This is a genomic window from Mycobacterium asiaticum, from assembly GCF_001673635.1.
Classification (GTDB): Bacteria; Actinomycetota; Actinomycetes; order Mycobacteriales; family Mycobacteriaceae; genus Mycobacterium; species Mycobacterium asiaticum_C.
The window spans coordinates 1-164,968 of record NZ_LZMH01000002.1; the positions used below are offsets into that span (position 1 = coordinate 1).

At 66.9% G+C, this 164,968-nt stretch carries 159 protein-coding genes, 5 tRNA genes, 1 other RNA gene and 1 pseudogene; 83 read left to right on the plus strand and 83 right to left on the minus strand.

Annotated elements, in window-relative coordinates; genetic code table 11:
- Positions 1–19 precede the first annotated feature (19 nt).
- Positions 20–1,330, minus strand: a complete 1,311-nt coding sequence (locus A5645_RS00025; RefSeq protein ID WP_065128059.1) for an HNH endonuclease signature motif containing protein — start codon at positions 1,328–1,330, stop codon at positions 20–22.
- A gap of 33 nt (positions 1,331–1,363) precedes the next feature.
- A complete protein-coding gene (locus A5645_RS00030) occupies positions 1,364–1,828 on the minus strand; it encodes a GatB/YqeY domain-containing protein (protein ID WP_036362801.1) in 465 nt (154 codons plus the stop codon).
- 75 nt (positions 1,829–1,903) lie between these two features.
- Between A5645_RS00030 and A5645_RS00035 the strand changes: the two genes are divergently transcribed.
- Genes A5645_RS00035 through A5645_RS00055 form a run of 5 tightly spaced genes read left to right on the plus strand, consistent with a single transcriptional unit; the run spans position 1,904 to position 7,310 of the window.
- A complete protein-coding gene (locus A5645_RS00035) occupies positions 1,904–3,229 on the plus strand; it encodes a DUF7847 domain-containing protein (protein WP_436405455.1) in 1,326 nt (441 codons plus the stop codon).
- Between the two features lie 10 nt (positions 3,230–3,239).
- Positions 3,240–3,890, plus strand: a complete 651-nt coding sequence (locus A5645_RS00040; protein WP_065128060.1) for a DUF4129 domain-containing protein — start codon at positions 3,240–3,242, stop codon at positions 3,888–3,890.
- Positions 3,872–5,023 (plus strand): DUF4350 domain-containing protein, encoded by a 1,152-nt coding sequence (locus A5645_RS00045; RefSeq protein WP_065128061.1) that lies wholly within the window; start codon positions 3,872–3,874, stop codon positions 5,021–5,023. The genes A5645_RS00040 and A5645_RS00045 overlap by 19 nt, the downstream gene beginning before the upstream one ends.
- Entirely contained in the window at positions 5,020–5,988 is a 969-nt protein-coding gene (locus A5645_RS00050; RefSeq protein WP_065123486.1) for an AAA family ATPase, read from the plus strand. Before A5645_RS00045 ends, A5645_RS00050 begins: the two co-directional genes overlap by 4 nt.
- A complete protein-coding gene (locus A5645_RS00055) occupies positions 5,988–7,310 on the plus strand; it encodes a DUF58 domain-containing protein (protein WP_065128062.1) in 1,323 nt (440 codons plus the stop codon). Before A5645_RS00050 ends, A5645_RS00055 begins: the two co-directional genes overlap by 1 nt.
- Before the next feature lie 91 nt (positions 7,311–7,401).
- Here the strand turns inward: A5645_RS00055 and A5645_RS00060 are convergent, their stop codons facing one another.
- Positions 7,402–8,394: a stage II sporulation protein M gene (locus tag A5645_RS00060; protein ID WP_065037928.1), complete on the minus strand. Its 993-nt coding sequence runs from the start codon at positions 8,392–8,394 to the stop codon at positions 7,402–7,404.
- 54 nt (positions 8,395–8,448) lie between these two features.
- Between A5645_RS00060 and A5645_RS00065 the strand changes: the two genes are divergently transcribed.
- Positions 8,449–9,351 carry an RDD family protein gene (locus A5645_RS00065; protein ID WP_065128063.1) on the plus strand — a complete coding sequence of 301 codons (903 nt, stop codon included), beginning with the start codon at positions 8,449–8,451 and terminating at the stop codon, positions 9,349–9,351.
- Here A5645_RS00065 and A5645_RS00070 read toward each other — a convergent pair whose 3' ends face one another.
- Positions 9,352–9,732 carry a hypothetical protein gene (locus tag A5645_RS00070; RefSeq protein WP_065128064.1) on the minus strand — a complete coding sequence of 127 codons (381 nt, stop codon included), beginning with the start codon at positions 9,730–9,732 and terminating at the stop codon, positions 9,352–9,354.
- Positions 9,733–9,858: 126 nt separating this feature from the next.
- Here A5645_RS00070 and A5645_RS00075 point away from each other — a divergent pair, with 126 nt between their 5' ends.
- Complete coding sequence (locus A5645_RS00075) at positions 9,859–10,596, plus strand: PadR family transcriptional regulator (protein WP_065128065.1); 738 nt, start codon at positions 9,859–9,861, stop codon at positions 10,594–10,596.
- A gap of 20 nt (positions 10,597–10,616) precedes the next feature.
- Here the strand turns inward: A5645_RS00075 and glpK are convergent, their stop codons facing one another.
- Positions 10,617–12,167 (minus strand): glycerol kinase GlpK, encoded by a 1,551-nt coding sequence (gene glpK / locus A5645_RS00080; protein ID WP_065128150.1) that lies wholly within the window; start codon positions 12,165–12,167, stop codon positions 10,617–10,619.
- 10 nt (positions 12,168–12,177) lie between these two features.
- Between glpK and A5645_RS00085 the strand changes: the two genes are divergently transcribed.
- The gene (locus A5645_RS00085; RefSeq protein ID WP_065037923.1) at positions 12,178–12,957 is read left to right on the plus strand and encodes a class I SAM-dependent methyltransferase; all 780 of its coding nucleotides are present in this window, start codon (positions 12,178–12,180) and stop codon (positions 12,955–12,957) included.
- Between the two features lie 18 nt (positions 12,958–12,975).
- Positions 12,976–14,448, plus strand: coding sequence for a glutamate-cysteine ligase family protein (locus A5645_RS00090; RefSeq protein ID WP_065128066.1), 1,473 nt, complete (start codon positions 12,976–12,978; stop codon positions 14,446–14,448).
- Here the strand turns inward: A5645_RS00090 and A5645_RS00095 are convergent.
- Positions 14,445–14,867, minus strand: a complete 423-nt coding sequence (locus A5645_RS00095) for a VOC family protein (RefSeq protein WP_065128067.1) — start codon at positions 14,865–14,867, stop codon at positions 14,445–14,447. The two genes, A5645_RS00090 and A5645_RS00095, sit on opposite strands and share 4 nt — an antisense overlap.
- Positions 14,868–14,892: 25 nt before the next feature.
- Positions 14,893–15,330 carry a helix-turn-helix transcriptional regulator gene (locus A5645_RS00100; protein ID WP_065037926.1) on the minus strand — a complete coding sequence of 146 codons (438 nt, stop codon included), beginning with the start codon at positions 15,328–15,330 and terminating at the stop codon, positions 14,893–14,895.
- Between the two features lie 35 nt (positions 15,331–15,365).
- Here A5645_RS00100 and A5645_RS00105 point away from each other — a divergent pair, with 35 nt between their 5' ends.
- On the plus strand, positions 15,366–16,052 hold the full coding sequence (locus A5645_RS00105) for a class I SAM-dependent methyltransferase (protein ID WP_065128068.1): 687 nt from the start codon (positions 15,366–15,368) through the stop codon (positions 16,050–16,052).
- On the opposite strand, the gene A5645_RS00110 is transcribed toward A5645_RS00105, so the two are convergent.
- From A5645_RS00110 to A5645_RS00170, 13 genes are all read right to left on the minus strand, one after another.
- On the minus strand, positions 16,046–19,144 hold the full coding sequence (locus A5645_RS00110) for a PPE family protein (protein WP_065128069.1): 3,099 nt from the start codon (positions 19,142–19,144) through the stop codon (positions 16,046–16,048). The two genes, A5645_RS00105 and A5645_RS00110, sit on opposite strands and share 7 nt — an antisense overlap.
- Before the next feature lie 188 nt (positions 19,145–19,332).
- On the minus strand, positions 19,333–20,442 hold the full coding sequence (gene egtE, locus A5645_RS00115) for an ergothioneine biosynthesis PLP-dependent enzyme EgtE (RefSeq protein WP_065128070.1): 1,110 nt from the start codon (positions 20,440–20,442) through the stop codon (positions 19,333–19,335).
- Between the two features lie 13 nt (positions 20,443–20,455).
- Complete coding sequence (gene egtD / locus A5645_RS00120) at positions 20,456–21,421, minus strand: L-histidine N(alpha)-methyltransferase (protein ID WP_065128071.1); 966 nt, start codon at positions 21,419–21,421, stop codon at positions 20,456–20,458.
- Positions 21,421–22,131 (minus strand): ergothioneine biosynthesis protein EgtC, encoded by a 711-nt coding sequence (egtC, locus tag A5645_RS00125; protein WP_065128072.1) that lies wholly within the window; start codon positions 22,129–22,131, stop codon positions 21,421–21,423. The genes egtD and egtC overlap by 1 nt, the downstream gene beginning before the upstream one ends.
- Positions 22,131–23,417, minus strand: coding sequence for an ergothioneine biosynthesis protein EgtB (gene egtB / locus A5645_RS00130; protein ID WP_065128073.1), 1,287 nt, complete (start codon positions 23,415–23,417; stop codon positions 22,131–22,133). The genes egtC and egtB overlap by 1 nt, the downstream gene beginning before the upstream one ends.
- Positions 23,414–24,712: an ergothioneine biosynthesis glutamate--cysteine ligase EgtA gene (egtA, locus tag A5645_RS00135; RefSeq protein WP_155767784.1), complete on the minus strand. Its 1,299-nt coding sequence runs from the start codon at positions 24,710–24,712 to the stop codon at positions 23,414–23,416. The genes egtB and egtA overlap by 4 nt, the downstream gene beginning before the upstream one ends.
- A 50-nt stretch (positions 24,713–24,762) precedes the next feature.
- Positions 24,763–25,191: an organic hydroperoxide resistance protein gene (locus A5645_RS00140; RefSeq protein ID WP_172830432.1), complete on the minus strand. Its 429-nt coding sequence runs from the start codon at positions 25,189–25,191 to the stop codon at positions 24,763–24,765.
- A gap of 27 nt (positions 25,192–25,218) precedes the next feature.
- Positions 25,219–26,667, minus strand: coding sequence for a catalase (locus A5645_RS00145; RefSeq protein ID WP_065033941.1), 1,449 nt, complete (start codon positions 26,665–26,667; stop codon positions 25,219–25,221).
- Positions 26,668–26,710: 43 nt separating this feature from the next.
- Positions 26,711–27,100 carry a hypothetical protein gene (locus tag A5645_RS00150; RefSeq protein ID WP_065128075.1) on the minus strand — a complete coding sequence of 130 codons (390 nt, stop codon included), beginning with the start codon at positions 27,098–27,100 and terminating at the stop codon, positions 26,711–26,713.
- A gap of 111 nt (positions 27,101–27,211) precedes the next feature.
- Positions 27,212–27,571 (minus strand): hypothetical protein, encoded by a 360-nt coding sequence (locus A5645_RS00155; protein WP_436405451.1) that lies wholly within the window; start codon positions 27,569–27,571, stop codon positions 27,212–27,214.
- Between the two features lie 75 nt (positions 27,572–27,646).
- Positions 27,647–29,296, minus strand: coding sequence for a PPE family protein (locus A5645_RS00160; RefSeq protein WP_065128077.1), 1,650 nt, complete (start codon positions 29,294–29,296; stop codon positions 27,647–27,649).
- A 98-nt stretch (positions 29,297–29,394) separates the two neighbouring features.
- On the minus strand, positions 29,395–30,432 hold the full coding sequence (locus A5645_RS00165; RefSeq protein WP_065033945.1) for an aspartate-semialdehyde dehydrogenase: 1,038 nt from the start codon (positions 30,430–30,432) through the stop codon (positions 29,395–29,397).
- The gene (locus tag A5645_RS00170; RefSeq protein WP_065033946.1) at positions 30,433–31,698 is read right to left on the minus strand and encodes an aspartate kinase; all 1,266 of its coding nucleotides are present in this window, start codon (positions 31,696–31,698) and stop codon (positions 30,433–30,435) included. It lies immediately after the preceding gene.
- 313 nt (positions 31,699–32,011) lie between these two features.
- Between A5645_RS00170 and leuA the strand changes: the two genes are divergently transcribed.
- Positions 32,012–33,814 carry a 2-isopropylmalate synthase gene (gene leuA / locus A5645_RS00175; protein ID WP_065128078.1) on the plus strand — a complete coding sequence of 601 codons (1,803 nt, stop codon included), beginning with the start codon at positions 32,012–32,014 and terminating at the stop codon, positions 33,812–33,814.
- Here leuA and A5645_RS00180 read toward each other — a convergent pair.
- From A5645_RS00180 to A5645_RS00190, 3 genes are read right to left on the minus strand one after another with little or no spacing between them, the layout of a single operon-like run.
- The gene (locus A5645_RS00180) at positions 33,811–34,377 is read right to left on the minus strand and encodes a TetR/AcrR family transcriptional regulator (protein ID WP_065033948.1); all 567 of its coding nucleotides are present in this window, start codon (positions 34,375–34,377) and stop codon (positions 33,811–33,813) included. The genes leuA and A5645_RS00180 overlap by 4 nt on opposite strands.
- Positions 34,377–34,838, minus strand: a complete 462-nt coding sequence (locus tag A5645_RS00185; protein ID WP_065128079.1) for a hypothetical protein — start codon at positions 34,836–34,838, stop codon at positions 34,377–34,379. Before A5645_RS00185 ends, A5645_RS00180 begins: the two co-directional genes overlap by 1 nt.
- A 39-nt stretch (positions 34,839–34,877) precedes the next feature.
- The gene (locus tag A5645_RS00190) at positions 34,878–35,363 is read right to left on the minus strand and encodes a MarR family winged helix-turn-helix transcriptional regulator (RefSeq protein ID WP_065128080.1); all 486 of its coding nucleotides are present in this window, start codon (positions 35,361–35,363) and stop codon (positions 34,878–34,880) included.
- Between the two features lie 135 nt (positions 35,364–35,498).
- Between A5645_RS00190 and A5645_RS00195 the strand changes: the two genes are divergently transcribed.
- Entirely contained in the window at positions 35,499–36,434 is a 936-nt protein-coding gene (locus tag A5645_RS00195; protein WP_065128081.1) for an NADP-dependent oxidoreductase, read from the plus strand.
- On the opposite strand, the gene A5645_RS00200 is transcribed toward A5645_RS00195, so the two are convergent.
- Positions 36,431–37,423 (minus strand): DEDDh family exonuclease, encoded by a 993-nt coding sequence (locus A5645_RS00200; RefSeq protein ID WP_436405452.1) that lies wholly within the window; start codon positions 37,421–37,423, stop codon positions 36,431–36,433. The genes A5645_RS00195 and A5645_RS00200 overlap by 4 nt on opposite strands.
- A 132-nt stretch (positions 37,424–37,555) precedes the next feature.
- On the opposite strand from A5645_RS00200, the gene A5645_RS00205 reads away from it, so the two are divergent.
- Genes A5645_RS00205 through A5645_RS00215 form a run of 3 tightly spaced genes read left to right on the plus strand, consistent with a single transcriptional unit; the run spans position 37,556 to position 39,975 of the window.
- A complete protein-coding gene (locus tag A5645_RS00205) occupies positions 37,556–38,836 on the plus strand; it encodes a Mur ligase family protein (protein ID WP_065128082.1) in 1,281 nt (426 codons plus the stop codon).
- Positions 38,829–39,536, plus strand: a complete 708-nt coding sequence (locus tag A5645_RS00210) for a type 1 glutamine amidotransferase (RefSeq protein ID WP_065033953.1) — start codon at positions 38,829–38,831, stop codon at positions 39,534–39,536. Before A5645_RS00205 ends, A5645_RS00210 begins: the two co-directional genes overlap by 8 nt.
- Before the next feature lies 1 nt (position 39,537).
- Positions 39,538–39,975, plus strand: a complete 438-nt coding sequence (locus A5645_RS00215; RefSeq protein WP_253866815.1) for a hypothetical protein — start codon at positions 39,538–39,540, stop codon at positions 39,973–39,975.
- 6 nt (positions 39,976–39,981) lie between these two features.
- Here the strand turns inward: A5645_RS00215 and recR are convergent, their stop codons facing one another.
- Positions 39,982–40,593, minus strand: coding sequence for a recombination mediator RecR (gene recR, locus A5645_RS00220; RefSeq protein ID WP_065033954.1), 612 nt, complete (start codon positions 40,591–40,593; stop codon positions 39,982–39,984).
- Positions 40,594–40,603: 10 nt separating this feature from the next.
- Positions 40,604–40,957, minus strand: coding sequence for a YbaB/EbfC family nucleoid-associated protein (locus A5645_RS00225; RefSeq protein ID WP_080697095.1), 354 nt, complete (start codon positions 40,955–40,957; stop codon positions 40,604–40,606).
- A gap of 98 nt (positions 40,958–41,055) precedes the next feature.
- Between A5645_RS00225 and A5645_RS00230 the strand changes: the two genes are divergently transcribed.
- On the plus strand, positions 41,056–41,826 hold the full coding sequence (locus tag A5645_RS00230) for an Rv3717 family N-acetylmuramoyl-L-alanine amidase (RefSeq protein WP_216638283.1): 771 nt from the start codon (positions 41,056–41,058) through the stop codon (positions 41,824–41,826).
- On the opposite strand, the gene A5645_RS00235 is transcribed toward A5645_RS00230, so the two are convergent.
- From A5645_RS00235 to ffs, 4 genes are all read right to left on the minus strand, one after another.
- Positions 41,823–42,269: an SRPBCC family protein gene (locus A5645_RS00235; RefSeq protein WP_065128083.1), complete on the minus strand. Its 447-nt coding sequence runs from the start codon at positions 42,267–42,269 to the stop codon at positions 41,823–41,825. The genes A5645_RS00230 and A5645_RS00235 overlap by 4 nt on opposite strands.
- Positions 42,270–42,347: 78 nt before the next feature.
- Complete coding sequence (locus tag A5645_RS00240; RefSeq protein WP_065128084.1) at positions 42,348–44,177, minus strand: DNA polymerase III subunits gamma/tau; 1,830 nt, start codon at positions 44,175–44,177, stop codon at positions 42,348–42,350.
- Between the two features lie 109 nt (positions 44,178–44,286).
- Positions 44,287–45,558: an aspartate aminotransferase type Ic gene (locus tag A5645_RS00245; RefSeq protein ID WP_065033957.1), complete on the minus strand. Its 1,272-nt coding sequence runs from the start codon at positions 45,556–45,558 to the stop codon at positions 44,287–44,289.
- A 26-nt stretch (positions 45,559–45,584) separates the two neighbouring features.
- An RNA gene (gene ffs, locus A5645_RS00250) (signal recognition particle sRNA small type) lies at positions 45,585–45,679 on the minus strand.
- 90 nt (positions 45,680–45,769) lie between these two features.
- On the opposite strand from ffs, the gene A5645_RS00255 reads away from it, so the two are divergent.
- Positions 45,770–45,855 (plus strand) — tRNA-Ser (locus tag A5645_RS00255).
- Between the two features lie 84 nt (positions 45,856–45,939).
- The gene (gene lucA / locus A5645_RS00260; RefSeq protein ID WP_065033958.1) at positions 45,940–46,803 is read left to right on the plus strand and encodes a lipid uptake coordinator LucA; all 864 of its coding nucleotides are present in this window, start codon (positions 45,940–45,942) and stop codon (positions 46,801–46,803) included.
- A gap of 4 nt (positions 46,804–46,807) precedes the next feature.
- Here lucA and A5645_RS00265 read toward each other — a convergent pair whose 3' ends face one another.
- Positions 46,808–47,548, minus strand: a complete 741-nt coding sequence (locus A5645_RS00265) for an enoyl-CoA hydratase/isomerase family protein (RefSeq protein ID WP_253866816.1) — start codon at positions 47,546–47,548, stop codon at positions 46,808–46,810.
- An 85-nt stretch (positions 47,549–47,633) separates the two neighbouring features.
- Here A5645_RS00265 and A5645_RS27975 point away from each other — a divergent pair, with 85 nt between their 5' ends.
- From A5645_RS27975 to A5645_RS00280, 3 genes are all read left to right on the plus strand, one after another.
- Positions 47,634–48,137, plus strand: coding sequence for a lipoprotein LpqH (locus tag A5645_RS27975; protein ID WP_172830433.1), 504 nt, complete (start codon positions 47,634–47,636; stop codon positions 48,135–48,137).
- A gap of 77 nt (positions 48,138–48,214) precedes the next feature.
- Positions 48,215–49,948 (plus strand): hypothetical protein, encoded by a 1,734-nt coding sequence (locus tag A5645_RS00275; protein ID WP_065128087.1) that lies wholly within the window; start codon positions 48,215–48,217, stop codon positions 49,946–49,948.
- Positions 49,945–51,312 (plus strand): CHAT domain-containing protein, encoded by a 1,368-nt coding sequence (locus tag A5645_RS00280; RefSeq protein WP_065128088.1) that lies wholly within the window; start codon positions 49,945–49,947, stop codon positions 51,310–51,312. Before A5645_RS00275 ends, A5645_RS00280 begins: the two co-directional genes overlap by 4 nt.
- A 12-nt stretch (positions 51,313–51,324) precedes the next feature.
- On the opposite strand, the gene A5645_RS00285 is transcribed toward A5645_RS00280, so the two are convergent.
- Positions 51,325–51,693 carry a hypothetical protein gene (locus tag A5645_RS00285; RefSeq protein WP_065128089.1) on the minus strand — a complete coding sequence of 123 codons (369 nt, stop codon included), beginning with the start codon at positions 51,691–51,693 and terminating at the stop codon, positions 51,325–51,327.
- An 84-nt stretch (positions 51,694–51,777) separates the two neighbouring features.
- Here A5645_RS00285 and A5645_RS00290 point away from each other — a divergent pair, with 84 nt between their 5' ends.
- The 6 genes from A5645_RS00290 (at position 51,778) to A5645_RS00315 (ending at position 56,535) form a co-directional block, all read left to right on the plus strand.
- Positions 51,778–53,124 carry a hypothetical protein gene (locus A5645_RS00290; protein ID WP_065128153.1) on the plus strand — a complete coding sequence of 449 codons (1,347 nt, stop codon included), beginning with the start codon at positions 51,778–51,780 and terminating at the stop codon, positions 53,122–53,124.
- Positions 53,121–54,233, plus strand: a complete 1,113-nt coding sequence (locus A5645_RS00295; RefSeq protein WP_065128090.1) for a hypothetical protein — start codon at positions 53,121–53,123, stop codon at positions 54,231–54,233. The genes A5645_RS00290 and A5645_RS00295 overlap by 4 nt, the downstream gene beginning before the upstream one ends.
- 70 nt (positions 54,234–54,303) lie before the next feature.
- Positions 54,304–55,362, plus strand: coding sequence for an NAD(P)H-dependent amine dehydrogenase family protein (locus A5645_RS00300; RefSeq protein WP_065033964.1), 1,059 nt, complete (start codon positions 54,304–54,306; stop codon positions 55,360–55,362).
- Between the two features lie 45 nt (positions 55,363–55,407).
- A complete protein-coding gene (locus A5645_RS00305; RefSeq protein ID WP_065034036.1) occupies positions 55,408–55,620 on the plus strand; it encodes a CsbD family protein in 213 nt (70 codons plus the stop codon).
- Complete coding sequence (locus A5645_RS00310; protein ID WP_036362695.1) at positions 55,617–55,790, plus strand: CsbD family protein; 174 nt, start codon at positions 55,617–55,619, stop codon at positions 55,788–55,790. Before A5645_RS00305 ends, A5645_RS00310 begins: the two co-directional genes overlap by 4 nt.
- 43 nt (positions 55,791–55,833) lie before the next feature.
- Positions 55,834–56,535 carry a cutinase family protein gene (locus A5645_RS00315; protein ID WP_065128091.1) on the plus strand — a complete coding sequence of 234 codons (702 nt, stop codon included), beginning with the start codon at positions 55,834–55,836 and terminating at the stop codon, positions 56,533–56,535.
- An 8-nt stretch (positions 56,536–56,543) separates the two neighbouring features.
- Here the strand turns inward: A5645_RS00315 and A5645_RS27980 are convergent, their stop codons facing one another.
- A complete protein-coding gene (locus tag A5645_RS27980) occupies positions 56,544–56,681 on the minus strand; it encodes a hypothetical protein (protein ID WP_172830430.1) in 138 nt (45 codons plus the stop codon).
- Between the two features lie 18 nt (positions 56,682–56,699).
- A complete protein-coding gene (locus A5645_RS00320; protein WP_065128092.1) occupies positions 56,700–57,086 on the minus strand; it encodes a PPOX class F420-dependent oxidoreductase in 387 nt (128 codons plus the stop codon).
- 162 nt (positions 57,087–57,248) lie between these two features.
- On the opposite strand from A5645_RS00320, the gene A5645_RS00325 reads away from it, so the two are divergent.
- Positions 57,249–58,238 carry an SDR family NAD(P)-dependent oxidoreductase gene (locus tag A5645_RS00325; RefSeq protein WP_065033967.1) on the plus strand — a complete coding sequence of 330 codons (990 nt, stop codon included), beginning with the start codon at positions 57,249–57,251 and terminating at the stop codon, positions 58,236–58,238.
- A 67-nt stretch (positions 58,239–58,305) separates the two neighbouring features.
- On the opposite strand, the gene A5645_RS26710 is transcribed toward A5645_RS00325, so the two are convergent.
- Entirely contained in the window at positions 58,306–59,097 is a 792-nt protein-coding gene (locus A5645_RS26710) for an SMP-30/gluconolactonase/LRE family protein (protein ID WP_081288080.1), read from the minus strand.
- Between the two features lie 266 nt (positions 59,098–59,363).
- Between A5645_RS26710 and A5645_RS00335 the strand changes: the two genes are divergently transcribed.
- Entirely contained in the window at positions 59,364–59,978 is a 615-nt protein-coding gene (locus A5645_RS00335) for a cysteine hydrolase family protein (protein WP_065128093.1), read from the plus strand.
- A 4-nt stretch (positions 59,979–59,982) separates the two neighbouring features.
- On the opposite strand, the gene ligD is transcribed toward A5645_RS00335, so the two are convergent.
- A complete protein-coding gene (ligD, locus tag A5645_RS00340; RefSeq protein WP_065128094.1) occupies positions 59,983–61,008 on the minus strand; it encodes a non-homologous end-joining DNA ligase in 1,026 nt (341 codons plus the stop codon).
- Between the two features lie 37 nt (positions 61,009–61,045).
- Between ligD and A5645_RS00345 the strand changes: the two genes are divergently transcribed.
- The 4 genes from A5645_RS00345 to A5645_RS00360 are packed head-to-tail and all read left to right on the plus strand — an operon-like array spanning position 61,046 to position 63,619.
- Complete coding sequence (locus A5645_RS00345) at positions 61,046–62,110, plus strand: ATP-dependent DNA ligase (RefSeq protein WP_065128095.1); 1,065 nt, start codon at positions 61,046–61,048, stop codon at positions 62,108–62,110.
- A gap of 36 nt (positions 62,111–62,146) precedes the next feature.
- Entirely contained in the window at positions 62,147–62,707 is a 561-nt protein-coding gene (locus tag A5645_RS00350) for a TetR-like C-terminal domain-containing protein (protein WP_065033971.1), read from the plus strand.
- A 39-nt stretch (positions 62,708–62,746) separates the two neighbouring features.
- On the plus strand, positions 62,747–63,175 hold the full coding sequence (locus tag A5645_RS00355; RefSeq protein ID WP_231122957.1) for a hypothetical protein: 429 nt from the start codon (positions 62,747–62,749) through the stop codon (positions 63,173–63,175).
- A gap of 18 nt (positions 63,176–63,193) precedes the next feature.
- The gene (locus A5645_RS00360; RefSeq protein WP_065033972.1) at positions 63,194–63,619 is read left to right on the plus strand and encodes a hypothetical protein; all 426 of its coding nucleotides are present in this window, start codon (positions 63,194–63,196) and stop codon (positions 63,617–63,619) included.
- Here the strand turns inward: A5645_RS00360 and A5645_RS00365 are convergent.
- From A5645_RS00365 to A5645_RS00380, 4 genes are read right to left on the minus strand one after another with little or no spacing between them, the layout of a single operon-like run.
- Positions 63,616–64,845 carry a cytochrome P450 gene (locus tag A5645_RS00365; RefSeq protein ID WP_065128154.1) on the minus strand — a complete coding sequence of 410 codons (1,230 nt, stop codon included), beginning with the start codon at positions 64,843–64,845 and terminating at the stop codon, positions 63,616–63,618. The two genes, A5645_RS00360 and A5645_RS00365, sit on opposite strands and share 4 nt — an antisense overlap.
- 25 nt (positions 64,846–64,870) lie before the next feature.
- Positions 64,871–65,356 carry an NUDIX hydrolase gene (locus A5645_RS00370; RefSeq protein ID WP_065128096.1) on the minus strand — a complete coding sequence of 162 codons (486 nt, stop codon included), beginning with the start codon at positions 65,354–65,356 and terminating at the stop codon, positions 64,871–64,873.
- A 3-nt stretch (positions 65,357–65,359) separates the two neighbouring features.
- Positions 65,360–66,724 (minus strand): WS/DGAT/MGAT family O-acyltransferase, encoded by a 1,365-nt coding sequence (locus tag A5645_RS00375; RefSeq protein WP_065128097.1) that lies wholly within the window; start codon positions 66,722–66,724, stop codon positions 65,360–65,362.
- Positions 66,725–66,776: 52 nt separating this feature from the next.
- Positions 66,777–67,199 carry a hypothetical protein gene (locus tag A5645_RS00380; protein ID WP_065128098.1) on the minus strand — a complete coding sequence of 141 codons (423 nt, stop codon included), beginning with the start codon at positions 67,197–67,199 and terminating at the stop codon, positions 66,777–66,779.
- Between the two features lie 166 nt (positions 67,200–67,365).
- Between A5645_RS00380 and A5645_RS00385 the strand changes: the two genes are divergently transcribed.
- The 3 genes from A5645_RS00385 (at position 67,366) to A5645_RS00395 (ending at position 69,858) form a co-directional block, all read left to right on the plus strand.
- Entirely contained in the window at positions 67,366–68,424 is a 1,059-nt protein-coding gene (locus A5645_RS00385; RefSeq protein ID WP_065128155.1) for an NAD(P)H-dependent amine dehydrogenase family protein, read from the plus strand.
- 76 nt (positions 68,425–68,500) lie between these two features.
- Positions 68,501–69,274: an SDR family NAD(P)-dependent oxidoreductase gene (locus A5645_RS00390; protein ID WP_065033976.1), complete on the plus strand. Its 774-nt coding sequence runs from the start codon at positions 68,501–68,503 to the stop codon at positions 69,272–69,274.
- The gene (locus tag A5645_RS00395; protein ID WP_065128099.1) at positions 69,271–69,858 is read left to right on the plus strand and encodes a TetR/AcrR family transcriptional regulator; all 588 of its coding nucleotides are present in this window, start codon (positions 69,271–69,273) and stop codon (positions 69,856–69,858) included. Before A5645_RS00390 ends, A5645_RS00395 begins: the two co-directional genes overlap by 4 nt.
- On the opposite strand, the gene A5645_RS00400 is transcribed toward A5645_RS00395, so the two are convergent.
- Both A5645_RS00400 and A5645_RS00405 read right to left on the minus strand, forming a co-directional pair.
- Complete coding sequence (locus tag A5645_RS00400) at positions 69,855–70,841, minus strand: D-2-hydroxyacid dehydrogenase family protein (RefSeq protein WP_065128100.1); 987 nt, start codon at positions 70,839–70,841, stop codon at positions 69,855–69,857. The genes A5645_RS00395 and A5645_RS00400 overlap by 4 nt on opposite strands.
- A 30-nt stretch (positions 70,842–70,871) precedes the next feature.
- The gene (locus A5645_RS00405) at positions 70,872–71,564 is read right to left on the minus strand and encodes a type 1 glutamine amidotransferase domain-containing protein (protein WP_065128101.1); all 693 of its coding nucleotides are present in this window, start codon (positions 71,562–71,564) and stop codon (positions 70,872–70,874) included.
- 86 nt (positions 71,565–71,650) lie between these two features.
- Here A5645_RS00405 and A5645_RS27990 point away from each other — a divergent pair, with 86 nt between their 5' ends.
- The 3 genes from A5645_RS27990 (at position 71,651) to A5645_RS00420 (ending at position 77,224) form a co-directional block, all read left to right on the plus strand.
- Entirely contained in the window at positions 71,651–71,926 is a 276-nt protein-coding gene (locus tag A5645_RS27990; RefSeq protein WP_172830431.1) for a hypothetical protein, read from the plus strand.
- 67 nt (positions 71,927–71,993) lie between these two features.
- Positions 71,994–75,905: a Pls/PosA family non-ribosomal peptide synthetase gene (locus A5645_RS00415; protein WP_065128103.1), complete on the plus strand. Its 3,912-nt coding sequence runs from the start codon at positions 71,994–71,996 to the stop codon at positions 75,903–75,905.
- A complete protein-coding gene (locus A5645_RS00420; RefSeq protein WP_065128104.1) occupies positions 75,902–77,224 on the plus strand; it encodes a M1 family metallopeptidase in 1,323 nt (440 codons plus the stop codon). Before A5645_RS00415 ends, A5645_RS00420 begins: the two co-directional genes overlap by 4 nt.
- On the opposite strand, the gene A5645_RS00425 is transcribed toward A5645_RS00420, so the two are convergent.
- Complete coding sequence (locus A5645_RS00425) at positions 77,225–77,611, minus strand: DUF2237 family protein (RefSeq protein ID WP_065034040.1); 387 nt, start codon at positions 77,609–77,611, stop codon at positions 77,225–77,227.
- A 142-nt stretch (positions 77,612–77,753) separates the two neighbouring features.
- Here A5645_RS00425 and A5645_RS00430 point away from each other — a divergent pair, with 142 nt between their 5' ends.
- Complete coding sequence (locus A5645_RS00430) at positions 77,754–78,146, plus strand: hypothetical protein (protein ID WP_065034041.1); 393 nt, start codon at positions 77,754–77,756, stop codon at positions 78,144–78,146.
- On the opposite strand, the gene A5645_RS00435 is transcribed toward A5645_RS00430, so the two are convergent.
- The 4 genes from A5645_RS00435 to A5645_RS00450 are packed head-to-tail and all read right to left on the minus strand — an operon-like array spanning position 78,143 to position 82,099.
- Positions 78,143–79,108: an LLM class flavin-dependent oxidoreductase gene (locus tag A5645_RS00435; RefSeq protein WP_065128105.1), complete on the minus strand. Its 966-nt coding sequence runs from the start codon at positions 79,106–79,108 to the stop codon at positions 78,143–78,145. The genes A5645_RS00430 and A5645_RS00435 overlap by 4 nt on opposite strands.
- Positions 79,109–79,114: 6 nt before the next feature.
- Positions 79,115–79,582: a VOC family protein gene (locus A5645_RS00440; RefSeq protein WP_436405453.1), complete on the minus strand. Its 468-nt coding sequence runs from the start codon at positions 79,580–79,582 to the stop codon at positions 79,115–79,117.
- On the minus strand, positions 79,579–80,817 hold the full coding sequence (locus A5645_RS00445; protein ID WP_065128107.1) for an MBL fold metallo-hydrolase: 1,239 nt from the start codon (positions 80,815–80,817) through the stop codon (positions 79,579–79,581). Before A5645_RS00445 ends, A5645_RS00440 begins: the two co-directional genes overlap by 4 nt.
- Positions 80,818–80,830: 13 nt before the next feature.
- Positions 80,831–82,099 carry a sulfotransferase family protein gene (locus tag A5645_RS00450; protein WP_065128108.1) on the minus strand — a complete coding sequence of 423 codons (1,269 nt, stop codon included), beginning with the start codon at positions 82,097–82,099 and terminating at the stop codon, positions 80,831–80,833.
- A gap of 103 nt (positions 82,100–82,202) precedes the next feature.
- On the opposite strand from A5645_RS00450, the gene A5645_RS00455 reads away from it, so the two are divergent.
- The 3 genes from A5645_RS00455 to A5645_RS00465 all read left to right on the plus strand — a co-directional run bounded on the left by A5645_RS00455 (position 82,203) and on the right by A5645_RS00465 (position 84,208).
- Positions 82,203–82,625, plus strand: a complete 423-nt coding sequence (locus tag A5645_RS00455; RefSeq protein ID WP_065128109.1) for a YbjQ family protein — start codon at positions 82,203–82,205, stop codon at positions 82,623–82,625.
- Positions 82,622–82,981, plus strand: a complete 360-nt coding sequence (locus A5645_RS00460) for a hypothetical protein (RefSeq protein ID WP_065033987.1) — start codon at positions 82,622–82,624, stop codon at positions 82,979–82,981. The genes A5645_RS00455 and A5645_RS00460 overlap by 4 nt, the downstream gene beginning before the upstream one ends.
- Positions 82,982–83,071: 90 nt before the next feature.
- Entirely contained in the window at positions 83,072–84,208 is a 1,137-nt protein-coding gene (locus tag A5645_RS00465) for a glycoside hydrolase 5 family protein (protein WP_065128110.1), read from the plus strand.
- A gap of 52 nt (positions 84,209–84,260) precedes the next feature.
- On the opposite strand, the gene A5645_RS00470 is transcribed toward A5645_RS00465, so the two are convergent.
- Positions 84,261–85,121 carry a PE-PPE domain-containing protein gene (locus A5645_RS00470; RefSeq protein WP_065128111.1) on the minus strand — a complete coding sequence of 287 codons (861 nt, stop codon included), beginning with the start codon at positions 85,119–85,121 and terminating at the stop codon, positions 84,261–84,263.
- A 178-nt stretch (positions 85,122–85,299) separates the two neighbouring features.
- On the opposite strand from A5645_RS00470, the gene A5645_RS00475 reads away from it, so the two are divergent.
- Entirely contained in the window at positions 85,300–85,557 is a 258-nt protein-coding gene (locus tag A5645_RS00475) for a hypothetical protein (RefSeq protein ID WP_065033990.1), read from the plus strand.
- Between the two features lie 418 nt (positions 85,558–85,975).
- On the opposite strand, the gene A5645_RS00480 is transcribed toward A5645_RS00475, so the two are convergent.
- The 3 genes from A5645_RS00480 to A5645_RS00490 all read right to left on the minus strand — a co-directional run bounded on the left by A5645_RS00480 (position 85,976) and on the right by A5645_RS00490 (position 87,191).
- Positions 85,976–86,065: transfer RNA gene (locus A5645_RS00480), tRNA-Ser, on the minus strand.
- 29 nt (positions 86,066–86,094) lie between these two features.
- Entirely contained in the window at positions 86,095–86,607 is a 513-nt protein-coding gene (locus tag A5645_RS00485) for a nucleoside deaminase (protein ID WP_065128156.1), read from the minus strand.
- 59 nt (positions 86,608–86,666) lie between these two features.
- Positions 86,667–87,191 (minus strand): tRNA adenosine deaminase-associated protein, encoded by a 525-nt coding sequence (locus A5645_RS00490; protein ID WP_065033992.1) that lies wholly within the window; start codon positions 87,189–87,191, stop codon positions 86,667–86,669.
- 107 nt (positions 87,192–87,298) lie between these two features.
- Between A5645_RS00490 and A5645_RS00495 the strand changes: the two genes are divergently transcribed.
- A complete protein-coding gene (locus A5645_RS00495) occupies positions 87,299–88,255 on the plus strand; it encodes a prephenate dehydrogenase (RefSeq protein ID WP_414467364.1) in 957 nt (318 codons plus the stop codon).
- Here A5645_RS00495 and A5645_RS00500 read toward each other — a convergent pair.
- Genes A5645_RS00500 through A5645_RS00520 form a run of 5 tightly spaced genes read right to left on the minus strand, consistent with a single transcriptional unit; the run spans position 88,218 to position 92,263 of the window.
- Complete coding sequence (locus A5645_RS00500; RefSeq protein ID WP_065033993.1) at positions 88,218–88,817, minus strand: putative glycolipid-binding domain-containing protein; 600 nt, start codon at positions 88,815–88,817, stop codon at positions 88,218–88,220. The two genes, A5645_RS00495 and A5645_RS00500, sit on opposite strands and share 38 nt — an antisense overlap.
- Before the next feature lie 4 nt (positions 88,818–88,821).
- On the minus strand, positions 88,822–89,568 hold the full coding sequence (locus A5645_RS00505) for an ABC transporter permease (protein ID WP_065128112.1): 747 nt from the start codon (positions 89,566–89,568) through the stop codon (positions 88,822–88,824).
- A complete protein-coding gene (locus A5645_RS00510) occupies positions 89,565–90,245 on the minus strand; it encodes an ABC transporter permease (RefSeq protein WP_065128113.1) in 681 nt (226 codons plus the stop codon). Before A5645_RS00510 ends, A5645_RS00505 begins: the two co-directional genes overlap by 4 nt.
- Entirely contained in the window at positions 90,245–91,339 is a 1,095-nt protein-coding gene (locus tag A5645_RS00515) for an ABC transporter ATP-binding protein (protein ID WP_065128114.1), read from the minus strand. The genes A5645_RS00510 and A5645_RS00515 overlap by 1 nt, the downstream gene beginning before the upstream one ends.
- Before the next feature lie 3 nt (positions 91,340–91,342).
- A complete protein-coding gene (locus A5645_RS00520) occupies positions 91,343–92,263 on the minus strand; it encodes an ABC transporter substrate-binding protein (RefSeq protein WP_436405454.1) in 921 nt (306 codons plus the stop codon).
- Positions 92,264–92,335: 72 nt separating this feature from the next.
- On the opposite strand from A5645_RS00520, the gene A5645_RS00525 reads away from it, so the two are divergent.
- Positions 92,336–92,695 (plus strand): LapA family protein, encoded by a 360-nt coding sequence (locus tag A5645_RS00525; protein ID WP_065033998.1) that lies wholly within the window; start codon positions 92,336–92,338, stop codon positions 92,693–92,695.
- On the opposite strand, the gene A5645_RS00530 is transcribed toward A5645_RS00525, so the two are convergent.
- Both A5645_RS00530 and A5645_RS00535 read right to left on the minus strand, forming a co-directional pair.
- Positions 92,692–93,741, minus strand: a complete 1,050-nt coding sequence (locus A5645_RS00530; protein ID WP_065128116.1) for a phosphotransferase family protein — start codon at positions 93,739–93,741, stop codon at positions 92,692–92,694. The genes A5645_RS00525 and A5645_RS00530 overlap by 4 nt on opposite strands.
- A gap of 23 nt (positions 93,742–93,764) precedes the next feature.
- Positions 93,765–94,373 (minus strand): histidine phosphatase family protein, encoded by a 609-nt coding sequence (locus A5645_RS00535; RefSeq protein ID WP_065128117.1) that lies wholly within the window; start codon positions 94,371–94,373, stop codon positions 93,765–93,767.
- An 83-nt stretch (positions 94,374–94,456) separates the two neighbouring features.
- Here A5645_RS00535 and A5645_RS00540 point away from each other — a divergent pair, with 83 nt between their 5' ends.
- The 5 genes from A5645_RS00540 to A5645_RS00560 are packed head-to-tail and all read left to right on the plus strand — an operon-like array spanning position 94,457 to position 99,153.
- Entirely contained in the window at positions 94,457–95,482 is a 1,026-nt protein-coding gene (locus A5645_RS00540; protein WP_065128118.1) for a phosphotransferase family protein, read from the plus strand.
- A 1-nt stretch (position 95,483) separates the two neighbouring features.
- On the plus strand, positions 95,484–96,248 hold the full coding sequence (locus A5645_RS00545; RefSeq protein WP_065128119.1) for an SDR family NAD(P)-dependent oxidoreductase: 765 nt from the start codon (positions 95,484–95,486) through the stop codon (positions 96,246–96,248).
- Between the two features lie 30 nt (positions 96,249–96,278).
- Positions 96,279–97,586 carry an acyl-CoA dehydrogenase family protein gene (locus A5645_RS00550; RefSeq protein ID WP_065128120.1) on the plus strand — a complete coding sequence of 436 codons (1,308 nt, stop codon included), beginning with the start codon at positions 96,279–96,281 and terminating at the stop codon, positions 97,584–97,586.
- Complete coding sequence (locus A5645_RS00555; RefSeq protein ID WP_065034003.1) at positions 97,583–98,185, plus strand: TetR/AcrR family transcriptional regulator; 603 nt, start codon at positions 97,583–97,585, stop codon at positions 98,183–98,185. The genes A5645_RS00550 and A5645_RS00555 overlap by 4 nt, the downstream gene beginning before the upstream one ends.
- Positions 98,185–99,153 (plus strand): NADPH:quinone oxidoreductase family protein, encoded by a 969-nt coding sequence (locus A5645_RS00560; RefSeq protein ID WP_065128121.1) that lies wholly within the window; start codon positions 98,185–98,187, stop codon positions 99,151–99,153. Before A5645_RS00555 ends, A5645_RS00560 begins: the two co-directional genes overlap by 1 nt.
- Positions 99,154–99,240: 87 nt before the next feature.
- Here the strand turns inward: A5645_RS00560 and A5645_RS00565 are convergent, their stop codons facing one another.
- A complete protein-coding gene (locus A5645_RS00565) occupies positions 99,241–101,121 on the minus strand; it encodes an alkyl/aryl-sulfatase (protein WP_155767787.1) in 1,881 nt (626 codons plus the stop codon).
- A 136-nt stretch (positions 101,122–101,257) separates the two neighbouring features.
- Here A5645_RS00565 and A5645_RS00570 point away from each other — a divergent pair, with 136 nt between their 5' ends.
- Complete coding sequence (locus A5645_RS00570) at positions 101,258–101,728, plus strand: lipoprotein LpqH (protein ID WP_065128122.1); 471 nt, start codon at positions 101,258–101,260, stop codon at positions 101,726–101,728.
- A gap of 12 nt (positions 101,729–101,740) precedes the next feature.
- Here the strand turns inward: A5645_RS00570 and A5645_RS00575 are convergent, their stop codons facing one another.
- The 5 genes from A5645_RS00575 to A5645_RS00585 all read right to left on the minus strand — a co-directional run bounded on the left by A5645_RS00575 (position 101,741) and on the right by A5645_RS00585 (position 105,022).
- The gene (locus A5645_RS00575; RefSeq protein ID WP_065128123.1) at positions 101,741–103,246 is read right to left on the minus strand and encodes a sensor histidine kinase; all 1,506 of its coding nucleotides are present in this window, start codon (positions 103,244–103,246) and stop codon (positions 101,741–101,743) included.
- Positions 103,224–103,928, minus strand: a complete 705-nt coding sequence (locus A5645_RS00580) for a response regulator transcription factor (RefSeq protein WP_065128157.1) — start codon at positions 103,926–103,928, stop codon at positions 103,224–103,226. Before A5645_RS00580 ends, A5645_RS00575 begins: the two co-directional genes overlap by 23 nt.
- Before the next feature lie 155 nt (positions 103,929–104,083).
- Positions 104,084–104,239: a DUF6131 family protein gene (locus tag A5645_RS27995; protein WP_099051174.1), complete on the minus strand. Its 156-nt coding sequence runs from the start codon at positions 104,237–104,239 to the stop codon at positions 104,084–104,086.
- 12 nt (positions 104,240–104,251) lie between these two features.
- A complete protein-coding gene (locus A5645_RS26715; RefSeq protein ID WP_080697084.1) occupies positions 104,252–104,503 on the minus strand; it encodes a hypothetical protein in 252 nt (83 codons plus the stop codon).
- Positions 104,504–104,608: 105 nt separating this feature from the next.
- Positions 104,609–105,022 (minus strand): MmcQ/YjbR family DNA-binding protein, encoded by a 414-nt coding sequence (locus A5645_RS00585; protein WP_065128158.1) that lies wholly within the window; start codon positions 105,020–105,022, stop codon positions 104,609–104,611.
- An 88-nt stretch (positions 105,023–105,110) separates the two neighbouring features.
- Here A5645_RS00585 and A5645_RS00590 point away from each other — a divergent pair, with 88 nt between their 5' ends.
- A complete protein-coding gene (locus tag A5645_RS00590) occupies positions 105,111–105,941 on the plus strand; it encodes a hypothetical protein (RefSeq protein WP_065128124.1) in 831 nt (276 codons plus the stop codon).
- Here A5645_RS00590 and A5645_RS00595 read toward each other — a convergent pair.
- Entirely contained in the window at positions 105,938–107,848 is a 1,911-nt protein-coding gene (locus A5645_RS00595; RefSeq protein ID WP_065128159.1) for a PE family protein, read from the minus strand. The two genes, A5645_RS00590 and A5645_RS00595, sit on opposite strands and share 4 nt — an antisense overlap.
- Positions 107,849–108,091: 243 nt before the next feature.
- The gene (locus A5645_RS00600; protein ID WP_065128125.1) at positions 108,092–109,036 is read right to left on the minus strand and encodes a class I SAM-dependent methyltransferase; all 945 of its coding nucleotides are present in this window, start codon (positions 109,034–109,036) and stop codon (positions 108,092–108,094) included.
- A gap of 136 nt (positions 109,037–109,172) precedes the next feature.
- On the opposite strand from A5645_RS00600, the gene A5645_RS00605 reads away from it, so the two are divergent.
- Entirely contained in the window at positions 109,173–110,210 is a 1,038-nt protein-coding gene (locus tag A5645_RS00605; RefSeq protein ID WP_065128126.1) for a phosphotransferase family protein, read from the plus strand.
- Here A5645_RS00605 and A5645_RS28995 read toward each other — a convergent pair.
- The 3 genes from A5645_RS28995 to A5645_RS00620 form a co-directional block, all read right to left on the minus strand.
- The gene (locus A5645_RS28995; protein WP_065034010.1) at positions 110,207–110,923 is read right to left on the minus strand and encodes a PE family protein; all 717 of its coding nucleotides are present in this window, start codon (positions 110,921–110,923) and stop codon (positions 110,207–110,209) included. The genes A5645_RS00605 and A5645_RS28995 overlap by 4 nt on opposite strands.
- A 164-nt stretch (positions 110,924–111,087) precedes the next feature.
- Positions 111,088–111,160: transfer RNA gene (locus A5645_RS00615), tRNA-Arg, on the minus strand.
- 46 nt (positions 111,161–111,206) lie between these two features.
- Positions 111,207–111,298: transfer RNA gene (locus tag A5645_RS00620), tRNA-Ser, on the minus strand.
- 82 nt (positions 111,299–111,380) lie between these two features.
- On the opposite strand from A5645_RS00620, the gene A5645_RS00625 reads away from it, so the two are divergent.
- Positions 111,381–112,436, plus strand: coding sequence for an aromatic amino acid aminotransferase (locus tag A5645_RS00625; RefSeq protein ID WP_065128127.1), 1,056 nt, complete (start codon positions 111,381–111,383; stop codon positions 112,434–112,436).
- 11 nt (positions 112,437–112,447) lie between these two features.
- The gene (locus A5645_RS00630) at positions 112,448–112,909 is read left to right on the plus strand and encodes a DUF4334 domain-containing protein (protein WP_065128128.1); all 462 of its coding nucleotides are present in this window, start codon (positions 112,448–112,450) and stop codon (positions 112,907–112,909) included.
- Here the strand turns inward: A5645_RS00630 and A5645_RS00635 are convergent.
- Positions 112,906–113,487 (minus strand): TIGR03086 family metal-binding protein, encoded by a 582-nt coding sequence (locus A5645_RS00635; protein WP_065128129.1) that lies wholly within the window; start codon positions 113,485–113,487, stop codon positions 112,906–112,908. The genes A5645_RS00630 and A5645_RS00635 overlap by 4 nt on opposite strands.
- Positions 113,488–113,511: 24 nt before the next feature.
- Between A5645_RS00635 and A5645_RS00640 the strand changes: the two genes are divergently transcribed.
- The gene (locus A5645_RS00640; RefSeq protein ID WP_065128130.1) at positions 113,512–114,348 is read left to right on the plus strand and encodes a crotonase/enoyl-CoA hydratase family protein; all 837 of its coding nucleotides are present in this window, start codon (positions 113,512–113,514) and stop codon (positions 114,346–114,348) included.
- Here A5645_RS00640 and A5645_RS00645 read toward each other — a convergent pair.
- Positions 114,335–114,721, minus strand: coding sequence for a hypothetical protein (locus A5645_RS00645; RefSeq protein WP_065128131.1), 387 nt, complete (start codon positions 114,719–114,721; stop codon positions 114,335–114,337). The genes A5645_RS00640 and A5645_RS00645 overlap by 14 nt on opposite strands.
- A gap of 24 nt (positions 114,722–114,745) precedes the next feature.
- On the opposite strand from A5645_RS00645, the gene lipE reads away from it, so the two are divergent.
- Complete coding sequence (gene lipE, locus A5645_RS00650) at positions 114,746–115,987, plus strand: lipase LipE (RefSeq protein WP_065128132.1); 1,242 nt, start codon at positions 114,746–114,748, stop codon at positions 115,985–115,987.
- Between the two features lie 37 nt (positions 115,988–116,024).
- A complete protein-coding gene (locus A5645_RS00655) occupies positions 116,025–117,131 on the plus strand; it encodes an Rv2629 family ribosome hibernation factor (protein WP_065128133.1) in 1,107 nt (368 codons plus the stop codon).
- Between the two features lie 112 nt (positions 117,132–117,243).
- Here A5645_RS00655 and A5645_RS00660 read toward each other — a convergent pair.
- Positions 117,244–117,330: transfer RNA gene (locus A5645_RS00660), tRNA-Ser, on the minus strand.
- 46 nt (positions 117,331–117,376) lie between these two features.
- Between A5645_RS00660 and A5645_RS00665 the strand changes: the two genes are divergently transcribed.
- Positions 117,377–118,348 carry an NAD(P)H-quinone oxidoreductase gene (locus A5645_RS00665; protein WP_065128160.1) on the plus strand — a complete coding sequence of 324 codons (972 nt, stop codon included), beginning with the start codon at positions 117,377–117,379 and terminating at the stop codon, positions 118,346–118,348.
- 81 nt (positions 118,349–118,429) lie between these two features.
- On the opposite strand, the gene A5645_RS00670 is transcribed toward A5645_RS00665, so the two are convergent.
- Positions 118,430–119,626, minus strand: coding sequence for a cysteine desulfurase-like protein (locus A5645_RS00670; protein WP_065034018.1), 1,197 nt, complete (start codon positions 119,624–119,626; stop codon positions 118,430–118,432).
- A gap of 138 nt (positions 119,627–119,764) precedes the next feature.
- Here A5645_RS00670 and A5645_RS00675 point away from each other — a divergent pair, with 138 nt between their 5' ends.
- The 6 genes from A5645_RS00675 to A5645_RS00700 are packed head-to-tail and all read left to right on the plus strand — an operon-like array spanning position 119,765 to position 125,718.
- Entirely contained in the window at positions 119,765–121,786 is a 2,022-nt protein-coding gene (locus A5645_RS00675; RefSeq protein WP_065128134.1) for a DUF6541 family protein, read from the plus strand.
- Positions 121,787–121,808: 22 nt separating this feature from the next.
- Positions 121,809–122,342 carry a bacterial proteasome activator family protein gene (locus A5645_RS00680; protein ID WP_065034050.1) on the plus strand — a complete coding sequence of 178 codons (534 nt, stop codon included), beginning with the start codon at positions 121,809–121,811 and terminating at the stop codon, positions 122,340–122,342.
- 3 nt (positions 122,343–122,345) lie between these two features.
- A complete protein-coding gene (gene wzt, locus A5645_RS00685; RefSeq protein ID WP_036362562.1) occupies positions 122,346–123,143 on the plus strand; it encodes a galactan export ABC transporter ATP-binding subunit Wzt/RfbE in 798 nt (265 codons plus the stop codon).
- Positions 123,136–124,050 carry a galactofuranosyltransferase GlfT1 gene (gene glfT1, locus A5645_RS00690; RefSeq protein ID WP_065128135.1) on the plus strand — a complete coding sequence of 305 codons (915 nt, stop codon included), beginning with the start codon at positions 123,136–123,138 and terminating at the stop codon, positions 124,048–124,050. The genes wzt and glfT1 overlap by 8 nt, the downstream gene beginning before the upstream one ends.
- Positions 124,047–124,877, plus strand: coding sequence for a galactan export ABC transporter permease subunit Wzm/RfbD (gene wzm, locus A5645_RS00695; RefSeq protein ID WP_065128136.1), 831 nt, complete (start codon positions 124,047–124,049; stop codon positions 124,875–124,877). Before glfT1 ends, wzm begins: the two co-directional genes overlap by 4 nt.
- 7 nt (positions 124,878–124,884) lie before the next feature.
- Positions 124,885–125,718, plus strand: coding sequence for a class I SAM-dependent methyltransferase (locus tag A5645_RS00700; protein ID WP_065128137.1), 834 nt, complete (start codon positions 124,885–124,887; stop codon positions 125,716–125,718).
- Here the strand turns inward: A5645_RS00700 and A5645_RS00705 are convergent.
- On the minus strand, positions 125,715–126,359 hold the full coding sequence (locus A5645_RS00705; protein WP_065128138.1) for a C39 family peptidase: 645 nt from the start codon (positions 126,357–126,359) through the stop codon (positions 125,715–125,717). The two genes, A5645_RS00700 and A5645_RS00705, sit on opposite strands and share 4 nt — an antisense overlap.
- A 77-nt stretch (positions 126,360–126,436) precedes the next feature.
- On the opposite strand from A5645_RS00705, the gene A5645_RS00710 reads away from it, so the two are divergent.
- From A5645_RS00710 to A5645_RS00755, 10 genes are all read left to right on the plus strand, one after another.
- Positions 126,437–126,910: a GTP cyclohydrolase I gene (locus A5645_RS00710; protein WP_081288084.1), complete on the plus strand. Its 474-nt coding sequence runs from the start codon at positions 126,437–126,439 to the stop codon at positions 126,908–126,910.
- Positions 126,911–126,915: 5 nt separating this feature from the next.
- Positions 126,916–127,437, plus strand: a complete 522-nt coding sequence (locus A5645_RS00715; RefSeq protein WP_155767783.1) for a 6-carboxytetrahydropterin synthase — start codon at positions 126,916–126,918, stop codon at positions 127,435–127,437.
- Positions 127,438–127,443: 6 nt separating this feature from the next.
- The gene (locus A5645_RS00720) at positions 127,444–127,668 is read left to right on the plus strand and encodes an NfeD C-terminal domain-containing protein (RefSeq protein ID WP_196772963.1); all 225 of its coding nucleotides are present in this window, start codon (positions 127,444–127,446) and stop codon (positions 127,666–127,668) included.
- Between the two features lie 25 nt (positions 127,669–127,693).
- On the plus strand, positions 127,694–128,842 hold the full coding sequence (locus A5645_RS00725; protein ID WP_065034026.1) for an SPFH domain-containing protein: 1,149 nt from the start codon (positions 127,694–127,696) through the stop codon (positions 128,840–128,842).
- Between the two features lie 52 nt (positions 128,843–128,894).
- Entirely contained in the window at positions 128,895–129,380 is a 486-nt protein-coding gene (locus A5645_RS00730; protein WP_065034027.1) for a GreA/GreB family elongation factor, read from the plus strand.
- 100 nt (positions 129,381–129,480) lie between these two features.
- Positions 129,481–129,846 (plus strand): GtrA family protein, encoded by a 366-nt coding sequence (locus A5645_RS00735; protein ID WP_155767789.1) that lies wholly within the window; start codon positions 129,481–129,483, stop codon positions 129,844–129,846.
- 31 nt (positions 129,847–129,877) lie between these two features.
- On the plus strand, positions 129,878–131,269 hold the full coding sequence (gene dprE1, locus A5645_RS00740; protein WP_065128139.1) for a decaprenylphosphoryl-beta-D-ribose oxidase: 1,392 nt from the start codon (positions 129,878–129,880) through the stop codon (positions 131,267–131,269).
- Positions 131,270–132,034: a decaprenylphospho-beta-D-erythro-pentofuranosid-2-ulose 2-reductase gene (gene dprE2, locus A5645_RS00745; RefSeq protein WP_065128140.1), complete on the plus strand. Its 765-nt coding sequence runs from the start codon at positions 131,270–131,272 to the stop codon at positions 132,032–132,034.
- 2 nt (positions 132,035–132,036) lie between these two features.
- On the plus strand, positions 132,037–133,992 hold the full coding sequence (locus A5645_RS00750) for a galactan 5-O-arabinofuranosyltransferase (protein ID WP_065128141.1): 1,956 nt from the start codon (positions 132,037–132,039) through the stop codon (positions 133,990–133,992).
- Positions 133,992–137,264 (plus strand): arabinosyltransferase domain-containing protein, encoded by a 3,273-nt coding sequence (locus A5645_RS00755; RefSeq protein ID WP_065128142.1) that lies wholly within the window; start codon positions 133,992–133,994, stop codon positions 137,262–137,264. Before A5645_RS00750 ends, A5645_RS00755 begins: the two co-directional genes overlap by 1 nt.
- Before the next feature lie 7 nt (positions 137,265–137,271).
- Here the strand turns inward: A5645_RS00755 and A5645_RS00760 are convergent, their stop codons facing one another.
- Positions 137,272–138,405 (minus strand): BTAD domain-containing putative transcriptional regulator, encoded by a 1,134-nt coding sequence (locus tag A5645_RS00760; RefSeq protein WP_065128143.1) that lies wholly within the window; start codon positions 138,403–138,405, stop codon positions 137,272–137,274.
- A 133-nt stretch (positions 138,406–138,538) separates the two neighbouring features.
- On the opposite strand from A5645_RS00760, the gene A5645_RS00765 reads away from it, so the two are divergent.
- The 6 genes from A5645_RS00765 (at position 138,539) to A5645_RS00790 (ending at position 148,862) form a co-directional block, all read left to right on the plus strand.
- The gene (locus A5645_RS00765) at positions 138,539–141,859 is read left to right on the plus strand and encodes an arabinosyltransferase domain-containing protein (RefSeq protein WP_065128144.1); all 3,321 of its coding nucleotides are present in this window, start codon (positions 138,539–138,541) and stop codon (positions 141,857–141,859) included.
- Positions 141,856–145,101, plus strand: coding sequence for an arabinosyltransferase EmbB (embB, locus tag A5645_RS00770; RefSeq protein WP_065128145.1), 3,246 nt, complete (start codon positions 141,856–141,858; stop codon positions 145,099–145,101). The genes A5645_RS00765 and embB overlap by 4 nt, the downstream gene beginning before the upstream one ends.
- A gap of 11 nt (positions 145,102–145,112) precedes the next feature.
- The gene (locus A5645_RS00775) at positions 145,113–145,982 is read left to right on the plus strand and encodes an SGNH/GDSL hydrolase family protein (protein WP_081288086.1); all 870 of its coding nucleotides are present in this window, start codon (positions 145,113–145,115) and stop codon (positions 145,980–145,982) included.
- Between the two features lie 252 nt (positions 145,983–146,234).
- Positions 146,235–146,696 carry a hypothetical protein gene (locus A5645_RS00780; RefSeq protein WP_231122946.1) on the plus strand — a complete coding sequence of 154 codons (462 nt, stop codon included), beginning with the start codon at positions 146,235–146,237 and terminating at the stop codon, positions 146,694–146,696.
- Positions 146,697–146,731: 35 nt separating this feature from the next.
- Positions 146,732–148,516, plus strand: a complete 1,785-nt coding sequence (locus A5645_RS00785; RefSeq protein ID WP_065128146.1) for an acyl-CoA dehydrogenase family protein — start codon at positions 146,732–146,734, stop codon at positions 148,514–148,516.
- A gap of 70 nt (positions 148,517–148,586) precedes the next feature.
- A complete protein-coding gene (locus A5645_RS00790) occupies positions 148,587–148,862 on the plus strand; it encodes a hypothetical protein (protein WP_065128147.1) in 276 nt (91 codons plus the stop codon).
- Between the two features lie 108 nt (positions 148,863–148,970).
- Here the strand turns inward: A5645_RS00790 and A5645_RS00795 are convergent, their stop codons facing one another.
- From A5645_RS00795 to A5645_RS00830, 8 genes are all read right to left on the minus strand, one after another.
- On the minus strand, positions 148,971–150,551 hold the full coding sequence (locus A5645_RS00795) for an acyl-CoA carboxylase subunit beta (RefSeq protein ID WP_065033874.1): 1,581 nt from the start codon (positions 150,549–150,551) through the stop codon (positions 148,971–148,973).
- Between the two features lie 7 nt (positions 150,552–150,558).
- On the minus strand, positions 150,559–155,916 hold the full coding sequence (pks13, locus tag A5645_RS00800) for a polyketide synthase Pks13 (protein WP_065128148.1): 5,358 nt from the start codon (positions 155,914–155,916) through the stop codon (positions 150,559–150,561).
- A 34-nt stretch (positions 155,917–155,950) separates the two neighbouring features.
- Positions 155,951–157,837 (minus strand): long-chain-fatty-acid--AMP ligase FadD32, encoded by a 1,887-nt coding sequence (gene fadD32, locus A5645_RS00805; RefSeq protein ID WP_065036842.1) that lies wholly within the window; start codon positions 157,835–157,837, stop codon positions 155,951–155,953.
- Between the two features lie 268 nt (positions 157,838–158,105).
- The gene (gene culp6 / locus A5645_RS00810; RefSeq protein WP_065036843.1) at positions 158,106–159,116 is read right to left on the minus strand and encodes a carboxylesterase Culp6; all 1,011 of its coding nucleotides are present in this window, start codon (positions 159,114–159,116) and stop codon (positions 158,106–158,108) included.
- Positions 159,117–159,284: 168 nt separating this feature from the next.
- Positions 159,285–160,196: an esterase family protein gene (locus tag A5645_RS00815; RefSeq protein WP_081288088.1), complete on the minus strand. Its 912-nt coding sequence runs from the start codon at positions 160,194–160,196 to the stop codon at positions 159,285–159,287.
- A gap of 161 nt (positions 160,197–160,357) precedes the next feature.
- On the minus strand, positions 160,358–161,407 hold the full coding sequence (ag85A, locus tag A5645_RS00820; RefSeq protein ID WP_065036845.1) for a diacylglycerol acyltransferase/mycolyltransferase Ag85A: 1,050 nt from the start codon (positions 161,405–161,407) through the stop codon (positions 160,358–160,360).
- Between the two features lie 373 nt (positions 161,408–161,780).
- Positions 161,781–163,715: a terminal beta-(1->2)-arabinofuranosyltransferase gene (gene aftB, locus A5645_RS00825; RefSeq protein ID WP_065036847.1), complete on the minus strand. Its 1,935-nt coding sequence runs from the start codon at positions 163,713–163,715 to the stop codon at positions 161,781–161,783.
- A 31-nt stretch (positions 163,716–163,746) separates the two neighbouring features.
- Entirely contained in the window at positions 163,747–164,661 is a 915-nt protein-coding gene (locus A5645_RS00830) for a decaprenyl-phosphate phosphoribosyltransferase (protein ID WP_065036846.1), read from the minus strand.
- Between the two features lie 99 nt (positions 164,662–164,760).
- On the opposite strand from A5645_RS00830, the pseudogene A5645_RS26720 reads away from it, so the two are divergent.
- Positions 164,761–164,968 (plus strand): annotated as a pseudogene (locus A5645_RS26720) (phosphatase PAP2 family protein); the annotation flags it as partial.

Genomic DNA, 164,968 nt, shown 5'->3' on the forward strand with positions numbered 1-164,968 from the left:
GAGGAGTATTGGAGCGCCGTCATCCCTCAAGCACTGCGGAGTCCGCGGGCTGGCTTGAGCAGCTCGGGTCGGGGTGGGTCCAGATCACGGTGCCGTCGGCGAGTTGGCGGTCGGTCCAGCCCCAGAACGTTTTGATCAGGTGATGCCAGCGGCACAGGCATTTCAGATTCGCGGCGTGGGTGGGCCCACCCTGGGCGTAGGGGATGGTGTGGTCCACATCGCAGCCGGCGGCGGGGGCATCACAGCCGGGGAAGCGGCACGTCAGGTCGCGGCATTTGACGAACTCGGTCAAGGCGGTGGAGGGCCGGTAGCGCGGTTCGGGTGCGGCATCGCCGGGGTGGATCAGCGGCACCAGTTGGGCGGTCAGTTTGAGTTCGGCCAACAGTTCGGGGGTGATCACCCCATCGGCGCACCAGCGGCTACCCGGGTGGTCGCTGGCGCCCTCGAGGGTGGGCTGCTCGGCGATGACGTGGATGGTGACCGCGGTGGCATCCGGGCGGGCCCCGGCCGCGCACTGGGTGCGCCCGCAGCGACACCCCAGCCGGGTGGCGCCGGCGGCCAGCGCGCCCAGGGCATCGGCGCGCCGCTGGGCCGGGGTGCGCGGATCATGGACACACACCGTGGCGGCCAGGGCATTGAGCCGCTGATCCAGGGCGTGGGCATCCAGCGGGTTCAAGGTGCCCTCCAGGTAGGACACCGCGCCCTCGGCGGTGTGCCAGATGCTGATCTGGCGATCGTGGTGGCGCTGGCGGCGCTGGCGCACCGCATCAGCATCAACGCGGGCCACGATCGCATCGACCCGGCCCACCAGCCGGCCCTTGCTCAACGAGGGCCAACGCCCGATATTGCCCGCGATCCGGCTATCGACTGTGGCCAGGATCGTGGGATCGGTGATCAACATGGTGCGCGCGGCGATAATCCGAAACGACCCGTAATCCATCTCCCCGGCAATGAACACCTGCGCGGTCAACGGCAACCGCTCGCGCATCACCCGGGCGTCTTCGACCCGGTAAAACCCCGCCCGCTGACTGAGCCGCAACACCGCCGCCACCTCCGCGGCCACCGCCTCCATGGTGTCCACACACCACTCCTCGGTATCAGAGCACCGCGACAACCGGTAAGCGAACAACTTCCCGATCGCCACCAACTGCGCCGCGGCCGCCCGATTCTCCGCCCGCCACCCCGCGCCGAGCTGCTCAAGCCAACCCGCGGACTCCGCAGTGCTCGAGGGATGACGGCGCTCCCAATACTCCTCCTCAGCCGCCCACGCCTCCGGCGAGGGCACCCGCCCCGTCGGCCCCTCCACCGCAGACCGCCCACTGTCGAACATGTGTTCGATTATGCCATAGTGGGGTGACAAGAATCAGAGTCGGTCTTTGACCGCCGCGGAAAGTCGGGACCCGTCGGCCTTTCCTTCGGCGATACCCGTCGCCACCTTCATGACCTGCCCCATCTGCTTCATGGTTGGTCGGTGCCCCAGCGATTCGGCGACCTGGGCGATCGCGGTCTCGACGACGTCGACCACCTCCGCGTCGGTCAGTGGGGTCGGCAGGTAGTCGTCGATGATTCGCGCCTCGGCGTGCTCGTTGGCGGCAAGTTCGCCGCGGCCGTTCTGCGTATAGATCTCGGCCGCTTCGCCCCGTTTGCGCGACTCCCTGGCCAGCACCTTGAGTACCTCGTCGTCGGAAAGCTCTCTGGCCTCCTTGCCCGAGACCTCTTCGGTCTGAATCGCGGCTAGCAGCATCCGCAGTGTTGCCGTCCGCAGCTTGTCTTGCGCCTTCATCGCCTCGGTCAGATCTGCCCTGAGCCGGGATTTGAGTTCCGCCATTCCAGAGACGCTACGCGCCGCTACCCTCGGCGAATGCACGCCTGAGGCGCCAGCGGAACTTAGATTGAGAATTGCATCGACCGCCGACAGGATGGACCCCATGAGAAACGACGACAGCGGCTACCTCAGGTGAGCACGCTGCCGCCTAGTTCGGGCGACCCGGCGCCTGAGACGGAGGCAAACGAGCCACCGCCGACGTACAGTCCGCCCCCGGCATACAGCCCGCCTCCGGCATACGGTCCGCCTCCGGCATACGGTCCACCTCCCGCATACAGTGCACCCCCCGGTTATGGCCCACCACCGGGCTACGGTCCCCCGTCGGGCTACGGTCCTTCTCCGGGCTACGGTCCGCCGCCCGGATACGGCCCCCCGCCGGGTCCCGGTTACGGAGCGGCGCCGTTCGGTCCGCCCCTTATCCCGGGCGCGGTCAAGCCCGGCATCATCCCGCTGCGACCGCTGACGCTGAGCGACATCTTCAACGGCGCCGTCGGCTACATCCGCGCCAACCCCAAGCCGACGTTGGGTCTAACCACCATGGTCGTGGTCGTCATGCAGGTCATTTCATTACTCGCGACCATCGGACCACTGACCGCCATCAGTCGGCTGAACTCTGGTGACTCTCCGGCCGATACGGAGGCCAGCCTCGGGGCTTTGGGGGCCTGGACCGCGTCGCTGGCCGGCAGCGCGTTGGTGGGTTGGCTGGGCGGCATGCTGCTCAGCGGGATGCTCACCGTCGTGGTCGGACGCGCGGTGTTCGGATCGCCGATCACCATCAAAGAAGCGTGGACGAAGGTTCGCGGGAGGCTGCCCGCGCTTTTCGGCCTGGCGCTGCTGGAAGCGGTCGGGATCGCGGTGGTCGTCGGGTTGGTCGTGGTGATCCTGGTCGGCGTCACGGCTGCCGCCAACGCCGCGGCCGCGGTCCTGCTGGGCCTGCCGTTATTGCTCCTGGTGCTGCTGTTGCTGGCCTATGCCTACACCGTGCTGTTGTTCGCACCGGTACTGATCGTGCTGGAGAGATTACCGGTACTCGACGCGATCGCCCGGTCTTTTGCTTTGGTACGCAACAGTTTTTGGCGGGTGCTGGGCATCCGGTTACTGGCGGCGCTGGTGGTCGGCATCGTCGGCGGCGCGATTTCGGCGCCCTTCAGTGTGGTCGGCGAGATTCTGCTGATGGGCTCCTCGAGCACCACCACGCTGCTCGTCGGTACCACGCTGTCGTCCATCGGCGGTGCGGTCAGCCAGATCGTCACTGCGCCTTTCGTCGCCGGTGTGGTGGTGCTGCTCTACACCGACCGGAGAATCCGGGCCGAGGCGTTCGATCTGGTGTTGCAGACCGGCGCTCAGGGCGGACCGGCCGCGGTCGAATCCACCGACAACCTATGGCTCACCAGGCCTTTCTGAAGAGCTGACAGTGCCCTTCATCGACATCGACCGTGACGCCGCGCATGAGGCTGCCCAGCGCGAACTGAACAAGCCGATCTATCCCAAACCGTCGGTGACCGACGCGATCTTGGACAAGATCAACGAGTTCCTGCTTCGGCTGTTGGCGAAGACCTCGCAGATATCCGGCGGCTGGTTCACCGTCACCGTAATGCTCATCCTGGTGGTGATTGCCGTCGTCGTCGCAGTCCACGTCGCGCGCCGTACCATGCGCACCAACCGCGGCGGCGATTACGAACTGTTCGACGTCGGCCAGCTCACCGCGGCCCAACACCGGGCCACGGCGGAAAGCTTTGCCGCCGAGGGCAACTGGTCGGCCGCGATCCGACACCGGCTCCGCGCGGTGGCGCGGGAACTGGAAGAGACCGGCGTGCTCGCACCCGTGCCCGGCCGAACCGCAAACGAGTTGGCCAACGACGCGGGACAGGCCCTTCCGCATCTGGCCGGTGAATTGGACCAGGCGGCAACGGCTTTCAACGATGTCACCTACGGAGAGCGGCCCGGCACCCAAGCCGCTTACCAGATGATCGCCGACCTCGATGACCACCTGCGCTCGCGGGCCACCGGTACTGCGCCGGTGGAACACGCCGCGGTGCCGAACTCCTGGGCGCAGGTCCGGTGACGTCCACCCGTCCGGCCACCGAACAGTTGCGCCAGCGGCGCCCCTGGCGTGGGGTGCTGCTCGCGTTGGCAGCGCTCACCGTCGTCGCCGCGATCACCACATATCTGACCGCACCCCGGCCGGGCGGCACGATGGATCCCGAGGCCACCAGCCCATCCGGGGGGCACGCGCTGGTGGCGCTGCTCCGCGACGGCGGCGTTGAGGTGGTGGTGGCCAACACCGTCGCCGACGTCGAGCGCGGCGCGCGTCCGGACACCCTGCTGCTGATTGCGCAAACCCAATACCTCACCGACAACACGCTGTTGGGGCGACTGGCCGACGTCCCCGGTGACCTGTTGCTGGTGGACCCGACCACCCGCGCCCGCACGGCGCTGACCCCGAAACTGCGGGTGGGTGCTCCCGACGAGTTCGGCAACGAGCCGAATTGCCCCCTGCCGCAGGCCAACCGGGCGGGGGCAGTGAATTTCGGACCTACTGACGCCTACCGGGCCAAGGGCGATCTGGACCTGGTCAGTTGTTACGGCGGCGCCCTGGTCAGTTACCGCGAGCAGGGCCGAACCGTCACCGTGGTCGGTAGCAGCCACTTCATGACCAACGACGGACTCCTGGAAGAAGGCAATGCCGCGCTGGCGATGAACCTCGCGGGTGCCCGGCCCCGGGTCATCTGGTACGCACCGCAGCGCGCCGAAGGGCACAGCACCCCGCACGGGTCCATCTTCGACTTGATCCCGGAGAACGTGACGTGGATCGTCTGGCAGCTCTGGCTGGTGGTGATCCTGGTCGCGCTGTGGAAGGGCCGGCGCCTCGGGCCGCTGGTAGCCGAGGAACTTCCGGTCGTGGTCCGTGCCTCGGAGACGGTGGAAGGCCGCGGCCGCCTCTACCGGTCCCGGCGCGCCCGCGATCGTGCCGCGGAGGCATTGCGGACGGCGACGCTACAGCGGCTGCTGCCCCGGCTCGGCCTCGGCCCCAGTGCCGCACCAGCGGCCGTCGTGATGACGGTCGCCGAGCGCTGCGGGGCCACCCCGGACCTCGTCCAATACCACCTATTTGGTCCACCGCCGGCGAATGACGGCGACCTACTCCAGCTAGCCCGTGCGCTGGACGACATCGAAAGGCAGGTCACCCACTCGTGACACAGTCCACCGCCCCGACCGCCGACACCGCCCGTGCGGCACTGCTGGAGCTGCGCTCTGAGATCGCCAAAGCCGTTGTCGGACAGGAGGGTGTGATCAGCGGCCTGGTGATCGCGCTGCTGTGCCGTGGCCACGTGCTGCTGGAAGGTGTTCCCGGAGTTGCGAAGACACTGATGGTGCGCGCCTTGGCCGCTGCCTTGCAGCTCGAATTCAAGCGGGTGCAGTTCACCCCGGACCTGATGCCGGGCGATGTCACCGGCTCGCTGGTCTATGACACGCACACCGCGGAGTTCGCTTTCCGGCCCGGTCCGGTGTTCACCAACCTGCTGCTGGCCGACGAGATCAACCGGACGCCACCCAAGACGCAAGCCGCACTGCTCGAGGCGATGGAGGAGCGCCAGGTCAGCGTGGACGGGGAACCGAAACTCCTGCCGGACCCGTTCATCGTCGCCGCGACCCAGAACCCAATCGAGTACGAAGGCACCTACCAGCTGCCCGAAGCCCAACTCGACCGCTTTCTGCTCAAGCTGAATGTGACGCTTCCGCCGCGCGACGCCGAGATCGCGATCCTCGGCCGGCACGCTCACGGCTTCGATCCGCGCGACCTCTCCGCGATCAAGCCGATAGCCGGACCGGCAGAGCTGGCGGCCGGACGCGAGGCGGTGCGTCAGGTGCTGATCGGCGATGAAGTGCTGGGCTACATCGTCGACATCGTCGGCGCTACGCGTTCCTCTCCCGCTCTGCAGCTTGGTGTTTCGCCACGCGGCGCGACCGCGCTGCTGGGCACCGCCCGGTCCTGGGCCTGGTTGTCCGGACGCAACTACGTCACCCCGGACGACGTCAAGGCGATGGCCCGTCCGACGCTGCGGCACCGCATCATGCTGCGTCCGGAGGCGGAGCTCGAGGGTGCCACGCCCGACGGCGTCCTGGACGGAATCCTGGCCTCGGTCCCGGTGCCCCGCTAGTGATTCTCACCGGACGCACCGGGCTGCTGGCGCTGATATGCGTCCTGCCCATCGCGGTATCACCCTGGCCTGCAAAGGCTTTCGGGATACTGCTGCTGGTGCTGGCCATCTTGGTGGTCATCGATGTGGTGCTGGCCGCCAGCCCCCGTCGCCTCCGCTTCACCCGTTCGCCGGACACTTCAGCTCGGCTGGGCCAGCCGGTAACGGCAGGCCTGCTGGTGCAGAATGACGGACGGCGCCGGTTCCGTGGCCGGATTCGCGATGCCTGGCCGCCCAGCGCGCGCGCCGAACCACGGACCCAGCCGCTGGTTTTGGCCGCCGGTCAGCGCCAGCAATTGGAGACCCGGCTGCGACCGGTGCGACGGGGCGACCAGCGTGCTGCCGCGGTCACGGCTCGCTCGATCGGCCCGTTGGGTTTGGCGGGACGGCAGAGTTCACAGTCGGTGCCTGGGCAGGTGCGGGTTCTGCCACCGTTCTTGTCGCGCAAGCACCTGCCGTCGCGGTTGGCCAAGTTGCGGGAGATCGACGGGCTGCTGCCCACCCTGATCCGCGGACAGGGCACCGAATTCGACTCGCTGCGTGAATATGTCGTAGGCGACGACGTCCGGTCGATCGACTGGCGGGCCAGCGCGCGACGCACCGACGTCATGGTTCGGACATGGCGGCCCGAACGTGACCGGCGGGTGGTCATCGTGCTCGACACCGGACGCATGGCAGCGGGACGAGTCGGCGTCGATCCGACGGCGGCCGATCCCGCCGGCTGGCCCCGGCTGGACTGGGCGATGGACGCGGCGTTGTTGTTGGCGGCGCTGGCCTCCCGCGCCGGTGACCATGTCGACTTCCTGGCCCACGATCGGGTGAGCCGGGCCGCGGTGTTCGGAGCGTCGCGCACCGAGTTGCTCGCGCAATTGGTTGACGCGATGGCTCCACTGCAACCGGCACTCGTCGAATCCGATTGGCGCGCAATGGTCGCGGCGACTCTGCGGCGCACCCGCCGACGGTCGCTGGTGGTGTTGCTGACGGACCTCAACGCCACCGCCCTGGACGAGGGATTGCTGCCCATGCTCCCGCAGCTGTCGGCCAAGCACCACGTGCTGGTCGCCGCGGTCGCCGACCCGCGGGTGGATCAGCTGGCCGCCGGCCGATCGGATGCGGCGGCGGTGTACGACGCGGCCGCAGCCGAACGCGCGCGCAACGAGCGGCGGGCCATCGCCTCCCGACTACGCCGCAGCGGGGTGGAAGTCGTCGATGCGCCCCCAACCGAGATCGCGCCCGGTCTCGCCGACCGCTACCTGGCGATGAAGGCGACCGGCCAGCTCTGACGCTCGGCTAGTGGGCCCACCGTGCAGCCCACGACGGTCCCGCGGCGTGTCGCGCCGTGAGATTCACACTCGCAGGGCTAGCTCGCCAGGGCTAGCCGGTCGGCACGACGTCGGGCGCGTCCTCGATGTCCCCGGTCTCGCCCGCCGCGACGGCCTTGCGACCGAAGTACACGACGTAAGTCAGGAACGCCGCCTCAGCCAGGACACCGATACCGATGCGCGCGAACGTCGGCAGCGGCGACGGCGTCACCATCGCTTCGATCAGCCCCGCCACGAGCAGCACGCCCACCAGTCCCACGGCGACCGACACCACCGCGCGGCCCTCCTCGGCCAGCACCTGCCCCCGCGGGCGATCACCCGGCGAGATCACCGACCAGCCCAGCCGCATCCCGGTTGCAGCGGCGAGGAACACCGCCGTCAGCTCCAGCAGACCGTGCGGTAGCAGCAGGCCCAGCAGCAAACCACCCTTGCCCGCCTGGAACATCAGGCCCGCGATCACCCCCACATTGGCTGCGTTCTGGAAGAGCACGAACGGAATCGGAAGTCCCAGTAGGACTGACATCGCAATGCACTTGGCCGCAACCCACGAGTTGTTCACCCACACCTGCAGCGCGAACGCCGCCGCAGGATGCTCGCTGTAATAGGACTCGACATCATGGTTTACCAGCTCGTCGATGTCCGCCGGTGTCCCGATGACCGACTGCACCTCGGGGCTGCCGGCAACCCAGAACGCCATGACCACGACCACGGCGAAAAACGCCAGCGCTGTGGCCAGCCACCAACGCCAGGTTCGGTACGCGACGACCGGGAACGACACCGTCCAGAACCGCACGAAGGTACTGGTGAGCGGGGCATGCGCCCCGGTGACCGCGGAGCGTGCGCGGGCGACCAGGCTAGATAGCCGGCCGGTCACCTCGGAGTCGGACGACACCGACCGCAGCATCGACAAGTGAGTGGACACGCGCTGGTAAAGCTCGACGAGTTCATCGATTTCGGCACCGGTGAGCGAACGGCGCCTCTTGATCAACTCCTCGAGCCGGTCCCAAGTGCTGCGGTGAGTCAGCAGGAACGCGTCGACGTCCACCATCGCAGCCTACCCAGCGGCAACCCGGCGGCAGTGGCTGTACCGTTCCGGAGTATGTCCGAGGTGGTAACCGGGGACGCGGTCGTACTCGACGTCCAGATCGCCCAGCTGCCGGTACGTGCGCTAAGCGCAATCATCGACCTCACCGTGATTTTCGTCGGCTACTTCCTCGGACTGCTGTTGGGGGCGGCCACGCTGTCCCAGTTCGACTCGGCCTTGACGGTCGCGTTCGTCATCATCTTCACGGTGCTGGCCATAATCGGCTATCCGATCGCCATCGAGACCGCGACGCGGGGCCGTTCACTTGGCAAGATGGTGATGGGGCTGCGGGTGGTGAGCGACGACGGCGGCCCAGAACGCTTCCGCCAAGCCGTGTTTCGCGCGCTCGCGTCGGTGGTGGAGATCTGGATGCTGCTCGGCAGCCCGGCCGTGATCTGCAGTGTGCTCTCACCGAAGGCAAAGCGGGTGGGTGACATTTTCGCCGGCACCGTCGTGGTCAGCGAACGCGGACCCCGATTGACGCCGCCGCCGATGATGCCGCCGCAACTGGCGGGGTGGGCGTCGTCGCTGCAACTATCCGGACTGTCCGCCGGACAGGCTGAGGTCGCCCGCCAATTCCTTTCCCGGGCAATGCAACTCGACCCGGCGCTGCGAGACCAGATGGCTTACCGCATCGCCAACGATGTGGTTTCCCGCATCGCGCCCCCACCACCACCCGGAGTCCCGCCCCAGCTGGTTCTGGCCGCGGTGCTGGCGGAGCGACATCGTCGCGAGCTTGCCCGGCTCCATGCCAGCATCCCCCCGCAGCCCGGACCGCCGCCCCCGCGTTGGCCGGCGGGGCCCCCGCCAGCACCGGGGCCGACACCCGCGCCTACCTCGTGGCCGTCGCGGGCAGCAGAACCGGAACCGGAACCGAACCGGCCCCCAGACCCGGGCGGATTCGCACCGCCGAGTTGATCACTGTGCGACGCTGGCCGCCAGAATCGCGACGTCGCCGATCAACAGGGCCAAACCGGCCAGCGGCACCAGGAAACCGGTGCGCCGCTTTGCGGTGAAGACCGAGGTGACGATCACCAGGAGCGCCACCAGCGGCGGGCCGTAGAACAAGACGTCGAAATTGATCCCGCCACCGAGCTTGGGGCACCGCTGTTGCGTACACGAGTCGGTGCTCATCACAGCTCCGAGCGCGAACAGCATCACGATGGCCGCCCCTGGAACGGTCAGCAGTGCCAGCACCCAGTTGACCCGGGCCCGCGCCTTGGCGCCGTCGTCGCCGCTCGCGTCGGGGCCGCTACCAGGACCGGAAGCCATGGTCAGGTCGCGGTTGTTGCCGTTCATGCGTCAGGTGCTACCCAGCACCCAGGGGTTGCAAACGGGTAGGCGCAGGGCAAAATCGTTGCATCACGTTCGTTCACGATATATCGTGATATGTAACGATACACCCACGAACTATAGGAACCAGACATGAACACTCCTTTCAGTCCTTTCGGTCCCCTCGACGGACCATCTATCCCACGACCGGGATTCGGTTTCGGCCCTCCCGGCTTTGGCGGCGGAGTCCGGCCGGGGCCGGCTCAGCGCCGCGCGCTGCTTGGTGCCCGGCGGGCGGCCCGACGCGAATTTTTCGACCAGCTCCGCGACCACGCCCAAGATCATGACGGACCGTTGGGCTTCGGTCCCGGTTTCGGACCGGGCTTCGGGCCTGGGTTCGGCCCCGGCTTCGGCTTCGGTCCGGGCGGCCGTCGCGGCGGACGCCGAGGTGGCCGCGGCCGGCGCGGCGACGTCCGCGCGGCCATCCTGACGCTGCTCAAAGAGCGGCCCATGCATGGTTACGAGATGATCCAGGAAATCGCCGAACGCAGCAACGGACTATGGAAGCCGAGCCCCGGGTCGGTCTATCCGACGCTGCAACTACTCGCCGACGAGGGCCTGGTCAGAGCCAATGACAGCGACGGCAGCAAGAAGCTGTTCGAGCTGACCGACGACGGACGTGCCGCCGCCGAACAGCTGTCCACCCCACCCTGGGAGGAGATCGCCGAGGGAGTGGACCCGGGCCACATCAACCTGCGGACCGCCGCCCGCCAATTGTTCGGTGCGGTCGCGCAGTCCGCGCACGCCGCCAGCGCCGAGCAACAGCAGCGCATCACCGACGTGCTCAACAATGCGCGCCGCGAGATCTACGGGATCCTCGGCGAGGACTGAGGCCCGGCCTCGTCGCGAACCTAGGACACGTCGACCCAGTCCAGGGTTCGCTGCACGGCTTTGCGCCAACCCGCGTACCCCTGCGCGCGCTGGTCGTCATCCCAGTCCGGCGTCCAACGCTTGTCTTCGTGCCAGTTTTGGCGCAGGTCATCCGGGCCGTCCCAGAAGCCGACCGCCAGACCCGCGGCGTAGGCGGCGCCTAGCGCGGTCGTCTCGGCCACCACCGGCCGCACCACGTCCACGCCCAGCACGTCGGCCTGGATCTGCATGCACAGGTCGTTGCCGGTGATGCCGCCGTCGACCTTCAGCACTTCCAGACGGACACCGGAATCGGCTTCCATGGCATCGACCACGTCGCGACTCTGATAGCAGATCGCCTCCAGCGTCGCGCGAGCCAAATGAGCATTGGTGTTGAACCGGGACAGACCGACGATCGCTCCCCGGGCGTCCGAGCGCCAGTACGGCGCGAAAAGCCCGGAGAATGCCGGTACGAAGTACACGCCGCCGTTGTCGGCGACCTGTCTGGCCAACGACTCGCTTTGCGCGGCGCCACTGATGATGCCCAGTTGATCGCGCAGCCACTGCACGGCCGAGCCGGTAACCGCGATCGAGCCCTCCAGGGCGTAGACGGGTTTGGCATCGCCGAACTGGTAGCAGACCGTGGTCAGCAGGCCGTTGTCGGACCGCACGATCGTCTCGCCGGTGTTCAGCAACAAGAAGTTGCCGGTGCCATAGGTGTTCTTCGCCTCGCCCGCGTCCAGGCATACCTGTCCCACCATCGCCGCGTGCTGGTCGCCGAGCACCCCGGTGATCGGAATCTCGCCGCCCACGGGACCGGCGTCCGACGTGACGCCGTAGGGCTGCAGCGGCGAGGACGGCTCGATGGTGGGCAGCATCGCCCGCGGAATGGAGAACAACGACAGCAGTTCGTCGTCCCAGTCCAGCGTCTCCAGGTTCATCAGCATGGTGCGGCTGGCGTTGGTCACGTCGGTGACGTGCACGCCGCCGCGCGCGCCGCCGGTGAGATTCCACAGCACCCAACTGTCTGCGGTGCCGAACAGGGCGTCACCGCGCTCGGCGTCGGCGCGCACCCCGTCGACGTTGTCGAGGATCCACTGCAACTTGCCGCCGGAAAAATAGGTGGCCGGCGGTAGGCCAGCCTTTCGGCGGATGATGTCGCCGCGGCCGTCCCGGTCCAGCGCTGAGGCGATGCGGTCGGTGCGGGTGTCCTGCCAGACGATGGCGTTGTAGTAGGGGCGCCCGGTCTGCTTGTTCCACGCCAGCGTCGTCTCGCGCTGGTTGGTGATGCCCAGGGCGGCAATGTCTTTCGCGGAGATGTTGCTGGCGTTCAGCACCGACATGAGCACCGAGACCGTGCGCTCCCAGATTTCCACCGGATTGTGTTCGACCCAGCCGGCGCGAGGCAGGATCTGGTCGTGCTCGAGTTGATGACGAGCGACCTCGGCGCCGTCATGATCGAAGATCATGCAGCGGGTGCTGGTGGTGCCCTGGTCGATAGCGGCAACGAACTCAGCCAATTGGCCTCCTAGGGGCGACGACGGACACTGCATGTAATCGTCCATGATTGCCTACGTGACCGTTGACATCGAGAGCATGCCGCGTGGTGGTCCGCACGCGTCGTGGCTGGACCGCCGGCTGGAGACCGACCGTCCGGAATACATCGACCGTGACGACGTGGACGCCAAGAAGCGCGCCGCGATCCGTTCCCTGGACCGGGTGGGCAGGGTGTTCGGCCTGCACAAGACGATCGCCCGCATCGTGCTGGACGAGGTAGCCGACGTGCCCGAGCCCAGAATCCTGGAGCTCGGATCCGGACACGGCGGGCTGGCGCGGGCATTGCTCGACATGCATGCCACCGCACACGTGACGGTCTCCGACGTGGACACTTCGCTGGTTGCCGCTATCGGCGCGGGTGCTCTGGGTTCGCATCCGCGCGCTTTGGTTCGTCGACTCGACGCCACGGCCATCGACTGCCCGGACGGCGCTTACGATCTCGCGGTGTTCGCGCTGTCCTTCCACCATCTGCCGCCGGCGTTGGCGTCGAGGGTGTTCAGCGAAGGGACCCGGGTCGCCGACAAGCTGGTGATCATCGATCTGCCGCGGCCCCCGTCGATGTTGCATTTGCTGCGGCTGGCTCACATGCTGCCGCTGGCGATGTTCCCCATGCCGCATGACGGGATCATCAGCTCGCTTCGGGCCTACAGTCGCTCGGCGTTGCTGGCGCTGGCCGAACATGCCGACCCAAGGATCGAGGTCGAGCTGCGCGGCGGCCGGGTATTCAACAAGTCGCTGCGGCCGCTGCCCCAGATCGTGGTGGCAAGCTTGCGCGGCGCCCGGTAAACCTGTTGCATCGGTGCTGTGGGCGAAGAAGTCAAGCGCACCACGTATAACCGCACACACCGGCGGGAGTACCGGCGCAAAGTGCAGTTGTGCTTGGACGTCTTCGAGGCGATGCTGACCCAGACCCGCTTCGACTCCGAGCGGCCGCTCACCGGCATGGAGATCGAGTGCAACCTGGTCGACGCCGACTACCAGCCCGCGATGTCGAACCGGTTTGTGCTCGACGCGATCGCTGATCCGGCCTACCAAACCGAATTGGGCGCTTACAACATCGAATTCAATGTCCCGCCGCGCCCGTTGCCCGGACACACCGGCCTGGATCTGGAAAAGGAAGTGCGGGCCAGCCTGAACGATGCGGAACTCAAGGCGAATTCCAGCGGCTCACACATAGTGATGATCGGCATTCTGCCCACCCTGATGCCCGAGCACCTCACTGACGGCTGGATGAGTGAATCCACCCGGTACACCGCTTTGAACGACTCGATTTTCAATGCCCGGGGTGAGGACATCTCGATCAACATCTCCGGTCCGGAACCGCTGAGCTGGCAGGCTCCTTCAATTGCACCCGAATCCGCTTGCACCAGTGTGCAATTGCATCTCCAGCTGGCTCCGGACGACTTCGCCGCCAACTGGAACGCCGCCCAGGCCCTGGCCGGACCGCAGCTGGCGCTGGCCGCGAATTCGCCCTATTTCTTCGGCCACCAGCTGTGGTCGGAGACCCGTATCGAGTTGTTCGCGCAGTCCACCGATACGCGGCCCGAGGAGCTGAAGACACAGGGGGTAAGACCGCGAGTTTGGTTCGGTGAGCGCTGGATTACTTCGGTCGTCGATCTGTTCAAGGAGAACGTCCGCTACTTCCCGTCCCTGCTACCGGAACTCTCCGACGAGGACCCAGCCGCCGAACTGGCCGCCGGCCGCGCCCCGGCGCTGGCCGAGCTGCGCCTACACAACGGCACGGTGTACCGCTGGAACCGGCCGGTCTATGACGTCGTCGAGGGGCGCCCGCACCTGCGCCTGGAGAACCGGGTATTGCCGGCCGGACCGAGTGTCATTGACATGCTGGCGAATTCGGCGTTCTACTACGGACTGCTGCGGACCCTTTCCGAAGCCGAGCATCCGGTGTGGTCGCAGATGAGTTTCCCGGTGGCCCAACGCAATTTCTTCGAAGCGGCCCAGCACGGTATCGATGCGCGGTTGCACTGGCCGGGCGTCGGCGAGATCAGCACGCAGCGACTGGTTTTGGACACGTTGCTGCCGATGGCTTACGAGGGGCTGCAGCGGTGGGGCGTCGATAGCGAAGTGCGCGACCGCTTTCTGGGTGTGATCGAGGGTCGCGCCCGGGCGGGCCGCAACGGTGCGACCTGGCAGGTCGCCACGGTTGCAGCGCTCGAAGAGGCCGGCATGTCCCGGTCGCGCGCCCTGGCGGAAATGCTGCGCCGGTACTGCGGGCACATGCACGCCAACGAGCCGGTGCACACCTGGGAGGTCTAGAAGTCCTCCGCGAGTTGGGTCAACCGGACACTGTTGCCTGACGGGTCGCGGAATCCGCAGTCAATGCCGTAGGGCATCTCATGCGGTTCTTCGGTGAACTCCACGCCCCGGGACTTCATCTCCGCGTAAGTTGCGTGGCAGTCCTGGGTGGTCAGGAACACCGTGCCTGCGAAGCCTTTCGCCATCAGTTCGGCCACCTGCTTTTGGGTCATCACCTCGTCCATCACCGGCTGTCCCGGGATCGCCATCAGCACGATGGACACATCATCTTGGCCAGGAGGGCCGACGGTGAGCCATCGGAAGTCCGCCTCCGGCAGCGAAACATCTTGTCGCACTTCCAAACCCACTTGATCGGTCCAGAACTTCAACGCGACTTCCTGGTCGTGCACCCACAAATGGGCACTGGCAATTTTCATCATGGGCACCACGCTACGGTCCGGCGGATCAGTCCGTCTTCTCCCCGTGTGCTGTCTTGATACGACTGTCGGCGGGCGGGCGAGTGTCCCGAGCCAGGATGCAGCTCGGCACCCGGGCGTGCACCGACGCCGGCGGAATACTGGCCCGGTAGGCCGCGGGCGGTAAGCCGTACACCCGCGCGAAGCTGGTGGTGAATGAGCCGACGCTGCGCAGACCAACCATGACGGCGATGTCGGCGACCGATCGGTCGGTGTAGCGCAGCAGTGCGGCGGCGCGCTCGAGTCGGCGCGTCTGTAGATAGGAGCGAGGCGATTCGCCGAACGTGCGGGTGAACATCCGGCTGAAGTGCGCGCGCGACAGACCGGCGGCCGCGGCCAGGTCGTCTACCGTGATCGGATCGGCGTAGCGGGAGTCGACGAAGTCTTTTGCCCGCAGCAGATAGCGGGCCGGCGGAAGCTGCGCCATGGGTTCCAGTATGCGGCGCGCGTACTTTGGGTCACATGGCTGAAGTGATGGATTGGGATGACGCATACCGGCAGGGCGTCTTCGCGGGACCGCCGCCGTGGAACATCGGCGAACCGCAGCCCGAACTGGCCTCGTTGATCGCGGCCGGCAAGGTCCGCAGCGACGTGTTGGACGCCGGCTGCGGCTACGCGGAGTTGTCGTTGGCGCTGGCGGCGCAGGGCTACACGGTCGTAGGCGTCGACATCACGCCGACTGCGGTCGCGGCGGCCACCGAAGCCGCCCGGGAGCGGGGCTTGTCCACCGCGAGCTTCCAACAGGCCGACATCACCGCGTTCAGCGGGCACGATGGGCGCTTCTCCACCGTGATCGACAGCACGCTGTTTCATTCCCTGCCGATCGAGGGCCGCGACGGTTACCTGCGCTCGGTGTTCAACGCGGCTGCGCCGGGTGCCAGCTACTACGTATTGGTGTTCGCCAAAGGCGCCTTCCCGGCCGAGCTGGAACCCAAGCCCAATGAAGTCGACGAGGACGAGTTGAGGGACGCGGTGAGCAGGTACTGGGTGGTCGACGAGATCCAACCGGCCTTCATCCATGCCAACGCGCCCGCGACGCCGCCGCCGATGCCCGGTCCGCCGATCGAGTTTCCGGAGCACGACCGCGACGAGAAGGGCCGGGTGAAGATGCCCGCCTACCTGCTCACCGCGCACAAAGCGGATCAGTAGTTCTGCACGAAGATGCCGGCCAGGTTCGAGCCGATGTTCTGCAGGCCCGACAGGAAGCTGCTGACACTTGGTGGCAACGCCCCGATGTTGAACAGACCCGACACGGCGCCGCCTAGGACCGACAGCCCGGACGAGCCTTCGCCGAAGACGTTGTAGCCCGAAGCTCCGGTGAGCCCCAGCGGATTACCGGTGAAGAACCCGGACACATTCGACCCGTTGTTGAAGAAGCCCGAGGCGTTGGTGCCGCCGGTGTTGAAGAAGCCCGACGAGGTGAAGAGGTCGTCGAGGGTGTTGCCGAAGCCGGGCGCGGGCGGAATCTGCAACTCGAAGAGCTTCTGGCTGGCCAGGATGATCGGCGGAATGTGAAGTGCAGGCAGCTCGAATTCGCCGACGTTGATGGGCGGAATACCGATCGTGGGCAGTTGGAACGCTTCTGAGAAAAGTTGCGGGAGATTGAACTCGCCGATCGAGATCGGCGGGATCCCGATTTCGGGCAGCTTGAAGGCCTCCGAGAAGAGCTGCGGAAGATCGAATCTGCCTATGTCGATCGGCGGAATCGTAAACTCGGGTGTGTCGAACGCAGGCCAGGAGAGCTGCGGCAGCAGGAAGTCGCCGATGCCGATCGGTGGAATTGTGTACTCCGGCAACGTAAACGCCGGCCAGCTCAACTGCGGAAGCAGGAAATCGCTCAGCTTGATCGGCGGAATCGTGAACTCCGGAGTCGTAAACGCCGGCCAACTCACCTGCGGCAGCAAGAAGTCGCTGAGCCCGATCGACGGAATTGTCACCTGGGGCGTCGTAATCGCCGGCACGTTGATTTGCGGCAGATCGAAGCCGGTGAACCCGACAGAATTGATTGTCGTCCCAGGGATTGTCATACCACTCAGCGTGATGGACGGGAAGCCCCAGTTGCCACCGTTATTACTGATTTCGATTGTCGGCAAGGTCATTTGCGTAATCTGGATCCCCGGCAAGGTAAAGCCGCCGAAGCTGCCCGAATTGCTGTTGCCAATCGAAATCGAAGGTATATCCGTTATATCGATTCTATAGGTAGGAGCTAAGGCGAAGTCGGTGTCTAGCCGCAGTATGGATGTCCACTGACCACCCGGCACATCGACATTCGGCAAGGTTATCGTCGGGAAATTGAAAGCCGGAACGATGATAGAAGGCAACGTCCATCCCGTAACTACTATATCGGGTGTCTCGAACTTCGGGATGACCACTGCAGGAAGATTTATGTCCGGTACCGATATTTGAGGAGTAGTGATAACCGGCGTGCCAAATCCCCCTATTCCAATCTTCGGAATACTAAAGGCGGGAATAGTAATCGACGGCACTGTGATCTCCGGCAACTCGAACGAACCCACCACCAGGTTCGCCAACGTTGACCCAGCCGGGAAACTCAGCGACGGCAATGTGATCGCCGGCGTCTGGAAGGCACCCAACACCAAGTCCGCCAACGTCGACCCAGCCGGGAAACTCAGCGCCGGCAATGTAATCGCCGGCGTCTGGAAGGCATGTAGCACGACGTCCGCCAGAGTCGTCCCCCCTGGGAAGTGCAGTGACGGCAGCGTAATGGCTGGCGTCTGGAAGGGATTCAGCCGGGCGATCGGCGACGTGAATGGCCCGATATCGATCGGCGGAATGCCGATCGTCGGAAGCAGGAATTCCGTCAGCCGGGCGACCGGCGACGTGAACGGGCCGATATCGATCGGCGGGACGAAGATCTGCGGCAGGTCGAATGCGCTCACCTCGATCGGCGGTATGTCGACCGCGGGCAGGGTGATCTCGGGTGTGCTCACCGCGAAGTAGATGCCGCCCTGTCGTTCACCGGTCCAACCGAAGCCATTGTTCATGTTGCCTGAATTGAAGGATCCGGTGTTGTAGTCACCCCAGTTGGCGAAGCCGGTATTTGTGTTGCCGATATTGAAACTGCCGGTGTTGTAGGAACCGGGGTTGATGTCACCCGTGTTGTAGTCGCCGGCATTCAACGAGCCCGTATTGCCAATGCCCGCGTTGAGGGATCCGGTGTTGGAGGACCCTGGGTTGAAGAACCCGGTGTTCGCGAGGCCCGAGTTGCCGATGCCGGTATTGAAGCTTCCCGAGTTGAAGAGCCCGAAGTTTCCGTTGCCCGAGTTGAAGAAACCGACATTCCCGTTTCCGGAGTTGAACAGCCCGATATTACCGCTGCCGGAATTCAACACAATACCGATTTGATTGTCCCCGGTCAGACCGATTCCGATGTTGTTGTTGCCGGTGTTACCGAAGCCGATGTTGAAACTGCCGGTGTTGGCAAAGCCCTGGTTGCCTGAGCCGAAGTTTCCGAGACCGAGGTTGGCGTTACCCAGGTTGCTGAAGCCGATGTTCCAGCTACCCAGGTTTGCCGACCCGATATTGGAGTTGCCCAGATTTCCATCGCCTCTGTTGCCGTAGCCGAAGTTTCCGAAGCCGAAGTTGCCGCCACCGAAGTTCGCGAAACCGAGCGACGTTTGCAGCGTCTCCGCAGCGGCGGGTGCTGCGGAGGCCGCCGCAGCCGAACCGGTTGCCAACTGGCCCGGCAGACCGGCCAAAGCTTTCAACGGTTGCGTGAATGGCGTCAGGGCCGATGCGATAGTCGACGCCCCCGCGTAGTAGTCGAACATGGCGGCGACGTCCCGCGCCCACATCAGCTCGTAGTCGGCCTCGGCGGCGAAAATCGCCGGAGTGTTGAATCCGAAAATGTTTGTACGGATCAGCGACAGCAGCACGTTGCGGTTTGCCGCGATCTCCGCGGGGTGAACTATCGCGGCCCGCACTGCGTCGAACGTGCTCGCCATGTTCCGGGCCTGGGAAGCCGCCTGTTCCGCTTGGGCGGTGACAGCGCTGAGCCAGCCGGCGTATGGAGCGGCCACGGCCGCCATCGCCTGAGATGCGGCGCCTTGCCACGACGCGGTCGCGAGTCCGGAGGTTATCGACCCGAATGAGTTGGCTGCCACGGCGAGTTCGCTGGCTAGTCCGTCCCAGGCCGCCGCGGCGCCCAGCATCGGCGCAGAGCCGGCTCCAGCGAAGATGCGAAGGGAGTTGATCTCCGGCGGCAACACTGAGAAATTCATCCTCGCAACCCTTCCGACAGCTCATCTTCGAGCGGTTCGCTGCGGGAGTGCCTAGGTCCCTGCCCCCCGCCACTTCATACGCGTACCGAGCGAAGTTACTCCACACACGCGCAATATGCACTACTGCTTGGGAGGCGAGTTTCGAGACTTTTGGCATGGAGTGGGCGCTCCGGTTGGTGCGACGGGTTTCAACCAGCGGATGTGGCCGCAGTGGCCGAAATCAGCGCTTCGGCAAAGACTTCCAACTCGTCGGCCGTCGTGTCAACATGCGGCGAGATGCGGAGCGCCGGTTCCGTGAGCTCCATCGGCGCCCGCGCGATTCCGGCGTACGTGGTGAGGATCCGACGCTCGGCGAGTAACCACTCCCGCACGGCTTCCGGGTCGGCCCCGTCGACCGGCACCAACGTGGTGATCGCGCTGGGTTCGTCGACCTCTTCGACGACCACCCACCCGGCGACGTCCGTCAGCAGCGAGCGGGCGATGCCGCCCAATTCACCCAGCCGTGCGCGAACGTTCTCGGGGCCATAAGCCAGGTGTTCGCCCAGCGCCACCGAGAAACCTACTCGGGCAGCCACATTTGCCTCGCCGAAGCCGAGTTGCTCAACCCCCTGGGTCAGCCGCGCCGTCAGCTCGGGTCGCATCGCCAGAATCCCCACCCCGCGCGGCCCGGCGATCCATTTGCGTGACGACGAATACGTGACATCGGCGCCCACGGCGCAGTCGATCTGGCCGAGGGCCTGTGCGGCGTCCACGACCAACGGCACCCCGAGCTCACGGCAGAGCTGCGCCACCATCGCCAGCGGCTGCACGGTGCCGCGGTGGCTGGCTACCGGTGTCAGGTGCACCAGGTCCGGCGGATTCTCTTGAAGCGCGAAAGCCGCGTCGTCGATGGCCAGCCGGCCGTCCTCGAGAACCGGCAGCGGTCGCACCTCGAATCCGTGGGCCGCCATGACCGCCAGGTTCGGTCCATACTCACCGGGCAGGCAAGCCAAGGTGCGGGCCTCCGCCGGCCAACTACGGAGCAGCAGATCCAATGCGTTCAACGAACCGGTCGTGAATACGATGTCAGCCGCGTCGGGGAGGCCGCACAGCTTGGCCACCGCGGCACGGCCGGCGTCCAATACGGGTGCGGCGGCATCGGCCGCCACGTAGCCACCGACCTCGGACTCGTGCAAGGCGTGCCGCGCCGCTGCATCCAGAGCCGCCAAGCTCTGCCGCGAACACGCCGCGTTGTCCAGGTGCAGCACCGCCGCGGGCGGCCTGGCCGCGCGCCAGCGCTCGGCCAGCGAGTTCGTCACGGTCCCCCCGCAGCTATTTGGTCGCCAACGACAGACCGAAATCACCCGCGTCGTCCGTCCACCACCGGATGCGGGTCAGACCCGCATCGGCGAGTTCGGCACCAACCGCGTCGGGGCGAAACTTGCAGGACACTTCGGTCAGCATCTCCTCGCCCGCGTCGAAGTCGACGGTCAGGTCAAGGGCGCCTACCCGCACCCGCTGGCGGCGAGTCGACCGCAGCCACATCTCGATCCGCTGAAGTTCGGCGTTCCAACGGGCGACATGCTGAAAGGCATCGACGGTGAAATTCGCGCCGAGCTGGCGGTTGATCACCGACAGCACATTGAGATTGAACCGTGCCGTCACCCCGGCCGCGTCGTCATAGGCCCGCACCAGCCGCTCGGTGTCCTTGACCAGGTCGGTGCCCAACAACAGGCTGTCCCCGGGCCGCATCACCCCCGACAACGCCGCCAGAAATTCGGCACGGGGCCCGGGTGTGAGGTTGCCGATGGTCGAACCAAGGAAGACGAACAGGCGACGCCCACCACCGGGGATCTCGGTAAGATGTTCCTCGAAATCCCCGCAGACAGCGTTGATTTGGATGCCTGGATACTCGCGCTGGATGGCCTCGGCCGCCGCCGAGAGCACGTTTGCGTCGACGTCGAACGGCACGAAACCGCGCAGCGCGCCGCTATCCCGCAACGCATTGAGCAACAGCCGCGTCTTCTCCGAAGTTCCGCTGCCCAGCTCCACGAGGGTGTCGGCCTCACTTGCCGCCGCCACTTCGGCGGATCGGGCCCGCAGGATGGCCGCTTCGGCGCGGGTCGGGTAGTACTCCGGCAGCCGGGTGATCTGGTCGAACAGGTCACTGCCTACCGAATCGTAGAACCATTTGGGCGGCAACGACTTAGGAGTCTGCTGCAGACCGGTGTACACGTCGCGCCGCAATGCCTGCAACGCCGAGTCCTCGGCGAGGTGATTGGACAACGACAGTGTCATCAGGTTCCCTTCACACGGTTCAACGGTGTCGACCGGACGCCGTCGGCACCCACCTCCACCAGGTGCCGGTCCGGCACTTCTTCCCAATCCGGGTCGTCGTCGTAAGGCTCGCTGGCCAGCACCACACCGTCGGCACGCTGCAGCAGGAACAGCGTGTCACCCCAGGCTGTGGCGAGCAGCCGGGAACCGTTGGCCGCCATTATGTTCAGCCGGGCCTGCGGGTCGGCGCTGCCGATCTCAATGATGCTGTTGCCCAACGCATCCAATCCGCGCGCGAAGATCGCCGCGGCGAGCAGCGCACTGTCGCATACGGATTCGGCCAGCGGGCTAGGCGGCAACACCGCGCGGTCGACCACACCGTTGTGGGACAGCAGCCACTGGCCGTCGGTGAAGGGTGCGGTGGCACTGATCTCGATCGGCATGCCGACGGTCGCCGAGCGCACCGCGGCCACCACGCAATGGCTGCGCAGCGCCGGGGCTACCGATGCGAATGAGGGGTCCCCCCACAGCGGCGCCGGACTGCGCCAGCGCCGCGGTACGGAACGGTCGGCGGAATCGTCGAAAAAGCCTACGCCCCAACCATCTGCGTTCATCAGCCCGTGCTTCTGGCGGCGCGGCGCGTAGGACTGCACCAGCAGACCTTGCGGCCGCTCGAGTACCAGACTGGAAATGCTGACTGGCGATCCGAGCCAGCCCAGATGACGACACATCAGACGTCCCAGGCCAATCGGAGGCCGGAAAAGATCTGGCGACGGTAGGGGTGATCCCAGTTGCGGAAGCTGGGACGCAGGATAGACGACTCGACTGCCCAGGAACCACCGCGCAGCACCCGGTAGTCGCCGTCGAAGAAGGGCTGGGAATAGCGCTCGTAGATCATCGGCACGAAGCCCGGCCAGGGCCGCAGCGCCGAACTGGTCCATTCCCAGACGTCGCCCAGCATTTGCTCGGCGCCGTAGGCCGACGCTCCGGCCGGGTAAGCCCCGACCGGCGCGGGGCGCAGTGTGGTGCCGCCGAGGTTGGCGCGTTCGGCCGATGGCTCCTGCTCTCCCCATGGATAGCGGCGGCGGGTATCGGCGGCCGGATCCCATGCGCAAGCCTTCTCCCACTCGATCTCGCTGGGCAGCCGGGCGCCGGCCCACGCCGCGTACGCCTCGGCCTCGAAGTACGAGATGTGCTGCACCGGCTCGTCGGCGGGAAGGTCATCGGTGTAGCCGAACCGAGTGCGGGTGCGCCCGTCGGCGCCCCAGAATTGCGGCGCGGTGAGACCGGCCTGCTGGCGGTGCTGCCAGCCACGCTCCGACCACCATCTCGGTTCGTCGTAACCGCCGTCGGAGATGAAGTGCTGCCATTCGCGGTTGGTGACCGGAACGCGGCCGATCCGAAAGCTCGGCACCTCGACCACGTGTGCCGGACGCTCGTTGTCCAGCGAGTACGGTTCGGTCGCCGCGTCCACACCCAGCACGAAGGGGCCGCCGGACACCAGCACCGACGTCCCGGCCAGTTCGGGACGACCGGCAGGAACGGGTTGGGTGGCCTGCAACAGCGGCGGCCCGGAGCGCAGATTGAGCGCCTGCAGCATGGTTTCAACGTGCTGACTCTCATGGCTGACGACCAAGCCGAACCTGAACAGCGCCTGGTCGGCGGCGCCGGCATCGGGCAGCGAATCCAGCGCGTCCAGCGCAGCGTTGCGGACCGTCCTGCAGAACGACCTCGCCTTGGCCGGGGACAGTAACGGCAGGTCCACCCGACTGGCGCGAGAGTGCACGAAGGCGTCGTATAGCCCTTCCACTTCCGGTGGCAACAATCCCGGCCGGTCCAGGTTGCCGCCACGCAACACCCAGAGCTCTTCCTGCTGACCGATGTGCGCCAGGTCCCACACCAGCGGACTCATCAGCGGGTCGTACTGCCGATGAAGTTCGGCGTCGTCGAAATCGACGAGCCGCAGCGTGCGGGTTCGCGCGCGCTCCAGGTCGCCGGCAAGCCGTTCTTTGGTCACATCCCCCCTTGGGCCATCCGCGCAACCGTTGCCGCGATGCCGTTGTCGATGACCCGGTCGGCGAAATCGTCAGCCGGGCATCGGCCCGTCTCCACATTGAGCATGAGCTGCTCCATCGCCGCGGCGAGCTCGGCTGGTGCTCGCTCCGTGGCGATGGCCAGACACCGGTTGGCTGCCGCGTACAGCCGTCGGTCGACCAGCCCGGCCCGGGCTGCGATGTCCCATGCCGTGGCCACCGGTTCGACCGCTTCGGCGGCCAGGTCCGCCGCGACCGGGTCGTCCAGCAAAGTGGTGAGGGTGAAGGCCAGCGCGGGCCACACGGCCTCCGGGACGGAGTCGAGATAGCGGATCTCCAGCCACTGACGCGGCCGTACCGGCGGGAACAGAGTGGTCAGATGGTATTCGAGGTCGGCGTTGGTGGGACGGCGCCCGGCGAGCAGGACGCGGCCGTCCACCCAATCGGTGAACGGCACGTGGTCCGTGACCGCGAGGATCTCTTGGTGGTCGGGACTGCGCACCATCATCACCGGCGCCTTGAGCGCGTACCGCGCCCAGTCGGTGCCGGGGTCGACACCGCTGGCACCCAGGATCGGCCCACACCGCGCCGAATCCATCTGGCCCCACACCCACTGCCGGGTGGACTGCCAACCGGTGAACTCGCCACCCAGCATCGGGGAATTACCTGCGATCGCGATCATCGTCGGCCCCAACGCATGTGCCAGGCGCACCCGCGAAACCCAGCCCGCGCGCGGCCCAGCGTCGAGATTGACCTGAATCGAGGCCGTCGAGGTCATCATCGCCGCGCCCGCCGCACCACTGTCGCTGGCGGCGAAGAACTGCTCCATCGCGCAGTAACGCGCGCCGGGGTTGACCCGCGACGGCGACCGCAGCGGATCCGCACCCAGGAACACCAACCCCAGGCCCGACTCAGCCAAGGCTGAACGCAGCACCGCCTGGTCACGGCTCATCGCGTCGATCGCCGCCAACACACCGTCGGCTGGCGGGCCCGAAAGTTCAACGGCGCCACCGGGTTCCATGGTGATCGCGCTGCCCCCCGGAAGAGGGTCAACCCATTTGAGAATGTCGTTGAGCTCATCCCAGGCGGGACGGCGCAGTGGATCGGCGGGGTCGAAGCAGTGCGCCTCGAGTTCCAGGCCGACGCGGCCCAGTGGGCCATCGGTGAGGCAACCCTCGGCGATGTGCTGAGCGACGGCCGCCGATCCGGCCAGCGCGCTGTCCGCCGGGCCGATACCGTCCAGCGGCGGGGACGTGGCGGTCGCGGCGATGCGTGTCACCATCACTTCATCTTCCAGACGGGTCCGACATATTCCCGGACCCGCCCTCGCTACACCTTGGCCGATACGTCGACGTCGATGTTGCCCCGGGTGGCCTTGGAATACGGGCACACCTGGTGAGCTTGATGGACCAGGTCGTCGGCCGAGCTCTGGTCCAGGCCGGGCAGGTATCCAACGATCTTGCCGGTGAGGCCGAACCCACCCTCGGTGTCCTTGCCGAATCCGATCTCCACGGTGACGTCGGTGGCGTCGTCGAGCTTGACCTTGGCCTTGCCCGCAACCAGCCGCAGCGCGCCCAGGAAGCACGCTGCATAGCCGGCCGAGAACAACTGCTCAGGGTTGGTGCCTTCACCGTTGCCCCCCATCGCCTTCGGTGGGCGAGTTTCCAGGTCTATGCGACCGTCGTCGGACTTCACGTGTCCGTCGCGGCCGCCGCCCGTCGCAGTTGATGCGGTGGTGTAAACGACTTCAATGCTCATGGCCTCGATCATGCCAGCCGACGATGGTCACCCTAGGTTCGCCCGGACTCCCTCCTCCACCTTCTTGCCGAGATCGGCGTCGACGTTGCGCCAGTACTCGAACACCCGGGACAGCACCGGTTCCTGCACACCTTTGGAGACGTGTCCGATGATGTTGTGGGCCAATCTTTCCCGTTCGTCGTCGTTGAGCACATCACGAACCAGGGTGCCGGCCTGGCTCCAGTCGTCGTCCTCGGGGCGCAACGTGTAGGCCGATCGCACCATCTCCCCATCGGCGAACCAGCGCACCTCGGCGGCGCGCTGCGGGTCGGCATGCGGGCCGCCGTAGGAGTTGGGCGCGTACACCGGATCCGATGCGTTCTTGATCCGCATGACGCCGTCCTTGGAGTAGCTGTTGACCTCGACCTTCGGCGAATTCACCGGGATCTGCTTGTAATTGACGCCCAGCCGGGCCCGGTGAGCGTCGGAATAGGAGAAACCGCGACCGAGCAGCATCTTGTCCGGGCTCAGTCCGGTGCCCGGCACGATGTTGTTCGGCTCGAATGCGGCCTGCTCGATCTCGGCGTGATAGTCGGTGACGTTGCGGTTCAGCGTCAGCTTGCCGACGTCGATCAACGGGTAGTCGCCGTGCGGCCACACCTTGGTGAGGTCGAAGGGGTTGAACCGGTAGGTCTTCGCCTCTTCGAAAGGCATGATCTGCATCTTGAGCGTCCAGCTCGGGAAGTCGCCGCGCTCGATCGACTCATACAGATCACGCTGGTGATAATCGCCGTCCTCACCGGCGAGCCGGTCGGCGTCCTCCTGGGTGAGGAAGTCGATGCCCTGGTCACTGATGAAGTGGTACTTCACCCAGAAGATCTCGTCGGCGGCGTTGATCCAGCTGTAGGTGTGGCTGCTGTAGCCGTTCATGTGCCGCCAGGTCTTGGGGATACCGCGGTCGCCCATCAGCCAGGTGACCTGGTGCGCAGACTCCGGGGTGAGGGTCCAGAAGTCCCACTGCATGTTGTGGTTGCGCAGGTTCGTTGCCTGCATTCGCTTTTGCGAGCGAATGAAGTGCTGGAACTTCAGCGGGTCGCGGATGAAGAAGATCGGCGTGTTGTTGCCGACCATGTCGAAGTTGCCTTCGCTGGTATAGAACTTCAGCGCGAAGCCGCGGGGGTCCCGCCAGGTGTCCGGGCTGCCCCGCTCGCCCGCCACCGTGGAGAACCTGATCAACGTGTCGGTTCTGGTGCCCGGCTGGAATACCGCGGCCCGGGTGTATCGGCTGACGTCGTTGGTGACCTCGAAGAAGCCAAATGCGCCGCCGCCCTTGGCATGTGGCTGACGTTCCGGGATCCGTTCCCGATTGAACTGCGCCATCTGCTCGATCAGGTAGTGATCGTGCAGCAGGATCGGGCCGTCGGGACCGACGGTCAACGACTCCTTGTCGCTGGGCGCCGGGCTGCCGCCGTCAGTCGTGGTGAAACGCTCCGTCATGGGATCTCCTCGTTGCTGGGCTGGTTCGATGCGGGATTCGTGGCTAGCGACCGGGCGGGCTGGAGGGCGCGCTGGACCCGGAGGTGGTCGGCGGTTGGCCGGGAGCCTGGGGTGGTGGCGGGAAGCCGGGGCCCATGCCGGGAGGGGGCGGACCGCCGGGATAGCGGAACTGCCACCCCGCTCCTGGTCCGCCGGGACCGCCCGGGCCGCCCGGTTGGAACTGGCCGTGGTGATGGCGGTGGTGGTGATGGCATCTGCCGTCGCCGAATGCCATGGCAGCGGCGAAGAAAAGGGTCGACGCGATGAAGACGATGCCCGCGACGATCACCACCCACGCCGCGACGCGGTAGAGCCGTGGCGGTTTCTCCACGTAGGGCGGCGGCGCGGTGGCGGTTGGAGTCACAGGAACCGAGGATTCGGGTGTTTCACTCATGCCTTCGAATATTGCCTAGGCGTACGACACCGTAAAGGCCTCAAGCAACAAAGATGCCGTGAATTGATGTAGCCCGGTGCTCGACGAGCACCGGGCTACTGGTTGAAGGTGTTAGCGACCTGGTGTTGGGGCCGGGGTAGTGGACGGCGCCACCGACGTGGGCACCTGGCCCGGCCCGCCCGGTCCGTTGCCGGGACTCTGCTGGCCGCCACCGCCGTTGGGGAAGCCCGAGCGGTGGTACATCGCCGGGTGGTGCTTGTGGTGGTGGCCGTGGTGGCCACCGTGGCCGGCGGCCAATCCGAGCCGGAATCCGGTGAAGAAGATGACCGAGACGATGAATACGATCCCGGCGACGATCGCAACCCACGCCGCGGCCCTGAAGACCTTGGGGGTGGTGTGGACGGGTTGCGGCGCCACGGCGGTCGAGGTGCGCGTGGTGGGAGTGTCAGAAATTTCGCTCATGACACGCATGATGCATGGGTAAACAGTAGTGGCCGCTATGCGCTACTTATGTAGCAGCTGTGAGCGATCGGCCGAGGGCCACGATCAGGGCAGGCGCCCGACGTTGATGGTGAAGAAACCGGCAACACCGGTGCCGCTGTTGAAGAACCCGGAGTTGAATCCGCTGACTTGACCGTAAGGCATTCCTAGGAACAGCTCCGTGAGGCCGGTGTTGAACAAACCGGAAACGTTGCCGTTCAATCCCGAACCACCCGCCGCCGAGTTACCGAAGCCGGAGACAGCACCGATGCCCGCATTTGTGGCGACCGAGTTGCCAAAACCTGAAACCAGCAGCCCGGTATTGCCGAAGCCGGACGTGGTCGCGCCGGAATCGGTGGTAGTGCCCAGCCCGGTGTTGACGTCACCCGAATTCCAGATACCGGTGTTGATGTCACCCGAATTGCCACTACCCGTGTTGGCCGCGCCTCCATTGAAGAAGCCGGTGTTGGTGGTGCCGCCGTTACCGAAGCCGGTATTGACAGCGCCTCCGTTGCCAATGCCGGTGCTCAAGCTGCCACCGTTTCCGATCCCGAAGCTCCCCGCGCCGGAATTTCCGAAGCCGATATTGGCGGTCCCCGAGTTGCCAACACCCACGGTGTGGACGTTGTACGGGCCAGCCGTGTCGATGCCGGAGTTGAAGAAGCCGATGTTATTGGAGCCCGAGTTGAAGAACCCGATGTTGTTGGAGCCCGAGTTACCGAATCCAATATTGCCGCTGCCAGAATTCAGACCGTGGAAGACGAACTGGCCCGTCGTGGTGTCGTAATAGGCATTGCCGAGGCCGATCAGGTTGTTGCCGGTCAGCCCAAGCCCGATGTTGGAGTTGCCGTGGTTGCCCGCGCCCTGATTCCAATTGCCTGTATTGGCGAGGCCGATGTTGTTGTTGCCGGTATTGCCGATCCCGACATTATTGTTCCCCTGTCCACGCACAATGCCCGAAAGCGTGCCGCCGTTGCCCATCCCGATGTTTCCGACGCCGACGTTACCGCTGCCGAAATTTCCGTCACCGACGTTGCCGTTGCCGACGTTGGAATTACCCAAGTTGCCGCCGCCGATATTGCCGCTGCCCAAATTCCCGCTACCGACGTTGGCACTGCCGTTGTTGCCGTTGCCGACGTTGCCGGTGCCGCCTTTGTTCCCGATGCCGAGATTCGGCAAGTTGCTCAACAAATTCTGCAGCACGCCCTGCGCCGGACCGAGCTGACCGGCCGCCGCCGATGCTCCCGCGTGATAGCCGAACATCGCGGCGACGTCCTGGGCCCACATGCTCTCGTAGAAGCCCTCGATGGCGGCGATCGCCGGAGCGTTGAGGCCTAGAAAGTTTGTCCGGACCAACTGCACAAACGCGTTCCGGTTGGCGGCCACCTCGAGCGGATGAACGATCGCCGCTCGGGCAGCCTCGAATGCGCTGGCGACCGCATTTGCCTGGCCGGCCGCACCCGCGGCCTGCGCTGATGCGGCGCTCAAGAAGCTCGCATACGGAGCTGCAGCGGCGGCCATCGCCCCTGACGCTGCGCCTTGCCAGGCTTGGCCGGTCAACCCCGACGTCACCGCGGAGAATGCCCCCGCCGCCGACGCCAACTCATCGGCCAGGCCCTCCCAAGCCGCCGCCGCCTGCAGCATCGGCGCCGAACCTGCGCCGAGGAACATGCGCAACGAATTGATCTCCGGCGGCAATACCGAGAAATTCTCCACCCTGACCCCCTAAGCGTGTCGTTACGCGACCGTCAACAACTGTATGACAGGGATAGGCGGCAGATTTGCTTTTTGCTGGGACAGCGCGTGAACGTTTGTTACGCCTGCGCGGCGAGCAATTCGGCGATCTGAATGGTGTTCAGCGCCGCGCCCTTGCGCAGGTTGTCGCCCGAGACGAACAGCGCCAGGCCACGTCCGTCCGGCACGCCCGGATCCTGCCGGATGCGTCCGACCAGGGATTCGTCCACCCCCGCGGCGGCCAGCGGCGTCGGCACGTCGACCAGCTTCACGCCCGGCGCGCCGTCGAGCAGCTCACGGGCCCGCTCCGGCGAGATCGGCCGGGCGAACTCGGCGTTGATCGACAGGGAGTGCCCGGTGAACACCGGAACCCGCACACACGTACCGCTGACCAGCAGATCGGGAATGCCCAGGATCTTGCGACTCTCCGAACGCAGCTTCTGGTCCTCGTCGGTCTCGCCCGACCCGTCGTCGACCAGCGAACCGGCCAGCGCGACCACATTGAAAGCGATCGGCGCGACGTACTTGCGCGGCGCCGGGAACTCGACCGCGCGCCCGTCGTGCACCAGCCCCTCGGCGCCGTCCAGGACCGCGCGGGCTTGCGTCGCCAGCTCCTCGACCCCGGCCAGCCCGCTGCCGGAGACTGCCTGGTAGGTCGACGCGACCAGCCGCACCAGTTGCGCCTCGTCGTGCAGCACCTTGAGCACCGGCATCGCGGCCATCGTGGTGCAGTTCGGGTTGGCGATGATGCCTTTGGGGCGATTGTGTGCGTCCCGCTCGAAGTTCACCTCGGACACCACCAGCGGCACGTCGGGATCCTTGCGCCAGGCCGACGAGTTGTCGATCACCGTGGCCCCGGCAGCAGCGAACCTGGGCGCCTGCACCCGGGACATGGTGGCGCCGGCGGAGAACAGCGCGATGTCCAGCCCGGTCGGGTCGGCCGTCTCGGCGTCCTCGACCTCGATCTCCTGGCCACGGAATCCCAGCTTGCGGCCCTGCGATCGGGCCGAGGCGAAGAACCGCACCGAACTGGCCGGGAAGTCACGTTCGTCGAGCAGGGTGCGCATCACCTGCCCCACCTGACCGGTGGCACCCACAACACCTATGGATAGGCCCATCTATCGACCCGTCCCTGCATACACCGTTGCCTCCTCGTCGCCACCGAGACCGAACGCCTCATGCAACGCAACAACGGCCTTATCTAGTTCGGTGTCGCGGCAAAGCACGGAAATGCGGATTTCCGAGGTGGAAATCAGCTCGATGTTGACACCGACAGCCGCCAGCGCCTCGCAGAACGTTGCTGTGACGCCGGGGTGGCTACGCATGCCGGCCCCGATCAGCGAGACCTTGCCGATGTGGTCGTCATAGAGCAGCTGGGTGAACCCGATCTCGTCCTTGAGCGAGTCCAGCTTCGCCACCGCGGTGGGCCCACTGTCACGCGAGCAGGTGAAGGTGATGTCGGTCTTGCCGTCCTCGACCTTGGAGACGTTCTGCAGCACCATGTCGATGTTCACGTCGGCTTCTGCCACGGCCCGGAACACCCGGGCGGCATACCCCGGGATGTCGGGGATGCCGACGATGGTCACCTTGGCCTCGCTGCGGTCGTGTGCGACGCCGGTCAGAAGGGGGCTTTCCATGGATATGTCCTTGATCGATCCGACAACGACGGTGCCCGGGCGGTCCGAGTACGACGACCGGACGTGCACCGGAAGGTCGTAGCGCCGGGCATATTCCACACAGCGCAGCATCAACACCTTGGCACCGCAGGCCGCCAACTCGAGCATCTCTTCGAAGGTGACCGTTTCCAGCTTGCGGGCGTTGCGCACGATCCTCGGGTCGGCGCTGAAGATGCCGTCCACGTCGGTGTAGATCTCGCACACGTCGGCATTGAGCGCCGCGGCCAGCGCGACTGCGGTCGTGTCCGAGCCACCGCGGCCGAGCGTGGTGACATCGCGGGTGTCCTGGCTGACGCCCTGGAAGCCGGCGACCAGCACGATCCGGCCTTCGTCGAGCGCGGCCTGCACGCGGCTCGGAGTGACGTCGATGATCTTCGCGTTGCCGTGGGTGCCGGTGGTGATGACGCCCGCCTGCGAGCCGGTGAAAGACCGGGCGTGCGCACCCAGCGATTCGATCGCCATCGCGACCAGCGCGTTGGAAATCCGCTCACCGGCGGTGAGCAGCATGTCGAGTTCCCGCGGCGGCGGGACGGGGCAGACCTGTTGAGCCAGGTCCAGCAGGTCATCGGTGGTGTCGCCCATCGCGGAAACCACAACGACAACGTCGTTCCCCTGCTTCTTGGTCTCGACGATCCGCTCGGCGACCCGGCGAATCCGGTCGGCGTCGGACACCGAGGATCCACCGTATTTCTGCACGACGAGCGCCACTGATTTCCCTGTTCTTTACGAGGGCTACTGGGTTTAAGTCCACAACAGGATACGTGCCGTCGCATCCCCATTTATCCGGCGGCGATCAGGTAGCGGCGCCGAACGTGGGCTTCCGGTAGCCGAGTGTGACCGAAGCCATCCGTTGGCCAGACGCTCGGCGGCGGGAGGTGGCGTTTTGGTAGAGTGCACAACGTGCAGCGGGTGCTCCTCCTCGGACGCCGCGACGGGGTCTGATCCAGACCGGCTTCCCGTCGCGGGAGTTCGCGATGCGCCGGTCTGAGGTTCCTCACTCAAAATCCCTGGAGCACAAACCGTGACTAAATCCGATTCACCCGACGTATACGTCTCGACGCGCACTATCAGCACACCCGCGGGCGCCCCGCGGCCCGGCCAGCCGGTATGGAATCCACAACGCGGCTCGTCCATGCCGGTCAACCGCTACCGCCCCTTCGCCGAAGAAGTCGAGCCCATCCGGGTCGCCGACCGTACCTGGCCCGACCGCGTCATCGAGCACGCACCCCTGTGGTGCGCGGTTGACCTGCGCGACGGCAACCAGGCGCTGATTGACCCGATGAGCCCGGCCCGCAAGCGCCGCATGTTCGACCTGCTGGTCCGGATGGGCTACAAGGAGATCGAGGTCGGGTTTCCTTCGGCCAGCCAGACCGACTTCGACTTCGTCCGCGACATCATCACCGACGGCGCCATTCCCGACGACGTCACCATCCAGGTGCTCACCCAGTGCCGCCCCGAGCTGATCGAGCGCACCTTCGAGGCGTGCGAAGGCGCCGCGAACGTCATCGTGCACTTCTACAACTCGACCTCGATCCTGCAGCGCCGCGTGGTGTTCCGCGCCGACCGCGACGCCGTGCGGGCCATCGCGACCGAAGGTGCGCGCAAGTGCGTCGAGGAGGCGGCGAAATACCCGGGCACCCGGTGGCGGTTCGAGTACTCACCGGAGTCCTACACCGGGACCGAGCTGGAGTACGCCAAGCAGGTGTGCGACGCCGTCGGCGAGATCATCCAACCCACGCCGGACAACCCGATCATCTTCAACCTGCCTGCCACCGTGGAGATGGCAACGCCCAACGTCTACGCCGACTCGATCGAGTGGATGAGCCGCAATCTGGCCAACCGGGAGTCGGTCATCCTGAGCCTGCACCCGCATAACGACCGCGGAACTGCCGTTGCCGCAGCCGAATTGGGATATCAGGCCGGCGCCGACCGAATCGAGGGGTGCCTGTTCGGCAACGGCGAGCGCACCGGCAACGTCTGCCTGGTCACGCTGGGACTCAACCTGTTCTCCCGCGGCGTCGACCCGCAGATCGATTTCTCCAACATCGACGAGATCCGGCGAACGGTGGAGTACTGCAACCAGCTGCCGGTCCACGAACGCCACCCCTACGGCGGCGACCTGGTGTACACCGCGTTCTCCGGCAGCCACCAGGACGCCATCAACAAGGGCCTGGACGCGATGAAGTTCGATGCCGACGCGGCGGACACCGATGTGGACGACATGCTCTGGCAGGTGCCGTATCTGCCGATCGACCCCAAGGACGTCGGCCGCACCTACGAAGCGGTGATCCGGGTCAACTCGCAGTCCGGTAAGGGTGGAGTGGCCTACATCATGAAGGCCGACCACGGCCTGGCCCTCCCGCGCCGGCTGCAGATCGAGTTCTCGCAGGTCATTCAGACGATGGCCGACGGCGAGGGCGGTGAGGTATCGCCCAAGGAGATGTGGGAGGCGTTCTCCGAGGAGTACTTGGCCCCGGTGCGGCCGCTGGAACGGATCAAGCAGCGGGTTGACGCGTCCGACGAGGATTCCGGAAACACTACCATCTCGGCCACGGTCAAGATCGACGGGGTGGAAACCGAGATCAACGGTGCCGGCAACGGCCCCCTCGCGGCGTTCGTCCACGCGCTGGGCACCGTCGGATTCGACGTGGCCGTGCTCGATTACTCCGAGCACGCCATGAGCGCCGGTGACGATGCGCAGGCAGCTGCGTATGTAGAGGCATCGGTATCCGGCAAGACGGTGTGGGGCGTCGGCATCGCACCGTCGATCACCACAGCGTCGTTGCGGGCCGTGGTGTCGGCGGTCAACCGGGCGTCCCGTTAATTGTCGAAGTAGGTACGCAATAGGCGGTCCACCAACCCGGCCGGGTCCTCGTCCGGGTTGGGGATCGTGAGCTTGCTGAACATGTACCCGTTGAGCAGCCGGCTGAGCTCCTCCATCTGCTCCGCGGTTGGGTTGTATCCGGCCGCCTCGAAGATCAGCGTGGCGGACTTGACGGCGGCGGCCTGCAATTGCGCCAGAAACGGCTGCAATTCGGGCCGCCGCGTGCCCTCCATGAACAGCTCAAAACGAGCGAGAGTGTAGCGGCGCATCTGCTCGTCGGGCTCGGCCAGCATCCGCGTCATCAGCGCCTCGACGCCGTCACGGCTGAGTGAACCGACTGCGGTCCGCAGGAATTCCACTCGCTGCCAATGCAATTCGACGGTGCGCGCGGCGGTCGCCTCCAGAAGGGCTTGGCGGGTGCGGAAGTAGTTCGACGTGGTGCCCCCGGGCAGGTGCGCCAGATCGTCGACATGGCGATGCGTCAGACCCCCGACGCCTTCGTCGGCCAGGATGCCGATGGCGGTGTCGAGGATCTGAGTGCGACGTTCGGGGTTAGGGGGCATCAGGAATCTTTGTAGCGCAGCCGCCAGAACATCGTCAGGAACACGGGGTAGACCACGATCAGCAGCAAGTAGCTGAACCACATCGGGAACCAGGTGACGATCGACGTGTCCATCACGATGTAAGAGCAGTAGACGTGCAGCGGCACACTGCCCGCGATGTAGACGACCGACCCGGTGAACAGCGCCCGGTGCCGCTTGTTTGCGAACTGGAGGCGCCGCCATAGCAGGATTCCCGTGATGCCCGCGTAGGTCATCGGAACCAGCAGGATCCGGTCGTTGGTCACGTTCATCACGTGCTGCAGCGTGAGGGCGTCGCCGAAGATCACCCGGTAGACGTGCATGAGAACGCCCAACGAGATGGTCAGCATCGCGATCTCACGGAAGAAGTAGCCATGCCGACGGTACGAGCTCCATAGGGAGCGATTCTTGTGTTGGTGTACTACACCCGTAGTGGTTGTCATAGCGCTGACGGTACCACTACGACGTAGTGATACAAGGGGTCAACCGCGCCGTGCGCGGCTGAGAGCCGAGCGAGGCGGCCAGGCCCGCATGTGATTGCGAACGTGACTCATGGTGTTGCCGAGAAGTTGTACGTCCTGGTCGGAGAGCGAATCGAAGAGCAGTTCGCGGACGACCTCGATGTGCCCGGGCATGACCTGGGCCAGCCGGGCTCGACCCGCCTCGGTGATGTCAACGGTGGTGGCCCGCCGGTCGTGGGGGCTGGCATTGCGGGTGATCAGGCCTGCCTTCTCCAACAGTCCCGCCTGATGGGTCAGGCCGCTGCGGCTATAGACGACCTTGTCGGCGAGGTCGGTCATGGTGAGCTGCCCGTCGGCCTCGGCGAGTTGCGCCAGGATCTCGAACTGCACGTAGCTGAGGTCGCCGTCGGCTTGTAGCTGCTGGCGCACCGCGTACTGGAGCAGGCTGACCGCTTCGGTCAGGGCGAAGTACGTATGCATCTGAGCCGGCGTGAGGGCGTCGCTCATCTCGCCATCGTAATGCTTCGATTTCGAAGCACTGAGATCAGCGTCACACCTCATGGGGAAATGCTTCGAAATCGAAACAAGTTACACCTGGCGTAACTGCTTCGAATTCGAAGCAACAGACCATTGGAGGTAACCATGAAGGCAGTGCTGTACCACCGTTACGGCAGTAGCGACGTGCTCGAGTACACCGAGATCCAGCGACCGATACCGTCCCCCGGGCAGGTCCTCATCAAGGTGGCCGGAACGTCGTTCAACCCGGTCGACGCGGGCATCCGCGGCGGCTATCTGTCCGAGGTGTACACGATCGGCTTTCCGCACATCCCGGGGATCGACTTCGCGGGCACGGTCGCTGAGCTCGGTGACGGCGTGACGGGCTGGAGCGTCGGCGATGCGGTCGTGGCGTTGCTCCCGTTGGATGCTGACGGCGCCGCCGCCGAGTACGTGCTGGCGCCAGCGGAGGCGTTGGCGGCCGCGCCGCGCTCGATGCCGCTGGCCGATTCCGCGGCACTGCCGACGGTCGGGCTGACGGCATGGCAGGCATTATTCGAGCTCGCCGGATTGAAGGCGGGACAGCAGATCCTGATCAATGGTGCCGGCGGAGCGGTCGGCGGCTATGCGGTCCAACTCGGCAAGCAAGCCGGGGCGATCGTCACCGCAACCGCATCTGCCCGCAGCGCCGACCGGCTACGCAACTACGGCGCCGATCGGGTCATCGAGCACATCGACTACTCGCGGACACCGATTGCCGTCGCCGGGCAGCCGTTCGATGTGGTGCTCAACCTGGTGAGTACCAGCGCGGAGGAAACCGCTGCCCTGGTCGGCGTGGTCGCCGATGGCGGCATCCACGTGGGCACCATGGCGTCCGGGACGGAGGATTCGGTGCGGGGGGTGCGAGCGCAACGCGTCTTCGTCCGCAGCGATGCCGGGCAGCTTGCCGAGCTGGTCCGCCGCGTCGACGCGGGCGAGCTGCACATCGACGTGGCCGACCGTCGGCCGCTGGCTGAGGCCGCCACCGTGCACGATGCTTCCGACGCCGGTCGCCTACCCGGCAAGACGATTCTGTTGCCCTAGAACAGGGCGAGCTGGTCGTCGGCCGGGGATGCGTCGACGAATTCCTCCATGCTGGTGCCGCCGACCACGGATCCGACGTTGTCCATGAACTGCGCGTCGGAAACAACTGGAACACCGAGCCGCAGGGCGTGATAGCCCTTTCCCTGCTCGGGGGTCGTGTCGTTGCACACCACCAGGGAGGTCTCGCGGTCGACGTCGTCGCTGTAGGCCAGCCCGGCGTGCAGAATCCGTTCGACGAGTTCCTCGTGGGTGCGACCCACCTCGGCGGCCAGCGCGACCCGCATGCCCTGGACCAGTGGCCTGTCTCGGACGTAGGGGCCCGGGTTCAGGTAGGGACAGGGCATCCGGGCCGCCAACGTCTTCAGCGGCCGCAGCTCGTCATGGGTGACGCGGCCGTTGGGCCATCGGCTCCGGGTCACTGGATGCACCGGCAACCAGATGTCCCGGTCGCGTGCCCTTCCCAAGGCCGCGGCCAGGACCCCGGTCAGCACCATGGCGTCGTCGAACGCGTCGTGTGGCCGTTCCTGAGTGACACCCCAGTGCGCCGCGAGCGTCTCAAGCCGCAGGTTCTCCAGGCCGAGCTCGAGGCGACGAGCGAGCTCGACCGTGCACATGACGGTGTCGACGGGCAGCTCGGTGTCCACCATCTCCGCTTCAGCCGCCAGAAACGAGTAGTCGAACGCGACGTTGTGCGCCACCAGGGTCCGTCCCCGCAGCACCTCGATCACGTCGGCCGCGATGTCACCGAACTGGGGCTGATCTTCGAGCATCGCGGCCGTCAGCCCGTGCACGTGCGTGGGCCCGGGATCGACCCCTGGGTTGAGTAAGCTGACCACCGACTGCTCAACCCGGCCCCGGGAATCGAGCCCCAGCACGGCGATACTGATGATCCGGGCCTGACCCGGGCGGAAGCCCGAGGTCTCGACATCGATGACGGCCCATCCCCCGTCCGGCTCTCGTGCAGGCCGGCCCCAGGACATCCGGTTCATGGCTTGAGGATGGCACGGCGAACCGACATCTCTGGTTCGCTGGCGCATCGTGTCGGCCTCTAAAGGCTCTGAGGGCGACCCGCTGCACCCGGCGCAGAGCGCCGCGTTTGCGATCGCCCTTAAACTCTCCGGGTGATCACCGCCCGCGCTCGTCTGGCTCTCGCCGCTGGAGCGAGCGCGCGCTGGGCATCCCGAGTCACCGGACGTGGTGCCGGCGCCATGATCGGCGGACTGGTCGCGATGACGCTGGACCGCTCGGTGTTGCGCCAGCTCGGGGTGGGCCGGCGCACGGTCATCGTCACCGGGACCAACGGCAAATCGACGACGACCCGGATGACCGCCGCCGCGCTGGGCACCATCGGCGCGGTGGCCACCAACGCCGAAGGCGCCAACATGGACGCCGGCCTGGTGGCCGCGCTGGCCGCCGACCGGCGGGCGGAGCTCGCTGCCCTCGAGGTCGACGAGATGCATGTGCCGCACGTCTCCGACGCCGTGGAACCGGCCGCGATCGTGCTGCTCAACCTGTCCCGCGACCAGCTGGATCGGGTCGGAGAGATCAACGTCATCGAACGAACCCTGCGCGGCGGTCTGGAGCGCCACCCCAACGCGGTGATCGTCGCCAACTGTGACGACGTGCTGATGACCTCGGCCGCCTACGACAGCCCGAATGTGGTCTGGGTGGCCGCCGGTGGATCCTGGGCGAACGACTCGGTCAGCTGTCCACGCAGCGGTGAGGTGATCGTCCGTGAGCAGCAGCACTGGTATTCAACCGGCGTCGACTTCAAGCGGCCCAGCCCCCAGTGGTGGTTCGACGACACCACCCTGTACGGCCCCGACGGCCTGGCGTTACCGATGCGCCTGGCCCTGCCCGGCGCGGTGAACCGCGGCAACGCCGCCCAGGCGGTGGCAGCCGCCGTCGCGCTCGGCGCCGACCCGGCCAAGGCCGTCGCGGCGGTATCGGCGGTCGACGAGGTCGCCGGGCGGTACCGAACCATCCGGCTGGGCGACCATGGGGTGCGGATCCTGCTGGCCAAGAACCCGGCCGGCTGGCAGGAGGCGTTGTCGATGGTCGACAAGCACGCCGACGGCGTGGTGATCGCGGTCAACGGGCAGATTCCCGACGGGGAGGATCTGTCCTGGTTGTGGGACGTACGCTTCGAGCATCTCGCCAGTGAGCCCCGTGCGTCACGGGGTGAATCAGGCGAGGAACAGCAGCGCGAAAAAACCCGCGTCGTGGCCGCCGGTGAGCGCGGCACCGACCTGGCGGTTCGGTTGGGCTACGCCGGCGTCGAGCACACCCTGGTGCACGACACCGTTGCGGCCATCGAGTCGTGCCCGCCCGGGCGGGTGGAGGTTGTCGCCAACTACACCGCCTTTCTGCAGCTGAACCGGAGGTTGGCGCGCCATGGCTGACTCGACGGTGCGGATCGGGCTGGTGCTGCCCGACGTGATGGGCACCTACGGCGACGGCGGCAACGCGGTGGTGTTGCGCCAACGGCTGCTGCTGCGCGATATTCCCGCCGAGATCGTGGAGATAACGCTGGCCGATCCGGTGCCGGACTCGCTGGACCTGTACACGCTCGGCGGCGCGGAGGACTATGCCCAACGCTTGGCGACGCGGCACCTCATCCGGTACCCGGGCCTGCAGCGCGCGGCCGAACGCGGGGCGCCGGTGCTGGCGATCTGCGCGGCGGTGCAGGTGCTCGGGCACTGGTATGAAACGTCGTCGGGAGAACGAGTCGACGGGGTGGGCATGCTCGATGCCACCACCTCGCCCCAGGAGACGAGGACCATCGGCGAGCTGGTGTCCAAGCCACTGCTGCAAGGACTCTCCCAGCGGTTGACCGGGTTCGAAAACCACCGCGGCGGCACCGTGCTGGGCCCGGCCGCTTCGCCGTTGGCCGCCGTCAGCAAGGGCGCCGGGAACCGGGCCGGTGACGGCTTCGATGGCGCCGTGCAGGGCAATGTGGTGGCGACCTACATGCACGGCCCGTGTTTGGCACGCAACCCAGAGCTTGCCGACCTGCTGCTCGGCAAGGTGGTGGGCGAGCTGGCGCCCCTAGAGCTGCCCGAGGTGGACTTGCTGCGCCGCGAACGACTGGCGGCGCGCTGAGGTGCGGACCCAACAGGCGAGGTTCAGCGCGCAATTCGTGGCGGGTGCCGCGGCGCTCGCCACGGCGGCGGTCATCGCGTCGCCGACGCCGGCGCACGCCGAGCCGGAAGTCTTGATCGGCCGATACAGCGTGCAATACGCGGGCAGCGACAAACCGACCGCCTGGCTCTTCGTCCCCTGCGGGTCGGACTGCACACGAGCGACCTCACAAGACGGCGGGACGTTCGTCATCAGCTGGGAGTTTCAACTCGCCAATGGGCGATGGACGCACAACGGCACGACCCAGGTGCCGTGCCCTAACGGCGCATCGACCCCGGCGACCGTCCACTACAGCTTCGATGCGGTGACGCTGGCCGGCGAAGGTGAAACGGCGACGTCGGGGTGTGGCGGCGAACCGGGCGACACCTTCACCCGACGATTCCAGTTGAGCAAGGCGTAAGAAACGTCAGACCATCGCGCGGCGGCCGGTGAGCGCGCGACCCAGGGTCAACTCGTCGGCGAACTCCAAGTCACCGCCCATCGGCAGCCCCGACGCGATCCGCGTCACCGTGAGGCCGGGGATGTCGCGCAGCATCCGCACCAGATAGGTGGCGGTCGCCTCGCCTTCGGTGTTGGGGTCGGTGGCGATGATCACCTCGGTGATGTCGACGTCGTCGACCCGCTGACCGATCCGGGTCAACAGCTCCCGGATCCGCAGCTGTTCGGGACCGATCCCGGACAGCGGGTCCAGCGCCCCGCCCAGCACGTGATAGCGGCCCCGGAATTCGCGGGTGCGCTCCACGGCCTGGATGTCCTTCGGTTCCTCGACGACGCACACCTGCGATCCGTCCCGGCGCGGGTCGGCGCAGATCCGGCAGCGCTCCTCGTCGGAGACGTTGCCGCAGACGGCGCAGAAGCGCACGCCGTCGCGGACTTTGCCCAACACAGCCGTCAACCGGTCGATGTCCGGCGGCTCGACGGACAACAAGTGGAAGGCGATGCGCTGGGCGCTCTTGGGCCCGATGCCTGGCAGCTTGCCGAGCTCGTCGATCAGGTCCTGAACCGGTCCTTCGAACATGTTGGTGGGATCAGACCCCCGGCACGCCGGGTGCGGGCGGCGCGGCCGGCGGGGCCGGCGGGCGCAGGCCACCGGCCAACGCACCCAGCCGCTCCTGCGCCATTTTGGTGACCTGCTGGGACGCGTCGCGCATCGCGCCGACGATCAAATCTTGCAGGGTGTCGATGTCACTGGGGTCGACGACCTTCGGGTCGATCGTCACCCCCACGACCTCGCCGCTGCCTTTGACGGTGACCTTGACCAGTCCCCCACCGGCTTCACCGTGCACCTCGGAGTTCGCCAGCTGCTGCTGCGCCTCGAGTAGTTTCTGCTGCATCTGCTGCGCCTGAGCCAGCAGCTGCGACATATCGCCTCCGGGTTGCATGACAGTCCCCTCGCATCTTGGTCTCGAGTTGGTTTCGCCTGCGCTTGTCGGGCGATTTGAAACATTCAGCGTAGTCCGCGCGGCGATACCTTGGCGCAGTGGACGTACGAGTCAGCCTGCGTGTCGGCATCGCCATGATCATCGGAACACTTGCAGCCGCCGCAGTGCCCGTCAGGCCGCTGATGCCCGCCGCAACCGCGGCGCCCGGCAGTCTGGCCGGAATGATCGTGTTCATCGATCCCGGCCACAACGGGGTCAACGACGCTTCCATCGGACGCCAGGTCCCCACCGGACGAGGCGGCACCAAGGACTGTCAGGCCAGCGGCACGTCAACCAACAGCGGATACTCCGAACACACCTTCACCTGGGACACCGCGCTGCGGCTGCGGGCCGCCCTCAACGCCCTGGGCGTGCGGACCGCGATGTCGCGCAGCAACGACAACGCGCTCGGGCCGTGCGTCGACGAACGCGCCAACATGGCAAACGCGCTGCACCCGAACGCGATCGTCAGCCTGCACGGCGACGGCGGCCCCGCATCCGGGCGGGGATTCCATGTCAACTACTCGTCCCCGCCACTCAACGCGGCCCAGGCCGGGCCGTCCGTGCAGTTCGCCCGCGTCATGCGCGACCAGTTGCAGGCGTCCGGCATCCCGCCGGCGAACTACATCGGCCAGGGCGGCCTCTACGGACGCTCGGACCTGGCCGGCCTGAACCTCGCCCAGTATCCGTCCGTGCTGGTTGAACTGGGCAACATGAAGAATCCCGCGGATTCGGCGTCGATGGAGTCCGCGGAGGGCCGGCAGAAGTACGCCGACGCGCTGGTCCGCGGCGTCGCGGGGTTCTTAGCCACCCAGGGCCAGGCGCGCTAGGCGGACTGGCCTTCCAGCTCGTTCTTCAGGTTGGTCAGCACCTCGTTCTGAATCTTCTTCAGTCCCAGCGGCGCGAACGTCTTCTCGAAGAATCCCTTGACGCCGCCGGCACCGGTCCAGGTCGTCGTCAGGGTGACGCTGGATCCGGGGCCGGCCGGCGCCACCGTCCAGTTGATGACCATCGACGAGTTCGCGTCCTTCTCGATGACCGTGTGCCCGGCGACGTCCACGTTGACCTGCACGTTGCGCACACGCGACTCGGTCGCCTGCAGCCGCCACTTGGCCACCGTGCCCTGACCCTGACCGCCTTCGAGCACTTCGTACTCGCTGTATTGCGGGGAAAGGATCTTCGGACGGACGTTGCGGTAGTCGGCCACCGCGTCGAGCACTGCGTTCGGCTCAGCGTTGATCAAGACGGTGCTGGCTGCCTTCACCTGTCCCATCAGGTGCAACTCCTCTGCTCATGACCGTGCCACCGCACGGTCGGCTGTCGGGGACCACGATATAGGTGCGCTGTACGGCTACCCGTCGATACGACGGGCCCCCAGTTCGTTCTGCAGCAGCTCGAGAGCGACCTCCTCCGGGTCCCGCCGGGGTTCCGACGGATCCGTGCGGCCGGCCTCGGCGAGCATGCTTTCCTCTTCGTCGCGCTGCGCCGAAACATGCTGTGTCACAGGTTCTTCCACCTTTGGTGGAGCGACACTGAGATCCGCGGCGACCGGCGGACCGGTTTCGCAACGGACTCGCCAGTTCACCCCCAGCGCGTCCTTGAGCGCCTCGACGATGACGTCGGCGTTGCGCTGTTCGGACAGCCGCTTGGCCAGGGGCGCGGCTTCGTGGGTCAACACCAGCGTGTTGTCCTCGACGGCAAGGACCGTGGCGCCGGACAACATGACGGCGGTGGTGCGGCTGCGCTCCCGGACCTTGTCGCGCACCGTCGGCCACATGCTGCGCACCGCGGCGGCGTTGAGTTCACCCGGCGCGGCGGGAGCCGGCGGCGCGGGGGGAGCCGGTGGCGCGGCCGCAGGCGGCGGCGGGGACGGTGCTTGCGGCGGGGGCTGCGGTGGCGGCGTCGCGGGCTTCGGCGGCGCCGCCGAGGCCGGCTCGGCCTTGGGCTCTTCCGGCCGCGGTGCGGGCCGGGTGAACGGCGGACGAGCCGGCGCGCTGGGCGCGGGCGCGTCCGCGGCCGGTATCGAGATGGCCAGCCGGGTTTCGATGCGCTCGACGCGTTGCAGCAACGCCGATTCGGCGTCGGAGGCCGACGGCAACAGCAGTCGGGCGCAGACCACTTCGAGCAGCAAGCGCGGCGCCGTGGCGCCACGCATCTCCCCGAGGCCCGCTTGGACCACTTCGGCGTATCGGGTCAGGGTCGCCGGACCGATTCGGGCTGCTTGATCCCGCATGCGGTCCAGGATGTCCTCCGGGGCATCCACCACCCCGCGGGACACCGCGTCCGGGACCGCCTGCATGAGGATGAGGTCGCGGAACCGTTCCAGCAGATCGGTGGCGAAGCGCCGGGGGTCGTGCCCGGCGTCGATCACCGATTCGACGGCGCCGAACAACGCCGCCGCGTCACCGGCGGCCAGGGCGTCGACGGCGTCGTCGATGAGCGCGACGTCGGTGGCGCCCAGCAGCCCCAGCGCCCGCTGATAGCCGACCCGGCCGCCGTCGGATCCGGCCACCAGCTGATCCAGCACCGAGAGCGTGTCGCGTGGCGAGCCGCCGCCGGCCCGGATGACCAGCGGATACACCGCCTCGTCGACGACGACGCCCTCCTGCTCACAGATCCGGGAGATCAACGCCCGCATGGTGCGGGGCGGGAGCAGCCGGAACGGATAGTGATGGGTGCGCGACCGGATGGTGGGCAGCACCTTCTCCGGCTCGGTGGTCGCGAAGATGAAGATGAGGTGCTCGGGTGGTTCCTCGACGATCTTGAGCAGCGCATTGAATCCTGCCGTGGTCACCATGTGCGCCTCGTCGACGATGAACACCCGGTAGCGCGACTGAGCCGGCGCGTAGAAGGCGCGGTCGCGCAGTTCGCGGGTGTCGTCAACGCCGCCGTGGCTGGCCGCGTCGAGCTCGACCACATCGATGCTGCCCGGCGCGTTGGGGGCCAGCGCCTGGCAGGAATCGCAAACTCCACACGGGGTGGCGGTGGGACCCTGCGCGCAGTTCAGCGATCGCGCGAGAATGCGCGCGGACGAGGTCTTTCCGCAGCCGCGTGGCCCGGAGAACAGGTATGCGTGGTTGATCCGGCCCGCTTGCAGGGCGACGGAGAGCGGCTCGGTGACGTGCTCCTGCCCCACCACTTCGGCGAAGGATGCCGGTCGGTACTTGCGGTAGAGGGCCACGGTGAGCAGGCTACCGACGCCCGGTGACGATGCCGACCCCAGAGGGTCGGCTGAGGAGGCGGGCAATCAACCGACGCCCGGTGACGATGCCGACCCCAGAGGCGCAGAATCAAGTAAGAGTTTCGGTCGCTGCCAGCAGCGCGCACGTGGCCAGCCCGTCCACCGCGTCGCGCAGGTCCGACAGCGACGGGAAAGACGGCGCGATACGAATGTTCTTGTCGTCCGGGTCTTTGCGATACGGGAACGACGCACCGGCCTCGGTGACGGCGATCCCGGCATCCTTGGCCAGCGCGACGGTCCGGCGGGCGGTCCCGGGCAGCACGTCGAGGCTGATGAAGTAGCCACCCTTCGGCTCGGTCCACGAGGCGATCTTGGCGTCGCCCAGACGTTGCTCCAGGATCTCGGCGGCCAGCGCGAACTTCGGCGCCAGGATTTGCTGGTGCCGAAGCATGTGCAGCCGCACCCCGTCGGCGTCGCCGAAGAAACGCAGGTGCCGTAGCTGGTTGACCTTGTCCGGCCCGATCGACTTCTTCCCGGCGTACTGCAGGTACCACGCGATGTTGCCGAGCGAGCCGCCGAAGAAGCTGACGCCGGCACCGGCAAAGGTGATCTTGGACGTGGACGCGAAGATGTAGGGCCGGTTGGGGTTGCCCGCCTTGGTGGCCAGGCCCAGCACGTCGACCTGACGGATGAAGTCGTGGGTCAGGGTGTGCACGGCGTAGGCGTTGTCCCAGAACAGGCGGAAGTCACTGGCCGCGGTCTTCATTTGCACCAGACGGCGGACGTTCTCCCAGGAGTAGGTGATGCCGGTCGGGTTCCCGAAGACGGGAACCGTCCACATGCCCTTGATTGCCGGGTCGGCCGCGACCAGTTCTTCGATCAGGTCGACGTCAGGGCCGTCCTCGAGCATGGGGACCGGGATCATCTCGATGCCCATCGTCTCGGTGATAGCGAAGTGCCGGTCATAACCGGGCACCGGGCACAAGAATTTGACGGCCGGTTCCTTCGCCCACGGCCGCGGCGAATCCACGCCACCGTGCAGCATCGAGAAGACAACGACATCGTGCATGAATTCCAGGCTGGCGTTGTTGCCCGCAATCAGGTTCTGCACCGGAAGGCCCAGCAACTCGGCGAAGATCGCGCGCAGCCCGGGCAGACCGTGCAGGCCGCCATAGTTGCGCGTATCGGTGCCCTCCGGGTCACGGAAGTCGGCGCCGGGGGCAGACAACAGCTGGTTGGACAGGTCGAGCTGTTCGGGCGACGGCTTGCCGCGGGTCAGATCCAACGAGAGTTTCTTCGCCTGCAGCGCCGCGTAATCCTGCTGATGGCGCGCGTGCAGCGCGGACAACTCTTCAGGGCTGAGGGAATCGAACGACGCCATGCGGCCCTTTCGTATTGCTTTAGAAAATGAGGGGACCCCGCGCACCCGACAGAGCCCATTGACCCTTGCTGCCTTCCGGCCCTGGGGGAGTTCACAGGATAGACGCCGCGCGGGGTCCACCGGCGAGTGTAGTACCAGGGCGCGGCGACTCGACCGCGGTGGTGGCAGGTACCCGGGACACCTAACACCGTTGAGCAGCTACCATGACCACGGAGGATTCGCCTAGTGGCCTATGGCGCTCGCCTGGAACGCGGGTTGGGTTAATAGCCCTCGCGGGTTCAAATCCCGCATCCTCCGCTGTACGGTCCGCCGTGTGACCAGGAACGACATTCGGCCTGGTCACCTTTCGGCGGCGTGAGTTCAATCTGTTTGAGGAGGGGTATGGGGCGCAAAGTCGCCATGCTTTGGCACGCGTCGTTTTCGATCGGCGCCGGCGTCCTCTTCTTCTATTTCGTCTTGCCGCGGTGGCCCGAGTTGGTGGGTGACACGCCAGAAATGCTCGGGCGGGTGCTGCGGATCGTCACCGGTGCGCTGATCGGACTGGCCGCCCTGCCGGTGGTCTTCACCCAGCGGCGTACCGGCAAGCCAGAGCTGGGCACCCCGCAAATGGCGCTTACGATCAGGACCTGTTCGATCGTCGCGCACGTGCTGGCCGGTGTGCTGATCGTGGGGACGGCGATCAGCGAGTTCTGGTTCAAGCTGGACACGGCCGGCCAATGGTTGTTCGCCATCTACGGGGCGGCGGCGGCCATCGCCGTGCTGGGCTTCTTCGCTTTCTACCTGTCGTTCGTGGCCGAGTTGCCGCCCCCGCCACCCAAACCGATCAAGCCGAAGAAGGTCAAGAAGAGCCGGGGCCGCGCAAAGAAGCGCGGCAAGGCCGACGAGGTTGACGCGGCTGACGACGAAGACGAAGACGAAGCGACCGAGGAAGCCGAAGACGACGCAGACGACGAAGACGAGGAAGGCTCCGAAGACACCGTTGAGGCCCAAGACGCCGAAGACGAGGAATCGACGCAGGCCGAGACCGTCGAAGCAAAGGTGCCGGAGCCGGTAACTGCAGCGCAGGAAGCCGAGGAGACACCCGCCGAAACGACGGAGGAAACCGCCGACACCTCCGAGGCCGAGACCTCCGAAACCGATACCGTCGAGGCGCCCGTCCAGCAGCGGCTCCGCAACCGGCGGCCCACCGGCAAGACATCGCACCGCCGCCGGCGCACCCGCGGCGGGGTGGCGGTCGAGGAATAGGCCCTCAGCGGCGCCGCAGCCGCTCGACGTAGTCGGCGATGCCCTGCAGCGTCTGGTCTGCACCCCAAATTCGGCGAACGTGATCGTCGATCTGCGCCCCGTCCCGGATGCGCTGCAGCGCGGGACCCCGCAGTTGCGCCTTGGTGTGGCTGTACGCCTGCACCGGGATGCTGCTGAGGTCAGTCGCTTCGGCCACGGCCGCCTCCAACAGCTCCTCAGAGACGATGCGGTGAGCCAGCCCCCGGGCGACGGCCTCGTCGCCGCGGTAGTTCCGTCCGCCGAGCAGGACCTCTTCGGCGTGGTCGCCGCAGGCGTAGCGCAGCACCTCGAGTGCGGCGACCGGAAACGCGACGCCCACCCGGACTTCGGCGGCACCGATCTGCGCCTCGGGACTGGCCAGGCGCCAATCGCAGGCACCGGCCAACACGCACCCGCCGGCTATCGCGGCGCCGTTGATCGCCGCCACAGTCGGTCCCGGGTAGCTGAACACCGCCTCGAACGCATCGGACAACGCGGGCACCAGCTGATCTGTGTAGCCCGCTCCGCCCTCGATCACGCGATTGAGGTCCACCCCGGCGGAGAACACCCGCCCAGCGCCGGTGATCACCAGGGCCCCACCGCCCGAGTGGGCGAGATCCTGGATGGTTTGCGTCAATTCACCGAGGGTCTCGACGTCAAGCGCATTCACCCGCCCCCAGGAAAGCGTCAGCACCTGCACCGATCCCGCAGCTTCGATCTCGATCACAGGGATACTTCACCACAGTTTTTGGGATCGGTAGCAACGCCCACCGCCTGTACTTGCTCCCATGACGACGCCATCAGGGCGGCGCATGACGGAAGGAAGTCCAGTGAAACGTGCTATCGCGGTTGCGATCGGAACCCTCGGCTGCGCGTCCGCGCTGGTGGGCTGCTCGAGCGGCGGCCACACCGCCAGCCCGGCCTCGAATGCACCGGCCAGTGTCGCCACCGGTGGCGGCGCCGGGACCGAGGTCAAGGTGGGCGGCTCGGACTTGGCGGGTCTGAACCCGTCCTCGGTCACCTGCGTCAGGCAGGGCGGCAAGATCAACATCGATAGTGGTTCGACCGGCGGCCAGCAGGCGTTGGCGGTGGTCATGACCGAAGGCAACCCGCCCACGGTCGACTCCCTGGCCATGGTCGTCGACGGCAACGCCCTGTCGGTCTCCGACAACATGGGCGCCAAGGTCGGTGAGGCCAAGGTCGCGGTGGACGGCAAGACCTACACCATCACCGGTCAGGCGCAGGGCGCCGACCTGAAGAACCCGATGGCCGGAATGATCACCAAGGACTTCAGCATCAAGGTGTCGTGCGGCTGATGAGGGGTAGTTCGGGGCGGCGGGCATGCAGTGCATGTCCGCCGTTCCGAATTGGCGTCCGGACTTATGATGCAGCCGTGTCGATCTCCGGCGACCTCGATCGGGCGCGTCAGTTGACGTTCGCCGCCGATGAGGGCGCGGCCCGGGATCTGTTGCTGACCCTGCCACCGCAGATCGAGCGGGCCGACCGCGACGATCTGTTGCTCGAAGTCTTCGCGCAGCTCGGCGAGATCTACCTGGTCCGCGGCGCGAATGACGGAGTGCGCGAATGCATCCGGCGAATGCGCGAACCGTTGGCGATCTATCGAAGCATCCTGGATGGCACCCGTCCCGAGGCCGCCGCGCAGGTGATCATGTCGGACGCCGAGATCGCACACATGGTCCTGCGCTACTCGCGGCGGGCGCAGTTCCTCGAGATCGGATTGGCCGCGGCACAGGGCAACCACGAGGAAGCGGCGGACGCGCTGCGCGTACTGGCCGAAAGCGAGTGCTCCGACGACGATCTCGCGGACGAACGGCAACGATTACTCACCCACGCGCAACTGCTCTGCGCGACCGCCCTGTGCGACGACGATCTGCACGTGCGGTCGCTGCCGTTGTGGGCCGAGGTGCTCGATGCCCTCAACCGGCCCGCACGAGGAACCGAAGCCGACGACTACATCTGGGTTTCGGCGGCGACCGGCTACGGCAGGTTCTGCATCGAGACCGGGCGCCTGGCCGAGGCCGAGCCCTGGTTGCGCCGCGCCGGCGCCCGTGCTCAGGCCCGCGGCTGGGAATTGGCAAGCGCGCGAACACAACTGGAGCGTGCCGCGGCCTGCTGGACCGCCGGCGATCACGAAACCACCGAGCAGCTGGTCTCCGATGCCTATCCGGTAATCGCCCGCCACGCACGCGCTCACGACGTGTCCCGCTGCTGGCTGTACATGGGGCTGACCCGGCTCGCAAGCGGCGCGCTGGAAGCCGCCGACCAATGCTGGGAGCACGCGGAGCAACACTGGCGCGACCTGGGCAAGCCGCTACATCTTCACCGTATTCTGTTGCAGCGCAGCTGGATCGCAATATTCTGGGGGCGCTTTTCCCAGGCTGTCGAGCTGATCGCGCAGGCCCGCGAGTTGCTCGACTCGTCGCCGCGCAGCAGCTGGCTCCAATACGCCATGCTGGACAATCATCTGGGGACCGTCTGGCGGGCGGACGCGCTGGCGGATCTGGGTTTCGACGGGTCCGGTGACCCCGACGAGTCGTTGCAGGAGATCGAGGCCCGGCAGGCCGAATCGCTCGGAATCCTGCGCGGCGAAGTCGGGACCCCGGAGTACTGGCGCGCGATGGGCAAGCTGGAACAGGCAGCCGAACTCAAGGTGCCCGCTGCGCTGGCCGTGGACTCCGTACGCTATTCGATCGCCGACGCCGATGCCCGATCACGCTGGGCCGCACAGGTCTCGGCGCCGATCCTGGCCAGCGCATTCGCGGTCGCGTGGGAATGGGAGAACACCGAGCTGATCAGCGAACTGGTCGAATATCACAGCGCTCGTGGCACATTCAACACCGAACAACAGCAACGTCAGGTCGGCGAATGGGAGTCCACCGGCACCGGACCGGTGCTCGTCGAGAGCGACGACGACCTGGCTCTTCCGGCAGCGGCGGCCGGATCTGCATCGTCACAAGCTAATTCGCTGACCCGCCTCGGACCGCTGCCGCCACTGCAGATGCAACCGGGCGCACCGCCGATCATGAGTCACTATCGCGCGCTGGCGTTTCAGCGGTACGGCCGCGAGGTTACCGCCGCCGAACCGGCCTGGTCAACCTGGCCATGACCGACGCGACCCTGGTCCTGCGCTACGCCGACGTCGGGATCGCCACGTATGCCAGCCTACGCTTGATCGACGAGTCCGGAATGACGCAAAAGACCGTCAACTGGGTGGTCGAAGAGCCAATCCTGTTGGCTGCCTTGCAGGAGCTGCGCGATGCCCTGCCCGAGCCATACGGCTCCGAGAGTAGGCGGGACGCCATCGAGCGGGCTCTGACCCGCGGCCCGTTCGCGACGCCGGACACCGAACTGACGGTCGCCTACATCCTCGGCGTGCTGCTCATCGGCACCGCGGGATGGCAACTGCTGACGGACTGCGCCGCAACGCCGCGACCGGCGCTGTTCATCTCGCCCAGCGCCCGGCTGGCCAGGGTCCCCTGGGGATTGCTTGCGGTGCCCAAATCCGGCCCCAGCAAAGAGGAGCTGGTGCGGGCCCGGCAGGACGCGATCACTTCCAGCGGGCGGGTGGCCGCTCAAATCCCCTGGCAGCTCGCTGATGTCAAAGAGCACACCGACGGCTACCGCCTGATGGAGTTGGTCGATGTACTGATCGCGGTGCCACAGAACATCGTTCACGCGCCGCGACCCCACACCGATTGGAGCGACCGGCACGAGGGCCCGCCGCTACTGATCCTGGATCCCCGGGTACCGGGACAACGCCCGGACTCCGCGCTCGGGTCGGTACTCGGGCGGCCGTCGGAACAAACCCCGCTGGCACGGTATTTCGCCGAATCGTTGCGGCACCGGCGGGTCTTGCCGGACGTCGGCAGCGCGGTGGAGCTGTTCCGCCGCCAGGACGCCGACCGCGGCTGGTTGGCCGATTTGCTGACGCAGCAGCCGAACCGACTGTTGTACGTCGGACACGCCAGCTCCGCGGACGACGACGTGGGCCACGCAGACCGGGCCGCGCTGCACCTCGCGTGCACAGCAACTGCAGCCGGAGACGCCGCACCGATTGGCAATCATCGCCCCTTGACCGCCTCGGACCTTATGGCGTTACGGTTGCCGATCCCGCCGCGGGTGGCGTTGCTGGCGTGCGCTTCGGGCGGGGATTACCAGTTCGACGAGGCGACAGGTCTGGTGGCGGCGATGATCCTGGGCGGGGCGCAATTGGTGACCGCCACGCTCTGGTCGCTGCCCACCACAGCCGCGTATCGGCAGTTCGTGCCGGCGGCAGGCGGCGCGAACACGCCCGATCCCATGGCCGAAGTCGTTGTCGGCGTGGACAGTGCGCACGAGCAGGCCGACGCCGGGTGCGCGGTCAATCGCTGGCAGCGCGCGCAGATGCGGCGCTGGCGGGACGGTGCCGTCACCGCCAGCCCGTTGTTCTGGGGTGCACTGGTCACGTTCGCCGTGGACGGTGCGCGTTGAACGGCCGGTCCGTCATACCAGGGCGAGACCCTGAGCCCGCACCGCCAACTCGTCATCGGGTAGCGAAAGCTCCTCCCGCGCAGCGGGATCGAACGCGACCAGCATGACCAGGCCCGGACGCAGCGTGGACAGGTCCGCATCCCGGTCGTGGTGCACCAAGCGGCCGACGAAAGTGTCACCATCCACGCTGGACACCTCTATCCAGATCTGGCGTTCGCCGGCGTGCGCCTCAGCCTGCTCATCCACGACGGTTCGCACGGTGCCGACCCCGACCGCAAGGCTGTCGTCCGTGCGCTTGCGCGCGTTGCGGGTGGCCCGGCGGGTCAACGTTGCCAGTAGCGCGATGTGGGCCCCAATTGCCATCAGCTTCGACTTGTTCATGGGACCAGCTTCGGGACAGCGATCGGCTACCGAACCCAACTTTTCGAGTACCAGGATTTTCCCGGCTGCCCCTATCCTGTGGTCATGAGCGCCGATTCGCAGGTGGAACCTGCCCTGAACGGACGCGACGACCGCGACGACCGTGCGCTGGGACAGCCCCGGCGGGCGGTGATCGACGCTGCGTGGCGGGCCATCGGTCCCGGCGTTGAAGTGTTGAGCAGCGACGACGGCGGCCCGCTGAGCCGGACCGTGAAACGCATCATCGACCCGCTGGTGCTGCGGCTGCGCGCCAACCCCCAGTATTCGGCACCCGTCGTCACCGATGCCGTCGCCGTGGCGATACACGACCTCATCGTCGGCAACGCGGCCGAATTGCGCTGCGCAGCAGCCTGGTTCGAGGTGCTGAAGCTGCAGCGCAGGCGGCTGCGGATACGCAGCGGCAACGCGCAGGAGCTGTACTTCCCGGTGTGTTTCGAGCTAGCCGTCACCAAAGGTGCACCGACAACCGAAGATTCGGCGACCGCGGCCGAGGTGCTGCAGGAGGTGCATCAGGGCCGGGATCGCACCGCGGTCGAGGTGCTCAACGATTACGTGACTAGCGCACAGGTGGTGGCGACCCTGGCGGCTCAGCTGGTCGCGAGCTGGCGCGACGTGCGGGCCGACGACGCCCCACGCGAACCGTTCATGGCGGAGCTGACCACCGTGCTCGGCCCGGTCAAGAGCCACACCGCCGCCGCGGCGCGGCAGCGCGTCTGGACTGCGATGATCGCCGACACCACGCCCTACAACTTGGGTGCGCTGATCCGCCTCGAATCCGCCGGCGTGCCATGGTCGATCGTGGACCTGGGTTTGAGTGCCGCGGCCCCGCAACGTCCCCCGGAAGTGACCGGCGGATCCGAAAGCGACCGCCCGCTGGATCGCACCGTGGTGGACCGGGTCCGCTCCACGTTGCGGCGCGCCCTGGATCGGGACGCACTGCCGGATGTCCCGCTGTTATGCGCGGAGGAGGTGGACCGAGCCTGCGCGCCGTGGGGACTGCTCGCCGAGGACAAGCAGGCCACTCTGTTGGCGGGTATCGAGGTGGCCGTCGACCTGGCGCCGCTGGACCGCTCGGTCACCAGTCGGTACGGGCTGGCCGCGCAGATTCAGGCGCGGCTGCGCAAGGAGGCCTACGTGCTGCACGCGCGGCGTTATCTGGCCGAGGGCGGGCCGATTCATCCGCGCCAGCAACAGGTTGTCGACGATCTCGCGTCGTACGCGCAGCCGTACCTGAGCCGGCTGTGGGCGCGACTGCACGGACGCGACGTGTGGCAGGAGCCCTGTGACGACATCGACGATGTGCGGTCGCTGCTGGAAGGTGTCGCCAGGTCGGTCAGCCTCGACCATCGACAGCGGATCAAGTCGATGCTGGAACTGCAGGTGGCGGGATGAGACTGATCAGCGACTCCGGACTTTGGGCACAGACCTCACCGTTGGTCGCGGTGCTGGAGGTCAGTGGCGCGGTGCTGTCCTGGATCGTGGACGACCCGGCCGGTGCCGCCGCCGGCCAGATCACTTTCACCGACCCGGACCGGGCCGATTGGCTGTGGCGGGTGGTCGGTCGGGCCGGTCACCTCGCGGTGCTGTCGGCCGCGGCGACGACCGACGAACCCCGGGATTTCGACGGCTTTGACATAACGCCGGGATCGCTGGACCCACTGCACCGGTTGGCGATCGGTCAGTGGCTGCGGCGCTGGTGGCCCGCCAGCCAGCGCGACGGTGTCACCGCGCTCGATCAAGCCCTGCTCGACGCCGAGATCGCGTTGCTGACCGCCGGCGTGGACGGCTTCTTCACCGACGACACCCTGGATTCGGACGTGACGGAACTGCTGAGTCGGCACGTCGCAGCCCTGACGGCACACGTGCGAAGCAACGATCCCCGCGTCCGCGACCTGGTGCGGGCCGCCGCCGAGCTCGCCGACGAGGTCGGTGTCGACGGCACCGGCTGGGCGGAACTGTCCGCGGCTGTGCAGGATTCGGGCCTGAGCCTGGCCGAGCCGACCGGCTACCGCGATGACTACGCGCTGGCCGCCGGCGCCGATCCCGGCCCAGCCGCCGTGTCGTCGATCGGCCGAGGTGTCGCGTCGATCAACTGGGGAGCGGTGCCGCCGGGTGTTTTCGACGCGGCCGAAGACACCGTCGACTGGCGCGTCGAAGCGGCCGGCCCGTCGGTCGTCGCCGTCGTCCGTGCGGCCGTCATCGGACCCGATCCGGCCACCGACGTACCGGTTCGCGTTCAGTCCGGAGACGTCAGCGGGGCCGCCGCGCTGGATGCCGGCGGCCGGGCCACCGTGCCGCTCGTCGACGGCCAACGGCGAGCGCTGACGGAATCGGTTGCCTGGGACCACGATTGGCCGGCCACGTCGGTCATCGTCGGCGCCGATGTGACCGAACCCAGGGCGGCGCGGGAACGGATCCGCGGTTGGGTGCGGTCGCGGCTGGACCAGCCGCCGCCGGACGCCTTCCTCGCCGAGATCCTGGCAGCCGAATCGTCCTACTAGGCCTCGTCCTATCGGCGTCCTATCGGCGTCCTACTAGGCGACGCCCACCCCCCTTGCCTATGCTGAGCGAGTGCCCAACACATATCGGGTCGTGCAATGGACGACCGGAAACGTCGGTAAGAGCTCACTACAGTCCATCGTCGCTAACTCGCAGTACGAATTGGTGGGTTGCTACGCGTGGTCGCCGGAGAAAGCCGGCCGGGACGCCGGGGAGTTGGTCGGCATCGAACCGCTCGGGGTTACCGCGACCAATGATGTCGAGGAACTGCTGGCGCTGAAGCCGGACTGCGTGGTTTACAACCCGATGTGGATCGACGTCGACGAGTTGGTCCGGATCCTGTCCGCGGGTGTGAACGTGGTGACGACGGCGTCCTTCATCACCGGCCACAACCTGGGCGACGGCCGTGATCGGATCCTGGAGGCGTGTCAGCAGGGCGGCTCGACGATCTTCGGCTCCGGTGTCAGCCCCGGCTTTGCAGAATTGCTGGCGATCGTGTCTGCGATGGTCTGCAACCGTGTCGACAAAGTCACCGTCAACGAGGCGGCCGACACCACGTTCTACGACTCCCCGGACACCGAACGGCCGGTCGGTTTCGGACAGCCCATCGACAATCCCGAGCTGCCGGCGATGGCGGAAAAGGGCACCGCGATCTTTGCCGAAGCCGTCCGACTGGTCGCCGACGCGCTGGGCGTCGACCTTGACGAGGTCCGTTGCGTAGCCGAATTCGCGCAAACCACAGCCGATCTCGAGATGGCATCCTGGACGATTCCGGCGGGATGTGTCGCGGGTGTCTACATCAGCTGGCGCGGCATCGTCGGCGGAAACACCGTCATCGACCTCAACGTGCGCTGGAAGAAGGGACAGACCCTCGAACCCGACTGGCCGATCGACCAGGACGGCTGGGTGATCCAGATCGACGGTCAGCCGACGGTGACGACCAGGGTCGGCTTCTTGCCGCCGCCGTACTTCCAAGCGACGACTCTTGCCGAGTTCATGGCGCTCGGGCACATCATGACGGCGATGCCGGCGATCAACGCGATCCCCGGCGTAGTGGCCGCCGCACCCGGCATCGCCACCTATGCCGACCTTCCGCTGACCCTGCCGCGCGGGACAGTGCCCTCGTCGTGAGGCATTGCCGGCATGAAGCCGGCGCTCAGCGGGTATCCGATCCGCATGGCTACCAACAACCGATTGAGCAACTCAGCAAAGTATTGGGGCGGGCGGGCCAAAGAAACGGTCGGCCGGCTGACCGGTGACCGGCGCACCCAGTATGAGGGTGTGCTGGACCAGGCGAAGGCGAACCTCAAGGACACCGGGCTGCGTTTCCGAGACGCTGTGCGGGGCGGGCGTCGGCCGGTGCGCCGGCAACCACGGCGGCAACCATGAGCGCCGAAGACAAGGTGAAGAACAAGATCGAGGACCTCGGCGGCCGGGCCAAGGAGGCGGTCGGCCGGGCGACCGGCGATCGCGACACCGAGGCCGAGGGACGGGCCGATCAGGCCAAGTCGAGCCTCAAGGACGCCGGCGAGAAGGTGAAGGACGCTTTCAAGAAGTAGCCGCAGGCGGTTGAACTGCGATTTTCTGGCTACTTCTACTGGCATGCTATTCAAGTCAAGGGCTCGCCGACTGATGGTGGGCGCCGCGGTGGCGCTGGGTTGCTTTGCACTGTTGAACGCGCCGGTACCGGATGCGTCGGCGGCGCCGTGTCCGGACGTCGAGGTGGTGTTCGCGCGAGGCAGTGGCGAGCCACCGGGTGTGGGCGGCATCGGTGGGGCATTCGTCGATGCGCTGCGTTCGGATATCGGCGCGCGGTCGCTGAACGTATATGCGGTCAATTACCCGGCCAGCACCGACTTCGGCAGCAGCGATTTCCCATTGACCGTCATCGGCGGGATCCGGGACGCGGGCGCCCACATCCAATCCATGGCTGCGAGCTGCCCCAACACCAGAGAGGTCCTGGGCGGGTACTCGCAAGGGGCTGCCGTCGCCGGTTACGTCACCTCGGCGGCCGTCCCGCCCGGCGTGCCCGCGTCCGTAGTGCCGCAACCGCTAGCTCCCGAGATCGCCAATCACGTCGCGGCGGTCACGTTGTTCGGCACACCCTCACCGGAATTTCTGAGCCAGTACGGCGCCCCGCAGATCGCCATCGGACCGCTGTATCAGCCCAAGACCATTGAGCTATGCGCCGACGGTGACAACATCTGCGCCGGCGGCGGAACCACCCCCACCTTCGCGCACACGTTATACGCGGCCAACGGAATGACCGGTCAGGCAGCGGATTTCGCGGCGGGGCGCCTGTAGATCGAGCCTCAGTCGGGGTCTTCCGGCAAGTCCGGATTCGGGATGCTGGGCGAGTTCTTCAACCATTCCCGCAACCGGAGCAACCCGTTGATCACGATGCCGAGCCCAAGTAGCACCAGCACCGCGACGATGATTGCGGTAGTCACCATTCCATGGTGACAGGTCTAGGCGGGCTTGATCTCCAGTCCGACGTGGACCTTGTCGATGCCGCCGCGCACGATCGAGTGCGCGTAGAACCACCAGGCGTGGTACCAGTACCGCTTGAGCACGGCGTTGTAGACCCGTCGCGTCTCGGACTTCGGCAGGACGCGGGCGACCGCTTCCACCTCGTCGCTCTTGGGCTTGCCCAACGAACCGCTCCTGGCGATGGTCACCCGCGGCGTGTTGCGAATGCGCTTGACCTTCCACGAATCGTCGTCGGTGATGACGAGCAGCCGGTCCTCGCCGTCGGGCACTCCCCAGATCGCGGTCGGCTTGGGACGGCCATCCTTGGTGAACGTCGTCAGCAGCAGATACTTGGACTTGACGACGTCCTTGAACGAGATTGCCACGCTGTGTTTCCTCCTGGATAGGTTTGCCGATCCCGACATCGGCGATACCGCACCGCGGGCTATTACCCGCATTGCGCGCTGCGGAAACCGTGGGATTACGTGGTAAGCGGCACAGCCACCCCACCGCATTCCACCGTTAGCGACGGTTGCAACAATGCGAAGATGCGCGTTCTGGTCACCGGAGGTACGGGGTTCGTCGGCGGCTGGACCGCCAAAGCCATAGCCGATGCCGGGCACTCCGTCCGGTTCCTGGTACGAAAGCCGGAACGCCTGAAGACGTCGGTGGCCGCACTCGGGGTCGACATATCCGACTACGCCGTCGGTGACATCAAGGACCGCGAGTCGGTCCGGCAGGCGCTGCAAGGCTGCGACGCCGTCGTCCACAGCGCCGCCCTCGTGGCGACCGATCCGCGGCAGACGGCGCAAATGCTGGCCACGAATATGGAAGGCGCAGGAAACGTTCTGGGGCAGGCGGTTCAACTCGGCCTTGACCCGATCGTCCATGTCTCAAGCTTCACCGCCCTGTTTCACCCGAACGTGACGACCCTGAGGGCCGACCTGCCCGTGGTCGGTGGGACCGACGGATACGGAACCTCCAAGGCGCAGGTGGAGATCTATGCACGCGGCCTGCAGGACGCCGGCGCACCGGTCAACATCACTTATCCCGGAATGGTTCTCGGCCCGCCGGTGGGTGATCAGTACGGTGAGGCCGGCGAAGGTGTGCGGGCGGCACTGCAGATGCACGGGATCCCGGGACGCAGCGCAGCCTGGATGATCGTCGACGTCCGCGATGTCGCTGCGGTGCATGCGGCGCTGCTCGAGCCGGGGCGTGGTCCGCGACGCTACATGGTGGGCGGGCATCGAGTGCCCGTCGGCGAACTGGCGAAGCTGCTGGGCGAGGTGTCGGGCACCACGATGTTCCCGGTTCCCGTCCCTGACAGCGCATTGCGCGCCGCCGGAACGCTTTTGGACTTCGTGGGACCCTATCTGCCCTTCGAGAACCCGGTGACCGCGGCGGGAATGCAGTACTACACCCAGATGCCCGAATCCGACGACACGCCGGCCGAGCGGGAACTCGGCATCCAATTCCACGATGCCCGAACCACGCTGGCCGACACCGTTGCGGCACTGCGGCAGGCGCAGCGCGACTAGTCCGGTACCACCGATGCCGCCCGAGCGCTGCTGGCCGCGCGTCATGCTGCCGATGAGGACGTGCCGTTCACCCTCTGACGGGGATTATGGCCGCCGGCACCGCCAACCCCGGCACCCCCACATCGATCCGCAGCAGCGCCCCGACGGTCGTGACATAGATAGCGGTTCCGGCAAAAGCCAGGGATGACACGAAGCGTCCCGGGAGTTCGACAACTTCGCGCAGAGCGCCCACGGCATCGAATCGTGCTATGCCGCCACCACTTCCAAGCGCAACCCATACGCCGCCCTCCGCATCGACGGCCAGGCCGTCACATTCGCCGCGGGGCGCGGCGGCGAATACCGACGAGCCGCGCGGGCCGACCGCGCGCACCCGCGCCGCGGCGTACTCGGCGACATAGAGTGTCTCGCCATCCGGCGCGAATCCAACACCGTTCGGCCATAACAGATCGTCCAGCACAACCTGAGTCGCGCCATCGGGCGCGATGCGCACCAATTCGGTGGGTCCGGCGGTCTGGCCCGCCTGTGGCTGATGACGCAGAACCCCGACGATCACCGAACCATCCGGCCCGACGGTCAGATCGTTGATGCCGGTGGCACCTACGGGAGCCAGCACCGTGCGGAGACCCGACGCATCCGCATACGCCAGATCGCGCCCGCTGACCAGGATTCCGCCGATGGCGTGCAACGCGATACCGCCGATCCCGCGCCGCCAGTCGACCACGATTGATACTGCGTCGCCGGACCAGCGGTAAACACCGCCCACCGAGGTGTTCGCCACCAGCACCGATCCGTCCGGCAGCGGCCGAGGCGCTTCGAGCAAACCGTCGGCCTCCCACAGGGTCTGCACTACGTGGGTCATGGCATCGCCTCGGCCCGGCGGTTGTCCGCCCCGAAACCTCGCGCGCGGGCCATCAACCGCCCGCAGTCATCACCAAAGCGCGCATTCGGTAGCGGTTCGACGCCGCGTGAGCGGCAACGCGTTACGGTCGTCATTCCACCCCTCGGTGTCGAGCCCACGACGGCCCCCGGGGTATCGGGCATTCACAGAATATGCACAGTTGCCGCGCGCCGTCACGGCCGTCATGCTGAACGGCGCATGCCGCGTCGACGGATGGGACCTCAGCCTTGACCTACCCCGCAAACACCACTGGCCTGTTGGTCATCGACCCGTACAACGACTTCATCTCGCCCGGCGGGAAAGTCTGGGAACGGCTGCAGGGGGTATTGGAGGCCAACGACTGTGTCGCCCATATGAAACAGATGCTCGACGCCGCGCACGCGGCGCAGGTGCGAGTGTTCTATGCGTTGCATCGCCGGTACCGCCCCGGCGATTACGAGTCATGGCAGTACGTCGCGCCCGTTCAGCGAGCCGCGTGGTCGCGCCGCACGTTCGAATACGGCACCTGGGGCGGCGAATTGCGCCCGGGCTTCGAGCCTCAGCCCGGTGACATCGTCGCCGACGAACACTGGTGTTCCAGTGGTTTCGCGAACACAGATCTGGACCTTCAATTGAAGAGGCACGGCATCCACCGGCTCATCGCCATCGGGCTCATCGCCCATACCTGCCTGGAGGCAACCGTCCGATTCGCCGCGGAGCTCGGCTACGACGTCACCGTGGTCAAGGACGCGACCGCAAGCTACTCGGACGTGGAAATGCACGCCGCGCTCGAGGTGAACCTGCCGAACTACGCCAGCGCGATCCTGACCGCCGCCGAGGTGACCGCGGCATTGAAGGCGTGAACCGTCACTTCTTCCGGTCCGTATCCCGGCTCGGCTGAACCCTTTTCGGCTCCCCCGGCATTTTGGGATAGTTCGGCGGATAAGGCATGTCGCCGAGGCCGCGCTCCTCGTCGGCCTCGACCAGCTCCAGCAGCGGAGCGATCGACTGGGCGAGCCCGTCCATGTCGACCCAGGGGTCGTCGCGCCCGGCAACCAGATCGGGCACGGTGGCCATGGTGTAGTCGTCCGGATCGGCTTGGGCCAACTCGCCCCAACTCAGCGGGGTAGAGACGGTCGCAATCGGGGTGCGGCGCACCGAGTACGGCGACGCCATGGTGCGGTCCCGGGCGTTCTGGTTGAAGTCGATGAAAATGCGCTTGCCGCGCTCTTCCTTCCACCAGGACGTGGTCACCGCATCCGGTGCCCGTCGCTCGATCTCCCGCGCCAGTGCGATGCCGGCCCGGCGCACCTGCACGAAATCCCAATCGGTGGCGATCCGCAGGAAAACGTGGATGCCACGACCCCCGGATGTTTTGGCGTAACCCACCAGACCGAGTTCGTCGAGCAGTGGCCGCAGTACGTCGACGGCGACGGCTCGGGCTTCGGCGAAGCCGGTGCCCGGTTGCGGATCCAAATCGATGCGCAGTTCGTCGGGGTGGTCGGTGTCGGGGCAGCGCACCTGCCAGGGGTGCAGCGTGATGGTGCCCATCTGCGCAGCCCACACGATGGCCGCCGGGTGGGTCACCTTCAGCGCATCGGCGGTACGTCCGGACGGGAAGGTGATCCGGCAGGTCTCCAGGTAGTCGGGATGGTGCTGCGGAACCCGCTTCTGGTAGATCTCCTCGCCGTCGATGCCGTCGGGGAATCGCTGCAGATGCGTCGGCCGGTCACGCAGGGTGGTGAGCATAGGACCGCTCGAGACGGCCCGGTAGTAGTCCACCAGCCGGCCCTTGGTGCCCTGCTTCCCCAGCTTGGGGAAGTACACCTTGTCCCGGTTGGTCAGCCGGACGGCGATCCCATCGACGTCGAGTTCTTCTGCTGCGGCAGCCATAGCTGGACTCCAGCATGCCGCACGCAACAATGAACCAATGGACTTACCCGTCATGCCGCCCGTGTCGCCGATGCTGGCCAAGTCGGTCAAGACGATTCCGGCGGACGCGTCGTACGAGCCCAAGTGGGACGGCTTTCGCTCCATCTGCTTCCGGGACGGCGACGAAGTCGAGTTGGGCAGCCGCAACGAGCGGCCCATGACCCGCTATTTCCCCGAGTTGATCGAAGCCGTCAAGGCCGAACTACCGCAACGCTGTGTCGTCGATGGCGAGATCGTGATCGCCACCGATCACGGGCTGGATTTCGAGGCGCTGCAGCAGCGGATTCATCCGGCGGACTCCCGGGTACGGATGCTCGCCAAGACGACGCCTGCTTCGTTTATCGCGTTCGACCTCCTGGCCCTCGGCGACGACGACTACACCCGGCGTCCGTTCAGCGAGCGCCGCGCGGCGCTCGTCGATGCGCTGGCCGATTCGGGGCCCTCCGTCCACGTCACCCCGGCCACCACCGACCGTGCAGTCGCCGAGCAATGGTTCAGCGACTTCGAGGGGGCCGGCCTGGACGGCGTCGTGGCCAAACCGCTGACCGTCACCTACCAGCCGGACAAGCGCGTCATGTACAAGATCAAGCACGAGCGGACGGCGGACTGCGTGGTCGCCGGATACCGGGTGCACAAGTCGGGCGGCGACACGATCGGTTCACTGTTGCTCGGTCTCTACCAACACGACGGCCAGCTGGCGTCGGTCGGCGTGATCGGCGCCTTCCCGATGGCCGAGCGCAGGCGGCTGTTCGCCGAGCTGCAGCCGCTGGTCACCACTTTCGACGACCATCCGTGGAACTGGGCCGCCCACGAGGCGGGCGAACGCACCCCGCGCAAGAACGAGTTCTCCCGCTGGAACGCCGGCAAGGATCTGTCGTTCGTGCCGCTGCGGCCCGAGCGGGTGGTCGAGGTGCGCTACGACCACATGGAGGGCGCGCGCTTTCGGCACACCGCTCAATTCAACCGGTGGCGACCGGACCGCGATCCCCGCTCGTGTACCTACGAACAACTAGAGCAGCCGGTCACCTTCAAGCTGGGCGACATCGTCCCAGGGCTCGGTTAGACGATTCGTCCCGGTTAGGCGGGGGTAAATGAGGGCATGGGGCCCATCCCGGCGGAGCTCGAGTCGCGGGTGACGATGGCTGTGCTCGACGAGTTGGCCCGGTGGGGTGTCGAGCGGTTCAGCGTGGAGGCTCTTGCGGAACGCCACGGCCTGGACGTCGCAACGATCTACGACCATTGGGGCGATCGGCAGCGGCTCATCGTCGACATCGCACTGCGGGATATCGAAAATTTGCGCTGGTTGGCTGATACCGGGACGCTGCGCGCAGACCTGCTGGCGTTGGCGCGCGGCGTCGCCGCCATCATCAACACCGAGGTTGGCCGCACCTTCCTGCGGGCGCTGGTGATGGATGCTCGTGGTCATCACGACAGCGACACGCGAATGATGTACTGGCAAAACCGTTTCACGATCGTTCGGTCGGTCTTCGATCGCGCGCGGGAGCGCGGCGAACTGCGTGACAACGTCAGTACCCTGGCCGCGGTACAAATCCTGCTGGCACCGTTGAACATTCGCGGCCTGTACTCAGACGGCCCAATCGACGACCGATACTGTGTTGACGTTGCCGATCTGACCTGGCATGCCGTCGCACGCCGGTAATGGCGGCTGCCCTCGGTTTGCTCGCCTTAAAATGTCGGGATGCTGAACGTGTCCGCCTTATTCGTCGCGCGTAGCGCCACTTTCGACGAGCAGGGCGCCATCAACGCTTCGTGCATACCCATGGCTTGGTTCGAAGTCGACCAGATGCCGTTTTGGGCGGAGCTTCCAGTTGTTCTGGTAGTGCACGCGCCGGCCGGTGGAGACTATGACCCGGAGTTGCACGTGGTGTGCAAGGACCCCACCGGGTCGCCGCGCGGATCACTGCGCGCCGCCTGGCATTGGCCGGACGAAGAGAACCGTGCCTCGAAATTCCGGTGCTTCACCCAAGAACTGTCGTTCCCGGTAGCGTCCCCCGGTGAGTACACGATCGGGGCGTATTACGACGCCGACGGGAAAATCGAACTTGCAACGCCGGTTCCAGTTTCAATCTTGTTGTCGCAACCGGGTCCGGCCGAAACGGCCGCCTGAAACCATTAGGCTGTGCCGATGCACTTAGCCGCATTGCTGGTGGCGGGAGCCGCCAAAATCGACGACTCCGCAATCGACGCCAGCCGCCTTCCAATCACCAGCTACGAGGTCAATCAGACCCCGTGGTGGATGACGATTCCGCTGGTCCTGGTGGTACACGCACCGGCGGGCGGGGAATACGACGCCGAGATTTTCATCGTCTGCAAGGATCCCGCCGGCACGATTCGCGGCACCGTCCGCTCTGCCTGGCAATGGCCGGACGAGGAAAGCAAGCCATCCAAATACCGCTGCTTCACTCCGCAACTTTCGTTCGCGGTCGAGACCACCGGTGAATACACGATCGGGGTCTACCGTGACGCGGAGGGCATCAAGTCGGTGGGCACCCCGATACCTCTTTTCGTCGGCCTCGCAGGCGGGCGTCAGCGACGCACCAATAACAACTAGACGGAAACCGTCAGCGCCGACAACCCCCGCAGGGTGACGTTCGCCTTGTAGCGCGGATCGCCCGCCAACCGCGCGTCCGGGAAACGTGCCGTCACCGCCGACAAGGCCACACTGGCCTCCAAGCGCGCCAGCGGTGCACCCAGGCAGTAGTGCGCACCGCGACCGAAACCCAAATGCCGCAACGTCGGTCGGTCCGGGTCGAAAGCGTCGGGCCGGTCGTACTCGGCGGGATCCCGGTGTGCGGCCGCCAGCAGCAACATCAGCACGTCGCCCCTGGCCACCTCGACGCCGCCAATCGTCATGGGATCGAGGGCAATTCGGCTGAGCTGTTGCACCGGCGGGTCATAGCGCAGCGTCTCCTCGACGACCGCTGCCGCGCGGGTGGGGTCGGCGGCCAGTGCCGTCCACTGCCGGCCGTCTCGCAGCATCGCGAGGATGGCGTTGCCGATCAGGTTCACCGTCGTCTCGTGTCCGGCCACCAGCAGCAGCACGCACGTGGACACGATCTCCTCTTCGGTCAACTGATCACCCGACTCGTTGACCGCGACCAGTGCCGAGAGCAGGTCATCGCCGGGCCGCGACCGGCGCTGCGCGATCAACCCGTGCAGATAATCACGCAAGCCGGCGCCGGCACCCAACGACTCGTTGAGCTCGTCGGACTGCTCGTCGGTGAAAAACGGGTCCAGCGACTTGGCCAGCACCGCCGAAGCGCGACTGAACTGCGGCTCGTCCTCGAGCGGCACCCCGAGTAGCCGGCAGATCACCGCGACCGGCAGCGGATACGCAAAGTCGGCGACCACGTCGAAACTGCCCTGCTCGGCGATGCGGTCGAGTAGTCCGTCGACCAGTGCGCTGATCTCGGGCTGCAGCGCATTGACCACCTTGGGGGCGAAGGCCTTGCTGACCAGCTTGCGCAACCTGGTGTGGTCCGGCGGGTCGAGGAACAGGAAGCTCGGCGGCGTGCCCTTCCGCAGCGACGGATCGGCCTCGAGCATCTGCTGCGCCGCTGTCGACTTCAGGTGGTCGCTGCTCGATGACGGGTGGCGCAGCACCTCGTCGCAATCCCGGTACGACGAGAAGAGCACGAAATCGCTGCCCGGCAGCACCACCGGGCCATTGCCGCGCAACTCGGCACACACCGGGTACGGGTCCGCCCGATTCACCGGGTCCAGCAGTTGCAGCAGCAACGTCTGCGGATCAGCTCGCTCGGTGGGCGCCGTGGTCATGGTGCCCATTGTGCCTGCGCTTTGTTCACGGCCCTTCGGTTAGCCCGGCCAGGTCCGGGTGCGCCATCAGTCGGTCGAGAAACACCCGCTGCCCCTTCAGGAGTTTCGCGCGCGCACTCGCCACCGGAAACCATTCGACGCGGTCGATCTCGGGAAACTCCCGGAGCCTGCCCGAGCCGCGCGGCCATTCCATCTCGAAGGTGTTGCTGTGCGCGTCGGTGATGTCGAGATCACTACGAACCGCGAAGGCGGTCACCACCTTGCCGCTGGGTTGCCGCACCGCTCCGAGGTCGATCCGGGGGCCGGACGGCACCGCCAGTCCGAGCTCTTCGACGAACTCGCGCTGCGCGGTTGCCCACGGATCGTCCCCGTCGGAGTACTCACCTTTCGGGATCGACCAGGCGCCGATGTCCTTGCGCGCCCAGAACGGTCCGCCCGGGTGCGCGATCAGTACGTCGACAATGTCGGCGCGCGTCCGATACAACAACAGCCCCGCACTGAGCTTGGGCATGCTTCAGACCCCGACGGCCTGCTCCAGGTCCTTGAGCGAGGCCTCCAGATGCGCGAGCAACCGCTGCAGGTGCGGCACACTACGACGGCAGCCGACCAGTCCGAAATCAAGGTTGCCGGCGTTGTTGACCAGCGTGATGTTCAGCGCCTGGCCGTCCGGGATGTTCGACAGCGGGTAACTGCCATCGAGGCGGGCACCGCCGTAGTACAGCGGGTCCGACACACCGGGCACATTCGAGATGACGATGTTGAATGGCGGCGGCACCGCGGACAGAAAGCCCGGGACACCGGCCAGCGTCAGCGGCGCCATGTTCAGCGCCGACAACGCCAGCACCTGATACGACGGCAGCTCCGCCAGCACCTTCTTGTTTCTGCGCATGGACTCGCCGATGATCTCGATCCGCTTCGCGGGGTCCTCGACATCGGTGGCCAGGTTGCACAGAATGCTGCCCACCTTGTTGCCGCCGCTGTCGGCGTCGGCCTCCGAGCGCAGGCTCACCGGAACCATCGCGACCAACGGGGTGTCCGGTAGCGCGTCCTGCTCGAGCAGGTAGTACCGCAGCGCACCCGAGCACATCGCCAGCACGGCGTCGTTAACCGTCACTCCGGCGGCCTGCTTGACGTTTTTGACCCGGTCCAGCGACCAGGACTGCGCGGCGCATCGCCGAGCGCCGCCGACCTTCACGTTCAGCATGGTGTGCGGCGCGGCAAACGGCAGCGTCAGCTGCTGTTCCAGCAGTGCGGCGCGGGCGAGCTTCAAGGTCGATGGGGCCACTCCCGCCACGGATCCGGCCGCCGCGAGCAACGAGTTCAGTGGGTTGCGGGCGGGTTTGGCGGCAGGCGGCCGCGCCGGCTTGGGCAGGTTCCACATCGCCTTGACGTGGGTGTCGTCGGGGTCGGTGGACATCGTGCGTTGCATCAGCTTCACGGCCGAAACACCATCGATCAGCGCATGGTGCATCTTGGTGTACATCGCAAAGCGGCCATCTTTGAGTCCCTCGACCACGTGCAACTCCCACAGTGGGCGGTGGCGGTCCAGCAGGCTGGTGTGTAGCCGCGAGGTGAGTTCCAGAAGGTCGCGCACGCGGCCCGGCGAAGGCAATGCCGACCGCCGGACGTGGTAGTCCATGTCGACTTCGTCGTCATAAGCCCATGCCAGCTGCGAAATTCCGCCGCCGATTGTCGCGGGGTGTTTGCGGAAGGTCGGCTGAAACTCGTCGTTGGCGATCAGGGCATCGTGAAATTCCCGGACGAATTCGGGGCCGGCACCATCCGGCGGCGCAAACAACGACAACCCACCGACGTGCAAGGGATGCTCACGCGATTCGGTGAACAGAAACATCGAGTCGGTGGGCATCATCAATTCCATGCACACATTAAAGCGTGTCGAACAATGCTGGTGAATGGTCTTTGACGAGTGATTAACCGACGGCGACGACGCCGGAGCTGGAAATGGTGAAGCCCCGCCCGTTTTTCACCGTGCAGGTGACCCCGTTCGTTTCGGACAGGCACGTGAAGGGCCCGATGCCGGCGCTCTGGCCGTAGGGCAGGGTCGCAGTTCCCTGGCCGGCATTGCCGAGGCAGTTCTGGCCCACGCAGGTTTCAAACGACCCGTTGCTCGACATGTGCACCGATTGCGCCGGTTCGACGGTCTGGCAATAGGTTTCGTCGGGTATGCCACTACCGCGTTGATAGTTGATCTCGCAGCCGAGATTGTGCGACGGGGCATAGAACGAACACGATGTCGAGCTGCACACCGGGTTGTCGGCCGCCGCCACCGGCATACCGATCCCGGCGGCGAACCCGACCAAGCCCAACACCGTGGCAAACGACCGCAACACCATTCTCGGAACGTATCAGAGCATCCTCGTGAGGTCGCCGGTGTTTATCAAATGCGCTGTCCCGCTTCCTTATCGCGTCATCGGTGGGCCGGCGCCGGATGACGACTGTTGACAGTGACTGTCAACGCGGCATAACGTGCCGCTGGTCACCGTCCACCGGGAGGTCGCCGTGCCGAGCCAATCCAAGTTCCGTGTCATCCAGTGGGCGACCGGAGGCGTCGGAAAGGCCGCCATCGAGTGCGTGCGCAACCATCCGGAACTGGAATTGGTCGGATGCTGGGTGCACAGCGCCGACAAGAACGGCGCCGACGTGGGACACATCATTGGCACCGCCGAGTTGGGTGTCACCGCCACCACCAGCATCGACGACATCCTGGCCACCGATGCCGACTGCGTCATGTACAGCCCGCTCATTCCCAACGACGACGAGGTCATTGCGATTCTGCGTTCGGGCAAGAACGTGGTCACCCCGGTCGGCTGGGTGTATCCGGACCTGAGCAATCCCCGCGTGCGGGCGATCGCAGACGCTGCCGTGGCCGGGGGCGTGACGTTGCACGGGTCGGGCATCCACCCAGGCGGCATCACCGAGCGATTCCCGCTGATGCTGTCGTCGCTGTCCTCGGCGGTCACCCATGTCCGCGCCGAGGAGTTCTCCGACATCCGCACCTACAACGCCCCCGACGTGGTGCGCCACATCATGGGCTTCGGCGGCACGCCCGAGGAAGCGACGCAGGGACCGATGGCCGAGCTGCTCGAAGCCGGCTTCAAGCAGTCGGTGCGAATGATCGCCGACACCATGGGTTTCCGCATCGATCCCAACATCAGGACGATTCAGGACATCGCCGTCGCGACCGGTGACATCGACTACGACGCCGTTCCGATCACCAGGGGAACGGTGGCCGCCCGCCGGTTCCGCTGGCAGGCGCTCTCCGACGGCAAGCCGGTCATCACCGCCGCGGTGAATTGGCTGATGGGCGAGGAGAACCTGGAGCCGGCGTGGAACTTCGGTGAACAGGGCGAGCGCTTCGAAGTCGAGATCACCGGCGATCCGGATGTGAGTATCACCTTGAAGGGGCTCCAGCCCCAGACGATTGCCGAAGGGCTGCAACGCAACCCGGGTGTCGTGGCCACCGCCAACCACTGCGTCAACGCCATCCCCTACGTCTGCCCCGCGGAACCAGGGATCAAGACCTACCTCGACCTTCCACTGATCGCCGGGCGCGCATGAGCGGTGTCCTGGACGAGGGTGGGCGCAGCACCTATGAAATGCACCGGGGGGTACCGCTGCAACTCGGACCGGCCCGATGAGCTACTCCCACCCCCAATCACTGGACGGCCATGTCGCGATCGTCACCGGCGCGGCCCAGGGCGTCGGCAAGGGAGTGGCAGCCGCACTCCTGGAGCGTGGCGCCGCCGTGCTCCTGGTCGACATCCAGGCCGAAAAGCTCAGTGCCACCGCTACCGAACTCCGTGCGACCGGACGCGTCGAGCAGATCGAGGCGGACCTGCGCGATCCGGACAGCGCCCCCCGCGTCGTGGCGTGCGCGGTCGAGGCGTTCGGCACGGTGCACGGCCTGGTCAACAACGCCATCGCCACCAATGAGCCGAAGGCCTTCGTCGACATCACCACAGACGACCTGGCGCTGGGCTACGAAGTCGGTCCGCGGGCCACCTTCCTGCTGATGCAGGCCGTGTATCCGCTGATGGCCGAGGCTGGCGGCGGTTCGATCGTGAACCTGGGCTCGGGAACCGGCACCGGCGGTGAACCGAAGTGGGGCGGTTACGCCGCCGCCAAAGAAGGCATCCGCGGCCTGTCGAAGGTGGCCGCCCTGGAATGGGGCCGCCACAACATCCGGGTCAACGTCATCTGCCCGTTCGCCGAATCCGACGGCGTCAAGTTCTGGAAAGAGTTCGCCCCCAACGACTACGCCAAGGCGGTCGCACGCGTCCCGATGAAGCGGATCGGCGACGTCCGCACCGATGTGGGCGCGCTGGTGGCGTTCCTGCTCGGCGGCGACGCGACTTTCATCACCGGACAGACCATTCACGTCGACGGCGGCATCGGCAGCTTCCGATGACCGAGTCATTACGCGATCGCCAGCGGGCGCAGATCCGCGCCGACATCAGGCGCGCGGCCTTCCGACTGTTCATCCAGCGCGGCTACGACGCCGTGACCACCGAGGAAATCGCCGCCGCCGCAGGGGTTTCCCCGCGCACGTTCTTCCGGCATGTGCCGGCGAAGGAGGACTTGCTGCTCAGTCCGGTGCGCCATGGTGGCGCCGCCGTCGTCAGCATGCTCGAACAGCGGCCCGCCACCGAGACCGCCGATGTCGCGTTGGTCAATGCCATCATCGGCCGGACCCGGTCGTTCGATCAGGCCGACTGCGAGGAATGGCGGGAAGCGCTGCTGGTGGCGCCCGAACTGCTGGCCAAGGTCACCATGTACACCCATGTCGACCGGGAACGGGCGACGAAACTGATCGCGGATCGGATGGGCGTCGATCCTGAAGTGGACCTGCGTCCCGCGCTGTTGGTCCAGCTCGGTTTCGCGGCGGGCGACTTCGCATTTCAGCAATGGGTTCGTGGAACTGGCAAACGTCACTCACTGGACCACTACGTCACCACGGCCCTGCAGGCGGTGCGCAGCGCCCACTGGCACTAGTCGCGCAGCGCCTCGGGATTGGCGATGCGTACCGGGGCTCCCTCCAGCCACGCCACGACGGCCTCAACAGTGTCCGCGTAGAAGGCGCTCAGCATCTCGCGGGTGACATAGCCGAGATGCGGCGACAGAGTCACGTTCGGCAGCCTCCGGAGGGGATGTCCAGCCGGAAGTGGTTCGGTGTCAAACACATCCAGTCCGGCACCGGCAATCCGTCCGGTACCCAACGCATGGATCAGGGCGGCCTCGTCGACAATGGGTCCCCGCGATGTGTTGATCAGGTACGCCGTCGGCTTCATCGCGGCCAGCTCCGGTTCGCCGATCAGCCCGCGGGTGCGCTCGGACAGCACCACATGGATGGACACCACGTCGGATTCGGCGAACAGTTCCGCCTTCTCCACACGTCGGGCGCCAACCTCCCGCGCCGCCTCATCGGTGAGATGCTGACTCCAGGCGATGACCTGCATGCCGAACACCGCGGCATACTCCGCCATGCGTTTGCCGACGCGCCCCAAACCGAGGAGTCCGAGCGTCTTTCCCGCCAGCGTCATTCCGGTGGTGGCCTGCCACTGACCGTCGCGCATCCGCAAATGCTCCTCGGCAAGATTGCGCACGGTCGCGATCAGCAGACCCCAGGCCAGTTCCGGTGTTGCGTCCCGTGCGGAGCGGAAGCGCGGATGGGCGAAGTCCGAGTGTGTGACCAGAATTCCGCACTCCGTGGCCGCGGCCATGTCCAGGTTGGGCAGGCTTCGGCCGACGATGGTGATCAGCTTGAGGTCGGGCAGCCGCTCGATCAGCGTGCGGGGGAAAGCCATCCGCTCGCGCATCGTGCAGACGACGTGGAACGGCCGCAGCACCGCTATGGCCTCGGCTTCGGACAGGTGCCGGTCGAAAACCGTTAGTTCAGAGCGGTTCTGCACGGGCGACCAGTCGGCAAGCTGTAATGCCACACCGGCGTAATCGTCGAGGATTGCGACCCGGGGCATTCGATCAACCTACCCGGGTCCAGGTGGCGCTCAGCCCAGAGCTTTGAGCAGTTCCTGCGCCAGCGGCCCGGCGGAGGCGGGGTTCTGCCCGGTGTAGAGGTTGCGGTCGACCGTCGTGAAGGGCTTCCACACTTCGCCGCGGACGAAGTCGATGCCCGCGTTGACCAACTCGTCCTCCACCGTCCAACGGGCTTTTTCGCGCAGGCCCACCCCGTCCTCTTCGTCATTGGTGAAGGCGGTCACCCGGTAGCCGGCGAAGGGTGTTGTGCCGTTGCGACGCGTAGCCAAAATCGCGGCGGGCGCATGGCAGACGATTGCCAGCGGCTTGCCCGACGCGAGCGCCGTGACGAGCAGACGCCCGGAGTCGGCGTCCCGCGACAGGTCTTCCATCGGGCCGTGGCCGCCCGGGTAGAAGACGGCGTCATAGTCGTCCAGCCGAACGCTGGCCAATTCGATTGGCCTGCGCAACTCCTCGGCCTCGCGCAGCGTCTCCTCCAGCTCAAGAGCGATCTCTTCGCTGCCGGCCATCGCGGGGCGCAGGCTCATGACGTCGACGTACGGCACCACACCGCCCGGCGTCGCGACCACAATCTCGTGTCCTGCCGCGACGAAAGCGCTGTACGGCGCGGCGAACTCTTCGGCCCAATAGCCGGTCGGGTGCCGGGTACCGTCTTTGAGTGTCCAGTAACTGGTACCCGAGACGACGAAGAGGATTTTGGCCATAACCGAACCTACGTCACGCCCCATCTCACAGCCACCGGACAACCGGCGCTCAGTCCGCAGCTAAGAACCGGGCGCAACCATGGATGATGACGACAATCAAGAAAACAGACACCCGGCGCCGCCGCCGGCGCACCCTTGCGGTCTTACTCGCCGGTTCGGCGACCGCCGTGACGCTGTCGCTATGCAGCGCTGGTCCGACGGCCCAGGTAGACGAGGCGGCGCCGGTGGTCGGCAACGGCGGCTTTGCCCTTGACGACCCGCAGCCGGATCCCAATGCGAACCCGCCGGACCCTGGTTGGAGCAGCCAATCGGACCCGGGGTGGAACGCCGATCCCGGCTGGGACTTCCAGCCCTCCCCCTAAACCGGTCCCGACGGCGGGCGCCCGTCAGTTGGCTGACCGGCGAGCCGCGGCCACTAGTCTTCCTAGGGTGCCCGCGATCCCTGCGCAGTATCTGCTGTCTGCTGACGCACCGAGCCCGCGCACGCTGATCGACATCATCAAAGACACGGCGGCGCGGTATCCCGATGCCGCCGCGATCGACGACGGTGAGGTGCAGCTGACCTACAGCGAACTCGTCGAGGACATGAACGACAGCGTCGCCTGGCTGGCGGCACGGGGTATCGGCCGCGGCGACCGGATCGGCATCAGGATGCCCTCGGGCAGCTACTCGCTGTACGTGGCGATCCTGGCGGTCCTAGCCGCCGGCGCGGCCTATGTGCCCGTCGACGCCGACGACCCGGACGAGCGTGCCGAATTGGTGTTCGGCGAGGCCAATGTCGTCGCGGTGATCAGCGCCGACGGCATCGAGCGCACCCAGGGTGCCTCACGCGGCTGGCGGGCAGGGGCACCGCTGGCCCGCGACGATGCGTGGATCATCTTCACCTCCGGGTCCACCGGCACACCGAAAGGCGTCGCGGTCACGCACCGCAGCGCCGCGGCGTTCGTCGACGCCGAAGCGCGAATGTTTCTGCAGGACAATCCCATTGGACCCGGCGATCGGGTGCTGGCCGGGTTGTCGGTGGCGTTCGACGCGTCGTGCGAGGAGATGTGGCTGGCCTGGCGGCACGGCGCCTGCCTGGTGCCCGCGCCGCGATCGCTGGTGCGCAGCGGAATGGATCTGGGGCCGTGGCTGGTCACCCGCGACGTCACCGTGGTCTCGACGGTGCCCTCGCTTGCCGCGCTGTGGCCCGCCGAGGCCCTGGAAGCGGTGCGGCTGTTGATCTTCGGCGGCGAGGCGTGCCCGCCCGAGCTCGCCGAACGGCTCACCCTGGGGGTGGAGGGCGGCCGCGAAGTATGGAACACCTACGGCCCCACCGAGGCCACCGTGGTGTCCTGCGCCGCCCGGCTGGACGGAACCGGGCCAGTCAGCATCGGCCTGCCGTTAGCGGGGTGGGACCTAGCTGTCGTCGACGGCAGCGGCGCGCCGGTGAGTTACGGCGAGACCGGCGAACTGGTCATCGGCGGTGTGGGACTGGCCCGCTACCTGGACGAGGAGAAGGACCGCGAGAAATACGGCCCGCTGCCGGCACTCGGTTGGACACGGGCGTATCGCAGCGGTGATCTGGTCCGGCTGGAACGTGACGGGCTGTATTTCTGCGGCCGCGCGGACGACCAGGTCAAGGTCGGTGGCCGCCGCATCGAGCTCGGCGAGGTGGACTCTGCGCTGGTGAACCTGAACGGCGTGAGTGGCGGTGCGGCCGCGGTCCGGCGCACCAGCACCGGAACGCCGGTACTGGTCGGCTATGTCGTCAGCGCGGATCCGTCGTTCGACATCACCAAGGCACGCGACGAACTGGCCGAGCGGCTACCGGCCGCGCTGGTGCCCCGGCTGGTGCGTATCGAGGAACTGCCCACCCGCACGTCGGGCAAGGTCGATCGGGATGCACTGCCCTGGCCGCCGCCCGGCAGTTCCGCCGACGAAGAAACACCGGACCTGGCCGGCACCGCGGGCCGGCTGGCCGGGTTGTGGCGAGATCTGCTGGGCGGCACGGTGCCTGGTCCGGAGGCCGATTTCTTCGCTCTGGGGGGTGGCTCACTGGCGGCGGCGCAACTGGTCGCGACCCTGCGCCAGCACTACCCACAGCTCACCGTCGCCGACCTGTACGACCACCCACGACTGGGCTCGCTGGCCGGCTTCCTCGACGAACTGGAGCCGCCGCCGCAGTTGCCCGAGCGCGTGGTGCGGCCGACGCCGCTGCGCACGCAGTTGATCCAGGGCCTGTTGATCCTGCCGTTGGCCACGTTGTCGGCGCTGCAGTGGGTTACCTGGCTGGCTTTGGGGAACAACATTGCCCGTGCTGTGCATGCGGTGCCGTGGACGGTCGCGGTGGATTGGTGGCTCGTCGCGGCGGCATTCGTCATGTTCGTCACGCCGCTGGGCCGGATGGGCATCGCGGTGCTCGGCGCGCGGATCCTGCTGTGGAACGTTCGGCCGGGCAGCTACCCGCGCGGTGGGTCCGTGCATCTGCGCGTTTGGTTCGCCGAGCGGCTGGCGGCGGCGAGCGGTGCCGAAAACCTGGCGGGCGCACCGTGGCTCGTCTATTACGCACGCGCCCTCGGCGCGGACATCGGAAAGGGCGTCGACCTGCATTCGGTGCCGCCGGTGACCGGGTTGTTGACCGTCGGGCACCGCAGCGCCATCGAACCCGAAGTCGACCTGTGTGGGCACTGGATCGACGGCGACTTGTTTCACCTTGGCACGATCACGATCGGCAACGACGCGACGATCGGAGCCCGCACCACACTGCTACCCGGCGCGGTGGTCGGCAAGAACGCCGACGTGGCACCCGGTTCCGGCGTCGTCGACAAGATCAAGAACGGCCAGTACTGGAAGGGTTCGCCGGCAGCCAAATCCGGGCGGGTCAAACATCCGTGGCCCGACGAGCGACCGGCTCCGAGATCGCAGTGGGTGGCGGTCTACGGGTTGACCTCGCTGTGTCTGGCCGCGTTGCCGCTGCTGGCCCTCGCGGCCGGGCTGGTCGTGATCTGGCTGGCGGTGCGCCACACCCGCAGCCTGGCACAGGCGGTGTTGCCGGCGTTGCTATGGACGCCCGCCGCGGCGGTGACCGCGCTGGCCGCGTACGCGGTGCTGACGCTGGTCGCGGTGCGCGCTTTGTCCCTCGGGTTGCGCGAGGGCTATCACCCGGTGCGCAGCCGCACGGGGTGGCAGCTGTGGACCACCGAGCGGCTGATGGATGCCGCCCGCAACTACCTGTTTCCGTTGTACGCCAGCCTTTTCACACCCGTCTGGTTACGCGTGCTCGGCGCCCGCGTGGGCCGCGGCACCGAGATCTCGACGGTTCTGCTGACCCCCAAATTCGCGGTGATCGAGGACGGCGCATTCCTGGCCGATGACACCATGGTCGCCTCCTATGAACTCGGCGGCGGCTGGATCTACGCTGCCGAGACCACCGTCGGGCGGCGCGCGTTCCTGGGCAACTCGGGCATCACCCAACCGGGACGCCGAGTGCCCGACGACGGCCTGGTTGCCGTGCTGTCGGCGACCCCGCCCAAGGCCAAACGCGGCTCGTCGTGGCTGGGCAGCCCACCGATGCGGTTGCGCCGCCGCCCCGCCGAGGCCGACGAAGAGACCACCTACCATCCGCCAACCCGGTTGAAGGTGATGCGCGCCGCGGTGGAGGTCTGTCGGGTGTTGCCGGTGTTGGTGACCGCCGCGATCGGGGTGGCGGTTCTAGGCGTATTGCAGGCGCTGGCAACGCGATTCGGGATCTGGTGGGCGGCGCTGGCCGGCGGGCTGGTGCTGTTATCGGCCGGCGTGGCCGCCGGTGTGGTGACCGTCGCCGCCAAATGGTTGCTGGTCGGGCGGATCAGGGCCGGCGAGCACCCGTTGTGGTCGTCGTTCGTGTGGCGCAACGAACTGGCCGACACCTTCGTCGAAACCGTTGCCGCGCCTTGGTTCGCGCGGGCGGCCAGCGGCACACCGGTGCTGAACCTGTGGCTACGGGGGTTGGGCGCGGCGATCGGCCGGGGCTCGTGGTGTGAGACCTACTGGCTGCCGGAGGCAGATCTGATCACCCTCGGCGCCGGCAGCACGGTGAACCGCGGCTGCGTGGTCCAGACGCATCTGTTCCATGATCGGATCATGCGCCTGGACAGCGTCGTGTTGGAGCCCGGCGCCACCCTCGGCCCGCACTGCGTCGCGCTGCCGGCGGCCAGGCTGGGAGCCGGGTCGTCCGTTGGACCCGCATCGCTGGTCGTCCGCGGCGATGAGGTACCCGGATCGACGCGCTGGCAAGGTAATCCGGTGCGGCCCTGGCAGCAGGCCCGCAAGAAGTCCGGCCGCAAGAAAGCGGCCAGTGCCGAGGAAACCGCCGCGTGAAATCGTCCAACGGCAAAGCCACTTCGCACGAGGTGGTCGATCCCTACCTTCCGCAGAACGGTAACTTCGGCTACACGGTGTCGCGTTATGAGCTGGACCTGGAATACCGGGTGGCGAGCAACCGGCTGTCGGGAACGGCGACCATCACCGCGGTCACCGTCACCGAGCTGGCGGATTTCACCCTCGATCTGTCCGGCGCGTTGTCGGTCTCGAAGGTGTCGGTGAACGGCAAGCGTGCTTCCCGCTTCAGTTGCCGTGGCGGCAAACTGCGCATCACACTGCCGGCCAAACTGTCTACCGGTGCCGCGATGTCGATCGTGGTGCGCTATGGCGGTAACCCCAAACCGCTCCGGACACTCTGGGGCGACGTGGGTTTCGAGGAACTGTCCGACGGTGCCCTGGTTGCCGGCCAGCCCAACGGAGCGGCGTCCTGGTTTCCCTGTGACGACCATCCCAGCGCCAAGGCCGCCTTCCGGATCCGGATCAGCACCGAGAGTGGCTACCAGGTGGTCGCGAACGGCAAGCTGATGTCGCGCCGGGCCCGGGCGTCGCAGACCGTCTGGATCTACGAGCAGCCGGAGCCGACATCCACCTACCTCATCACTCTGCAGATCGGCGTCTACGAGACCGCCCGGTTGGCCCGGACTCCGATCACGATGCGAGCCGCGTTGCCGGAACGTCTCAGAGCCGAATTCGAACACGACTTCGCCCGGCAACCCGACATGGTGAAACTGTTCATCGACCTGTTCGGACCCTATCCCCTGGCGGACGGCTACACCGTCGTGGTCACCGACGACGACCTGGACATTCCCCTTGAGGCACAGGGTATCTCGATCTTCGGGGCCAATCACTGCGACGGCACCCGGGACAGCGAACGGCTCATCGCCCACGAGTTGGCGCATCAGTGGTTCGGCAACTCGGTGACGGCGCGCCAGTGGCGCGAGATCTGGTTGCACGAGGGCTTCGCCTGCTACGCCGAATGGCTTTGGTCGGAGCACAGCGGCGGTCCGGATGCCGACGAGCTTGCGCACCGGTACCACCACGAGCTCGCGCAGCAGCCGCAGGACCTGCTGCTGACCGATCCGGGACCGCGCCGCATGTTCGACGACCGGGTGTACAAACGGGGCGCGCTGACCCTGCATGCCCTGCGCCGTCAGCTGGGTGACGAGAAATTCTTTGCGCTGCTGCGGGATTGGACCAAACGGCATCGGCACGCGACCGCCGTCACCGACGACTTCACCGGTCTGGCCGCCAACTACGCCGACGAGTCGCTGCGACCGTTATGGGAGGCTTGGCTGTTCTCGACGGACGTCCCCTGATCACAGGTTTGCGAGGTCGTCGGGTACGTCCACGGCGTGCTGCTGCAAGACCTCGAGCGGCACCACCTCGAGCGTGCGCTCATGGGTGGACGCCAGGACCACCGGAGCGGCGCACCCGTCATGATGAGCGCGCAACCAGTTCACCGCGGTGACACACCAGCGGTCACCCGGCAGCAAGCCGGGAAACCGGTACTCGGGCACCGGCGTGGACAGGTCGTTGCCGATGGACCGCTGGTGCTCGAGGAACTCCGTGGTGACGACCGCGCAGATGGTGTGCAAACCGCGGTCCTGGTCGCCGGTGGAACAGCAGCCATCCCGGTAGAAGCCGGTGACCGGCTCATTCCCGCAGGGTTCCAGCGAACCACCGAGCACGTTGCGATCAGGCAGGCGATCGGACATGCGCCTAGTATCGCGCTTTCCAACGGATTGTCGCCCCCTAAACGGCGGCCATCCTCGAACCCACTGCAGGCCGGCGCCGACCACGCTTTCGGCAGCGGCGGCTTTGCTGCTCGGTGGTAGGTTCAGCGGCGTGATACTCACCGGAGCCTTCCTGGCCGACGCCGCCGCCGTCGTCGACAACAAACTCAATGTGTCTGGCGGGGTGCTCTCCCGCTTCGCGCTCGGGCCCGAACGGTCGGCCCGCTTTGTACTGGTCGTCCTGACTCAGGCCGAGCCCGGTAGCACCGACCGAATGCTCAAGATCGAGATGCGGCCGCCGACCGACGAGGACCCGATCCGGCTGGAGTTCGAGGTTCCGGAAGCCTCCGTAGCGGAGTTCCCGGGGTTCGCCTTCTTCGAGTTGCAGCTCCGGTTGCCTTCCAACGGCCGATGGGTCCTGGTGGTCAGCGGCGGCACCGGAGCCATCTCGCTGCCGGTGCTGGTAACCGACTACGTGCCCCAGGAATCGTCACTGGGCCTTTAGGCCAGCGCCGGCAACACGGAGTCGGTGAGCAGTTGCACCGACTTCCATGCTTCGTCGACCGGCATGCCACCCACCAACGGGTGCAGCACGATCGGGCCGTAATACTCGGCCTCCCGCACCTCGGCGATGAGCTCATCGGGTGTCAGGAACCGGTACCTACCCGAAGCCCTCACCTCGTCGAGCGTCTGAACGCCGGGCAGGTGCATCAGGGACCGTTCGTCGGCTGACCATCCGCCGTATGTGACCGCCTCCCAGAGGATGTAGTCGCCGAGCTCGGCCCACGCCCGGTCCGGGTCCTCGTGCAGGAAGATCATCCCGCGGTTCACCGGTCCCGGCATGATCACGAACGGTGTCGCCCCGGCCTCAGCGCACAGCTGCCGGTAGTGCTCCGCGACGTCGGGCAGGTGGTCGGCCAGGCTGAGCGGCAAGCGGAACCGTGCCGCGCGCCGGGCGGTGGCACGTGAGCCGCCACCGACGTACAGCGGCGGGTGTGGCTTCGTCCATGTCCCGGTGCAGACACCCGTGTCGGTCCCTGACCAGATGGAGAGCATCCGCTCGATCAAGATGTCCATCAGCTTGCCCCGCCGGCTGAAATCGACTCCCAGGGAATCGAATTCGACAGTCCGATAGCCCAGTCCCACCGTGGTGTGCAGCCTGCCCCGGCTCATGTTGTCGACCAGCGCGATGTCCTCGGCCAGCCGCACCGGATTCCACATCGGTCCGAGCGCACAATCCACACTGGCGATCAACCGTGACGTTCGGGCCAAAAACATCGACGCGGCCATGATCGGGTTGCAGCTCCAGCCGTGCCCGGTGACGTGGTGTTCGTCGACGCTGATTGTGGTGATACCCCGCGACTCACCCCATTGCGCCAGTTCCAGTGCGGCACGGATCAACTCGCCCTGTGTGCGCGGATCACCGTGGGGCGAGCCGAAGTTGAAGCGCAGCACAATCAGCAGCATGTCCGGCTACCGGGCCTGCGATCGCACGAAGCCGGCAAAGTCGGGGAACAGAGCGCGATCCACGATTTCAATGCGCGTGCCGAATGGGTCGACGTAATAGGCGAACAGCCCCAGTTCGGTGTCCGGCACGTCGGCGGTCATCTCGAACACGAAGCCGTTGTCCTGCAACGATCGAGCCGCCTCGGCGAGATCATCGGTGAAATAGCCGACGTGGTGCACTGCGTTGCCGGGCGCCGCGGTCCAGGGAGTGCCCGGAACCTCCTGCAGGAGTTCGAGATAAGGGGCCTGCACGGAGTAGACGATCGTGGAGGTCAACTCACGCGTGCCGGTGGTCGTCCGGAACGGCAGCGTGTAGCTCATCGGGCTGATCCACCGGTAACCGGCCAGAGCGGTGAGGCGGGACATCGCGGCGTCGAGGTCGGGCACCACCACACCGGTGTGGTAGAGGTCTTCGGGTTTCAGCGAAGCGGTCACGAGTTCCTCGCCATCTGTTGCTTGAGCCATGCGGTTTCCCAGAAGTTGTTGCTGCGCGCGAGTAGCTGCTGGTGGGCGTCTCGGAGTACTCCGCGGGCCGCGGGGGTGCCTTCGGGCAGCAGCTCGGCCAGGTGGATCGCGTGTAGCGGCCGGCCCGCACTCAGGTGTGCCCGCGCACGATCCGCCAGGGCGTCGGCGCCGGCGAGTTCGACCAGGTCGGCGGCGACGGCGTCGGGACCGACTGAATAGAGTTCGGTGGTCGAGCGGTGGTGGAACCAGCCGGAGTAGTTCTCCCAAATGGCCCGCACGTCCCACGCGACCTTTCCATAGCCTTCGCCCACTTCGTATTCCGCAGGCAGCGTGATCTCGCGCATCAAAGTTCGGACGTCGTTGCCGGCGTTCATCCCAGTGACCGTTGCGTCATGGATGTACTGAATGGCATCGCGCAGTCGGGCCAGCTCGCTGTCGATGCGATCGGCGCCGGCAATGGGATCGAAGTGTCCCGTTACCAACAACTCCGGTCGCAGCCGGCGAACTCGTTCGACCGACTCGACGGCGGTCAGCGCGTCGCGGTATCGGTCGCCACGCATGGTGACCAGGTTGGGGATGTGTCCGAAAACGGGTCCGAAGGTATTCCCACACAGACAGATTCGCTCGGCGGGTAACCATACCACCAGCGAATCGTTGGTTTCCCCGCCCGGCACGGAGATCAGTTCCAGCCGTCGTCCGCCGACATCCAGCGTGAGGGTGTCCTCGAAGTCCAGGTCAACGACGGGGACGCTCTGTGGCGCCAGCTTTTTGGTGCCAAGACGACGCTGGATCGCCCGGATGCCCTCGGCGAGGGTGTCCTGGAACGCGAACGCACTGCGGTGGGCGCGATATGGAATGAGGCGTTCGTTGTCGTCGCGCCAGCGTGTCCAGTTCGCCTGTGCGACAACGGTCGTGTCCGGGTCACGTACGCTGTCCAAGCCGCCGACGTGGTCGACGTGGCCCTGGGTGAAAATGATGTAGCGCACCGGCGCGGTGTCGACGGCGTCGAAGTTGGCCCGGTGCACCGGTCCCTCGAATCCCATGCCGGTGTTGACGATCACCCGTCCGTCCCCGGTGGTGAGCAGGTAGGAGTTGGACAGGCCTGGCGAGCACCATATTCCGGGCGCGATCCGCTCGGCGCGCTCGGCGGAGGCGGCTCGCATGGCATCGGCGCCCGGGCGGCGCCGATAGATCGGTTCGAACATCACTGCCTTTCCTTCACTCGGCGCGCACGTCGAACGCGTCGAAGTAGAAGCCGAACCGTGCCCGCAATTCGTCGGGAGACATCCCGAAATGGCGGCGCAGGTCATAACGAATGCGGCCGTGCTTGCCGCGGGGATTGCCGTCCAGATACCGGTTGAACCGCTCCCGCACCGGCGCCGTCAATTCCACGTCGCCGCGCCGGTAAAGCTGTTCGAGCAAAGCCATTTCGTTGCCGTTGAGCTGGTGAAAACCGATATCGATGCTGCGTTCGGCCGGCACCAGCGCCCGGTCACGCACGCACGCGCTCAATAGTCGGTGCACGCGGTCGCTCCAGTACTCCAGCAGCCAGTCCGGATCGATTGATGTGCGGCGCAGCCGGTCGGAGTAGGCCATCATGGTGATCGCGGATTGGATCACCGCGACCGGATCGCGGTGGGTGAAGGCCACCGTCGCGTCGGGAAACGTCGCCATCAGCGGACCGAGTTGCTCGCAGTGCTGCGGACTTTTGAGGATCCACGTTTGCGGACCGCGCAGGAATGTCAGCGCTTGCAGCACCTTCTTCAGATACGCGTAGTGCCGATGCTGATCCAGGCTCAGGTAGTAGTCACGCCAATCCGGCACGCGCGCATGCCATTCCAGTACATAGGAGGCCAGGTCGAGGTCGAGGATCTCGACCTCCTCCTCGATGGCCTCCGGGAAGCGGTCGTGCATGGCGGCCACGATCGGCGCGCTGACCATGAGCGCGTCGTGTTCCTGCTTGACCCGCGTGTAGCGCGGATCCACGCCGTGGGTGTCCGGTCCCTGGCCGCGTGCCGGTATCGGATCCTGGCTCTCCCAGTACGGCAGAGCGCGCCGGCGGGGGTCTGCGGCGATGAGGTTCACCAGATGCGTGGTGCCGGATCGCGGCATCCCGACCACGATGAAGGGCTTCTCGATCGGGATCGACTCGATTTCGGGGAAGCGTTTGAGCAGCTCGGTCAACGACAACCGGTTGCGCAGCAGTCGTACCACCCGTTGCCGCAGGGTCGATCGGCTGAGCTGGCGGAGGCCGTCGTCGCGTTCGATCGCCGCAACGTGGGCGCTCAGGCGGTCGGTGTATCCGTCGGTGTCGTCGAGGTCGGTGACGCCGGCCTGCTCGCGGGCCTCACTGAGCATCGTGTCGATATCGAACTTGACCTGCCTGCCTTCAGTGAATTCAAGAATCTGACGCTGGACTTCAGTCAGCTGGGGCGATGCCAGATCATCGAAGTCGATGTCGTCGGCGGCAGGGCCCGCAGCATTCACCTGTGACCTCCCCAGGGCGCCGTCGCCGTGACTTGTCGAACGATAGCGCAGCGGTAGCCTGCGCGGGGACCACCCATTTCGAGATCGGCAGAAAGGTCCGGCGATGCTGATCGCCACTACCAACGAGCTACCCGGTTGGCGGATCGAGCGCGTGTGCGGTGAAGTCTTCGGGCTCACTGCCCGATCACGAGATTTCCTGGGACATTTCGGCGCTGGGCTGATGTCGCTCTTCCGCGGTGAACTTCTGAAAAGCATGACCGAGAACCTCGCCGATTATCGCCAGGAGGCGATCGACCGGCTGATCCGCGATGCGCAGGACAAAGGCGGCAACGCGGTCATCGGGATGCGGTTCGACACGTCCGTACTCGCCGATACGTGGACAGAGATCTGCGCCTACGGCACCGCGGTGGAAGCCGTGCCGGTCAGCGAGGGCGCGCGCTACACCGCCGCTCAACTCGGGTACACGGCGGCTTCGCGATCTGTGTCTAGCCGGGCGCCGGACGGTGGCGGTAGGTTCAGCCGGTGATAGTCGGGGCGTTCCTTGCCGAAGCTGCGGCTGCAGTGGACAACAAGCTGAACGTCTCGGGCGGCGTGCTACTCCGATTCGCTGTGGAGGCGGATCGGCTGGCGCAGTTTCTGCTGGTGGTGTTGACGCAATCAGAGACCGGCAGCCCGGCTCGCCGCATCGAAGTCGAGATCCGGCCGCCGACCGACGACGACCCGCTGACCATCGAATTCGAGTTACCCGAGGCCGCCATCACCGCCGAGCTGGGGTTTGCGATATTCCCCATCGAGGTGACCTTGCCGGTCGACGGCCGCTGGGTTCTGATGGTGACCGGTGGCGCGGGCATGATCTCGCTTCCGCTGTTGGTGAGTGGTTAGGTGACGGCGGGATAACAATTCCCAAACTCAACGGGTCGCCGATCGGTACGCCGCCCAGGATGCGCGGGCGGAGAAACCTACCGTCACGTCGTGCACCGTCGAACCGCCCTGAAGCTGCCCTTGGCGTTGGCTGTCGGCTCGGCTTTGACCCGGACGCCGCGGGCCTCCGCGGAGGCAGGACGCTGGCCGGCCGAGCGCGCGCACAACTGGTATCAGGCCCAAGGCTGGCTGGTCGGCGTCAACTACATCACGTCGACCGCCATCAACCAGCTCGAGATGTTTCAGGCGGCCACCTACGACGCGCGGCGCATCGACAACGAATTGGCGGTGGCGCGTTTCCACGGCTTCAACACCGTGCGCGTCTTCCTGCACGACCAGCTGTGGGCGCAGGACCGGGCCGGCTTCCAGTCCCGGCTGGCGCAGTTCGTCGGGATCGCGGCCCGGCACGGCATCAAGCCACTGTTCGTGTTGTTCGATTCCTGCTGGGATCCCTTTCCGCGGCTGGGCCGTCAGCGCGCCCCTCGACCGGGAGTGCACAACTCAGGGTGGGTGCAGAGTCCGGGGGCCGAGCATCTCGACGACCGCCGCTACGCTCCCATCCTGGCCGACTACGTCACCGGAGTGTTGACCCAATTCCGCAATGACGACCGGGTTTTGGGGTGGGACCTATGGAACGAGCCCGACAACCCGGCCCGGGAGTACCGCAAAGTGGAGCGGAAGGACAAATTGGACCGCGTCGCCGGGCTCCTCCCCCAGGTCTTCCGCTGGGCCCGCGCGGTCGATCCCGTCCAACCGTTGACCAGCGGTGTGTGGCAGGGAAATTGGGGCGATCCCGGGAGCCGGAGCGCCATCGCAGGTTTGCAGCTCGACAACTCCGACGTGATCACCTTCCACAGCTATGCCCCGCCCGGTGAATTCGAGAACCGAATCGGCGAGCTCGCGCCGCTGGGTCGCCCGATCATCTGCACCGAATACCTGGCCCGGTCCCTGGGCAGCACCGTTGAGGGGATTCTGCCGATTGCTCGGCGGCACAACGTCGGCGCCATCAACTGGGGGCTCGTAGCCGGCAAGACCCAGACCTACTTCCCGTGGACTTCCTGGGACCACCCGGCCACGGCGCCGCCTAAGGTGTGGTTCGCCGACCTGTTGCAACCCGACGGCCGGCCCTACCACGACAGCGAAGTCCAATTGATCCGCAAGCTCGCCAGCGGAGGGGACCGGGATTAGTACGGGGCCGTCATGGGACGGGTGGACCGGATGCCCAACACCGTACTAGTGGTCAGGTCGGCGGCGTCGGCCCTCCCATCGGCCGGAAGTAGGCGGCCTCCACGTCGGGACGCCACGCCATGTCCGCATTACGCTTGTGCTCCTCCGGCGACAGTATTTTCAGCAGCGTGACCATCGGCAGGTAATAGGTGGCCGGCGCCCCGAGGATGTACGTCGCATTTCCCTCGACGTACGTCTTGTTTCCCGGATCATTCAGGCCGATGTTGCTGTAGTCGCCGTGGACTTGCTGGTATTGGCCCGCGCCGCCGACGAACAACGAGGCGAATCTGTTCATCACCGCGGTTGCATTAGCCAGGTTCGCCGGGCAATCGGCCCAGAAATCGTATTGCCGGATCACCACTTTGACGGTGTAGCGGGTATCGATCGGGAAGCCGTTTCCGCCATAGGCCGCCGTGCATCCGCTGTATCGGACGTGCATGCAACCGCCGTATTTCCCTTCCGGATCACCGGTGAGAATGAACGTCACGGACGCCGGATCGATATCGCTCGTCGGCCCGTAGGTGCGTAGCCAGTCGTCTTCCACCTGGGCGCCCTCGCTGTGTCCAAGGACGATTTTCGGACCCGGGACAGCGTGCAGCATGTTGTTGAGGTTGAGGGCGCCTTGGTGGACATTGCGGGCGGCAGGAAAATTGTTGTACGGGACTTTCGCCACCACATTCGGAGCCGCGAACAGTTCGCCACGCAGCCAGTTGCCGGGTAGCGAGCGAAAGGCAGGATCGAGCGTCAGCACCGTAACGCCGGTTGCGGGGACAGCCTCAGCGCCGGCCTTAACCGTTGTCAGCGCCGTAATATTTGCCGCGATGGCCAGGAGCGTCAGGGCAAGCGATGCTACCGCCCTACTCACCGACGTCACCAGGCAAACCTCAAGAGATCGCAGTGGAATTTGCTGCTCATATATATCACCGGCGCCGTTGCGACCCGCCGCAACGTTTGCGAATCGACACCGGAATGAGGCTTCCCATACATATTCGCGGGTTAGTCGTCGTCGAATTCCTGCGCCGCTCCTGGGACCGCGGCGCTAAATTGTCCCCATGAAGAAGTTCACGCCCGCTTTGCTGGCCGCCGTCGCGGTAGCGGCATTCCAGATTTCGGTCGCACCAGCGGCGTCCGCGAATCCCTGTCCCGCTGCCGGGGAAGGTTCGTATCCGAACCGGATCGATTGCCCGCTGGGCAGCATTGCCGCGGCGGATGCGGTCGACGAGGCCAGGCAGCGCGCCGAGGGTCGCCCGCCGTGCTACACCCGCGAGGGCGTGCCCTACTACACGCCCGGCGACGCGCCCTGCGGCTGAGCGATATCGCCTTCGGAGTGGGTATACGGCGCGGGGAGGCACGATGAACGAACCCGAATCTTCAGCGCAACCGCCGTTCACCCAGGAAGACATCGAACGCGCCGAAAGCCGAGTCGAACACGCCCGGGAAGGCGCGGCTCATGCGGCACTGTCAGCGGCCCAGAGCCTAGACAAGACCGCGCGATCACATGAGGAAGTCGCCGCCCTGGAAGAGGCCACCTCCGCGCAAGAACCCCGCCCGAACGACGTGCTGCAGCAATCGGCGGGGAACATCGTGCCTACGCCGCCGAAGACCGGGCCATGGCAGACAAGAAGCGTGAAGAAGCAGACGGGCACTTCAATTCCGGAACTCAGGGCTAAGGCGCACGCCTGGACCTCAACGAGGGTTCGGAGCATCCGGTGCTCGACCCAGCAAACTTGGCGGTGGCGGAGGGATTTGAACCCTCGGACGGTTTTAGCCGTCACACGCTTTCGAGGCGTGCTCCTTAGGCCGCTCGGACACGCCACCGCCAGGCAGCTTACCGAATCCACCGGCGCTCACCCCAATCGCTGGCGGGCGAAGAACTGTTCGAGCGGCGCGGCGCACTCGTCGGCGAGCACTCCGCCCCGTACCTCAGGGCGATGATTCAGCCGGCGATCGCGCACCACATCCCACAGTGACCCGACCGCGCCGGTCTTGGGCTCCCACGCACCGAACACCACCCGAGCCACCCGCGCCAGCACCAGGGCACCGGCGCACATGGTGCACGGCTCCACGGTGACCGCCAGCGTCGCGCCCTCCAGGCGCCAGCCGTCCCCGAGGACACTGGCCGCGGCCCGCAGCGCCAGGATCTCGGCATGCGCGGTGGGATCGCCGAGCGCTTCGCGGGCATTCACAGCCCTGGCCAGCTCGGTCCCGTCGGCGCTGACGACCACCGCGCCGATCGGGACATCCCGCGGCCCGGCGCTCCCGGCGACCGCCAGCGCGGCGCGGATCAGCTGCTCGTCAGAAACCGACCCCTGCTGATGGCGGCGACCCGCTGCGCCCGGCTCGTTCGCCGCGCTTGCGATCACCGACCCGGACCGATGGCGGCGACCCGCTGCGCCCGGCTCGTTCGCCGCGCTTGCGATCACCGACCCAAGCGGTCGATCACCGCCGACAACTGCTCGGCGAAACCCATCTCCCGCGCGATCCGGCCGAGTTGCTCATCGGCGTACAGGTCCGTCTCGTCCAGAATCACCCCCAGCACCGCCTCGGGCAGCCCGATATCGGAGAGCAACCCCAGGTCACCCTCCTCGAACGGGTCGGCGTCCTCGAGGTCTTCGGGGTCGATGTCGGCGTCCAGGCTGTCCAGCACCTCGGCGGCGATGTCGTAATCTAGCGCGGCGGTGGCATCCGACAACAGCAACCGGGTCCCCGAGGGCGCTGGCCGCACGATGACGAAAAACTCGTCGTCCACGTCCAGGAGCCCAAAGACCGCCCCGGCGCTGCGCAGCTCCCGCAGCTCGGTCTCCGCGGCCGACAAACTGGTAAGAGCCTTGGGACCCAGCGGCGCGCAGCGCCAGCGGCCCTCCTCACGCACGACGGCGACGCCGAAGCCGTCCGGGGTGTCCGCGGACGGGCCCTGCGTTGCCGAGGCCCGTTGTACTCCCATGGCCGCATACGCTAGTCCCTGACCTGGCCTCTGGCCAGATGAAGCCGGGACGCGCAGCCTGCGCCCGGCTGAGCTGTGCCAACCTTGGACAAGTGGTGAGGACTGAGGTGAAAACACCCGTTTGCGTGCTCGGACTGGGCTTGATCGGTGGATCGATCATGCGGGCCGCCTCCGCATCCGGCCGTGAGGTATTCGGCTACAACCGCTCGGTGGAGGGCGCCCAGGGCGCGCGTTCGGACGGGTACGACGCCACCACCGACCTCGGCGCTACGCTGACCCGCGCCGCCGAAACCGACGCGCTGATCGTGCTGGCCGTGCCGATGCCGGCCCTGCCGAACATGCTGGCCCACATCCGCGAGTCCGCACCGCACTGTCCCCTCACAGACGTGACCAGCGTCAAGACCGCGGTGCTCGACGAGGTCGCCGCCGCCGGGCTGCTGGAGCGCTTCGTCGGCGGCCACCCGATGACCGGCACCGCGCACTCGGGCTGGCGCGCCGGGCATGGCGGACTGTTCAACCGAGCGCCCTGGGTCGTCAGCGTTGACGACCACGTCGACCCCACGGTCTGGTCGATGGTGATGACGTTGGCGCTGGACTGCGGCGCGGTGGTGGTGCCCGCCCGATCCGACGAGCACGACGCGGCGGCCGCCGCCATCTCGCACCTGCCGCACCTGCTCGCCGAGGCGCTTGCCGTCACCGCGGCCGAGGTCCCGCTGGCGTTCGCCCTGGCCGCCGGCTCGTTCCGGGACGCCACCCGGGTCGCGGGGACGGCGCCGGAGCTGGTGCGCGCGATGTGCGAGGCCAACACCGGCCAGTTGGTGCCGGCCACCAGCCGCATCATCGAGCTGCTCAGCCGCGCGCGCGATTCACTGGCCGGCAACGGTTCGGTGGCCGACCTGGTCGACGAGGGGCACGCTGCCAGGACCCGCTACGAGAGTTTCCCGCGCTCGGACATCGTCACCGTCGCGATAGGCGCGGATAACTGGCGCAACCAGCTGGCCGCCGCGGGCCGCGCCGGTGGAGTGATCAGATCCGCTCTGCCAACCCTGGATAGTCGACAATGAACCCGTCCCGGTCGACGGTGACAGTGGTGTCGGCCACGGGTGAACGCAGCTTGATCCCGTCCAGGCGGCCTTCGCTGGCGTAACTCACCGTCTCCGCCTCGACGGACATTGAGGGAACGTTCACATAGACCATCGGCAGCGCGAGCGTCTCCGCGCGCTGGTGAATCCCCAGCCGCCGGATCGGCAGCGCATTGAAGAACGGACTGAACACCAGGTCGACGTCGAGAGCACCGTTGTAACCCGAGCGTCTCTCGCCCTGGTGGTCGGTGATCAACCACATGTTCTCTTCGTCGCGGGCGATGGCGAGCTGGCGCTCCCGCTCGGCCAGCGTGACGGTCAGCCCGAACCGCTTGGTCGCACCGGACTCGTCGGTCTGCAGTTCGTAGAAGGCACCGAAGGCCGGGCTGGTCGGTGTGGCCGCGGCTACGATGCGCCCGTTGGCCTTGATTCGCTTGCCGGACAACTGAACTCGCACTGATTCCATGCGCGAGCAATCCTGGGCGCGCCAGGTGAACATCGCGGGCTGGACACGCTGTGTTGGGTCAGAAGGGGCTGCGTTCACACTCCTACCGTAGGACGTGTGCGTCGGCCGTGGTGACTTTGTCGGCAACTGTGATCTTGGGTACGCGATCGCACGGTCGGACCACCCGGCTCAACCGGCCGCTGCCGGGCACCGAAGCCCACACCGCCAGGGCCAGCAAGCCGTCCAGAATCAGGGCCAGCGCGGCCACCAGCACCGCCCCGACCAGAGCTATGGCGAACTGCCGTTCCTTGATCCCGTCGATCAGATAACGACCCAGTCCACCGAGGCTGGCGTACGCGGCCACCGTCGCGGTGGCGACCACCTGCAAGGTCGCGTTACGCAGACCACCCAGGATCAGTGGCAGCGCATTAGGCGCCTCGACCCGCAGCAACACCTGAGCCTCGGTCATGCCCATCGCCCGCGCGGCGTCGACCACCAGGCGGTCCACGCTGGCGATGCCCGCATATGTGCCCGCCAGCAGCGACGGAATGCCGAGCAACATCAGCGCCACGATCGGCGGGCTCAGCCCCAGCCCGTACAGCAGGACGCCGAGCAGCAATACTCCCAGCGTCGGCAGCGCCCGCAGTCCGTTCACCGCGCCGACCACCACCAGCTGACCGCGACCGGTGTGACCGATGATGAGCCCGACCGGGATGGCGATGATGGCTGAGGCCCCCACCGCCAGGGCGGTGTACTCCAGGTGCTCACAGATGCGGGCCGCCAATCCGGCGGGTCCCGTCCAGTTGTCGGCGGTGGTCAGGAAGGACCACGCCTGCGCGACGAAGTTCATCGGGCACCGCCCACCAGCGGGGACCGCAATCGGCGACGGTCCTTTGACCCTCGCTCCCACGGCGCGAGCAATCGGCCGAGCAGGCTGAGCAGCGTGTCGACGACGACCGCCAGGACGAACATGGCGATGATCCCGGCCAGAATCTGATCGCTCTTGTTGGTTTGGAATCCCGCGGTGAACCAGGTGCCAAGGCCGCCGATGCCGATCACCGACCCCACCGAGACCATCGCGATGTTGGTCACCACCACCACCCGCAACCCGGCTACCAGCACCGGAATGGACAGCGGCAGTTCAACTTTCAGCATGCGCACGACGGGCGCGTAGCCGATCGCGATGGCCGCCTCGCGGACATGGGCCGGGACCGCGTCCAGCGCCTCGAGCACCGCGCGCACCATCAGCGCGGCGGTGTAGGCCGTCAGCGCGACCATGACGTTGGCCTCGTCGAGGATCCTGGTGCCCAGGATCAGCGGCAGTACCACGAACAACGCCAGCGACGGGATGGTGAAGACCAGGCTGGCGGTAGCCATGGTCAACCGCCGCCAGCGCGGGGCGTGCTGCACCGCGAGTCCGAGGGGCAGCGCGATGGCCAGTCCCACAACGACCGGCACCAGCGACAGCCTCAGGTGGACGACGGTCAGCGCCCACGCGGTGCTCAGGTGGTTCAGCAGGTAGTGCATCAGGTCCGCCGCCGGGCTTCCGCGGCGGCCAGCACGTCGGTGGCCAGGATGCCGCCGACGACCTTGTGCCCGCTATCCACGGCCACGCCCATCGATGACGGCGACGCGAGTGCCGCGTCCAGCGCCTGGCTGAGGTTGCCGTCGACATGGAACACCGAACCTACCGGCGTGAGGGTATCGGTGAGCGGCACGCCGGCCCGGTGCCGTCGCAATCCGTCGTCGTCGATCCAGCCCACCGGCTCACGCCCGCCGTCGACCACCAGCACCCAGCCATCCGAAAGTTGGGTGCTGGCAAGGTCGTTGGTGGATACCGGACCGATGTCGTGCAGGGGCAGCCCGGCCGCGTCGAGCAGTTGCAGCCAGCGGTAGCCGCGGCCGAGCCCGATGAACCTGGCCACGAACTCGTTCGCGGGGCGCGCGAGCAACCGTGCGGGTTCGTCGTACTGCTGCAACACACCGCCGGCGCCGAACACCGCGACCCGGTCGGCGAGCCGCAGCGCCTCGTCGATGTCGTGGGTCACGAACACCACCGTCTTGTGCAATTCGCTTTGCAGACGCAGGATTTCGTTCTGCAGGGTGTGCCGGACCACGGGGTCGACGGCGGAGAACGGCTCGTCCATCAGCAGGATCGGCGGGTCCGCGGCCAGAGCCCGCGCGACACCTACGCGCTGCTGCTCGCCACCTGAGAGTTGCGCCGGATAGCGCTTCGCCACTTCGGGTTTCAGCCCGACCCTTTCCAGCACGTCATAGGCGGCGGCACGCGCGACGCGGCGGGACTGCCCCCGCAGCACCGGCACCGCCGCGACGTTGTCGATCACCCGTTGGTGGGGCATCAAGCCGGCGTTCTGGATGACGTAGCCGATCCCGCGCCGCAACCGCACCGGGTTGACCGTCGAGACATCCGCCCCGTCGACCGTCACGGTGCCCGACGTCGGGTCCACCATCCGATTGATCATTCGCAGCGCGGTGGTCTTGCCGCAGCCGGAGGAACCGACGAAGACCGTCAGTTCGCCGGCCGGGATGTGCATGCTCAATCGATCCACGGCCGTGGCGCCGTTGCCGAAGACCTTGCTGACGTTGTCGAAGGTAATCAACGACTACCCGATCGCGTGATCGAAACCGTTGTCATGCACCCATTTGCGGGCAACCTGGTCAGGATCTGCTCCTCCATTGCCGGAAACCGCCGCATTCAGTTGGGCGATGCCTTCGGTGGTCAGTTTGGCCGACACCGCATCCAGCACATCCTTGAGCCGGTCCGACTTCTTCTGCGAGTTCACCAGGGGCACGATGTTTCCGGCCAAAAAGTTGTGTTCGGGGTCGGCGAGTACCACCAGGTGTTCCTGCACCACCGCCGGTGAGGTGCTGAAGATGTTGGCCGCCGTCGCCGTTCCCTCGACCAGCGCCCGCACCGTCACCGCGCCGCCGCCGTCGTTGATCGTGACGAAATTACCCGGCTCAATGCTCAGCCCATACTTCTGACGTAGTCCGGGCAGCCCGGAGGGCCGGGTGGCGAACGCCGACGGGGCGGCGAAACGCACTTCAGCGGAGTGCGCCGACAGGTCGGCGATTGTCTTGAGGTTCCAGCGGGTCGCCGTCGCACCGGTGACCGTTACCGTGTCGGTGTCCGACGCTGGGGAGGGGGTGAGGATCGACAGATCACCGGGCAATTGCCGGTAGAGCTCCAATTCGACGGCATCCAGGACGGTCACCTTGGATTTCGGCTCGAAATAGAGCAGCAGGTTTCCGATGTATTCGGGCACCAGGTCGATGGAATGGTCCTTCAGCGCCGGGATGTACGTCTCCCGGCTGCCGATACCCATTCGACGACCGACGTCGAATCCGTTGGCTTGCAAGGCTTGTGCGTAGATCTCCGCGACGATCTCGGATTCGGGGAAGTCGCCGGAGCCGACGACGATGGATTTCGGGCCGCCCATGCCCGACCCGAACGGATCGGGACTGCCGCACGCCGCAACCAGGCACGCCACCGCGGCGAGCACCGCGCGCCGCAGCATCCTCACGTTGCAGACACTATCCCGACCAAGATGCAAATGTTGGTTTCAATCCGGTCGACAGGGGACAAAGATGGAGACATGAGCACCCCCTCTGGCTCACCCCCGGCGGACCAGCCACCGCCGCCGCCACCCCGCCGCCCCGGGCCGCGATCCCGCACGGCGCCGAACGACCCGGCATCGAAATTCACCCGCGCGGGCGCCCTGTGGTCGGCGCTGATCGCGGGTTTCCTGATCCTGATTCTGCTGTTGATCTTCATCGCTCAGAACACGGCGTCGACACCGTTTACGTTCCTGGGCTGGCACTGGACGCTGCCGTTGGGTGTCGCGATTCTGCTGGCTGCCGTGGTCGGCGGGCTGATCACCGTCGCCGCCGGCACCGCGCGTATCGTTCAATTGCGCCGCGCGGCCAAGAAGAATCTGTCCGCCATACCCCGTTAGTTCAGCCTGGCGATCTCGGCCAGCCCGCGGGAGATCAACGGCGCCACCACTTCGGGCGCATCGTCCGTCGAATCCGCCTGACCGTCGGCTTCTTCTGCCATCCGTCTGCGGAAATCGATCCCGGCCGCGATGATCGCAAGCTTGAAGTACGCCAGGGCCATGTAGAACTCCCACTGTCCCAGCGGTTGCCCGGACACCAGCGAGTACCGGTCGGCCAGTTCGTCGGCAGTGGGAAGCAGCGGCGAGGTCCACGCCGCCTGGGTGTCGATGATCAGGTCCAGCGCCGGGTCGCGGTAGACGCACATCAGGGCCGCGTCGCTGATCGGGTCGCCCAGAGTGGAAAGTTCCCAGTCCACCACCGCGCGCACCTGCCTTGGGTCCTGCGAGTCCAGGATGGTGTTGTCGATCCGATAGTCGCCGTGCACGATCGACGTCCGGCTCTGTTGGGGAATGCTTTGTTGCAGCGCGGTATGCAGCCGCTCAACGTCGTCGTCGCGGCGGTCGTCGGGCAGTCGCACCAGCTGCCATTGCGATCCCCACCGACGCACCTGACGTTCCAGATAGCCGCTGGGTTTGCCGAAGTCGCTCAACCCGACGGAGTCGGGGTCGACATTGTGCAGGTCGACCAGGACCCGGATCAGCGCGTCGACGCAACCATCGATGGCCCGGCGGCCCAGCGACTCCAGCTGAGCGCGACGGCGCACTACCTGCCCGTCGACGAACTCGACGATCTGGAACGGCGCGCCCAACACCGACTCGTCGTCGCACAGGGCGACCGTGCGCGCCACCGGAACCGGAGTGTTCTGCAGTGCGGCCACGACCTTGTATTCGCGGCTCATGTCGTGCGCCGAGGGTGTCAGCCCGTGCAACGGCGGTCGCCGGACCAGCCAGCTCGTGGCGTCGTCGTACACGCGGAAGGTCAGATTGGAGCGGCCACCGGAAATGAATTCGCCGCGCAGCTCCCCGTCGCGCGCAATGTCGAGTGAACGCAGGTACCGGTCCAACGCGGGCAGGTCGAGCCCGTTATGTCGGTCAGTCGAGGTCACCGAACTTGTTTACCACCGACCAACTAGGACCGTTGATTCCGGGGCAGCAGGTCCCAGACGTGTTCGGTGCCGTTGACCGACGCCACCGTCGCCTGACCGGACCGGGAGAACAGCAGCCGGGTCACCGAGGCGTAGTCGATCGGGAAGGACAACAGGCGCGCGGTGCCCAGGATTTCGTGCAGCACCACGTTGATCACACCGCCGTGGCTGAACGCTGCGATCGTCTCATCCGGGTCGGCCGCGGCCACCAGGTCGTCGATTGCCGCGCGGACCCGGGCGCGAAACGCGTCCTCGTCGACGGCGCTGGGCAGATGCCCTTGCGACATGCGTGCCCATTCCTGTGGGAACTCGGTGCGGATCTGCTCGATCGGTATGTAGTGCGGCTGGTCGCGGTCGTATTCGGCCAGGCGGTCGTCGATTTCGATGGGCAAGCCCCGAGCCGCCGCGACCGGCTCGGCGGTCTGGATGGCGCGTCGCTGCGGGCTGCTCACCAGCCGCGAGAGGGGGAACCGGTCCAGCGCCTCGGGCAGGCGGGCGACCTGCTGAAAGCCGGTGTCGGACAGTTCCGGATCCGAGCCCTCGCCATGATCGCTGCGCAGCGGCAAGGCATGCCGGATCAGGAGCAGTTGCATGCGGCAAGCCTCGCATGAGGAGATCCGCCCGTCGCTCCCGCAGCGGAGAATGCTATTCTCCCAAGGGAGATTGGGGCGTGCGGATGGCGGCGATTGCCGGGGACGTGTTGGGGCGCTGGCTGGACGCCAACGGCGCGCCGGGCCAGGGCGAGGAACCGGTGCTGGAGCAGCTCAGCGGTGGCTCGCAGAACACTTTGTACCTGGTGCATCGCGGTCCCGAGCGGATGGTGCTGCGAATGCCGGGCCCGCGCGCCGATGCGGCCCGTATCGACGGGTTGCTGCGCGAGATCCGGTTGGTGCGGGCGCTGCGCGGGACCGACGTTCCGCATGCGGAGCTGATCGCGGCCGACGAATCCGGGTCGGTGCTGGGGCTGCCGTTCTACGTCATGCGCGCGATCGATGGTTGGAGCCCGATGGACGGCGGCTGGCGAGCACCGTTCGACACCGACCTGCAGGCGCGGCGCGGGCTGGCTTTCCAGCTGGTCGAGGGTGCGGCGAAACTCGGCCGGGTGGACTGGCGCGCGCAGGGGCTCGAAGGCTTCGGGCGCCCCGAGGGCTTCCATGACCGGCAAGTGGACCGCTGGCTGAACTTCCTGGCGGCCTATCAGGTGCGGGAGCTGCCCGGGCTGGATACCGCGTCGGACTGGCTGCGCCGTAACCGTCCTGCGCACTACACGCCCGGCATCATGCACGGCGACTACCAGTTCGCCAATGTGATGTTCGAGCATGGGGAGTTTGCCCGGTTGGCCGCGATCGTGGACTGGGAGATGACCACCGTCGGTGACCCGTTGCTCGACCTGGCTTGGGCGCTGCTGGGTTACGACGGCGAAGAGCCCCGCGCCGACGGGTTCTACCTCGATATGGCCGGGATGCCCAACCGCAGCGAGTTGCTGGAGCACTACGAGTCGATCAGCGGATTGTCCACCGAGAACATCGATTACTACCTGGTGTTGGCGAATTGGAAGCTGGGCATCGTGTTGGAGAAAACGTACGCGGCCGGGGTGCGGACCGGAAAGGTCGATCCCAAGATCACCGGGGCTTTCGGACCGATGATCCTACAGCTGATATCGACGGCGGCCGAACTGTCCCGGACGGCTGGGGTGCGCTGACATGGGTTATGCCGACCAGCTTTTCGACCTCACCGACCAGGTGGTGCTGATCACCGGCGGCAGCCGCGGGTTGGGCCGGGAGATGGCGTTCGGCGTGGCGCGCTGCGGGGCCGACGTGGTGATCGCCAGCCGCAACATGGACAACTGTGTGGCGGTCGCCAAGGAGATCGAGTCCGAAACCGGGCGCGCCGCAATGCCTTACCAGGTGCATGTGGGGCGCTGGGACCAGCTCGACGGTTTGGTCGAGGCGACGTACGACCGGTTCGGCAAGGTCGACACCCTGATCAACAATGCCGGCATGTCCCCGCTCTACGGCAAACTGTCCGACGTCACCGAGAAACTGTACGACTCGGTGTTCAACCTGAATCTCAAAGGCCCGTTTCGCCTTTCGGCGCTGGTAGGCGAACGGATGGTGGCGGCGGGTCGCGGCTCGATCATCAACGTGAGTTCGGCGGGGTCGCTGCGACCGAGCCCCGACATCGTGCCCTATGCGGCAGCCAAGGCCGGGCTCAACGCGATGACTGAAGGTTTCGCGCGCGCCTTCGGTCCGACGGTGCGGGTCAACACGCTGATGGCTGGCCCGTTCCTGACCGATGTGAGCAAGGCATGGAATCTCGATCAGCGGGGCGGCGAGATGTTCGGGCACCTGTCGTTGAAACGGGCCGGCAATCCGCCCGAAATCGTTGGCGCGGCGCTGTTCCTGGCCTCTGATGCGTCTAGTTTCACGACCGGCTCCATCGTGCGGGCCGACGGCGGCATTCCGTAACGTGGCAACCGCAAGAGACAGGAGCCTTCGATGGCGTGGGACTTTTCCACCGAGCCCGAGTTCGAGAAGAAACTGCAGTGGGTCCGTGAGTTCGTCCGCGACGAGGTCGAGCCGCTTGAGGTGCTGTTCCCGGGCTGCGAGTTCCTGCCGCTGAACGAGGAGCGGCGAAAGATCGTCGACCCCCTCAAGCAGCAGGTGCGTGATCAGGGCTTATGGGCGCCGCATCTGGGCCCCGAACTCGGGGGGCAGGGCTTTGGCGCGGTGAAGTTGACGCTGATCAACGAGATATTGGGCCGCAGCCCCTGGGCGCCAATCGTATTCGGAACCCAGGCACCCGACACCGGCAACGCGGAGATCTTGGCCCGCTTCGGCACCCAGGAGCAGAAGGACCGCTACCTGGCCGGTCTGTTGTCCGGCGAGATCTTCTCCTGTTTCTCGATGACCGAACCCCAGGGCGGCGCCGATCCGCGCGTCTTCAACACCCGCGCGGTACAAGACGGGGACGACTGGGTGATCACCGGGCGGAAGTTCTTCTCCTCCAACGCATCCGTCGCCTCGTTCTTCATCGTCGTCGCGATCACCGATCCCGACGTACCGGTCCACTACGGGGCCTCCACATTCCTGATTCCGGCCGGAACACCGAGCCTCACCATCGAGGCCAATCACCACTTGGTCGGATCGGATCCCCATGAACCGGGACACGCACTGGTCCGCTACGACGACGTGCGGGTGGGTGCGGACGCTCTACTGGGCAAGCCCGGCCAAGGTTTCCTGATCCTGCAGACACGACTGGCCGGCGGCCGGCTGCATCATGCGATGCGCTCGATCGGGTTGGCCCAGCGGGCCGTCGAGATGATGGCCCGGCGCGCGAAAAGCCGTTTCACCCAGGGTAGTTCGCTGGCCGACAAGCAGCTTGTGCAGGAGTTCATCGCCGACTCCTACACCGAGCTGACACCGTTCCGCCTGACCGTCCTGCATGCCGCTTGGCTGATCGACAATGGTGACGAGCGCGCGGCTCGCGCGGAGATCGGCGTCTGTAAGATCCTGGCCTCGCAGGTGCTCAAATCCATTGCGATGCGGGCGATTCAAGTGCACGGTGCACTCGGGCTCAGCGACCAGCTGCCGTTGGTGAACATGCTGCTCGGTGGCATTGCGCTCGGACTGGCCGACGGGCCTACCGAGGCGCACAAGGTCAACCTGGCCCGCATGCTGCTCAAGGGCTATGAGGCCGAGGAGGGTGAATGGCCCCGTGAGATGCTGGACGTCCGCCGCGAGGCTGCCCGGGCAAAGTACGGCGACCTGATCGATCGCGTTCCGGCACTGCCGGATTCACCATGAGCGATCGGGTCACCGCGGCCGTCGAGCGAGCGCTCGACGATCGGCAGCGTGAGGCCACCGAGGAGGTGGAACGCATCCTGGCCGCGGCGGTCCGGGTGATGGAGCGGGTGGCGCCCGAGCCGCCCCGGGTAAGCGACATCGTCGCCGAGGCCGGGTCGTCGAACAAGGCGTTCTACCGCTATTTCGCCGGAAAGGACGATCTCATCCTGGCGGTGATGGAACGCGGCGTCGCGATCGTGGTGTCCTACCTGCAGCATCAGATGGCCAAGCACTCCCGTCCCCGAGACAAGGTCGCGTGCTGGATCGAGGGCACCGTGGCACAGGTCGCCGACCCGCAGCTGAGCAGCATGAGCAGTGCCGCTGCTCGGCAAATGTCGAATGGCCCTGCCGCCGACCAGGAAATGCTGCGGCCGCTGCGTGACCTGCTGGTCGAGCCGGTCACCGCCCTGGGCAGCTCGGACGTCCATCGCGACGTCGACGCGGTCTACGGGTGCACGATTGCGATGATGCGTCGGTATATGGGCTCGGCCAACCGGCCCGGCCCAACGGACATCGAACATTTGGCGCGGTTCTGTCTGCGCGGACTGGGAGTCGATTGATGCGCGCGATCGTGTGCAATGCCTACGGCCCGCCGGAGGATCTGGTGTTGACCGAGGTCGCCGATCCGGTGCCGGCGCCGGGTCAGGCGTTGGTGCGGGTGCACGCCGCGGCGGTCAACTTTCCTGATGTGCTGTTCGTCGCGGGCAAGTACCAGGTCCGGATCCCGCCGCCGTTCACTCCGGGCAACGAGATCGCCGGCGAGGTGGTAGCGGTCGGCGAGGGCGCATCGTTGCAGCCGGGACAGCGGGTGTTCGGTACCACGTTCGGTGCCTTCGCTGAGCTGGCACTGCTGGACGCGACCATCGCCCAGACCGTTCCCGACGGCGTCGACTTCGGTTCGGCGGCGGCCTTCGGGGTGACCTACCGCACCGCATACCACGCACTGCGGTCGGTAGCCCAAGTGGCAGAAGGTGATTGGGTGGTGGTGCTGGGCGCCGCAGGCGGAGTCGGGCTGGCCGCGGTCGATCTTGCGGTGGTCATGGGAGCGCGGGTGCTGGCCGCCGCGTCCAGCCCGGAGAAGCTGCAGTTGTGCCGTGAGCGCGGGGCGCAGGCCACCGTCGACTACGACAACGAGGATCTGAAGTTGCGTATCCGCGAACTCACCGGGGACGCCGCGCGCGTCGTGCTTGATCCGGTCGGCGGGCCTTACGCGGAGCCGGCGCTGCGCGGCCTGGCGCGCGGGGGCACCTTCGTCACCCTGGGCTATGCGGCGGGCACGATTCCGGCGATCCCGCTCAACCTGGTGATGCTCAAGGACGTCACCATCCGAGGGATGGAGATCCGCACCTTTTTGGACGACTATCCCCAGGAATGCACTCGCGATATCGCCGAGCTGTCACAGCTGTTCGCCGACGGCAAGATCCGCCCTTACATCGGCGCCCGCTTTCCGCTGGCCGAGACCGCCGCGGCCCTGCGCTATGTCGCCGACCGCAAAGTGCTCGGCAAGGTGATCATCGACGTCACCTAAGTGTGCCGAGCAGACGCGAAAGTACCCTTGCGAGGCCCACTTAGGGGGCTTTAGCGTCTGCTCGCGAGAGAGGGTGACCCGCCGGAATCAGGGGGTGACGATGTTGAAGTTCGCATCCGGCTGTTCGAGCACCGCCAACAACGATTGCAGCGCCGCCTGGTCACCGGACAACTCGAGCCCCGGCGATGTGAAGTCACCGATTGCGACGAGCAACAGCCGGATCTTGTTGGCCAGCTTGACCGTTACGGTCGCGGTGGCGGGGTCGGCGGCTGCCTTGCGGTGCACCAACACACCGTTGCGCAGGGTCAGCCGGTAGTTCGTGGCGACGTCGTCGAACGTGACGTCGATGGCGATGTCCAGGTCCCAGCTGCCCGGTCCGTTGACCCTGATGGCCAACCCGTCGAAGACCTGTTCGGGCGTCAACTGCGCCAGCAGCGTCGGCGAACTGACCTGCCCCGCCGTGCCGAAGTTGCCCGCCCGCAGTTCGGTTGCGCCGCTCATGAAGAAATTGCGCCAGGTGGCGTTCTCGGCACCGTAGCCCAGTTGCTCCAAGGTGTCGGCGTACAGCTCGCGTGCCGCGGCATGGTGCTGGTCGGTGAACATCGCGTGGTCGAGCAACGTTGCAGCCCAGCGGAAGTCGCCCGCATCGAACGCGGTACGGGCCAGCTCGACCACCCGCTCCAGCCCGCCCAGCGCCTCGACATAGCGTGGCCCCAGCGCCTCGGGCGGGTGCGGCCACAACCGTCCCGGATTGCCGTCGAACCAGCCCATGTAGCGCTGGTAGACGGCCTTCACGTTGTGGCTGACCGATCCGTAATACCCGCGGGCATGCCAAGCCTGGTCCAATGCCGGTGGCAGCTCGAACATCTCGGCGATCTCCACGCCGGTGTAGCCCTGGTTCAACAACCGCAAGGTCTGATCGTGCAAATAGGCATACAGGTCTCGCTGCAAAGACAGGAATTCGACGATGCGCTCGTGCCCCCAGGTCGGCCAGTGATGGGAGGCGAACACCACGTCGGTGCGGCCGGCGAACGCGTCGATGGCCTCCGTCAGGTAGCCAGCCCAGGCGTGCGGATCACGCACCAGCGCACCGCGCAGCGTCAGCAGGTTGTGCAGGTTATGGGTGGCGTTCTCGGCCATGCACAGCGCGCGGAATTGCGGGAAGTAGAAGTGCATTTCGGCCGGCGCCTCGGTGCCGGGCGCCATCTGGAATTCGATCTCGACGCCGTCGATGGTGTGCGTCTCCCCCGTGGCCCGGACGTCCACGGTCGGGACGATCAGCCCCACCTCACCGGTGGACGGCGTCTGGCCCAACCCGCAACCCACCTGTTCCTGCGGGCCCCGCGCCAGTTGTGAGCCATACATGTAGGTCGCGCGGCGCAGCATCGCCGGGCCCGCATACACGTTCTCCTGCACGGCATGTGCGGTGAAGCCCTCGGGCGCCAGGATCGCGACCTCGCCCGCGTCGACGTCGGCCTGCGACGTCACGCCCAGCACGCCCCCGAAATGGTCGACGTGGCTGTGGGTGTAGATCACGGCGACCACCGGTCGGTCACCGCCACGGTGCGTGCGATACAGCTCCAGCGCCGCGCGCGCCACCTCGGTGGACACCAGGGGATCAATGACGATGACCCCGGTGTCGCCCTCGATGAAGCTGATGTTGGAGATGTCGAAACCGCGGACCTGATAGATGCCCGGTACCACTTCGTAGAGGCCCTGCTTGGCGGCCAGCGTCGACTGCCGCCACAGGCTGGGGTGCACCGAGGTGGGCGCGGGGCCGGTGAGGAAGGAGTACGCGTCGTTGTCCCAGACCACCCGGCCGTCGGCGGCCTTGATGACGCATGGCGACAGCGCGGCGATGAAGCCGCGGTCGGCGTCGTCGAAATCCCTTGTGTCGTCCAGAGGTAGCGTGTGCGCGCGATGTGCCGATTCGATGACCGCGGTGGGCGGCTTGTGCTCCATCGGAATCACCTTGCCAAACGCGTGCAGCCTCGGAAAGGCAAAACAAATATTTCGTCGTACCTAGAATTTCGTCCACTTACCGCGCATACTGCCGGGGCGGTCCTCAAAGACGATGGGCCGGTTTACGGGCAAAGGAGCACAGGTGAAGCGTGGGCTGACGGTCGCGGTAGCCGGAGCGGCCATTCTGGTTGCGGGTCTTTCCGGATGTTCGAGTGACAAGCCGAAATCGGGTGGCGGGTCTTCAAGCGCGGCAAGTAGCGGAGGCGGCAGCGCCTCTGGCACAAAGGTCCTCATCGACGGGCAGGACCAGCACGTCACCGGGTCGGTCGTGTGCACGACGGCGGCCGGCAATGTCAATATCGCGATCGGCGGGCAGGCGGCCGGCATCGCCGCGGTGCTCAGCGACGCCAATCCCCCGGAGGTGAGGTCGGTCGGACTTGGCAGCGTCAACGGCGTAGTGCTGGGCTACACCGCCGGAACCGGCCAGGGCAAGGCCGAGGCCACCAAGAACGGCAACGCCTACAAGATCACCGGAACGGCCACCGGTATCGACGCGGCCAACCCGATGTCACCGGTCAACAAGCCGTTCGAGATCGACGTCACCTGCTCCTGACAAGCTGACGCCCTAGCCTGACGACGACGCGGTCGGCTGCCGTCCATTACTCGGCAGCCGTACCGCTAATTCGGTGTGCCCGGGCGAGCTGTTGACGGTGATCGTCCCGTTGTGGGCCTTGACAACTGCCGAGACGATCGCCAGACCCAGTCCGGTGCTGCCGCCCTTGCGGGACCGCGAGGTGTCGCCGCGAGCGAACCGTTCGAACACCTCCGACTGCTGGTCCCTGGGAATTCCGGGGCCGTTGTCGATCACCTGCAGCAGCGTGTGCGTCGGCTCGGCGCTGAGGCGGGTGGTGACGACGGTGCCCGGGCCGGTGTGGATGCGCGCGTTGGCGAGCAGGTTGGCCACCACTTGGTGCAGGCGGGCCTCGTCGCCGGTCACCATCACCGGTTCCGGCGGCAGGTCGAGTTCCCACTGGTGATCCGGCCCAGCGATGTGTGCGTCGCTGACAGCGTCGACCGCCAACCGGGACAGGTCCACCGGTTCGCGTTCCAAGGGTCGACCGGAGTCCAGCCGGGCCAGCAGCAGTAGGTCCTCGACGAGACGCGTGATCCGTTCGGTCTCCGACGCCACCCGGCTCATCGCGTGCGCCACCGCTTCCCGGTCGTCGCCCATGCGCTGCGCCAATTCGGTGTAGCCGCGGATCGCGGCCAGCGGCGTGCGCAGTTCGTGGCTGGCGTCGGCGACGAATTGGCGAACCCGGGTCTCGCTGGCCTGCCTAGTCGACAGGGCCGCCGCGATGTGGTCGAGCATGCGGTTGAGCGCTGAACCGAGTTGGCCCACCTCGGTGGCGGGGTTGGCATCGGGCTCGGACACCCGCACAGGCAGCTCGACCTCACCGCGGTCCAACGGCAGATCCACCACCTTGGTCGCGGTCTGGGCGACCCGTCGCAACGGCGCCAACGCCTGACGGATGATCACCGCTCCGGCGGTGGTGGCCGCGACGAGCGCGATCAGAGTCACGATGCCGAAGATGATCAGCATCCGCAGTTCGGTGGCGTCGATGTTGGACATGGACAGACCGGTGACGATGACGTCGGTCCGGTTGCGGCTCGGAGCGGCGACGACACGGTAGCGCCCGAGGCCATCGAGGTCGAGGGTGACCGGCGTGCGGCTGCCGGCGATCTCCTCCAGCTGGTGCTGCGCGGTCGGCGTCAATGCATCCCGGGCGCCGCTGCCCGTCAGATAACCGGCGTCCACTGTCCTGCCGTTGCTGACCACCGCTGCGACCATGCCGGCCGGCTGGCCGGGCGCGTCGAGAAACCTTGGGCCTGGGCCGGTCTTGACGTAACGCGGCTCGTGGCGGCGCGGCGGTTCGGGATACAGCAGCGACGAACGGTAGGAGGTGCCGCTGAGTTGGCTGTCGAGTTGGGCCACCAAATGGTGGCGCAGCGCCAATTCAGTGGCTGCGGTGATGCCGACGCAGACGATTGCCAGGACGGCGATCTGGCCGACGAGCAGCCGCAGTCGCAGCGACCAGACCCGGGGCCCGCTAGCGCGCCGGCTTGAGGACATAGCCTGCGCCGCGCAGCGTGTGGATCATGGGTTCGCGCCCGCTGTCGATCTTCTTGCGCAGGTAGGAGATATACAGCTCGACGATGTTGGATCGCCCGCCGAAGTCGTAGCTCCAAACGCGGTCCAGGATCTGTGCCTTGCTCAGCACCCGCTTGGCGTTGCGCATCATGAACCGCAGCAGCTCGAACTCGGTGGTGGTCAACGAGATCGGTTCGCCGGCGCGGGTCACCTCGTGGCTGTCTTCGTCGAGTACCAGGTCGCCGACGACCAGCTGGGCGCCGCTGTCGACCGTGGTAACCCCGGTGCGGCGCAGCAGCGCGCGCAGCCGCAGCACGACCTCCTCGATGCTGAACGGCTTGGTCACGTAATCGTCTCCGCCAGCGGTCAATCCGGCGATTCGGTCTTCGACCGCGTCCTTGGCCGTCAGCAGCAGAACCGGCAATCGAGGATTCTCCCGGCGCAGCTTCTGCAGGACTTCCAGGCCGCTTATGTCGGGCAGCATCACATCCAGCACTACTACGTCGGGGCGTTCGGCGCGGGCGGCCGCCACGGCCGAGGCACCGTCACCGGCTGTCGCGATGTTCCAACCCTCATAGCGCAATGCCATCGACACCATCTCGGCGAGAACGGGTTCGTCGTCCACCACCAGCACGGTGACCGGTTGGCCGTCGGCGCGGCACATGATCACGCGTTCAACGGAACTTCTGGGAGCCGCCACGGGTTCCAGTATCCGTACCCGGATAGGGCAACGCTATGGCATCCCTGTGCTTGACCTGTGAAACACAAACGGCCGCGTGACCGTCGATGCGGTCACGCGGCCGTTTCCCCGATGCTGTGTTAGTACCAGTAGCGCCTGCCGGCCACTGGGCGGCCGACCGAACCCATGGCCCACATCACCGCGCCCACAATGAGCAGAATCACCCCGAGCACGGTCAACAAATGCACGCCAAACACAAATCCGAGGATGAGAAGGATGGCACCGACGACAATCATGGCGATTTCCTTTTAACTAGCAGGGATGTGATCAATTGATTGCAGGGCGCTCGGCTGCGGTAACTGCGGCGCGTGGCAATCCTTTACTTTTGGATTCACGCCCATGTAATTCAGCGGTCCGGCAATCACCGTGACCGCAACGGTTCCCGCTGAGGCACAACTGGTTTCCTGACCTTTGAAGTAGCCGCGCTGCCAGGCTGCGAGGATCCCTATGAGCAGCCAGATCAACACAATCGCACCTAGAATTCCGCGACCTCGCACCATAGCGGCCTCCGTTGTTCCCGAAACAATTCCCGTGCAGCACAGCGTTGCCCGTTGTACGCGTGCCTAAACATGAAAAAGGGCCGCAAGTTCGCCCGTCAGGCCGTTCTAAGCGGGGTGATCGGCGAGCCACATTGCGGCGCGCCTTTTGGACGCGCGGGACAGCCACGCATCCTGAATCAGTTCCGACAACTCGGTGACGCTGATTTCGGCCAACCGGGCGGCGCGCACCAGCACCGAGGGATGCCCGTCGAAGTGGCTGGTGCTGAAAAACGGCGAGTTAGGGTCTTGGACCAGGGCCAGCTTGTCGCTCTCGGACTCCACCCACAGCATGATCACGTCGGGATAGCGTTGCCCGGTCGCCGGATCGACCGCATCCGGTTGCGGAGTTCGGAAGAACACGAACGACTTTCCGCCCACCTGGTAGATGGCGTTGCCCTTCGGCCCCTCAAGCTTCTTCACATGCGGCATCGCGGCGGCGAGCCGGTGCACATCGTTGACTTTCGCGGGCCGATCAGCCATGCCCGCGACGATACCGGCGGATGCGGGCGCTCCCCGCTGTAGCATGGGCGATCGGTAAGGGGTTGCAGTAGAGGGGGATTGCGCCGCAGTGGTTGACACGCTGTTCGCTGATGTCTCGGAATATCAAGTGCCAGTTAATGATTCGTACCCCCACCGGGTCTTGTCGATCCGGGTCAGCGACGGCACCTATCGCGACCACAATTTCGCGCGCAATTACACCTGGATGCGCGGCGCGTTGGATAGTGGGCGATTGACCTTCGGGATTGTCTACACCTACGTCCGTCCGAATTGGTTGGCAAATGCCAACACGGTGCGGTCGATGATCGACGCCGAAGGCGGCCTACACCCGCGGGTGGCGCTGATGCTCGATGTTGAGTCCGGGGGCAACCCGCCGGGCGACGGGTCTAGCTGGATCAACCAGCTGTACTGGAACCTGGCCGATTACGCAGGCTCACCGGCCCGAATCATCGGTTACGCCAACGCCTATGACTTCTTCAACATGTGGCGCGTGCGCCCACCGGGGCTTCGCGTCATCGCCGCGGGTTACGGATCCAACCCGAATCTGCCCGGGCAGGTGGCACATCAGTACACCGACGGCAACGGGTACAGCCCGAACCTGCCGCAGGGTGCGCCGCCGTTCGGCCGGTGCGACATGAACTCCGCCGACGGGCTGACACCGCAACAATTCGCCGCCGCGTGCGGCATCGGGACGAACGGAGGACCGCTGATGGCACTCACCGACGACGAACAAGCCGAACTGCTGACCAAGGTGCGGCAGATCTGGGATCAGCTGCTCGGCCCCGACGGCGCCGGGTGGCCGCAGTTGGGGCAGAACAGCCAGGGCCAGAATCTGACGCCGGTCGATGCGATTGCCGCTATCAAGAAGGACCTAGAGGGCGGTTCGTCGACTGACGCTTAAGCGCCTGGTTCGCCGAACACGACGCCGCCGGCACCCCCGGTTCCGTCCTGCCCGTCGATGCCGTCGAGACCTCCCGCTGGGCCGCCTTCGCCACCGGCTCCTCCCTGACCTCCGCCCCCGCCGTTGCCGATCAGCCGGGAGGCGCCGCCGTTACCGCCGTCGCCGCCATTCCCACCGGGGCGCCCGTCAAGGCCGATGCCGTTGATGCCGGTCGCTCCACCGCCACCGCCGGCACCACCCACGCCCCCGTTGCCATAGAGCCAACCACTGCTTCCACCGGCTCCGCCATCGCCGCCGGTACCGCCGACACCGGCGGTAGCAAGGTCGGTCACCACCGCACTCGCGCCGACCCCGCCATTCCCGCCGGCGCCGCCGTCGCCGATCAGCAGCCCGCCAGCACCACCGGCACCGCCGGCACCGCCGGCACCTCCCTGGACGGCGCCAGCGATTCCTCCGTCACCGCCCGCACCGCCGGCCGCACCTGCACCGAACAGTCCAGCCCCGCCACCTGCGCCGCCAGCGCCACCGGTTCCGCCGACAAAGGCGAAGAACGAAGTGCCGTCGGGGTTCACGCCGCGGCCTGCGCCGCCGGTGCCACCTTGCCCACCGACTCCCGCGTTGCCGGCCAACCATCCGGCCCTGCCGCCGCTGCCGCCATCTCCGCCGTCTCCGCCAACGCCGGGCAGAAATGTGCTGGCACCGGTCTGTCCGCCCAACCCGCCTGCGCCGCCGGCGCCGCCGTTGCCAAGCAAACCGGCGTTGCCGCCTGCACCACCGGCCCCGCCGCCGCCACCGAAGACGCCGGCGAAGGTGCCCTGGTATTGCACTGCGCCGCCGGCACCGGCTCCGCCTTGCCCGCCGGCACCGGCATTGCCGTAGATCCACCCGCCGTTACCGCCGCTGCCACCGGACCCGCCGGAACCGCCGCTCAATATGCCCGTCGCGCCACCGGCACCCCCGGCGGCACCTACCCCGCCGTCACCGAATAGTCCGGCCGCGCCGCCGGCGCCGCCCTGTCCGCCTGCGCCGCCGGACAAGGCGCCTTCCTTCAGACTTCCGTCACCGCCAGCACCGCCCTGGCCACCTGCCCCGCCGTTACCGGACAACCACCCACCAGCACCACCGGCACCTCCGGCGCCGCCCTGTCCAGCGGCGGTACCACCTGCGGGGATTCCACCGCCGGCCGCGCCACCGGTACCGCCAGCGCCGCCGACACCACCGGCACCCAACAACCCGGCGGCGCCACCCGCACCGCCTGCTCCGCCGTTTGCACCATTAGCGCCGGGCCCAGCGGCTAAGGCTGCCCCGCCCGCGCCGCCGGCGCCACCGTTGCCGTACAACCAGCCGCCCGAACCACCGGTACCGCCGGCCGCACCGGCCCCACCGGCGCCGCCCAGCCCTCCGTTACCGATCAATCCCGCCGCGCCGCCAGCTCCACCAACCGCCCCGTCGGCGGTTTGGGAGAACCCATTGCCACCATTTCCGTAAAGCAACCCGCCGGCACCGCCGTTTGGATTCGCAGCCGTGCCGTGGGCTCCGTCGCCGATCAGCGGCCTGCCCAGCAAAGCCTGGGTCGGCGCGTTGACGGCGTTGAGGATGTCCTGCTGCGCCGACTGCAGTGCGACGTTGGCCGCCTCAGCTGAGGCGTAGGCTCCGGCGGCTCCGGTGAGCGACTGCACGAACTGCTGATGGAAGGTCGAGAGCTGCCGACTCACGGCCTGGAACTGCTCGCCGTGTCCGCTGAACAACGCCGCGACTGCCGCAGACACCTCGTCGGCACCCGCCGCCAAGACGTTCGTGGTCGGTGGCGCGGCCAGCCTGCCGGCCGAAGCCAAAATCGAGCCGACGCCGGCAATGTCCGCGGCCGCCGCAGCAACCGTCTCCGGAACCGCCACCAGATATGACACGGTCACCCTCCCAGCCGTCCAAAGCCATGAGCGAATCAAAGATTTTGACGATAGCGTTATTGCGCAAAATGGATAGGGATTTCCGCTCAGGTCAAAGAAAATACCGACAAAGGATCCCTACGCCTCCTGGCTTCTCAGCCGCGCAGAACCCGTCGCACGCCGTCCGCCCGACCGACCCGTCGGCGCCGTCGGCGACCCAGCCACCGACACCGTCGGCGCGGTGGAACTCTTAAAAAGAGTGGTTCAGACGGCAGGCCGGCGCGCGGAGACAAACAGCGTCGGCGGCATCGAGTACTCGGAGCCGTTCGGGACCACCCGGTTGTAGCGGGCCATCAGTTCGGGGAAGTCCGCGGCGGTGGCTTCCCAGCCGTGATCCCGTAGCCAATCGGTGAGCGCGGTGCGCTCCTCGGGGTACCACAGGTCTTCGACGGCGGGGATCTCGGCGTCGACAAGTCGCGCAGCCACCGCACGGATCCGCTGCATCTCCTCGCGCTGGCGCTGCACCAGATCGGAGTCGATCGCACCCTTGTCCGGCACGTTCGATGCCAACCAGCTACCAGGTGCGCTCATCATGTGGATGCGCTCGAATAACAGGTCCTGGGCTTGCGCGGGCAGGTACCGCACCAAGCCCTCGGCCGACCACGCCGTCGGCTGCGTCGGGTCGAAGCCCGCTTCCTGCAGCGCCGTCGGCCAGTCCTGGCGCAGATCGACCGCGATGTTGACCACCTGCGAGGTGGGCCGGGCACCGTGCTGCTCCAAGGTGGTGTTCTTGAATTCGAGCACCTTGGGCTGGTCGAGCTCGTAGACCACCGTGCCGTCCGGCCACGGCAGCCGCCACGCACGAGCATCCAGGCCGGAGGCGAGAATGACTATCTGACGGACGCCGGAGTCGGCGGCAGCGAGAAAGAACTCGTCGAAGAACGCGGTCCGCGTAGCCATGAAGTCGACCATCAGCTGCGCGCGGTTACCGATCTCGGGTTCGATCTCGCGGGCTTGCGCGAGTAAGTCCGGATCGGCGTACAGCGTCCACATTCCCTTGCCCGCCGCGTCCAGAAAGACCCTGGCGAACGGGTCGTTGATCAGCGGGTTTTCGCTCTCGGTCTCCGCGGCGCGGGCCGCAGCCACACCCAGCGCGGTCGACCCGACGCTTTGCGTGATCTCCCAAGAATCGTTGTCGGTGCGCTGCATGGCACTCCTCCTGAACCGCGATAGTCAGTTTTGCAAACTATTCTTCCAGCGCGGCGCCCGCAACGGCCGCCGCTGGGCGGTCCCTACGCTTTTTCTAGGCTCTCTCCAAGTCGGTTGACAGGCGCAAAGGAGCAGCATGAACCCGGCCGTGGATCTGGATGCGGTGGCTCGCTGGATGTCGGAGCAGGGTCTCGGGGAGGGACCCCTGCAGGATGTCGCGGCGGTAACCGGCGGCACGCAGAACGTGATGATGCGGTTCACCCGGTCGGGCCGGCCCTACGTGCTGCGTCGCGGCCCACGGCACCTGCGCCCCCGCAGCAACAGCGTCATCCTGCGGGAGACTCGGGTACTTGCCGCGCTCGCCGGCTCCGATGTGCCGCACCCGCATCTGATCGCGATGTGCGACGACCCGGGCGTGCTCGGAGACGCTGTGTTCTACCTGATGGAACCGATCGACGGCTTCAACGCGGGCGAGGGCCTGCCGCCGTTGCATGCCAATGACCCAGAGGTGCGCTACGGCATGGGGTTGTCGATGGCCGACGCGCTGGCCAGGCTCGGCGCCGTCGATCACGTCGCCGTGGGCCTCGAAGATTTCGGCAAACCGTCGGGTTTTCTGGAACGTCAAGTGCCGCGCTGGCTTTCGGAGCTGGCGTCCTATCAGGAGTACGAAGGTTACCCCGGTCCGGACATCCCGGGCATCGACGAGGTCTCGCACTGGCTGGAAAGCCACCGACCCACCCAGTGGACTCCCGGCATCATGCACGGCGACTACCACGCGGCCAACGTGATGTTCTCCCGCACCGGGCCAGACGTGGTCGCGATCGTGGACTGGGAGATGTGCACGATCGGCGACCCGCTGTTGGACCTGGGCTGGCTGCTGGCCACGTGGCGGCAGGACGACGGCTCCAGCGTGTTCGGCCACGCCCTGGGCGGCACGGACGGTCTGGCCAGCACCAACGACCTACTGCAGCGTTATGCCGCCAACACCACTCGCGACCTCTCGCACATCACCTGGTACACCGTGCTGGCCTGTTTCAAGCTGGGCATCGTGATCGAGGGCACGCTGGCCCGCGCCTGCGCGGGCAAGGCGGAGAAAGCCGTCGGCGATCAGCTGCACGCCGGCACCGTGCACCTGTTCGAGCGCGCGCTGGCCTTGATCGAGACGCGTTCTTAAGCGACGCGATTGGCGCCGCCGGCACCACCGGCGCCGAACTCGCGCCGGGCCTCGTCGTGGCGCTTGACGTAGCTGGCCCGCAGGTCGCGCGCGTCCCCGCGGCCGCCGGGACCGCCGTCGCCGAACCCCTTGCCGGACTTGCCGTTTCGGGCGCGGCCGGACACCGGTTCCGGCTTGTTGAGCAGCCCCGCGCTCGCCGCGCTGGCCACAGGGCCCCGCCCGACCGGCGCAGCACTGCCGGCGTAGCCGCCCGACCGACCGGGAGTGCCGCCACCGGCGACGCCACCACCGCGATAGCCGGCATTGCCGGGACCGCCCAACAGCCCCGGCCCGGGGGCGCCGATGCTGCCGCCCGACGGACGCCCGAGGAGCCCTTGCGCCGGTGCGCCAGCCCCACCGGCGGTTGCGCCACCGCCCGCCATCGGTTTCGCATTCGCCGACTCGGCACCGGCGTACGCGTTGCCTGCCGAGTTCATCGCCTGGACGAACTGCTGATGCAGATCCGCCGCTTGGGCGCTCATCCGCTGGTACTGCTGGGCGTGCGAACCGAACACGTTGGCCATCGCGGTCGAAACCTCGTCGGCGCCGGCGGCCAGCACGCTCGTGGTAGGCAGGGCGGCCGCTGAATTGGCCGCCGTCAGCGACGACCCAATTCCCGCCAAATTCGTCGCAGCCTCCGCCAGCAACTGGGGCTGCGTAAACACAAATGACACGGCGACACACCTCGGACTAACCCGGCTTGCGGAACCTCCGCACTTTAAGGCGAAACCGCTGGTCGGCGGGGTGCTTTTATATCTCCGAAGCCGAAACGTTATAAATTAGTTATCGACGACCGCGTGACTGTAAAAAGCGTTTACAGCGGATTTGAATTCATGTGCGCGCCCGAAGGGATTCGAACCCCTAACCTTCTGATCCGTAGTCAGATGCTCTATCCGTTGAGCTACGGGCGCCAGCGTTCTTCAGTTGTCGTCAGTCAGTTGTCTAGCAGGTGTTGCTTGGCGGAGGCGAGAGGATTTGAACCTCCGGTTCCCTTTGAGGGGAACAACTCATTAGCAGTGAGCCCCATTCGGCCGCTCTGGCACGCCTCCATGGCCTTCCAAAGGTTACCCGACCCCGGAACCCGGAGCCGCCGGAGGCATAGCGTACACAGCTGCGACATATGCTGTCGAAGTGACCGCCCGCCTGCGGCCCGCGCTGGCGGGGCTGCCTGTTTACGTTCCCGGCAAGACCGTGCCCGGTGCGATCAAACTGGCCAGCAACGAGACGGTGTTCGGCCCGCTGCCCAGTGTCCGCGCGGCCATCGAACACGCCACCGACCTGATCAATCGCTACCCCGACAACGGCTGCGTGCAGCTCAAGGCGGCGCTTGCCCGCCATGTCGGGCCGGGTTTCGCCCCCGAGCACATCGCGGTGGGCTGCGGCTCGGTGAGCCTGTGCCAGCAACTCGTGCAGATCACCGCCTCGGTGGGGGACGAGGTGATCTTCGGCTGGCGCAGCTTCGAGCTGTACCCGCCGCAGGTCCAGGTGGCCGGGGCCCGGCCCGTCCAGGTGCCGTTGACCGACCACACCTTCGACCTGGACGCGATGCTGGCCGCGGTCACCGACGGGACCCGGCTGATCTTCGTTTGCAATCCCAACAACCCGACGTCCACCGTCGTCGACCCGGATGCGCTGACCCGCTTCGTCAAAGCGGTGCCGTCAGACATCCTGATCGCCATCGACGAGGCCTACGTCGAGTACATCCGCGACGGCATGGCACCCGACAGCCTGGGGCTGGTTCGCGCGCACGACAACGTAGTGGTGCTGCGCACCTTCTCCAAGGCGTACGGCCTGGCCGGTCTGCGGGTGGGGTATGCGATCGGGCACCCAGAGGTGATCACCGCACTGGACAAGGTCTACGTCCCGTTCACCGCGACCAGCGTCTCGCAGGCCGCGGCCATTGCCTCGCTGGAGGCCGGCGACGAGCTGTTGGCCCGCACCGACGCGGTGGTGGCCGAACGGGTGCGGGTCAGCGCCGAGCTGCGCGCTGCCGGCTTCACCCTGCCCGACTCCCAGGCCAACTTCGTCTGGTTGCCGTTGGGCGCCCGCACGCGGAACTTCGTCGAACAGGCCGCCGACGCGTTGATCGTGGTCCGTCCCTACGGCAGCGACGGTGTGCGCGTCACCGTCACCGCCGCGCCCGAAGAGAACGACGCGATGCTGCGGTTCGCTCGCAACTGGATTTGAGGAGTACCTCTATGAGCCTGGCTCGCAAGAAGTTCACCGAGTTCACCGAGCGCGCCGGCGACATCCCGGACGCCGAGCTCGACGAGTTCTGGGCATCGCTGTCACCGGCCACCATCGAGGGCATGCTCGGAGAATGGCGCGGCGGCGAGTTCGTCACCGGCCACAGGATGAACCACCAGCTGGAGAAGGCTGGGTGGTTCGGCAAGACGTTCAAGTCCGCCGCCGACGTCCAGCCACTGGTGTGTGTGGACGCCGACGGCAACAAGTTCTCCAACGTCGAGATGGGTAAAGGCGAGGCCAGCCTGTGGTTGGAGGAGTTCCGCGGCGAGGTGACCGCGACGATGGTCTACGACGGCCAACCGGTCCACGACCACTTCAAGGTGATCGACGAAGACGCCGTGATGGGCATCATGAACGGCAAGGGCGTCGTACACGACGGCCGCTACTTCTACTTCTATCTCGAGCGGGTCTAGCCGGGGTTGCGGCCGGTGAAGGCGACCAGCCGGTCCAGACCGCGGGCATCCTCGGCCACCTCGACGGGGTCGTCGAAGCCGGCCCCGCCCCGCCGTTCGGGCTTGATGAGTTGGTGCGCCAACCCCAGCACGTACTCGGCCAGCGAATCGGGAACCTCGACGTCACGCCCCAATGCGACCGCGTAATCCCAGGCGTGTACCAGGAATTCCAGCGACAGGACGGCCGCCGCGACCTGAGCCGGCATCTCGTTGTCGCCGAATTTGACGGTGCCGTCCAAGCCATGGCGATGCCAGGCGTCCAGGGCCGGCCGGGCCCGCAGGATGATCTGTCGCTCGACCGAGTCTTCGTCGTCGGACTCCGGAAATTCGGCCCCGACCATGCCGCCGATCGCGGTGACGGAGTTCAGCAGGTGTTTGGTCAGCGCGGCCACGTCGAATTCCGTGCACGGGGTTTGCCGGCTGAGGTCCTCCCGGGCAATGGTCTTGACGACCTCCTCCAGGATTCCCAGCGTCAACTCGGCGCTGCGTAGCTCGTCGTTTGGCGGGGAGTCGGGTCCTGGGCGCAAGTCTGCGGGCATATTCGCCACGCTACGGTCTCGAGTATGGGCGAGGCATCTGAAGAGACATATGAATCCGTGACCGTCGAGGTCAAAGACCGGGTCGCACAGGTGACCCTGATCGGGCCGGGCAAGGGCAATGCGATGGGGCCCGCGTTCTGGGCGGAGTTGCCAGAGTTGTTCCCGGCGCTGGACGCCGACCCGGAGGTGCGCGCCATCGTCCTGACCGGATCGGGCCGCAACTTCAGCTACGGCCTGGACGTTCCGGCGATGGGTGGCTCGTTCACGCCGCTGCTGTCCGGCGACGCGCTCGCCGGCCCGCGCGCGGTGTTCCACCGGGAGGTCAAGCGGATGCAAGCCGCCATCACCGCGGTCGCCGACTGCCGCACTCCCACCATCGCCTCGGTACACGGCTGGTGCATCGGCGGCGGCGTCGACCTGATCTCGGCCGTCGACATCCGCTACGCCAGCGCCGACGCGAAGTTCTCGGTGCGCGAGGTCAAGCTGGCCATCGTCGCCGACGTCGGCAGCCTCGCCCGGCTTCCGCTGATCCTCAACGACGGACACCTGCGCGAACTCGCTTTGACCGGCAAAGACATCGATGCCGCCCGTGCCGAGAAGATCGGTCTGGTCAACGATGTGTACGACGGCGCGGAGGCCACCCTGGCCGCCGCGCACGCCACCGCCGCCGAGATCGCCGCCAATCCCCCGCTGACGGTGCACGGCATCAAGGACGTGCTCGATCAGCAGCGCACCTCGGCGGTGTCGGAGAGCTTGCGCTACGTCGCCGCCTGGAACGCGGCGTTCCTGCCGTCGAAGGACCTGACCGAGGGCATCTCTGCGACGTTCGCCAAGCGTCCGCCGCAGTTCACCGGCGAATAGCGCTGAACCACAGCGCAACAGCCAGCCAGCCCGTCGAGATCGCCAGCCCGCCGAATTCCAGCCACCCGACCGTTGCGCCGGCGCGATGGTTGGTGTCGATGAGGTGGCTGAGGGCGTGCAGCGCCCAGTGCGCCGTCGCGAACGCCAGCGCGGGTACGCGCCAAGACGGCCACCGCAGGGCTGCCAGCAGCGTCAGGCCGAGCGGCAATTCGAATGATGCGTTGTCGAAGATGTAGTGGGTGTTGCGGATCCCGAAGGCGCCGAGGGTGTCGAAGAACGTCTGCGGCGCCAGCCACTGGAATAAACCCAGGCCGACCGAGTACGCGTCGAACACGAGCAGGATCACCTCGACGTAGCGCAACCGGGCGGCCATGCCTGTAAAGCTAGGCTGTCGGCGATGACGTCAACACCCGATGGCCGGATCCGTGTGCCCGACGACCTGGACGCCGTGACGGCGATCGGCGACGAAGACCACTCCGAAGTCGGCAGCGCCGCCGTCGAGCGGATCTGGCAGGCCGCGCGGCACTGGTACCGGGCCGGGATGCACCCCGCCATCCAGCTGTGCCTCCGGCGCAACGGCCGGGTGGTGCTGAACCGGGCCATCGGGCACGGCTGGGGCAACGCCCCCACCGACGAACCCGACGCCGAAAAGATTCCCGTCACCACCGACACTCCGTTCTGCGTGTACTCGGCGTCCAAGGGCATCACCGCGACCGTCGTCCACCTGCTCGTCGAACGCGGGGTCTTCGACCTCGACGACCGAGTGTGCGAATACATCCCGACCTACACCAGCCACGGCAAGGACCGCACCACGATCCGGCACGTGCTGAACCACAGCGCGGGCGTCCCGTTCCCCACCGGGCCCCGTCCGGACCTCAAGCGCGCCGACGACCACGAATACGCCCAGGAACAGCTCGGCAAACTGCGTCCGCTGTACCGGCCGGGCCTGGTGCACATTTACCACGCGCTGACCTGGGGCCCGCTGATGCGGGAGATCGTCTACGCGAGCACCGGCAAGGACATTCGCGACATCCTGGCCAGCGAAATCCTTGAGCCACTGAACTTCCGGTGGACCAACTTCGGCGTGGCGGCGCAGGACGTCCCGCTGGTTGCGCCCAGTCACCCGACCGGCAAACCGTTGCCACCGGTGATTGCCGCGATCTTCCGCAAGGCGATCGGCGGAACGGTGCACGAGATCATCCCCTACACCAACACCCCGGCGTTCCTGACCACCGTGGTGCCGTCGTCCAACGGCGTCTCCACCGCGGACGAGCTGTCGCGTTTCGCCGAAATCTGGCGCCGCGGCGGCGAACTCGACGGCGTGCGGATCATCAGCGCGGAACGCATGTACAACGCCGTGCAGGAGGCCCGCCGGCTGCGGCCCGATTTCGCGGTAGGACTGCAGCCGGCCCGGTGGGGCACCGGATTCATGCTGGGCACCGACCGCTGGGGGCCGTTCGGGCGCAACGCTGCTGCCGCGTTCGGAAACCTCGGGCTGGCCAACATCGCGATCTGGGCGGATCCGGCGCGGGGTTTGGCGGGCGGCGTGATCAGTAGCGGCAAGCCCGGCAAGGACCCCGAAATCAAGCGCTACACCACCCTGATGGACACCATCGCCGCCTCGATCCCGCGGGTGTGAGCGTTTGTCAGTGGACTAGGCGGGCATCCATCGACACATGGATTCCGAACGCTTCCGAAAACTGCTGAACACCCCCGGACCCTTTGCGTCCGTCTACTTCGACGACTCGCACGACAGCCACGATGCCGCCGCTCAACTCGACCTGAAATGGCGCGCGGTGCGTGAGGAACTGCAGCGGCAGGGCGCAGACGAATCCATCGTCGACGAGATCGAGCGCGCCGTCATGGATCTGCAACCACCGATCGGTCGCAGCGGTCGGGCGGTCGTGGCCGGTCCGACCGGTGTCCTGGTCAACGAGCATCTGGTGCGCCCGCCCGCGGCCACCGTGACACGGGTGTCGGAACTGCCCTACCTGATTCCCGTCCTCGAACTAGGTATGGACGAGCCGAATTACGTTCTGGCGATCGTCGACCACGCCGGCGCCGACCTGACCGTCCGCGACAACAACGGGCTGCGCTCGGAGACTGTCGACGGCGGCGGCTACCCGGTGCACAAGGCGGCCGGCGCCGAGACCGCCGGCTACGGCGACCCGCAACCGCGCACCGATGAGGCTGCCCGCAAGAACATGCGCGCCGTCGCCGACCGCATCGCCGAATTGACCGACCAGACCGGCTCCGAGGCGGTCTTCCTGGTCGGCGAGGTGCGGTCCCGCAGCGACCTGCTGGCGCAACTGCCCGAGCGGATCGGCGACCGGGCCGTGCCCTTAGAGGTTGGCGCGCGGCACAGCGGGCACGACTTCGACGAGGTGCAACGCGAGATCGAAACCTGGTTCGCCAAACGGCAGTTGCAGATCCTCGAAGCCGCCGCCGAGCGGTTCAGCGCCGAGGTCGGCCGGCAATCCGGGCTGGCCGCCGAAGGGTTGGACGCGGTGTGTTCGGCATTGCGCCAGGGGGCGGTCGAGACGCTGATCGTTGGGGACATCGGCGGCGCCACGGTGGTCGCCGACGAGGGACTGACCACCATCGCTCCGAACGCCAACGTGCTGTCCGAGCAGGGCGCCGCGCCTGCCAAGACACTGCGCGCCGACGAGGCGCTGCCGCTGTTCGCCATCTCGGTCGGAGCGTCACTGGTGCGCACCGACGAGCGGATCGAACCCGCCGACGGGATCGCCGCGGTGCTGCGCTACGCGCCGACGCTGCACTAGCTTGGGCGTCGCTTAGTCGCGAGCGTGCACAAAATGCCGGCCGCGGCGGCGTGTCGCTGTACCGACACGCACCCTCGCGGGCGGGGCGGCGCGCTCGCGGCCAACAAATTTGCGGTGGCGGAGGGATTTGAACCCCCGGACGGTTTTAGCCGTCTCTCGCTTTCAAGGCGAGTGCATTAGGCCGCTCTGCCACGCCACCCGAACATCGGTAAGGCAAGGGTAGCGGTGCCGGTAGCGTGACCGACATGCGTGCCATAGTCGCCGAATCCGCCGAACATTTGGTTTGGCAAGAGGTCCCGGACGCGTCCGCCGGGCCGGGAGAGGTACTGATCAAGGTCGCCGCAGCCGGCGTCAACCGTGCCGATGTACTTCAGGCCGCGGGCAAATACCCGCCCCCGCCGGGAGCCAGCGAGATCATCGGCATGGAGGTGTCCGGCGTCATCGCGGACATTGGTGCAGACGTGACGCAGTGGAGCGTCGGACAACACGTGTGCGCGCTGCTGGCCGGCGGCGGCTACGCCGAGTACGCCGCCGTCCCGGCCGGCCAGGTGATGCCGATCCCCTCGCCCGTCGAGCTGGTGGACGCGGCCGGGATACCGGAGGTGGCCTGCACGGTCTGGTCCAACCTGGTGATGACCGCCCACCTGGGCCCCGGCCAGCTGCTGCTGGTGCACGGCGGGGCCAGCGGCATCGGCACCCACGCCATCCAGGTAGCCCGTGCCCTCGGTGCCCGGGTGGCCGTCACTGCCGGATCACCGGAGAAGCTGCAACTGTGCCGCGAGCTGGGCGCCCAGATCACCATCTCCTATAAGGACGAGGACTTCGTCGCCCGCCTGCGGGAGGAGACCGACGGAGCCGACGTGATCCTGGACATCATGGGTGCGGCCTATCTGGATCGCAATATCGATGCGCTGGCCACCGACGGACAACTGGTCATCATCGGCATGCAGGGCGGGGTGAAGTCGGAGATCAACCTGGGCAAGTTGCTGGTCAAGCGAGCGCGGGTCATCGGCACCACGCTGCGGGCCCGTCCGGTCAGCGGACCGAACAGCAAGAGCGCCGTGGTGAGCGCGGTGACCACCTCGGTTTGGCCGATGTTCGCCAGCGAGCGGGTCCGCCCGATCATAGGGAAGCGGTTTCCAATTCAGCAGGCGGCGGAGGCGCACCAGCTGCTGCAGTCGGGCGGGTCGTTCGGAAAGATTCTTCTGACGGTCTAGTTCCCTGCGCGAGCAGACGCGAAAGTCCCATTTTGCGCACGCAAATGGGGACTTTTGCGTCTGCTCGCGAGGTAACGGAACCTAACCGAGCGAGGCGAGCGCGCGCACCAACTGATCGACCTCGGCCATTGTCGAGTAGTGCGCCAAGCCGACGGTCACCGCGCCGCCGATGTCGTTGACGCCCAGTACGTCGAGCACGCGGGAGCTGGCGTTGGCGATCGCCAGAATCCCGTTGTCCGCCAACCGCTGCACCACCCGGTCGGCCGGCACCTCCGTCACGGCGAAGCTGACCACCGGTATCCGCGCCTCCGGACGGCCGAGCAGGATCACCAGCGGTAGCGACCGCAGCGACGTCATCAGGTAGTCGTAGATCCGGTTCAAATACGCCGAGGCGGAGTGCATCGACACCGACAGCCGCTCGCGCCGGGTCCCGCGTGCGGACTCGTCCAGCGAGGCCAGGTATTCGACGCTGGCCACCACACCGGCCAGGAAACCGAACTGGTGCACGCCCACTTCCAGCCGGCCCGGGCCGGTGGCGTAGGGATTGGTCGACACGGAGCTGAACGTGTTGATCAGCGCCGGCTCCCGGAACACCATCGCCCCGATCGGCGGTCCACCCCAGCCGACCGCGTTCACCGCGACCACGTCGGCGTCGGTCTCCTTGATGTCGAAGAGCCGATACGGCGCCGCGGCGGAATGGTCAACGACCACCAGGCCGCCGACGTCGTGCACCAGCTTCGTCATCGCGCGCAGGTCGGTCACGGCGCCCAACGTGCCCGACGCCGACGTGACCGCCACCAGGCGGGTCGCCTTGTTGATCAGGCTCTCCCACTGCCAGGTCGGCAATTCGCCGGTCTCGATATCGACCTCGGCCCACTTGACCTTCGCGCCGTACCGGTGCGCCGCGCGCAGCCATGGCGCGATATTGGCCTCGTCGTCCAAACGGCTGACGACCACCTCGTAGCCCAGCCCGGAGCGCGCCGACGACGCCTCGGCCAGTGACGACAGCAGCACCGCCCGGTCTGCACCCAGCACCACGCCGCTGGGGTCGGCGTTGACCAGGTCGGCTATCGCCTCGCGGGCCGCCTCCAGCACCGCCGCGCTGCGGCGCGCCGACGGGTGGGCACCCTCGGTGCTGGCCGCGGACCGGCGGAAGGCAGTCGAGACGGTGGTCGCCACGGAATCGGGGATCAGCATGCCCTCGGGTGCGTCGAAGTGCACCCACCCGTCACCAAGCGACGGGTGCAGTCCACGCACCCGGGCGACGTCGTAGGCCATGCCAGCCACCTTAGAGCTATTGCGTGCTTCGAAAGCTACGGCCATTTTCGAGGATGGGTGCCGGTGGCGGGTGCGCCATAGACGTGCCAGCCGTCACGGCCCTCCGAGTCAGGTCACCCGGCCAGCCATACTAGTCGAGTGAGCTTGTGCTTCGGAACGCTGATCGCATTGGTCCTGCTGATCGCACCGGGTGCCACCATCGCACGTATTGCACAGTTGAACTGGCCGATCGCAATTGCGGTCGGCCCGCCTCTGACGTACGGCGTTGTGGCACTGGCGATCATCCCTTACGGCGCGCTCGGCATCCCATGGAACGGGTGGACGGCGCTGGCCGCATTCGCCGTGGTGTGTGCATTGGCGACGGTGCTCACACTGCTGCTGGCCCGGTTCCGGGACAAGGACGCCGAGGCCCGCGGGGTCAAACCCGGTCCGGCGATCGTGGTCGCGGCGGGCGTGCTGCTGGGCACCGTCTTGATCGGCTGGGCGGCGGTCAGCGGCATATCGCAGTGGCAGTCGATCCCGAGCACCTGGGACGCGGTGTGGCACGCCAACACCGTGCGCTGGATCCTCGACGTCGGCCAGGCGTCGCCCACCCACATGGGCGAGCTGCGCAACGTCGAGACGCACGCGCTGCTGTACTACCCGTCCGTCTTTCACGCCCTGACGGCCGTGCTGTGCCAGCTCACCGGCGCGGCGGCAACCACCGGCTACACCTTGACGTCGGTGGCGGCGGCGATCTGGCTGTTCCCGGTCAGCGCGGCCGTCCTGGCCTGGATGACCTTGCGCAGCCACACCACCGAGTGGCGCACCGCGGCCGTCGCGGCCACCGCGGCCGCGCTTTCCGCCTCGTTCACCGCGGTCCCCTACGTAGAGTTCGACACCGCGGCCATGCCCAACCTGGCGGCCTATGGCGTCGCGATACCCACCATGGCGCTGATCGCCTCGACGTTGGGGCACCGCGACCGCATCCCGGTGGCGGTGCTGGCCCTGGTTGGGGTCTTCTCGGTGCACATCACCGGCGGCATCATCACCCTGTTGCTGCTGGGCGGCTGGTGGCTCTTCGAGGCGCTGTGGCACCCGGTGCGAGGCCGCATCCGGGACGTGGCGGTGTTGGCCGGGGTCGGGGTGACGGCCGGGCTGATCCTGCTACCTCAGTTTCTCAGTGTCACCAAGCAGGAAGACATCATCGCCGGCCACTCGTTTCTGACGTACCTGAGCATGAGACACGGCCTGTTCGACGCGGTGTTCATGCACTCCCGGCATCTGAATGATTTCCCGTACCAGGTCGCACTGAGCTTCCTGTGCGCCGTCGGCGGCTTCATCCTGCTGTTCGACGGGATCACCTGGAACCGCAACGTACTGAAACTTTCCTGGCCACTGGCGCTGCTGAAGGTGCGTTGGCCGCTGGTCGTCTGGTTGCTGCTCATCGTGATCAACGTCGACGCCGGCACCCCACTGTGGGGTCCGTTCGGCCGGCTGGCCGGCGCCATCGGCGAGTTCTTCTACAAGGATCCGCGCCGCATCGCCGCGGCCACGACCCCGCTGTTCAACCTGATGGCCGCCGTCGCGCTGGTCTGGCTGGTCGCCGCGGCGATTGCTCTGGCGAAGAAGTTCACCCAAAATCGCAAACCGCTGCCGAACCGCTTCTGGGCCACGGCCACCGCGGTGCTGCTGGTGGGTGTCAGCGTTGGCCTCGCGGTGCTCTACTTCCCTCGGCACCGGTTCCTCTTCGGCGACAAATACGACTCGATCATGGTGGACCAACGCGACCTCGACGCCATGGCCTACCTGGCCAAGCTGCCGGGCGCACGCGACACCCTGATCGGCAACTCCAATGTCGACGGCACGAATTGGATGTACGCCGTGGCCGGACTGCACCCGCTGTGGACGCACTACGACTACCCCGTGCAGATGGGGCCCGGCTATCACCGATTTATCTTCTGGGCCTACGCCAGGAAGGGCGACACCGACAAGCGGGTCCCCGAGGCGATCAAAGCCCTGAACATCCGCTACGTCTTGGCCAGCGGCCCCACGGTCCGGGGGTTCAAGATTCCCGACGGACTAGTCTCACTGGACAAGTCGCCGTACTGGACGATGATCTACGACAACGGCGGCGCCCAGATTTACGAATGGCACGGCGATACGCCGGTACATCCCTAGCAGCACGAGGACGGTGATTGAGTTGGGTACGGGCAACGACGACCCGAACGATGACGGCATCGAGGTCATCGGCGGCGTCGACCCGCGTCTGATGGCGCTTCGGCAAACCGATGACGGCGAGGACTCCGACGACCGCTCCCTGACCGACCTGGTCGAGCAGCCCGCGAAGGTGATGCGCATCGGCACCATGATCAAGCAGTTGCTCGAGGAGGTGCGCGCGGCACCGCTCGACGACGCCAGTCGCAGCCGGTTGCGTGACATCCACGCCACCAGCATCCGCGAGCTGGAGGACGGTCTGGCACCGGAATTGCGCGAGGAGCTGGAACGGCTCACCCTGCCGTTCAACGAGGAGACGCCGCCGTCGGACGCCGAGCTGCGGATCGCCCAGGCCCAGCTGGTCGGCTGGCTGGAAGGGCTCTTCCACGGCATCCAGACCGCGCTGTTCGCCCAGCAGATGGCCGCCCGCGCGCAACTCGAGCAGATGCGTCAGGGCGCGCTGCCGCCGGGGGTGAGTCGGCCGGGCCACCACGGGCCCGGCACCGGACAGTACCTCTGAGCCGTGCCGAGCGGTCCGCACATCGAGACCCGCGACGCGTGGGTCGAGTTCCCGATTTTCGACGCCAAGTCGCGGTCGCTGAAGAAGGCGTTCCTGGGTAAGGCCGGCGGCGCGATCGGCCGCAACAGTTCCAACGTGGTCGTCATCGAGGCGTTGCGGGACATCACCATGTCGCTGGAGCTCGGTGACCGGGTGGGGCTGGTCGGGCACAACGGCGCCGGGAAGTCCACCCTGCTGCGGCTGCTCTCCGGCATCTATGAGCCGACGCGCGGCTGGGCGAAGGTCACCGGCCGGGTGGCGCCGGTGTTCGATCTCGGCATCGGCATGGACCCGGAGATCTCCGGCTACGAGAACATCATCATCCGGGGCCTGTTCCTCGGGCAGACCCGCAAACAGATGCTGGCCAAGGTGGACGAAATCGCCGAGTTCACCGAGTTGGGCGACTACCTGTCCATGCCGCTGCGCACCTACTCCACCGGCATGCGGGTGCGGCTGGCGATGGGCGTGGTCACCAGCATCGATCCGGAAATCCTGCTGCTCGACGAAGGCATCGGCGCCGTCGACGCCGAGTTTTTGAAGAAGGCGCAGTCACGGCTGCAGAGTCTGGTCGAGCGCTCCGGGATCCTGGTGTTCGCCAGCCATTCCAACGAGTTCCTGGCCCGGCTGTGCAAGACGGCGATGTGGATCGACCACGGCGTCATCAAGCAGAGTGGTGGTATCGAAGACGTGGTGCGCGCCTACGAGGGCGACGACGCGGCGCGGCACGTGCGCGAAGTTCTCGCCGAGACCGCGCGTGAGTGAGTCCGTTTTCGCCGTCGTCGTCACCCACCGGCGCCCCGAGGAACTCGCCCGCTCGCTTGACATCCTGTCCACCCAGACCCGGGTGCCGGACAAGCTGATCGTCATCGATAACGACGACTCCGGTGACAGCCGCGTGCACTACCTCGTCGCCGCACAGGAGATTCCGTCGATCTACCTCAATTCGCGCCGCAACCTCGGCGGTGCGGGCGGATTCGCGCTGGGCATGTTGCTGGCGCTGGCACACGGCGCCGACTGGATCTGGCTCGCCGACGACGACGGTCACGCGCACGGTACCGAGGTGCTGCAGACGCTGCTGGCGTGCGCGGCCAAGCACGGCCTGGCCGAGGTGTCCCCGATGGTCTGCGATATCGAGGACCCCGAGTCGCTGGCGTTTCCGCTGCGCCGCGGCCCGGTTTGGCGCAGGCGGGTCAGCGAACTGCGCAGCGAACCCGGTCAGGATCTACTGCCCGGCATTGCGTCACTGTTCAACGGCGCACTGTTCAAGGCGTCCACCCTGGACGCGATCGGCGTCCCGGACCTGCGGCTGTTCATCCGCGGCGACGAGGTGGAGATGCACCGCCGACTGGTTCGTTCCGGCCTGCCGTTCGGCACCTGCCTGGACGCGGTGTACCTGCATCCGTGCGGCTCCGACGAGTTCAAGCCGATCCTGGGCGGCCGCATGCACACGCAGTACCCGGACAACCCCACCAAACGCTTTTTCACCTACCGCAACCGCGGTTACGTGCTGGCCCAGCCAGGCCTGCGCAAGCTGCTGTTTCAGGAATGGGTCCGGTTCGGCTGGTTCTTCTTGGTGACCCGACGCGACCCCAAGGGTCTGCTGGAATGGTTCCGGTTGCGGCGGCTGGGACGCCGGGAGCAGTTCGGACGGCCTGGAGGTGCGGCATGACATTCATCGATGCGGCGGCGCAGTCCAAAACGTTCACCCGCGCTCGGCGCGACCTCGTCGACGGGTTCCGGCGGCGTGAGTTGTGGCTGCACCTGGGCTGGCAGGACATCAAGCAGCGCTACCGCCGCTCGGTGCTGGGCCCGTTCTGGATCACGATCGCGACGGGCACCACCGCGGTGGCGATGGGCGGGCTGTATTCCAAGCTCTTCCACCTCGACCTGTCGGTGCACCTGCCCTACGTCACGCTGGGGTTGATCATCTGGAACCTGATCAACGCCGCCATCCTGGAGGGCGCCGACGTCTTCGTCGCGAATGAAGGCCTGATCAAGCAATTGCCGACGCCGCTGAGCGTGCATGTGTACCGGCTGGTGTGGCGGCAGATGATCCTGTTCGCGCACAACATCGTCATCTACGTCGTGGTCGCCCTCATCTTCCCCAAGCCGTGGTCCTGGGCGGACCTGTCGGTGCTGCCGGCGCTGGCGCTGATCATGCTCAACGCTGTCTGGGTGTCGCTGTGCTTCGGCATCCTGGCCACCCGCTACCGCGACATCGGTCCGCTGCTCAATTCGCTCGTCCAGCTGCTGTTCTTCATGACGCCGATCATCTGGAACGACGACACGCTGCGGCAGCAGGGCGCTGGCCGCTGGTCGAAGATCGTCGAGCTCAATCCGCTGCTGCACTACCTGGACATCGTGCGGGCGCCGTTGTTAGGTGCCCACCAGGAACTGCGGCACTGGGTGGTGGTGTTGGGGCTGACGGGAGTCGGGTGGGTGCTGGCGGCCATCGCGATGCGCCAGTACCGCGCCCGCGTGCCGTACTGGGTATAGGGAGTCCATGAGTCAGCCCGGCCGGGTCGACGCCAGCCTGCTGAGCGGCGTCTCCGAGACAGCACTGTTCACCCTGCGCGGCCGGGCCTACCAGGCCGGCCGCCCGGACGCGATCATCGACGACCCGATGGCCGTGCGGCTCGCCGAGTCCATCGATTTCGACTTCGACAAGTTCGGTCGCCGCAAGGGCCAGGAGATGGCGTTGCGCTCACTTGCCGTGGACCGGTGCGCGCTCGCTTATCTCGGCAAGCACCCCCGCGCCACCGTGGTCGCGCTCGCCGAAGGGTTCCAGACCAGCTTCTGGCGGTTGAGCAGCGCGCTGCCCGATCCCCAATTCAGGTGGGTGTCAATCGATCTGGAGCCGGTCATCGAACTGCGACGCCGACTGCTGCCCCGATCACCGCGGATCACCGAGATTGCGCAGTCCGCGCTGGACTACAGCTGGATCGACCAGATCGACACCCGCAACGGGGTGTTCCTCACCGCCGAGGGTCTGCTGATGTACCTGCAGCCGCACGAGGCGCTGGGACTGATCAGCGAGTGCGCCAAGCGTTTCCCGGGCGGCGAGGTGTTCTTCGACGTGCCGCCGACCATCGTCAAGAAGGTGGCGCCCAACGGGATGCGTTCGTCCAAGCACTACCGGGTGCCGCCGATGCCGTTCAGCCTGTCCCCTCGTCGCCTGGCCCAGTTGGCCGACACGGTGCCCGGGATCCGTGCGGTGCACGATGTGCCGATGCCCAAGGGCCGCGGCTGGTTCTTCGGGGCGGCGTATCCGGCGCTCTGGCAGTTCCCGGTGCTCAAGCCGTTCCGCGGCGCTTACACCCTGCTCGAATTCGGTTAACGCGTCTCGGCCGTCACCACCAGCTGCTCGCCGCCGGTGGCCCAGGACCGGACGAAGACCTTCATGGACACCGTCTCGTCGCGGCCGCGGGGATTGCCGCTGTCGTTGAGGTGCACCGTCGCATGGGCCAGGTCGACGCCGGTGACCACCACCGCGTGGTCGCTGGTCGGGTTGCCGCCCTCGTCCCGGTTCTGCACCGGCACACCCCACAGCAGTTCCGCGTTCACCCCGGCGATCACTTTGTGCCCATCGGCCAGGTAGCGCTGCAGCGCTTCGGTCCCGGCGTCGAGGGCGCCGTGCACGCCGTATTGGGCTAGCAGCAGCGGGATGTCGGCGGGTTCGGTGCCATAGCCTGCCGCGTAGAGCGGCCCGGGCCGTACCTGGCTGGGCAGCCGTTGCGCCACCTCGATGACCTCCTGCTCGGTCGGCTCGCGGCCGGTCAGCTGGCCGATCACGTCGGCGGAAGCCATCAGTGCACAGTCGTCGAACGACTGCATCCGCCAGTACGGCGCGGCGGCCGCCGGGTCGCCGTACATTCCGGTGACGTTCGCGGCCTGGCACAGGGCGACCGAACCCCCAACCGCGGCGGCGATGCCGGCCGCAACGACGGCGGCCGCCGCCGCTTTCCACCAAGTCCTCATGCCTAGCAGCCTCGGGCGCCGGCCTCTGGGAAAGCTCTACGGAAGCTCGGCGATTTCTTGACGCGACGGCGTTGAGAATGTTCCAAGAATCCTTTGAGAATCCGTCAAGGACCCGCCGGGACGCTATGCCGGTGCAAGCAACACTCGTACGCCACTCCGAAATTGTGTTGGTGCGTCCGATTCCATTCCACGGACTCTGCGAGCAGCACCTGCTGCCGTTCTACGGCGTCGTGCACATCGGTTATGTGCGCGGCGAAAAGCGGTTGCGCTACGACGAATTCGCTCAGATAGTGGAGGCCTGCTCGGGCGGCATCCGGGTGCAACAGAAGATGACGAGCCGGATCGGGCTGTGGCTCGATCACCACCTCGGCGCACCCGGGCTGGGCGTGCTGCTCGAAGGCGGCTACGCATGCACACCGGTGCGCGACGGCGCCGCCCTTGCCGGGCCCACGACCACCATGGCCTTCTACGGCTCGATGCGCGACAGCGCCGACCAACAGCGTGAATTCCTGACTCTGACCAGAAAAACAGCCGAATCGAAAGACGAGTGACCCAGATGACTACCCTTGCCTTTGAGTTCCCCGATACTGTCCAGAGCGCCACCTTGCATCGCGACGATGCCCCGCCGGGCCGGACGGCGAAGTTCCACCTGCGCAAGCGGTTCAGCGATCTCGCCTGCTGCCACCGCTCGTGGACCGGCCCCGGCAAGGACTTTTACCTGCACGGCTACGAGCAGCGGTTCGAGATCGAATTCGCCTGCGCTGAACTCGATCCCGACACCGGAATGGTCGTCGACGCCGATTGCCTCGAGGAGGTGCGCGCCGCGCTGCGCCGCCAATTCGACCACACCACGCTGATCGCAGCCGACGACCCGCAGCGTGACCTGTTCGAACTGCTGGCCGCGCAAGGGGCGATCGACCTCCGGGTCATGCACTGCCCCGGCATGGAAGCCTCCGCCGCGTGGATTTTTGACACTGTGGAGCGCATCGTCGCGAAGGCCAGCGAGGGCCGCGTCTGGGTGTCTCGGGTCCAAGCCCGAGAGAATCGCAACAATAAGGTCACCCTGATGGCAGACTGACTGGCCGTGAGCCTGTCGGTCGTCGGCTGCGTAGGGACCGTGATCGTGCCGACCCGCGGCGCCGACGGCGCCGGCGAGGTCCTGGTGACCGCGCGCGGATCCAAGGAAGCTTTCCTGGCCCGCTCCGATGACCCGCTGCCCAAGGGCGCCAAGGTGCTCGTCGTCGCAACGCACGGCCCCCGGACGGTGGTCGTCGAACCCTGGCACGACCCCACCGAACTTCTCCGATAGAAACCGAAATACAAGGAGTCCAATCATGCTCGGTTACCGGGTGCCCGCGCCGGATGAAGCGATGCTCATCTCGGGCGGCAAGGTCAGAGGCAACGTCCCGTTCCGGGTCGTCACCGGCCACGGCGCCTTCGTTATTCCGTTTTTTCGCAAGGCGGCATTCCTGACCCTGGCGATGTGCGAAGCCGAAGTCGCCGAGAAATGCGTCACCCAGCAAGGCATCACACTCAATGTCCGCGCCGTCATCGCGTTCAAGGTCGGCAACGACCCGGAGAGCATCATCGCGGCGGCACAACGCTTCCTGTCCGAGCAGGACCAGATGCAGGTGCTGACGGGACGCATCTTCGCCGGCCACCTGCGCTCGATCATCGGCTCGATGACCGTCGAACAGATCATCCGGGAACGGCAGAAATTGGCGACCGAGGTGCTCGACGGGTCCAAGGAGGAGATGGCCCGGATCGGCCTGAACGTTGACGCGCTGCAGATCCAGTCGATCGACGACGACGGGCTGGGCTACATCAAGGCGATGTCGGCACCCCACAACGCCGCCGTCCAGCAGCAGGCGCAGATCGCGCAGGCGAAAGCGAACCAGGCCGCCGCCGAAGCCGAGCAGGAGTCGCAGCGCAAGCAAGCCGAATTCGCCAGGGAGACAGCAATTGTCAAGGCGCAATACAAGGCCGAGGTGGACAAGGCGCAGGCCGAGGCCGCGCAGGCGGGTCCGTTGGCCGAGGCGGAGGCTCAGCGCGAGGTGCTGGCCATGCGCACCGAACTGGCCCAGCGTGCCGCGGAACTGCGGCAACAGGAGTTGGTGGCCGAGGTCGTCAAACCCGCCGAGGCCGAAGCCGAACGCGTCCGGATCCTGGCTCTCGCCGACGCCGAGAAGATGAAGATTCAGGCCGAGGCGGCGGCGTCGCACAACCGGGTGGCGCTGGACCGGATGATCATCGATCAGTTGCCCGAGATCGTCGACAAGGCGGCGCGCGGACTGGCCAACTCGAACCTGACCGTGCTCAACGGAGCCGAAGGGCTCAGCCAGGTGACCAGCGGCCTGGTCTCGCAGGGCCTGGCCATCTTCGACGCGGTGCGCAACGGGCTGAACCAGTACGACGACGGCGTCGGGCTCAGCGAAGGGGACGATGTGGTGCCGTTCACCCCGAAGGATGGTTCCGCCGGCTAGGGGTGTATCACTGATACGCCACACACCATCAGCGGCGAAAGGTCGTGCCCAGGTGAGCGAGGAATCTCAGTCAACGGACCTGGCGGCTGCGGCGCGGGAGAATCTCGCCGCCGAGTTGGACCGGCTCAAGCAGCGGCGCGACCGACTAGAGGCCGAGGTGCGCAACGACCGCGGCATGGTCGGAGACCACGGTGACGCGGCCGACGCGATCCAGCGCGCCGAAGAACTGGTGGTGCTCGGCGACCGGATCAACGAACTGGATCGGCGGTTGAAGGCCGGGCCGGCGGATGCGGACCCGTCCGGGGTGCTGCCCGGCGGTACCGAGGTCACGTTGCGGTTCGCCGACGGCGAGGTCGTCACCATGCACGTCATCTCGATCGTGGAGGAGACGCCGGTCGGCCACGAAGCCGAGACGCTCACCGCGCGCAGCCCGCTGGGACAGGCGCTGGCCGGGCACCAGGCCGGCGACACGGTTACCTACTCCACCCCGCAGGGACCCACCCAGGTCGAACTGATCTCGGTGAAGTTGCCGTCATAGCCCGGGAAATCGCCACCGTTAGACTCCCCCGATGGCCGATCCCACGCCAGGAGCTGTGCCGCCAGCCGAGCCGCAACCGCTCAGCCTCAAAACTCAGGTGCTGCGTTTCGTGGTCACCGGCGGCCTGGCCGGCATCGTCGACTTCGGCCTTTACGTCGTGCTTTACAAGGTGCTGGGCGTCCAGGTCGACCTGGCGAAGGCCGTCAGCTTCATCATCGGCACCATCACCGCCTACCTGATCAACCGCCGCTGGACGTTCCAAGCGTCGCCCAGCACTGCCCGGTTCGTCGCGGTCATGATCCTGTACGCGATCACGTTCACCGCCCAGGTCGGGCTCAACCATCTTTGCCTTGCGCTGCTGCACTACCAGAGCTGGGCAATACCCGTCGCCTTCGTGATCGCGCAGGGCACGGCGACCGTCATCAATTTCATCGTGCAGCGAGCCGTGATCTTCCGCATCCGCTGAGCCCACCCGGCAGGCGGTACCCTCTGTGACGATGTCCAGCACCCCTGAGCCCGCCTCGGGCACCACCCTCACCCGGCTGACCGGGTGGGGACGAACGGCACCCTCGGTGGCGCGGCTGTTGCGCACGCCGGACGCCGAGGTGATCGCCAAGGCCGTGGCCCGAGCCGCCGATTCCGAAGGTCGTGGCGTCATCGCGCGCGGACTGGGCCGCTCGTACGGCGACAACGCGCAAAATGGCGGCGGCCTGGTAATCGACATGGGCGCGCTCAACAAGATCCACTCGCTGAGCGCCGACAGCAGGATGGCCGACGTCGACGGCGGCGTCAACCTCGACCAGCTGATGCGGGCAGCGCTACCGCTGGGACTGTGGGTCCCGGTGCTGCCCGGCACCCGCCAGGTGACGATCGGCGGCGCCATCGCATGCGACATCCACGGCAAGAACCATCACAGCGCCGGCAGCTTCGGCAACCACGTGCGCAGCATGGACCTGCTGCTGGCCAGCGGCGAAGTCCGGCGGATCACGCCCGACGGCGAGGACGCGGAACTGTTCTGGGCCACCGTCGGAGGCAACGGGCTCACCGGGATCATCCTGCGGGCCACCGTCGAGATGACCCCCACCGAAACGGCGTACTTCATCGCTGATGGCGACGTCACCTCGAGCCTGGACGAGACCATCGCCTTCCACAGCGACGGCAGCGAGGCCAACTACACCTACTCGAGCGCCTGGTTCGACGCGATCAGCCCACCCCCGAAGCTGGGCCGGGCGGCGATCTCCCGCGGTTCGCTGGCCACCCTCGACCAGCTGCCCGCCAAGCTGCAGCGCAATCCACTGAAATTCGATGCGCCGCAGCTGCTTACATTTCCCGACGTGTTTCCCAACGGGCTGGCCAACAAATACACCTTTATGCCGATCGGCGAGCTGTGGTACCGCAAGTCGGGAACCTACCGCGGCAAGGCGCAGAATCTGACGCAGTTCTACCACCCGCTGGACATGTTCGGTGAGTGGAACCGGGCGTTCGGCTCAGCCGGGTTCGGCCAGTACCAGTTCGTGGTGCCCACCGACGCGGTCGAGGAATTCAAAGGGATCATCCGCGACATCCAAAAGTCCGGGCATTACTCGTTTCTCAATGTGTTCAAGCTCTTCGGCCCGGGCAACCAGGCGCCGCTGAGCTTCCCGATTCCGGGCTGGAACGTCTGCGTCGACTTCCCGATCAAGCCCGGCCTCAACGAGTTCCTCAACGAACTCGACCGGCGCGTGCTGCAATTCGGCGGCCGGCTCTACACCGCCAAGGACTCGCGGACCACCGCCGAGACCTTTCACGCCATGTACCCGCGCATCGACGAATGGATCGCCTTGCGCCGCAAGGTGGATCCCAACGGGGTGTTCGCCTCCGACATGGCCCGACGTTTGGAGCTGCTCTAGATGGTGCTTGATGCCGTGGGAAACCCCCAGTCGATCCTGCTGCTCGGCGGCACGTCGGAGATCGGGCTGGCCATCTGCGAGCGGTACCTGCGCAACGCGGCCGCGCGAATCGTGTTGGCCTGTCTGCCCGAGGACCCGGGCCGCGAGGACGCGGTAGCGCAGATGAAGGCCGCGGGCGCACGTTCGGTGGAACTGATCGACTTCGACGCGGTGGACACCGACAGCCATCCGAAGGTGATCGACGAGGCGTTCGGCAACGGTGATGTGGACGTGGCCATCGTCGCGTTCGGTCTGCTCGGTGACGCCGAGGAATTGTGGCAGAACCAGCGCAAGGCCGTGCAGATCGCTGAAATCAACTACACCGCAGCGGTTTCGGTGGGTGTGCTGCTCGGTGAGAAGATGCGCGCACAGGGGTTCGGCCAGATCATCGCGATGAGCACGGTGGCGGGCGAGCGGGTACGCCGGTCGAATTTCGTCTACGGCTCCACCAAGGCCGGACTGGACGGCTTCTACCTCGGACTTTCAGAAGCGCTGCGGGAGTACGGAGTTCGGGTGCTGGTGATCCGGCCCGGCCAGGTGCGCACCCGGATGAGCGCGCACGTCAAGGAAGCTCCGCTGACCGTCGACAAGGAGTACGTCGCCGAACTCGCGGTGACCGCGTCCGCGAAAGGTAAGGAATTGGTTTGGGCGCCAGGAGCGTTTCGCTACGTGATGATGGTGTTGCGGCACATCCCGCGGAGCATCTTCCGCCGGTTGCCCATCTGACCATGCGCAACGCGCTGGCCACCCTGGGCCAGATGGCCATCGCGGTCCTGGTGGCCATCGTGGTCTCGACGGTCTCGCTGCTCGCCATCTCCTGCGTGCAGTGGCCGGCCTTCCCATCCTCCAATCAACTGCATGCGCTGACCACTTTCGGCCAGGTCGCCTGTCTGGCCGGTCTGCTCGCCGTGGGATTGGTATGGCGGCACGGGCGCTTTCGCCGGTTGGCACAACTCGGCGCGCTGGTGTTCGTGTCGGCGTTCAGCGTGGTGACACTCGGCATGCCGCTGGGCGCGACCAAGCTGTATCTGTTCGGCATCTCCGTCGATCAGCAGTTCCGCACCGAGTACCTGACCCGGCTCACCGACAGACCCGCCCTGCGCGACATGACCTACCTCGGGTTGCCGCCGTTCTACCCCCCGGGCTGGTTCTGGCTCGGCGGGCGCGCGGCTTCGCTGACCGGGACCCCCGCCTGGGAGATGTTCAAGCCGTGGGCGATCACTTCGATCACCATCGCGGCCGCGGTAGCGCTGGTGCTGTGGTGGCGGATGGTCCGCTTCGAGTACGCGCTGCTGGTGACCACCGCCGGCACCGCGGTGACGCTGGCTTACAGCTCGCCGGAGCCCTACGCCGCGATGATCACCGTGCTGTTGCCGCCGGTGCTGGTGCTGACCTGGTCGGGTCTGCGGGCCGGGGCGCCTATCGTGCCCGCCGAGCGTGAAGCTGGCCGCACGCTCGACGCCGAGCGTGAAGCTGGCCGCACGCTCGGCGGAAGAAGGGGGTGGGCGGCAATCGTCGGCGCCGGCCTGTTCCTGGGCTTCGCCGCCACCTGGTACACCCTGCTGGTCGCCTACAGCGCGTTCACGGTCTGCCTGATGGCGCTCGGGCTGGCCGCCTTCCGCTGGCGGGCGCATGGTCTGCGGGCGGCGCTCGATCCGCTGCGGCGGCTGCTCGTCATCGGTGTCATCGCATTGGCCATCGCGTCCATCACGTGGCTGCCCTTCCTGCTCCGAACGTTGAGCTCTCCGGTCAGCAACACCGGCAGCGCCCAGCACTACCTGCCGGCCGACGGCGCCCAGCTGACCTTCCCGATGTTCCAGTTCTCTCTGCTGGGTGCGGTCTGCCTGCTGGGCACCCTCTGGCTGATCGTCAAGGCGCGGTCGTCGGTCCGGGCCGGCGGGTTGGCCCTCGGCGTGCTGGCCGTCTATCTGTGGTCGCTGCTGTCGATGCTGACCACGCTGGCGCGCACCACGCTGCTGTCGTTCCGGTTGCAGCCGACCCTCTCGGTGCTGCTGGTGACCGCCGGGGTGTTCGGCTTCGTGGAAGTGACCCAGGCGCTGCGCCGAGACTGGATCGGCAGCCGCGCGGTGCTGCCGGTGGCCGCGGCGATCGGGCTGACCGGCGCCATCGCCTTCAGCCAGGACATTCCCGACGTGCTGCGACCGGACCTGACCATCGCCTACACCGATACCGACGGCGACGGGCAACGCGGCGACCGGCGGCCACCCGGCTCGGAGAAGTACTACCCGGCGGTGGACGCCGCGATCCAGCGGATCACCGGCAAGCCGCGTGATGAGATCGTGGTACTGACCGCCGACTACAGCTTCCTGTCGATGTATCCCTACTGGGGCTTCCAGGGGCTGACGTCGCACTACGCCAACCCGCTGGCCCAGTTCGACAAACGCGCAGCCCAGATCGAGTCGTGGGCCAAGCTCAAGACGGCCGAGGAGTTCATCGGTGCGCTGGACAAGCTGCCGTGGCCGCCGCCGACCGTCTTCGTGATGCGCCGCGGCGCCAGCAACACCTACACGCTCCGGCTGGCCGAGGACGTCTACCCCAACCAGCCCAACGTCCGCCGCTACACCGTGGACTTCAAGGCCGCGCTGTTCAGCGATCCACGGTTCGCCGTCGAAACCATCGGCCCCTTCGTGGTGGCCGTCCGCAAGCCGGTGCCGAGCCTCTGATGGCCACCGAAACCGCACCGGGCGAGACCAAACAATTACCATCTACCTCCGTGAGCGACACGGGAGCTAACTACCGGATCGCTCGCCTCGTTGCGGTGGTCGCCGGTCTGCTCGGAACCGTCCTCGCCCTCGCGACGCCACTGCTGCCCGTCGAACAGACCACCGCCGAACTGAACTGGCCGCAAAACGGCACATTCGGCAGTGTCGAGGCGCCGCTGATCAGCTACGTGGCCACCGACCTGAACATCACCGTGCCCTGCCAGGCCGCCGCCGGACTGGCCGGACCGCAGAACACCGGCAAGACGGTGCTGCTGTCCACGGTGCCCAAGCAGGCACCCAAGGCGGTGGACCGTGGGCTGCTGCTGCAGCGGGTCAACGACGATCTGGTGCTGATCGTGCGCAACGTCCCGGTGGTGACCGCCCCGATGAACCAGGTGCTCGGCCCGGATTGCAAACGGCTGACCTTCACCGCCCACGCGGACCGGGTCATCGGCGAGTTCGAGGGGCTCAAGCAGGGGCCGACCAGTGAGCACCCCGGCGACCCGCTGCGCGGTGAGAAGAGCGGCTACGACTTCCGGCCGCAGATCGTGGGCGTGTTCACCGACCTGTCCGGGCCGGCACCGCCGGGCCTGACCTTCTCGGCGGTCGTCGACACCCGCTACAGCAGCAGCCCGACGACGCTGAAGATGGCCGCGATGATCCTCGGGCTGGTGCTGACCGCCGCCGCGCTGGTCGCACTGCATGTACTGGACACCGCCGACGGCACCCGGCACCGGCGGTTCCTGCCGTCGCGGTGGTGGTCGCTCGGTGGGCTGGACGCCCTGGTCCTCGCCGTGCTGGTGTGGTGGCACTTCGTCGGCGCCAATACCTCCGACGACGGCTACATCCTGACCATGGCCCGGGTCTCCGAACACGCCGGGTACATGGCCAACTACTACCGCTGGTTCGGCACCCCGGAGGCACCGTTCGGCTGGTACTACGACCTGCTGGCGGTGTGGGCGCACGTCAGCACCGCCAGCATCTGGATGCGGCTGCCCACCCTGGCGATGGCGGTGACCTGTTGGTGGGCGATCAGCCGCGAAGTCATCCCGCGACTGGGTTACGCGGTCAAGCGGAGCCGGGCCGCGGCGTGGACGGCCGCCGGTATGTTCCTGGTGGTCTGGCTGACGCTGGACAACGGATTGCGTCCCGAACCGATCATCGCGTTGGGGATCCTGCTGACCTGGTGCTCGGTGGAGCGCGCGGTGGCGACCAGCCGGCTGCTGCCCGTGGCCATTGCCTGCATCATCGGCGCGCTCACGCTGTTCTCCGGTCCGACGGGCATCGCCTCCATCGGTGCGCTGCTGGTCGCCATCGGGCCGCTGCGGACCATCCTGCACCGACGCTCGAAACAGTTCGGCTTGCTGCCACTGCTGGCGCCGATCCTGGCCGCAAGCACCGTCACCGCGATCCTGATCTTCCGCGACCAGACCCTGGAAGGCGAGGTCCAGGCCAGTGGATTCAAGAAGGCCGTCGGGCCGAGCCTGAAGTGGTTCGACGAGCACATCCGCTACGAGCGGCTGTTCATGCCCAGCCCGGACGGGTCGGTGGCGCGCCGCTTCGCGGTGCTGGCCCTGCTCATCGCGCTGGCGGTGGCGGTAGCGATGTCGTTGCGCAAGGGGCGGATTCCGGGGACGGCGGCCGGACCGAGTCGCCGCATCGTCGGCATCACCGTGATCTCGTTGTTCGCGATGATGTTCACCCCGACCAAGTGGACCCACCACTTCGGGGTGTTCGCGGGGCTGGCCGGCTCGTTAGGGGCGTTGGCCGCCGTCGCCGTCACCGCCGCGGCGATGAAATCGCGACGCAACCGGACCATGTTCGCCGCCGCGGTGCTGTTCGTCATGGCCATGTCGTTCGCCAGCGTCAACGGCTGGTGGTACGTATCGAATTTCGGTGTGCCGTGGTCGAATTCGTTCCCCAAGCTGAGATGGTCGCTGACCACCGCGCTGCTGGAACTCACGGTGGTGGTGCTGTTGGTGGCGGCGTGGTTCCACTTCGTGGCCACTGAGGACCGCCCGCCCAAGACCCGCGTGGGCGCCCGGCTGGCCGGGCTGGTGCAATCACCCTTGGCGATCGCGACGTGGCTGTTGGTGCTCTTCGAGGTCGTGTCGCTGACCCAGGCGATGGTGGCGCAATACCCGGCGTGGTCGGTCGGCCGGTCCAATTTGCAGGCGTTGACCGGTAAGACCTGCGGACTGGCCGAAGACGTGCTGGTGGAGCTGGATCCCGACGCCGGCATGCTGACACCGGTGTCCGCTCCGGTGGGTGAGGCGCTGGGCGCCGGTCTCTCGGAAGCGTTCACGCCCAACGGAATTCCCGCGGACGTCTCGGCCGACCCGGTGATGGAGCGTCCCGGCGACCGTAACTTCGCCAGTGACGACGGGGTGGTCACCGGCAGCGACCCGGGCACCGAGGGCGGGACCACCGCGGCCCCGGGGATCAACGGCGCCCGCGCACGGTTGCCGTTCAATCTCGACCCGGCGCGCACACCGGTGTTGGGCAGCTGGCGTTCGGGAATCCAGGTGCCGGCCATGCTGCGCTCGGGCTGGTACCGGCTGCCGCCCAAGGAACAACGAGGTAAGTCCGCGTTGCTGGTGGTGACCGCCGCCGGCCGCTTCGATCCCCGTGAGGTCCAGGTGCAGTGGGCCACCGATGAAGAGGCCGCCGCCGGAAAGCACGGCGGCTCAATGGGATTCGCTGACGTCGGCGCGGTCCCGGCGTGGCGTAACCTACGTGCGCCGCTGTCCGCCATTCCCGAATCGGCGACCCAGGTACGACTGGTGGCCGATGACGACGACCTGGCACCCCAGCACTGGATCGGCCTCACCCCGCCGCGCGTGCCGCGGCTGCGCACCCTGCAGGATGTCGTCGGCTCGAAGGACCCGGTGTTCCTGGACTGGCTGGTGGGCCTGGCGTTCCCGTGTCAGCGGCCGTTCGGCCACCAGAACGGCGTCGACGAGACGCCCAAGTGGCGGATCCTGCCCGACCGGTTCGGCGCGGAGGCGAACTCGCCGGTCATGGACAACCTCGGCGGTGGGCCGCTGGGCATCACCGAATTGCTGACCCACGCGACCACGGTGGCCAGCTACCTCAAGGATGACTGGTTCCGGGACTGGGGCGCGTTGCAACGATTGACGCCCTACTACCCCGACGCCGGGCCCGCCCGACTGGAGTTGGGCACCGTCACCCGCAGCGGGTTGTGGAACCCGGCGCCACTGCGCAAGAGTTGAGCGCCGATCAGGCTTGCTGGACCTCGAACCGGAACTCACAGCCACCGATACAGATGCGGTCGCCGTCAGTCAGCGTGGCGCTGCCCCGGATCGGCTGGCCGCCCACCTCCACGCCGTTGGTGGACCGCAGATCGGTGATCACGAAAGCCGTTCCGGTGTCGGCAATCACGGCATGATGCCGGCTGACGTCGGTGTCGTCGAGCACGATGTCGTTGTCGGCCAGCCGGCCGATCCGGGTGACGGCGCCGTTAAGCCGGTATACGTGTCCGGCGCTGTCGCGCAGCGCGGCGACCAACGTCGGGGCGGGCGGGGCGGCGGTGGCTTCCCGGTACGCGCCACGTTTGCGGGTGCTGGCTACGGCATGCTTGGTGACGATCGGTTCCTGACGCAGGATGCGCTCATGCAGGGCGGTGACGGTCGGGCCGGGATCGATGCCGAGACCCTCGGCCAGCGCCGTCTTGAGCTGCCGGTAGGCGCCCAGGGCGTCGGACTGTCGTTCGGTGACGTAGTAGGCGGTGATCAGCTGGGCCCACAACGGCTCCCGGTAAGGATGCTCGGCGGCCAGCGATTCCAGTTCACCGATGACGGCATCGGCCCGTCCGCAAGCGATCTCGGCTTCGGCGCGGGCGCTGTGCGCTCCCACCTTGTCCTCGACGAGCTTGGTGGCGAAAGCGTCCACGAATTCGAAGTCCCGCAGGTCGTCGAGCACCGGCCCACGCCACTCGGCCAGCGCCTCGGACAGGTGCTCGCTGGCCTCTTCGAACCGGCCCGCGGCGGCGGCCTGGACTCCGGCGGTTTTCGCGGCGGCGAACCGGCCCAGGTCGTAGTCGCTGTCGGAGACGGTGAGCTGATAACCCGGCGGCGCGCTGGCCAGGACCCGTGCCGGGTCGACGCCGCCGGTGGTCCGCAGCAGCCGGCGCAGATTGGAGATGTGGGACTGGATGCTGGTGCGTGCCGCGGGGACCGGCGAGCCGTCCCATACCGCGTCGGTCAACGAGTCCACCGAAACCGGCCGGTTGCGGTTGATCAGCAGCATCGCCAGCACCGCCCGCTGCTTCGCTGCACCGACAGGCACCGGGGTGCCGTCCACCAGCAGCTGCAGCGGTCCCAGAACACCAAACCCGAGAGGCGTGTTCGTCATCGCGCTGCCAGCCTCCGATCATCCAGGCCGTTGGCTATATCTATGTACCCATTGTGATCGTTACACGCGGCGGGGCCTTTCCCCGGCCCCGCATCCAATAGTCACTTAATCGCGTCGCCTACGATCGACCATCGTGTCCCCCGACGGTAATGAGCGATCCCACCGGATCGCCCGGCTGATAGCCGTCGTCTCGGGAATCGCCGGACTGGTGTTATGCCTGCTGGTCCCGTTGTTGCCGGTGCGGCAGACCACCGCCACCATTGTGTGGCCGCAGGGCACCGGCGCCGACGGCAACATCACCCAGATCACGGCCCCGCTGGTGTCCGGGGCGCCGCAGGCACTGGACATCTCCATCCCCTGTTCCGCGATCGCGACCCTGCCCGCCAACGGTGGGCTGGTGGTCTCGACCCTGCCGACCGACGGCTTCGAGACCGGCAAGCACGGGCTGTTCGTGCGCGCCAACAAGGACACGGTCGTCGTCGCCTTCCGCGACACGGTGGCCGCGGTCGCGCCGCGCCCGGCGATCGCGGCGGGTGGCTGCCAGCGGTTGCACATCTGGGCCGACGCCGGCGGCGCGGGTGCCGACTTCATCGGACTCCCCGGGGCCGCCGGCAAGCTGGTGCCCGAGAAGAAGCCCCAGGTCGGCGGGATCTTCACCGACCTGAAGGTGCCGGCGCAGCCCGACCTGTCGGCACGCGTCGACGTCGATACCCGATTCATCCTCGCGCCCACCACGCTGAAGTCGCTGGCCATGGGTCTCGGCGCACTCGCGGTCCTTTCCGCCATCCTCGCGCTCGCCGCGCTGGACCGCCTCAGCCGCGGTGACTCGCTGCGCAACTGGCGTTCCCCGATGACGCTGCTGGCCCGCTACCGCCCGCGGTTGCGCCGCGGGCCGCACGCGGGCCTGGCGACCAGGCTCGCCGACGCCGCGGTCATCGCGACGCTGCTGCTCTGGCACATCATCGGCGCCACCACATCTGACGACGGTTACAACCTCACCGTCGCCCGGGTGGCTCCCAAGGCCGGATACATCGTCGACTACTACCGCTACTTCGGCACCACGAACGCGCCGTTCGACTGGTACTTCAGCCTGCTGTCCAAGTTGGCGGCGGTGAGCAGCGCCGGGGTGTGGATGCGGCTGCCCGCCCTGCTGGCCGGTATCGGCTGCTGGCTGCTGATCAGCCACTGCGTGTTGCGCCGACTCGGGCCGGGCCGGGGCGGCCTGGCCGGTAACAGGGTCGCGCTGTACACCGCCGGCGCGGTGTTCGTCGCCGCATGGCTGCCGTTCAACAACGGGCTGCGGCCCGAGCCGCTGATCGCCCTGGGCGTGCTGCTCACCTGGATCCTGGTGGAGCGCTCGATCGCACTCGGCCGGCTCGCACCGGCCACGTTGGCGATCATCGTCGCCGCGCTGACCGCCACGCTCGCGCCGCAGGGACTGATCGCCGTCGCAGCATTGTTGACCGGCGCCCGCGCGATCGCGCAGATCGTCCGGCGGCGCCGAACCACCGACGGCCTGCTGGCGCCGCTTGTGGTGCTGGCGGCGTCGCTGTCGCTGATCACCGTTGTCGTGTTCCGCTCGCAGACGCTGGCCACCGCCGCCGAGTCGGCCCGCATCAAGTACAAGGTCGGCCCGACGATCGCCTGGTACCAGGACTTCCTGCGGTACTACTTCCTCACCGTCGAGAGCAATGCGGACGGTTCGATGGCGCGGCGGTTCGCGGTGCTGGTGCTGCTGCTGTGCATGTTCGGGATGCTGTTCGTGCTGCTGCGCCGCGGCCGGGTGGCCGGGCTGGCCACCGGACCGGCCTGGCGGCTGCTGGGCACCACCGCGATCGGCCTGCTGCTGTTGCACTTCACCCCAACCAAGTGGGCCATCCAGTTCGGTGCGTTCGCCAGCCTGGCCGGCGCGCTGGGCGCCGTTACCGCGTTCACCGTCGCGCGGATCGGCCTGCACAGCCGACGCAACCTCGCGCTATACGTCACCGCGCTGTTGTTCGTCCTCGCCTGGGCCACTTCCGGCATCAACGGGTGGTTCTACGTCGGCAACTACGGCGTCCCCTGGTACGACATCCAGCCGGTCGTCGCCAGCCATCCGGTCACCTCGATGTTCCTGACGCTCTCGATCCTGAGCGGCCTGCTGGCCGCCTGGTACCACTTCCGGATGGACTACGCCGGGCACACCGAGGTCAAGAACAACCGGCGCAACCGTGTGCTGGCGTCGGCGCCGCTGCTGGTGGTGGCGGTGATCATGGTCCTGGGTGAAGTCGGCTCGCTGGCCAAGGGCGCGGTCTTCCGCTATCCGCTCTACACCACCGGCAAGGCCAACTTGGCCGCCCTGACGTCGGGCCTGTCACCGACCAGCTGTGCCATGGCCGACGACGTGCTGGCCGAGCCCGATCCCAACGCCGGAATGCTGCAGCCGGTGCCAGGGCAGCAGTTCGGTCCCGACGGGCCACTCGGCGGCGTCAGCCCGCTCGGCTTCAAGCCCGAAGGCGTCGGCGACGACCTCAAATCGGACCCGGTGGTCAGCAAGCCCGGCGTCGTCAATTCCGACGCCTCGCCCAACAAGCCCAACGCCGCCATCACCGACTCCGCCGGTACCGCGGGCGGCAAGGGGCCCGTCGGCGTCAACGGGTCACACGCGTTCCTGCCGTTCGGACTGGATCCCGCCCGCACCCCGGTGATGGGCAGCTACGGCGAGAACAACCTGGCGGCCCGGGCCACCTCCGCCTGGTACCAGCTGCCGCCGCGCCGGCCCGACCGGCCGCTGGTGGTGGTTTCGGCCGCGGGCGCGATCTGGTCCTATAAAGAGGACGGCGACTTCATGTACGGCCAGTCGCTCAAGCTGCAGTGGGGCGTCTCCCGGCCGGACGGCAACTTCACGCCGCTGGGCGAGGTGTTCCCGATCGACCTCGGTCCGCAACCGGCCTGGCGCAATCTGCGGTTCCCGCTGACCTTGGCGCCACCGGAAGCCAACGTGGCACGCATCGTCGCCTACGACCCGAACCTGAGCTCCGAGCAGTGGTTCGCGTTCACGCCACCGCGGGTGCCGGAGCTGGAATCGCTGCAGCAGTTGATCGGCTCGCGGACCCCGGTGCTGATGGACATCGCGACGGCGGCCAACTTCCCGTGCCAGCGCCCGTTCGCTGAGCACCTGGGCATCGCCGAACTGCCGGACTATCGGATTTTGCCCGACCACAAGCAGACCGCGGTGTCGTCGAACCTGTGGCAGGCGGCGTCGACCGGCGGGCCGTTCATGTTCACTCAGGGGTTGCTGTGGACGTCGACGATCTCGACGTACCTCAGCGGTGACTGGTACCGCGACTGGGGTTCGGTGGAGCAGTACCACCGCCTGGTCCCGACCGACCGCGCACCCGACGCCGTCGTCCAGCAGGGCGTGACCACTGTGCCCGGCTGGAGCCGGCAAGGACCGATTAGGGCCCTCCCATGACTTTGAGCGCGAGCAGACGCGAAAGCACCCCGAATCCGGCGAATTCGGGTGCTTTCGCGTCTGCTCGCGGGGAAAAAATCACCCGCTGGGTGGCGACCATCGCCGGGTTGCTCGGTTTCGTGTTGTCGGTCGCCACGCCACTGCTGCCGGTGGTCCAGACCACCGCAATGCTGAACTGGCCGCAGGACGGCCAGCTCAACAGCGTCACTTCGCCGCTGATCTCGCTGACCCCGGTGGACTTCAAGGCGACCGTGCCGTGTGGCATCGTGCGCGAGATGCCGCCGACGGGCGGAGTGGTGCTGGGCACCGCACCCAAACAGGGCAAGGACGCCAATCTCAACGCCCTTTTCGTGGTGGTCAGCGCGCAGCGCGTGGACGTGACCGATCGCAACGTGGTGATCCTGTCGGTGCCCCGCGACCTGGTGGCCTCGCCGCAGTGTGAGTACATCGACATCAGCTCGACGCACGCCGGCACGTTCGCCACCTTCGTCGGTCTCAAGGATCCCGGCGGCGGACCACTGCGCAGCGGGTTCCCCGACCCGAACCTGCGTCCGCAGATCGTCGGCGTCTTCACCGACCTCACCGGGCCGGCGCCACCCAAGCTGAGCATGTCGGCGACCATCGACAGCCGCTTCTCCACCACTCCGACCACGCTCAAGTTGCTGGCCATCGTCGGGGCGATCGTGTCCACCCTCGTTGCGCTGATCGCGCTGTGGCGCCTCGACCAGCTGGACGGGCACCGAATGCGCCGCTGGATTCCGGCCAACTGGCGCACCCTCACCTTGCTCGATGGCGTGGTGATCTTCGCCTTCCTGCTCTGGCATGTCATCGGCGCCAACTCTTCCGACGATGGCTACATACTGGGCATGGCCCGCGTCGCCGACCGCGCCGGCTACATGTCCAATTACTTCCGCTGGTTCGGCAGCCCGGAAGACCCGTTCGGCTGGTACTACAACCTGCTGGCGCTGATGACCCACGTCAGCGACGCCAGCATCTGGATGCGCCTGCCCGACCTGTTCGCCGGGCTGGTGTGCTGGCTGTTGTTGTCGCGCGAGGTGCTGCCCCGACTGGGACCCGCGGTCACCGCCAGCAAACCCGCCAACTGGGCCGCGGCGATGGTGCTGCTGACCGCGTGGATGCCGTTCGACAACGGGCTGCGGCCCGAGGGGATCATCGCGCTCGGATCGCTGGTCACCTATGTGCTGATCGAACGATCGATGCGGTACAGCCGCCTGACACCGGCGGCGCTGGCGATCATCACCGCGGCGTTCACCCTCGGTGTGCAGCCCACCGGACTGATCGCGGTGGCGGCGCTGGTGGCCGCCGGCCGTCCGCTGCTGCGCATTCTGGTCAAACGCCGCCGGATGGTCGGGGGCACGTTGCCGTTGCTGTCGCCGATGCTGGCGGCGGGGACGATCATCCTGACAGTGGTGTTCGCCGACCAGACGCTGGCAAGTGTGTTGGAAGCCACCAGGGTTCGAGGCAAGATCGGGCCGAGCCAGGCCTGGTACACCGAGAACCTGCGCTACTACTACCTGATCCTGCCCACGGTCGACGGCTCGCTGTCGCGCCGGTTCGGGTTCCTGATCACCGCGCTGTGCCTGTTCACTGCGGTGTTCATCATGTTGCGGCGCAAGCGGATTCCCGGTGTGGCCCGCGGTCCGGCCTGGCGGCTGATGGGCATCATCTTCGGCACCATGTTCTTCCTGATGTTCACCCCGACCAAGTGGGTGCACCACTTCGGTCTGTTCGCCGCGGTGGGGGCCGCGATGGCCGCGCTGACGACGGTGCTGGTGTCGCCATCGGTGCTGCGCTGGTCGCGCAACCGGATGGCCTTCCTGGCGGCGGTGTTCTTCATGCTGGCGTTGTGTTTCGCGACCACCAACGGCTGGTGGTACGTCTCCAGCTACGGCGTGCCGTTCAACAGCACGATGCCCAAGATCGCCGGAATCTCGGTCAGCACAATGTTTTTCGCGCTGTTCGTGATCGCCGCGATCTACGCCGCCTGGTTGCACTTCGCGCCGTGGGGCAGCGGTGAAGGCCGGGTGGTCCGTGCCCTGACGAAGGCGCCCGTCGCGCTGGCGGCCGGGTTCATGGCGCTGGTGTTCGTCGCATCGATGGGCATTGGGATCGTGCGGCAGTACCCGACCTACTCCAACGGCTGGTCGAACATCCGGGCCTTCGCCGGCGGCTGTGGGCTCGCCGACGACGTGCTCGTCGAACCGGACACCAACGCCGGCTTCATGACACCGCTGCCCGGTGATTACGGTCCGCTCGGCCCGCTCGGCGGCACCGACCCGGTCGGCTTCTCACCCAATGGCGTGCCGGAGCACACCGTCGCCGAGGCGATCGTGATGAAGCCCAACCAGCCCGGCACCGACTACGACTGGGATGCCCCGGCCAAAACGGAAACAACGGGCGTCAATGGTTCCAGGGTGCCGCTCCCCTACCAGCTCGACCCGGCGCGGGTGCCGCTGGCGGGCACCTACACCAGCGGCGCGCAGCAGCAGAGCAAACTCGCCTCGGCGTGGTACCTGCTGCCCAAGCCGGACGACGGGCACCCGCTGGTGGTTGTGACGGCGGCCGGCAAGATCGCCGGCAACAGCGTGCTGCACCACTACACGGCCGGGCAGACCGTGGTCCTCGAGTACGCCAGGCCCACCCCCGGCGCGCTGGTGCCCGCGGGACGGCTGGTGCCCGACGACCTGTACGGCGAGCAGCCCAAGGCGTGGCGCAACCTGCGGTTCGCCCGGGACAAGATGCCGGCCGACGCCGTCGCGGTCCGGGTGGTCGCCGAAGACCTGTCGCTGACCCCGGAGGATTGGATCGCGATCACCCCGCCGCGAGTACCGGAGTTGCGCTCCCTGCAGGAGTACGTCGGTTCGACGCAGCCGGTCCTGCTGGACTGGGCGGTCGGGCTGGCCTTCCCGTGCCAGCAGCCGATGCTGCACACCAACGGGGTGACCGAGATTCCGCGGTTCCGCATCACGCCGGACTACTCGGCCAAGAAGCTGGACACCGACACGTGGGAAGACGGCAAGAACGGCGGTCTGCTCGGTATCACCGATTTGTTGCTGCGCGCCCACGTGATGGCCACCTACCTGTCCCGCGACTGGGCCCGCGACTGGGGCTCGCTGCGCAAGTTCGAGACCCTGGTCGACGCGCCCCCCGCGCGACTGGACCTGGGTGAGGCGACGCGCAGCGGCCTGTGGTCGCCGGGCAAGATCCGCATCGGGCCGTAACACTGGATGGCATGTCCCCGACACGCCTGGGCATCGCCCTGCTGGTCGTCGCGTGCGCCGGATGTGCCACGACGCCGCCGGCCGGTCCGGGCGCGGTCGCGCGGCCGAACTACGTCGCCATGGGTGACTCTTTCGCGGCCGCTCCAGGCGTGCCGGAGCCGGCGGCGCCGCGCGGCTGCCACCGGTCGACCAACAACTACCCCGCCGTGCTGGCCCGGCGCCTCGCCGCGTCCGCGTTTCACGACGTCACCTGCAGCGGAGCGACGACCGATGACGTCGTCAACCGCGAGCAGCGAACCGACCACGGGTTGATCCCCCGGCAGCTCGACATGATCGGCCCGCCTACGGACCTGATCACGATCACCATCGGCGCCAACGACGTCGGCCTGGCCGGCGACGCGGAGTCCTGCGAGGTCAAAGGTGCCGACCCGAAGCCGTGCAGCACCAAATTCCTCGCCGACAACGAGGACCGGCTGTCCACTACCATCGCCGCGCAGTTGCCCGTGTGGGCCACCATGATCGACCAACTCCGCGCCGCGGCCCCCAGGGCCAGGATCATCATGGTGGGCTACGGCACCTTCGTTCGGCCGGGCGGCTGTTTCCCCGAGCAACCGCTGCTGCCGCCCGACGCCAACTACTTGCAGGCCAAGGTCGACGAACTCGACGACCGGCAAATACAACTCGCCGCCGAAAAAGGAATCGAGTTCTTCGACACCCGGTCGCTGTCCGAGGGACATGACATGTGCGCCCCGGCGGCCGACAGATACGTCTCGGGCTATATCACCGAGAACGACAGCGTGCCCCTGCATCCCACCGCGTTGGGCGCCATCGCCGTCGGCAATGCGTTGACCGACTATCTGGTGCTATCCGAGAACCGCTAAGCCTGCCATTGCTTGTGCGCAGCGATGGCCGGGCCGTCGGTGGCTCGTAGTCGCGAAAACCTTTGCCGCTGAGAGCAAAACGTCTTTGTTGCGGCACCGCTCACAGCGCCTGCCCAATTTGCATAGTTGTCAATTTTTGGTTGCAGTTTCGATTTCGCGAATTGTGTCAATATATCGGGCCAGGAAATCGGCCGAATAGGAATGGGTGGGCAGATGCACACGCTGACTCGCTTAGGATTTTCCGCTACGTCAATGGTGGTTGTGGCTGCCTCGACCGTGACATTGGGGGCCGGTATCGCCACCGCGAACTCACCGGTACCGATCAACTCGGTCTTGCGCAGATGCGATTTCAGCGCCGTCCAGACCTGGACCCAGGTACCGCGGACCTCGGCTGGGCGTGGCGTAGCCAATATCCATACGTCCGGGTCGACGGTTGTCGCCGACGTGAACATGGTGATCTCGAACAGTCCTGGAGCCCACTACGACATCGGCCTCATTCAGATGCCGCGGCCGTCGTCGGAAACCTGCGGTCCGGGCGACCCGGGCACCACCTTCACCGGCCTGGACACCGACGGCGCGGGGGTGGCGAACGTGACCATCACGGCCCCCTTGCGGCAGGGCGCCACGGGCGTTTGGGTGTTCGTCGCGTCGCCCCACCCCAACAACCAGGCGCCGGCAGAGTTCTACACCTCGGAGTACGTGTCGCCGGTCTGACCCGAAACACCGCCGATATGTAATACCGTCGCGGCATGACCGAGTACGACCTCGAGGCCGTCGATCGGCTGCCGTTCTCCACACCGGCGAAGTCGGAGCGTTACCGCACCGAAAACTACTCCGGTGCAACAGGATTGAACTGGTATCTGACCGACCCCACCCTGCAGTTCACCATGGCGTACTACTTGACGCCCGAGGAGCTGGCGGTGGTCGAACCCGCGCTTACCGACATCGGAGCACTGATGGGCGGGCCGGTGGCGCGCTGGGCCGAGGAGACCGACCGCAACCCGCCACAGCTGGAACGCTATGACCGCTGGGGGCACGACGTCAGCCGGGTCGTCATGCCGCCGTCGTTCACCCAGTCCAAACGCGCCGTGCTGGACGCGCAGCAGAAGTTGCGCGACGCGGCGCGCGGCGCGGGCTTCCGCTCGTCGCTGGCGATGTTCGCGTCGAACTATCTGCTCAACCAGGCCGACATCGGGATGGGTTGCGCGTTGGGAACCGGCGGCGGCATGGTCCAGTCGCTGGTGGCCGCCTACGCACCGCCGGACGTGCGCGACCACGTGCTGGCCAAGTTCGACTCCGGTGAGTGGGCCGGCGAAACGGCGCAGCTGCTTACCGAGCGGACCGGCGGGTCGGATCTGGGCGCGCTCGAGACGACCGCGCGGCGGGTGGGTGACGCATGGCTGCTGAACGGCTTCAAATGGTTCGCGTCCAACTGCGCGGGCGAGGCGTTCGTCGTGCTGGCCAAGCCGGAAGGGGCGCCGGACTCTAGCCGCGGCGTCGCCAACTTCCTGGTGCTCCGCACCCGCCGCGACGGGTCCCGCAACGGGGTGCGGGTGCGCCGGCTGAAGGACAAACTCGGTACCCGGTCGGTCGCCTCCGGCGAGGTCGAGTTCGTCGACGCGGAAGCTTTTCTGCTGTCCGGTGAACCGTCGGGTGACTCGGGTCCGTCCGACGGGAAGGGCTTGGGCCGGATGATGGAGCTGACCAACGCGGCGCGGTTGGGAATCGCGCTGTTCGGGCTCGCCAACGCGCGCCGCGCTCTGGTCGAGTCGTTGTGCTACGCCCGGCAGCGGCAGGCGTTCGGCGGTGCGCTGATCGACAAGCCGCTGATGCGACGCAAGCTCGCAGAGCTGATCGTCGACGTCGAAGCGGCGCAGGCGCTGGTCTTCGACGGCACCGGCGCGAAGAACCACCGTCAGCCGCGGGGTGTGCGGCAGCGCATTGCCGTCCCGGTCACCAAGCTCAAGGTCGCCCGGCTGGGCATTACCGCGGCGTCCGACGCGATCGAGATCCACGGCGGCAATGGCTATATCGAAACCTGGCCAGTGGCAAGGCTATTGCGCGACGGGCAGGTGAACACCATCTGGGAGGGGCCGGACAACATTTTGTGCCTGGATGTGCGGCGCGGCATCGTGCAGACCCAGGCCCATGAGGCGCTGCTGGGCCGGATGCGCGACGCGGTGTCCGTCTCCGACGACGACGAGACGACCCGCCTGGTGGCAGATCGGATCGAAGATCTGGACGCGGCCGTCACGGCCTGGCAGAAGCTCGACGGGCCGGTCGCCGAGGCGCGTCTTTTCCCCCTGGCCCAGTTCATGGGCGACGTGTACGCCGGTGCGCTGCTCACCGAGCAGGCGGCGTGGGAGCGGGAGGCCCGCGGGGGCGAGCGCAAGGCATTGGTCGCGCGGCTCTACGCGCGGCGGTACCTGGCCGACCATGGGCCGCTGCGCGGGATCGACGCCGAAGCCGACGAAGCGCTGGAACGCTTCGACGACCTGGCCGCCGGGTCGCTAACTCTCGGCGAGCAGACATAAAAGCACCCGAATCATGGTCAAATCAGGGACTTTTGCGTCTGCTCGCCGGACTACGGTGACGCTGCTACTAATGCTGTTTGCGCTGATCTGCCACGCACCGGGCGAGGCCGCCGCCGACTCACAGCCGGAGGTGCAAGTCGTGGTCCAGCTATGGGATACCGATCCGGATGCCGCGGTGCGGGTGGCCTTCGGTCACCTCGCGGCGATCTACTTCCTGGAACGCAATGAGCCGAATTTCACCGCGTGGCACGCGATGCTGCAACAGAGCCTGCAGCACCAGACCCCGGTTCGGTTCACCTACGCGGTCGCGGGACAGCGAATCACGTTTGTAGAACCGGCGGGTTGAGATCGAGTGTGCGTTTCCCGACGATGCACCGGCGTGTTGCGTCGCCGTTTGCACACTCGGCGCGGCTGACAACCCGCCGCCCCAGCCAACTCGCGAGCGCCACCAACGCTAGATCGGAATCAGGCCGTGCTTACGCGCCAGCCGCGCCCAGTTCTGCTTGTCCCGCAGGATATGCAGCGAACGGCGCAGCAGCAGGCGGGTCTCGTGCGGGTCGACCACCGCGTCGATGAACCCGCGCTCGGCGGCGGTCCACGGAATCGCCATGTTGAGGTTGTAGCCCTCGATGAAGTCCTTCTTGATCTGCTGCGCCTCGGGCGTGGTGGGGTCGGGGAACCGCTTCATCAGCAGCTGCGCGGCCCCCTCCGCGCCGATCACCGCGATGCGCGCGGTGGGCCACGCGAAGTTGAAGTCGGCGGTCAATTGCCGCGAGCCCATCACGGCGTACGCGCCGCCGTAGGACTTGCGGATGGTGATCGTAACCTTGGGCACGTCGGCCTCGACGACGGAGTACAGGAACCGCCCGCCGCGCTTGATGATGCCCCGCTTCTCCTCCTCGGCGCCGGGCAGGAACCCGGGCGTGTCCACCACGAACACCAACGGGATCTGGAAGGAATCGCAGAACCTGATAAACCGCGCCGCCTTGTCGGAAGCCTCGTTGTCGATCGCGCCGGACATGTGCATGGGCTGGTTGGCGATCACGCCCACCGGCCGCCCGTCCACCCGGGCGTAGCCGGTGATGATGGCCGGCCCGTGCTGCGGGGCGACGTCCAGGAAATCCCCGTCGTCGAAAATGCGCAGCAGGATCTCGTGCATGTCGTAGGCCGCGTTGTCGGAGTCCGGCACGATCGTGTCGAGTTCCAGGTCGGTCGGGGTGATCTCCGGCTCCAGCCCGGGATTGATGACCGGCGGCGTGCCGAAGCAGTTGGACGGGAGGAACGACAGGAACTCGCGTACGTATTGAAACGCCTCGGCTTCGGAGTTCACCACCTGGTGGATGTTCCCGTAGCGGGCCTGCGCATCGGAGCCGCCGAGCTCGTCGAGGGTGACGTCCTCGCCGGTGACCTCACGGATCACGTCGGGGCCGGTGACGAAGAAGTAGCCCTGGTCGCGCACCGATACCAGCAGGTCGTCCTGGATCGGCGAATACACCGCTCCGCCGGCGCATTTGCCGAAGATCAGGGAGATCTGCGGCACCACGCCGGACAGCGCCTCGTGGCGTTGACCCAATTCGGCGTACCAGGCGAGCGAGGTGACCGCGTCCTGGATACGGGCGCCGCCGGAGTCCTGGATGCCGATGATCGGGCAGCCGACCATCGCGCACCACTCCATCAGCCTGGCGACCTTGCGGCCGAACATCTCGCCGACGGTGCCCTGGAACACGGTCTGGTCGTGCGAGAACACCCCCACCGGACGGCCGTCGATCAGCGCGTGCCCGGTGACCACCCCGTCGCCGTAGAGCGCGTTGGGGTCACCGGGGGTCTTGCACAGCGCGCCGATCTCGAAGAACGTGCCGGGGTCGACGAGCGCATGGACGCGGGCCCGCGCGCTGGGGATGCCCTTTTTCTCGCGTTTGGCTGCCGCCTTCTCGCCGCCGGGCTCCTTGGCCAGCTCCAGACGAGCACGCAGCTCGGCCAGCTTCTCGGCTGTCGAATGAACGACGGGAGCTGGATCTGGAGCTAATTCCGTCACTAGTCGCCTACCTCACCTGTTCCACTCTGTCCGGCTCACCCGAGATCTTGTCCAGCGCACGGCTCATGTGTTCGCCGACCTTGGCGATGATCGGCTCGTCGATGGCCTGGATGTGCTCGCCACCGATCGGCACGACCTCGAGGTCGGAAACGTACTCGCCCCAGCCGCCATCCGGCTTGCGGATGGCATACCGCGGCTCGAACATGATCGCGTCGTCATGGTATCGATCGGCCATGTAGAGCGTGACATGCCCATCGAAAGGCTGGATCTCGGCGGTGTCGATCGCGCGGTTGTCCAGGTACGACGTGCGTTGGTGCTCGATGATCCCGGCCGGGATCTGCACCCCGCTCTGGCTGACGGCGTCCAGCACGAACCGGACCTGGCCCTCGTCGTCGAGGGTCTCCAGGTGCTCGTACGGGATCTCCGGAATCGTGACGTTGAACGTCTTCTCGGCGAACTTCGCGTAGCGGTCCCACCGCTTGCGAATCTCTTCCTTGGTCTGCGGGATCTCCTCGCCGGCACGCACCGCGTCGATCAGTCCGACCCACCGGACGTCCTTGCCCTCGCGCTTCAGCCCGATCGCGCAGGCGTAGGCCAGCACCCCGCCCAGCGACCAGCCGGCCAGGATGTAAGGGCCGTCGCCCTGCATCTCGATGAGCTTCGGCACGTACTGCGCGGCCCGCTCCTCGATAGATCCCTCGACCCGCTCGAAGCCGTACATCGGCACGTCGGGCGGCAGCCGCTTGAGCAGCGGCTCGTACACGACGGTCGATCCGCCGGCCGGATGGAAGACGAACACGGGGGGCCGGGAGCTGCCCTCCGGACGCGCCCGCAGCGTGCGGACGAACCCGTCGATAACGCCGGCCTCCAGGTACTCGCGGACCTTGTCGGCCAGTGCTTCGATGTTCGGCGAGCTCAGCACGTCCTCGGCGGTGATCGGTCCCTCAGCCCGCTCGGACAGCCGCTGCGCCATCTTCTCCGCCGTGGCCTCGTCCAGCTTCGGCAGCAGGTTGAAGATCCCGCCGGCCGACTTGCCCGTGACAATCGCCCAGGTCGCGAACGTGACCCGTTCGGCGGCGTCACGCGGCGGCACGTCAGAGTTGAGCGCTTGGGCGACCGCCTCCTGGTTGAGCGCCTCGGCGGCACCCTTCAGATCCGGCGCCTTGTCGCCGGTGCCGCTGCCGTTGCCGTTGGCGCCCGACGGGCCCAGCGGGTTGGTCGGCGGCGGCGGAATCGGCACGTCCGACGGCGGCGGCGGTGCCGCCTGCGTCTGCGGCTCGGCCTGCGGGTCCGGAGCCGGCGCCACCAGGCTGGCCGGCGATGCGCCGCTGAGCATTTCGGCCTGTGCCCGCGCGATCTCCTCGGTCGTCTGCGTCTTCTGATACTCGTGCAACTGCTGCACCTCGTCGCGGTGCTCGATCGCGTACTCGATCAGCTTCTCGACGGCATACAGGTTGGCGTCGCGCACCGCGGTCAGCTGGATCGGCGGCAGGTCGAAGTCGTACTCGACGCGGTTCTTGATCCGCACCGCCATCAGCGAGTCCAGGCCGAGCTCGATCAGCGGGACCTCCCATGGCAGGTCCTCGGGCTCGTAGCCCATGGCCGCGGCCACGATGGTGCCCAACCGCTCGGCGATGGTCTCGCCGGAATCCGGCGTCCACCGGCCCACGGTCGAAGGCAGGTACCGGTTGGTCAGGCTGTCGGTGAGCGTCTCGGCGGCATCGTTCTCCTCAACCGCGGGCCCCGCCGTCTCGGTCACTGGGCTGGCCGCCGAAACGGCGACCGCCGTGCCCGCGCCGACCGCCGCCGGCAGCACCGACTCGGTGCCGCCCCGGGTCACCAGCGCGTCGTAGACGAGGGTGAACGACTCCTCGATGCGGGCGTGCACCTGCACCGAGGCGCCGCCGGGATGACGCGTCAGTGTCGTCACCAACCGCGCGCCTTCGCCGGGCACCGCACGTTGTTCGGCGGCCGTCAACGTGGCGTCCGGCAGCACCTGAGTGGCGGCCGCCTTCACTAACGCGACCAGGTCGGCCTGGCCGTCCCGCGGCGCGTACTCCCAGACGTGCCTGCCGTCCGGCAGCGCGACATGGTTGCCGGGAATCATCACCGACGCATCGCCGGAGAAGTGCACGGGCAGCCAGTGCTTTTTGCGCTTGAACCGGGTCGGCGGAATGTTCGCGTAATCCTCGGGCCCGTTGGCGCGGGCGAACAGCGTGCGCACATCGAGGTCGTGGCCGTGCACGTAGAGCTGGGCCATTGCCGAGACCATCGACTCGACCTCGTCCTGCTTGCGGGCCAGCGTCGGGATCAGCTGCGCGTCGTGCAGACCGGCCGACGCCGTGGTCAGCCCCACCTGCATCAGCGCCACCGGATTGGGCGCGAGCTCGAGGAAGGTGGTGTGCCCGCTGTCCACCGCGTTACGGATGCCGTGGGTGAAGTAGACGCTGTGCCGCAGACCCTTCTTCCAGTAGTCCACGTCGTGGATCGGGTCGCTGCCGGGCTTGATGTAGCTGCCTTCGTGCACGGTCGAGTAGATGCCGCACGTGGGGCTCATCGGCTTGATGCCCTGCAGTTCGGCGGCGAGCTCACCGAGTAGCGGATCCATCTGCTGGGTGTGGCTGGCGCCCTTGGTCTGGAACTTGCGAGCGAACTTGCCCTCGGATTCCGCCCTGGCGATGATCGCGTCCACCTGGTCGGGCGGGCCGCCGATCACGGTCTGGGTGGGTGCGGCGTAGACGCACACCTCCAGGTCGGGGAAGTCGGAGAACACCGTCTTGATCTCGTCGGCGGAGTACTCCACCAGCGCCATCAACCGGATGTACTCACCGAACAGCATCGCCTCGCCCTCGCCCATCAGGTGCGAGCGCGAGCAGATGGTGCGGGTGGCGTCGTGCAACGACAGGCCGCCGGCGAAGTACGCCGATGCGGCCTCGCCCAGCGACTGCCCGACGACCGCCGCGGGCTTGGCGCCGTGGTGCTTGAGCAACTCGCCCAGCGCGATCTGGATCGCGAAGATGGTGACCTGCGTGGTCTCGATGCCGTAGTCCTGCGAGTCGTCCAGGATCAGCTCGAGCACCGAGTAACCCAGCTCGTCCTGGATCAGCGCGTCGACCTTCTCGATCCACTCGGCGAACACCTCGTTGCGCAGATACAGGCTCTTGCCCATCTTGCGGTGCTGCGCACCGAATCCGGCCAGCACCCACACCGGGCCGTTGGTCACCGGCCCGTCGGCGCTGAAGACGTTGGGCCGTTGCTTGCCTTCGGCGATCGCGCGCAGGCCCTTGATGGCCTCCTCATGGTCGCGGGCCAGCACCACCGCGCGGGAACGGCCGTGGTTGCGCCGCGACAGCGACCTACCGATCGACTCCAAAGACGAGGCCTGGCCCTCGGGACTCTCCATCCAGTCCGCCAACTCGGCGGCGGCGGCCTTCTTGCGCGAGGTCAGGAACGCCGACACCGCCAACGGGATTACCGGGGCCGGAAGCTCCTGCGTGGCAAGCTCTTCCAACGCCGCCGCCTTGAGCGCCAGCGCCTCTTCGGTGATGCCGGGCAGTTCCGGCTCGTCCTCGGCGACGGTCACGGGCGCGTCGTCGGTGATGATTTCGCCGTACTCGTCGAAGCGCAGCGAGTGACCCTGACCCTCAGCCAGGTCCCCGCCGGCCGACACCACCGCGGCCTGCGGTGAGGCCTCGGGCTCCCGCTCCTCCTTTTCCACCACGTCACGAGGCAAGACCTCGCGAACCACCAAGTGCGCGTTGGCGCCGCCAAAGCCGAAGCTGGACACACCGGCCAGCGCATAGCCGCCGTAGCGCGGCCAGTCGGCGGGCTGGTCGATCACCTTCAAGCGCGTGGCCTCGAAGTCGATGTAGGGGCTCGGGCCGGCGAAGTTGATCGACGGTGGCAGCTTGTTGTGCTGCAGCGCCAGCACCACCTTGGCCATGCTGGCCACACCCGCGGCCGATTCCAGGTGCCCGATATTGGTCTTGATCGCGCCCAACAGCGCGGGCCGATCGGCCGGACGGCCCTTGCCGATGACGCGGCCCAGCGCCTCGGCCTCGATCGGGTCACCCAGGATGGTGCCGGTGCCGTGCGCCTCGATGTAATCGACGGTGCGCGGGTCGATGCCGGCGTCCTTGTAGGCCCGGCGCAACACGTCGGCCTGCGCGTCCTGGTTGGGGGCGATCAGGCCGTTGGAACGGCCGTCGTGGTTGACCGCGCTGCCGGCGATGACGGCCAGGATCTGGTCGCCGTCGCGGCGGGCGTCGTCGACCCGCTTGAGCACCACCATGCCGGCGCCCTCCGAGCGGGTGTAGCCGTCGGCGTCGGCGGAGAACGACTTGATCCGGCCGTCCGGTGCCAGCACCGCGCCGATCTCGTCGAAGCCGAGCGTGACGGCCGGCGTCACCAGGGCATTAACGCCGCCGGCGATCGCCACGTCGGCCTCGCCGTTGCGTAGCGCCTGCACTGCCTGGTGCATCGCCACCAGGGAACTCGAGCACGCGGTGTCGACCATGACCGACGGCCCGCGGAAGTCGTAGAAGTAGGACACCCGGTTGGCGATGACCGCGCCCGAGTTACCCGTGATCGCGTAGGGGTGCGCGACGGTCGGGTCGGAGATCGCCAGGAAACCATAGTCGTTGTTGGTGACGCCGACGAACACGCCGACCGACTCACCGCGCAGGCTGGACGCCGGAATGCGGGCGTGCTCGAGCGCCTCCCAAGTCAGCTCCAGCGCCATCCGCTGCTGCGGGTCGATGTTGTCGGCTTCGGTCTTGGCCACCGCGAAGAACTCGGAGTCAAAGCCCTTGATGTCCTTCAGGTACCCGCCGCGGGTGCGGGCCTTGGCCACCCGCTCGGCCAGTCGGGGCTCCTCGAGGAATTCCGACCAGCGCCCCTCGGGCAGGTCGGTGATCGCGTCCCGACCCTCCATCAGCGCCTGCCAGGTCTCCTCGGGGGAGTTCATGTCGCCCGGGAAACGGGTGGACAGGCCGACGATCGCGATGTCGACCCGCTCGGCAGGGCCGTTGCGGGTCCAATCCAGACCATCGGAGTCGTCGTCGTCAGTTTCCGGCTCGCCCTCGATGATGCGGGTGGCGAGCGACTCGATGGTCGGGTGCTGGAACGCGACCGCGACCGACAGGGTGACCCCGGTCAGGTCCTCGATGTCGGCCGCCATCGCCACCGCATCGCGCGAGGCCAGGCCGAGTTCGACCATGGGCACCGACTCGTCGATGTCGTCGGGAGACTTCCCGACCGCCTTGCCGACCCAGTTGCGCAGCCATTGCCGCATCTCCGGGACGGTCATCTCCGTCTCCGTCTTTTTGGCGGGCAGGTTCTCCTGGGAATCGCTGATGTCAGACATTGACTACCTTTGGTTCTGCGCTTTGGTTCTGCGCTCAGTTGTTGGCGAACGCCGTCGGCGAGCCGACGCCACTGCGCAGGCTGCCGTCGATGTAGGCCGCGCGGCAGGCGCGCCGGCCGATCTTGCCGCTGGAGGTCCGGGGAATGGAGCCGGCCTGGACCAGCAGCACGTCGCGCACGGTCACCCCGTGCCCGACGGCGATGGCCGCGCGGATGTCGTCGGCGATCGGCTGGTACTCGAGCTTGTGCGTACCGGCCGCCCGCTCCCCGACGATCACCAACTGCTCGGAGGTGTCCTCGGGGTCGAACTTCAGGCCGGCGTGCGGGTCGTCGAACACCTTCTGCGGCAGCTGGTTGGCCGGCACCGAGAACGCCGCCACATAACCCACCCGCAGCGCCTTGGTGGATTCCTGCGCGGTGTACTCGAGGTCCTGCGGGTAGTGGTTGCGGCCGTCGATGATGACGAGGTCCTTGATCCGGCCCGCGATATAGAGGTGGCCGTCGTGGTAGGTGCCGTAGTCACCGGTGCGCACCCACAGTCCGTCGTCGGGGGCTCCCTCGGCGTGCGACTGGTTGATCCGCGACTTGAGGATGTTCTTGAAGACGTTGGCCGTCTCCTCTTCCTTGCCCCAGTAGCCGATACCCAGATTGTTGCCGTGCAGCCAGATCTCACCGATCTGCCCGTCCGGCAACTCGCTGGCGGTGTCCGGGTCCACGATGACCGCCCACTCGTCGACGCCGATCTTGCCGGCGGAAACCTGCGCGACTGCCTTGGGCGAGTCAGCCGGCACCTGCACGAACCGCTGCTTGTTCAGCTCGTCGCGGTCGACGTGGATGACGGTCGGCGTCGCATCGGGCGCGGTGGTCGAGACGAACAGCGTCGCCTCGGCCAGCCCGTAGGAGGGCTTGATCGCGGTTTCGGGCAGACCGTAGGGCTCGAAAGCCTTGAAGAACTTGCGCATGGACGCCGGCGATACCGGCTCGCTGCCGTTGAGGATGCCCTTGACGTTGCTCAGGTCCAGTGGCGGCTCGTCGTCGCGGGGCAGGCCGCGCACCGCGGCGTGCTCGAAGGCGAAGTTCGGGGCGGCGGAGAAGGTGCCCCCGGTCTCGCCCGGCTTGCGCGCCAACTCACGGATCCAGCGGCCGGGCCGGCGCACGAACGCGGCCGGGGTCATAAAGGTGAAGCTCTGGCCGAGGACCGACGTCAGCAGCACCGTGATCAGCCCCATGTCGTGGAAGAACGGCAGCCAGCTGACCCCGCGGTCGCCTTCGGCGCCCTCCAGCGCGTTGAGCACCTGCAGCACGTTGGTCGGCAGGTTCAGGTGGGTGATCTGCACGCCGGTCGGGGTGCGGGTGGATCCGGAGGTGTACTGCAGGTAGGCGATCGTGTTCTCGTCGGCGTCGGGCTCCACCCAGGTCTGGGCGACCTCGTTGGGCACCGCGTCGACGGCGATCACGCGGGGTCGTTCCTTGACCGACCGGGCCCGGATGAACTTGCGCACGCCCTCGGCGGATTCGGTGGTGGTCAGGATGGTCGACGGCGTGCAGTCGTCGAGCACCGCGTGCAACCGGCCGACGTGGCCCGGTTCGGACGGGTCGAACAACGGCACCGCGATCCGGCCGGAGTACAGCGCGCCGAAGAAGGAGACCATGTAGTCCAGGTTCTGCGGGCACAGGATGGCGATCCGGTCACCCGGCTGGGTGACCTGCTGCAGGCGGGCACCGACTGCGCGGTTGCGGGCACTGAACTCCGACCAGAGGATGTCGCGCTCGATGCCGTCGCGCTCGGTGGAGAAGTCCAGGAACCGGTACGCCAGCTTGTCGCCGCGCACCTTCGCCCATTTCTCGACGTGCCGGACCAGGTTGGTGTTGGACGGGAACCTGATCTTTCCGTTCACGATGAACGGGTTGTGGTACGCCATGTCGCCCTCTCTGTTAAAAGCTCTCTAGGTGTCGGCCCGGCCGACGGAAGTTCTACGCGCGGCTTGGCCCCGACCAGCGCCCGTCTCCGCACGGCGCGTGTCTCAGCCAACTTCGACCCAACCGGGTCAACCACATGCTCTTAATTTTCTCTTAATGTTAAGGGGCCGCGAGCGGCAGACCAAATCACAAGGTACGCCTGATCGCGTGACTTACCGCCGCACGAGCGGTGTGTCTAATAGCCCAGCTAGATAATCCAGCTACTGAGCTCTACCCGTGCTTGGGATGCGGAGCCTTGTCCAGCACACCCTGCGCCCAGTTCAGCGTCCACTGGGTAGCGGACTGGCCGTCCGAACTCCAGAAGTCCGTCGTGGCGTACAGCGCGTGGATGGGCTGTCCCGCGCCGCCAGCGAGCGTATTCAGCGTGGTGGGAAGGTTGGCGGGACTGAACGCCTCTTTCGGGGCGGCGCAGATCAGATCGCCTTCGGCACAGATCTCGTTGGTGCGGCCGTTGAGGTCGCCGAAGCCCCCCGGCCGGGACCCGGTCATGGTCAGGCCGAGGCCGGCGAGCACGGGAACCTCGTGCAGTGTGATTTCGGCGCCCACGCCCGGCGGCGTCGGGGGAATGTTGTTGCCGACCCCCTCTTCACGCCGCCCGTCAGCGATCAACGTCACACCCAGAACCAGGTCCTCGTCCACCGGACCGCGCCCGTTGCCGATGTCGCTGGCGACGTCACCGGCGATCACCGCACCCTGGGAGAAGCCGATGATCACGTAACTCGTCAGCGGGCACTTGTTGTTCATGTCGGTGATCGCCTTGACGGTCGCGCGGGTGCCCTCGGCGCGGCTGTCGTTGTAGGTCATCTGGCCATCAGCGGACAGCGGATTCCGGAACTGGGCGGTGTAGGGGACGGTGTAGCTCTGCACCCGGCCGCCGCCGAACTGCTGGCTGATCGGCCCGGTCACGTTGAGCAGCAGGGCCCGCGGGAACTGCGTCGGGTTCAGCGGGTCGTCGGTAGGCCAGGATTCCCAGGTGCCGGGAACGGAGACCAACTGCACGTCCGGGCAAGACGCGTCCTGGGAGGCCGGACGCGGCTTCTTCGGGTGGGAGCTCGTGGGCCCCGTCGGCAGCACGCCCGGCGGCACCGCGCTGGGCGGCACGTCCTGGTGACGCAACAGCATCACTCCGCCGATGATGACCAGCGCGACCACCAAAGCCAGCGAGGCGGCCGCCAGCCAGGCCAGGCGTCGGTGGCGTTTACGACGGGCGTTGTTGGCCATGTTCTCCCGCTAACAGTGTCCGGATGGGGGCAAGTGGTCTGCACAAAGATGCGGGAGCGCCACTTCGCGCCCTGACTCACCTCAATACACGGTACCGGCCCGTCAGGGCACTCCCGCGGATTCTCAGCCGGCCCTCAGGGTGCCGGCATCAGGTCGGATCGGGGAAGGCTAGCGAATCGCGCCGACGATGTCGCCGGACATCGCGCCGAGCTGCCCGGCCCACGCACCCCAGCCGTTGTCACCGCCGCCCGGGAAGTCGAAGTGGCCGTTGTGGCCACCGACCTCGCGGTAATGCTGATAGAACGTGCGGCTGTTGCCCATCGCCGCGTCCTGAGCACCGAGCATGGCGGCCGGATTGCTGGCACCGCCCATGGTCGGGCTCCACACCCAGACCCGGGTGTTGTTCTGCGCCAACAGGGCTTCGTGCACCCACGGGTCATGCCACTTCCAGCGGCCCAGCTGCGGAGCACCCCACATGCCGTTGCCGTCCACACCACCGAACTGCTGCAACCCGGCCAGGATCGCGCCGTTGGTGAACGTTTCCGACGGGTACAGGAACCCGGACAGGGAACCGGCGAAGCCGAAGCGGTCCGGGTGGAAGGCCGCCAGCGCCATCGCGCCGTAACCGCCCTGCGAGGCGCCCACCGCGCCGTGCCCGCCGGGCGCCAGCCCACGGTTGGCAGCCAGCCAGTCAGGCAGCTCGCTGGACAGGAACGTGTCCCACTGCTTGCTGCCGTCCTGCTCCCAGTTGGTGTACATGCTGAAGGCGCCACCGGCCGGCGCCACCACCGAGATGCCCTTGCCGGCAAGCGTGTTCATCGCGTTGCCCGCGGTGACCCAATTGCTGACGTCCGGCGCTGCGTCGGCCGCGTCCAGCAGGTACACGGCGTGCGGCCCGCCGGCCAGGAACGCCACCGGGATGTCGCGGCCCATCGCCGCCGAGGGCACCATCAGGGTTTCGTACGGGGCCGCCTTGGCATGGCCCGCGAGCCCGAGTGATCCCCCGGCCGCCAGCCCAGCGAAAGCGACTGCCAGCACGGCAACGCCGAGCAGCCGTAGCAGCACTGACAGACCCCTCATGTGCACCTCCATGGTGTTTCGCTGCGCGCACGACCATCCTGCCCGCAAGGTAGCTAACCACACCTGTATCGGCGGGATAAAGGGGAGCTGACAAGCCGATAACAAACGGCGGCGACCCGAGTGGGTCGCCGCCGTTTGCAGCGGTTCATACGCCTGACGGCTTAGGTGCCAGTGCCGGTGCCCTGGTTCACCCCGACCTGAGCGGCGGTCGCGGGACCGGCGCCCGGAGTCGCACCCAGCGTGCTCTGCAGGTCACCCTTCATGGCGTTCAGCTGCGAGCCCCAGTACGGCCAGTCGTGCGTGCCGTTGGCGTCGAAGTTGAACACCGCGTTGTGGCCACCGGCCGCGTTGTAGGCGTCCTGGAACTTGATGTTGCTGGTCCGCACGAAGCCTTCCAGGAACTTGGCGGGCAGGTTGTCGCCACCGAGGTCCGACGGCTTGCCGTTACCGCAGTAGATCCAGATGCGGGTGTTGTTCGCGACCAGCCTGCTGACCTGAAGCGACGGGTCGTTGCGCTGCCACGCCGGGTCTTCCTTCGGGCCCCACATGTCGGAGGCCTTGTAGCCACCGGCGTCACCCATGGCCAGGCCGATCAGCGACGGCCCCATGCCCTGGGACGGGTCCAGCAGCGCCGACAGCGAGCCGGCGTAGACGAACTGGTCGGGGTGGTAGGCGGCCAGGATCAGCGCCGACGAACCGGCCATCGACAGACCGACGGCAGCGCTGCCAGTCGGCTTGACCTGCTTGTTGCTCGACAGGTAGGCCGGAAGCTCGCTGGTCAGGAAGGTCTCCCACTTGTACGTCGTGCAGCCGGCCTTACCGCAGGCCGGGTTGTACCAGTCGCTGTAGAAGCTGGACTGGCCGCCGACGGGCATGACCACCGAGATGCCCGACTGGTTGTACCACTCGAACGCCGGGGTGTTGATGTCCCAGCCGTTGAAGTCGTCCTGTGCACGCATGCCGTCGAGCAGGTACAGCGCGGGCGAGTTGGCTCCACCGCTCTGGAACTGGATCTTGATGCTGCGTCCCATTGCCGCCGACGGCACCTGCAGGTATTCCACCGGGAGGCCCGGACGCGAGAACGCACTCGCAGTCGCCGAGCCGCCGACGAAACCGACCAGACTCGCCAGCAGGGCCGCACCGACGGCTCCCACAGCGAGACGGCGCGGCATCCCCGTCAGGGCGCCACGAAACCTGTCAACAAGCTTCATCCTTGCTTCCTCATCCTCATCCTTTTGGGCGCATCCTTGCGCATCGCTGTGCTTGGAGGGCGCGTCCCGATTTGGGTCAGACTGCACGCACGCGGCGCTGCAGTGCTCGTGTAGTCAACCACACGATGCCCAAACCGCTCTTCTCCAGGAGGTCGCTGGCGGCGTTATCCGGACGTGATCCGGCGCCGTTTACGAGTCCGAAAGCGGGTCTCGCATCGGTGTTTCCGCATGTGCCCGACGTCGGGTGCGCGCAGGTGAAGGGCAGATGTGATGTTGCTGCCCGTCTCACGGCAGTACCAGAATCGGTGTCGGGACCGCGTCGCGGAAAAAATATTTGCAAATGCGTCGAACGGCCGCCGATTTCGCCCGGTGCTCACTCCCGCGGCGGGGACGGCGGGACTTGGGGAACCGGCAGTCCACAGCGGGCGAGTTCGTACCGCGGCACCCGGTCGATCCGGTACTGGGTGAACTCGAACGAGTGCAGCAGGTTGGACAGGAACCGGCGTGGCGTCATCGGCGCCCGGACCGAGTTGAGCACCGCGCGGGTGCCGGGGCACTGCAACGCCGCCTCCGCCTCGGCCACCCACTGCTGATCGAGGTAGGCGGGGATGCCCGGCGGCCACTTCACCCACGGCCCGTCGGCCACCACCCAGTCCGCGAACAGGTTCTTGTCGTGGCCGATCCGGCCATGCTTGAGCCGTTCGGTGTGCGCGGCCAGCGGATTGGCCAGCCCGATCTGATCCAGTACCCGGACGTCCAGGCCCACGTTCATGCCCAGCATGCCCAGGTTGGTGAAAAACACCGCGTGTTGCGGCTTTTGGGTGGCCGGAACACCGGGCGAGCTGCCGGGCGGGATCATCGGCACCAGGTCCCACTGGGTGTAATTGCCCGACGGCAGCAGCAGCGCCCCGTCCGGGGTGTTGTTCAGGGCCACCAGAACGGCGGCCATGCGCGGGTAGTCGAGGTAGTCGGCGGCCGTCAGCGGATGCGCGCGACCGGTGGCCTGGGCGTAGAAGCGGCGCTCGTCGACGATCCCCGAGTAGGTGACGTGGGTGGCGTCGTCGCCGAGGCCCGGCGAGTTCGCCGCCCACAACGACCAGCCGGCGACACCCAGCCAGAGCACGCTGACGGCGCCGGCCAACCAGTAGCCGGTCTCGCGCGAGAAGTCCTTGCCGTCGGGAATCGCTACCGGGATCACCGCCACCGGCGCCAGCAAACAGAACAACGGCGTCAGCAGCACCCGGCCGTGCATGAAGTCGCCGCCCTGGCGGATCCAGTACAACGCCTGCAGCAGGCCGCTGCCGACCATGAAGATCACCACGGCGGCCGGACTCTGCACCGCGCGGGCCACCCGTCCGTAATCGGGCGCGAGTGCCGGGCGCATGAACGAGGGCCTGCGCCGCGCCGCCATCAGCACGATTCCCAACGGCACCAGCAGGACGACAGGCACCCACAGCGCGTAGGGCCGATTGAAGTTCGACAGATAGATCAGGCCCTGTGACCACTTGTCTCCGGCGGCGTCCTTGGCCAGCGCGGTCCCCGGCACCAACAGTCCGTAGTAGCCCATCCGGAAGATCTGGTAGATCACCGGCAACAGGCCGCCGGCCAGCACGATCAAGCCTCGCCGTCGCCAGCTGCGCGCGGCGATCATCATCATGACCAGCGCCGCCCCGCCGATCAGCGCCAGCTCCGGACGCACCAGTACGCTGCAGCCCGCGACGAAGGCCAGCGCGACGATGAACCACCGGCTCTCCGGACGCACCCGCAGCGGCTGCGCCCAGCAAACCATCATCCACCACAGCAGCCCGAGATAGGCCATCACCAGGCCACTTTCCAGGCCAGACGTCGCGAAGTCGCGGGCGGGCGGCACGGCGATGTAGACCAGCGCTCCGGCCGGCAACATGATCGCCCGGCGGCCACGCAGGCTGGGGGCAAACAACCGGGCGGTACCCAGCATCAGCAGCACCACGCCCAGCACGGACAGCGTCAGGGCAACGGCCAGGGCCACGTATTCCAGGCGCAGCGGGCCGCCCACCCAGCTGGCCACGTACAGCAGATAGGTCCAGACCGTAGAGGTGTTGGCCTCCACCCGCTCGCCGGCATTGAACACCGGACCGTTGCCGGCCAACAGGTTTCGCACCGTGCGCAACACGATCAATCCGTCGTCGGCGATCCAGCGGCGTTGCCAGGCGCCCCACCCGAACAGCACGGCGACCACCGCAACGCTGACCCACAAACTCACCCGAACGCTGAGATCGAAGGGAAAGACCGGCCATTTGACCCGCCGCACCGGCGACCGTCGCGCCAGCGCCGCCTGCTGTAACGCTTTGAACTTTTCGCTAGCCGAAAGCAACAGCAGCACCAACTGTTGCGATCCACGCCAGCGCCAGCATTTGCAGAACCCGGTCGCGCAGCGCGATGTCCTCGGGCTCTCCGGCCAGCCCGCCGTCGACGTCCACCGCGTACCGCAGGATCGCGATGGTGAACGGAATCATCGACACCGCGAACCAGGATCCGTTGCGGCCGTCGCGTTCGAAGGCCCACAGTCCGTAGCACAACACCACCGCGGTGGCCGACAACGTCCACACGAAGCGCAGGTAGGTGCTGGTGTAGCTCTCCAGCGACTTGCGGATGGCGGCGCCGGTGCGCTCGGCCAGTTGCAGCTCGGCGTAGCGCTTGCCGGCCACCATGAACAGCGACCCGAATGCCGCCGTCAACAGGAACCATTTGGACAGATAGATGTTCGTGGCAGCACCGCCCGCGATGGCGCGGATCAGATATGCCGACGACACGATGCAGATGTCCATCACCGCTTGGTGTTTGAGGCCGAAACAGTAGCCCAGCTGCATGCCCAGATAGACGGCCATCACCACGGCCAGATTCGGCGTCAGCCAGAAGGCCAGCACCAGCGAACCGGCGCCTAGGGCCACCGCCAACGCGTACGCCAGCCATTCGGGTACGACACCGGCCGCGATCGGCCGGAACCTCTTGGTGGGATGTTCGCGGTCCGCTTCGACGTCACGCACGTCGTTAACCAGGTACACCGCCGAGGCGGCGAGGCTGAACACCACGAACGCCACGGTGACCTGGAACGCCAACTTCTTGTAGTCGTAGGGGTCGGGACCGCCCAACGCGGCCAACGGCGCGGCGAGCACCAGCACGTTCTTCACCCACTGCCGCGGGCGGATCGCCTTGATCACCCCGGCGACCAGGTTCCCCGGCGGTCCAGCAACCTTCGTCGCGTCGTCGCTCATCACACCCACCTCTTTCGAACCGAGCTGTCCGCCCGAACGGCTAGTCCGGCGACCGCGGCGCCGAGCGCGACACCCGCGGCCACGTCGCTCGGATAGTGCACGCCCAGCCGGCTCAGCTTCCCTTCGGCGCACGCCACTTCGACGACAGCCGCGGCGATCCTGCTCGGCCGGGTGACCGGTTTGCCGCTGCCCGTGCTGTTGGTCCCACCGATGGCGCTGTCGCGAATACTGCTGGGCGTGCACTATCCGAGCGACGTGGCCGCGGGTGTCGCGCTCGGCGCCGCGGTCGCCGGACTAGCCGTTCGGG

Bases quoted from the DNA above. Each gene is read 5' to 3' on its own strand.
- A5645_RS00725 (WP_065034026.1), top strand. From the start codon at position 127,694: ATGCTCGGTTACCGGGTGCCCGCGCCGGATGAAGCGATGCTCATCTCG.
- A5645_RS00585 (WP_065128158.1), bottom strand. From the start codon at position 105,022: ATGGCTGATCGGCCCGCGAAAGTCAACGATGTGCACCGGCTCGCCGCC.
- A5645_RS00210 (WP_065033953.1), top strand. From the start codon at position 38,829: ATGGCTGACTCGACGGTGCGGATCGGGCTGGTGCTGCCCGACGTGATG.
- A5645_RS00225 (WP_080697095.1), bottom strand. From the start codon at position 40,957: ATGCAACCCGGAGGCGATATGTCGCAGCTGCTGGCTCAGGCGCAGCAG.
- A5645_RS26710 (WP_081288080.1), bottom strand. From the start codon at position 59,097: ATGACCCACGTAGTGCAGACCCTGTGGGAGGCCGACGGTTTGCTCGAA.
- A5645_RS00405 (WP_065128101.1), bottom strand. From the start codon at position 71,564: ATGGCCAAAATCCTCTTCGTCGTCTCGGGTACCAGTTACTGGACACTC.
- A5645_RS00065 (WP_065128063.1), top strand. From the start codon at position 8,449: ATGTCCGAGGTGGTAACCGGGGACGCGGTCGTACTCGACGTCCAGATC.
- A5645_RS00110 (WP_065128069.1), bottom strand. From the start codon at position 19,144: ATGAATTTCTCAGTGTTGCCGCCGGAGATCAACTCCCTTCGCATCTTC.
- fadD32 (WP_065036842.1), bottom strand. From the start codon at position 157,837: ATGGCGTACCACAACCCGTTCATCGTGAACGGAAAGATCAGGTTCCCG.
- A5645_RS00475 (WP_065033990.1), top strand. From the start codon at position 85,300: ATGAAGAAGTTCACGCCCGCTTTGCTGGCCGCCGTCGCGGTAGCGGCA.
- A5645_RS00140 (WP_172830432.1), bottom strand. From the start codon at position 25,191: ATGAGCATTGAAGTCGTTTACACCACCGCATCAACTGCGACGGGCGGC.
- pks13 (WP_065128148.1), bottom strand. From the start codon at position 155,916: ATGTCTGACATCAGCGATTCCCAGGAGAACCTGCCCGCCAAAAAGACG.
- A5645_RS00535 (WP_065128117.1), bottom strand. From the start codon at position 94,373: ATGCAACTGCTCCTGATCCGGCATGCCTTGCCGCTGCGCAGCGATCAT.
- A5645_RS00655 (WP_065128133.1), top strand. From the start codon at position 116,025: ATGGATTCCGAACGCTTCCGAAAACTGCTGAACACCCCCGGACCCTTT.
- A5645_RS00180 (WP_065033948.1), bottom strand. From the start codon at position 34,377: ATGCCCCCTAACCCCGAACGTCGCACTCAGATCCTCGACACCGCCATC.
- A5645_RS00785 (WP_065128146.1), top strand. From the start codon at position 146,732: ATGACCGAGTACGACCTCGAGGCCGTCGATCGGCTGCCGTTCTCCACA.
- A5645_RS00190 (WP_065128080.1), bottom strand. From the start codon at position 35,363: ATGAGCGACGCCCTCACGCCGGCTCAGATGCATACGTACTTCGCCCTG.
- glpK (WP_065128150.1), bottom strand. From the start codon at position 12,167: ATGCAGTGTCCGTCGTCGCCCCTAGGAGGCCAATTGGCTGAGTTCGTT.
- A5645_RS00710 (WP_081288084.1), top strand. From the start codon at position 126,437: ATGTTCCAAGAATCCTTTGAGAATCCGTCAAGGACCCGCCGGGACGCT.
- A5645_RS00105 (WP_065128068.1), top strand. From the start codon at position 15,366: ATGGCTGAAGTGATGGATTGGGATGACGCATACCGGCAGGGCGTCTTC.
- A5645_RS27990 (WP_172830431.1), top strand. From the start codon at position 71,651: ATGACGACAATCAAGAAAACAGACACCCGGCGCCGCCGCCGGCGCACC.
- A5645_RS00780 (WP_231122946.1), top strand. From the start codon at position 146,235: ATGGTGGTTGTGGCTGCCTCGACCGTGACATTGGGGGCCGGTATCGCC.
- A5645_RS00165 (WP_065033945.1), bottom strand. From the start codon at position 30,432: ATGGGCCTATCCATAGGTGTTGTGGGTGCCACCGGTCAGGTGGGGCAG.
- A5645_RS00545 (WP_065128119.1), top strand. From the start codon at position 95,484: ATGGGTTATGCCGACCAGCTTTTCGACCTCACCGACCAGGTGGTGCTG.
- dprE2 (WP_065128140.1), top strand. From the start codon at position 131,270: ATGGTGCTTGATGCCGTGGGAAACCCCCAGTCGATCCTGCTGCTCGGC.
- A5645_RS00525 (WP_065033998.1), top strand. From the start codon at position 92,336: ATGAGCACCCCCTCTGGCTCACCCCCGGCGGACCAGCCACCGCCGCCG.
- A5645_RS00400 (WP_065128100.1), bottom strand. From the start codon at position 70,841: ATGCCCCGGGTCGCAATCCTCGACGATTACGCCGGTGTGGCATTACAG.
- A5645_RS00700 (WP_065128137.1), top strand. From the start codon at position 124,885: ATGAGTCAGCCCGGCCGGGTCGACGCCAGCCTGCTGAGCGGCGTCTCC.
- lucA (WP_065033958.1), top strand. From the start codon at position 45,940: ATGGGGCGCAAAGTCGCCATGCTTTGGCACGCGTCGTTTTCGATCGGC.
- A5645_RS00555 (WP_065034003.1), top strand. From the start codon at position 97,583: ATGAGCGATCGGGTCACCGCGGCCGTCGAGCGAGCGCTCGACGATCGG.
- A5645_RS00370 (WP_065128096.1), bottom strand. From the start codon at position 65,356: ATGCCCAAGCTCAGTGCGGGGCTGTTGTTGTATCGGACGCGCGCCGAC.
- A5645_RS00100 (WP_065037926.1), bottom strand. From the start codon at position 15,330: ATGGCGCAGCTTCCGCCGGCCCGCTATCTGCTGCGGGCAAAAGACTTC.
- A5645_RS00280 (WP_065128088.1), top strand. From the start codon at position 49,945: ATGACCGACGCGACCCTGGTCCTGCGCTACGCCGACGTCGGGATCGCC.
- A5645_RS00350 (WP_065033971.1), top strand. From the start codon at position 62,147: ATGGGGCCCATCCCGGCGGAGCTCGAGTCGCGGGTGACGATGGCTGTG.
- A5645_RS00755 (WP_065128142.1), top strand. From the start codon at position 133,992: ATGGCCACCGAAACCGCACCGGGCGAGACCAAACAATTACCATCTACC.
- A5645_RS00540 (WP_065128118.1), top strand. From the start codon at position 94,457: ATGGCGGCGATTGCCGGGGACGTGTTGGGGCGCTGGCTGGACGCCAAC.
- A5645_RS00310 (WP_036362695.1), top strand. From the start codon at position 55,617: ATGAGCGCCGAAGACAAGGTGAAGAACAAGATCGAGGACCTCGGCGGC.
- A5645_RS00630 (WP_065128128.1), top strand. From the start codon at position 112,448: ATGAGCCTGGCTCGCAAGAAGTTCACCGAGTTCACCGAGCGCGCCGGC.
- A5645_RS00715 (WP_155767783.1), top strand. From the start codon at position 126,916: ATGACTACCCTTGCCTTTGAGTTCCCCGATACTGTCCAGAGCGCCACC.
- lipE (WP_065128132.1), top strand. From the start codon at position 114,746: ATGACGTCAACACCCGATGGCCGGATCCGTGTGCCCGACGACCTGGAC.
- A5645_RS00245 (WP_065033957.1), bottom strand. From the start codon at position 45,558: ATGGCGTCGTTCGATTCCCTCAGCCCTGAAGAGTTGTCCGCGCTGCAC.
- A5645_RS00790 (WP_065128147.1), top strand. From the start codon at position 148,587: ATGCTGTTTGCGCTGATCTGCCACGCACCGGGCGAGGCCGCCGCCGAC.
- A5645_RS00285 (WP_065128089.1), bottom strand. From the start codon at position 51,693: ATGAACAAGTCGAAGCTGATGGCAATTGGGGCCCACATCGCGCTACTG.
- A5645_RS00095 (WP_065128067.1), bottom strand. From the start codon at position 14,867: ATGATGAAAATTGCCAGTGCCCATTTGTGGGTGCACGACCAGGAAGTC.
- A5645_RS00075 (WP_065128065.1), top strand. From the start codon at position 9,859: ATGAACACTCCTTTCAGTCCTTTCGGTCCCCTCGACGGACCATCTATC.
- A5645_RS26715 (WP_080697084.1), bottom strand. From the start codon at position 104,503: ATGGTGCGAGGTCGCGGAATTCTAGGTGCGATTGTGTTGATCTGGCTG.
- A5645_RS00635 (WP_065128129.1), bottom strand. From the start codon at position 113,487: ATGCCCGCAGACTTGCGCCCAGGACCCGACTCCCCGCCAAACGACGAG.
- A5645_RS00775 (WP_081288086.1), top strand. From the start codon at position 145,113: ATGTCCCCGACACGCCTGGGCATCGCCCTGCTGGTCGTCGCGTGCGCC.
- A5645_RS27995 (WP_099051174.1), bottom strand. From the start codon at position 104,239: ATGATTGTCGTCGGTGCCATCCTTCTCATCCTCGGATTTGTGTTTGGC.
- embB (WP_065128145.1), top strand. From the start codon at position 141,856: ATGACTTTGAGCGCGAGCAGACGCGAAAGCACCCCGAATCCGGCGAAT.
- A5645_RS00185 (WP_065128079.1), bottom strand. From the start codon at position 34,838: ATGACAACCACTACGGGTGTAGTACACCAACACAAGAATCGCTCCCTA.
- A5645_RS00830 (WP_065036846.1), bottom strand. From the start codon at position 164,661: ATGAGCGACGACGCGACGAAGGTTGCTGGACCGCCGGGGAACCTGGTC.
- A5645_RS00640 (WP_065128130.1), top strand. From the start codon at position 113,512: ATGGGCGAGGCATCTGAAGAGACATATGAATCCGTGACCGTCGAGGTC.
- A5645_RS00030 (WP_036362801.1), bottom strand. From the start codon at position 1,828: ATGGCGGAACTCAAATCCCGGCTCAGGGCAGATCTGACCGAGGCGATG.
- A5645_RS00550 (WP_065128120.1), top strand. From the start codon at position 96,279: ATGGCGTGGGACTTTTCCACCGAGCCCGAGTTCGAGAAGAAACTGCAG.
- A5645_RS00235 (WP_065128083.1), bottom strand. From the start codon at position 42,269: ATGGGACAGGTGAAGGCAGCCAGCACCGTCTTGATCAACGCTGAGCCG.
- A5645_RS00760 (WP_065128143.1), bottom strand. From the start codon at position 138,405: ATGACGAACACGCCTCTCGGGTTTGGTGTTCTGGGACCGCTGCAGCTG.
- A5645_RS00390 (WP_065033976.1), top strand. From the start codon at position 68,501: ATGAGCTACTCCCACCCCCAATCACTGGACGGCCATGTCGCGATCGTC.
- ligD (WP_065128094.1), bottom strand. From the start codon at position 61,008: ATGGCTGCCGCAGCAGAAGAACTCGACGTCGATGGGATCGCCGTCCGG.
- wzm (WP_065128136.1), top strand. From the start codon at position 124,047: ATGACATTCATCGATGCGGCGGCGCAGTCCAAAACGTTCACCCGCGCT.
- A5645_RS00705 (WP_065128138.1), bottom strand. From the start codon at position 126,359: ATGAGGACTTGGTGGAAAGCGGCGGCGGCCGCCGTCGTTGCGGCCGGC.
- A5645_RS00290 (WP_065128153.1), top strand. From the start codon at position 51,778: ATGAGCGCCGATTCGCAGGTGGAACCTGCCCTGAACGGACGCGACGAC.
- A5645_RS00355 (WP_231122957.1), top strand. From the start codon at position 62,747: ATGCTGAACGTGTCCGCCTTATTCGTCGCGCGTAGCGCCACTTTCGAC.
- ag85A (WP_065036845.1), bottom strand. From the start codon at position 161,407: ATGAAGCTTGTTGACAGGTTTCGTGGCGCCCTGACGGGGATGCCGCGC.
- A5645_RS00560 (WP_065128121.1), top strand. From the start codon at position 98,185: ATGCGCGCGATCGTGTGCAATGCCTACGGCCCGCCGGAGGATCTGGTG.
- A5645_RS00365 (WP_065128154.1), bottom strand. From the start codon at position 64,845: ATGACCACGGCGCCCACCGAGCGAGCTGATCCGCAGACGTTGCTGCTG.
- A5645_RS00750 (WP_065128141.1), top strand. From the start codon at position 132,037: ATGCGCAACGCGCTGGCCACCCTGGGCCAGATGGCCATCGCGGTCCTG.
- A5645_RS00510 (WP_065128113.1), bottom strand. From the start codon at position 90,245: ATGCACTACCTGCTGAACCACCTGAGCACCGCGTGGGCGCTGACCGTC.
- A5645_RS00025 (WP_065128059.1), bottom strand. From the start codon at position 1,330: ATGTTCGACAGTGGGCGGTCTGCGGTGGAGGGGCCGACGGGGCGGGTG.
- A5645_RS00145 (WP_065033941.1), bottom strand. From the start codon at position 26,667: ATGACGGAGCGTTTCACCACGACTGACGGCGGCAGCCCGGCGCCCAGC.
- A5645_RS00665 (WP_065128160.1), top strand. From the start codon at position 117,377: ATGCGTGCCATAGTCGCCGAATCCGCCGAACATTTGGTTTGGCAAGAG.
- A5645_RS00200 (WP_436405452.1), bottom strand. From the start codon at position 37,423: ATGAACCGGATGTCCTGGGGCCGGCCTGCACGAGAGCCGGACGGGGGA.
- A5645_RS00580 (WP_065128157.1), bottom strand. From the start codon at position 103,928: ATGTGCCGCGCCGACGGCCAACCGGTCACCGTGCTGGTGGTGGACGAC.
- egtD (WP_065128071.1), bottom strand. From the start codon at position 21,421: ATGACACTGTCGTTGTCCAATCACCTCGCCGAGGACTCGGCGTTGCAG.
- A5645_RS00600 (WP_065128125.1), bottom strand. From the start codon at position 109,036: ATGCAGCGCACCGACAACGATTCTTGGGAGATCACGCAAAGCGTCGGG.
- A5645_RS00445 (WP_065128107.1), bottom strand. From the start codon at position 80,817: ATGTTCGAACCGATCTATCGGCGCCGCCCGGGCGCCGATGCCATGCGA.
- A5645_RS00670 (WP_065034018.1), bottom strand. From the start codon at position 119,626: ATGGCCTACGACGTCGCCCGGGTGCGTGGACTGCACCCGTCGCTTGGT.
- A5645_RS00395 (WP_065128099.1), top strand. From the start codon at position 69,271: ATGACCGAGTCATTACGCGATCGCCAGCGGGCGCAGATCCGCGCCGAC.
- A5645_RS00070 (WP_065128064.1), bottom strand. From the start codon at position 9,732: ATGAACGGCAACAACCGCGACCTGACCATGGCTTCCGGTCCTGGTAGC.
- A5645_RS00505 (WP_065128112.1), bottom strand. From the start codon at position 89,568: ATGAACTTCGTCGCGCAGGCGTGGTCCTTCCTGACCACCGCCGACAAC.
- culp6 (WP_065036843.1), bottom strand. From the start codon at position 159,116: ATGGCCAACAACGCCCGTCGTAAACGCCACCGACGCCTGGCCTGGCTG.
- A5645_RS00605 (WP_065128126.1), top strand. From the start codon at position 109,173: ATGAACCCGGCCGTGGATCTGGATGCGGTGGCTCGCTGGATGTCGGAG.
- dprE1 (WP_065128139.1), top strand. From the start codon at position 129,878: ATGTCCAGCACCCCTGAGCCCGCCTCGGGCACCACCCTCACCCGGCTG.
- A5645_RS27975 (WP_172830433.1), top strand. From the start codon at position 47,634: ATGACGGAAGGAAGTCCAGTGAAACGTGCTATCGCGGTTGCGATCGGA.
- A5645_RS00295 (WP_065128090.1), top strand. From the start codon at position 53,121: ATGAGACTGATCAGCGACTCCGGACTTTGGGCACAGACCTCACCGTTG.
- A5645_RS00325 (WP_065033967.1), top strand. From the start codon at position 57,249: ATGCGCGTTCTGGTCACCGGAGGTACGGGGTTCGTCGGCGGCTGGACC.
- A5645_RS00360 (WP_065033972.1), top strand. From the start codon at position 63,194: ATGCACTTAGCCGCATTGCTGGTGGCGGGAGCCGCCAAAATCGACGAC.
- A5645_RS00575 (WP_065128123.1), bottom strand. From the start codon at position 103,246: ATGTCCTCAAGCCGGCGCGCTAGCGGGCCCCGGGTCTGGTCGCTGCGA.
- egtC (WP_065128072.1), bottom strand. From the start codon at position 22,131: ATGTGTCGTCATCTGGGCTGGCTCGGATCGCCAGTCAGCATTTCCAGT.
- A5645_RS00435 (WP_065128105.1), bottom strand. From the start codon at position 79,108: ATGCTGCTGATTGTGCTGCGCTTCAACTTCGGCTCGCCCCACGGTGAT.
- A5645_RS00375 (WP_065128097.1), bottom strand. From the start codon at position 66,724: ATGGAATTGATGATGCCCACCGACTCGATGTTTCTGTTCACCGAATCG.
- A5645_RS00315 (WP_065128091.1), top strand. From the start codon at position 55,834: ATGCTATTCAAGTCAAGGGCTCGCCGACTGATGGTGGGCGCCGCGGTG.
- A5645_RS00195 (WP_065128081.1), top strand. From the start codon at position 35,499: ATGAAGGCAGTGCTGTACCACCGTTACGGCAGTAGCGACGTGCTCGAG.
- A5645_RS00815 (WP_081288088.1), bottom strand. From the start codon at position 160,196: ATGAGGGGTCTGTCAGTGCTGCTACGGCTGCTCGGCGTTGCCGTGCTG.
- A5645_RS00490 (WP_065033992.1), bottom strand. From the start codon at position 87,191: ATGGGAGTACAACGGGCCTCGGCAACGCAGGGCCCGTCCGCGGACACC.
- A5645_RS00345 (WP_065128095.1), top strand. From the start codon at position 61,046: ATGGACTTACCCGTCATGCCGCCCGTGTCGCCGATGCTGGCCAAGTCG.
- A5645_RS00305 (WP_065034036.1), top strand. From the start codon at position 55,408: ATGGCTACCAACAACCGATTGAGCAACTCAGCAAAGTATTGGGGCGGG.
- A5645_RS00645 (WP_065128131.1), bottom strand. From the start codon at position 114,721: ATGGCCGCCCGGTTGCGCTACGTCGAGGTGATCCTGCTCGTGTTCGAC.
- A5645_RS00085 (WP_065037923.1), top strand. From the start codon at position 12,178: ATGATTGCCTACGTGACCGTTGACATCGAGAGCATGCCGCGTGGTGGT.
- A5645_RS00455 (WP_065128109.1), top strand. From the start codon at position 82,203: ATGCTGATCGCCACTACCAACGAGCTACCCGGTTGGCGGATCGAGCGC.
- A5645_RS00380 (WP_065128098.1), bottom strand. From the start codon at position 67,199: ATGGTGTTGCGGTCGTTTGCCACGGTGTTGGGCTTGGTCGGGTTCGCC.
- recR (WP_065033954.1), bottom strand. From the start codon at position 40,593: ATGTTCGAAGGACCGGTTCAGGACCTGATCGACGAGCTCGGCAAGCTG.
- A5645_RS00155 (WP_436405451.1), bottom strand. From the start codon at position 27,571: ATGCGTGTCATGAGCGAAATTTCTGACACTCCCACCACGCGCACCTCG.
- A5645_RS00150 (WP_065128075.1), bottom strand. From the start codon at position 27,100: ATGAGTGAAACACCCGAATCCTCGGTTCCTGTGACTCCAACCGCCACC.